This is a genomic window from Lacinutrix sp. C3R15, from assembly GCF_018860825.1.
Lineage (GTDB): Bacteria > Bacteroidota > Bacteroidia > Flavobacteriales > Flavobacteriaceae > Oceanihabitans.
This window is the reverse complement of sequence record NZ_JAHKPZ010000004.1, coordinates 173,014-403,699: the sequence shown is the minus strand read 5'-3', so window position 1 is coordinate 403,699 and position 230,686 is coordinate 173,014. Positions and strand designations below refer to the sequence as shown.

General features: G+C 31.7%; 195 protein-coding genes and 1 tRNA gene (2 of these 196 running past the window's edge). 107 read left to right on the top strand and 89 right to left on the bottom strand.

All coding sequences use genetic code 11. The features are described from left to right. Both KO494_RS01770 and KO494_RS01765 read right to left on the bottom strand, forming a co-directional pair. Nucleotides 1-275: the 5' portion of a hypothetical protein gene (locus tag KO494_RS01770; protein WP_215965865.1), read on the bottom strand. It extends 136 nt beyond the left edge of the window; 275 of the gene's 411 nt are visible here — the first part of the coding sequence; the start codon lies at nt 273-275; its stop codon lies off the left edge, out of view. An 8-nt stretch (nt 276-283) separates the two neighbouring features. Beyond that, nucleotides 284-1,300, bottom strand: a complete 1,017-nt coding sequence (locus KO494_RS01765) for an LD-carboxypeptidase (protein WP_215965864.1) — start codon at nt 1,298-1,300, stop codon at nt 284-286. A gap of 150 nt (nt 1,301-1,450) precedes the next feature. Here KO494_RS01765 and metG point away from each other — a divergent pair, with 150 nt between their 5' ends. From metG to KO494_RS01740, 5 genes are all read left to right on the top strand, one after another. Further along, entirely contained in the window at nt 1,451-3,517 is a 2,067-nt protein-coding gene (gene metG, locus KO494_RS01760; protein ID WP_215965863.1) for a methionine--tRNA ligase, read from the top strand. A 1-nt stretch (nt 3,518) separates the two neighbouring features. Then, nucleotides 3,519-3,983, top strand: a complete 465-nt coding sequence (locus KO494_RS01755) for a hypothetical protein (protein ID WP_215965862.1) — start codon at nt 3,519-3,521, stop codon at nt 3,981-3,983. Nucleotides 3,984-4,016: 33 nt separating this feature from the next. After that, nucleotides 4,017-4,802, top strand: coding sequence for a copper resistance protein NlpE N-terminal domain-containing protein (locus KO494_RS01750; protein WP_215965861.1), 786 nt, complete (start codon nt 4,017-4,019; stop codon nt 4,800-4,802). Nucleotides 4,803-4,883: 81 nt separating this feature from the next. Then, nucleotides 4,884-7,001, top strand: coding sequence for a Tex family protein (locus tag KO494_RS01745; protein ID WP_215965860.1), 2,118 nt, complete (start codon nt 4,884-4,886; stop codon nt 6,999-7,001). 248 nt (nt 7,002-7,249) lie between these two features. Then, nucleotides 7,250-7,726 (top strand): hypothetical protein, encoded by a 477-nt coding sequence (locus KO494_RS01740; protein WP_215965859.1) that lies wholly within the window; start codon nt 7,250-7,252, stop codon nt 7,724-7,726. A gap of 92 nt (nt 7,727-7,818) precedes the next feature. On the opposite strand, the gene KO494_RS01735 is transcribed toward KO494_RS01740, so the two are convergent. After that, complete coding sequence (locus KO494_RS01735; protein ID WP_215965858.1) at nt 7,819-8,487, bottom strand: TIGR02594 family protein; 669 nt, start codon at nt 8,485-8,487, stop codon at nt 7,819-7,821. Between the two features lie 389 nt (nt 8,488-8,876). Here KO494_RS01735 and KO494_RS01730 point away from each other — a divergent pair, with 389 nt between their 5' ends. The 17 genes from KO494_RS01730 (at nt 8,877) to KO494_RS01650 (ending at nt 32,979) form a co-directional block, all read left to right on the top strand. Further along, entirely contained in the window at nt 8,877-11,204 is a 2,328-nt protein-coding gene (locus KO494_RS01730) for a chondroitinase-B domain-containing protein (RefSeq protein WP_215965857.1), read from the top strand. 36 nt (nt 11,205-11,240) lie between these two features. After that, complete coding sequence (locus KO494_RS01725) at nt 11,241-12,293, top strand: polysaccharide lyase family 7 protein (RefSeq protein ID WP_215965856.1); 1,053 nt, start codon at nt 11,241-11,243, stop codon at nt 12,291-12,293. Between the two features lie 11 nt (nt 12,294-12,304). Beyond that, the gene (gene gndA, locus KO494_RS01720; protein WP_252730219.1) at nt 12,305-14,188 is read left to right on the top strand and encodes an NADP-dependent phosphogluconate dehydrogenase; all 1,884 of its coding nucleotides are present in this window, start codon (nt 12,305-12,307) and stop codon (nt 14,186-14,188) included. 35 nt (nt 14,189-14,223) lie between these two features. Continuing rightward, nucleotides 14,224-15,498: an Nramp family divalent metal transporter gene (locus KO494_RS01715; protein WP_215965855.1), complete on the top strand. Its 1,275-nt coding sequence runs from the start codon at nt 14,224-14,226 to the stop codon at nt 15,496-15,498. A 116-nt stretch (nt 15,499-15,614) separates the two neighbouring features. Continuing rightward, nucleotides 15,615-17,957, top strand: a complete 2,343-nt coding sequence (locus KO494_RS01710; protein ID WP_215965854.1) for a polysaccharide lyase 6 family protein — start codon at nt 15,615-15,617, stop codon at nt 17,955-17,957. 6 nt (nt 17,958-17,963) lie between these two features. After that, entirely contained in the window at nt 17,964-20,252 is a 2,289-nt protein-coding gene (locus tag KO494_RS01705; RefSeq protein WP_215965853.1) for an alginate lyase family protein, read from the top strand. A gap of 18 nt (nt 20,253-20,270) precedes the next feature. Further along, on the top strand, nt 20,271-20,645 hold the full coding sequence (locus tag KO494_RS01700) for a cupin domain-containing protein (protein WP_215965852.1): 375 nt from the start codon (nt 20,271-20,273) through the stop codon (nt 20,643-20,645). Between the two features lie 454 nt (nt 20,646-21,099). Further along, nucleotides 21,100-24,297 carry a TonB-dependent receptor gene (locus KO494_RS01695; RefSeq protein WP_215965851.1) on the top strand — a complete coding sequence of 1,066 codons (3,198 nt, stop codon included), beginning with the start codon at nt 21,100-21,102 and terminating at the stop codon, nt 24,295-24,297. An 11-nt stretch (nt 24,298-24,308) separates the two neighbouring features. Continuing rightward, the gene (locus tag KO494_RS01690) at nt 24,309-25,649 is read left to right on the top strand and encodes a RagB/SusD family nutrient uptake outer membrane protein (RefSeq protein WP_215965850.1); all 1,341 of its coding nucleotides are present in this window, start codon (nt 24,309-24,311) and stop codon (nt 25,647-25,649) included. 482 nt (nt 25,650-26,131) lie between these two features. After that, a complete protein-coding gene (locus KO494_RS01685) occupies nt 26,132-26,869 on the top strand; it encodes a FadR/GntR family transcriptional regulator (RefSeq protein WP_215965849.1) in 738 nt (245 codons plus the stop codon). Continuing rightward, entirely contained in the window at nt 26,859-28,160 is a 1,302-nt protein-coding gene (locus tag KO494_RS01680; protein WP_215965848.1) for an MFS transporter, read from the top strand. Before KO494_RS01685 ends, KO494_RS01680 begins: the two co-directional genes overlap by 11 nt. Nucleotides 28,161-28,184: 24 nt before the next feature. Next, nucleotides 28,185-28,949: an SDR family NAD(P)-dependent oxidoreductase gene (locus KO494_RS01675; protein WP_215965847.1), complete on the top strand. Its 765-nt coding sequence runs from the start codon at nt 28,185-28,187 to the stop codon at nt 28,947-28,949. A gap of 33 nt (nt 28,950-28,982) precedes the next feature. Beyond that, nucleotides 28,983-29,738, top strand: a complete 756-nt coding sequence (locus tag KO494_RS01670; RefSeq protein ID WP_215965846.1) for an SDR family NAD(P)-dependent oxidoreductase — start codon at nt 28,983-28,985, stop codon at nt 29,736-29,738. Nucleotides 29,739-29,877: 139 nt separating this feature from the next. Next, on the top strand, nt 29,878-30,900 hold the full coding sequence (locus KO494_RS01665) for a sugar kinase (protein ID WP_215965845.1): 1,023 nt from the start codon (nt 29,878-29,880) through the stop codon (nt 30,898-30,900). 10 nt (nt 30,901-30,910) lie between these two features. Next, entirely contained in the window at nt 30,911-31,585 is a 675-nt protein-coding gene (locus KO494_RS01660; RefSeq protein WP_215965844.1) for a bifunctional 4-hydroxy-2-oxoglutarate aldolase/2-dehydro-3-deoxy-phosphogluconate aldolase, read from the top strand. After that, the gene (locus tag KO494_RS01655; RefSeq protein ID WP_215965843.1) at nt 31,585-32,112 is read left to right on the top strand and encodes a LacI family DNA-binding transcriptional regulator; all 528 of its coding nucleotides are present in this window, start codon (nt 31,585-31,587) and stop codon (nt 32,110-32,112) included. Before KO494_RS01660 ends, KO494_RS01655 begins: the two co-directional genes overlap by 1 nt. Before the next feature lie 18 nt (nt 32,113-32,130). After that, nucleotides 32,131-32,979, top strand: a complete 849-nt coding sequence (locus KO494_RS01650; protein ID WP_215965842.1) for a DMT family transporter — start codon at nt 32,131-32,133, stop codon at nt 32,977-32,979. Nucleotides 32,980-33,043: 64 nt separating this feature from the next. Here the strand turns inward: KO494_RS01650 and KO494_RS01645 are convergent, their stop codons facing one another. After that, a complete protein-coding gene (locus tag KO494_RS01645) occupies nt 33,044-33,376 on the bottom strand; it encodes a single-stranded DNA-binding protein (protein ID WP_215965841.1) in 333 nt (110 codons plus the stop codon). Between the two features lie 168 nt (nt 33,377-33,544). Between KO494_RS01645 and KO494_RS01640 the strand changes: the two genes are divergently transcribed. From KO494_RS01640 to KO494_RS01630, 3 genes are read left to right on the top strand one after another with little or no spacing between them, the layout of a single operon-like run. After that, nucleotides 33,545-34,045 carry a DUF6265 family protein gene (locus tag KO494_RS01640; RefSeq protein ID WP_215965840.1) on the top strand — a complete coding sequence of 167 codons (501 nt, stop codon included), beginning with the start codon at nt 33,545-33,547 and terminating at the stop codon, nt 34,043-34,045. Beyond that, a complete protein-coding gene (locus tag KO494_RS01635; protein ID WP_215965839.1) occupies nt 34,046-34,597 on the top strand; it encodes a GNAT family N-acetyltransferase in 552 nt (183 codons plus the stop codon). Then, nucleotides 34,578-34,928 carry a hypothetical protein gene (locus KO494_RS01630; protein WP_215965838.1) on the top strand — a complete coding sequence of 117 codons (351 nt, stop codon included), beginning with the start codon at nt 34,578-34,580 and terminating at the stop codon, nt 34,926-34,928. Before KO494_RS01635 ends, KO494_RS01630 begins: the two co-directional genes overlap by 20 nt. Nucleotides 34,929-34,932: 4 nt before the next feature. On the opposite strand, the gene KO494_RS01625 is transcribed toward KO494_RS01630, so the two are convergent. Then, nucleotides 34,933-35,397 (bottom strand): CBS domain-containing protein, encoded by a 465-nt coding sequence (locus tag KO494_RS01625; protein WP_215965837.1) that lies wholly within the window; start codon nt 35,395-35,397, stop codon nt 34,933-34,935. Between the two features lie 113 nt (nt 35,398-35,510). Between KO494_RS01625 and KO494_RS01620 the strand changes: the two genes are divergently transcribed. Then, a complete protein-coding gene (locus KO494_RS01620) occupies nt 35,511-37,811 on the top strand; it encodes a M28 family peptidase (RefSeq protein WP_215965836.1) in 2,301 nt (766 codons plus the stop codon). A gap of 104 nt (nt 37,812-37,915) precedes the next feature. Here the strand turns inward: KO494_RS01620 and KO494_RS01615 are convergent, their stop codons facing one another. The 3 genes from KO494_RS01615 to KO494_RS01605 form a co-directional block, all read right to left on the bottom strand. Then, a complete protein-coding gene (locus KO494_RS01615) occupies nt 37,916-40,006 on the bottom strand; it encodes a M13 family metallopeptidase (RefSeq protein ID WP_215965835.1) in 2,091 nt (696 codons plus the stop codon). Between the two features lie 109 nt (nt 40,007-40,115). Next, nucleotides 40,116-40,646: a nuclear transport factor 2 family protein gene (locus tag KO494_RS01610; RefSeq protein WP_215965834.1), complete on the bottom strand. Its 531-nt coding sequence runs from the start codon at nt 40,644-40,646 to the stop codon at nt 40,116-40,118. 1 nt (nt 40,647) lies between these two features. Further along, on the bottom strand, nt 40,648-41,157 hold the full coding sequence (locus KO494_RS01605) for a hypothetical protein (RefSeq protein ID WP_215965833.1): 510 nt from the start codon (nt 41,155-41,157) through the stop codon (nt 40,648-40,650). 143 nt (nt 41,158-41,300) lie between these two features. Between KO494_RS01605 and KO494_RS01600 the strand changes: the two genes are divergently transcribed. Together KO494_RS01600 and KO494_RS01595 are read left to right on the top strand one after the other, a co-directional pair. Next, a complete protein-coding gene (locus tag KO494_RS01600; protein WP_215965832.1) occupies nt 41,301-42,245 on the top strand; it encodes an NAD-dependent epimerase/dehydratase family protein in 945 nt (314 codons plus the stop codon). Between the two features lie 120 nt (nt 42,246-42,365). Beyond that, entirely contained in the window at nt 42,366-44,063 is a 1,698-nt protein-coding gene (locus KO494_RS01595) for a hypothetical protein (RefSeq protein ID WP_215965831.1), read from the top strand. A gap of 36 nt (nt 44,064-44,099) precedes the next feature. Here KO494_RS01595 and KO494_RS01590 read toward each other — a convergent pair whose 3' ends face one another. Next, on the bottom strand, nt 44,100-45,356 hold the full coding sequence (locus KO494_RS01590; protein ID WP_215965830.1) for an NAD(P)/FAD-dependent oxidoreductase: 1,257 nt from the start codon (nt 45,354-45,356) through the stop codon (nt 44,100-44,102). A 111-nt stretch (nt 45,357-45,467) separates the two neighbouring features. Here KO494_RS01590 and hutH point away from each other — a divergent pair, with 111 nt between their 5' ends. From hutH to KO494_RS01420, 34 genes are all read left to right on the top strand, one after another. Next, nucleotides 45,468-46,997 (top strand): histidine ammonia-lyase, encoded by a 1,530-nt coding sequence (gene hutH, locus KO494_RS01585; protein ID WP_215965829.1) that lies wholly within the window; start codon nt 45,468-45,470, stop codon nt 46,995-46,997. Nucleotides 46,998-47,099: 102 nt separating this feature from the next. Next, entirely contained in the window at nt 47,100-48,227 is a 1,128-nt protein-coding gene (locus KO494_RS01580; protein ID WP_215965828.1) for a WG repeat-containing protein, read from the top strand. A gap of 68 nt (nt 48,228-48,295) precedes the next feature. Beyond that, nucleotides 48,296-49,027, top strand: coding sequence for a 3-oxoacyl-ACP reductase FabG (gene fabG, locus KO494_RS01575; protein WP_215965827.1), 732 nt, complete (start codon nt 48,296-48,298; stop codon nt 49,025-49,027). Nucleotides 49,028-49,044: 17 nt separating this feature from the next. After that, the gene (locus tag KO494_RS01570) at nt 49,045-50,262 is read left to right on the top strand and encodes a beta-ketoacyl synthase (protein ID WP_215965826.1); all 1,218 of its coding nucleotides are present in this window, start codon (nt 49,045-49,047) and stop codon (nt 50,260-50,262) included. 6 nt (nt 50,263-50,268) lie between these two features. Beyond that, nucleotides 50,269-50,511: a phosphopantetheine-binding protein gene (locus tag KO494_RS01565; protein WP_215965825.1), complete on the top strand. Its 243-nt coding sequence runs from the start codon at nt 50,269-50,271 to the stop codon at nt 50,509-50,511. A gap of 21 nt (nt 50,512-50,532) precedes the next feature. Then, nucleotides 50,533-51,423: a lipid A biosynthesis acyltransferase gene (locus tag KO494_RS01560; protein WP_215965824.1), complete on the top strand. Its 891-nt coding sequence runs from the start codon at nt 50,533-50,535 to the stop codon at nt 51,421-51,423. 111 nt (nt 51,424-51,534) lie between these two features. Continuing rightward, the gene (locus tag KO494_RS01555; RefSeq protein ID WP_215965823.1) at nt 51,535-52,458 is read left to right on the top strand and encodes a dialkylrecorsinol condensing enzyme DarA; all 924 of its coding nucleotides are present in this window, start codon (nt 51,535-51,537) and stop codon (nt 52,456-52,458) included. Nucleotides 52,459-52,467: 9 nt separating this feature from the next. Continuing rightward, on the top strand, nt 52,468-53,601 hold the full coding sequence (locus KO494_RS01550; RefSeq protein ID WP_215965822.1) for a beta-ketoacyl-ACP synthase III: 1,134 nt from the start codon (nt 52,468-52,470) through the stop codon (nt 53,599-53,601). Further along, nucleotides 53,602-54,024 (top strand): hypothetical protein, encoded by a 423-nt coding sequence (locus KO494_RS01545; protein ID WP_215965821.1) that lies wholly within the window; start codon nt 53,602-53,604, stop codon nt 54,022-54,024. Further along, nucleotides 54,024-54,488 (top strand): ABC transporter permease, encoded by a 465-nt coding sequence (locus KO494_RS01540; protein ID WP_215965820.1) that lies wholly within the window; start codon nt 54,024-54,026, stop codon nt 54,486-54,488. The genes KO494_RS01545 and KO494_RS01540 overlap by 1 nt, the downstream gene beginning before the upstream one ends. 5 nt (nt 54,489-54,493) lie before the next feature. Continuing rightward, nucleotides 54,494-54,901 (top strand): hypothetical protein, encoded by a 408-nt coding sequence (locus KO494_RS01535; protein WP_215965819.1) that lies wholly within the window; start codon nt 54,494-54,496, stop codon nt 54,899-54,901. After that, nucleotides 54,891-55,886, top strand: coding sequence for a BtrH N-terminal domain-containing protein (locus tag KO494_RS01530; protein WP_215965818.1), 996 nt, complete (start codon nt 54,891-54,893; stop codon nt 55,884-55,886). Before KO494_RS01535 ends, KO494_RS01530 begins: the two co-directional genes overlap by 11 nt. 1 nt (nt 55,887) lies before the next feature. Then, nucleotides 55,888-56,631 carry an ABC transporter ATP-binding protein gene (locus KO494_RS01525; protein WP_215965817.1) on the top strand — a complete coding sequence of 248 codons (744 nt, stop codon included), beginning with the start codon at nt 55,888-55,890 and terminating at the stop codon, nt 56,629-56,631. After that, nucleotides 56,624-57,889, top strand: coding sequence for an ABC transporter permease (locus tag KO494_RS01520; protein WP_215965816.1), 1,266 nt, complete (start codon nt 56,624-56,626; stop codon nt 57,887-57,889). The genes KO494_RS01525 and KO494_RS01520 overlap by 8 nt, the downstream gene beginning before the upstream one ends. Then, nucleotides 57,867-58,319 (top strand): acyl-CoA thioesterase, encoded by a 453-nt coding sequence (locus KO494_RS01515; protein WP_215965815.1) that lies wholly within the window; start codon nt 57,867-57,869, stop codon nt 58,317-58,319. Before KO494_RS01520 ends, KO494_RS01515 begins: the two co-directional genes overlap by 23 nt. Next, nucleotides 58,312-59,457 (top strand): beta-ketoacyl synthase, encoded by a 1,146-nt coding sequence (locus KO494_RS01510; RefSeq protein WP_215965814.1) that lies wholly within the window; start codon nt 58,312-58,314, stop codon nt 59,455-59,457. The genes KO494_RS01515 and KO494_RS01510 overlap by 8 nt, the downstream gene beginning before the upstream one ends. Before the next feature lie 4 nt (nt 59,458-59,461). Then, the gene (locus tag KO494_RS01505; RefSeq protein WP_215965813.1) at nt 59,462-60,523 is read left to right on the top strand and encodes a methyltransferase; all 1,062 of its coding nucleotides are present in this window, start codon (nt 59,462-59,464) and stop codon (nt 60,521-60,523) included. A gap of 3 nt (nt 60,524-60,526) precedes the next feature. Then, on the top strand, nt 60,527-61,147 hold the full coding sequence (locus KO494_RS01500; protein ID WP_215965812.1) for a 3-oxoacyl-ACP synthase: 621 nt from the start codon (nt 60,527-60,529) through the stop codon (nt 61,145-61,147). Between the two features lies 1 nt (nt 61,148). Beyond that, a complete protein-coding gene (locus tag KO494_RS01495; protein ID WP_215965811.1) occupies nt 61,149-61,406 on the top strand; it encodes a phosphopantetheine-binding protein in 258 nt (85 codons plus the stop codon). 136 nt (nt 61,407-61,542) lie between these two features. Then, nucleotides 61,543-62,745 carry a beta-ketoacyl-[acyl-carrier-protein] synthase family protein gene (locus KO494_RS01490; protein WP_215965810.1) on the top strand — a complete coding sequence of 401 codons (1,203 nt, stop codon included), beginning with the start codon at nt 61,543-61,545 and terminating at the stop codon, nt 62,743-62,745. A gap of 2 nt (nt 62,746-62,747) precedes the next feature. Then, entirely contained in the window at nt 62,748-63,809 is a 1,062-nt protein-coding gene (locus KO494_RS01485) for a beta-ketoacyl synthase N-terminal-like domain-containing protein (protein ID WP_215965809.1), read from the top strand. Continuing rightward, nucleotides 63,803-64,579, top strand: a complete 777-nt coding sequence (locus KO494_RS01480; RefSeq protein WP_215965808.1) for a polysaccharide deacetylase family protein — start codon at nt 63,803-63,805, stop codon at nt 64,577-64,579. The genes KO494_RS01485 and KO494_RS01480 overlap by 7 nt, the downstream gene beginning before the upstream one ends. A gap of 52 nt (nt 64,580-64,631) precedes the next feature. Further along, on the top strand, nt 64,632-65,189 hold the full coding sequence (locus KO494_RS01475) for an outer membrane lipoprotein carrier protein LolA (RefSeq protein WP_252730216.1): 558 nt from the start codon (nt 64,632-64,634) through the stop codon (nt 65,187-65,189). Next, nucleotides 65,170-65,772, top strand: coding sequence for a hypothetical protein (locus KO494_RS01470; RefSeq protein ID WP_215965806.1), 603 nt, complete (start codon nt 65,170-65,172; stop codon nt 65,770-65,772). The genes KO494_RS01475 and KO494_RS01470 overlap by 20 nt, the downstream gene beginning before the upstream one ends. Before the next feature lie 4 nt (nt 65,773-65,776). Further along, nucleotides 65,777-66,367, top strand: coding sequence for an outer membrane beta-barrel protein (locus tag KO494_RS01465; protein WP_215965805.1), 591 nt, complete (start codon nt 65,777-65,779; stop codon nt 66,365-66,367). A gap of 3 nt (nt 66,368-66,370) precedes the next feature. Further along, nucleotides 66,371-66,970, top strand: coding sequence for an outer membrane beta-barrel protein (locus KO494_RS01460; RefSeq protein WP_215965804.1), 600 nt, complete (start codon nt 66,371-66,373; stop codon nt 66,968-66,970). Between the two features lie 3 nt (nt 66,971-66,973). Then, on the top strand, nt 66,974-67,339 hold the full coding sequence (locus KO494_RS01455) for a 3-hydroxyacyl-ACP dehydratase (protein WP_215965803.1): 366 nt from the start codon (nt 66,974-66,976) through the stop codon (nt 67,337-67,339). A 7-nt stretch (nt 67,340-67,346) separates the two neighbouring features. Further along, a complete protein-coding gene (locus KO494_RS01450; protein ID WP_215965802.1) occupies nt 67,347-67,844 on the top strand; it encodes a hypothetical protein in 498 nt (165 codons plus the stop codon). Between the two features lie 19 nt (nt 67,845-67,863). After that, complete coding sequence (locus KO494_RS01445; protein ID WP_215965801.1) at nt 67,864-69,060, top strand: DUF2062 domain-containing protein; 1,197 nt, start codon at nt 67,864-67,866, stop codon at nt 69,058-69,060. Beyond that, on the top strand, nt 69,053-72,730 hold the full coding sequence (locus KO494_RS01440; protein ID WP_215965800.1) for a 1-acyl-sn-glycerol-3-phosphate acyltransferase: 3,678 nt from the start codon (nt 69,053-69,055) through the stop codon (nt 72,728-72,730). The genes KO494_RS01445 and KO494_RS01440 overlap by 8 nt, the downstream gene beginning before the upstream one ends. A gap of 4 nt (nt 72,731-72,734) precedes the next feature. Beyond that, nucleotides 72,735-74,276, top strand: a complete 1,542-nt coding sequence (locus KO494_RS01435) for an NAD(P)/FAD-dependent oxidoreductase (RefSeq protein ID WP_215965799.1) — start codon at nt 72,735-72,737, stop codon at nt 74,274-74,276. 10 nt (nt 74,277-74,286) lie between these two features. Beyond that, the gene (locus KO494_RS01430) at nt 74,287-75,162 is read left to right on the top strand and encodes a cupin-like domain-containing protein (RefSeq protein WP_215965798.1); all 876 of its coding nucleotides are present in this window, start codon (nt 74,287-74,289) and stop codon (nt 75,160-75,162) included. After that, nucleotides 75,163-76,842 (top strand): C45 family peptidase, encoded by a 1,680-nt coding sequence (locus KO494_RS01425; RefSeq protein ID WP_215965797.1) that lies wholly within the window; start codon nt 75,163-75,165, stop codon nt 76,840-76,842. Further along, nucleotides 76,839-78,125 carry a phenylacetate--CoA ligase family protein gene (locus KO494_RS01420; protein WP_215965796.1) on the top strand — a complete coding sequence of 429 codons (1,287 nt, stop codon included), beginning with the start codon at nt 76,839-76,841 and terminating at the stop codon, nt 78,123-78,125. The genes KO494_RS01425 and KO494_RS01420 overlap by 4 nt, the downstream gene beginning before the upstream one ends. Before the next feature lie 7 nt (nt 78,126-78,132). Here the strand turns inward: KO494_RS01420 and KO494_RS01415 are convergent, their stop codons facing one another. From KO494_RS01415 to KO494_RS01405, 3 genes are read right to left on the bottom strand one after another with little or no spacing between them, the layout of a single operon-like run. Next, nucleotides 78,133-79,134: a type I phosphomannose isomerase catalytic subunit gene (locus KO494_RS01415; protein ID WP_215965795.1), complete on the bottom strand. Its 1,002-nt coding sequence runs from the start codon at nt 79,132-79,134 to the stop codon at nt 78,133-78,135. A gap of 11 nt (nt 79,135-79,145) precedes the next feature. Continuing rightward, nucleotides 79,146-79,631, bottom strand: a complete 486-nt coding sequence (locus KO494_RS01410; RefSeq protein WP_215965794.1) for a glycosyltransferase — start codon at nt 79,629-79,631, stop codon at nt 79,146-79,148. A 28-nt stretch (nt 79,632-79,659) separates the two neighbouring features. Then, nucleotides 79,660-80,844, bottom strand: coding sequence for a response regulator (locus KO494_RS01405; protein WP_215965793.1), 1,185 nt, complete (start codon nt 80,842-80,844; stop codon nt 79,660-79,662). A gap of 180 nt (nt 80,845-81,024) precedes the next feature. Between KO494_RS01405 and KO494_RS01400 the strand changes: the two genes are divergently transcribed. From KO494_RS01400 to KO494_RS01390, 3 genes are read left to right on the top strand one after another with little or no spacing between them, the layout of a single operon-like run. Next, on the top strand, nt 81,025-84,114 hold the full coding sequence (locus KO494_RS01400) for a hypothetical protein (protein WP_215965792.1): 3,090 nt from the start codon (nt 81,025-81,027) through the stop codon (nt 84,112-84,114). Next, nucleotides 84,114-85,331: a hypothetical protein gene (locus KO494_RS01395; protein ID WP_215965791.1), complete on the top strand. Its 1,218-nt coding sequence runs from the start codon at nt 84,114-84,116 to the stop codon at nt 85,329-85,331. Before KO494_RS01400 ends, KO494_RS01395 begins: the two co-directional genes overlap by 1 nt. Continuing rightward, nucleotides 85,325-86,839 (top strand): glycoside hydrolase family 2 TIM barrel-domain containing protein, encoded by a 1,515-nt coding sequence (locus tag KO494_RS01390; RefSeq protein WP_215965790.1) that lies wholly within the window; start codon nt 85,325-85,327, stop codon nt 86,837-86,839. The genes KO494_RS01395 and KO494_RS01390 overlap by 7 nt, the downstream gene beginning before the upstream one ends. 102 nt (nt 86,840-86,941) lie before the next feature. Here KO494_RS01390 and KO494_RS01385 read toward each other — a convergent pair whose 3' ends face one another. The 3 genes from KO494_RS01385 to KO494_RS01375 all read right to left on the bottom strand — a co-directional run bounded on the left by KO494_RS01385 (nt 86,942) and on the right by KO494_RS01375 (nt 90,623). Beyond that, entirely contained in the window at nt 86,942-88,162 is a 1,221-nt protein-coding gene (locus tag KO494_RS01385; protein WP_215965789.1) for a glycosyltransferase, read from the bottom strand. Nucleotides 88,163-89,071: 909 nt separating this feature from the next. Beyond that, complete coding sequence (locus KO494_RS01380) at nt 89,072-90,316, bottom strand: oligosaccharide flippase family protein (protein WP_215965788.1); 1,245 nt, start codon at nt 90,314-90,316, stop codon at nt 89,072-89,074. Nucleotides 90,317-90,344: 28 nt separating this feature from the next. Then, nucleotides 90,345-90,623 carry an STAS domain-containing protein gene (locus tag KO494_RS01375; RefSeq protein ID WP_215965787.1) on the bottom strand — a complete coding sequence of 93 codons (279 nt, stop codon included), beginning with the start codon at nt 90,621-90,623 and terminating at the stop codon, nt 90,345-90,347. 152 nt (nt 90,624-90,775) lie between these two features. On the opposite strand from KO494_RS01375, the gene KO494_RS01370 reads away from it, so the two are divergent. Then, nucleotides 90,776-92,836, top strand: a complete 2,061-nt coding sequence (locus tag KO494_RS01370) for a tetratricopeptide repeat protein (protein WP_215965786.1) — start codon at nt 90,776-90,778, stop codon at nt 92,834-92,836. 80 nt (nt 92,837-92,916) lie between these two features. Here KO494_RS01370 and KO494_RS01365 read toward each other — a convergent pair whose 3' ends face one another. From KO494_RS01365 to KO494_RS01285, 17 genes are all read right to left on the bottom strand, one after another. Continuing rightward, nucleotides 92,917-93,708: a thioredoxin family protein gene (locus tag KO494_RS01365; protein ID WP_252730214.1), complete on the bottom strand. Its 792-nt coding sequence runs from the start codon at nt 93,706-93,708 to the stop codon at nt 92,917-92,919. 6 nt (nt 93,709-93,714) lie between these two features. Continuing rightward, nucleotides 93,715-94,278: a TlpA disulfide reductase family protein gene (locus tag KO494_RS15940; RefSeq protein ID WP_252730213.1), complete on the bottom strand. Its 564-nt coding sequence runs from the start codon at nt 94,276-94,278 to the stop codon at nt 93,715-93,717. A gap of 288 nt (nt 94,279-94,566) precedes the next feature. Next, nucleotides 94,567-97,173 carry a T9SS type A sorting domain-containing protein gene (locus tag KO494_RS01355; RefSeq protein WP_215965785.1) on the bottom strand — a complete coding sequence of 869 codons (2,607 nt, stop codon included), beginning with the start codon at nt 97,171-97,173 and terminating at the stop codon, nt 94,567-94,569. A 121-nt stretch (nt 97,174-97,294) separates the two neighbouring features. After that, a complete protein-coding gene (locus KO494_RS01350; RefSeq protein WP_215965784.1) occupies nt 97,295-97,789 on the bottom strand; it encodes a CAP domain-containing protein in 495 nt (164 codons plus the stop codon). 315 nt (nt 97,790-98,104) lie between these two features. Then, entirely contained in the window at nt 98,105-98,818 is a 714-nt protein-coding gene (locus tag KO494_RS01345) for a LytTR family DNA-binding domain-containing protein (protein WP_215965783.1), read from the bottom strand. Between the two features lie 9 nt (nt 98,819-98,827). Then, a complete protein-coding gene (locus KO494_RS01340) occupies nt 98,828-99,145 on the bottom strand; it encodes an Hpt domain-containing protein (protein WP_215965782.1) in 318 nt (105 codons plus the stop codon). Beyond that, nucleotides 99,132-100,196 (bottom strand): ATP-binding protein, encoded by a 1,065-nt coding sequence (locus KO494_RS01335; protein ID WP_215965781.1) that lies wholly within the window; start codon nt 100,194-100,196, stop codon nt 99,132-99,134. The genes KO494_RS01340 and KO494_RS01335 overlap by 14 nt, the downstream gene beginning before the upstream one ends. Further along, entirely contained in the window at nt 100,196-101,329 is a 1,134-nt protein-coding gene (locus KO494_RS01330; protein ID WP_215965780.1) for an FIST signal transduction protein, read from the bottom strand. Before KO494_RS01330 ends, KO494_RS01335 begins: the two co-directional genes overlap by 1 nt. A gap of 2 nt (nt 101,330-101,331) precedes the next feature. Then, nucleotides 101,332-103,293, bottom strand: coding sequence for a PAS domain S-box protein (locus tag KO494_RS01325; RefSeq protein ID WP_215965779.1), 1,962 nt, complete (start codon nt 103,291-103,293; stop codon nt 101,332-101,334). Next, a complete protein-coding gene (locus tag KO494_RS01320) occupies nt 103,293-103,832 on the bottom strand; it encodes a heme NO-binding domain-containing protein (protein ID WP_215965778.1) in 540 nt (179 codons plus the stop codon). The genes KO494_RS01325 and KO494_RS01320 overlap by 1 nt, the downstream gene beginning before the upstream one ends. Before the next feature lie 4 nt (nt 103,833-103,836). Then, nucleotides 103,837-104,250 carry a response regulator gene (locus KO494_RS01315; protein WP_215965777.1) on the bottom strand — a complete coding sequence of 138 codons (414 nt, stop codon included), beginning with the start codon at nt 104,248-104,250 and terminating at the stop codon, nt 103,837-103,839. A gap of 137 nt (nt 104,251-104,387) precedes the next feature. Next, the gene (locus KO494_RS01310) at nt 104,388-104,723 is read right to left on the bottom strand and encodes a hypothetical protein (RefSeq protein ID WP_215965776.1); all 336 of its coding nucleotides are present in this window, start codon (nt 104,721-104,723) and stop codon (nt 104,388-104,390) included. A gap of 426 nt (nt 104,724-105,149) precedes the next feature. Beyond that, on the bottom strand, nt 105,150-108,818 hold the full coding sequence (locus tag KO494_RS01305; RefSeq protein WP_215965775.1) for a GEVED domain-containing protein: 3,669 nt from the start codon (nt 108,816-108,818) through the stop codon (nt 105,150-105,152). A 447-nt stretch (nt 108,819-109,265) separates the two neighbouring features. Next, nucleotides 109,266-110,489, bottom strand: coding sequence for a response regulator transcription factor (locus KO494_RS16075; RefSeq protein WP_303426768.1), 1,224 nt, complete (start codon nt 110,487-110,489; stop codon nt 109,266-109,268). 227 nt (nt 110,490-110,716) lie between these two features. Beyond that, nucleotides 110,717-110,790: transfer RNA gene (locus KO494_RS01295), tRNA-Asn, on the bottom strand. A gap of 85 nt (nt 110,791-110,875) precedes the next feature. After that, on the bottom strand, nt 110,876-112,216 hold the full coding sequence (rseP, locus tag KO494_RS01290) for an RIP metalloprotease RseP (protein ID WP_215965774.1): 1,341 nt from the start codon (nt 112,214-112,216) through the stop codon (nt 110,876-110,878). 72 nt (nt 112,217-112,288) lie between these two features. Next, nucleotides 112,289-114,208 carry a M1 family aminopeptidase gene (locus KO494_RS01285; protein ID WP_252730212.1) on the bottom strand — a complete coding sequence of 640 codons (1,920 nt, stop codon included), beginning with the start codon at nt 114,206-114,208 and terminating at the stop codon, nt 112,289-112,291. 132 nt (nt 114,209-114,340) lie between these two features. Between KO494_RS01285 and KO494_RS01280 the strand changes: the two genes are divergently transcribed. From KO494_RS01280 to KO494_RS01265, 4 genes are all read left to right on the top strand, one after another. Beyond that, on the top strand, nt 114,341-115,012 hold the full coding sequence (locus KO494_RS01280; protein WP_215965772.1) for an SCO family protein: 672 nt from the start codon (nt 114,341-114,343) through the stop codon (nt 115,010-115,012). A gap of 73 nt (nt 115,013-115,085) precedes the next feature. Next, entirely contained in the window at nt 115,086-115,322 is a 237-nt protein-coding gene (locus KO494_RS01275) for a FeoA family protein (RefSeq protein ID WP_215965771.1), read from the top strand. Then, entirely contained in the window at nt 115,315-117,414 is a 2,100-nt protein-coding gene (gene feoB / locus KO494_RS01270; protein ID WP_215965770.1) for a ferrous iron transport protein B, read from the top strand. The genes KO494_RS01275 and feoB overlap by 8 nt, the downstream gene beginning before the upstream one ends. A gap of 41 nt (nt 117,415-117,455) precedes the next feature. Next, on the top strand, nt 117,456-117,587 hold the full coding sequence (locus KO494_RS01265) for a FeoB-associated Cys-rich membrane protein (protein WP_215965769.1): 132 nt from the start codon (nt 117,456-117,458) through the stop codon (nt 117,585-117,587). 46 nt (nt 117,588-117,633) lie between these two features. On the opposite strand, the gene KO494_RS01260 is transcribed toward KO494_RS01265, so the two are convergent. Continuing rightward, nucleotides 117,634-118,290, bottom strand: a complete 657-nt coding sequence (locus tag KO494_RS01260) for a metal-dependent transcriptional regulator (RefSeq protein WP_215965768.1) — start codon at nt 118,288-118,290, stop codon at nt 117,634-117,636. A gap of 99 nt (nt 118,291-118,389) precedes the next feature. Between KO494_RS01260 and KO494_RS01255 the strand changes: the two genes are divergently transcribed. The 6 genes from KO494_RS01255 to KO494_RS01230 all read left to right on the top strand — a co-directional run bounded on the left by KO494_RS01255 (nt 118,390) and on the right by KO494_RS01230 (nt 125,603). Further along, nucleotides 118,390-120,645, top strand: a complete 2,256-nt coding sequence (locus KO494_RS01255; RefSeq protein WP_215965767.1) for a TonB-dependent receptor — start codon at nt 118,390-118,392, stop codon at nt 120,643-120,645. 40 nt (nt 120,646-120,685) lie between these two features. Then, nucleotides 120,686-121,597, top strand: coding sequence for a metal ABC transporter solute-binding protein, Zn/Mn family (locus tag KO494_RS01250; RefSeq protein ID WP_215965766.1), 912 nt, complete (start codon nt 120,686-120,688; stop codon nt 121,595-121,597). Nucleotides 121,598-121,862: 265 nt separating this feature from the next. Then, nucleotides 121,863-122,636, top strand: coding sequence for a metal ABC transporter ATP-binding protein (locus KO494_RS01245; RefSeq protein WP_215965765.1), 774 nt, complete (start codon nt 121,863-121,865; stop codon nt 122,634-122,636). A gap of 426 nt (nt 122,637-123,062) precedes the next feature. Next, on the top strand, nt 123,063-124,190 hold the full coding sequence (locus tag KO494_RS01240; RefSeq protein WP_215965764.1) for a metal ABC transporter permease: 1,128 nt from the start codon (nt 123,063-123,065) through the stop codon (nt 124,188-124,190). Continuing rightward, nucleotides 124,183-125,343, top strand: a complete 1,161-nt coding sequence (locus tag KO494_RS01235; protein WP_215965763.1) for a metal ABC transporter permease — start codon at nt 124,183-124,185, stop codon at nt 125,341-125,343. The genes KO494_RS01240 and KO494_RS01235 overlap by 8 nt, the downstream gene beginning before the upstream one ends. A 113-nt stretch (nt 125,344-125,456) precedes the next feature. Continuing rightward, nucleotides 125,457-125,603 carry a hypothetical protein gene (locus tag KO494_RS01230; protein ID WP_215965762.1) on the top strand — a complete coding sequence of 49 codons (147 nt, stop codon included), beginning with the start codon at nt 125,457-125,459 and terminating at the stop codon, nt 125,601-125,603. Here KO494_RS01230 and KO494_RS01225 read toward each other — a convergent pair. Continuing rightward, entirely contained in the window at nt 125,600-126,382 is a 783-nt protein-coding gene (locus tag KO494_RS01225) for a DnaJ domain-containing protein (RefSeq protein WP_215965761.1), read from the bottom strand. The genes KO494_RS01230 and KO494_RS01225 overlap by 4 nt on opposite strands. 345 nt (nt 126,383-126,727) lie before the next feature. On the opposite strand from KO494_RS01225, the gene KO494_RS01220 reads away from it, so the two are divergent. The 4 genes from KO494_RS01220 to KO494_RS01205 all read left to right on the top strand — a co-directional run bounded on the left by KO494_RS01220 (nt 126,728) and on the right by KO494_RS01205 (nt 129,632). Next, the gene (locus KO494_RS01220) at nt 126,728-127,138 is read left to right on the top strand and encodes a BrxA/BrxB family bacilliredoxin (protein ID WP_215965760.1); all 411 of its coding nucleotides are present in this window, start codon (nt 126,728-126,730) and stop codon (nt 127,136-127,138) included. A 102-nt stretch (nt 127,139-127,240) separates the two neighbouring features. Continuing rightward, nucleotides 127,241-127,978, top strand: coding sequence for a 1-acyl-sn-glycerol-3-phosphate acyltransferase (locus KO494_RS01215; protein ID WP_215965759.1), 738 nt, complete (start codon nt 127,241-127,243; stop codon nt 127,976-127,978). Between the two features lie 4 nt (nt 127,979-127,982). Then, the gene (locus tag KO494_RS01210; protein ID WP_215965758.1) at nt 127,983-128,969 is read left to right on the top strand and encodes an acyl-ACP desaturase; all 987 of its coding nucleotides are present in this window, start codon (nt 127,983-127,985) and stop codon (nt 128,967-128,969) included. 6 nt (nt 128,970-128,975) lie between these two features. Then, nucleotides 128,976-129,632, top strand: a complete 657-nt coding sequence (locus KO494_RS01205; protein ID WP_215965757.1) for an HD domain-containing protein — start codon at nt 128,976-128,978, stop codon at nt 129,630-129,632. A 68-nt stretch (nt 129,633-129,700) separates the two neighbouring features. Here the strand turns inward: KO494_RS01205 and KO494_RS01200 are convergent, their stop codons facing one another. Further along, the gene (locus KO494_RS01200) at nt 129,701-130,573 is read right to left on the bottom strand and encodes an AraC family transcriptional regulator (RefSeq protein WP_215965980.1); all 873 of its coding nucleotides are present in this window, start codon (nt 130,571-130,573) and stop codon (nt 129,701-129,703) included. A gap of 210 nt (nt 130,574-130,783) precedes the next feature. On the opposite strand from KO494_RS01200, the gene KO494_RS01195 reads away from it, so the two are divergent. Continuing rightward, a complete protein-coding gene (locus tag KO494_RS01195; protein WP_215965756.1) occupies nt 130,784-131,380 on the top strand; it encodes a hypothetical protein in 597 nt (198 codons plus the stop codon). Nucleotides 131,381-131,473: 93 nt separating this feature from the next. Here the strand turns inward: KO494_RS01195 and KO494_RS01190 are convergent, their stop codons facing one another. The 6 genes from KO494_RS01190 to KO494_RS01165 form a co-directional block, all read right to left on the bottom strand. Continuing rightward, nucleotides 131,474-132,256 (bottom strand): enoyl-CoA hydratase/isomerase family protein, encoded by a 783-nt coding sequence (locus tag KO494_RS01190; protein WP_215965755.1) that lies wholly within the window; start codon nt 132,254-132,256, stop codon nt 131,474-131,476. Between the two features lie 21 nt (nt 132,257-132,277). Beyond that, nucleotides 132,278-133,729, bottom strand: coding sequence for an ATP-binding protein (locus KO494_RS01185; RefSeq protein WP_215965754.1), 1,452 nt, complete (start codon nt 133,727-133,729; stop codon nt 132,278-132,280). 138 nt (nt 133,730-133,867) lie between these two features. After that, entirely contained in the window at nt 133,868-134,416 is a 549-nt protein-coding gene (locus KO494_RS01180) for a CopD family protein (protein ID WP_215965753.1), read from the bottom strand. A 12-nt stretch (nt 134,417-134,428) separates the two neighbouring features. Continuing rightward, nucleotides 134,429-135,781 (bottom strand): MATE family efflux transporter, encoded by a 1,353-nt coding sequence (locus KO494_RS01175; protein WP_215965752.1) that lies wholly within the window; start codon nt 135,779-135,781, stop codon nt 134,429-134,431. Nucleotides 135,782-135,783: 2 nt separating this feature from the next. Further along, nucleotides 135,784-136,815 carry a ferrochelatase gene (hemH, locus tag KO494_RS01170; protein WP_215965751.1) on the bottom strand — a complete coding sequence of 344 codons (1,032 nt, stop codon included), beginning with the start codon at nt 136,813-136,815 and terminating at the stop codon, nt 135,784-135,786. A gap of 33 nt (nt 136,816-136,848) precedes the next feature. After that, nucleotides 136,849-137,745, bottom strand: a complete 897-nt coding sequence (locus KO494_RS01165; RefSeq protein ID WP_215965750.1) for a helix-turn-helix transcriptional regulator — start codon at nt 137,743-137,745, stop codon at nt 136,849-136,851. 193 nt (nt 137,746-137,938) lie between these two features. On the opposite strand from KO494_RS01165, the gene hemA reads away from it, so the two are divergent. From hemA to hemB, 8 genes are all read left to right on the top strand, one after another. After that, the gene (gene hemA, locus KO494_RS01160; protein ID WP_215965749.1) at nt 137,939-139,201 is read left to right on the top strand and encodes a glutamyl-tRNA reductase; all 1,263 of its coding nucleotides are present in this window, start codon (nt 137,939-137,941) and stop codon (nt 139,199-139,201) included. Beyond that, nucleotides 139,194-140,777, top strand: a complete 1,584-nt coding sequence (hemC, locus tag KO494_RS01155) for a hydroxymethylbilane synthase (protein WP_215965748.1) — start codon at nt 139,194-139,196, stop codon at nt 140,775-140,777. Before hemA ends, hemC begins: the two co-directional genes overlap by 8 nt. 91 nt (nt 140,778-140,868) lie before the next feature. Further along, complete coding sequence (hemE, locus tag KO494_RS01150; protein WP_215965747.1) at nt 140,869-141,900, top strand: uroporphyrinogen decarboxylase; 1,032 nt, start codon at nt 140,869-140,871, stop codon at nt 141,898-141,900. Nucleotides 141,901-142,138: 238 nt separating this feature from the next. After that, complete coding sequence (locus tag KO494_RS01145) at nt 142,139-142,897, top strand: EI24 domain-containing protein (RefSeq protein ID WP_215965746.1); 759 nt, start codon at nt 142,139-142,141, stop codon at nt 142,895-142,897. Beyond that, a complete protein-coding gene (locus tag KO494_RS01140) occupies nt 142,897-143,436 on the top strand; it encodes a GNAT family N-acetyltransferase (RefSeq protein WP_215965745.1) in 540 nt (179 codons plus the stop codon). The genes KO494_RS01145 and KO494_RS01140 overlap by 1 nt, the downstream gene beginning before the upstream one ends. Further along, complete coding sequence (hemF, locus tag KO494_RS01135) at nt 143,426-144,328, top strand: oxygen-dependent coproporphyrinogen oxidase (protein ID WP_215965744.1); 903 nt, start codon at nt 143,426-143,428, stop codon at nt 144,326-144,328. The genes KO494_RS01140 and hemF overlap by 11 nt, the downstream gene beginning before the upstream one ends. Nucleotide 144,329: 1 nt before the next feature. Continuing rightward, on the top strand, nt 144,330-144,719 hold the full coding sequence (locus KO494_RS01130) for a YchJ family protein (RefSeq protein WP_215965743.1): 390 nt from the start codon (nt 144,330-144,332) through the stop codon (nt 144,717-144,719). Between the two features lie 6 nt (nt 144,720-144,725). Next, entirely contained in the window at nt 144,726-145,715 is a 990-nt protein-coding gene (gene hemB / locus KO494_RS01125) for a porphobilinogen synthase (protein WP_215965742.1), read from the top strand. A 65-nt stretch (nt 145,716-145,780) separates the two neighbouring features. On the opposite strand, the gene KO494_RS01120 is transcribed toward hemB, so the two are convergent. From KO494_RS01120 to KO494_RS01090, 7 genes are all read right to left on the bottom strand, one after another. After that, on the bottom strand, nt 145,781-149,650 hold the full coding sequence (locus KO494_RS01120) for a T9SS type B sorting domain-containing protein (RefSeq protein ID WP_252730210.1): 3,870 nt from the start codon (nt 149,648-149,650) through the stop codon (nt 145,781-145,783). A gap of 80 nt (nt 149,651-149,730) precedes the next feature. Further along, entirely contained in the window at nt 149,731-151,614 is a 1,884-nt protein-coding gene (locus KO494_RS01115) for an OmpA family protein (protein ID WP_215965740.1), read from the bottom strand. A gap of 18 nt (nt 151,615-151,632) precedes the next feature. Then, nucleotides 151,633-152,568: a type IX secretion system membrane protein PorP/SprF gene (locus KO494_RS01110; RefSeq protein WP_215965739.1), complete on the bottom strand. Its 936-nt coding sequence runs from the start codon at nt 152,566-152,568 to the stop codon at nt 151,633-151,635. A 22-nt stretch (nt 152,569-152,590) separates the two neighbouring features. Continuing rightward, a complete protein-coding gene (locus KO494_RS01105; RefSeq protein ID WP_215965738.1) occupies nt 152,591-160,660 on the bottom strand; it encodes a choice-of-anchor J domain-containing protein in 8,070 nt (2,689 codons plus the stop codon). Between the two features lie 151 nt (nt 160,661-160,811). Continuing rightward, complete coding sequence (locus KO494_RS01100) at nt 160,812-161,969, bottom strand: lipopolysaccharide assembly protein LapB (RefSeq protein WP_215965737.1); 1,158 nt, start codon at nt 161,967-161,969, stop codon at nt 160,812-160,814. Then, the gene (locus KO494_RS01095) at nt 161,966-163,561 is read right to left on the bottom strand and encodes an AraC family transcriptional regulator (RefSeq protein WP_215965736.1); all 1,596 of its coding nucleotides are present in this window, start codon (nt 163,559-163,561) and stop codon (nt 161,966-161,968) included. Before KO494_RS01095 ends, KO494_RS01100 begins: the two co-directional genes overlap by 4 nt. A gap of 342 nt (nt 163,562-163,903) precedes the next feature. Further along, nucleotides 163,904-166,975, bottom strand: coding sequence for a T9SS type A sorting domain-containing protein (locus KO494_RS01090; protein ID WP_215965735.1), 3,072 nt, complete (start codon nt 166,973-166,975; stop codon nt 163,904-163,906). Nucleotides 166,976-167,371: 396 nt separating this feature from the next. On the opposite strand from KO494_RS01090, the gene KO494_RS01085 reads away from it, so the two are divergent. From KO494_RS01085 to KO494_RS01070, 4 genes are all read left to right on the top strand, one after another. Further along, nucleotides 167,372-168,457, top strand: coding sequence for a CNNM domain-containing protein (locus tag KO494_RS01085; protein WP_215965734.1), 1,086 nt, complete (start codon nt 167,372-167,374; stop codon nt 168,455-168,457). Then, nucleotides 168,457-168,930, top strand: a complete 474-nt coding sequence (locus KO494_RS01080) for a methylated-DNA--[protein]-cysteine S-methyltransferase (RefSeq protein ID WP_215965733.1) — start codon at nt 168,457-168,459, stop codon at nt 168,928-168,930. Before KO494_RS01085 ends, KO494_RS01080 begins: the two co-directional genes overlap by 1 nt. A gap of 179 nt (nt 168,931-169,109) precedes the next feature. Further along, entirely contained in the window at nt 169,110-170,261 is a 1,152-nt protein-coding gene (locus KO494_RS01075; RefSeq protein WP_215965732.1) for a serine hydrolase, read from the top strand. Nucleotides 170,262-170,308: 47 nt separating this feature from the next. Then, the gene (locus KO494_RS01070) at nt 170,309-171,022 is read left to right on the top strand and encodes a 3'-5' exonuclease (protein WP_215965731.1); all 714 of its coding nucleotides are present in this window, start codon (nt 170,309-170,311) and stop codon (nt 171,020-171,022) included. A gap of 200 nt (nt 171,023-171,222) precedes the next feature. Here KO494_RS01070 and KO494_RS15930 read toward each other — a convergent pair whose 3' ends face one another. Beyond that, nucleotides 171,223-174,105: an immunoglobulin-like domain-containing protein gene (locus tag KO494_RS15930; protein WP_252730209.1), complete on the bottom strand. Its 2,883-nt coding sequence runs from the start codon at nt 174,103-174,105 to the stop codon at nt 171,223-171,225. Nucleotides 174,106-174,281: 176 nt separating this feature from the next. Here KO494_RS15930 and KO494_RS01060 point away from each other — a divergent pair, with 176 nt between their 5' ends. Continuing rightward, complete coding sequence (locus KO494_RS01060; protein WP_215965730.1) at nt 174,282-175,973, top strand: ABC transporter ATP-binding protein; 1,692 nt, start codon at nt 174,282-174,284, stop codon at nt 175,971-175,973. 503 nt (nt 175,974-176,476) lie between these two features. Here the strand turns inward: KO494_RS01060 and KO494_RS01055 are convergent. From KO494_RS01055 to KO494_RS01015, 9 genes are all read right to left on the bottom strand, one after another. Continuing rightward, nucleotides 176,477-177,130 (bottom strand): CoA transferase subunit B, encoded by a 654-nt coding sequence (locus tag KO494_RS01055; RefSeq protein WP_215965729.1) that lies wholly within the window; start codon nt 177,128-177,130, stop codon nt 176,477-176,479. Between the two features lie 4 nt (nt 177,131-177,134). Continuing rightward, complete coding sequence (locus KO494_RS01050; RefSeq protein ID WP_215965728.1) at nt 177,135-177,836, bottom strand: CoA transferase subunit A; 702 nt, start codon at nt 177,834-177,836, stop codon at nt 177,135-177,137. Nucleotides 177,837-178,082: 246 nt separating this feature from the next. Continuing rightward, complete coding sequence (locus KO494_RS01045) at nt 178,083-180,449, bottom strand: penicillin-binding protein 1A (protein ID WP_215965727.1); 2,367 nt, start codon at nt 180,447-180,449, stop codon at nt 178,083-178,085. Nucleotides 180,450-180,524: 75 nt separating this feature from the next. Next, nucleotides 180,525-181,016, bottom strand: coding sequence for a gliding motility lipoprotein GldH (locus tag KO494_RS01040; RefSeq protein ID WP_215965726.1), 492 nt, complete (start codon nt 181,014-181,016; stop codon nt 180,525-180,527). Continuing rightward, nucleotides 181,006-182,271 (bottom strand): regulatory iron-sulfur-containing complex subunit RicT, encoded by a 1,266-nt coding sequence (locus KO494_RS01035; protein WP_215965725.1) that lies wholly within the window; start codon nt 182,269-182,271, stop codon nt 181,006-181,008. Before KO494_RS01035 ends, KO494_RS01040 begins: the two co-directional genes overlap by 11 nt. A 140-nt stretch (nt 182,272-182,411) precedes the next feature. Next, on the bottom strand, nt 182,412-183,317 hold the full coding sequence (locus KO494_RS01030) for a radical SAM protein (protein ID WP_252730208.1): 906 nt from the start codon (nt 183,315-183,317) through the stop codon (nt 182,412-182,414). Between the two features lie 99 nt (nt 183,318-183,416). Beyond that, nucleotides 183,417-183,647 carry a ferredoxin gene (locus KO494_RS01025; RefSeq protein WP_215965723.1) on the bottom strand — a complete coding sequence of 77 codons (231 nt, stop codon included), beginning with the start codon at nt 183,645-183,647 and terminating at the stop codon, nt 183,417-183,419. Next, complete coding sequence (locus KO494_RS01020; protein ID WP_215965722.1) at nt 183,647-184,891, bottom strand: peptidase U32 family protein; 1,245 nt, start codon at nt 184,889-184,891, stop codon at nt 183,647-183,649. Before KO494_RS01020 ends, KO494_RS01025 begins: the two co-directional genes overlap by 1 nt. Nucleotides 184,892-184,907: 16 nt before the next feature. Beyond that, nucleotides 184,908-185,981 (bottom strand): rhodanese-related sulfurtransferase, encoded by a 1,074-nt coding sequence (locus KO494_RS01015; protein WP_215965721.1) that lies wholly within the window; start codon nt 185,979-185,981, stop codon nt 184,908-184,910. Between the two features lie 677 nt (nt 185,982-186,658). Here KO494_RS01015 and recA point away from each other — a divergent pair. From recA to KO494_RS00995, 4 genes are all read left to right on the top strand, one after another. Further along, entirely contained in the window at nt 186,659-187,666 is a 1,008-nt protein-coding gene (gene recA, locus KO494_RS01010) for a recombinase RecA (RefSeq protein WP_215965720.1), read from the top strand. A gap of 118 nt (nt 187,667-187,784) precedes the next feature. After that, a complete protein-coding gene (locus KO494_RS01005; RefSeq protein WP_215965719.1) occupies nt 187,785-188,195 on the top strand; it encodes a hypothetical protein in 411 nt (136 codons plus the stop codon). Between the two features lie 27 nt (nt 188,196-188,222). Beyond that, nucleotides 188,223-188,765 carry an RNA polymerase sigma factor gene (locus KO494_RS01000; protein WP_215965718.1) on the top strand — a complete coding sequence of 181 codons (543 nt, stop codon included), beginning with the start codon at nt 188,223-188,225 and terminating at the stop codon, nt 188,763-188,765. After that, nucleotides 188,765-190,447, top strand: coding sequence for a hypothetical protein (locus KO494_RS00995; RefSeq protein ID WP_215965717.1), 1,683 nt, complete (start codon nt 188,765-188,767; stop codon nt 190,445-190,447). Before KO494_RS01000 ends, KO494_RS00995 begins: the two co-directional genes overlap by 1 nt. Before the next feature lie 84 nt (nt 190,448-190,531). On the opposite strand, the gene KO494_RS00990 is transcribed toward KO494_RS00995, so the two are convergent. Next, nucleotides 190,532-191,398, bottom strand: a complete 867-nt coding sequence (locus tag KO494_RS00990; RefSeq protein WP_215965716.1) for a TlpA disulfide reductase family protein — start codon at nt 191,396-191,398, stop codon at nt 190,532-190,534. A 612-nt stretch (nt 191,399-192,010) separates the two neighbouring features. Then, nucleotides 192,011-192,748, bottom strand: coding sequence for a 1-acyl-sn-glycerol-3-phosphate acyltransferase (locus KO494_RS00985; RefSeq protein WP_215965978.1), 738 nt, complete (start codon nt 192,746-192,748; stop codon nt 192,011-192,013). 180 nt (nt 192,749-192,928) lie between these two features. Between KO494_RS00985 and trpS the strand changes: the two genes are divergently transcribed. Further along, a complete protein-coding gene (trpS, locus tag KO494_RS00980) occupies nt 192,929-193,897 on the top strand; it encodes a tryptophan--tRNA ligase (RefSeq protein WP_215965715.1) in 969 nt (322 codons plus the stop codon). 93 nt (nt 193,898-193,990) lie between these two features. Here trpS and dprA read toward each other — a convergent pair whose 3' ends face one another. Next, nucleotides 193,991-195,094, bottom strand: a complete 1,104-nt coding sequence (dprA, locus tag KO494_RS00975) for a DNA-processing protein DprA (protein WP_215965714.1) — start codon at nt 195,092-195,094, stop codon at nt 193,991-193,993. A gap of 103 nt (nt 195,095-195,197) precedes the next feature. Between dprA and KO494_RS00970 the strand changes: the two genes are divergently transcribed. Both KO494_RS00970 and KO494_RS00965 read left to right on the top strand, forming a co-directional pair. Further along, on the top strand, nt 195,198-196,142 hold the full coding sequence (locus tag KO494_RS00970; RefSeq protein ID WP_215965713.1) for an SPOR domain-containing protein: 945 nt from the start codon (nt 195,198-195,200) through the stop codon (nt 196,140-196,142). A gap of 267 nt (nt 196,143-196,409) precedes the next feature. Continuing rightward, the gene (locus KO494_RS00965; RefSeq protein ID WP_215965712.1) at nt 196,410-196,919 is read left to right on the top strand and encodes an acyl-CoA thioesterase; all 510 of its coding nucleotides are present in this window, start codon (nt 196,410-196,412) and stop codon (nt 196,917-196,919) included. An 89-nt stretch (nt 196,920-197,008) separates the two neighbouring features. On the opposite strand, the gene KO494_RS00960 is transcribed toward KO494_RS00965, so the two are convergent. From KO494_RS00960 to KO494_RS00870, 19 genes are all read right to left on the bottom strand, one after another. After that, entirely contained in the window at nt 197,009-198,241 is a 1,233-nt protein-coding gene (locus tag KO494_RS00960) for a murein hydrolase activator EnvC (RefSeq protein WP_215965711.1), read from the bottom strand. Further along, the gene (locus tag KO494_RS00955) at nt 198,241-199,011 is read right to left on the bottom strand and encodes a DUF4292 domain-containing protein (protein WP_215965710.1); all 771 of its coding nucleotides are present in this window, start codon (nt 199,009-199,011) and stop codon (nt 198,241-198,243) included. Before KO494_RS00955 ends, KO494_RS00960 begins: the two co-directional genes overlap by 1 nt. Further along, on the bottom strand, nt 199,012-200,373 hold the full coding sequence (locus KO494_RS00950; protein WP_215965709.1) for a lipopolysaccharide assembly protein LapB: 1,362 nt from the start codon (nt 200,371-200,373) through the stop codon (nt 199,012-199,014). Between the two features lie 113 nt (nt 200,374-200,486). Further along, nucleotides 200,487-201,506: a sugar phosphate nucleotidyltransferase gene (locus tag KO494_RS00945; RefSeq protein WP_215965708.1), complete on the bottom strand. Its 1,020-nt coding sequence runs from the start codon at nt 201,504-201,506 to the stop codon at nt 200,487-200,489. 127 nt (nt 201,507-201,633) lie between these two features. Continuing rightward, nucleotides 201,634-202,068, bottom strand: coding sequence for a dUTP diphosphatase (dut, locus tag KO494_RS00940; protein WP_215965707.1), 435 nt, complete (start codon nt 202,066-202,068; stop codon nt 201,634-201,636). Nucleotides 202,069-202,117: 49 nt separating this feature from the next. Beyond that, entirely contained in the window at nt 202,118-203,578 is a 1,461-nt protein-coding gene (locus KO494_RS00935; protein ID WP_215965706.1) for an oligosaccharide flippase family protein, read from the bottom strand. A gap of 65 nt (nt 203,579-203,643) precedes the next feature. Next, nucleotides 203,644-204,180, bottom strand: coding sequence for a hypothetical protein (locus KO494_RS00930; RefSeq protein WP_215965705.1), 537 nt, complete (start codon nt 204,178-204,180; stop codon nt 203,644-203,646). 118 nt (nt 204,181-204,298) lie between these two features. Next, entirely contained in the window at nt 204,299-205,159 is an 861-nt protein-coding gene (gene atpG / locus KO494_RS00925; RefSeq protein ID WP_215965704.1) for an ATP synthase F1 subunit gamma, read from the bottom strand. 100 nt (nt 205,160-205,259) lie between these two features. Next, on the bottom strand, nt 205,260-206,840 hold the full coding sequence (atpA, locus tag KO494_RS00920) for a F0F1 ATP synthase subunit alpha (protein WP_215965703.1): 1,581 nt from the start codon (nt 206,838-206,840) through the stop codon (nt 205,260-205,262). 41 nt (nt 206,841-206,881) lie between these two features. Further along, a complete protein-coding gene (gene atpH / locus KO494_RS00915; protein WP_215965702.1) occupies nt 206,882-207,418 on the bottom strand; it encodes an ATP synthase F1 subunit delta in 537 nt (178 codons plus the stop codon). Nucleotides 207,419-207,427: 9 nt separating this feature from the next. Next, entirely contained in the window at nt 207,428-207,928 is a 501-nt protein-coding gene (locus KO494_RS00910; protein WP_215965701.1) for a F0F1 ATP synthase subunit B, read from the bottom strand. A 90-nt stretch (nt 207,929-208,018) separates the two neighbouring features. After that, entirely contained in the window at nt 208,019-208,207 is a 189-nt protein-coding gene (gene atpE, locus KO494_RS00905) for an ATP synthase F0 subunit C (RefSeq protein WP_090837241.1), read from the bottom strand. Between the two features lie 40 nt (nt 208,208-208,247). Further along, complete coding sequence (atpB, locus tag KO494_RS00900) at nt 208,248-209,360, bottom strand: F0F1 ATP synthase subunit A (protein WP_215965700.1); 1,113 nt, start codon at nt 209,358-209,360, stop codon at nt 208,248-208,250. A 136-nt stretch (nt 209,361-209,496) separates the two neighbouring features. After that, complete coding sequence (locus tag KO494_RS00895; RefSeq protein ID WP_215965699.1) at nt 209,497-209,868, bottom strand: DUF6168 family protein; 372 nt, start codon at nt 209,866-209,868, stop codon at nt 209,497-209,499. Nucleotides 209,869-209,874: 6 nt separating this feature from the next. Beyond that, nucleotides 209,875-210,117: an AtpZ/AtpI family protein gene (locus KO494_RS00890; protein ID WP_215965698.1), complete on the bottom strand. Its 243-nt coding sequence runs from the start codon at nt 210,115-210,117 to the stop codon at nt 209,875-209,877. Beyond that, a complete protein-coding gene (locus tag KO494_RS00885) occupies nt 210,083-210,493 on the bottom strand; it encodes a polymer-forming cytoskeletal protein (protein ID WP_215965697.1) in 411 nt (136 codons plus the stop codon). Before KO494_RS00885 ends, KO494_RS00890 begins: the two co-directional genes overlap by 35 nt. A 13-nt stretch (nt 210,494-210,506) precedes the next feature. Then, nucleotides 210,507-213,080 carry a tetratricopeptide repeat protein gene (locus KO494_RS00880; RefSeq protein WP_215965696.1) on the bottom strand — a complete coding sequence of 858 codons (2,574 nt, stop codon included), beginning with the start codon at nt 213,078-213,080 and terminating at the stop codon, nt 210,507-210,509. A gap of 273 nt (nt 213,081-213,353) precedes the next feature. After that, entirely contained in the window at nt 213,354-214,061 is a 708-nt protein-coding gene (locus KO494_RS00875) for an ABC transporter ATP-binding protein (RefSeq protein WP_215965695.1), read from the bottom strand. An 11-nt stretch (nt 214,062-214,072) separates the two neighbouring features. Then, entirely contained in the window at nt 214,073-215,590 is a 1,518-nt protein-coding gene (locus tag KO494_RS00870) for a DUF5687 family protein (RefSeq protein ID WP_252730207.1), read from the bottom strand. A gap of 60 nt (nt 215,591-215,650) precedes the next feature. Here KO494_RS00870 and KO494_RS00865 point away from each other — a divergent pair, with 60 nt between their 5' ends. Continuing rightward, nucleotides 215,651-216,703: a ferredoxin--NADP reductase gene (locus KO494_RS00865; protein WP_215965694.1), complete on the top strand. Its 1,053-nt coding sequence runs from the start codon at nt 215,651-215,653 to the stop codon at nt 216,701-216,703. 255 nt (nt 216,704-216,958) lie between these two features. Here KO494_RS00865 and KO494_RS00860 read toward each other — a convergent pair whose 3' ends face one another. Both KO494_RS00860 and KO494_RS00855 read right to left on the bottom strand, forming a co-directional pair. Continuing rightward, the gene (locus KO494_RS00860) at nt 216,959-217,972 is read right to left on the bottom strand and encodes a glycosyltransferase family 9 protein (protein WP_252730206.1); all 1,014 of its coding nucleotides are present in this window, start codon (nt 217,970-217,972) and stop codon (nt 216,959-216,961) included. 85 nt (nt 217,973-218,057) lie between these two features. Next, nucleotides 218,058-218,666 (bottom strand): DUF4254 domain-containing protein, encoded by a 609-nt coding sequence (locus KO494_RS00855; protein ID WP_215965693.1) that lies wholly within the window; start codon nt 218,664-218,666, stop codon nt 218,058-218,060. A 206-nt stretch (nt 218,667-218,872) separates the two neighbouring features. Here KO494_RS00855 and upp point away from each other — a divergent pair, with 206 nt between their 5' ends. Next, complete coding sequence (upp, locus tag KO494_RS00850) at nt 218,873-219,532, top strand: uracil phosphoribosyltransferase (RefSeq protein ID WP_215965692.1); 660 nt, start codon at nt 218,873-218,875, stop codon at nt 219,530-219,532. Here the strand turns inward: upp and KO494_RS00845 are convergent. Next, on the bottom strand, nt 219,503-220,444 hold the full coding sequence (locus tag KO494_RS00845; protein ID WP_215965691.1) for a DUF6427 family protein: 942 nt from the start codon (nt 220,442-220,444) through the stop codon (nt 219,503-219,505). The genes upp and KO494_RS00845 overlap by 30 nt on opposite strands. A gap of 47 nt (nt 220,445-220,491) precedes the next feature. Between KO494_RS00845 and KO494_RS00840 the strand changes: the two genes are divergently transcribed. Further along, nucleotides 220,492-220,719 (top strand): uracil phosphoribosyltransferase, encoded by a 228-nt coding sequence (locus tag KO494_RS00840; protein WP_215965690.1) that lies wholly within the window; start codon nt 220,492-220,494, stop codon nt 220,717-220,719. A gap of 3 nt (nt 220,720-220,722) precedes the next feature. On the opposite strand, the gene purD is transcribed toward KO494_RS00840, so the two are convergent. Further along, nucleotides 220,723-221,994 carry a phosphoribosylamine--glycine ligase gene (purD, locus tag KO494_RS00835; RefSeq protein WP_215965689.1) on the bottom strand — a complete coding sequence of 424 codons (1,272 nt, stop codon included), beginning with the start codon at nt 221,992-221,994 and terminating at the stop codon, nt 220,723-220,725. Nucleotides 221,995-222,078: 84 nt separating this feature from the next. Here purD and KO494_RS00830 point away from each other — a divergent pair, with 84 nt between their 5' ends. From KO494_RS00830 to KO494_RS00820, 3 genes are read left to right on the top strand one after another with little or no spacing between them, the layout of a single operon-like run. Next, nucleotides 222,079-223,389 (top strand): phenylacetate--CoA ligase family protein, encoded by a 1,311-nt coding sequence (locus KO494_RS00830; protein ID WP_215965688.1) that lies wholly within the window; start codon nt 222,079-222,081, stop codon nt 223,387-223,389. Nucleotide 223,390: 1 nt separating this feature from the next. Continuing rightward, nucleotides 223,391-224,485 (top strand): non-hydrolyzing UDP-N-acetylglucosamine 2-epimerase, encoded by a 1,095-nt coding sequence (gene wecB, locus KO494_RS00825; RefSeq protein WP_215965687.1) that lies wholly within the window; start codon nt 223,391-223,393, stop codon nt 224,483-224,485. Then, nucleotides 224,486-225,652: a glycosyltransferase family 4 protein gene (locus tag KO494_RS00820; RefSeq protein WP_215965686.1), complete on the top strand. Its 1,167-nt coding sequence runs from the start codon at nt 224,486-224,488 to the stop codon at nt 225,650-225,652. It abuts the gene before it with no gap. Here KO494_RS00820 and KO494_RS00815 read toward each other — a convergent pair. From KO494_RS00815 to KO494_RS00795, 5 genes are all read right to left on the bottom strand, one after another. Further along, nucleotides 225,649-227,007, bottom strand: a complete 1,359-nt coding sequence (locus tag KO494_RS00815; RefSeq protein ID WP_215965685.1) for an exopolysaccharide biosynthesis polyprenyl glycosylphosphotransferase — start codon at nt 227,005-227,007, stop codon at nt 225,649-225,651. The two genes, KO494_RS00820 and KO494_RS00815, sit on opposite strands and share 4 nt — an antisense overlap. Nucleotide 227,008: 1 nt before the next feature. Continuing rightward, nucleotides 227,009-227,995: a UDP-glucuronic acid decarboxylase family protein gene (locus KO494_RS00810; RefSeq protein ID WP_215965684.1), complete on the bottom strand. Its 987-nt coding sequence runs from the start codon at nt 227,993-227,995 to the stop codon at nt 227,009-227,011. Nucleotides 227,996-228,008: 13 nt separating this feature from the next. After that, nucleotides 228,009-229,406 carry a UDP-glucose 6-dehydrogenase gene (locus KO494_RS00805; protein ID WP_215965683.1) on the bottom strand — a complete coding sequence of 466 codons (1,398 nt, stop codon included), beginning with the start codon at nt 229,404-229,406 and terminating at the stop codon, nt 228,009-228,011. A gap of 151 nt (nt 229,407-229,557) precedes the next feature. Beyond that, a complete protein-coding gene (locus KO494_RS00800; protein ID WP_215965682.1) occupies nt 229,558-230,658 on the bottom strand; it encodes a DUF1972 domain-containing protein in 1,101 nt (366 codons plus the stop codon). Next, nucleotides 230,633-230,686: the 3' end of a hypothetical protein gene (locus tag KO494_RS00795; RefSeq protein WP_215965681.1), read on the bottom strand. It continues 1,227 nt past the right edge of the window; 54 of the gene's 1,281 nt are visible here — the last part of the coding sequence; its start codon lies off the right edge, out of view; the stop codon is at nt 230,633-230,635. The genes KO494_RS00800 and KO494_RS00795 overlap by 26 nt, the downstream gene beginning before the upstream one ends.

The following is a 230,686-nucleotide window of genomic DNA, read 5'->3' as shown; positions in this document are numbered from 1 at the left end:
TTCTCAAATGATTTAAGCCAACCTTCTAAATATTCTAAACCTTTGTAAGTTAAATGACTTGCATTATTCCCAATATAACCTTTATTTACAGATAAGTATCTTACATTTTGATTATATATATGATCATTAAAATCATTACCATAAAGTTCTTTAATAGATTTTTTTAAACCATAGATCTGTTTCATAGCTTCCCCTTGACTTTCAATGTATAATTTAAACAAAACTATATGTCTTATAAGCTCATTAGATTCAAGAATTTTTAATGCTTCATTCATAAATATTTCTAGTTTTCAAAAACAATAGTACTCGCCTCTTTACCAACTGTAATTGTTGCATTTCTACCAAGAATTAAAGCACGATTATCTTCTTCATGTCCTGCAGGCATATTAAATACAATCGGAAAATCATATTCTGCCAATGCATCTAAAATAAGTTGTTCTACAGAAGTTCCCCAAAGCGTGGTATTTTTTCGCAGTTTACTCATGTCACCAACTATAACACCTTTGCAGTTTTCAAAATAACCAGCACGTTTTAAACTTTGTAGCATTCTATCAATATGGTATTTGTACTCTCCTATTTCTTCAATAAACAAAATTTTTCCAGAAGTATCCATACTAGTATCAGATCCTAACATGGTATGTAAAATGGTTAAATTACCTCCAACCACAGGAGCGGTTACTTTTCCTGTTCGGTTATAAGCAGATCCTTTTAAGGTATACGCTATTGGCTTACCAAAAAGCGCATCTTTAAAACTTGCTATACTTTCTTTTATTTCACTTACATCTTTAGGTAAACTTACACACATAATAGCATGTAAAGATTCCACCCCTTGATTATGTACTTGATTATGCAATGCCGTAATATCACTATAACCAATAATCCATTTTGGGTTTTGTTTAAATTTGGTATAATCTAATTTATCTAAAATCCTAACGGTTCCGTAACCTCCTCTTGCACTCCAAATAGCACGAATTGTAGGATCGTCTAATGCTTTCTGAAAATCTTCACATCGTTCTGCATCTGTTCCTGCAAAATGGTTGTCTTTACTAAAAACATGTTCTCCTACTACCACTTTTAAATTCCAACTTTTAAGTAGGTTTATAGCTTGTTCTACTTCAGAATTTCTGTTTTTTAATATTCCCGAAGGAGCAACTATAGCCACAGTATCTCCTGCTTTTAAATAATCTGGTTGTATCAAAGTAATTGTTTTTTTTAAGCTATAATTTTGTGCGGAAAGACTTAGGTTTCCGAAGAAAAAAAACACACAAATTATATGTAATAAGATTCCTTTTTTAGTCATAATGTAAATGTACATTTTTTTTCTAAATCGCTCTTAAAATGTGTACTTTTGTAGCTTCAAATTTAATTGGCATCCATTTGTCTCCTCGAGCGCAGTCGAGAGGTTTTAAAGTAGGTCTCGACTGCGCTCGACCTGACAGAAATTATAAAAATGAGTACACCTAAAAGATATACTATTACTGCAGCTTTACCTTACACCAACGGTCCAATTCATATTGGTCACTTAGCAGGTGTTTATGTGCCAGCAGATATTTATGCACGTTTTATGCGTTTAACAGGAAACGACGTTGCTTTTATTTGTGGTAGCGATGAACATGGAGTTCCTATTACTATTAAAGCAAAAAAAGAAGGCGTTACACCACAAGACATTGTAGATAAATATCATGCAATTATTAAACAATCTTTTGAAGAATTCGGAATTACTTTTGATAACTATTCCCGTACTTCTGCTAAAATTCACCACGATACTGCTTCAGAGTTTTTTACAACACTTTACAATAAAAACGAATTTGTAGAAGAAGTTACAGAACAACTATATGACGAAGAAGCAAACCAGTTTTTAGCAGATAGATTTGTTATTGGTACTTGCCCAAAATGTGGCAATGAAGAAAGTTATGGAGACCAATGTGAAAACTGTGGTACTAGCCATAATGCTACAGATTTAATTAACCCTAAATCTGCAATTACAGGAAACACGCCAACCTTAAAACAAACCAAACACTGGTTTTTACCATTAAATAAACACGAAGAGTTTTTAAGAGAATGGATTTTAAAAGGCCACAAAAAAGACTGGAAACCTAATGTGTACGGACAAGTAAAATCATGGATTGATGATGGTTTACGTCCGCGTGCTGTAACCAGAGATTTAGATTGGGGAATCCCTGTACCTCTTGAAGGCGCAGAAGGAAAAGTTTTATATGTTTGGTTTGATGCACCAATAGGTTACATCTCTTCTACCAAAGAATGGGCAGCACGCGAAGGAAAAAATTGGGAACCGTATTGGAAAGACAAAGACACCAAACTAGTACATTTTATTGGTAAAGACAATATTGTATTTCACTGTATTATTTTTCCAGCCATGTTACAAGCAGAAGGCTCTTATATTTTACCAGATAACGTACCTGCCAATGAGTTTTTAAATCTAGAAGGTAAAAAACTTTCTACTTCTAAAAACTGGGCCGTTTGGTTACCAGAATACCTAGAAGATTTTCCTGGCCAACAAGATGTACTGCGTTATGCACTAACAGCAAACGCTCCAGAAACCAAGGATAATGATTTTACTTGGAAAGATTTTCAAGCAAGAAACAACAATGAACTAGTTGCCATTTTTGGAAACTTTATCAATCGTGTGGTTGTTTTAACCAATAAATATTACAACGGAATTGTTCCAACTCCAAGTGATTTCACAGAGGTTGACGAAGAAACTTTAGCAGCAATAAAAGCATATCCAAACGTAATTTCTAGCTCTATTGAAAGATATCGTTTTAGAGAGGCTGGACAAGAATTAATGAATCTTGCACGTTTAGGAAACAAGTATTTAGCAGACGAAGAGCCTTGGAAAGTTATTAAACAAGACGAAGCACGTACCAAAACCATCATGTATGTAGCATTGCAAATTGCTTCGGCTTTAGCAACATTAAGCGAACCGTTTTTACCGTTTACTTCTACCAAACTAAAATCAATTCTTAATATTGCATCTAACGAAACCAAAACCACTTGGCATGAAGTTACCACCAAAGAGGTACTACTTCCTGCTGGACACCAAATAGGAAAAGCAGAATTACTTTTCTCTAAAATTGAAGATGCAACCATTCAAAAACAATTAGATAAATTAGAAGCTAGTAAAAAAGCAAACGAAATAGCTAATGCAGTTGTAGAGCCTCAAAAAGAAACCATAGCTTTTGAAGATTTTACCAAACTAGATATTCGTGTTGGTACCATTCTTGAAGCTGAAAAAATGCCAAAAGCCAAAAAGCTTTTAGTACTTAAAGTAGACACAGGAATAGATGTAAGAACCATTGTTTCTGGTATTGCAGAAAGTTTTACAGCAGAAGAAGTTGTAGGTAAAAAAGTAACCGTTTTAGTTAACCTTGCTCCTAGAGCATTACGTGGTGTAGAAAGTGAAGGTATGATTTTAATGACAGAAACTCCAGAAGGTAAATTGGTTTTTGTAAATCCTGATGACAAAGCTGTTAACAATGGTTTACCAATAAGCTAAGATGAAAAAAATAGCAACGCTACTTATTATATTGCTAGTTGTATCTTGTAAAACTGTAAAAACTAAAAGTGCACCAACCTTTAATTTATCTGATGACTGGTTACTTACAAAAGTTTCTTTTATTGAGCCAGACAGCTATGACAAGATTATACTGTTTAATGATGCAACAAACCAATGTTTTAAAGATAGTCGCTGGCATTTTAACCCTACAAGTAAAGATGGTACGTATGCTATAAACGATCTTTATTGCACCTATGGTAAACGCAACCTTTCTTTTAGGTTTTTAAAAACCGAAGAAAAAACAGGCTATGCTCACATTGTTTTAAACACAAAAAATAAAAAAGGACTTAGCAATAATTACAGAATAAAAATAACAGAGCTTACAAATACATCTATGCAATGGCACTATGTGGTTTATGTAAAAAACAAAAGATATACCATTAACATGCAATTTGAAAAAGCTTAAAAAAAAATAACACGTAATACAAACGCATTTAAAATGAAATTAAAAAGCATTAAATTAATAGCAGTACTACTAATTTTAGTTACTAGTTGCAACTCTAACAAAAAGGAAAACACCAACACTAGTACAGATAATAAAACAGTAACAGATGTGCATAATAGTGAAATAACATTAGATTGGCCAGGTACTTATACAGGAACAATCCCTTGTGCAGATTGCGAAGGAATACAAAAAACCATTACCATTAATAAAAACAAAACGTTTACTGCTACAGAAAACTATTTAGGAAAAGAAGATGCAGAATTTACTAGTAAAGGTATTTTTAAATGGTCTGAAGACGGACGAACAATAGTGCTATCTGATGCTAATAGAACCTCCTTTTTTGTAGGCGAAAATATTCTAACACAATTAGACAAATCAGGTAATAAAATCACAGGAAAAACGGCTAAATTGTATATCTTAAAAAAACAAAATACTACTATAGTAACCACACCATTTACAAAAACCAAATGGAAACTTGTTGAACTTCTTGGAAAAAAAGTGGAAAACCCAAATGCATATATCGCTTTTTCTGAAGAAGAAAATATGGTTTACGGAAACGGTACCTGTAACAGTTTTAACGGAAGATATGAAACACTAAATGGTTATAAAATTAACATGTCTAACATAACTGGAACTTTAAAAGCTTGTACAGATATGAGTACAGAAAAGACTTTTTTTAGTATTCTTGAAACAGTAGACAACTACACTATTAAAGGAGATAAAATGACACTTAACAGAGCAAAAATGGCTCCTTTAGCTCTTTTTGAAGCTGTTAAATAAACACATCCCTGTTTTACAACAAACCTTGTAGTCTAGTACTGCAAGGTTTTTTTATTACTTTTCTAGCATTAAAACTGTATTATGATTTCTTTTATACGCACTAAAACCCAACTACCAGAATCTTCAATAAAAAACACCATTGCGCTTTTAAATGAAGACTGTACCATACCTTTTATTTCACGTTACAGAAAAGAACGAACCGGAAATCTAGACGAAGTACAAATAGGAGATATTGTAAAATACAAAGAAGCGTTTGAAGCTTTAGAAAAACGAAAATCGGCCATTTTAAAAGCATTAGAAGAACAAAATGTTTTAACTGCAGAACTACAATCTAAAATAGAAAAGGCGCAAAACGTTACTACACTAGAAGATCTTTACTTACCCTTTAAAAAGAAACGAAAAACGAAAGCAGAAACTGCTAGAAAAAACGGATTAGAACCTTTGGCTAAAATTATTATGAGCCAAAATGCTTCCAATATAGAATCTATAGCTTTTAAATATGTAAAAGGAGAAATCACATCTATTGAGGATGCCTTAGAAGGTGCTAGACATATTATTGCAGAGTGGATTAACGAGCGTACAGACATTAGAAACAATCTAAGAAGCCAGCTAGAGCGTTACGCAATGATTTCCACGAAAGTGATAAAAACAAAAAAAGAAGAAGAAAAAGCACAAAAATTTAGAGACTACTTTGATTGGGAAGAATCTTTAAGTAGAATACCATCACACAGATTACTTGCTATTTTAAGAGCCGAAACAGAAGGTTTTATTCGTGTAAAAATTGACATTGATAAAGAACGTGCTTTACAAAAAATAGAGAGCAGAATTATAAAATCTAATAACACTTGTGCAGAACAAATAGAACTAGCAATAGCAGATGCATACAAACGCTTGCTTTTACCTTCTTTATCTAATGAGGCCTTACAACATGCAAAAGACAAAGCAGATGAAGCCGCAATACAAGTATTTGCAAAAAATTTAAAACAACTTTTATTAGGCTCACCAATAGGTCAAAAACGTGTTCTTGCCATAGATCCAGGGTTTAGAACCGGTTGCAAAGTAGTCTGTTTAGATGCACAAGGACAATTAAAATATAACGAAACTATTTATCCGCATCCTCCTAAAAACGATAGTATTGGAGCCATGAAAAAGATTAGTTCTTTAGCAGATGCTTATAAAATTGAAGCTATTGCTATTGGTAACGGAACCGCTTCAAGAGAAACCGAAGCCTTAATTAGAAAAATACATTTTAAAAATGCTATTCAGGTATTTGTAGTTAGTGAGGCTGGTGCAAGCATCTATTCGGCTTCTAAAATTGCTCGTGAAGAATTTCCAGATTATGATGTTACAGTAAGAGGCTCTGTTTCTATTGGTAGACGTTTACAAGACCCTTTAGCAGAGCTGGTAAAAATTGATGCAAAATCTATTGGTGTTGGGCAATACCAACATGATGTAGACCAAACCAAACTTCAAAAACAATTAGACATTGTTGTTGAAAATTGTGTAAACGCAGTGGGTGTAAATATTAATACTGCTAGTAAAAGCCTACTAAGTTATGTTTCTGGTATTGGACCAAAATTAGCAGAAAATATTTTTATTTATAGAAATGAAAATGGCGCTTTTTCTTCTAGAAATGAAATAAAAAAAGTACCAAGATTAGGTAATAAAGCGTTTGAACAAGGAGCTGCTTTTTTAAGAATTAAAGATGCTAAAAACCCTTTAGACAATTCTGCTGTACACCCTGAAAGCTATAAAATTGTGCAAAAAATGGCCAAAGACTTAAATACATCTGTAGAAGATTTAATAGGAAATACAGACCTACTTAAGCAAGTAAATTTAAAAAATTACAGTTCTGCAACTATAGGTTTATTTACACTTGAAGATATAATTAAGGAGCTTGAAAAACCAGGATTAGACATTAGAGAAGAAGCCAAGGTTTTTACTTTTAATCAAAATATTAAAACAATTAATGATTTAAAAGAAGGCCAATTACTACCAGGAATTGTAAATAACATTACCAATTTTGGCTGTTTTGTAGATGTTGGTATTAAAGAAAGTGGTTTAATTCATGTTTCTAATCTTTCCGACTCTTTTGTAAAAGACGTAAATGATCATGTGCATTTACACCAACAAATTATTGTTAAAGTTATTGAGGTTGATGTGCTTAGAAAACGAATTCAATTAAAACTACACCAATAATTTTTAAAACTAAAAAAAACATGTTTTTTTTAGCAAAAATTACCGTTAATGCGTTATATTCGCACTTTGTCGATTAAATATCTGTCAAAAAACACAGTTTTCCCTAACAATAGCATTTAAATGTTTAACAAAAAACACTTTTTCTTAAACATTTAACAAAGCATTTTTTAAACTACTGAATCACTAGAAAAAAGGGGTCTGGTTTTCAATAATTTAAATTTTGTTATGCTAGCAATATGAATAGCAAAATGATTAAAAAATTAGTCTTCATTCCCTTATCGTGCCTTCTATTACTTGCATTAAAACCATCTAATGATGCTTCTTCAGAAAGAATTCTTAAAGATTACTGGTTACTTGATAAAGTGTCTTATATGGAACCCGATTTTTATGACAGAATAACACTTTTTAATGATGTAACTAACCTTTGTTTTGAACAAAGTCTTTGGAGGTTTAGTGAGTTAAACAATACAGGAACTTATTCTATAAATGATCTTTATTGCGCATACGGAAAAAGAAAGATATCTTTTGATATTGCTAAATCTGCTAACAAAAAAGAGCAGTATGACGTTGTATTAAAAACAAAAAAAGACAATGGTGAAACAGAAAGCTTTAAAATTAAAATAACAAAACTTTCTAAAAACACCATGCAATGGAACCATACTACTTGGGTAGATAACGAACCTCATACACTTAAAATGAGTTTTGTTAAAAAGCAAGCGTTATAGTTTTAACTAACGCTTCTGTAAAAGATTCCATTTAAGTTCTTCATTTCTAGAATAGACAAAAGAACACTTTTGCCCAACAAGAGTTTTATATGTTAGGTATTCAAAATATGGTATAAAGTTTCTCTAGATTCACTACCATAAATACCATCTATAGTTATTGCATTTTCCTCTTGAAACTTTAAAAGGGCAGCCTCTGTTTTTGGCCCAAACACACCATCTGCACTACCTGTTAAGTAGTTTAGCTTAATAAGTATCTTTTGTAAAAGTTTTACTTTATCACTACTGTCTCCTTTTCTTAAATACCCTGTTGGTATTTCTAAATCTTCTTTTAAATTATCTGTTAAACTTCTAAACTCAATAATTCTGTCTAAAGGAAAAGTTTGAATATTCACTTGGTTATCTTGATTTCCGCCAAGACAATAAATAGACTTTCCACTTTTTGTGTAACCCAGAAAAAAACCAACATGACCAAAAGGACCATTAATATCAGTTCGCCAAAAAACTACAACATCTCCAGGCTGTGGCCAAACGGTTTTCTTGCCAACTTGTAACCAACTCCTGGCCATTGCATTATGAGACATTTCTAAATTTGCCTGTAAAGCAACCCAATTTGCAAAAATACTACACCAAGCTACCTCATCATTACCAAAATCTAAACCTGTCATTTCCTGGTATTCTAAAATACGCTCATTGTGTGCAGAACCACTAATTTCTTTTTGGCCTAATTCGCCAAAAGCAATTTTTAAAGTATCACCTAACATATATATATAATTTAAACGTTTATTAAGCTGCTATTAAAAACTTAGGGAAAGAAATTTCTTTAATAAATTTAACAAAAAAAGGCGTTACAAACTGCTTAATTTTAAATTTTATTAATAATTATTTGCGAATTAAATAAATATCTCTATTTTTGGTAAACCAATCTGGTTAACCAATTTATTGTTCTATTCTATTTTTACGAAGACGCACCTTCTTTAAGTAAATAGTATTGTATAAATAAAAAAACAATATAACACGCTCAAACACTAGTGTTTTACTTATTTAAAAAAGTGAAATTTAAGCGTTAGAAAATAAATATTAAAACTTAAAAAGGTCTTTAAAAAACAAAAGCCCTTTTTTCTTTTTAAAACAACAACCTAATTCATTAGTTATGAAAAAAACAGTTTGTATTCTATTTTTATCCATACTACTTATAGCTTGTAAAGAAGAAACAAAAAACAGCTTTATTAAAGTAACTAATATAGAAGAATTAAATTCTGCAATTAATCAAGCCAAACCAGGAGACCATATTGTTTTAGCAAACGGTATTTATAAAGATGTTGAAATTAATTTTAGAGGAAAAGGCACCAAAGAAAAGCCAATTACTTTACAAGCAGAAACTCCTGGTAAAGTAACCATTGAAGGAAAATCTTATTTAAAATTTGGTGGTGAATATCTAATAGCGGAAGGATTACATTTTAAAAACGGTTTCTCACCTTCAAATGCAGTAGTAGATTTTAAAATAAGCAACAAAGATACATTGGATGAAATTGCATACAATTGCAAACTTACCAATTCTGTTATTGAAGATTTTAACAAACCCAAACGCGATAACAGCGATTTATGGGTACAGTTTTGGGGAAGAAACAACGAACTAAGCAACTGCTACATTGCCGGAAAAACAAATAGAGGTCCTACTGTAAGAGTAAGTATTGAAGGTATAGAAAGCATTAATAATTACCATCAAATTATCAATAACCATTTTGGGCCACGACCTGTAAAAGGAGGACCAAGCGGAGAAACCATTCAACTAGGTAATAGTTTCACCTCTATGTCACCAAGTCACACCTTGGTTGCTAATAACTTGTTTGAAGAGTGTAATGGTGAAGTAGAAGTAATTTCTAGTAAAACTAATTTTAATGAATTTAGAAATAATGTTTTTTACAAAAGTGAAGGTTCTTTAGTAACACGTCATGGTAACTATAGCATTATTGACGGTAACTATTTTATTGGAGATGGCATCAATAAAAACATTGGCGGCATTAGAATTATAAACACAGGACATTGGGTTACCAATAACTATTTCTTCAACTTAGTTGGCACAAGCTTTAGAAGCCCTTTAGCAGTAATGAATGGTATACCTAAATCACCTTTAAACCGTTACAACCAAGTAACAGATGTGGTAATAGCTTACAACACGTATGTAAACTGTAGTTCACCTTGGCAATTTGGTGTAGGTACAAATATTGCACAAGCAGACGTTTTACCAAAATCTGAAATACGCTCTGCAAGAGCTATTAGAACAACCCTTGCTAATAATGTTATTTATAATAAAAAAGGATTAGAAAATATTGTAGTAGAAAATGATAAAGCAGATGGTGTTACTTTTAAAAGTAATATTATAGACAATCAAGGGGTTACTTTCAAAGATTTTAATGGTGGTATTACTGCTTCGTCTTTAGAGTTAAAAAAAGTATCCGATAATATTTTTATTCCAACAGGAATGCCTTCAGAAATAAAAGCGTATAACGGATTTGATTTTAACACGATCACAAAAGATTTATTTGGTAACTCAAGAAAAAACAGTAACAGTATAGGAGCGGTTGTAAATACAGAAGTTACTAACCCGAATATTTTAGACAAATCAAAATATGGTACTTCCTGGTATTCTAACGTAGTAGAAGCTAAAACCCCAACAACACATATTGTAACTAAAGCCGAAGATTTACAAACTAAAATAGATCAAGTTAGCAATGGCGATATTATTACTGTAGCAAAAGGTATGTATACAATAAACAAATCTTTAGTTATCCATAAAACCATAACTATTCAGTCTAAAGAAAATGAAAAAGCGCAACTCGTTTTTTCTGGTAAGGCAAACACCCCTTTATTTTCACTACAGTCTAAAGGAAAGCTAAGTATTAACAACATAATATTAAAAGGAAATTCTTCTAATTATGCCTTTGCCAGCTTAAAAGAAAACATGGCAAATCATTTTGGGTTAAACGTTTCAAATACAGAAATCAGCGATTTTAATTATGTATTAAAAGTGTATAAAGAATCCTTTGCAGAACGTATCACTTTTGATAACACCTCTATTTCTAACTGTGAAAATGGTATCGAATTATCTGAAGAAACAAATGACAAAGGGGATTACAATACAGAATATTTAACCATTAAAAACTGTAATTTTAATAACGTAAAACAAAACGTTGTTGATTATTATAGAGGTGGTTATGACGAGTCTACCATTGGCGGAAACCTATTAATAACCAACAGCACTTTTACCAATTGTGGTGTAAACGAAAAAAACAAAAGACTGCTAAACCACAACGGAATTGTTAATGTAGATATTAACAACAATACATTTAAAGACAATAAGGTACAATTTGTTTCTATTCTTTGGGGAGCAAAAAACAATGTAGAATCTAACAACAGAATAACTAATTCTGGACAAATAAAAACCGAAGAAAACTTAGTGATGAAGTTAATGTACTAACATAAACTTTTCCTAAACAAAACATAAACGCTTACCATGAAAAAAATACTATTTACAATCTTTACCTTTTTACTAATCGTTGCGTGTAAAAACGATACAAAAACAAATACAGAGGCTTCAGTAAAAAATGAAACCGCAAAGAAAGACAAGTATCCAAGTGATGTAATTCCGTTTATGGAGCAGTGGAAAATTCTTTTAGGAGACGGAACTTATCAAGATTCATTAGTCAATTATGCTAAAGATGATTTCTTTTATGTAGCACATGAAAATGATACAGACTGGGTAGTGTACAAAACACCAAATTCAGGAATCACATCGCGTACTTCTAATAATACCAGAACAGAATTAGGTCAAAAAAAACATTGGATTCCAGAAGTTGGTGGTAAATTAACAGGTACATTAAAGGTACAACATGTTTCAACCTCTGGTGATGCTAGAGTGGCAGCTTCGTATTCTGTAGTAGTTGGTCAAATTCATAGTGATGAAGGTCACGAAAACGAACCTATAAAAATCTTCTACAAAAAATTTCCTGGACACACCAAAGGGTCTGTATTCTGGAATTATGAAATAAATACAGATGGTGAAGACAATTCTACACGTTGGGATTATTCAACTGCAGTTTGGGGAAATGACATGTCTGTTATTGGTACCGCTCCTAACACATACCCAGAAGAACCAAAAGATGGTATAGCTTTAGGCGAAGAGTTTAGTTATGAAATAAACGTATACAAAGGCATCATGTATCTTACCTTTACAAGTGAAGGACATGAAACGGTAAAATTCACCAAGAACTTGTTACAATCAGACTTTGCTTCTAAAAAAGATATACCTGAGCAAATCTGGAAACTATATGCAACCATTGGTCGTGATGGTGTTGAACGTGATAGCGCTTATGCTGGTGAAATTAACTACTTTAAACAAGGTGCTTACAATCAAACTAATGGTAAAAACCCAGAAGAAAACATAGTATGGCACACAGGTTCTGAAACTTATAATGGAGATATTGCAAAACAATATGCAAACGGTTGTTATGCCGAAGTTTGGTTTAAAGAAGCAACTGTAGGAGAAGGAACAGCACCTAACCAATAAAATAAAACACATTGAAAAAAGTAATATTTGTAATGGGAGTTTCTGGTTGTGGAAAAAGTACCATCGGAAATTTATTATCTAAAGAATTAGACATTCCTTTTTTTGATGGAGACGATTTTCATCCAGAAAGTAACATTACTAAAATGTCTAACGGAAAAGCCTTAAATGATGATGACAGACAAGGTTGGCTAGAAACGTTAAACCATTTAGCTAAAAAACAGTTGACTAAAAACAGCTGTGTTATTGTATGCTCTGCATTAAAGCAAAAATATCGCGACATTTTAAGTCAGGATATTCACAAGCAAACAAAATGGATATATTTATCAGGCACTTTTGAGCAAATTTACGAAAGAATGAATAGTCGATCAGACCATTTTATGCCTTCCAAATTACTAAAATCACAATTCGACACTTTAGAAGAACCTAAAGATGCCATGCAAATAGATATTAGTTTATCACCAAAAAATATTATAAAAACTATAAAAAACGAATTAATGAATACCTCAGAATTTGGATTATTTGGTTTAGGAGTTATGGGAAAAAGCCTATGTAGAAATTTAGCTAACAACGGTTTTAAAATTTCTATGTTTAACAGACATGTAGATGGTGTTGAAGAAAATATTGCTAAAAATTTTAAAGCACAACATTCAGAGCTATCCCAAGCAGAAGCTTTTGATGACATTGCAGGTTTTGTAAATTCTTTACAACAACCAAGACGCATCATGCTAATGGTGAATGCAGGAAAAACAATAGATTATGTGATAGAAGATTTACTTCCGCATTTATCTGAAAACGATATTATAATTGATGGAGGAAACTCTAACTACAAAAAAACCAAAGAGCGTTTTGATTATTTAAAAACTAAAGGCATTCATTTTATAGGAACCGGAGTTTCTGGTGGTGAAGAAGGCGCTTTAAAGGGACCATCTATAATGCCAAGTGGAGATAAAGACGCTTATAGCAAAGTAGCTCCCTTTTTAGAAACTATTGCTGCTAAAGACAAAAACGGTTTACCTTGTTGTACATATGTTGGTCCTGAAGGCAGTGGCCAATTTATAAAAATGGTTCACAATGGCGTAGAATATGTTGAAATGCAATTACTAGCTGAGGTTGCAACAATCTTAAAAGCTTTAGGGCAAAACCCTAACGAAATCGCTAACACTTTAGATTCCTGGAAAGACAATGCTAGCAGTTATTTATTAGAAATTACAACTGCTATTTTTAAAAAGAAAGAAGGTGACGATTGGTTAGTAAATAAAATACTAGACAAAGCAGGTAATAAAGGAACTGGTAACTGGACAACCATTGCATCTGCAGAACTTGGTGTACCAAATACATTAATTGCCTCTGCCCTATTTTCACGCTACATCTCTTTTTATAAAGAGGAACGAATACAATTAAACGAGAGTTTCAAAAAAGAAAACACTTCTCAGTTAAACATAACTACTAATGAGGTTTTAGAAGCTTATCAATTTGCAAGAATCATAAATCATTACCAAGGTTTTAAGTTAATAGCAGAAGCTTCCAATAAATTTGAATGGAATTTAAACCTAAGCGAAATTGCCAGAATATGGACTAACGGTTGCATTATTAGATCAACCTTAATGGAAGAATTAGTAAACATCTTTAAAGACACAACCAATATTTTAACCAACACGCAATTAATAGCGATTGTAAACCAATACAAACCTGCTGCAAAAAAAGTAGTCTCACAATGTATACTTAATGATATTACAAGTCCTGCTTTAGCAGAAGCTATTCAGTTTTTTAACGGTATAACAACAGCATACGCTTCAGCTAATATTATTCAAGCACAGCGTGATTATTTTGGAGCACACACCTACCAAAGGCTTGACGATACCTCAGGAAAAAGCTATCATACCAACTGGAATTAAAAAAGAACCCAATAATCAACAAATAAACTCATATTATGGATGCCACAACACCAAATAAATCATTTCTAAAAAAAATAATAGCTATAATATTAGGGTTTGGACCTGGTATTTTTGCTATTGGTTACACTATTGGTACAGGTAGTGTAACATCAATGATTGTTGCAGGAAGCAAATTTAATATGCAATTATTATGGGTACTTTTAATAAGCTGTCTGTTCTCTGGAGTTTTAATGTTTGCTTATGGAAATTACGCTTTAATAACAGGAGAAACGGCTCTTTACGGATTTAAAAAACATTTTAAATTCGGAAAAATATTAGCTATAGCAATCATTATAGGTATTACTTTTGGGCAATGGAATTCTTTAATGGGTATTTTAGGGATTTCATCTAATATTATTTTTGAAATATTAGCCATCAATTTTAAAGGATTAATCGCTTATAAATATGAAGTTGTTTTAATTACTGCCATTATTATTATAGTTACTTTTTACCTGTTAATGCTCGTTGGTAAGTATACTTTTTTCGAAAAAATACTAGTCATATTTGTAACTTTAATGGGTTTATCCTTTATACTATCTTTATGTTTTGTACAACCACTTTCTATAGATGTGGTTAAAGGATTAATACCAACAATACCAGATGTTCCTGGTGGTAAAATGTTGGTGGCTGCTTTTGTTGGTACTACTATGGCATCTGCTACATTTTTATCTAGACCTCTTTTTGTAAAAGGAAAAGGATGGACTATTAAAAATTTAGATCAACAGAAAAAAGACTCTATTACAGCTGCAATTTTAATATTTATTATTAGTGGTGTAATTATGGCTGTAGCTGCTGGCGCTTTATACTACCAAGGCAAAGAGGTTTCGCAAGTATTAGATATGGCTAACACATTAGAGCCTGTTGCAGGTAAATGGGCTGTTTCTATATTCTTTTTTGGTGCTTTAAGCGCTGGGCTTTCTTCTATTTTTCCTTGCTTGTTAATAGCTCCTTTATTAATAGCAGATTACCAATCTGGTGAATTAGATACCAGCTCAAAACAGTTTAGAATTATTACTGCTGTTGCTTGCTTAGTCGCTTTAATTGGTCCTGCTTTTGGTGCAAACCCAATAGAAATTCAAATTCTATCACAAGTATTCAATGTATTTGTTTTACCAATTGTTATTCTAGGTATTATACTAATAGTGAATAACAAAAAAATAATGCAAGGATACAAAACAAGTATTTTTGTTAATGTTGGCCTTTTCGCTTCACTCCTTTTTGCCTGTATTATATCGTACAATGGAATATTAGCACTAACAGAATATTTTTAAAACAATACAAGTGATTATCAAAATAGCATAGGTTTGAGTTAAATCTCTATAGATTATTTTGCATAGCTTTAAAATTCATGTATATTGGTAAACCAATTTGGTAAACCAATTTATTCATGAAAAATAAACTACAGTTCTCTTGTGTTTCAGTCTTAATTTTACTCTTAACATTATCTTGTAAAGACAAAAACACCAACACTTTACTAGTTAAAAACACCACAGAATTTAATAAGGCTGTAAAAAACGCCAATCCTGGTGACGTTATTACCATGGCTAATGGTATATGGAAAGATGCAGAACTTGTTTTTGAAGGAAACGGTACAGTAGATAAGCCAATTACACTTACTGTTCAAGAAAAAGGAAAGGTAACTTTAGAAGGTGCATCTAATTTACAACTTGCTGGCGAACACTTAATAGTTGAAGGGCTTGTGTTTAAAAACGGTTATACACCAACAAATGCAGTTATTTCTTTCCGAAAAAACAAAAAAGAAATTGCAAATAACACAAGACTAACAGAATGTGTTATTGATAATTACAACAACCCAGAACGTCACGTTCAAGATTATTGGATTACTATTTACGGTAAAAATAACCGAATAGACCACAACCACATAGTAGGTAAAAAAAACTTAGGAGTAACTATGATTGTTGGTTTAGACACCAAAGCAAGTGTTGCTAACAACCACCAAATCGATCATAATTATTTTGGACCCCGTCCTACCTTTGGAAACAATGGAGGAGAAACGTTAAGAATAGGTACTAGTCATCATGCATTAGAAAACTCAAACACTTTAGTAGCGTCTAATTATTTTGATAGAACCAATGGTGAGCATGAAATTATTTCTAACAAATCTTGCCAAAACACCTTTAAATACAACACCTTTTTTGAGTGTACAGGAACACTAACCATGCGTCACGGAAACGAAACATTAGTTGATGGTAACGTATTTATAGGAAACAACAAACCAAGCACAGGAGGTGTTCGTATAATTAATGAAAAACAAACCGTTATCAATAACTACCATATTGGCTTAACAGGATATCGTTTTAGAGGTGCATTTGTAATGATGAATGGTGTACCAAACTCACCACCAAACAGATATGTTCCTGTAATAGATTCTAAATTAAACAACAATACATTTGTAAATTGTGAGCATATTCAACTATGCGCAGGAAGCGATGCCGAAAGAAGCCAAGCTCCTAGTACTTCAGAAATTTCAGAAAACATTTTTTACAATGAAAACCCTAAAGACATATTTACAATATATGATGACATTAGTGGTATTACGTTTAAAGATAATATTCTAGGGCAAAACAACACCACAAGTATTAAAGAAGGTTTTGAAAACGCAGACATTACACTAGTAAAAAATAAACAAGGTTTTTTAATACCTACTTCAGATAAAATAAAAAACAAGATTACTATTAGTCCTAAAATAGCAACTAAAGAAAATACAGGAACAACTTGGTACTCTAAAGAAGATAAAATGGTTGCTTTAAATTCTGGAAAAACAATAACTGTAAAACCAGGAATTAATACTTTATATGAAGCTACTAAAAATTCAAATCCAGGAGATATTTTAGTACTAACTTCTGGCGAAACCTACCTATTAACTAAAGCGGCAAAAATAGCGCATCCTTTAACCATAAAAGCTTCTAAAAAAGAAAAACCAATTATTTTGTTTGAACGTATGATGGCTTTAGAAATTCAAAACGGAGGAAGCTTATCTCTTGATAATATAAAATTTGATGGAGCAAGTGCTCCTGATTATGCAGGAAATGCAGTGATTAGCACTAGTAAAAAATCAATGATAGAAAACTACAAACTATTTATAGATCATTGTGAGTTTACAGACTTTGTAGTAAATCACTCGTTCGATGTACTTAGAGTTTCTAAAGGTACCTTTGCAGATACCATAAGTATTCAAAATTCTAAATTCAAAAATATTACTGGTCATATTGCAGCCTTAGACAAAGAAACCGATGATATTGGCGCATACAACGTAGAGTATTTTATTATGAAAAACAATACGGTTACAGACGTACAAGGTGCAGCATTACGTTTATATAGAGGAGGAAAAGACGAAAGCACCTTTGGTCCGTTTTTAGAAATAGACCACAACGTATTTAACAATGTAGGTTTTGGCAAAAAGAACAAATACCAAGCTGCAATGTCATTATATGGCGTGCAGGTTAATGATATTCAAAACAACAACTTCAATAACACAAATGGCTTAAAAATGCATTTAGTAGTTGGTGAGCCAATTGTAAATGTAGTTAATAACAACTATTACAAATCAGGAAAAATAGAAGTTACTGGAGATGAAAAATACAATATTGAAAACCTTTTTAATATAGAACCTACTTTTAAAGAAGGTTCTTTTGAATTAACCAACGATTCTGCATTAAAAGAAAAAGGAACAGACAAAAAAGAAATAGGAATTGTTACTCAAAACTAACTAGCTATGAAACTAATAAATAACAATATATTAAAATTAGCTATAGTAGCAATTGTACTTACCATTGTATCTTGCAAAAAAGAAAACAATCCTGTGGCTACCACTAACACTAATACAACAGGAAGTCATCCTAATTTAGTCTTAACGCAAAAAAGTGTTGCAGAAATAAAATCGCAGTTAGGAAACATTCCCGTTTTTGATGCAACTCTAGCAGCTACACAAAAAGAAGTAGACCTTGCCATTAAAGCAGGTATAGATGTGCCAATACCTAAAGATATGGCTGGTGGTTACACGCACTCACAACATACCGCTAACTATAAAAACATGCAAAAAGCAGGTGTATTATTTCAACTTTTAGGAGATGAAAAATACGCAATTTATGTAAGAGACATGCTGTTAGAATATGCTAAAATGTACCCTACTTTAGGTCGTCATCCGCAAGAACGCTCTTACGCTAGAGGTAAATTTTTCTGGCAATGTCTTAACGACTCTAATTGGTTAACCTACACAAGTCAGGCGTATGATTGTATTTACAATTGGCTACCAAAAGAACAAAGTGACTATTTAAATAAAAATTTATTTAAACCATATGCAGATTTCTTATCTATAGAAACACCTAAATATTTCAACCGTATTCATAACCATAGTACTTGGGGAAATGTTTCTGTTGGTATGATTGGTTTAGTTATGGAGGATGAAGAATTAGTAAACCGTGCATTATACGGACTTAAAAATGTAGATATAGATACAGACGCTTTAGATAACGATGGTGGTTATATTTATGATAAAGATGGTAAAGCTGGATTTTTAGCAAATTTAGATAGTCCTTTTTCTCCTGACGGTTTTTATACCGAAGGACCATATTACCAACGTTACGCCATGTATCCATTTATGATTTTTGCTGAAGCTCTGCAAAACAAAAAACCAGAATTAAAGATTTTTGAGTATAAAGATGCGGTACTTTTAAAAGCTGTAGATGCGCTTTTAAATTTAACAGATGCAGATGGTGAATTCTTTCCTTTAAATGATGGGCAAAAAGGAATGTCTTACTTCACTGCCTCATTAGTATCTGTTGTAGACATTGCATATTACTATGGAGACAAAAAATCAGAATTACTATCTGTGGCAAAAGCACAAAACCAAGTACAACTAGACGCTTCAGGGCTTGAAGTTGCTATTGGTTTACGCGACAAAAAGGAAAAACCATTCTTAAAAAAATCTATGGAACTTTCTGATGGAGCTAAGGGAGATGAAGGAGCCGTTGGTATTTTAAGGTATAACAATGATGCTAACACTACGGCCTTAGTAATGAAATATACAGGACAAGGTTTAAGTCATGGTCATTATGATAAATTGTCATTTTCACTATATGAAAACGGCGAAGAAGTGCTACAAGATTACGGTCTATCAAGATTTGTAAATGTCGAGCAAAAAAATGGAGGTGGTTATTTAAAAGAAAACAAAACGTTTGCAAAACAAACCATTGCACACAATACCATAACACAAAATGAAACCTCTCATTTTAATAATGATTTTGAAATAGGAAGTAACAATCATTCTGAAAAATATCTATTTGATGCTTCAAACCCCGAAGTGCAAATCATGAGTGCAAAAGAAACAAATGCATATCCTGGCACTAATTTTCATAGAACCATGCTTCTAGTTAAAGATGCAGCACATGACAAACCTTTTGTAATTGACATTTTTAAAGTAACTGCAGAAAAGGCAAACCAATACGATTTACCATATTATTATTTTGGTCAAATAATAGCAACAAGCTTTAAAACAGAAGCCACTAAAAGCCTAACACCTTTAGGTACAAAAAACGGATATCAGCACTTATGGAAAGAAACCGAAAGTAAAGCAAAAGCAGATAATATTCAATTTACCTGGTTAAACAACAGAAAATTTTACAGTCTTACAAGTGCAACTTCTAATGAGGATGCTATTATTTTAGCAAGAATTGGAGCCAACGACCCAGAATTTAACCTAAGAAGAGATCCTTCAATAATACTAAGAAAGAAAAATACAAAAGCAACGGTGTTTGCTTCTATTATAGAACCTCATGGTAATTACAATCCAATATCCGAAAAAGCAAACAACGCATACAGCTCTTTTAAATCTATAAAAGTCTTAATAGACAACGTAAAATATACAGCCTTAGAATTACAATTAAAATCTGGTGTTTCTAAAGTATTTATATTAGCAAACAATAACGCATCAAAAGAAGCAAAACATACATTAAAAATTAACGATAAGAATTATGAGTGGTCAGGTTCTTATTATTTCAAATAAATAAAAACGATTAAAATTATGAAAAGATTTAGCGAAAAGTACATTGTTACAAAAGACATGGAATGGGAAGAACTTGGCGGTGGAGTATCTAGAAAGTTCTTAGGTTATGATAACCAAATCATGATGGTAAGAGTAAAATTTAACAAAGGAGCATTAGGTGCGCCACACCAACATTTTCATACACAAGCCACTTATTGTGTTTCTGGTAAATTTGAATTTGAAATTGATGGAGAAAAACATATTGTAGAAGCAGGAGACGGTGTATATATTGAGCCTAACCTACTACATAGTGCAGTTTGTCTAGAAGAAGGAGAACTAATTGATACATTTAGTCCTGTAAGAGAAGACTTTTTAAGTGGTGATGGTGTATCTTATTTTGGAGATAAAGAATAAACAAAATACGTACTAAGTAATACCAAAACAAAAACAACTTAAATGTTTTTAACCAGTAGCTCTATAGCATACCTCCCGTATGAAATAGAGCTACTTCTATTTAAGAAAGTACACAAATAGCTTTCTTTAGTCTAATACATGGTATAAAATCGTAATTAATAGTGCTTTTTTTTACCAATTAGAGAAATTAACATATATAATTTTACGAAAACGTTGTATTTAACAAAATTTTATATATATTTGGTAAACCAATCTGGTTAACCAATTATTTTTATAATTATAACCAATAAAAAAAAGGATAGGTAAACACTATCCTTTTTTTGGAAAAATACTTCTTCGACGGGAAGTAATCATGTAATTAAACATAATATTACAAAAGTATAAAAGATATTGATACTTGGCTAATGTTTATGTTTTTAGTAAAACAAATTAATTAACTAAACAAAAAACAATTATGAATTTAAAATCTAAATTGGCATTATTTGCAGTTCTCTTTCTGTGCTTTTCTGCCTTTGCCCAAGACAAATTAATAATTAAAGGGCTAGTAGTAGACGCTAATGACAACATGCCGTTGCCAAGTGTTAACGTAATTATTGTTGGTACTAGTACAGGTACAAGTACAGATTTTGATGGTAACTATCAAATAGAAGTAAACAAAGGAGATGTTATTCAATTTTCTTATATAGGTTACCTTGCGCAAACAGTGGTTATTGACAACCAGAGTACAATTGATATATCATTAGCAGAAGATGCTAATAACCTAGATGAGGTTGTTGTTGTTGGTTATGGTACTCGTAAAAAATCACACCTTACAGGATCTGTATCTAGTGTTGGTGGTGAAGACGTTGCTGCAGTACAAGCAACACGTGTAGACGAAGCTTTAGCAGGTAAATTACCTGGTGTATTAATTCAAAATCAAGATGGTTCTCCTGGTGCAGCTCCAAAAATTCAAATTAGAGCAGCTTCTTCCATATCTGGTGAGTCTAGTCCATTAATTGTTGTGGATGGATTTCCTATTTCTGGAGGTTTAGAAACGGTTAACCCAAATGATATTGAAAGTTTAGAAATTTTAAAAGATGCTGCTTCTGCAGCTATTTATGGTTCTAGAGGTGCTAATGGTGTTATTTTAGTTACTACTAAAAAAGGGAAAACGGGTAAAGCTAGATTTAGCTACAATACCTACACTAGCTTTTCTAGTAAATATCGTAAAAACATTATAAAAAATGCTTCTGAATTTGCTTCTGAAGCAAGATCTGAAATTGCTGCAGGTAACTGGCAAGGTACAGTAGACAATGTGGATCCAGATTTTTTAGAGTATAGATTAAGTGCTTATGAAAACTCTCCTGGTGCTATTAGCCCAGAAGAATGGTTATTTCGTAACGGAAACACTACAAGTCATGACTTTAGTATGAGCGGAGGAACTGACGATGTTAATTACTTTGCTTCTATTGGTTATCAAAACTCTAAAGGTGTTATCATTACAGAAGGTTTTGAAAGATTAAACGCTCGTTTAAATGTTGATGCTAAACTAGGAGAAAAGTTCAAAACAGGAATAAGTTTTAACGGTTTTACATCTGACAGAGATATTTTAGGACATGATATGCGAGATCTTTTAAGAGCATATCCAATTAGCCCTATTTACCATACTGCAGAATCTATTGCTTTTGTACAACAATTAGATGCACAAGCACAATCTTTAGGATTAGACCCTTTTGATAATGGTTATAGAGGTTCAGGTTATGAAGCAAGTAGCATTTATGATTTAGAACCAGGTATGGCAGCACAAGACTGGCATTATGGTAGAAGTAATAATGGTATTGGAGGATCTGGTGATGCTGGTCCTGCAGCTAAACTTGACAATACAGACCGTTGGGAAAAAACCTATTTTGGTAATGTAAGTTCTTATTTACAATATGAAATTTTAGACGGTTTAAATGTAAAAACTGTTTTAGGTGGAGATCTTAAAGACACACGTTTTTACGAGCATAGATTAATAGGTTTTGATTCTAGAGCAAGAACTTCACAAACCTATATGGATCAAACAGATTTAAAAGTATCTTCTGTATTAAGTGAAACTACTTTAAATTTTGCAAAAGAAATTGGTAAGCACGATATATCTGCAGTTGCAGGTATGGAATTTCAAAACACCAAGTTAGTAGGTGTTGCTTTAGATGGTGTAAATGTACCAGATGAGCCTATACTTAATTACGGTTTATTTGATCCTGCTGACATTACTGTTACAGAAAGAGATGAAACTAGAGTAAGACAGAGTGTTTTTGGTAGAGTTAACTACGCATATGACGACCGTTTTTTAGTATCTGTATCTGTAAGAAGAGATGGTGATTCTCGTTTTGGTGCAAATAAAAAATATGCAACTTTCCCAGCATTTTCTTTAGGATGGAATGTGAATAACGAATCTTTCCTTGAAGATAGCGATATACTTAGCAAATTAAAATTAAGATTTAGCTACGGTTCATTAGGTACTGCTTCTTTTTTAGATTCATATGATGCTTTAAGTCTTTTAGAGCCTCAAGCAACTTACTATGGTACTGGATACTTAATTCCTGAAAACATAGCAAATCCAGACTTAACATGGCAAACAAACACAGAAACTAACTATGGTATAGATTTCGGTGTATTAAATAACAGATTTACCTTAGGTGTAGATTACTACACTTCTGATATTGAAGATATCTTAATTAACCAAAGTGTATCTGAAGTATTAGGTACGCCATCTATAGTTTTAAACTCTGGAGATGTAAGAAGTTCTGGTTGGGAATTTGAATTAAACGCAAGAGTTCTGAATACTGATAATTTCTCTTGGAGTTTTGGAGCTAACTTATCTACAGTAAATACAGAAATTACAGACTTAGGTGGTTTAAGTGAATTACCACAAGCAATCTACGGAACAAGTGGTAGAGGACCAGTATTTAGAAATTATGTTGGTGGTGGTATTGGTGAAATGTGGGGATTAGAAACTACTGGTGAAGTAGAAATGGAATATCTAGCAGACGCTTCACAATATGTTAACAACCAATCTGGAGCAAGTTATGTTGTAGATCAACAATCTCCTGGTGAAGAAGGATACGGTGTAATTGATAATACAAGAACCGTTGAAGATGGTGGAGATTTAGTGAAAATAGGACAAAACACACCAGATTTTTATTGGGGAATGTCGCATAACTTTAGCTATAAATCTTTAGATATGTCTTTACAATTTCAAGGATCTCATGGTGCAGAAGTTTATAATATAGACCCGCTTTACTATGGTTCGCAATGGGGAGGAAGATTAACTAGTAGTTTTGATACAGATGACGATGGTATTGCTGACCATAATGGACAACATTATACAGATAACAGAAATCAAACAGACGCAATGATACAAGACGCTTCTTTTATCGCTTTAAAAAACATAACTATTGGTTATACTCTTAATGAGGATTTAATTAATAAAGTAGGATTAAGTTCTGTTAGAGCATATGTTGCTGCAACTAACCTATTATACGTATGGGCAGATGACTATACTTCATACAACCCTGAAGGTGTAACCACATCTGGTAGTGATTATTTAGGACCTACAACGTATGGATCTCAATTTGGTGTAAGCCCTGTTGTTAGAAGTTTTACTTTAGGTTTAAATATTAATTTTTAAAAAAAAACAAAATGAAAAAAATATATATAATATTGGGGTCGTTGTTTTTCATGACTGCATGTTCTACAGATTTAGACCAATCTCCATCAAATATTGCAAACTCTGATTCTTTAACAGATTTTGAAGGTGTATTAAATGCAGCATATTATTATCAACTTGGTACAGTTACTCCAATGGCTGTAATGGGTGAATTTAGATCAGACAATGCTGTAATGGACGAATCTCCATTTACTGAGTTTGATGAATATGACAACGGACTAACCGCCATGGAAGATCAATTTTTCGGACCATTCTACACCGCTTTATACAAGTCTATATTAAGTACAAATAACGTAATTGAAAATTCTACAGATGAAACTCATATAGCAGAAGCAAAATTTTTAAGAGCTTTATCTTATTATAAATTAGTACAAGTTTTTGGTGATGTTACTGTTAACTTATCTGCAACACCTGACCTAAATGATACATCTATTTTAGTAAGACAACCAGCTGCAGATGTTTATAACAATGTAATCATTCCAGATTTAAATGATGCTATGGATGTTTTAGAAACATCTATTACAGACGGAAGAGCTTCTTACTATGCAGCGCAAGCTTTATTAGGTAAAGCATACGCAGCAATGGGTAATTATGCAAGTGCAGAACCACATTTAGCTGCTGTTGTAAACGGAGCTTCGGCCGCTGGAATTAGTTTAAAAACCAATTTTGATGAAATTTTTGGAGCTGCTAATGAGGTAGAAAATTCTGAAATAATATTTTCAACGCAAATAGTAAGCTCTATAGTAGATGAGTACTCTCCTGCTTCCGATTTTTGGAACTGGTTTGTTGGTGATGATCCAAAAGCAGATTATCCTGTAGATCCAGATTTAGTTGCTGCTTTTGATGCTAGTGATGCTTCTGGTGGAGGTACAGATTTAAGAAGAGCGGTAACACTTAGTGATGATGGCTTAACTTGTATTAAATTTCCAAAAGATGGTGGTCAAGGTGCTGAGCACGATTGGATAGAAATAAGATTAGCAGATATAATTCTGTTATATGCAGAAACATTAAATGAAAATAATGCTCCTGCAAGTACAGTATTACCTTTATTAGATGATATAAGAATAAGAGCAGGACTAGATATTTTAGATCCTACAACCATTAACACTAAACCTTTAGTAAAACAAGCTATTCTTGACGAAAGAAGATTAGAACTTGCTTTTGAAGGACACAGATGGTTTGATTTAGTAAGAACAGGAACTGTAGATGCAGAAATGGAAGAAACAATCAATCCTAATTACCACTTATTCCCTGTTCCAGTTTCAGAGATACTTGCTACAGATGGAGTAATTACTCAAAATACAGGGTATTAACATTTAATCTTTTCTTTCTTTGAGAGTTGTTGAGTTTGTACTACTACTCTTAAAGAAAGAAATTAAATAGATTACAACAACAACTCTATTCTTCTTAAACGTAGAATTAAAAATGAAGTAAAGCATAGAGTTGTAACTAAAGTGTTTAATATTTTAAACATTCCCTAAGATAAAATACTAGATATTAATACTTAGGATATAGATAAAGGTTTTAACAATAAATAAAGTGACTATAATTTGTGAACATAAAAACAAAGAATCATTACACTGTTTTTTTAAACAGGTTATAAAAGCACTTTTATAAAAATTAGATATTATAATTTAGAAGTTATATATAAAAATATTTTGATTAGTCTTTTTGTGAATTAGTTAAGCTTAAGGTCCTTAACAGACCTTAAAGTTTAGCTTTTTACTAACATGATAAGTCATAAAGATTTTAGTATTTTTATCCTATAAACCTAATTGCAATCAAACATTAATTCATGAAATTAAATATACATACAAAACCTGAAAATTTTAATATCCAAAAACATATAATCGCTAGTATTAAAGATCTTATAAATCTAAAAAACCTAGAACCTGGAGATAAATTACCAGCAGAAAGGGTTTTGTCTGAAAAATTTGAAGTATCTAGAAGTAATGTTAGAGAAGCCATTCAAAAATTAGAACTATATGGCTTATTAAAATCTATTCCACAAAGCGGAACTTTTGTAGCAAATATAGGAGTTATTGCTATGAATGGAATGATTGATGATATTTTAGGATTAGAAGACCCTAACTTTAAATCTCTAGTAGAAACTAGAATTTTATTAGAATTAAAAACCGTTAGACTAGCTGCTATTCGAAGAACAGAAGAAGATTTAAACAAAATGAAAGAAACTTTAGATGCGTACAGCAAAAAAGTTTTAAATAAAGAAGATGCTGTTCAAGAAGATTTATTATTTCATTTAGCAATAGCTAAAGCTAGTGGTAATAGCACACTAAATACCTTTATGTTAATTATTACTCCAGAAATTATAACCAATTTTAAGAAATATCATTTCTGTGATACCTATGAAGGAAAACAAACAATACAAGAACACTTAGATATTTACAATGCTATTAAAGATCAAAATCCGCAATTAGCAAAACAAAAAATGAAAGAGCACTTTAGCGAGTTATACCAATATTGCTATAATGTAAAAACTAACAAAACACTAAACGTAACAGATGAAAATTAAAGGATTAAGATGGTGGGTTATAGGCTTAATTGCCTTAGCCACAGTAATCAATTATATTGATAGACAAGCGCTACCTGTTTTGTGGCCAGATATTGCAGAAGATTTATATCCAGACAAAACACCTGACGAAAGAAAAGGTATTTATGCAATTATCTCTACTATATTTATATTTTCTTATGCCTTTGGTCAAGCCATATTTGGTAAAATTTTCGATAAACTAGGTACAAGAATTGGCTTTACTTTATCCATAGGTTTTTGGTCTATTGCTACTGCATTACACGCATTTGCAAAAGGAGTTGTTAGTTTAAGTATATTCCGTGCACTTCTAGGAGTTTCAGAAGCCGGGAACTGGCCAGGAGCTGCCAAAGGAAACGCAGAATGGTTTCCTACTAAAGAAAGAGCTTTTGCTCAAGGTTTATTTAACTCTGGTGCTGCTATTGGTGGAATTATAGCTTTTCCAACCATAGGATTATTATCTGTTTATTTCAACTGGCAATGGATTTTTATACTAGTAGGTATAACCGGTTTATTATGGCTTATTCCATGGTGGATTATTGTAAAAAGACCACCTAACAAACACCCTTGGATAACAGAAGAAGAACGTACATACATTTTAACAGGACAACAAAATCAAGATAAGGATGGTGATGGCGAATTTGATGAAGGGTACAACCCTGATACTAAAAAAATGCTTTCACATAAAGAAAGCTGGGGAGTTATAATAGCATCTGCTGCTCTTGACCCTATTTGGTGGTTATTTGTATTCTGGATTCCTATTTACTTAAACGAAGTATACGGAATGGATGTGAAATCCATTGGTTTTTATGCTTGGGTTCCTTATGTTGGTGCAATGTTAGGAGCATGGTTTGGAGGGCTTTTAGCTCAAAACCGCATAAAAGCTGGTTGGTCTGTAAATAAAACACGTAAGTTTATAATTACACTTGGTTGTTTTATTATGTTACCAACTTTACTAGCAATGGCTAATCCTGGAGGACCTGTAACCGCTGTATTATTAATGGCAGTTATTTTATTTGGTTTTCAAACAGCTATAGGAAATGTACAAACATTACCTAGTGATTTATTTGGAGGAAAAACAGTAGGAACACTTTCTGGTTTTGCTGGTATGGCTGCTAAATTAGGTGCATTTGGATTGACAGCTTTGGTTCCAATACTTACATCTGGTGGTAATTATACACCAGCTTTTATAATTGGTGCTGCATTAGCAATAATTACAATGGCAAGTGTATGGTTTTTATGCCCAAAAATTGAACCCTTAAATAGTAAAAATTAATATAAAAAATAAAACATTTTTAAAATGAGCAAGAACAAAGGAAAAGTAGCAATAGTAACAGGCGCAACAGGTGGAATTGGTTTTTCAGTTGCTAAAAGATTAGGTCAAGACGGTTATACTGTAGTATTAAATGGTATTGATGACGAAACTGGTGCTAAAAGATTAGAAGAACTTAAAGCTGAAGGAATTGATGCAGAATATTATGGTTTTGACGTTACAAACGAAGAAGCTGTAACTTCTAACATCACTAAAATTGGTGAAAAATATGGTAGAATTGATGTACTTGTAAACAATGCAGGTGGTTTAGGTGGAAGATCTAGATTTGAAGAAATGACTACAGACTTTTACAGATCTGTAATGGCTTTAAACTTAGATTCTGTATTCTTTGCCTCTAGAGCAGCAATACCATTTCTTAAAAAAGGAGAACACCCTTCAATAATTAACTATACTTCTAATGCAGGATGGACTGCTGGAGGACCAGGAGCTGGAATCTACGGAACTTCTAAAGCTGGTGTACACGCTATAACAAGAGCATTAGCAAAAGATTTAGCAGAATACGGCATTAGAGCAAATGCAGTATCTCCAGGTACAATTGACACTCCTTTTCACGCACAAATTAAAGCAACAAAACCAGAAGTTTTTGCTTCATGGGCAAACAATATTATGCTAGGTAGATTAGGGCAACCAGAAGATGTTGCTGGTGTTGTTTCTTTCTTAGCAAGTAAAGATGCTTCTTTTATTACAGCTGAAACTATTCAAATTGGTGGTGGTCAAGCTTTAGGAATTTAATCCTATAATTTTAGAAAAATAAGAACAAGAAAAATGAGTAAATTTAAAGGAAAAGTAGCAGTAGTAACTGGTGGCTCTAGAGACATTGGTAGAGCAATATCTATCAAACTAGCTAAAGAAGGTGCTAAAGTAGTTGTAAATTACAATAGCTCTGAAGCTGGTGCTAATGAAACTGTTGATGAAATTAAAGCCTTTGGAGGAGAAGCTATTGCTATTAAAGCAGATGTTTCTAAACTAACAGATATTAAAAACTTAAAAGACAAAGCAGTTGAAGCTTTTGGAAATAAAGTAGATATCTTAGTGAATAATGCTGGTGGACTTTTTGCAAGAAAAACGTTGCAAGAACTTGATGAAGATTTTTACAACCTGGTAATGGATGTAAACTTCAAGTCTACCGTTTTTATCACACAGGCTTTTGAAACATTAATGACAGAAGGAGCTTCTATTATAAACATTTCATCTCAAGCATCAAGAGATGGTGGTGGTGGTGGTTCTTCATTATATGCATCCTCAAAAGGAGCTGTAACTACTTTTACCAGAGCAATGGCAAAAGAGCTAGGCCCTAAAGGTATTCGAGTTAACGCCCTTTGCCCTGGTTTAATAGCAACAAAATTTCATGATGATTTTACTAATGATGAAATTAGAGTTAAAGTTGCAGGAGCTACACCTTTAAGAAGAGAAGGTAAAGCATCAGAAATTGCCGATTTAGTAGCGTATTTAGCTTCTGATGAAGCATCATTTATAACTGGTGTAAACTATGATATTAATGGAGGTTTAGCGTTTAGCTAAATTTGCATTATTAAATTTAATAAGCCAAGTGGTTTTATTTTAAACACACTATCTATAATTTATATAGAAAAAAGAGTTCCTTAAAAATAAAACTATTTGGCTTTTAATAAAAACAAACAATAGTAATTAAAATCAAGAAATGAGTAAAATTGTCACATTTGGTGAAATTATGTTAAGACTCTCTACAGAGCGTCATTTAAGGTTTTCACAAGCTAAAAAATTTGCTGCCTCTTATGGTGGTGGAGAATTTAACGTAGCAGTATCCCTAGCAAATTATGGTCTTCCTGTAGAATTTATTACCAGATTACCAGAAAATGAAATAGGTGCTTGTGCACTTAAAGAGATGCGCAAATTTAACGTAGAGAATAAAAACATAATTTATGGAGGTGATAGACTTGGTATTTATTACTTAGAAACTGGAGCAGGTACTCGTGGTAGTAATGTAGTATATGATAGAGCCAACAGTTCTATGGCAACTATTACTAAGGGAAGTATTGACTGGGAAACAATATTAAAAGATGCCACTTGGTTTCATTGGAGTGGTATTACTCCTGCAATTTCGCAATCTGCTGCAGATGAATGCTTAGAAGCAATAAAAGTAGCACATAAATTAGGTGTTACTATTTCTTCAGATTTAAATTACAGATCTAAACTATGGCAATATGGTAAAGAACCACAAGAAATTATGCCAGAACTTTTAAAATATAGTAATATTATTTTAGGAGATATCGATACCGCTTTATTTATGTTAGGTAAAGATAAAGTAAATCCTAATTATCAAAACGAAACAACATTACCTGTATTATACGACCAGATTTTTAAATCTTGTCCTAATTTACAAACTGCTGCTACTACACTTAGGTATTCGGTTAGTGCATCGCACCAACGTATTGGTGGTATTTTATATGATGGTAAAACCATTTACAACGCAGATGTTAAAGAAGTAACTCCTGTTGTTGATAGAGTTGGTAGTGGTGATGCTTTTATGGGTGGTTTAATTTACGGTTTAGTAAATGATGCTAACAACAAACAAAGAGCTTTAAATATTGCAGTGGCTGCTTGCTGCTTAAAACACACCATTTCTGGTGATTATAATTTAATTTCGCTTGCTGAAATTGAAAAATTATTAAGCGGTGATAATTCAGGAAAAGTTTCAAGATAAAAAAAATAAAATGGCTAAATATTCAAGAATAGAAGTTGCAACAGTAATGAAAGAAACAGGCTTAGTGCCTTTGTTTTACAACGATGATATAGAAGTAAGTAAAAAAGTAATTAAAGCTTGTTATGATGGTGGTGCAAGACTATTAGAGTTTACCAGTAGAGGCGATTTTGCATTTGAAGTATTTGCAGCATTAAATAAATATGTGTTAGCAGAATTACCTGGAATGATAATGGGAGTTGGCTCTATTACAGATGCAGCTGCTGCTTCATTGTATATGCAATTAGGTGCAAACTTTATTGTAACTCCTGTTTTAAGAGAAGATATTGCAATAGTTTGCAACAGAAGAAAAGTTTTATGGTCTCCTGGTTGTGCAACACTTACAGAAATAGCAAAAGCAGAAGAATTAGGCTGTGAAATAGTAAAATTATTTCCTGGTAACGCTTACAACCCAAGCTATGTTAAAGCTATTAAGGGTCCTTGTCAATGGACAAGCATTATGCCAACTGGTGGTGTAGCTCCTACACAAGAAAGCTTAGCTTCTTGGTTTAACGCTGGCGTTACTTGTGTTGGTATAGGTTCTAAACTTATTGCTAAAGACGCTGCTGGTAATTATGACCTTGATAAAATAAAAACACTTACAAAAACATCTATTGAAATTATACAAAAGCTAAAAAATAACAGCTAATGTTTCAACCTACGATAACACTTAAATGTATCTCTGATATTTCTGGTTTTTCTGTTTCTACAGTTTCAAAAGCATTAAATAATAAAAGTGACATTAGTTCTAAAACAAGAGAAATAATTAAAACTATTGCTCAAAAACACAACTATGTTCCTAATTATACCGCTTTATCTTTAAGAAAACAAAGAACAAAAACACTAGCTATAATTGTACCAGAAATAGCAGATGCTTATTATGGGTGTATCGTTTCAGAAATTCAAAAATTTTCTTTCAAAAACGGTTATAGACTTCTTGTATTTCAAAGCTTTTCTTCAAAATTAGAAGAAGAACTTTGCTTGAAAAATATTAATGATGGTAGTGTAGATGCTGCTATCATCATTTCTACTAACAAAAAAGACAACTCCTCTACTTACTTTAATAATCAATTACCTATAGATTATATTGAAATTTGTAATCTAAAAACTAGAAAAGAACTTAAAGAAGAAGTAATTTTGAGCTTTAAAAAATCTTTACATCGCTTAATTAGTTAGCATAAATAAATATACTAGATGCATAAAAAAGCCGTAGTTTATATGTCACTTAGTGCTTTAGCCTTTGCACTTTTAAATGTATTTGTAAAAAAATTGGGCGACTTTAACGTATATCAAATCGTTTTTTTTAGATCTATTGGTACTTTATTTTTTACCATTCCTTTATTAATAAAAAATAAAATCTCCTTTTTAGGAAACAAAAGGTTTTTACTTATTGCTCGAGGCTTGGTTGGTTTTACAGGTATGACATTATTTTTTATGGCCATAAAACACCTTTCTATGGGTTCGGCTGTTTCTATTAGATATATCTCGCCTATTTTTGCTGCTGTTTTTGCACTGCTTTTACTAAAAGAAAAAATAAAACCTTTACAATGGTTATGTTTTGCTATAGCTTTTTTAGGTGTGGTGCTTTTAAAAGGATTTGATAATAATATTAATAACATAGGGTTACTATTTGCAGTTGTTTCGGCGATATTTACAGGTTTAGTACCTATAATAATTAGAAAAATTGGCTCTAGTGACCACCCAATTGTTATTGTTAATTATTTCATGTTTATTTCGGCAATTATTGGTGGTGTTCTTTGTATTTCTAACTGGACTACACCAAAAGGAATAGAATGGTTACTACTATTAAGTTTGGGTGTTTATGGTTACTTTGGCCAACTATACATGACCAAGGCATTACAGACTACAGAAATTAATCAAGTTGCTCCTTTAAAATATATAGAAGTAATTTTTACCATTATAATTGGTGCTATTTGGTTTCAAGAAACCTATAACCTACTTAGTTTATTTGCTATACTTTTAATTGTTTCAGGCTTGATTTTAAATGTTATAATAAAGCAATCTAGAAAATTAGGCAAATAAAAAAAGAAAGAACTCACCTGGTAAGTCCTTTCTTTTAATCTGCTAGTAATACCTATAGTAAAAACTATTTTCCTAGCATTAATAATTCATTACAAACTACTTCTGTAGTATAACGTTTCATGCCTTCTTTATCTTCCCAACTTCTGGTGGTAAGCTTCCCCTCTATTGCAATTTCTTTTCCTTTGGTAACATACTTTTCTACAATTTCAGCTGTTTTTCCCCAAGCAACAATATTGTGCCATTGGGTATCTGTAATTTTTTCGCCTTTCGTATTTTTATAACTTTCATTTGTTGCTATAGAAAATTTGGCAAGCATTTTACCAGACTCTAAATTAATGATTTCCGGATCGTTTCCTAAGTTTCCAATTAACTGTACTTTGTTTCTTAACGTATTCATAAGATAAGGTTTTTATTATATTGAATTTCATTCGTTCCATTCAACACTGCAAAGATGTAACAACACACAAATAATATTCGGTTGTTACACATTTAAAATCGTTTGTAAATGTTTGTAGTCGTTTGTAAACGGAAAAAATTCACTATATTACCCTGTAAATCAACACCTATGAAACACACAACTACTCTTTTTGTAATTCTATTTTCTATTGCAATACATTCTTTAGCACAAGAAAATACTTTAAAATTTACGGAAGGAACAAAATCTCCTAGCGCTACTTTACAAGATGTTTCTTGGATTTCTGGTTCCTGGAAAGGGGAAGCTTTTGGAGGTATTACTGAAGAAATTTGGAGTCCACCTCTTGGAGACTCTATGATGTTTGCTTATAAACTTGTTGCAGATAATAAAGTGGTTTTTTATGAACTTGGTGGTATTAGACAAATAGACGACACCTTAATATTTCAACTAAAACATTTTGGAAACGATTTTAAAGGTTGGGAAGAAAAAGACGAAACCATAGACGCTAAACTAGTTAAAATAGAAAAAAATCGTGTCTATTTTGATCAGTTTACTTTTGAAAAAATAAACGAAAATGAAATTAACATATATGTTATTGTTGAAGATAATGGTAAATCTGAAGAAATAAAATTCAATTATAAAAGAGAATAAATGAAATTTCATATAGAAACAGAAAGACTACTTTTAAGAGAACTTAGATTAACAGACCTTGAAGGAATGTTTGCTTTAGATTCGGATCCAGAAGTACATAAATATTTAGGTAATAAACCCGTAAAAACAATAGATGAATCTAGAAAAATACTTGAAAGTGTATTAACGCAATACAAAGAAAGAGGCATTGGTAGATTTGCTGTAATAGAAAAAAGCACAGGAGATTTTGTTGGCTGGTCTGGTTTACGTTTAAACACAGAATACAATATGAATGGTTATACCAAATATTATGATGTTGGCTACCGATTAATAAAAAGTTTTTGGGGAAAAGGCTATGCAACAGAATCTGGAAAAGCATCGGTAGATTATGCTTTTAATGTTTTAAAACTTCCTGAAATTTATGCTACCACAGAAATTGAAAATGAAGCTTCTCACAACGCTCTACTAAAACTAGGATTACATTATGTAGAAGATTTCTATTTTGAACAAGAACAAATGAACTTACGTTGGTATACACTAAAAAAAGAAGATTATGCAAAAAAAATGTCCTGAATGTGGTGCTAAAATTGTTGGAAGAATAGATAAAAAATTCTGTAGTGATGCTTGCAGAAATGCCTACAATAATCACGTAAATAAAGACAGTAAAAATTTAATACGCAATACCAATAATAGGTTACGTAAAAATTATAGAATTTTAGAAGCCCTTAATCCAGATAAAAAAACAAAAACGTCAAGAGCTAAACTTATTGAAAAAGGTTTTGATTTTAATTACTTTACAAGCATATATACCACAAAAGCAGGAACGGTTTATTATTTTGTGTATGATCAAGGCTATTTACCTCTTGAAGGAGATTATTATGCCTTGGTGAAACGGGAAAGTTAATTTGCTACTTCCAGTTATGCCCTTTTAATTGCAATGCCGCTTTTAAAATATCTTTCTGGCTAATTTGTCCAACCAATTTACCGTTTTCTAATATTGGAAAACGTCTTCTTTTTGAATCTAAAAACTTATTGGCTGCATCAAATAAATCCATGTTTCCGTCAATAGTTTCAACATCTTTAATCATGCGTTTTTCAACATTATCTTTTGCCATTGGCATATTATAATATCTACTTTCGCTAATTTGCTTTAAACAATCTCCTTCACTTATTATTCCTACTAACTCGTTATTTTCATTTACAACTGGACCTCCAGAAATTTTATTTGTAATTAGTGTTTCTATTACTTCTTCTACAGATTGATCAGGCCTAAAGGTTATTAAGCTTCTAGACATATAATCACTTACTTTTAATGGCTTTTGGTCTACAACATTCTGCTGTTTCCTAGCTCCTTGAAAACTTTTTATTCCCATGATATTAGTGTTTTGATTAACTTAAATATACTGATTATAAACGATTTATCCTAAAAAGAAAAATACAAGTTATTATTCCTTATTTTTATAGCTTAATTAGCTACCTTATAAATATGTTTAAAAGAAGTATTGCCATCCTTATTATATGTTTTGCTGTGTATTGGAGTTTTGATGCATTACTACCAAGTAAAATTTCAACTATAGATGCACCTGAAACATCTTTTTCTTCGCAAAGAGCATTAATTCAGTTAAAAGAAATAGCTGAAAAACCACATTTTCTTGGTAATCAAGCACACCAACAGGTTAGAGAATATATTGTTCAAGAATTAGAAAAACTAGGGCTAGAAACCCAAATACAAGTAGATTATTCTTTAAGTAAATGGGGAAACTTATCAAAACCTAAAAATATAATAGCAAGAATAAAAGGAAATGATACCAGTAAAGCTTTACTCCTGCTTTCACATTATGATAGCAATCCGCATTCTTCGTTTGGTGCTAGTGATGCTGGTTCTGGTGTAGTTACTATTTTAGAAGGTATTCGTGCTTTTTTAGCAGAAAATAAAACACCAAAAAACGATATAATTATCTTAATTTCTGATGGTGAAGAATTAGGATTAAATGGTGCAGATATTTTTGTAAATAAGCATCCTTGGGCAAAAGAAGTTGGTCTGGTTTTAAATTTTGAAGCTCGTGGCTCTGGTGGACCTAGCTATATGTTAATTGAAACCAATCAAGGTAATGCTAACCTAATGAAAGAGTTTGTAAAAGCAAACCCGGAGTTTCCTGTAGCAAATTCTTTAGCATACAGTATTTACAAAATGCTACCAAATGATACCGATTTAACACGTTTTAGAACAGATAAAGATATTGATGGATTTAATTTTGCTTTTATAGATGATCATTTTGATTACCATACTGCTTTAGACACCTATGCTCGTTTAGATAGAAACACTCTAGAGCATCAAGGTTCTTACATCATGCCATTACTACATCATTTTAGTAATGCAAACCTTAACAATATTAAAAGTACCGAAGATTATATTTACTTTACTGTTCCTGCATTTAAAACCATTATTTATCCTTTTACCTGGATTTGGCCAATGCTTATCTTGGCTATACTTAGTTTTATAGGCTTACTTATATATGGTTTTAAAAAGAAATCTTTAAACGCAACTGCAACCCTAAAAGGCTTTATTCCGTTTTTTACAAGTCTTGTTGTTAGCGCATTGTTTACCTATTTTGCTTGGCAAGGCATAAAACTTCTGTATCCGCAGTACCAAGAAATGCTTCATGGTTTTACTTATAATGGTCATGCATATATAGCTGCTTTTACCTGTTTGGCATTAGCCATTTGTTTTTATAGTTACCATATATTTAATAATGACGAAAAACCAGTAAATTTATTAATTGCTCCTTTGTTTTTCTGGTTGCTTATTTGTGTTTTAGTAGCCTTAGAACTACAAGGAGCTAGCTTTTTTATTATTCCTGTTTACTTTGGTTTAATCAGTTTATTTTTAATGATTAGACAACAAAAACCTAGTGTAATTCTTTTAGCGCTTTTAGGTATTCCGTTGGTATTTATTTTAGCACCTTTGGTTAAAATGTTTCCTGTTGGTCTAGGCTTAAAAATTGTATTTGTTTCTGCAATCTTTGTAGTTTTAATTTTTGGTTTGTTAATTAGTGTTTTTGGTTTTTTAAAACACAAAAAACGATGGGCTTATTGCTTTGTGTTTCTTGGAACTATATTTCTTATAAAAGCACATTTTAATTCTAAATTTACTGCAGAAACACCAAAACCAAACAGTCTTTTATATGTTCTAGATGCTAATGAAAACACAGCTGTTTGGGCAACTTATGATGATGTATTAGATGCTTGGACAGAAAGTTTTTTAACAGATAATCCAGACCAAGCAACAGAACTTTCTAAAAACACCATTGCTAGTAAGTATAAATCGAGTTTTACTTTTACCAAAAAAGCAGCAGTAAAAGATATAGCTAAACCTAAAATAGAAATTACACACGATACCATAATTGGAAACCAAAGACAGCTTGCAATTTGTGTGACTTCTTTACGTAATGCTGTACGTTATGAAGTGTTTTCAGATAGTACAACTGTTTTTAATTCTTTTGTAATAAATGGTATATCTGCTATACCTGAAGAAGCTTCAGAAACTGTTTTTAAGGAAAGACTTAATAACAGATTGTTTAGTTATTACGTTTCAGACAAAGAGCCTTTAGATATGATTTTTACCATTCCAGCAAAACAAAAAACCCAACTACAAATCTATGAAGCCACTTATGATTTGTTAAACAACAAAGCCTTAAACATACCACAACGCGAAGCAAGCATGATGCCTAAACCCTTTGTGTTAAATGATGCTATTGTTACCAAAAACACCATTATTATAGAATAAAAAAAGGCAACGCTTGACGTTGCCTTTTTTTATTTTAACTAGTGTAAAAAATCTAGTTATAATAGATACTAAGATTTTTTACATAGATTTTATAAAATTAAATCTTACCAGATTCTTACTCTTTCTTCTGGAGCTATGTACATTTTATCTCCTTCTTTAATATCAAATGCCTCATAAAAAGCATCTACATTTAATAAGGGTTGTACTGCTCTATTCATTCCTGGAGAATGCGGATCTGTTTTAATTTTAGTACGTAATGCATCATCACGCATTTTAGTTCTCCAAACTGTTGCCCAAGACATAAAGAAACGTTGTTCTGCTGTGTAGCCATCAATAGGAGCTGGCTTGTTGCCTTCAAAACTCATTTGTAAAGCATCATAAGCTGCAAGTACACCTCCTAAATCTCCAATGTTTTCTCCTAAGGTAAAAGCACCATTAATATTGGTTTCTGGCAACACTTCAATAGCACTATATTGGTCTGCTAATGCTTTTCCTAAACCTTCAAACTGCTCTAAATCTTCATCTGTCCACCAGTTATTTAGGTTTCCATCTTTATCATATCTAGAACCAGAATCATCAAAACTATGTGAAATTTCATGACCTATTACAGCACCAATACCTCCATAATTTACAGCATCATCTGCTGTAAAATTGTAAAAAGGTGGTTGTAAAATAGCTGCTGGAAAAACAATTTCGTTATATGCAGGATTAAAATATGCATTTACTACTTGTGGTGCCATATACCACTCACTCTTATCTACAGGTTTTCCTAATTTATCTAAATCCTTATTAAAATTCCAAGCACGAGCATTTAACGCATTTTGTAGATAGGTACCTCCATTTTCAACACTATTAATTTCTAGTGCAGAATAGTCTTTCCACTTATCTGGATATGCAATTTTTACTTTAGTAGCTTTTAGTTTTTCAATTGCTTTTTGTTTTGTTTCAGGGCTCATCCATTCCAGCTTATTGATTCTGTTTTCAAAAGCTAAAATGACATTTTTAATCATTTTTTCTGCTTTTACTTTGGCTTCTGGCGGAAATTTTTTGTCTACATAAAGTTTTCCTAAAGCTTCACCAATAGTTCTGTTTAAAGAACCTAAAGCTCTTTCGCCTCTAGCTCTTTGTGCTTTAGAACCGTTAAGTTCTTTTCCGTAAAACTCCCAATTAGCAGTTTCTATATCTGTAGATAAAAATCCTGCTGCACCATTAAAAGCATCCCATTTTAAATAAGATTTCCAATCGCTAACATTATCTTCTTCCAATACTTCTTGTAATCTGTTAAAGTAACCTAAGTCACCAATAATTACAGTATCTAATTCTTTTACACCAATTCCAGATAAAAAGTTTTTCCAGTTTACTGCAGGAACCATTTTTTGTACATCTGCAATAGAACGAGGGTTGTAACGCTTACGTGCATCACGACGATCTACTTTATCCATTTTAGCTTCTTCTAATTTAGTTTCAAAGGCTAAAATTTGCTCTGCTTGTGCTTTTGCTTCTGCTTCGGTGTCACCTAAAAACTGAAACATTCTTGTAATATGTGCTACATATTTTTGTCTCTTTTCTTTAGAATCTGCATCGTCTTTTATATAATAATCTCTATCTGGTAATCCTGTGCTACCTCCTCCTAAATAAGCAACATTTCTATTACTATCTTTAGGGTCACTACCAACACCAAAACCATATAAACCACCTCCTCCTTGAGGTTCCATTTCTATCATAAAAGCCTGTAAGTCTTCTATATTTTTAATCGCTTCAATTTTTTCTAAAATGGGTTGCACAGGAGCAATTCCTGCTTTATTTCTACTAACAGTATCCATTATAGTTTGGTAGTAAAAAACTGCTTTTTCCTGGTCTGACCCTGGAAGTACTTGAATATTATCAAGGTCTTTATTATCTGACATTGCAGATTTTAATATAGCTAAAGCATCTGCATCTGTGTTTTTGCGTAGTTCTTGAAAACTTCCCCAAGTTGATTGGTCGTCTGGTATTTCATTATTTTCAAGCCATTTTCCGTTAACATGTTTGAAAAAATCTTCGCTTGCAGGAACACTATTATCTATATAATCTAGATTAATCCCTGGAGTAGATTCTACCACTGCAATTTCTTTTTTAGCTTCTTCTTTACAAGAAACTAAACCTATTAAAGCAACTGCACTAAGTAGTGATAGTTTTTTAAAGTTGGTATTCATATTAATTTTAATTGAGTTTAATTTGTTTACAATTTACCATTTAATAGGCTGTTAGCTACTAATTTTGTTACATCTTAACAAAAGATTAATAAAAGCATTAAAGCTAAAACTACTGTGTGTTTTTAATCCTTAAGGATTTAATGTACAGGCTATCAGAAGTGTTTTTTAATGCAACTACCTCTTTTACATTTTCATTAGGTATTGCAATAGATAAAACATAATGGGCAACTTTCCAGGTATTATCTTCTAATTTCATAACACCAGAACCTCTACAAATTTTCATTTGTGTATCTAACAACTCATCAAACCAGGCAATTTTTTTATCTTGAGACACATATACATTTCTTTCTATTGCACTAAAACTCCAAGCCTTACCTTTTTCAAAATAAGGTTTAGAAAATGTTTTAAAAGCTTCATTTTGCCAATTTTCGGTTGCGTCAGTACCAATAAAAACGCCATCTTTTGTCATTAGGTTAAAATAAGCATCATAATTAGCTTCTGCAGCAGCTTGATGCCAAGCATCTAAATGCGTATGGATTTCTTTTTTAATAGCTGATGTAGATGCTACTTGTAGTACTACTTCTTTTGTTTTACAAGATGTAATTAATAGTAATAATGCAAATAGGTATAAAGATTTCATACTAATATGGTTTTTGTATGTTTTGCCATTCCTTTTCAAACTTTTTATTTATTTGAAGATTAAGGTTAGAAAACGCTTCTAAAAAATCTTTTAATACTAAAAGCACTTCTTTTTTATCCGGATTTGTTAAATTAATAACTCCTTCAAGTTTTAGCATCTTGGTTTCTAATGCCAATAATCGAGCACGTATTAAAGGGGTGTTTATTTCTTCTGGCATGCTTTCTTTTAAATCTTTAAGAAAAGCAATTAACACTTCGCTATTATCTTTAAAAAAAGAAAAATCTGCTTGATTGACACTCAACACAACACCTCTTAATTCATCATATTTTAACCAAAACTCTTCAGAATTTACTGTTCTAGGATCTAGTAGAAATTGTGTGTATTTAAGATTAGCCACATCTTTTTTAGTTATTTGCAACGTAGTTGCTTCTGCTTCTACCACTTGTGTAGTTGTTTCTTTTTTACAAGAAATTACACAAAATATTAAAGTAATGTATAGTAATGCTTTCATTTATAATTAACTATTATAGCTACAAATATATTGTATTCTTAGCTTTTATTATTAAATACTTTAGTTTGAAATATTTTTAGCTAAATTTTAGATTATCTTCTTTAAAAACTTGCTACTTTTGAACATCCTTAACAGATAGATTAATGACTTCAAAAATTTTAATTATTGGTGCTTGCGGACAAATTGGTTCTGAGCTCACCTATAAACTTAGAGATATTTACGGTGTTGAAAATGTTATTGCTAGTGATATAAACACTAGGAAATTAGAACTAGTTAACGCTGGACCTTTTGTAATTCTAGATGCTAAAAATTTTAATGCTATTAAAGATTGTTGCATTAATCATAATGTAAAAACGGTTTACCTCATGGCTGCTTTACTTAGTGCTACAGGTGAAAAATACCCAATGGAAGCATGGGATTTAAACATGAATTCACTATTTCATGTATTAAACTTAGCAAAAGCAAAACAAATAGATCACGTTTTTTGGCCTTCAAGTATTGCTGTTTTTGGATCTACAACTCCAAAAGAAAACACAGAGCAATACACTATCATGGAGCCTTCAACCGTTTACGGAATAACTAAACAAGTGGGAGAACGTTGGTGTGAATATTACCACAAAAAATATGGTGTAGATGTAAGAAGTATACGTTATCCTGGTATTATTAGCTGGAAAACTTTGCCTGGTGGTGGTACCACAGATTATGCTGTTGAAATTTATCATGAAGCGCTTAAAAACAAAGCATACGAATGTTTTTTAAGTGAAGAAACAGAATTACCAATGATGTATATGGATGATGCTATAAAAGCAACTGTAGACATTATGCAAGCAGATGCAGAATCTGTTAAAATTAGATCGGCATACAATCTAGCGGCTATTAGTTTTACACCAAAAGAAATTGCTGCGTCTATACAAAAACACATTCCGGATTTTAAAATCACCTATAAACCAGATTTTAGACAAGACATTGCAGACTCTTGGCCTAAAAGTATTGACGATTCTTGTGCTAGACAAGATTGGAAATGGAAACCTAATTTTTCATTACAAGACATTACTAAAGAAATGCTTTTGCAGTTAGGTAAAAAATAACACCCCTTTTATTTTACAATTTCTAGGCTAATACCAAGATAAAGCATTTATTATTAACCTATTCTTTTTAGGTAGTATTATATTTAGCTATGTTTGTAGGTATTAATCTATAAATATAAAATGAAAAAAATCTACCTTCTATTATGTATTTGCTTTTTTGCGTATACAACTAAAGCTCAAAATGAAATATCTCCAGACTACAATTTTAATGTAAGTGAACCTTATCAGGTTTATGATGCGGCTAAAAAATATTATTTTAGTAAAAACAGTGAAATTCTAGCTGTAAAGCCTTGGAAAAAATACCTCGTTATTCAAAAATTTGGAGTAGATGGTCTAGATCTTCTTTCTGAAAAAAAATACGAAGACTTACCAGACAACTATGTGGTTGAAGGTATGATAGAGTTACAAGACAAATACTATTTCTTTTACTCTTCTTGGTCTGGTAAAAAAACAAAACAAGAACGTTTATACTACAGAGAAATAGATTTTAATACCGGAGAATTTATTGGAGAAAGCATTAAACTAATTAATGTTTCTGGTAAACTAGCAGGATCGCCAATGGCAACTTACACCTCTGGAGGAGGTTTTACTGTTGGTGGATTTGGAATGAGTTTTGGTGGCTTTGGTGTAGTAGATAAGTTTGACTTTTTAACCTCTAAAGATGAATCTAAACTATTAGTGCAATATAGAAAGAAACCAGAAGTAAAAAGAGATACAAAAAGCTACGATATTATTGGTGTAAATGTTTTTGATGTCTCTTTAAACGCACTTTGGTCTAAAGACTATAAAATGCCTTATACCGAAAGAAGGATGGATTTACTTGACTTTGCTGTAGATGCTAATGGTCATGGTTATATTTTAACCAAAGTTTTTCATGATGACAGTAATAAAGATAAGAAAAAAAGAAAAGACAAAGATGCAAACTACCACATGGAACTATTTAGACTACTAGATGGTTCTGAAGGAATTGAAAAAAGCAAAATTGTTTTAAACGACAAGTTTATTAATGGTATTTCTTTATTTGAATCTCCAGATGGAGATATGATTTGTGCAGGTTTCTATACCAATGGTTTAAATAATAATTTAGGAAACTCTGATGGTATTTTTACTTTTAAAATTACTAAAGAAGGAAAACTCGTTGAAAAAACAGCACACGAAATTCCTGTAGAAGTTTTAAATCAATATGTTAGTAAAAGAACACAAAAAAAGAATGCTAAAAAAGATAAAGACGATAAAGCAGAATTTGCTAATTTACGATTACGTGATTTAGTAATAAACACTGATGGTAGTTTAATTTTAATTGGTGAGCAAACCTATGTTGTTGCACATTATAGAAATAATGGCCAAGTATATTATACGTTTCACAACAACGATATGTTATTAACTAAAGTAGATGCTTCTGGTAATTTAGCTTGGATGAAAAAACTACCAAAAAGACAATCTGGAGCACCAAAAATGGGGCAAGTATATGACACTAGTAAAACCTATCAAGGTGGTATGTCATACTCTTATTTTTACACCAACGGAAACCACTATATGGTGTATTTAGACAACGTAAAAAACATAGATTTAAAATTAGATGAAGTACCTGCAAAACATAGTGATGGCCATGGTGGTTACCTAACCGCTTACAAAATTAATGATGCTACAGGTACTGTTACTAAAGATAATATTTTAGACACAAGAAATGTAACAGATAAATTAGAAGTCTATCAATTTAGCAACAATAGAGTGGTTAAAACAGCAGAAAACCAATTTGTAATTGAGTTTTACAAAAAGAAAAAAGAAGACGTTTTAATTAAAGTAGAAATAAAATAATCTCTCCTATTATCTCAAAAAAGCAAAAAGCGAACCTTATAAGTTCGCTTTTTCTTTTTCTTGTACTTCCATATTTATTAAATACGCTAGATTTTTTACTAACCTATCATGTTTTTTAACAAAAGGATTGGTGTCATCCCAAACATAACCAGCTAAAACGGCACAAATTTGCTTTTTAATATCTGGATTTTCTGGCCTATGAAAAAACAACGTTTGTAAATTCCCTGTATACCATTCTTTCACATAAGTTGCAAAAACATTTACACCTTTCATAATATAACCTGTATACTCTGTTTCCCAATCTACAGATTCTCCATCTAACTCTTTATCGATTAGTTTTGCTGCTTTTAAAGCAGATTCTGTTGCAAAAGTTACTCCTGAAGAAAACACAGGATCTAAAAACTCAGCACTATTGCCTGTTAAAGCATAACCTTTTCCATAAAGTTGTGTTACCGATTTTGCGTAATTCTTTATACAAATAGGTTCAAATTTAAAATCTAAACCTTCAAAACGATCACGATAATAACTAGACGTTTTAAGCAACTGTTGCATTTTTTCTGTAGTATCTCCTTTAAAAGAATCTAAATATTCGGTTTTACTCACAAAACCTATACTAGTATCACCATTAGAAAAAGGAATTACCCAAAACCAAGTATCTTTATCTAAAACGTCAAAAGTAATAAGCGTACCTTCTTCGCCTTCTGGTCTTTTTAAATCTTTTACATGTGTAAAAATAGAAGAATGTTCTGGTATAGCAGAGGGTTTATCTAAGCCAAGCATTCTTGGTAAAACGCGACCATAACCACTAGAATCAATAATGTGTTTTGCGTGCACTGTATACACCTCACCATTTTCATCTTTTATACTTGTTTGCGAAACGCCATCAGCATCAAAAACAACAGCTACCACTTCATTATTAAAAGCGATATCTACTCCTCTATTAATTAATTCTTTTGCTAGAATAGTATCAAAATCTGCACGTGTTACTTGCCATGTCCAGTCCCAACCTTCGGTATGTTTTTTGCTAAAATCAAAATTACAAACAACATCACCTCTTAAAAAACGAGCACCATGTTTTTTTTCAAATCCAAAGTCATTTAATACATCAAGTAAACCAACTTCTTCAAAATGATCCATACATCTTGGCAGCAAACTTTCTCCTATTACAAACCTAGGAAATATGCTTTTTTCAACCACTTTAATCTGTTTTCCTTGGTTATGTAAGTAAGAAGCAGCAACACAACCCGAAGGTCCTGCTCCTATAATTAAAACATCAACATGTATTTCATTCATAATCATTATAGTATTTTACCTTAATTATATTAAATTAGCGCTCACCAAAATAACAACTCTATCTTTAGTTGTTAAATTTATTAATAAAATTACATAGAATAAAATATATAGATGCTAACATTTAACGGAAAACTTGGATTAGAAGATTTTTACAAAATTATTATAGAAAACAGTAACATTAAAGTAGATGAGTCCGTTTTTGAAACCGTAGAAAAAAGTTTTAACTTTTTAAAAGAATTTTCAGAAAACAAAGTAATTTATGGTGTAAACACTGGTTTTGGACCAATGGCACAATACAAAATTAAAGATTCTGAACGTATTCAGCTACAATATAATTTAATTCGTAGTCACGCATCTGGTACAGGAAACCCTATTGCTCCAAAATACGTAAAAGCTGCAATGGTAGCTAGATTAAACACACTTTCATTAGGTAACTCTGGTGTACATAAATCTGTAATTGAGTTAATGTCTGAGCTTATAAACAGAGATATAACGCCATTAATATATGAACATGGTGGTGTTGGTGCAAGTGGAGATTTAGTACAACTTGCCCATTTAGCATTGGTTTTAATTGGTGAAGGAGAAGTGTTTTACAAAGGAAAAAGAGTAGCTACAGCAACTGTTTTTGAAAAAGAAAATCTTAAACCTATTTCGGTAGAACTTCGTGAAGGCTTAGCATTAATGAATGGTACTTCTGTAATGACAGGAATTGGTATTGTAAATACCATGTACACAAGACGATTATTAAACTGGATGATCTCTTGCTCTGCGGCAATTAATGAAATTGTAGAAGCATATGATGATCATTTATCTGAAGAATTAAACAACTCTAAAAAACACAAAGGACAACAAGATATTGCTAAAAGTATGCGAGAGCATTTAACAGATAGTAAACTTACCAGAAAAAGAGAACACCATTTATACGAAGCAAACAATGATGATGTTTCCGTTTTTCAAGACAAAGTTCAAGAATACTATTCTTTACGTTGTGTACCACAAATATTAGGACCTGTTTTAGATACCTTAAGTAGTATTGAAAACATATTGATAGACGAGGTAAATTCTGCTAATGACAACCCTATTGTAAATGTAGAAAAGAAACACGTGTATCATGGAGGGAATTTTCATGGAGATTATGTGTCTCTAGAAATGGATAAGCTTAAAATAGTAGTTACTAAAATGAGCATGCTTGCAGAAAGACAACTAAACTATTTACTAAACCCAAGCTTAAATAATATACTTCCAGCATTTGTAAACCTTGGCCAATTAGGCTTAAACTTTGGTATGCAAGGTGTACAATTTACTGCAACATCAACAACTGCAGAAAACCAAACCTTATCTAACCCAATGTATGTGCACTCTATACCTAACAATAATGACAACCAAGATATTGTAAGCATGGGTACCAACGCTGCTTTAATTACTAAAAAAGTAATTGAAAATGCATTTGAGGTATTAGCTATAGAACTTATTACTGTAGTACAAGCTATTGAATGCTTAAAAGTACAAGACAAAGTCTCTTCAAAAACTAAAAAATTGTATGATGAGATAAGAAAAATAGTTCCTATCTTTACAGAAGACGTTACTATGTATCCTTATGTTAACCTTGTTAAAGACTATATCATTAACAATAAAGCATAAAATTAATTTCTAATTACAATAGTATTTTAAGCATATATTTCCTTAACCAAGAAATGTACACATAATATATATAAGTAGCTTTTAACAAAAAAATTAAATCACATGAAAACAAAATCGCTATTAATCGTATTATTATTTTTAACTGCATTAACCTATGCACAAGAATTAGCTCTTGCAAATCAAGACGGTAAATTTGGCTATATCACCAAAACTGGAGAGTGGCAAATTCAACCAAAATTTAAAGTCGCTAAAAACTTTTCTGAAGATCTGGCAGAAGCTATGAACGACAAAAAAAAATGGGGCTTTATTAACCGACAAGGAGAATGGGTTATTCCTCCTAGTTTTGACAAAACCAAAGCCTTTAACTCAGGTATCGCTATTGTTTTAAGTAAAAAAGAATGGTTTTACATAAATACCAAAGGAGAAAAAGTATTAACAGATGTTACTACAGATAAAATTTATGATTTTGAAGAAGGCCTTGCACAAATAAGACATGGAGATAACATAGGTTTTATTAATACTTCAGGATCCGTTGTTATTGAACCAAAATTCAATAAAGCTTTTGATTTTGTTAATGGATACTCAAAGGTAAGAGAAGGTGAAAAATGGGGTTTAATAGACAAAACAGGAAATTATTTTGTAGAAACAAAATATGATGGTATTAGCAACGCTTACAATGGTAACGTTGTTGCAACTCTTGGGGAAAGTCACGGACTTATTATAAATGGGGAATTTAAAAAAGTAGATGGCACTCAAAAAATTTGGGATTTCTCTGTTAATGAAGATATTACCTACGCTAAGAAAAACGACAAAATTGGCTTTATCAATAAAAATGGCGAATGGATTATAGAACCAAAATTTGACAAAGTTAGAGCTTTTGTAAATGGCCTTGCTCCAGTTGCTATTGATAAACAATGGGGATATGTAGATACCACAGGAAAAATGGTTATAGATTTTCAATATAGAGATGCAGAAATATTTAGTGAAGATGGTTTAGCTCCTATTAAAATAGATAAACTTTGGGGCTTCATTAATACCTCCGGCGAGCAAGTAATAGAAGACAAATACAATATTACTGCTGGTGGTTTTTCCATTTTTACAAAAAACAATCAAAAAGGTTTTATTGACGGACTTGCCAGAGTAAAAAAAGAAAAAGTTTGGGGCTATATAAATACTAAAGGAGAAGCTTTAAAAAACACTTGGTATAAACAATTAGAACTTTTTAACTAACAGACAAAAAAATTAAAACTACTACGTTTCCCAATCAGAGTAGACTTAACATCTAATAAAAACAACACATGAAATGTGCCTTAATAACTGGTGGTTCTAGAGGAATTGGTAAAGCCATTTGCTCTCAACTAGCAAAAGATACAGACTATCACATATTAATTAATTACAACAGTAATGAAGCTGCAGCAAAAGAAACTTTAAAAGCAGTAGAAGCCGCTGGTAACACTGGAGAAATATTAGGCTTCAATGTAACAGATGCAGAACAAGTAAAAACAAAACTAGATGCCTGGCAAGAAGCAAATCCAGATGCTTTAATAGAAGTAATAGTTAATAATGCTGGTATTACTAAAGACGGATTATTCATGTGGATGCCACAAGAAGATTGGCAAAACGTAATTAACACCTCGTTAAACGGTTTCTTTAATGTTACCAATTATGGTATTCAAAAAATGCTACGCAACCGTTATGGTCGTATTGTAAACATAGCTTCTGTTTCTGGTGTAAAAGGTACTCCTGGACAAACCAATTATTCTGCAGCCAAAGGTGCAATAATAGCAGCAACTAAAGCCTTATCACAAGAAGTTGCTAAACGAAACATTACTGTAAACGCTGTAGCTCCTGGTTTTATTAAATCAGACATGACTGCAGATTTAAACGAAAAAGAATTAAAAAAATTAATACCAGCAAATCGTTTTGGCGAAGCACAAGAGGTTGCAGATTTAGTTTCTTTTTTAGTTTCAAAAAAGTCTTCTTATATTACTGGTGAAGTAGTAAATATTAATGGAGGTATTTACTCTTAATAAACATTGTAATCCCTATGAAGCGAGTAGTTATAACAGGAATGGGAATTTATTCTTGTATCGGAAAAAATCTGGAAGAAGTAAAAGATTCATTATACAATGGTAAATCTGGTATTGTTTATGACCAAGACAGAAAAGACTTTGGTTATCGGTCTCCTTTAACAGGAATGGTAGAAAAACCAAATCTTAAAAAACAGCTTTCAAGAAGAGAACGTATTAGCTTAGGAGACGAAGGTGCTTATGCATATGTAGCAACTATTGAAGCTTTAGAAAACGCAAAAATAGATCGGGATTTTTTAGAAAATAACGAAGTAGGAATTCTTTATGGTAATGACAGTACTGCAAAAGCTATTGTAGATTCTGTAGACAAAATTAGAGACAAAAAAGACACAACACTAGTTGGTTCTGGCGCTATTTTTCAAGCCATGAACTCTACAGTAACCATGAATCTTTCTACACTTTTTAAACTTACAGGTGTAAACTTTACTATAAGCGCAGCATGCGCAAGTGGTTCTCACGCCATTGGTATGGCATACCAACTTATAAAAAGTGGTCTACAAGACTGTATTATATGTGGTGGTGCGCAAGAAATAAACAAATATGCCATGGGAAGTTTTGATGGGCTTGGTGTTTTTGCCATGAACCTAGAACACCCAGAAAAAGCATCTAGACCTTTTGACAAAAACAGAGACGGACTGGTACCTAGCGGTGGCGCAGCAACCTTAGTGGTTGAAAGTTACGAATCTGCTATAAAACGCGGCGCACCAATTTTAGCAGAAATTATTGGCTATGGCTTTTCTTCTAATGGCGAACATATTTCTACACCAAACGTAGATGGTCCTTCAAGAGCAATGGCTAAAGCAATAGTTCAAGCAGATTTAAAACCTCAAGATATAGAATATGTTAATGCACATGCAACTTCTACTCCTGTTGGTGATGCCAATGAAGCAAAAGCAATTGCACAAGTTTTTGGCGAAAATGGCCCTTATGTAAGCTCTACAAAATCTATGACAGGACATGAATGCTGGATGGCTGGAGCAAGTGAGGTTATATACTCTATGCTCATGATGCAAAACAATTTTATTGCACCAAACATTAATTTAGAAGAACCAGATGAAGATGCTAAAAAATTAAATCTAGTAAGTAAAACGCTAGATAAAAAATTTGATGTATTTTTGTCGAATTCATTTGGGTTTGGTGGAACAAATTCAGCATTAATAATAAAAAAATTATAATACAAAATGACTAAAGAGGTTATTATTGAAAAGATAAACGACTTTCTAATAGATGAGTTTGAAGTTGAAGCAGATGACATAGCTCCTGAAGCCAATTTAAAAGACACTCTAGAATTAGATAGTTTAGACTTTGTTGACCTTGTAGTTGCGGTAGAGTCTAACTTTAGCGTAAAATTAGTGGGAGAAGATTTTGTAAATGTAGAATCTCTTCAAGATTTCTATAACCTAATTGAAAACAAATTAGGATAAACAACTTTACTTTAATTACTTATGACTGCTGAATGGCAAGGAAAGTCCAGAGGAACCGTTTTTGGTTACAAAATTTTTGTGTTTTGTATGAAAAATTTCGGAATAAGCTCTGCATACTTTATCCTGTATTTTGTAGCTTTTTACTTTTGCTTTTTTGCTTCAGATAGCACAAAGGCTAGTTATTATTATTTTCATAAAAGACGTAAAAACTCCAAACTAAAAAGCTTCTTAAATGTATACAAAAGCTATTATGTCTTTGGCCAAACCATTATTGACAAAGTAGCTATTTCTTCAGGATTAAGAGATAAATTTACCTATCATTTTGATGGTGTTGAACTTATCAACCAAGCTTTAAAAGAAAAAAAAGGAGGAATTTTAATAAGTGCACACGTTGGTAATTTTGAAATTGCAGAACACTTTTTTGGAGAGTTACAAGAAAACGCCTCTATTAGTATTCTAACTACAGATGCAGAGCATTCTAATATCAAAGCATACCTGGAAAGCGTAACAGAAAAACCTAAAGTAAAACTTATTTTAATTCAAGAAGATTTAGGTCATATTTTTGAAATTAATGCAGCGCTTGCTAGAAATGAACTGGTGGTAATTACAGGAGATAGATACATACAAGGCTCTAAATACTTAACACAAGACCTACTAGACCAAATAGCAAAATTTCCTGCAGGACCATTCCTGTTAGCATCACGTTTAAAAGTTCCTGTACTTTTTGTGTATGTTATGAAAGAAACCAACAAACACTATCATCTTTTTACCAGAAAAGCAGAAGCAAAACACAGAGATGCCCAAGCACTTTTAAAAGAATATACAGAAAGTGTTTCTTGGATGTTAAACAAATACCCACTACAATGGTTTAACTATTTTGATTTTTGGGAAACTTTAGACAAAAAAAAATAAGATTACTCATATTTTTTTATACTTTTCGTAAAAGTTAATAAATTCTATTATTTACCAAGAGTGATTCTTCAATATGTAGACTTTTATTCCGAAATTACAAAAAAAAATCTTTTGAAAAACGTTTTAGTCATACACTATTCTCAATCTGGACAACTAACAGAAATTGTAAACAATATTGTTTCTCCTTTAGCTAATGATAGTACACAAATTGATTATCATGAGATTAAAATGGAAACCCCTTTTCCTTTTCCTTGGAATGAAAAAGCCTTTTATGGTGTTTTTCCTGATACATTTCAGCAAATACCAAAAAAAGTAAAACCTGTTGCGCAAGAAATTCTTAATAAAAAATACGACCTTATTATTTTAGGGTATCAAATTTGGTTTTTAACACCTTCATTACCAACCACCTCTTTTTTAAACACTGCAGACGCCAAAAAACTACTAAAAAACACACCTGTAGTTACGGTTATTGGTTGCAGAAACATGTGGATTATGGCACAAGAAAAAATGAAGAAAAAACTAATAGAATTACAAGCCAATTTAGTTGGTAATATTGCTTTAGTAGATAGACATATCAACCATATAAGCGTAATTACTATTGAAAAATGGATGATGTCTGGAAAAAAGGAAAGCTACCTTGGCGTTTTTCCAAAACCAGGAGTTTCACAAAAAGATATTGATGAAGCCGATAAATTTGGTTTCGTTATAGCAAAATATTTAAAAGAAAATAATTTCAACAAATTACAAGATACACTATTACAAAAGGGAGCTATAAAAATTAAACCTTTTTTAGTAAAAACAGACAAAAGAGCAAATGTCCTATTTTCTAAATGGGCTAACTTAATTCAATCTAAAAACAGTAAAAACAGTAAAAACAGCACTTTTTGGGTTAAATTGTTTAGTTATTACTTATTATTTGCTATTTGGATTCTTGCACCAATTGTTTTTATCTTATTTTTGTTGACTTATGTGTTTTCAATACATAAAATAAAGAAAGACAGATTATACTATTCTTCTGTAAAATATATAGAGTAAGTCATAAACATGAAAGACGTTTACATAAATAAAGTTTCAAAATTTCTACCAAATCGACCTGTTTCTAATGATGAAATGGAAAATAAATTAGGTACTATTAACGGTAAAACTTCTAAAGGAAGGCGTATTGTTTTAAGAAACAACCAAATAAAAACCAGATATTATGCTATTGATGATAATGGTAATATTACACACAACAACGCACAACTAACAAAAGAAGCAGTATTAGCTTTATGTGACAAAGAGTTTAAGGCAGAAGACATAGAACTACTATCTTGTGGTACTTCTAGTCCTGATCAAATTTTACCATCACACGCAGCTATGGTTCATGGGTTTTTAAAAAACGGAAACCTAGAAATTAACTCGCCTTCTGGCGCTTGTGTTTCTGGTATGAATGCTCTTAAATACGGCTACATGTCTGTAAAATCTGGCGAAACTACAAATGCAGTATGCACAGGATCTGAACGCACTTCTTCCTGGATGATGTCTGATACGTTTGAAGAAGAAGTAAAACATTTACAAACCCTAGAAGACAACCCAATATTAGCCTTTAATAAAGACTTTTTACGTTGGATGCTCTCTGATGGTGCAGGAGCTGTTTTACTAGAAAGCGAGCCAAAAGGAGAACAACCATTAAAAATGGAATGGATGGAAGGCTACTCTTACGCACATGAAGTAGAAGCTTGTATGTATGCTGGAGGAGATAAATTAGAAGACGGATTTTTAAAACCTTGGAGTGAATACCCTTCAGACCAATGGAGTAAAAAATCCTTGTTTGCTATGAAGCAAGACGTAAAACTTCTTAGTGAAAACATATTGGTAAAAGGAGTAGATAGCTTAAAAAAAGCTATTGAAAAACACAACATTAAACCAGAAGATATAGATTATTATTTACCTCACGTTTCTTCGTATTATTTTAAAGATACTTTATACAAAGAAATGGAAGCACAAGGTGTAAAAATACCTTGGGAAAACTGGTTTATGAACCTAAGTAAAGTTGGTAATGTTGGTGCTGGTTCTATCTACATTATGTTAGAAGAATTAGTACATTCTGGAAAACTAAAAAAAGGAGATAAAATACTTTTATCTGTACCAGAAAGCGCTCGTTTTGCCTACGCTTACGCACTATTAACTGTTTGCTAAATGAGTTTACCAATAACAGATATAACCCATTTAATTCCGCAAAAAAAACCATTTGTAATGGTTGATACCTTGCTAGATTTTTCTGCAGATAAAATTGTATCTAGTTTTACAATTTTAGACACCAATATTTTTGTGCAAGACAATTATTTTTTAGAATCTGGTATTATTGAAAACCTAGCGCAAACCGTTGCTTTACATACAGGTTATGATTTCTTTTTAAAAGGAGAAAAAGCACCAACAGGTTATATTGGTTCTATTAAAAAAGTAGAAGTACACCAATTACCTAAGCAAAACGAAACCATTACCACCCAAGCAACTATACTTCATGAATTTATGGGAATAACCATGGTAGCAGTTAAAGCCTTTAACCAAAACAATGAAGAAATAGCCTCTGCAGAAATGAAAACCGTTATTGCTACGTAATGAATAAATTTACATCACTAGATATCACCAAATTTTTACCACATCGTGCGCCATTTTTAATGGTAGACCAGGTACTATCTATTGATGATGAACATGTAAAAACTTCCTTTAAAATAAAAGAAGATTGTATTTTTATAGATGAAAACAAGCAGTTTAATGAAGTAGGTTTAATTGAAAATGCAGCACAAACCTGTTCGTCTATTGTTGGTAAAAGTTACTTTGAAGAAGATGATCTTGAAGGGGAAGGCACAAAATTAATTGGTTTTATTTCTGCAATTAAAAAAGTAACAATTCATGCCTCTCCTAAAATTGGAGAAACCATAATATCTGAAGCAAATTTAAAATCTAGATTTGATGCAGATAATTATAGCATTTGTACTTTAATCTGTACCATTTCAACTTCAAACAAAGAATTATTATCTTGTGAAATGAATTTGTTTATTCAAGAAATACCTAAAGATTAAAGGTTATGAAAAAAAGCGAAGTACCTCAAGATAAAAGTAATTTAGAATCAGCAAACTTTAGAGAGTTGTGTTATGCTGTAGACGAAAATGGAGAATATACAACAGCACATACCACAGGTTGGGACCCAAAAACTATTGCTTTAGACAATGCAATTGACGAAATAAACCAACGTGTGGAAGAAGCAAAAAACAGAGTACTCAGCAACCAAACCAGCCCAATAGAATATTATATGGAACTCCATAAAATGGATCTTCAAATTTTAGCTAGTTATGTAGGCCTATGGCAATGGCGCGTAAAACGTCATTTTAAACCTAAAGTATTCCAAAAATTATCACACAAAACCCTTCAAAAATATGCAGATATTTTTGACATTACCATAGAGCAACTTAAAAATATTGAACATGCAAATTAACTTTACACACCATCAATCTGCGCATTGCGAAAATGGTGTGGTTTCTAACTTAATGAAACATCATGGCTTTAACGTTAGTGAACCTATGGTATTTGGTATTGGCTCAGGCTTGCTGTTTTGTTATATTCCTTTTTTAAAGGTTAATCATGCTCCTGCTATTACTTACAGAGCAATGCCTGGTTTTATTTTTAAACGTTTTGCTAAACGCGTAGGTATAAAAATAGAACGCGAAAAATTTAAAGACCCTAAAAAAGCAAAAGCTGTTTTAGATAACAATTTAAACAACAATAATCCTGTTGGCTTACAAGTTGGTGTTTATAATTTAACCTATTTTCCTGATGAGTATCGCTTTCACTTTAATGCGCATAACTTAGTGGTTTATGGTAAAGAAGACAACACCTATTTAATTAGTGACCCGGTTATGGAAACTGTAACAACCTTAACAGACAAAGAGCTTGAAAAAGTAAGATTTGCTAAAGGTGCTTTACCTCCAAAAGGGCATATTTATTACCCAACAAATTTTCCTAAAGAACTTAATTTAGAAAAGGCAATATTAAAAGGAATTAAACATACCTGCAGAGATATGCTAGCACCAATGCCTGTTCTTGGTGTAAAAGGAATTCGTTTTACAGCAAAACAAATTAGAAAATGGCCTAAAAAATTAGGAACCAAAAAAGCAAACCATTTTTTAGGGCAAATAGTACGAATGCAAGAAGAAATAGGAACTGGTGGTGGTGGTTTTCGTTATATTTTTGCTGCTTTCTTACAAGAGTCTAGCAAAATTTTAAACAACCCTAAACTTGCCGATCTCTCTAAAGAAATGACACTAATTGGTGATTTATGGCGTGATTTTGCTGTAGACGCTTCACGTATTTATAAAAACAGAGGAGCAAAAGCAGATGGATATAATGAAGTAGCATCACAATTAGAGGCTCTTGCAGATAAAGAAGAAGTATTTTTTAAAGCTTTAAAAAAAGCTATTTAATATGATTAAAATTGAACAGATTTCTAAAAAATATAAAACTGCCGAAAATTTTTCGGTAGTGGACTTTAATTTGTTCATTGAAGAAAAAGAAATTTTCGGACTTCTTGGTCCTAATGGAGCAGGAAAAACCACATTAATTTCTATACTTTGTTCCCTTATAAAACCCACATCTGGTTCTTTTACTATTAACGGTTTAACTTATCAAGCCAATAAAAACCAACTAAAACAACTTATTGGTATTGTACCACAAGAGTATGCGCTATATCCTACGCTTACTGCCTTTGAAAATTTAAAATACTTTGGAAGCATGTATGGCTTACATGGTAAAAAATTAAAAAATAAAATTAACGAGTATTTACAAATATTAGGGTTATCGCAATTTACCAATAAAAAAATTGAAACTTTTTCTGGTGGTATGAAACGCCGAATAAACCTTATTGCTAGTATTTTACACGAGCCAAAAGTATTGTTTTTAGATGAGCCAACTGTGGGTGTAGATGTACAATCTAAAAATGTCATTATAGAGTTTCTTCAAGATTTAAATAAAAAAGGAACTACTATTATTTATACTTCACATCACTTAAATGAAGCAGAAGCTTTTTGTACCAAAGTTGCCATTATAGATCATGGTAAACTAATAACCAAAGGAAAACCAGCAGATTTAATTAACATGCAAGAAGGAGCACATAATCTAGAAGATGTGTTTATTAGTTTAACAGGAAAAGCTTTAAGAGATCATGCGTAAACTTTGGGCTTCAGCATATAAAGAGTATTTGCTTCTAATTAAAGATTTTGGAGGTCTCGTGGTATTATTTATTATGCCATTGGTACTAATTATTACCATAACTATTATTCAAGATAGTACGTTTAAAACCATTAGCGATACTAAAATACCTGTTTTAATAGTAGATAACGACAAAGGTACTGTTGCACAAACCATACAAGATGGATTAGCAAACTCAAATACGTTTGAAGTAATTGTAAAAAAAACAGAGTCTGAAGCTAAAGACTTAGTTTTTTCAGGCAAAAACCAACTTGCTATTATAATTCCAGAACACCTTTCTTCCGATTTAGAGAAAAAAGTAAACCAAAATGTAGAAGGTATTATTTCTAAATTTGGTTTAGGTGAAGAAAGTGAAACAGAAACAATTCCTATTGCTAAAAAAGAAGTAAAACTCTATTTTGATCCAGCAACACAGCTAACTTTTAAGTCTTCGGTTAAAAACGGAATAGATAAAATGATTTCAAAAATTGAAACACAATCTATCTATAAAGCGTTTCAAGAACAAATAACAGATGATCCTACAGAAACTATTTTTGAAACCGAAAATTTTATCACTTTCAAAGAAATTCTTCCTATAAAAAACAACGAAGAAGTTTTACCAAACTCTGTACAACATAATGTTCCTGCGTGGACTTTATTTGCTATTTTCTTTATCATAGTGCCTTTATCTATTAATATCGTTAAAGAAAAAAGCCAAGGTACTTTTGTGCGTTTACGCACCAACCCTGTTTCTTACGCTACCGTTTTAGGAGGAAAAACACTAGTATATCTTTGTGTTTGCATTATTCAATTTATATTAATGCTAGCAATTGGCGTATATCTTTTTCCTGCAATGGGTCTACCTACTCTAGATGTTTCTGGACGATTACCACTTCTTTTTATAGTTGCTTTATTTTCTGGATTGGCAGCAATTGGTTTAGGGTTATTACTTGGTACCATTGCAAAAACACAAGAACAATCTGCTCCCTTTGGTGCTACCTTTGTTGTTATTTTAGCTGCACTTGGAGGTGTTTGGGTTCCTGTTTTTATTATGCCTAAGTTTATGCAAACTTTATCTAATATTTCTCCAATGAATTGGGGTTTAAATGCATTTTACGATGTATTTTTACGAAACTCAGGCCTTTTAAAAATTTTACCTGAAATTGGTTTACTATTTTTATTTTTTATAGTGACCACATTAATTGCTATTGTTTATAATGAAAAGAAAAATGCAGTCTAAAACAAAACTCGTAGAACATACTAGCCAAGTGCGTGTGCGCTTTGTAGAAACAGATCCGCTTGGTATTGTTTGGCATGGAAATTATATTCAATATTTTGAAGATGGTCGTGAATCTTTTGGCAGAAAACATGGTATTTCATACCTAGACCAAAAAGAACATGGTTTTGCAACACCAATTGTAAAATCTAGTACAGACCATAAACTCCCTTTACGTTATGGAGACATTGCTACTATTAAAACCATTTATGTAGACAGTCCTGCAGCTAAAATGATGTTTCGTTATGAAATTTACAACCAAAACAATCAGTTAGTATGCACAGGAACAACCGTTCAGGTATTTGTAGATAAAATTGGTGAAGGAGATTTATCATTAACTATTCCAGATTTCTTTATGGAATGGAAAAAAAATGTAGGCTTAATCAATGAGTAAAGTTTACGTTTCACATAACAATATTATTTCTTCATTAGGTTTTTCTAGCGATGCTGTTGTTTCAAAGATTAGCAAAGAAACTTCTGGTTTACAGCGCATAGACAACAAATCAATATTACCAGAACCTTTTTATACTTCATTAATTAATACAGAAATATTACAAGAAAACTTTAATAAATTACATCCTAAAGCAGAATATACACGTTTAGAGCAAATGATGATTACTTCTTTAAGTAAGGTTATTGATGCATCTAACATTAAATTAAATGATCGTGTAGGTTTAATCCTCTCAACTACCAAAGGTAACGTAGATGCATTAGATACTAACAATCCTTTTTCAAAAGACAGAGCCTATTTAAGTGAACTTGGTAATCAAGTTAAAAATTTCTTTGGTTTTAAAAACAAAGCTATTGTAGTTTCTAACGCTTGTGTTTCTGGAATTTTAGCAGTTGCTATAGCAAAAAGATACATACAACAAGATGTTTACGACCATGTGTTTATAACTAGTGGAGATGTAATTACAGAGTTTATTTTATCTGGATTTAATTCTTTTCAGGCTTTAAGCAGTGCACCTTGTAAACCTTATGATGCAGATAGAACAGGAATAAATATAGGAGAAGTTGCTGCTAGTGTTTTAGTTACAAATAACAGCACAGATTTAGCTAAAGAAGCCGTTACTGTTTTAGGCGAAGGCTCTTGTAATGATGCCAACCATATTTCTGGTCCATCAAGAACAGGAGAAGGTTTATACAGAAGTATGCAATCTGCGTTTAAACAAGCTAATATTACAGCAGAAGATGTAGATTTTATTTCTGCACATGGTACAGCAACCATGTATAATGATGAAATGGAAGCCATTGCTTTTAACAGAATGCAATTAAGTAACGTGCCATTAAATAGTTTAAAAGGATATTTTGGTCATAGTTTAGGTGCTTCTGGCTTAGTAGAAACCATTGTTGGTATGCATGCATTAAAAAATAACACCTTATACAAATCACTAGGTTTTGAAACTTTAGGAGTTACAAAACCATTAAATATAATTACCAAAACAACAGAAAAAAATATAACTAGATTTTTAAAAACAGCATCGGGATTTGGAGGCTGTAATACAGCAATCTTATTTCAAAAAACTAATTAAAAATATGTCAAATTCATCTATAAAAGCTATAGACGCAATTCAGGAAGCACAAAAAATCGCCTTTGCTCCTTTTGTTTTTCAAGCAACAGTATCTTTAAGAAAACTTGGTGTTTTCGATCTGATTTTTGAAAAAAGAAAAAAAGGAGGAATCACTGTTCAAGGTATTGCAGAAGCGTTAAAACTTAGCGAATATGGAATTGGTGTATTATTAGAAATAGCAGAAAGTTCTGATATAGTTTCTAAAAACGAAACAGCACATTATGAACTAACAACCATTGGGTACTTTTTAGCCTATAATGAAACAGTTAACGTAAATATTAACTTTACAAATGAAGTATGCTATAAAGGCTTATATCATTTAGATGAAGCTATAAAAACAGGAGAACCAAAAGGTTTAAAAGAATTAGGAAACTGGAATACGGTTTATGAAGGTTTATCACAACTTACCCCTTTACAACAACAATCTTGGTTTGAATTTGATCATCATTATTCAGATGACATTTTTGCTGAAGCATTAGAAATTTTATTTAAAAAAGATCGAAAAAAAATATTCGATATTGGTGCAAACACAGGAAAATTTACCGTAAAATGTTGTGCTTATAATAACGAGGTTAGTATTACCATGATTGATCTTCCTGGGCAATTAAACAAAGCAAAAGCTAATGTTGCTAAAGCAGGTTTTCAAGATAGAGTAAAAGGTCATGAAGTTGATTGGCTTTCAGACAACCCAACAATACCAAGTGATGCAGAAACCATTTGGATGAGTCAATTTTTAGATTGTTTCTCTAAAGAAGAAATTTTAAAAGTGCTTAAAACCTGTGTAAATTCTATGAATGAAAACTCAGAACTCATCATCATAGAAACCTTTACAGACAGACAAAAATTTGATAACGCGAAATTTATTTTAGAAGCCACATCGTTATACTTTACTGTTATTGCTAACGGAAACTCTAAAATGTATAAAGCAACAGAATTTAAAGACATTGCAAAAGAGGCTGGATTACAACTTAATGAAGATGTAGAAATTGGCGAATACCATACAATGTTTACTTTTAGCAAAGCATAATACATGAATACAAATTACCACATAAAATCTTTTTGCAGTATAAAGAACAATCAAGTATCTTTAAACGGCTCTGTGGTATATAAAGATGAAGAAAATTCGTTTAGCCAATTTATAAAAGCAGCTTATAAGCAACAAAACAGTAAATATCCTAAGTTTTTTAAAATGGATAATTTAAGTAAACTTGCTTTTTTGGCTGCAGATATTTTATTAAAAAACGAAAACCTTTCTAAAGAAAAAGAAAACAATATAGCTATTGTATTCTCTAACAAATCCTCTAGTTTAGATACAGACCGAAAACACCAAGAATCCATTCAAAATAAAGAAAGTTATTTTCCTAGTCCTGCCGTTTTTGTATACACATTACCAAATATTTGTATTGGTGAGATAAGTATAAAATATAAACTGTATTCTGAAAATAGTTTTTTTATCTTTGACTCGTTTAACGCAACGCATTTGTTAACATATACAAATAGTTTATTATCAAGCAACAAAGCTAATCAAGTACTTTGCGGCTGGGTAGAATTTGATGACGAAAATAATTACCAAGCATTTTTATATTTAGTGTCTACAAAAGGCACAACCAAACATAACAAACAAGACATAATAAAATTATATAACACATAGTATGGACGCATTAAAACAAGAATTAAAAGAAAATATAATTGAGCAATTAAATTTAGAAGACATGACCACAGAAGACATCGCTAATGATGATATGCTTTTTGGTGATGGTTTAGGTTTAGACTCTATTGATGCTTTAGAATTAATTGTAATGTTAGATAAAAGTTATGGTATTAAATTAACAGACCCAAAAGAAGGACGTTCTATTTTTGAGTCTATTAATACTATGGCTGCATACATTACAGAACACAGATCTAAATAACACATTCCTGTCTTTACAGGAATCTCTAACTTAAAGCGCGTCATTACAACAAGAGTATTGTATTAAATAGTATTCTTGTATGTGTGACCAAAAAGTAAAACTATTAAAAAAATTTCTGCCTTTGCAGAAAGTTACTATGAGTAAAGGAGTTGCTATAACAGGAATGGGTATTATATCTGCCATTGGAAACAATGTTGCAGAAAACTACCAGTCGCTTATACAAGGTAAAAAAGGAATCTCACGCGTTTCTAAAATAAAAACCAATCATGTAAATGACATTATGGTTGGTGAGATTGATTTTACTAATGAGCACCTAGAGCAACAACTAGGCTTAGCATCTGATAACAATTACTCCAGAACCGCTCTACTTGGTGCTATTGCTGCTAAAGAAGCAATGAACACATCAGGAATTACAGATATTAACGCATACAAAACAGGGTTAATCTCAGCAACTAGTGTTGGTGGTATGGACATGACAGAGCGTTATTACTATGACTATTTAGAAAACCCCTCAGTACAAAAATATATTGAAGGACATCATGCTGGTGATGCAACTCAAAAAATTGCAGAACAATTAGGAATAGAAAAATCTTTAGTTACTACAATTAGTACTGCTTGTTCGTCTGCAGCTAACGCAATTATGCTTGGTGCACGATTAATAAAATCGGGACAATTAGATCGTGTTGTTGTTGGTGGTGCAGATTGCTTATCTAAATTCACCATCAATGGCTTTAAAACCTTGATGATTTTATCAGACACCTATAACACACCTTTTGATGAAAACCGAAAAGGCTTAAACCTTGGTGAAGCTGCTGCTTATTTAGTTTTAGAATCAGACAAAGTTGTACAAGCTGAAAATAAAAAAGTACTTGCTTATGTAAAAGGTTATGGTAATGCTAATGACGCTTACCACCAAACAGCATCTTCAGAAAATGGCGATGGAGCAACACTTGCCATGCAAAAAGCATTAAACGTTGCTGCCTATAAACCAGAAGCTATAGATTATATAAATGCACACGGAACTGCAACGGGAAATAATGATTTATCAGAAGGAAGAGCCATTATAAGAATATTTGGTGAAACCGTTCCAGATTTTAGCTCTACCAAAGCATACACAGGACACACTCTTGCTGCTGCTGGTGCTATTGAAGCAGTATATTCGGTTTTAGCTTTGCAAAATAATGTGATTTATCCTAATCTGAATTTTAAAACTCAGATGAAGGAATTTAGCATTACTCCGCAATTACAACTCAAAGAAAAACCACTACAAAACATTATGTCTAATTCCTTTGGTTTTGGAGGAAACTGCTCCACTGTAATATTTTCAAAAGAGCAATAACCATGAAAAAAGTATATATAAACAGTATCGCTTCTATTTCTGCTCAAAAAACATTTGACAATACTTCCTTTTTAAAGGAAATTGAAGATTTTGAAGCCAATGTTATAAACGTTATTAATCCTAATTACAAAGATTATATTCCTCCAGCTGCTGCAAGACGTATGGCTAAAGGTATAAAAATGGGTGTTGTTGCTTCAAAAATGGCTATAAAAGAAGCTGGCTTAGAGACTATAGATGCTATTATTACAGGAACAGGAATGGGTTGCGTACGCGATTCAGAAAAATTTGTTAGTGCTATTATAGATAATGATGAGCAGTACCTTACTCCTACTTCTTTTATTCAATCTACACACAATACAGTTGGTGGTCAAATTGCTTTAGAATTACAATGTAAAGGCTATAATTTTACTTATGTACATGCTAGTAATTCTTTTGAATCTGCTTTGTTAGATGCCAAATTACAATTAGCATTAAATGAAGAAAAAAACATACTTATTGGTGGTGTAGATGAGTTAGGAGACCATACTACAGCAATACATAAAATTATAAATCATATTAAAACAGAACCTGTAAAAGTTACGCAGGTTTTACAGGCTAATACAAAAGGTGCTGTATTTGGTGAAGGTGCTAATTTTTTTGTGCTATCTAATGAAAAGAAAAACACTTCTTACGCAGAAGTTGTTGCTTTAAAAACATACAATTCTCTACCAGAAAAAGACGTTTTACAAGAAGCTGTTCACTTTTTAAAAGAAAATAACCTTAGTACTAATGACGTTGACCTTTTAGTACTTGGTAATAATGGTGATGTAGATTTTGACACCTTTTACCATACGCTCTCTAAAGGCTTTCAAGACACACAAATAGCCTATTACAAACATGTAAGTGGCGAGTTTAACACAGCCTCCTCTTTTGGATTTTGGTTAGCTTCAAAGATTTTAAAAACACAAACCATTCCTGAGGTTGTAAAAGGCAACAACAAAACAACAACTTCTATAAAAACCATCTTGTTATACAACCAGTATCGTGGAGAAAACCATAGTTTCACTTTACTTAAACAATGCTAAATTTTAAAACGGTAAATATAATTTCAACCTTTATTTTTATTGGGTTGCTTGTTACTTACGGCTTATTTAGTTTTTCGGTTTGGTTTATTATTTTATTTTTATTTGCCTGGTTACTAATTACTATTGCTGGGTCTTCTTTTATTGGCTGGAACTATCATTTAAAGGCGCTAAACGCTAACCACAAAACCACAAAAAACCAAATAGCCATTACTTTTGATGATGGTCCTAATCCTGAATTTACACCAAAAGTATTATCCCTTCTTAAAAGTTATAATGCAAAAGCTACTTTTTTCTGTATTGGTAAACATATAGAAATGTATCCTGATCTTTTTAAAAGTATTGTAGCACAAGGGCATACTATTGGCAATCACACCTATTCACACAGTAATAATTTTGGCTTTTTTTCAACTGAAAAAATAATAGAAGAATTACAACACACCAACAATATTATTAAACAACAAATTGGTGTAAATGTACAACTGTACAGACCTGCATTTGGTGTTACAAACCCAAGAATAAAACGCGCAATAAAAACCCTAAAATTACAAGCTATTGGTTGGAGTAAGCGTTCACTTGACACTACCGATTTAAATGAAAAAACCATTTTAAAAAGAGCAACACAAAACCTTAAAAAAGGAGATGTTATTCTATTACACGATACAAGCGACAAATCTATTGCTGTTTTGGAACAGTTATTGTTATTTTTACAACAACAAAAATTAGAATCTGTAACCATAGATTCTTTATTTAATATTAAAGCATATGCATAGGCTAGTATATATATTATTTTTTATTGTTTTTGCTACACAAGCACAAACTAAAATGAACAACACAGAGGCAACTGCTTTAAAAACTAAAGTAAAAGCATTGGCAAACACCACGCAAACTATTTCTAGTGATTTTGTACAATACAAGCATTTAGATTTTTTAGATAATGACATTAAAACCTCAGGAAAATTAGCATTTAAAAGTCCAGACATTGTAAAATGGGAATATATAGCGCCTTTTAAATATTCTATTTTGTTTAAAGACGAAACCCTTTTTATTAATGATGAAGGAAACAAAAGTAACGTAGATATTGGCAGTAATAAAATGTTTAAAAAATTGAACAAACTTATTATTAGCAGTGTTAAGGGAGATATGTTTGATACTACAGAGTTTGCAATTGAGTATTTTAAAAAAGACAACAATAGCTTGGTTTATTTTAGTCCTAAAAACGAAAAATTCTCTAAATACATTCAAACCTTTCATATTACATTTAATGAAAAAGGAGATGTAATAGAAATTAAAATGATAGAGCCTTCACAAGATTACACCAAAATTATATTCACCAATAAAAAGCTAAACACAACATTAGATAATGCGATATTTACTCATTAGTGTATGCTTTTTTTGTTTTGGCTGTGCATCTTTTTCTAAAAAAAACAACTTCAATCCTGCTGCAATAACTGGAAATATTAACAATCCTTATTTTGCTAACCCTAAACAAGACTATATTTACAAGGCAAATATAGAAGTGTATGACAATACATTTGGCGGCATTTTTATTGTAAAAAAAACAGACAAACACCAACACAGAATTGTGTTTACCACAGAAATGGGAAACAAACTCTTTGATTTTTCATTTAACAAAGACCTTTTTAAGGTTAATTATATTCTTGATGATCTAGATAAAAAAATACTCATTAATATTTTAAAGAAAGATTTTAAAGTCTTGATATCAGAAAATTTAAAAACAGAAGAAACCTATTCTTTAAATACTACAACCATAAAAAAAACAACTCTGGATAACAAAACCTATTACTATTTTGAAACACCAGAATTAAGCAAAGTTATTAGAGCAAATTATAAAAAAGAAAAGGTCCGGTTTCTATTTACCAAAATAAATGATACTATTGCACAAGAAATAGAGATTACACACACTAATATTAAATTAAAAATCAAATTAAAATCAATAAATTAACCGAATGAATAAAATTATTTTAGCTCTAGCATTACTAGTTACAAGTACAACAGTTTTTTCGCAAGTAACTTTTAAACCAGGTGTGAGAGCTGGATTAAACATTGCCTCTATTTCAAACACAGATGAAAATGGAAGAATAGGAATTTCTGCTGGTATTTTTGGCGAATTAAAACTAGGAGAACTATATGCTTTGCAACCAGAAATAATTTATAACCAACAAGGAACAGAAAATGTTGAACTAGATTACCTTTCTATTAGAGTAACAAGTAAATTTTACTTTTTAAAAGACAATTTTCCAGTTTACGCACTTGTTTCGCCTGGTTTCGATATTGAGTTAGGAGGAAATGTAGAGACATACAGTAACGCTACAGGAGCTGGAGTAAATCTAGAATCTGATATTAGTTTTGCTGGTGGTTTTGGTTACGACTTTCCTTTTGGATTGGGAGTAGAAGCTAGATTTAAAAAAGGAATTGTTGGCTTAGGAGACAATTTCCCTAGATACAATCAATATGGCAACTCTTATGCTACACAATCTGGTATTTCTAATACTGTAATACAAATTGCTGCTATATACAAATTCGATTTTAGTAGATAATTCATGAAAAACTACTGTTTTTTATTTATTTTATTTTTCGTCTTTAATATTGCTTTTTCTCAAGAAACTAAAGATTTAGAAAACGAAAAATTACCTGTATTTTTAGGTTTTAGAACAGGAGCAAATGCTTCAAATCTTTCATACAGTGATTTAGATTATAGAATTGGTGGTTATTTTGGAGTTTTTCTTAATTTTAAAACTTCTCATTTATATAGATTGCAATTAGAAATTGGATATTCTAGCCAAGGTGGCACATCTACTGCAAAAAACACAAATGGTTTACAAGTAGATTACTTTACTATTTCGGCTGTAAATAAATTTTATTTAAAAAATTCTGGATTTCATTTCTTAGTATATCCTAGTATAGAACTAGATGTAGATGGATCTACTTTTGGAGACGACAAAAAAAACGGAGTTACAGATATAGATATTGCTTTAGGAGCTGGTTTTGGATATGCTTTTAACAACAATCTAATTATTGAAACAAGATTTAAACATGGCCTTTTAGATACAGATATTCAACTATTTAATAACAACGATACCGATATGTACAACATCGTATTTCAATTAGGTGTATCTTACAAATTCAAAATTAAAGATTAAACAATGCAATTAAAAGACTTTTACAAGGTAAATAATATAGCTACAGCCGAGAATGTAACAACAGCTAACATTACAATTAATAAAGATCACGATATCTTTAAAGGACATTTTCCAAATAATCCTGTAACTCCAGGAGTTTGCATGATGCAAATTATTAAAGAGTTAACAGAAGGTGTTGTTGGTAAAAAATTAATGATGCAATCTTCCAGCAACATTAAATTCATGGCTATTATCAATCCTGAAAAAACACCAGATTTAGTGCTAACTCTTGATATTAGTGAAACCGAAAATGGATATAAAGTAAAAAATAGCACCTCGTTTAATGAAACTGTGGCACTAAAATTGACTAGTAATTTTATAGAAAAATAAATTACCAATGAAATCTTTACTTGTTCTTATTGCTGGCTTTGTATTAACTTTTCAATCTTTAGATTTAAATACTATAAGAAATGCTTATAAAGCTGCTGCACAAGACAAAACAAAAACCGAAGCCTTTTACAATTCTTTAGAAAAAGTTACCAAAAACAGCAAAGTAGAATTGGTAGCTTACAAAGGAGCTGCAATAGCATTACTTGCTAAACAAGCAATAACCCTAAAAGAAAAAAAAGAAGGATTTATACAAGGTGTAACTTTAGTAGAATACGCTATTACAAAAGCACCTAATAATATAGAAGTTCGTTTTATACGTTTAGGCATTCAAGAAAACACACCAAAAATTTTAAAATACAAAGGCAACATAGAAGAAGACAAACTATTTATCTTAAAACAATATAAAAACATTAGCTCTTCACGTTTAAAAAAACACATCAAAGACTATATTTTACAGTCTAAAGCCTTTACAGATGAAGAAAAAACCTTAATTTTAGACTCATAAAAAGTAAACACTTTATTAAGTGACTAACGAGCTATTAGTTAATAAAATAAACAGTCTGAAAATCTGTGTGTTAATTCCAACATACAACAACGAGCGTACTTTAAAACGTGTGATCGATGGTGTGTTACAGTACACTAAAAACATCATTATTATTAATGATGGCTCTACAGATAGTACTTCTAAAATTTTAAAAAACTACACAGAGGTAGAACATATTTTAGTTTCTAAAAACCAAGGTAAAGGAAATGCTTTACGTCAAGGTTTTAAAAAAGCAAGTGCTTTAAACTATGCATATGCCATAACTATTGATTCTGACGGACAACATTTTCCGGAAGACATTTCTGTATTTGTAGAAGCTTTAGAGCAATCTAAAAACAAAAAACTCTTACTTATTGGAGCACGAAATATGGAACAAGAAGGAGTTCCTGGAAAAAGTAGTTTTGGAAATAAGTTTTCTAACTTTTGGTTTTGGTTTGAAACAGGAATTAAACTTACAGACACGCAATCTGGTTTTCGCTTATACCCTTTACAAGCTTTAAATAAATTAAAGTTTTACACCAAGAAATTTGAATTTGAAATTGAAGTAATCGTTAAAGCTGCCTGGAATGATGTAGCAGTAAAAAATGTACCTATTCAAGTATTGTATGATGAAACCGAACGTGTTTCACACTTTAGGCCATTTAAAGACTTTACTAGAATTAGTATTTTAAATACCTGCTTGGTTTTAATATTAATCTTCTACATTAAACCTCGAGATTTATTTAGAAAATTAAAAAAAAAAGGAATTAAACGATTCTTTATAGAAGATTTTTTAGGCCATCAAGACGCACCAACTAAAAAAGCATTATCTGTTGCACTTGGCGTATTTATTGGCTTATCTCCACTATGGGGATTTCATACACTAATTGTAATTTCACTAGCCATACTATTTAACTTAAATAAGGCTATTGCTTTTGGTTTTTCAAACGTAAGCTTACCGCCTTTTATTCCTTTTATTTTGTATGCAAGCTCGCTAATTGGGCAAACTATTTTAGGCGTAGATTATAACTATACTTTAGAAATGTTTAAAAATGGTTTTGAAATTACAGATCACTTAAAAACATACGTAATTGGTAGTTTTACACTTGCTACAATTGCTGCAGCTATTCTAGGCATAGCTAGTTTTATAATATTTAGTGTTTTCACTAAAAAAAACATAACGCTACAAAATGGATAAGCTATTTTATAACATATACCTGCGTATTGCTGCTCAAAAATTATGGAGCATAGGTATTTTGTTTGCAGGTATTATTGGGTTATTTTTTCTGGCGTCTAATGTAGAATTTGAAGAAGATATTACAAAGCTAATTCCGCAAAGCGAAAAATCTTCCGAAGCACAAAAAGTACTTAAACAAGTTAATTTTGCCGATAAAATTATTGTAAACATTCAACGTAAAGAAAACGGAAACATTGAGGATTTAACGCAGTATGCTACGCAATTTATAGATAGTATTTCTTCTTCTTCAAAAGCATTTATTAAAGATATTCAAGGGCAAGTTGCAGATGAAGACGTCATGAACACCTTAAACTTTGTTTACAACAACTTACCTTTATTTTTAGACCAAAACGACTACAAAACCATTCAGCAAAAACTGCACAAAGACAGTATTGAAAACCAAACAAAAGCCAATTATAAAACCTTAATTTCTCCTTCTGGTTTTATTGCTAAAGAAACCATTTTAAAAGACCCTTTAGGCTTGTCTTTTATTGCCTTAAAAAAACTGCAGGAACTAAGTTTTGGTGATGACTTTACCTTGCACAACGGATTTATAGTTAGTAAAGACAAAAACAATGTACTGCTTTTTATAACACCAACTTTTGCCTCTAGTGAAACAGCAGAAAACGCAAGCTTTGCAGACAACTTATACGCATTACAAGCAAAGCTTAACGCAACATTTAATGGTAAAGTAGTAGCAGATTATTTTGGAGGCGCACTTATTGCTGTAGCAAATGCTAAACAAATAAAAAGAGACATCCAGCTTACTGTTGGCATAGCTGTAACGGTTTTATTGTTAATTCTAATTTTGTTTTATAAAAAACTTAGTGTTCCTATTATACTATTTACTCCTACGGTTTTAGGAGCGCTTTTGGCTGTAAGTTTACTATACCTTATTCGTGGCAAAATATCTGCAATTTCTTTAGGTATTGGTTCTGTACTTTTAGGCGTAACGCTAGATTATGCCCTGCATATATTAACACATATACGTAGTAACAACAACATAAAACAATTATACACAGAAATTACAAAACCTATATTAATGAGTAGTTTAACTACTGCTCTAGCCTTTTTATGTTTGCTTTTTATAGAGTCGCAGGCATTACAAGATTTAGGTATTTTTGCTGCTATTAGCGTTTTAGGCGCTTCGGTTTTTGCGCTACTTTTTATACCGCAAGTGTATAATACAAAAGTAGAAAATGCTACCAAAAAAAACATCATAGATCGTGTTGCAGCCTATCCTTTACATAAAAACAAATGGAGTTTAATTGTTTTAGTTATTTTATTAAGCATTAGTGCTTTTACCTATAACAAAGTCACTTTTAATAACGATTTAGCCAAACTAAATTTTGAGCCTAAAGCCTTAGTAGATGCACAACAAAGACTAGATGCTCTTACCAATATATCTTCAAAATCTGTGTATTTAGCAACCTACGGAAACACAGAAAATGAAGCCTTACAGGCAAACGATGCTATTTACCCAATGCTGAAAAAACTTCAGAAAGACGACAAAATTATTCAATTTAGTTCTATTGGTTCTTTAATTCAATCTGAAGAAATGCAACTTCAAAAAATTAATAACTGGAAACTTTTTTGGTCTCCTGAAAACATACAAAACACTACTCAAAATTTAATAGAAAGCGGAAACACTTTAGGTTTTAAACCTTCTACTTTTAAAAACTTTTACGCACTTTTAAAAACAAATTTTAACCCTTTAACGGTTGCAGATTTTAAAGCGTTAAAAACCATTTCATCAGACGATTATATTACTACTAAAGACCGTTTTTCTACAGTAACTACCTTAGTTAAAGTACAAGAAGAAAACACACAAAATTTAATAGATACCTTTAAAAACCAGGAAAAAACGGTTGTTGTAGATAGAAAACACATGAACGAAACCTTTTTAGGAAACCTGAAAAACGATTTTAATCGCTTGGTTTTATATTCTTCTATTGTGGTTTTACTACTATTATTCTTGTTTTACAAAAGTACTTCTTTAACCTTAGTTACTGCAATACCAATTGCGCTTACGTGGTTGCTTACTATTGGTACTATGGGACTTTTTAGTATCGAGTTTAACATATTTAATATCATTATTTCAACCTTTATTTTTGGTTTAGGTATAGACTATTGCATTTTTATTACCAACGGTTTATTGCATGAATATAAAACAGGAGAAGAAGCCTTACCAACACATAAAACTTCTATTATACTTTCGGTAATTACCACCATTCTAGGAGTTGGTGTTTTAATTTTTGCTAAACACCCTGCATTGCATTCTATTTCCTTGGTATCTATCATTGGTATATTATCTGCTTTATTTATTTCATTTAGCATACAGCCTTTACTTTTTAGGTTATTTATAGGGAGCAAAACCAAAAGACCAATAAGCTTGCGTTTGTTTTTACATTCGGTACTATCTTTTGGTTATTATGGTCTTGGCGGATTTTTATTATCTTTAATTAGTGTGGTTTTAATTCCCATTATTCCTATTTCTAAAAAATTAAAGATGTCACGCTTTCACAAAGTACTATCTACTTTTATGAAATCGGTTTTATACACCAATCCGTTTGTTAAAAAAAGCATTATAAACGCTAGCCAAGAAGACTTTAAAAAACAAGCGGTAATCATATCTAATCACACTTCTTTTCTAGACATTTTGGCCATTGGTATGTTACACCCAAAAATTATTTTCTTAGTGAATGATTGGGTATACAACTCCCCTGTTTTTGGTAAAGCAGTAAAACTTGCAGGCTTTTATCCTGTTTCAAATGGTATAGATAACGGGTTGTCACATTTACAAACCAAAGTAGACCAAGGTTATTCTTTAATGGCTTTTCCTGAAGGAACGCGTTCTAACACCAACAAAATAAAACGCTTTCATAAAGGTGCTTTTTACTTAGCAGAACAGTTTAACTTAGATATTATTCCTGTGCTTATTCATGGTAATTCTGAAGTGTTACCTAAAGGAAGTTTTATTATAAAAAACGGAAGCATTACCCTAAAAGTTTTAGACAGAATTACAACCAAAAATACCAATTTTGGTACTAACTCTAGAGAAAGAACTAAAGCAATTAGTACACATTTTAAAAACGAATTTAATAAGCTTCGCGATGAAATAGAAGACGAAACCTACTTTCATAGAATGGTACTTGAAGACTATAGATATAAAGGAGATGCGCTTTACAAAAAAGTAAAAGCAGATGTAAAAACCAACGCCAAAACCTATAAAACAATTTTAGATTTTGTTGACGAAAAAGCTAGTATTGTTCACCTTTCTAAAGATTCTGGACAACTTGATTTTTTATTGGCTTTAGATAGACCTGACCGAAAATTATACACGTATATTGCAGATAAAGAAGAAAGCATTATTGTTACAAACAGCTACATTGTAAATACACATTATAAAATATTTGTATCTAATACTGTGGACAAAACACTAGAAAACAAAGCCAATGTTGCCATTATTAGTTTAGAAAATTTATCAGAAAAGCAAATAAAAAACATAGCAAACACTGCAAATCTTTTTATATTATTAAAAGATTCCCGAAATTTATATACAGATATTTTAAAATCTATAGGTTTTAAAGTAGCAATAGAAAACAAAACACTTATTATCTTAAAAAAATAAAATATTGAAGTACAAAGAACATTATGATGTTGTAATTGTAGGAAGTGGTCTTGCTGGCTTGGTTTCTGCAATCATTCTTGCTAAAGAAGGAAAGAGTGTTTGTGTATTAGAAAAAAACAACCAATATGGCGGAAACCTGCAAACCTTTGTACGTAACAAAACCATATTTGATACAGGCGTACATTACATTGGCGGTTTAAGTAAAGGGCAAAACCTACACCAATACTTTAAATATATTGGTATTTTAGATGGTATACAGCTTCATAAAATGGATGAAGATGGTTTTGATATCATCTCTTTTGATGATGACCCAAAAGAATATAAACACGCCCAAGGTTATGATAATTTTATAAAAAACCTTTTAGTAGATTTTCCTGAGGAAGAAGAAGGAATTAGATTGTATTGTGAGAAGATGAAAGCTACTTGCAAAAAATTTCCGTTATACTCCCTAGAAAAAGGAAAACCATATTATGATGATGCTGAAATTTTTCAACTACCAGCAAAAGAGTATATCAATTCCTTTACAAAAAACAAAAAGCTTCAAGCGGTGTTTGCTGGTTCCAATTATTTATATGCTGGTAACCAAAACAAAACCCCTTTTTACGTTCATGCCTTATCTACCAACTCTTATATAGAAAGTTCCTATCGCTGTGTTAATGGAGGAAGCCAGATTACTAAAGTGCTTTTAAAACGTTTAAAAGAAGAAGGTGGTGAAATGTATAAACACCACGAAGTAAATAAATTTGTTTCTAAAGATGGTAAAGTCACTTCGGTTACCACAACCAAAGGTGTAGAAATTAAAGGCGATTTATTTATTTCTAATATAGAGCCGAAGCTTACTATAAAAATGGTAGGCGAAGACAAGTTTAGAAAATCATACACCAACAGAATTGAAAAAATTGAAAGCACCATTGCTGCTTTCTCCTTGTACATTGTTTTAAAACCAAATTCTTTTAAATACCAAAACAAAAACTTTTACCATTTTAAAGACGCTAGTAAGGTTTGGGACTCACATAATTACACGCAAGAAAGTTGGCCAGAAGGCTATATGATGTCTATGGGAATTAAGAAAAATGCTAACGAGTTTGGAGATAGTATTGCCGTAATGACCTATATGAATTATGACGAAGTAAAACCTTGGGAAGACACCTACAATACCGTTGCTCATAAAAACGAAAGAGGGCAAACCTATGAGCAATTTAAAAAAGAAAAAGCAGAAACTCTCATTGATGAGATAGAAAAGAAATTCCCAAACATTAGAGACTGTATAGAAACGTATTATACCTCAACACCATTATCTTACAGAGATTATATTGGTAGTAATCGTGGTTCTATGTATGCGTATGCAAAAGATGTAAACAAACCTTTACACTCGCATGTTTCTCCTAAAACAAAAATAAAAAACCTGTTTTTTACAGGTCAAAGTCTTAATATGCATGGTATTTTAGGAGTAACAATAAGTGCTATTATTACTTGCTCAGAAATTCTGGATAAAGACTATTTACTAGACAAGATTTTAAACGCTAACAAACACGAGGTACAGTAAAAATAAACCTATGGCACCATTTAAACTACAACCTATTGATCGTGTAAAAAACATTACTAAAGCTAATTTTGTAAAAAATTATTACAAACCACAACGTCCTGTACTTATAGAAAATCTTACTCAGGACTGGAACGCTTACCATACATGGAATCTAGATTATATACAATCGCTTGCAGGAGATCAAGTGGTGCCTCTATATAATAACGAAGCTACCAAAGGCAAACAAAAATCTGCAGAACCAGCTACAGAAATGAAGCTCTATGATTATATTGAAATACTAAAAACAAAACCAACAGATTTACGTATTTTCTTTTATGATGTCATGAAAAAAATGCCTGTTCTAGCTAAAGATTTTAAATATCCAGATATGGGTTTAAAATTTTTTCAACGCTTACCTGTTTTATTTTTTGGTAGTAAAGGTTCACAAGTATTAACACATTATGATATGGATTTGGCAGACTTGGTTCATTTTCATTTTCATGGTACCAAACGTGTTACTTTGTTTTCGCCTGAACAAACTAAATTTCTATACAAAATACCTTACGCTGTACATAATCTAGAAGAAATTGATATGGCAAATCCAGACTTTAATAAATATCCTGGTTTACAACACGTAGAAGCCATACAAGTAGAAATGAAACATGGAGATGCCTTATACATGCCAAGTGGTTATTGGCATTTTGTAGAATATTTAGATGCTGGTTTTTCTATGTCTTTGAGAGCATTTACAAAAAAACCAAAAACAGCATTAAACATGTTATACAATGTGTTTTTTATGCGTCATTTTGAAAACATAATGCGAAAATGGAAAGGACAAAAATGGATAGATTACAAAAACAATAAAGCCATAGAAAAAGTAAATAAAACACTAGAAAACTTAAAATAAATGAAATTTAAAACCTTTTCACTACTTTTTTATTTTAAACTTTCTTGTGTACTACTAATAGTAACTTCTTGTGGTATATCAAAGTCCATTCATGACATACCAGATGTTAGTGGTTATGATGCTAGTATTTCTAAAAAAATAACAATTAACGATTCTACTTTTACTTCTGGAAACAACAGTTTTACAAAAAACAAATACGGTTCTTATGAGCTTTTTGTAACAGGAAATGCTTATCAAATTGGATTAAATACAGGCTTACTAACACAAGATTTATTTAAAGAACAAGAACATGCATTTTTAAGCAAAGTAGATGAGCTGGTTCCTTCAAAATTTAAACAATACTTACTCCGTAAAATTTTAGCTTTTTATAATCGTAAAATGTATTTACACATTCCAGAAGCATACAAAGCTGAAATTTACGGACTATCTAAATACGCATCTAATGCGTACAATCATATTGCAAAAGAATACCTGAGAGTTATGTACCTACATGGTGCGCATGATATTGGTCACGCCATGCAGGATTTAATGCTAGTAGGCTGTTCTTCTTTTGCTGCTTGGGGAAATAAAACCGAAGATGGACAATTACTTATTGGTAGAAATCTAGACTTTTATGCTGGTAATGATTTTGCCAAAAATAAAATCGTAGCTTTTGTAAATCCTACCCAAGGTTATAAATTCATGTCTGTAACCTGGCCCGGAATGATTGGTGTGGTTTCAGGTATGAATGAACACGGACTTACAGTTACCATAAATGCTGGAAAATCTAAAATACCTTGGATTGCAAAAACACCCATTTCTATTCTAAATCGTGAAATTTTACAACATGCTAGCACTATTGATGAAGCTATTGCCATTGCTAAAAAACGTGAAGTTTTTGTTTCGGAGTCTATTTTTGTAGGTAGTGCAAAAGATAAAAAAGCCGTTACCATTGAAGTTTCGCCTAAGAATTTTGGTGTTTATGAAGTAGAAAACACCAACCAACTTATATGCACTAATCATTTTCAAAGTGACGCTTACGCGGAAGACAAAAACAACTTAAAAGCAATAGCTGAAAGCCATTCTGCATATCGTTATGAGCGCATGGAAGAGCTTTTGTCTGAAACCAAAAAACTAAGCCCACAAGACGCTGTAAATATTTTAAGAAACAAAGAAGGCTTACATAATAAAGCCATTGGTTATGGTAATGAAAAAGCCTTAAACCAACTTTTAGCACATCATGGTATTGTTTTTAAACCCGAAGAACGCCAGGTTTGGGTTTCTTCTAATCCGTATCAATTAGGTGCATTTGTAGCTTATGATTTAGATGAAGTTTTTACTGATACTGCTGCTTCACATTTGCAGCTTTCTATACCAGAATTAACCATTGAAGCAGATCCTTTTCAGTTTACCCAAGCCTATAAAAATTACGAAACATATCGTGTTTCTAGTAAAGCATTACAACATGCTATTAGTAACGATGCACATATTCCTTCAGAAAAAATTCAAGAAACCATACAATTAAATCCTAATTACTGGGAAGTATACTATCTTGTTGGAAAATACTATTACAATAAAGGTTTTTATACAGCAGCTTTACGCGCTTTTGAAACAGCAAAAACCAAAGAGGTTACAACAGTTCCAGATCAAGAGGAATTAGAAAACTATATTAAAAAAATTAAAAGGAAATTAGATTTATGATTCCTAAAATAGAACAAGCATCAACGCAAGAAATAAAAGCTTTTCAAGAAGAAAAGTTAGCTGAATTACTAGCGTATTTAAATAAAAATTCTACATATTACAAACGCATTTTTGCCAAAAACAACATTGCTATTGATAGTATTAAATCTATTGAAGATTTATCTAAAATACCAGTTACAACCAAAGACCAATTACAACAAAATAATGATGATTTTTTGTGTGTACCAAAAAGTAAAATTATAGATTACGTAACTACTTCTGGTACTCTAGGAGATCCTGTAACCTTTGCTTTAACAGATAATGACTTAGAGCGTTTAGCCTATAACGAAGCCATTTCTTTTGCGTGTGCTGGAGTTGGCCAAGATGATATTGTGCAGCTTATGACTACTATTGATAGACGTTTTATGGCAGGAATTGCTTACTTTCTTGGTGTACGTAAACTTGGTGCAGGAATTATTAGAGTTGGTGCTGGAATACCAGAATTACAATGGGATTCTATTTTAAAATTTAAACCAACCTACCTTATTGCAGTTCCTTCATTTTTATTAAAACTTATAGAATATGCAGAACAACAAGGTATTGATGTCAATGCGTCTGGAGTTAAAGGAGCAATCTGTATTGGCGAGCCCTTACGCGATCAGGATTTTAGTTTAAATACCTTATCGCAAAAAATAACAGCAAAGTGGAATATTGAATTGTATTCTACCTATGCTTCTACCGAAATGAATACTGCTTTTACCGAATGTGAGCACCAACAAGGAGGACACCATCATCCCGAACTTATTATTGTTGAAATTTTAGACGATAAAGATAAAGTAGTTGCTGCTGGTGAAGTTGGCGAATTAACCATTACTACTTTAGGAATTGAAGGTATGCCACTACTTCGTTTTAAAACCGGAGACATGGTAAAAGCTAATGAAGAAGCTTGTGCTTGTGGCAGAAACACCATGCGTTTAGGACCTGTTGTTGGTAGAAAAAAACAAATGATAAAATATAAAGGAACCACTTTGTATCCGCCAGCAATGGATAATATTTTAAACGATTTTAATGCAGTAGAAAGTTATATTATCGAGATTTCTCATAATGATATTGGTACCGACGAAATTTTAATAAAAATTGCAGCAACAAATCCTTCCGAAAAATTATTACAAAGTATTAAAGATCACTTTAGAGCCAAACTTCGTGTTGCGCCAAAAATTGCCTTTCATGATAAAAAGGAAATATTAAAACTACAATTTCCTGCAATGAGTAGAAAGCCTATTTTGGTGATTGATAAGCGATGATATTATATTAAGACGCTTGTTGCATGTTTTGCACCAATCCTTTATCTACATAAACCTCTAATAATTTTGCATTAGTAGCGCTAAATGCAACCTCTTTTGTATTGGCAGGAATTAAAATAGTTTCACCCATTTTTATGGTTTCGGTATGTAAACCAGCAGCTATAGTTGCTTCACCTTCTACACACATAAAAATGACAAAAGAATCTAAGCTACTGTAATCCTTTAGTTGGTGATTGGTTACATCTAAAATGTTGGTTGTAAAATATTCACAACTTACTAAACTAGCACTTGCATTTGGTTGTAAATTATATGCTGCTTTTCCGTTTGAGTCAAACTGTTTGGTTGCTTGTTCTGCTAATTGGGTGTGTAATTCTCTTTTTTGTCCAGAATCATCCGTTCTATCCCAATCGTAAACACGATAAGTAATATCGCTTGTTTGTTGTATTTCTGCAGCTAATACACCTGCACCAATAGCATGAATTTTTCCTGCAGGAATAAAAAAACTATCTCCTTTTTTTACTTGCTCTCTATTAAAAACAGCATCTACATTATTTGCATTTATATGGTTTAAAACCTCTGGATTTGTAGTTTTATCCTTTAAGCCTAAAACAATATCTGCTTTTTCATCGCTATCCATAATATACCACATTTCTGTTTTACCAAAACTATTATGGTGCTTTTTTGCCATGGTATTATCTGGATGCACCTGTACAGACAAATCTGTTTTTGCATCTAAAAATTTAATTAATAACGGAAAATTATAGCCAAAATTTGCAAAGTTCTCTGTTCCTAAAAGCGCTGCTTCATGATTTTCAATTAACGTTTTTAAATTTTCTCCTTTATAAACACCATTACCTACTTCTGAAATGTTTCCGTTTACATCAGAAATCTCCCAACTTTCACCTACATTATCTTTGTTTGTATCTTTTCCTAAAAGGTTTCCTAGTTTGTTTCCTCCCCAGATTTTTTCTTTTAATATTGGATTGAATTTTATTGGATATACTTTCATAATTGTTGTTTTTATAGGTTTGTTTGGTATTGAAGATTAATAAAATGATTATTAACTTTTAATTGCTTTAAATAATCTGTTACAGAAAATAAACGCTGTTTTAAAGTTTGCTTCTTTTTTAAAGCGTAATAATTATAGTTTAAAATGAGCTCTTGGTTTTTAGATATTACTTGTAGCAAACCATTTAAACCATGGTGCTTTATGTTTAACATATTTATGGATACATACCCTAAATGTTTTAGATTAAATGCATTATACATATATCTGGCTCCTGCTTTTACTGCTGCATTATCTGATGTAAATTTTCTAACATTAACTACAGACACATTACTACAAGACGCTTTTACTGTTTTTAATAATTGATACGTATCATCTTTACTATCGTTATTTACTAAGCATAATTCTAGATTTGCAGTTTGCTTGATTTGATCTATAAAAAAAGAAGTATCTATTTCTTTTTCGTTATTATGGAAGATGATAATAATACCTAATTTCATAAATTTGGTAGTTCTAATTTTTAGTTAATTAAACAGTATGTAACGTTGTTGTAGCTACAGGTTTTACTATTTGCTTTTTAGCTCTATACACCCAAGCAATCTGCGCTAATTGTCCTACAATTTTTACAGAATCTTTCATAGATAGTTTAGAACCATCTGCATGGACCCATCTTTTTAATGGTTGCTCACAAAGCATTGCTTTTGCTTCATTTAATCCAAAATGAATACGCATTCTTTTAAAGATCTCTACATCAAAAATCCATTGGGTTACAAATTTTTTACCAAATGCAATGTCAATTACATCTTTATGAAAGATTTTAGCACCACATTGCGTGTCTTTAAAATCCATTTTTAAAATCTTTCTAATTATAAAATTGATAGTTAAACTAATTATTTTTCTTGCAGATTCTTTAGTAATATTTGCTCCCATTCTTGAGATTCTTGAACCACTAACAATTTTAAATTCTGAAGTTTCAATAGTTTTTACTAAATCGTCAAAATCTGCTAAGTCTGTAGATAAATCTGCATCAAGAAAACCTATATAATCTAAATCTTCTTTTTTAGCCATGTGTAACATTCCTAAACGTACAGCTTCTGCTTTTCCTCCGTTTTTTTCACAGTCATAAACAGTTATAAAGTCTTCTCTTCCCTTTTGTAGTTCTTTTAAAACGTGTAAGGTTTTATCTTTACTCCCATCATTTACAAAACATAAATGGTAACCAGAATTTTTATCGATATAAGAAATAAACTCTTCACTTAATAAACGTTCTTCTTCATTATAACAAGGGATAACAACACCAACACAACGCTCTTGTATCATTACATTACTTTTAGCGACTTTGTGTTGCATTACTGGAGCACCAATTAATCGTTTTACACGTGCACTAATTTCATTTAAGCTTAATGGCTTTTTCATGTAATCGTTAATACCTAATTCAAAACCTTCAGTAATTGTTTCGTCTTTAGTATCTCCAGATAAAACCATGATTGGTGTTTGAGAATTTTTAGTAAGTCTTATATATTTTACAACTTCTAATCCAGAAACTCCTGGCATATTAATATCTACTATTACTAAATCTGGACTAAAAGAGTCATATAATTCTAATCCTTTAGCTGCATCTGTTTCTATTTGCACTTCATAACCTAATTCGGCTAATCTTTTTTGTAAAGGCAGTAATACTAATTGTTGATCATCTATTGCTAAAACTTTCATAATAAGTGTATTTATGTGTTGTTGATGGTACAAATGTACAAGAGAAGACAACCCTAAATTTGTTATTTAGTTTAACCTATAGCTAAGTGTCGACGAATGGTAGATTGCTATAGATAATTAAAAATGGAAGCACTATTATATTTATTTATCTTTACCATATTATTGTAGCTTAGGCTTTAAATGAAGGAAACCTCAAATAAATACTTAATCACTGCCATTCTTTTAGGATTGGCTTTTCATGGTAGTTCTATATTTTTTACTTTAGAAACTACTTATGATGCCTTAATACATCTGTTTTTTGCAGATCATTATGCTAATAGTTGGTTTGAACCATGGAACTATGAGTGGTATACTGGTTTTACGGTTCAAAGTTATCCTCCTTTAGTGCATCAATCTATAGCGCTACTCTCTATGATTGGCGGTTTAAAGTTTGGCATGTTTAGCGTTGCTTTAATTGCTATAGTTTTATTTGTTACAGGAGCCTATCGTTTTTCTTTATTAATAACAGGTAACAAAACTGTAGCCGGTTATGCTTGTGTACTAGCGGTGTTTTCTTCTTCGTTTATAGAAACACTTCATATTTTTGGACAATTACCAAGTATTGTTGGTGTTTCGGTATTAATGCATGCCTTACCAGAGATTTACCTGTGGCTAAAAACAGGTAAAAAATGGTACTTAGCCACATCGCTATCTTTAATAGCTGTTACTGTTACTTCTCATCATGTGACACCCATTTTTGGAATGGTATTTTTTATTTTTCCTTTAATAGGAATGGTCATTATGGATGTTTCTCGAGAGCAAGTAAACACGATGAAAGAAGTAACTTTCAAAATATTTTTGAATACTTTTTTCAAACTTTTTAAGCGTATTTTAAGCTTTGGAATGTTATCCTTAGTCCTCATTGTAGGTTGTATTTTTCCGTATTGGTTAAACTCAAAAGCTAACCCAATTACACAGGTTCCTATTCCACATGGCTCACGTGATAACTTTCTAGAAATCACCTCCTCTGGTTTAGTTTTCTTTTTAATTCCATGGGGAATTTTATTAGTACTATTACCTTATATATTTTACAGGTATTACAGCAAAAGGTATTTGTTTTTTGGTTTATCTGTAACCATTTGTACCATTTTAGGAACAGGAGGAACCACGCCAATACCTTTAAAAATGTTAGGCGAAACTGCATTTAATATTTTAACCTTAGATAGATTTACCCTTTGGGCTTCCATCTTATCTATACCACTAATGGGCGAGTTTGCCTATCGTTTTACAGAAGGCGATTTAAAAGCGCGCATTCAATCTAAATTTGGCGCTGTTTATCACAGAATTATTGGTGGCATATTAGCAGGACTAATGGTATTTATGGTAGTTTTTACCATGAGTCTTAACTACTTTAGACCCTCGCAACCACAGAAAATAAAAATGTTACCTATTGTGAATTTCTTAAATCAAGATGATCATGATAAATGGCGCTTTTTAACCTTAGGTTTTGGAGACCAAATGGCTTGGTTAAGTGCACAAACCAACGCCATGACAGTAGATGGTAACTACCACTCTGCAAGAAGACTACCAGAGTTAACCACTCGACCTATTGAGCGTTTAGAAAACTCTAAGTTTAAAGGAGTTGCTGGTATAGGATCTTTACAGCAATTTTTAACCACACCAGAAAAATACAATCTAAAATATATATTTTCTAACGATAAGTTTTACGATCCTATCCTCTACTTTTGTGGATGGCAACGCTTACGTCAATTAGAAAACGGTATTATGGTTTGGGAACGTTTAAACATTCCTCCTGTATCTTCTATTTTACCAAAAGAAGATGTTGCTAAATGGCTAAAAATACATTGGGGAATTATGCCTTTTTTAACCGTGTTAATCGCATTTATTTTAAACATACAAATGCTTTGGGTAAACATGTTAAAAACACGTATAAAATCTACACCTGATTTTTTAAAGTTTCCAACTAAGTATCATAAATTTAACAGAAACGTACTGCGCATTACACATATCTGGTCTCTATTTTTAGCTATAGTTGTGTGTTATGGTATTTATTTATTTTACCTAAAAAACGATTCGCAACGCAGCCCTGAAAACGCCATTATTGCTTATTATGACGCTTTAGATTTTAAAGAATTTGAAAAAGCACATAGCTTAATCGACCCCGAAAACCAGCTACCTATTGCACAATACATGTTAGAAATTTCTGTAACCGATGGTTTACTAAGCAGCTATGCCAAAATGGATGCTATTGCAACAGAAATTACAACACATAACGATAGTACAGTCTCTGCAAAGGTGACAACACAATGGATTACACCTTTAGAGAAAATTGAAAAAATAGATTATAAATCCTTATCCAAAAGAAAAGGAAAATGGTATTTACAACCAGATGATTTAAATAACGATTTACCACCAGACCAACTATACGCTAACAATGCAACAAAATACTTTAATCAAGGTAGACGACGCATTACAACAGAACAAACCCATCATGAAGACATTTTAAAACAACCTGTCTTAGAAGTTATTTCGGCTAAATTGGTGCAATATGATGGTAGTTATGCCATAATTGGTGAAGTACAAAATATAGATAATGTACCTGCAGATGTTATTTTAAAAGGAACCTTATACAACGATGACAATAAAGAACTCGCTACTTACAATGCTAAATATCATGTAAAGCATAAATTAATGCCTAAAGAGTCCACTAGTTTCCGTATTAATTTTGAAGGCATTGCTTGGTCTAGAACCCAAGATTCTATTCCAGATACGTTTAATCCAGATGAATTTACTCCTGTTGCCTTTGAAGAGCAACCTACCAAATTCAACTTGCAAGTAGCAGGAAATGTTTCAGGGTCAGATTTATACAAAAATGTAGTATTAAGCGCTATTGATATTAAAGAAGAAACGATAAACGGAAACTTATTTAATAGTGGGATCCAGGAAATTACCATACCTCAACTATTAATTACCTATTACGATACTAATAAAAACATGGTTTGGGTAGATCATTTATTTGTAAAAGAAGGCGTGCGACAACAACGCAAACAAGATTTTGAATATAGAATATTAAAAAATGGACAAGTAAAAATCATTAACACCAATATGGATAACATTTTTGTAAATGGCTTACCAAACGATGCTATTGCTGGAAAAATAGTGCCAAACAGAATAGAAAACCATAGCGATGCGCAATTACAAAAAATAGATCATCCCGATTTTAGTTATATTAAAATAGAAATTAACACATATATAGGAAGTCCAAATTAATGCAAGGTATACGCACATTCATATTTCTTTTAGGTTTAATTTTATTATCCTCTTTTGCTGTTGCGCAACAAAACGAAACAAGGCCTCCTAGCATCTTATTAACTACACAAACAGATTATGAAGTTGGAAATGCTGTTGTTTTAGAATTTACGGCTTCCGAAGGCGAAAAACCACTACTCTATTGCTCGAATAGTTATGGTTCAACTTTGGTTGAAGCATTATTAAAAAACAATGTAATTCAATATAAAATACCAGAAAACATCACTAAAAAAACTGGAGTTGTTCTTTGGAAATTATTACAAGAAAAAGAATCTGTTTCAGGGCAATTTAACCTTAATCCAAAAGCAGAAGTAGCCACCATAGAAACCTATATTGGTCCGCCAAGTATTGAAGCTGGAGAAACAGATTACACCATGTTGGTTGTTATTCCTACCGATTCTCTAGACAACCCTGTACCAACAAACACCAAGGTAAATGCAAAGTTTCAGTTTTTAGCTTCCGAAGAAAAAGAAGCCATTTTTACCAAAAATTTAATAGCTTATAAAAATATATATTCCAAAAGAAAAAGTGGACGAATGTTAGTTTCATCGGAAAGTTTAGGAGTCAATTCAAAAGAATTCACTATTCAGGTATGGGCTGCAATTCCTACAGATTTTAAAATTTCAGCAAAGCGACCACATAATTACGCCGACGGAAATCAGGTTACAACTTTTGCAACTTCTGTAATTAAAGACAAGCAAGATAACGTGGTTAGCGATGGTACATTTGTTACTTTTTTTATAACCACTGAAAACGGAAATATTTTAAAAACGACAGGAACTACTATCAAAGGAATAGCAACTTCTAAAATGATTCATCCCGATTTTAAAGATACCTGGAACATAAAAGCTTATATAGATGGTATGGCAGAAAGCGATACTATTACACTAAATTACCAAAGTGTTATTGATGATTTTGATATTGCCTTTACCAACAAAAATCGTAAAATTTTAGTTGGCCCTTTGCAAAGTTTTATGAAGCAAATGATTCCCGATGGTTTGCAGGTAAAACTATTAATTTACAAAAATAACACGCTTGTAGATACCATTACAAAAACATCTTTTAATGGCTATGTTACCTTCAATTTAAAGCCTGCAGTGTACCAAAACGGAAATTATAATTTCCGTGTAGAAACTGCTGGAATAGCCAAAACATTTAATAACAAAAAACTATGGTAGGTCTTAATAAAAAAATACTACGTACCATTTTAATAAGCTCATATATTATGATTGTAGCCTTGATTATTTCTGGTATTAGCGCGCTTTTTAGCTACCTAAATACTGGAGCAGATAGAAGTACCATGCTACATACAGAAATACAAAAAATAGAACAATATGCTCCAAAATTAATCTGGGAACCTTTAAACAATGAAGGTAGGCCAATGGATAACGAAAACCTTAATGCCTTACAGAATGATTATTTAGATGCTTGGTATGTAAAACAAGTGGCTTACAAAACAAACAAAACTGCTGGTATAAAAGATTATTACACAGATAGTGCCAGAGAAAATTTATATGCTTTTATTGCATTAAATAAAGCCGAAAACACAACCATTGAAGCTACAACACTAAACCACAACCCTACTTTAGAGTTTTTTAGTGAAGATGGACAACTTGCTGTTGTTACAGATAAAGATGTTGTAGAGTATAAGCGTATTTTTAAAGCAGAAAAACTAGTATTAGAAACTACAGAAACATCTACCTACAAAATGGTGTTTTTGTTAGAAGATGGTTTTTGGCGCATAAGACATTTGGTAAAAGAAAGTAGTAAGCCTTTTAAACCAAAAACAACAAAAATAGAAACCGATAGTTTAATTATTAAAGGGATAAATTATTATCCGAAAGCTACACCATGGAATATGTTTGGAGACGCTTTTGCGAAAGACATTATTGCTAACGACTTTAAAATTATTAAAGATGCTGGGTTAAATTCGGTAAGAATTTTTGTGCAATATGATGACTTTGGCAAAGCAGCTGTAAACCCTAAAAAGCTAGACAAACTAAAACAAACTTTAGATGCTGCGGAAGAACAAAACCTAAAAGTGGTTTTAACGTTATTTGATTTTTATGGCGATTATTCGGTGATGAATTGGACCTTAAACCAACGTCACGCAGAAACCATAGTATCTACTTTTAAAGACCATAACGCTATTATTGCTTGGGATATTAAAAACGAACCAAACCTTGATTTTGATTCTAGAGGAAAAGAAAATGTAATTGCTTGGTTAGACAATATGATTGATTTAGTAAAATCTGTAGATACTGTACACCCTGTCACTATTGGTTGGTCTAACACCCAAAGTGCAGCAATTTTAAAAGATAAAGTAGATATGGTATCGTTTCATTATTATGAGGCCTTAGAACATTTAGATGCTGCTATAAAAACCATGAAAACCCAAATACCCGACAAACCTTTAGTGCTTCAGGAATTTGGAATATCTTCTTATGGTGGGTTCTGGAAACCGTTTGGTTCATCTGAAGAAGACCAGGCTAATTACCACAAAAAAATCCAAGAAATAATTGCTGCTAATAAATTGCAATTTATGTCTTGGACTTTATATGATTTTGTTGATGTACCAAAAGCCGTTGTAGGTAGTAGGCCTTGGCGTAGAAACACCCAAAAACATTTTGGGTTTATTGACAAAAACGGAACAAAAAAAGCTTCGTTTAAATATATTAGTAACTAACAATTATGCCATTAAGAACAAAGCGAAGAATCTTTTAAATTAACCGACTTAATTTAAAAGATTCTTCTGTTTTTCTTTTTTCAAAATAGCTATCGTTTCATTCTATGCATTTGTAGGTTTTAATGCATTTTTACTTTGAGGTATTTTTTTATTTATAATTCTATCAAAATTAGATAAGTACATATCTGCAATTTTTTCCATTGGGTATGCTGTTGCCGCTTGGTAATTTGCTTTTCCTAAAGCTATTCTGTGTGCTTCGTTGGTTACAATTGCTTCCATTGCGATTGCTAAACTAGCAACAGATGTTGGTTCAAAAAATTCTCCTTTATATCCTTCGTCTTTTACTAATAAAGCAAGATCTCCTAAATCTGGCATCACTACTGCTTTACCATAACTTCCTGCTTGGTGTAAAACTCCTGAACTTCCTGTTGTTGCTGTATATGGAAATACAACTACTGCACTTTCTTTAAATAAGGTTGGTACTTCATGTTCTTCTACATAACCTGTAAAACGTACTTGTGGCACATGCTTATAATCTTCTTGCACTTTTGCCAAGTAACCTGGCACATTTGGGTTGTCTGTTCCTGCAATTACAACTTCAAGATCTAATCCTGTAGACGCTCTTACTTTCTCAACAGCTTCAATCATACCTTCTACTTTTTTGTAGGTACCAAATTTACCAAAAGTCATTACTTGTAAAGGTCCTTGAGGTAAACTGTATTCTGGTTTTTCTTGAGAAATTTCGAAAGTTCCGTGAGGTATTAAAGTAACATTTTTAGCATTATATTTTTTCTCTAAAATGTCAACATATTTTTGCATGGTTACAGCAACAGTATCGGCTTGTAAAATTAACTTAGTTAAGCTTGTACCAATAAAACCATATAATTTTTGCATGATTTTATTACTTGTAAATCCTGCAGATCCTAAATCTACTTCTTCTAAAATATTATGTAATAATACAATGTTTGGAATATTTTTCAACTTGCAAACTAATGGTAACATTAAACCTAAGGCTGCTGCAACTTTTTTGTCTCCAAACTTCATAAATTGCAAGTTAAATAAAACTGCATCTGGTTGTATATTATTAATGGCTTTAGTAACGTTTATAATGTTTGTGTAGCTATTAAATTCCCAACATTCTTTTACGGTAACCTTGCAACCATCTTCTGTAAAAGCAATGTCTTTTGCTCCTTCGGTTTTATCTGTTAATAAAACAATTTCAGTAACATTTTCTTTTTGTCTAAAGTGCTTTACTAAATGATAAGCGTACTCATTTAATGTTACTTTACTTGGTGGATATGCTGTTACAATTGCTAGTTTCATTGTTGTATATTTTTAATATTGTTTCTTAATTACACTACAAATTTGCGTTTTATAACTAACTAAATCATACAACTTTAGACAGATTACATATTACTGTAGACGAATGGTAAGAAGGTGTCGTTTTACCTTTTATATTATTTCATTCCTAAGAAAGCACGACTGAAGAATCTCTTTTTTATAGTAAATTTTAACAATTAGATTCTTCGCTGCGCTCTGAATGACATGGTAACTCTGAATGACATAGCAACTCGAAAAGCACAACTAAATACAACTAAAAACCACGCTGTCATTCAGAAGGAGGAACGACTGAAGAATCTCCTTTTTTATATTATCATTTATTAATTAGATTCTTCGCTGTGCTCTGAATGACATGGTAACTCTGAATAACGTAGCAACTCGCAAAGCACAACTAAATACAACTAAAAACCACGCTGTCATTCAGAAGGAGGTACGACTGAAGAATCTCCTTTTTTATATTATCATTTATTAATTAGATTCTTCGCTGCGCTCTGAATGACATGGTAGCGCTGAATGTCATAGCAACTCGAAAAGCACAACTAAATACAACTAAAAACCACGCTGTCATTCAGAAGGCGGTACGACTGAAGAATCTCCTTTTTTAATATTTTCATTTATTAATTAGATTCTTCGCTGTGCTCTGAATGACATGGTAACTCTGAATAACGTAGCAACTCGCAAAGCACAACTAAATACAACTAAAAACCACGCTGTCATTCAGAAGGAGGTACGACTGAAGAATCTCTTTTTTTATATTATCATTTATTAATTAGATTCTTCGCTGCGCTCTGAATGACATGGTAGCGCTGAATACTATAAACAGAAAAAGCTGTAGTAAAAACCACAGCTTCTTCATTTATATAGACTAATAATATAAAATCTTAGGTGTTTTTATTTCTTACGTTTGGTATTAAAAACAAAGAAGAATATTTGTACAACAAGTAATAAAACCATTGCTATAATTTGCATGTGCACGACTTGCTCTAAACTATGATGAAAAAAGATAACTAATCCCATTTGAAGCATTCCGAAGACTCCAGAAATTACTACAGGAACAAATTGATCTAACGATAGGTAGTAGTATGCAAAGATGTTAGATATGGCAAATAAACCTGTTGCTAAGGCATACTTCCATAATAATGGAGCCATAGCTAAATAGCTATCTCCAAATAATAGGGTAATTGCAGTTTCTGGAAACAAAGCACAACCTATAATGATAGCAGTTGCTATTGCTGCAATGTAACCAACATATTTAAATAAAATTGGCGCTGTTTCTTTTCCTTCTTTTTTAAGCTGAACTACTGTAGGTAATAACAACATAACAAACATCCAGGCTACAAAGTATACAATACGACCTATTAAGGCTAAGGAAGCATATAATCCCGCTTCATAAGCATCAAAGTAATGTTTTACTAATAAGATGTCACTATTGTTAATTATAATTTGTGTAAACTCATAAAACGCTGTAATTATAAAAAAGCTTCTTACTTGTTTAGATTGGCTTGCTTCCATAGCAATAGACTTTTTAATGCTTACATTTTTAAATTCAAATGGCATTAATCCAAACCCGAAAGAAATTAAAATTCCTATAGCAATCACAATAGAAGATTGTATATTAAATAAAAAGATTAAAGCTAATGTTATAACTAATCTGCTTAACATTTCGGCTTGATAAGTAATTGATAGGTAATTGAATTCCTTTTTTCCTTGAAACACACCTCGGTTTACACTCATTAAAAAGTACAAAGGCACTCCTATACCAAAAATGGTAAACATACTTGAAGTTGAAGTATTAAAAAGGTTTTGTAATTGGTTTGCAAAAACCACTATTAATGCTCCTAATCCTAAGCCAACAATCGTTGCATTTTTATAAATTTTAGAGATGAAATTTTTAAAGGTATCGTTTTCAAAAACCACAGAAAATTTTGCGGTTACTAATTGAAAGGTCATGGCTACAAAAGATAGCACTAACAAAAAGGTAATTAACACTGCTGCATCTGCAAATTGTGCTGGACCTAATACACGACCCAAAATAAGATTGTACAAGTAGTTTCCTCCATTTACCGCTAATACGCTTAACATAAATATTTGTTCTGGAGTTATTTTTTTCGATTTTAATATAGATAAAGCTTGCATCTTATTCTGTGTTTTATATTAGTAAAAATTAGGCTACGTTTAGACACTTAAAATCTTCGTAAATATCTTTACAACCATAACCAACTACAAAAAATATATTGTTGTTATGTATGGCATTTCTGTACATTTCTTTTAATACACGCATTCCAGACACATCAATTTCTGTAACCTTATCAATATTTAAAGTAAAATTCTTACTCGTATTTAAAACAAGACTAAAGTAATTTTTAAAACTATTTAATGTACTTGCGTTTAATGCGCCTTCTAATGTTATTATATTCTCTTTTTGTGTAATTGTAAGTGCCATAATTATTATTTTTATATTGTTTAGGTCTTATTGCTGATGCAAAGATGCGTTGAAAACCCTTGAAAGTCTTTTAAATTTCGACGACTGGACAATTGCTGTAGATGAATGAATGCAAAGGAATGCCTAACTTGCAAATGATTTAAAACAAGAACATGAAACTTAAATTTTTATTCCTACTTACCTTAATATTAACAGCATCTTTTAGCTTTGCGCAAGACATGCAACAAGGCTTTACCTATTTAGAAACGGGTAAGTACGCTAAAGCGGAAACATTTTTCTTAAATATATTAAAAGAATATCCTGATAATAAAACAGCAAGACTATGTTATGGTCGTGCCATTGGGTTAAACGGAAAACCAAAAGAAGCAAACACACTTTTTACAAATCTATTAGCCGATTATCCTACAGATTTTGAGGTAAAACTTAATTATGGAGAATCGTTATTATGGAATAGTAATTTTACCAAAGCCAAAACCTATTTTAAAGGTTTAATAGAAGAAGATCCAAAAAGCTTTCCTGCATTGTTAAGTTATGCCAATACACTTTCTAACCTAAAAGAATATGAAAAAGCTCTAACATATGTAGATAAAGCACTAGAAGTATTACCAGGAAACCCAAATGCATTAACCTCTAAAAAGTACATATATTTAGGGTATGCATACCAAAAACAACAATCGCAAAAATACGATGAAGCCGAGTTATTACTAAAAGAAAACCTAAAGTTATTCAATAACGACAAAGACACTTTATTAAATTTAGCCAACCTTTATCTTATTGCTAATCGATTAGACGATGCCAAAGCCACGTATCATTTATTAGCAGAAAACCCAGAAAACAAAATCTCAGCATTAAATGGTTTGGCTTTAGTTTCCCATTTAAACGGAAAGGAAAAAGATGCCTTACAATTAAGTACACAAGCTTTTGAGAGTATAAACAAAACTACAACAGCAACACTTACGCAACAAACCACAGAACGTTATGCTCAAGCCTTAATTTGGAACAAAAAATACAAATCTGCAGAAACGCTTATTTCTAATTTAATAGCAACCAAACCCAACGAAAATTGGGTTTTAGCATTACGTGCAACACTTAACATTTACAAAAGTGACTTTAAAAAAAGTGTAAAAGATTATGACCAGATTTTGGTTAACGACAGCACTTCTTTTGATGGAAACTTAGGAAATGCAAATGCTTTAAAAGCATTAGGAAAATATGAAGATGCATATACTTCTGCAGAAAACACCTTGAAGTTTTACAAAAACCAAAAAGATGCAACAAACTTTATAAAAAACCTCAACACCACCTTTACTCCCTTTTATGAAGGAAAAGCTTCCTACTCTTTTGATAATGGAGATAACGAAGCTTTTGCATTTAATAATACTTTAGAATTTCCTTTTTCCACAAAATTTAAAATCTTAGGAAGTTATAATTACAGAAGCACAAACAATCCTGTAACAAATAACGAAGCAACTTCAAACGACTTTAGTTTAGGTATTTCCTATCAATTATTCCCAAACACAACTTTTAAAGGAACAGCAGGTTTAACTTCGGCAAAAGCAACTACCAATGACTACACCCAATTTTTAACAGATATTTCTATAAACATAAAACCGTTTAAACTACAAGATTTAACCGTTGGTTATAAACGTGAATTACAAAGTTTTAATGCCGAATTATTAGACAGAGAAATTGTACAAAACAACTATTATGCAAACTACAGTTTAAATACAAATTTTAACTTGGGTTGGTTTACACAGTATTTTTATACCAGCCAGAGTGATGATAATGCCAGAAACTTATTATTTACTTCTTTATATTATAACATTTTACCAAAACCATCCTTAAAGGCAGGAATAAACTACCAATACATAACCTTTAAAAACCAAGTACCAACAATCTATTTTTCGCCAGAAAAATTTAATGCGGCTGAAGTATTTGCTAATATTATTAAAGACGAAAACACAGCAAAACCTAAAGAATGGTTTTATGAGCTAACAGCTGCAACTGGTTTACAATATATTGATAATGATAGCAGCCAAAGTACCTATCGCTTTCAAGGAAAATTAGGTTATAAGTTTTCTACTCGTTGTATGGCAAATATATTTGCTACACGAAGTAATATTGCATCTGCAACTGCAGCAGGATTCACCTATAATGAGATAGGTATTCGTTTTAAATGGTTGTTGTTTGAGAAGCCAATTTTTAGAGAGTAAAACCTTTGTATTTACAATTGGTTACAAAAAAAAACACAAGCATAATGCTTGTGTTTTTTTTTGTGAATTTTAGATTTTAATTAACCTCTACTAGGTTTTACAGGACATCCTATTGCTTTTGTTAAAGTAATACTTGGCGTTTTACCTGCTTGTAAAGCCTTAATTGCATCTTCTACATACTTCACTTTTACATCTTCAGGAGATTTAGAATTATCATCTATTGCTCCAATATATTGTACTTTACGATCTTGGTCTAATAAAAACACGTGAGGCGTTCTAACTGCTCCATATTGTGGATATATTTTTTGTCCTTCATCTACAAGATACGGAAACGGAAATCCTTTTTCTTTTGCTCTTGCTTGCATTGCAGCATAGCCTTCTTTTTCATTTTCTGGACTGTTTGGGTTAATTGCAATTACAGAATAACCTTGAGGTGCATAGGTATTATGCAATGCAATTAAACGGTCTTCATATAATTTGGCAAAAGGACATTCGTTACATGTAAACGTTACAATATAACCTTTAGCATTTTCAATACTTGCTAAAGAAACCATAGAACCATCTACATTTTTAAGACTAAAATCGGTAGCAACTTCTCCAATTTTATAACCCCCTATTTCTTCTAAAGTTTTTGTTTGCTCTGGACTTCCTCCTCTAGGTGGACCTTTTCTGTCTCCTCCAGGAGGAGGCCCTTTATGATCTCCATCATGTGGATGTCCTTTTCCATCTTCTGGATGTTCACCATCTGGACCATGTTGGTGGCGTTTTTGCTCTTTAACAGTTTCTTTTTTATCACTAGCTTTATCTTTACAAGAAACTAGTACAATTGCAGATAGCGCAACCATAGTAAGTATTACAGATATTCTCTTCATTTTTAATTAATTATTTAAGGTGTTATTTATTTCGGTTTCTAAATCTTCTAAACTCGCAAAAGATCGTTCAAAAAAAGCACGTTTTTTATTATTAAATATAATAGTAAATGGTATTGCTCCAGACCAATTAGCATCAATTTTATTTATCCATGTATTTGCATCAGGATCGTCTAAAATTACCACTTTATTGCTTATGTTTTTTTCTTTTAAAAAAGGCTTTAGTTTGGTATCTATGTCTTTAGGAAAATCCATACTAACCAACAGTACCTCTACCTCTGGATTTTTATTTGCATATTCTTGAATATAAGGAAGCTCTTTTACGCAAGGCGCACACCACATAGCCCAAAAGTTAACAATATAAGTTTTGTTACTTTCTGTATACAATAAAGGTTCTAATTGGTCAAAATTATAAACAGGAATACTTTGGTTACTAGAAGTATTGGCAGAAATTGTTTTATTTGGTGTAGCTATTTCTTTTTTACTCTTGTTACAACTTATAGAAATACAGAATACAAACAGCAGCAAAAAAAACGGTTTTGCATTGTTTTTTAAAACTTTAGGTATTATCAAAATCTTATTTTTATTTTATTAGACTTTAAGCATTGTAAAAGGTTTAATTTATATGCAATAATTTCTGTTAGGAATAGTCTGTTTTTAAAGTACCAACAATTTATTAAACGTAGTTTCTCTACATTCATGCTTCCTATTTAACATACCAATGCATCCTTTTAAATAAAAAGGAAACTTAAAAACAAAAAAAGCAAGACCCCTCGTGTTCTTGCCTTTTATAGAAACCAACTTATAAGCTATTATTCGTTTTTAGTTTCTACGCTATTAATCAGAATTAAATAATTAGGGTTATTTTACTAGTAATTTTAAAGGGTTATAATTAGTTTGTGTACTTGTTAATTTACAGATGTATAGACCAGAACTAAGGTTCTGTCTTTGTATTTCTATTTGGTTTTTACCTGCTTGTGCATTTACGGTTTTAGCAAATACTATTTTTCCTAATTGATTATAAATAACTAGTTGTACCGCTTCGTTTTGATTTGTTGTAAAGTGAATGTTAGAAGCATTTACCATTGGGTTTGGATATGCTTTTAAAGCGTTTGCGCTAATCACTGTTTCAAAATTGGTTACAGATAAAGTATTTCCTGTAGAGAAACGTACGTTTTGCAAATGCATCTCTTTTGTTGTTCTTGAACCATCTTCACTTACCATTGTAAAGACTATGGTAACAATATCATTTAATTGTAAGTCTTGGTTTAAAGAAGAAGTAAATGCAGAAAAAGGAATTGCAAAATCTTGAAATTGATCTGTTAAAGCAATAGTTGTTTTATATTGCTCATCCCAATTGGTGATGCTTTGTTTTACAAAAGCTATTTCTAAGTTTCCAGTACCTTTTGCTTTTAGTTTAAAACTATCATAATCTGTTAGATCTACTGCTTTAAAACGTGGTGTTAATGCTCTATAAGCTGCAAAATAAGTACTTGTTGTTGCATGTAATTCTAGGTTTCTTTCTACCGGAAAATCTTCAGTATTAAAAGTATCCGTATTAGCTGAAATAGTGTAGTTATTTACTACTGTATCTGGTTGCGAATCATCTATTCCCCAAGGACCATCAGACATAAACAAATCGTCTGGAGTGTTTACACCATCTCCAATTCTAAATCCTATATCAAACAGGTTTCCTGTAGGTACTTGTATATCTGTAATGTAATTTTGGTTTAAGTTAAGGCTAGACGATGTATAATTAAACGCGCTAGTTTCTGTTACTCTGTAACCAGAATCTAAGGTTACATTTTGCGTTGCATTGGTATTTATTATTTGAAGATCTAGAGCGCCATTGTTATATTGTCCTTTTCTAACAAAAACTGTTGGAGGTGTAGATAACTGGTAATCTGAAATTGGTTTTACAGCTGCCAACAGGTTTAAAACTTCTTGTGACAGGCTATATAAATCATCTATAGAATTGGACCATATTTGAAAGTTATAGAAGGTTACATTTTCTTCGTACGCATCTAAATTCCAATGCGATTCTACCTCAAAATTAGCATCGTTGTTTTTTATTTTAGCAGATAAACTCAATACGTATTCAAAAGAACCATCTGCATTTTTTATAATAGATTTAATAAATGCTTGTTCATTAAGATCTACGGTAGACACCGAAATTAATTCTGCTCCTAACAACCTATCGCAGATATATTTAGTGTGTTCATATACGCCATTTTCAGTTTTTAAAGCTAAAACCGAAGCTATAGAGGCATCATTTTGCATATAATCTACAGCGTACACTTCTGTTGCATTGGTAATTTGTAATAAATCTGTTGGTGTAGATTCTACGGCATAATCTTCATTAATAGTTGTTAATGGCACAAAATCTTGCAGCTGAAAACTACCATCTGTTCTGCTAGTATAATTTACATTATTTGCAGTAACACGCTTTGCCGACATTTGGTCAAACGCATAACTTTTTTTAGCACGATTAAAGTTACGTTTGCTAATTGCTTCAGATAATCTTCCGTTACTTTCTAAGCCACCATCGTTAGCTGTTGTTGGAGGCGCAATCACTTCGCAGCTACCAAAACCAGAACAAGAAGGGTCTTCGCAATCTATTAAACCATCGCCATCATCATCAATACCGTTATCGCAAATTTCTTGAGCTACAGGAGCTGTTGGGCAACGTGCACCATCGTTACTAGAACTTGAAGGGCCAAATGCAAATAAGTTAGAGTCCATAGTAGATGTCGTGTTTAAATCTTGAACACTTTGTATTACATAAATAGTTCCTGTTTCATTAGCAGAAATATAAAAACGACCATCTGCATCAAAATAAACAGCTCCATACGTATAGCCTAATCCAGATAAAATTGGTACTTCACCTAAAGCCTGTACCACACTTGTTGTTGGGTCTATTCGATATAAAATATTTGAAGATTTTTCTACTGCATATATATTACCATCTACTGCATTAAATGCCCAATCGTGAATGCTAATATTTTGTGATAAATTTTCTGTAGATAGGTATTGTGTATAGGTTGCTGAATCAGGATTTAAATCCACTTTAAAATAGCTTGTTCCTCCAGCTTTCATATAATAAATACCCTCTGGGCTAATATCTCCAACATATTTATTTCCTGTAGTTAGTTCTGGTATGGTAAAAGAAGTTGTTTGAAAATCTTTACCAATTCTAATAATTGTTTTAGAAGGTGTACTTACATATCCCCAAATAAAACCATCTGCAGGATTGTAAGCTGTTGCATTAATATTTCCATCTGTAATATCTGTTGCAGCTAGGTAAGCGTTTCCAGACGCCAAATCGATTGCGTATACATCATTACGTTGAAATAAGTATGCACTAAAATCGCAATTAAAAGGTGTGTTTTGTGCATGTAATGTAACACTTAATAGCAATAATGCAATTGCTAGTATTTGATTATTTAAGGTGTGTACTTTTGTTTTCATGGTTGTATATTTCTTATTTACAAGACAAATTTACTTTACAAATTAGCCTTAAAATGTGTTTTTCGTTTAGTGCAATTTTAGTGTAGACGAATGGTAATTATGTGTAGATAAACTATTTTAATTATAGTTTTATAAAAATATTAGTAACATAATCTTTACCTGCTTCATCTTTTTTAGAAGAAATACCAAAATCTGTAAACGTTGTGTTTTCTATTGTTTCTCTATGACCTTCACTTTGCAACCAAGCATTAACTAAAGATGCTGCAGAAGAATAACCATAGCCAACATTTTCTGACACCTTTATTGCATGAACTGCTTCTTGTAAGTTTTGAGAACGTAAACTAAAGTTATCATGACTCAATTCGCCCTGATCAACCATATATTGGTTATGCGTAATTGCTTCAAACGAAGCATGGTCTATTATATTTAAAGCATTAATACCTATTGAAATTCTGTGTGCATTTATTAACTCTGCAATTTCATAATCTAGAATGGTGTATTCTACTTGTATGGTTTCTGCACTAAAGGCTTTTTCGGTATTACTTGTTTCTTCTACAGAACAAGATGTTAAAAAAGCACTTAATAAAAAGACTGCTACTATGACTATTTTTTTCATCGTGATTAGGTTTATTTGATGACAAAACTAGACGGAAAGACTATTATTTTTTATGTTTTTCGATTAGTGCATTTCTAAGTATAGACAAACAGTAAACCACTGAAGACAAACACAATAAACACTGTGTTACTTTTATAAAATTTTATGCATAAAAAAAGACAGAAAATTAGTTTTCTGTCTTTTTTTTATAGAAATCAATATACCCTTAAACTGATTACTATGTAAAGGTAATAGGAATACTATTAATTGTTATTTTAAATAGAGTTTGAAAATGTTTTAAGACAAACGACTTAAAAAACCGATGTAATACTAGATTTACAATAAATTTAGTCTTTTCATTAATTCTGGTCTATTAGATCTGCTAACAGGAATAACATCTTTTTTAATTAAAACACTGTTATCTTCAATATCAATAATTTTCATGACATTAATAATATATGACCTGTGTACTTTTAAGAACAAACTATCAGGAAGTTTTTCTTCAATTTTTTTTAAAGTAGAATGTACTGTATAGTTTTTATCTTCGGTTTTAACCTGAATATAATCTCCTTTAGCTTCTACTAAATAAATACTTGGTATATCAATTTTAATTAAGCGTCTATCAATATTTACATATAAATCATTACCAGAAGTAGCTGCTACCTTTTCTATTTTTGAATTAGTTGCAACTGGTTTGTTCTGTTTTGCTTCGGCTTTAGCTATAGCTTTATTAAAACGTTCTTGGGTTATTGGCTTTACCAAATAATCTACTATACAATCATACTCAAAAGCTTGAATTGCAAAATTAGGATCTGAGGTAGTAAGAATTATTTTTGGAGGAGTTTTTAGGGTTTCAATAAAATCGAAACCTGTAAAATCTGGCATATGTATATCTAAGAAAATTAAATCTACTTCGTTTTGATTTAAGTATTTTATGGCTTGCATTGCATTAGGAAACTCTTCTAAAACAGTAAGACTTGGCACATTAGAACACAATTGCGAAATAATCATTCTTGCTGTAGCTTCGTCGTCAATAACAATACAATTCATAAGGTAAATTTAAAGTTCTTCTAGGTATGTTGTTATGCTATTTAAAATAGCTTCAAATGCTTCTTTCTGGTTTGTAGAACCTTCAAGTAAATTATTTTCATAAGCTACGGCAACGTCATACCCTTTTTCAAGGCCTAAAATACTAATTTTATGTTTAAGTTTATGTACATTATCTGCTGCTAACTTATAATTTTTAGCATTATAGTTATTTAAATACACTTGTTTCTCTTCTGGAAACTCTTTTTTAATAACGTTTATTAATTTTTGTTTAAAAGCTTCATCGCCTCCAGACAAGCTGTTAATGTAAGATTGATTAGGCTGTTCCATTGGGTGATTTTTTTAAGGTGAAATAAAAAGTGGTTCCTATATTAACTTGAGATTCTAGCCATATTTTGCCACCATATAATTCGACAATTTTTTTTACAATAGACAAACCAATACCTGAAGAATCTGGATTGTTTTCTAATTTTTCAAAGGTTTTAAAAATTTTATCAAAATAAGCCTCTTCAATACCTTTACCATTATCTTTTATATAAAATTGCCAGTATGTATCTAGGTTTTTTACACCAATTTCAATAGTTCCTTTTGCTTTATCATTATACTTTACAGCATTGCCAATTAGGTTTTGAAACAGTTGTTGTAACCTGTATTTATCTCCTTTAATTATTGGTAAATTGGTTTTTGTAATATGAATATGTTTAGGAATATGAAGCGTTTTTATTAAGTTATCTATTAGATTGTTTACGTCTACATCATAAATTGCTACTTCATTTTTACCAATGGTTGAATACTCTAAAATACCACTAATTAAGGTATCCATTTTTTCTACATTGTCTCTAATAAGGTTTAACGTTTTTATACCATTAGCATCAAAAATATCGTTATAATCTTGTGCCAACCAAGCCGTTAAGGTATCAATACTACGCAATGGTGATTTTAAATCATGAGACACCATGTGTGCATAGTCACTAAGTTCCTGATTTTGGTGTGCTAATTCATTTAAAAGCGCTTGTTTTTGCTTGTTCATTTCAATGATCTCTTTGGTTTGATTATCTATAAAATCTACCAAATTAGAACCTGTTAGCTCAACATTTCCTGGTTTATGGTCTTCTTCTAGGTTATAATATTTTAGGGTATTAATAACACTTTTTAACTTCTCTATTACTTTTTTTTGTTCTTCTGCTTCGTTTTGTAATTTTCTATTAGCAGCATATAACTCATCAGAACTAATAGACATAGCTCTTTGAATCATGCTAGATTGTTCGTCAAAATTATTGTAAGAAAGATTCACCGCATTAATAAATGCAGCTATTTCGGCATTATTTTTTAAATCTTCGCTTAAATATTTACGAATCTGTCTTTTTAGTAATGAATTCATTATTCGCTAATTAGCGTTACAGTCATGGTTTGGTTGTGTAATTGACAAGCCATTTCGTTATTAAAAGGCGCAATTTCGCCATAAGAATAAAAACCACTAATAACGGCGTCTTTACCTATAACCTCAATAACCTCTTCAATTTCTTCTTCTACACGTTGATCTAGCACTAATTTTCTACCAATACAACTTACTAATATTGCTAATTCTGGTTTATTATTTCTGTACTCTAATGCTTGCTTAGCGGCACGTTCTGATGCGTTTGCAATATGATCTACATTGGTCATCATGAGCTGTACTTTAGAGTTTTCTTTAATATCTCCTGCTAGAATTACAGCATTTTCATCTTCATTTATATTTAAAATAGACCTTACAATAGATTGTTTTTGGTCTGTAGACTTCACATTTAAAGGATATAATAAAGCTGCTCCTGGTAAATCTTTAGCTTTATCACCTAAATAGGTTTTGTATAAATCAAGAGCTGGTTTGCCATCTAACTCAAACAAGGTATTTCCTTTAGATTTTGTTACTGTACGCTCTGGTCCAAAAGGTGTCCAACCACCATGAATAGAAAAAGAAATTTCTAGTGTGTCTCCATAAAAGCCAATAGCCACTAATTCTCCTTCTTTTGGGTTTTCATTGTAGGCTGCTAGTGTTTTTTCAAAACGAGCATCATCACCACATAAACCTCCTGTTATTATTAAATTATCTGCTGGAGCAGCACTCATACCTTTGGTAAGTTGGCTACCATTAATAAAACTACCTTCAGAAACTACAAATACATATTTTAAACCTTCTGGAGGTAATTGTTTAATAAGATCATTTCCTGTTTTATAGCTATCTAAATCTGCGTTTAAAACATTACTTGTTTTAATTACAAACTTACTTTTTTCAAACTCGATAGCTGTTATAGTAATGCTATCTTGATTTACTGTATTCGATGAAATTTCTGCACATGAGGATGCAAAAACAATATGTCCATCTGGAAATAATTGCTTAATATCTTTATAAACATCTTTGGCTTCTAACATATATCTGTTACCAAAAACCAAGACTAAAGGTTCTTTTAACTCTTGTTTTTTAATAACATATTCCCAATCTTTATTTTTATGTTTTACTAATTGTACAGTTTTCATGGTTATTTTTTTAATGTAAAATAAAAAGTGGTTCCTATGTTTGGTTTGCTATCTAACCAAATTTCTCCTTCGTGTAAATTGACAATTTTTTTAACAATAGATAAACCAATTCCTGAGGAATCTTTACTTTTCTTTAAAGAGTGGAATATCTTAAATATTTTATCGTGGTATTTTTTTTCTATACCAATACCATTGTCTTGGATTGAAAATTTGTAGTGACTTTTTAAATCTTCAACATCTATTATAATACTACCTTGTTCTTTATCTATAAATTTAACGGCATTACTAATTAAATTTTGAAATAGCTGTTGCAGTTTGGTTCTATCTCCATTTATATTTGGTAATGCATGTAAACTTTTAATTTGTATATGCTCAGGAATATATAAAATAGACACTAATTCATTTACTAAGCTATTTAAATCTACTTCTGTTTTTAAAGAGGTCTCTGCACCTACACTTGAGTAATTTAAAACATCTGTAATAAGTTGTTCCATTTTCTCTAATGTGGTTTCAATTAGCCCTATATTTTGTATACTTACATCATCTAGCTTGCCTTGATTGTCTTCTTTTAACCAACTTACTAATGCGTGTATACTTCGCAATGGAGATTTTAAATCATGTGATACAATATGCGCATACTCTTGTAACTCGTCGTTACTTTTTTCAAGCTTGCTTAGTAGTTTTTCTTTTTGAAGTTCAAGGTTTTTAAAGTCGGTAATATCTAAAGTAACACCAATAGATCCTGTTTGTACTCCTTCTATATTAATATTAGGAGCAGCACTTACCAACCAATATTTTTCTTCTCCGTTTTTGTTTTTTATTTGAATTTCGTAAGAGTTAGCCTCTCCTTTATTACGCTTGATATTTTCATCTTTTATTATTTCTGAGCTTTTTTTATCAATAGGAAAAACCTCTTTTGACAATTTACCAGAAAGTTCTTGCATGCTATAGCCTGACATTTCAGAAAAACTTTGATTTACCATTAAAATTTTTCCTTTTGTATCTACTTCAATTAAGCCTAAATGCATGTTGGCAATAATATTGTAATACTTTTGTTTTTGAACTTCAAGGCTTTTTCTATAGGTTCTGTTTAAGGTTACATCTTTAAATGTCCATAAGTAGCCTTTGTTTGAACCACCTATTATTATTGGAATGTAGTTTCGCTCAAGTATTTTACCATCTACCATTTCTAAATCATCACCAATAACTACTTTTTTAGCTGCATCAATAGCACGTATTCTTTGCAGAAAGGATTCTGGGTTTTTAAAGAGCACTTTATTTTTTTCGGAAGCTGCTTTGCAATCCATTCCTATTAAATCTGATGGTTTTGCTTCTATATTAAAAAGCTCACAAAATTTATTATTTGTAAGTACAATGTTTCGGTTTTCGTCTTCTAACACTATACCACTATCTAGATTTACAATTAGTGATGCTAATCTGTTTTCTGATGCAATTAATTTTTCTTCAGATTCTTTTTGGTCTGTTATATCTCTAACAATACCTTGTGCAGCAACTGGATTTTTATCTTTATCAAAAATCACACTTGCATTTATGTGTACCCATTTAACCTCTTTAGATTTGGTGTATACTCTAGCTTCGTAATTTTTAAAATAGCCTTTAGTTTGTAGCTGTGTAAAAGAAGCTATAGCGTATGGATAATCTTCTTTATAAATAAGTTTTACAACGTTTACCTTTTCTCTGCTAATGTCGTAACCAAATAATTTAGTTGCTGCTTCATTAAATTTTATAAAATTACCTTGTAAATCCATAACAACATATGCATCTACAATGTTTTCAAATACACCTTGTAATTGTGAAGATTTCTCGTCTAGTAATTGTTCTAGTCGTTGTGATGTAAAGTAAAGTTCTCTTGATTTTTCTTCTAGAATACTTTCGGCTGCTTTTCTTGCTGCTTTTTCTCTTTTTAAAGCACGTTGTAATATTTGTACTTGCTCTTGACTCATTAATTTTTATGAATAATAAATCTAACTTCCGTTCCGTCTTCTTTAATTTTTTCTAAATCTATTTTTGCTGTTGTGTTAAAGTGCTCGAAGGTTTTATTCATTAAACCCAAACCAAAATGATGCATTGCACGACTGGATTTGTATATCATTACTAGTGAGTTTTCTGTTTTATCAGTAACCTCAAAAGTTGGCAATTCTGCATCTGGATAAATTTTACGTACCTCTACGTGAATATGATTTTCTATAGATGAAATCATTTCTATTGGGTCTTTATAAGTTGCTAAAAGCCCTGGATAACTTTTTTCAATAACACTAAAAAAATGTTCGGCATATACCAACAGTAAATTATCTATTGATATACCTGTGTTTTCGCTTAAATGCCCTAATAATTGTAACATTTCGGAAAAACTATACGTTCCAACTGCAGTGTAAATACCTTCAGATTCTAATGTAGAACTAGAGATAATATTATCTACCATTTCTAATCCAAATTTATCTTCTACTAATTCTAAAAATTCGGTAAAAACTATTCCTTTCATTGCTTTAAACTACAATTAATTCGTTAATACTCCAATATGACAATAATTTCTCAATTTTACTAACATATTCTTCATATTTTAAAGGTTTTAAAACATATCCAGCAACTCCTATTTTATAGCATTCTAATAAATCTTTTTGATTGTTAGAAGTAGTTAAAATAATTGTAGGTATATATTTTAAAACATCGTCTTTTTTCAAAATACTTAAAAATTCAATGCCATTAATTTTAGGCATATTTAAATCTAGTAAAATAATATCTGGTAAATTATCTTTTTGTTCTAATAATTGTAGCGCATCTTCACCATTATTGGCTTCAATTATGGTGTGGTCTAATTTTAATGTGGAAATTGTTCTATTCAATTTCATTATTTCTATCATGTCATCTTCAATAAGAAGAATTTTTAGTTTCTTAGTCATATAGAGGGTATATTATGAATCTGAATAAAATTAGTTGAATTCAGTAATTTAAAAATTTTAATTCGTTTATAATAATCTAAGTGTAGACGAATGACGCTTAAGTGTAGACGAATGGTTTTACAAATCTGTAAATATTTTTATTTTTTATGATCTTTAGATTCTAAATTAATAAGAAGATTCTTTTGAGAATGCTGCTTTTGTTGTTTTAAATCTGTTAAAAACTCCATCGGCAAATTATCTAATTGCTTGTCTTTTAAATTCATTTCTAAATGATTAATAAACTCTAAGTTTTTAATGCTTTTATCTACTACATCTATTTTAACAACTTGCAAATTACTAGCTTCACTATTGTTTTCTAATACCAGTATTTTATCGTCATTTTTACTAACGGATTGTATTGTTTTATTTCTTTTAAAGACACATTTACTTATTTTTTTTAAAAAGCGTCCTGAGGGTAGTTTTTTGTATAACATAACACTTGTTTGGATTAACAAGGGTAAAATTAAATGAAGATTAAGGTGCATTATAAAACTTTCTACAAAACCGCTTGTTTAAGTAGATGAATGTTAAATAAGTGTAGATGAATGGTTTTTTAAAATACTAACAATCAAACAAATACAGAAAATAAAAACCATAAAACAATTTAATGTATAGCATTTCATTTTATTCCATAAAAAAAGCCACTATTTCTAGTGGCTTATTATAACTTGCTCCTCCTCTTAGGCTCGAACTAAGAAAAAGATATGCTGTAATTTAAACCTAATCCATTTTAAAAAGAAAATAGATGCCTGAATTTTAAAATTAGAATAATTTAAATATAATAAGAGGGATTTACTTAAAAACCCCTCTTATCTCTTAAACCCCCCTTCAATAATTAACTAAAAAATAAAAACTAATTTTTAACGTTTTACAACTCTAAAAACACGACTCATTCCTTTTAAAGATATGGTAACCAAATAAACTCCATCATTTAAATTCTGATCTAGCTTCACTTGTATCTTATCATTATAAACATCATGCTGAACATTATAAATTTCTCTACCAAGTATATCATTTACTTTAACAGAAACCGTTGTTTCTTTTATACTTGAAGCATTAATGTAAAATGTATTAGTACTTATCGGATTAGGATATAATTGTACATTAGATAATAAACTACTATCAGCTATTGATAATGGATAAGAAACATTAATGGTATAATCTTCTATTTGACCATAGCTATAAGTACCGCAAGAATCTGTAGGTGATGTATTAAAATTTTTAATAACACGCATACGTGTATTTCCTTCTAATGCAGTACTTGGCACAGCTATATTAGACGTAGCTTGTTGCCCATCTGTTCCGTCGGAATTAAGTATAGCCCCTATTTCATACATTTCTTCTGTTTGAAATTCGAAATCTTGGTTCCAATCTATCCATACTGTAAAATAGTTTGTAAAATTACCATCTGTATATCCTTCTGCCGAGAAACCATAAGTAGCGCCTGTTTCTACTTGCCCTACTATAGCAGAGAAATCTTCATATTCTGATGCTCCAACTGCTGTAGAAGCATTATCTATTCCTGCAAATAAAACTCTAGTTATAGACTCTACCGTATATATAGTGGAATCGCAATAATCTGTATCCATATCTACTCCTGTAGTAAAGTTTATTTTACTAGACGTTGTAGATACTGTATCACAATAAGAAATTACTTCTACCTCATAAGTTGTTTCTGGAGACAGATTCGTTAAATTTACAGCAGTAGTACTTGCTGCAACAGTACCTGTTATAAAAGGAGTTGTAGCACCTTGTTCATAAACATTTACCTGATATCCCTCACTTGCATTAGCTGAAGCTGTCCAATAGAGCACAGCACTATTGTGTGTAACAGTGGTAATGGTTACTCCTGTTACAGCATCACAACTAGATGTGGTAAATGTATTTACATCAGAAATAATATTAGTATCACTATCACATTCTGAAATAACATAAACATCATAAGTTGTACCTAAACTAAGGCCACTTAAAACAGAACTAAGATTACTGGAATCTACATTATATATAAACACAGGTGTATCAACACCTTGACTAGCTCCTGTTTCATACACTTCCACTACATATCCTTCAGCAGGTGCCGTTGTAACGGTCCAATTAACAGTAGCTGTAGTATGACTTACGTCCTGAATAACAATATTCTCTGGTAAGGAATCTTCACAACTAGGAGCACCTTGAACTTGAAGATTAATGGTATATTCTTCAACTTCTCCAATAGAATAATCCTCACAAGGTTGGGGTATAGAAGATCCATTTCTCATTGAAACACGCATAGAAGTAGTTGTTGAAATTACATCTTCTGGAACAGTAAAAGTCCCAGCTGCCGGAACGTTTGAACCCATATTGGTTGCAAAAACCCTTTCCTCTGAATCATAAACCCCATCAGCATTATAATCTATCCATACTCCATAAGAAGTATTGTAATTATTATCTGCAGTAACCGTAATGAAAATACTATAGGTATCACCAGCAACTAGATTTGTACTTATATCTGTAAAGTCGGTATAAGCACTATATGATGAACTATTATCTATAGTATTTAAACCAACTCGGCTTATATAATAATAGTCTCTTGGTTGCGATACTTCAGAATAACAATAAAATCCTCCAGTCATGAAATCTATGGTTGTTAAGAATATAGATGGATCACCACCTACACAATTACTACTTACACTAACTTCATACTCGGTATATTGCTTAAGCCCGGAAAGATCATATGTATTTGTTGGAATATCATATATAGTTGTCCATGTGGTAGATCCTACTTCACGGTATCTTAAATTATATAAAGAATCAGGAATTTCTTCCCACGAAAAGGAAACTGTATTTATTCCTATATCTGTAGTAACTAAATCTGCAGGAGGTGTACAAGATGGTATTGGCTCCCAATATAAATCATCTATAAAGTAATTTTCATTATCATGCATACTCTTTATAGCTAATTTAGCATTACTAGGAATCGTTTCAGGAATCAATACAATATATTCTGAATCTATATCCCAGCTGTCATTAGTTATGTTTAGGCTTTCTATTATTGTAAAATCTCCCCAATCTCTTTCATTAGTAACATATCCAACATAAAGGAGACCGTCTGCATTACTTACTTTTGCCTTAAAACGTAACCAATGCGTTCCAGCATTTACATTACTAAACGAAGGTAAAACACCTATAATACCGAAGTTAGAACTAGGTGTATGCAACTGAAGACTTTGCGTTCCTGATGCTGAAGAATTATCCCTTATACCATAACTACAATCGTCTGTAAACCCATATAAATCTAGTCTTACCCAACAATCTGGCATTTCACTAATAGAATAAGAAATATCATAAGCATCGAAATTTTCATATAAATAATCTATGTAAGTACAATCGGTAGTAAACCCAATACGTTCAGACCACACACCAACGTCTCCACCTCCACAATCGGCCTGAATATAAAAATCATAATATGTTTGCTCCATTAATCCCGTAATGGTATAAGATGTAGTTGTAGATGTACCTCTACCAACCTCATTGGCATCACCAGGAGCATAACCATTTGGTCCCCAAGAAATATTCCAAGCTGTCTCTACATCACCTGCTGTCCATGAAACCTGCGCTGTTGTATCTGCTACGTCATAGTTATTTGCTACCAAATCTGTAGGAGCTACACATCGTGTATTAAAACTAAAAGGTCCAGCCCAATCACTAACATAACTAGCCCCACAATCTGTTTGAATATAATACTCATAAGCTGTTGTATCGGTTAATCCTGTAATTTGATAATCTGTAGTAATACTTACATCTGAACCAATCTCATTAGCGCCTCCAGGGGTAAACCCAGGGGATCCCCATGAAATATTCCAGGACGTTCCAAAACTGTCTGATTCCCAAGAAATATCAGCAGTAGTATCTGCTCGATTAACTGTGGTTACATTTGTAACTGAACTACAGGTTACACCTCCAAAATCTATAGTAATATTAGGTCGTCTATTATCCACGGTTCCAGTACCTGTTGGAGCTCCAAAATCCTGTGACCATCTTGCGTGAGAATTTGTTTTCAAAGTATACGAAATACCACTACCAATTGCATACTTAGTAAGACCATAAGGATTTGTTGACATATCGCCATAATTTGCTTCCACCATTACCTCTAAATTATTACCAGAATACGAAAAAGGAGTTGTTAAGACAAAGTAATTCCACCCTGTAATTGGATTTACTATTTCATCATAAACAACAGTAGCACCAGCTATTTTAGATGCCCAAGTTACCCCTGTTTGTAACTCATCTGATGTCTCTCTCAAATATATTTTAATAGGTCTAGCAGCTCTTTCTCCATAACTTGCATTCCAGGCTATTCTATAAATAGTACCAGTTGTACCAATTTCTGAAGAAGTATATATAGTACTTGATCTTTCATATAAATATGAAGTTCCTAATGGATAACTTTTAATACTTGTACCATACCCAATTTCGACTTCTTGTGCCATACCATGCCAGGACATAGCGAGCATTAATACTATTAGTAGGTTTAGTAAATTTTTTTTCATTACTTTCTTCGATTTGATTAATAATTATTTTGGTTTATAATAGTCATGTTTATTTCACTAAAAATTTGTTGCATGCCACAGAAATAATATCTGCTAGTTATTTATATACATATTTTACGTTTGCACTGCTAAAAACAGGAACATGAATTGCTTTTAGTTTGAATAGCTCAAATGTCTAGGAAATAAATAAAATAAGTAAAATCTTACAGGGTAGGTTTGGTGTAGTTTTTATAACTACCCACAGGGTAGTACATATTAAAACACTCATTAATAGCGATATACATAAAAACTGAAATGTGTCTATTTTTAGTTTTTAGCTATACTGTTATAGCTTATAAATAGAACATTAAGGATGTGCACTACTAAATTTCTTTTATTAAAAGTTATTATAAAAAAAAACCGCTAAAAGCGGTTTCTTAATTATTATTTAAATGAACTCAAAACAAACTAAAGTTTATAGTTTTGCCTAAGCATAATTCTATTGGGTACACCTAAAATTTCATAAATAGCTTTTAAATGATATTTAACAGTATTTTCAGAAATAAAAAGCTCGTTTCCTATTTCTTTATTTGTTTTCCCTTGTTTAACCAACTTAACAACCTCTAGTTGTCTTTCTGTAAGATTCTCTATTTCTATAATACCCTTATTATTGTTAGTGTCTATTTCTTTTGAAAGTCTCTCAACTTCTAAACGGATATATTTATTTTCGTTAGATATTAACTTATTTTTTTGTTTATAAACACCTAGTAAAACTAATAGCGTAATAACTAAAACAGTTATTATTACAGATATAATGGACCAATAATAAATGCGATTATTTTCAGCTTTTAAAGCTAGCTCTTCTCTTTCTTTTTTAATTTTATTTCTTAAAGACACTAGTTTATCGTTACTATTTGCGGCATCATATTCTTTGCGTTTAATATTAACGAGTTCCTCCATTTTTAAAGCATTTTCATAATCCCCTTTCTTTTTATAATGCTTAGTTAAACTTTCATGCATTATTAAATCATAAAGAGGTACTTCATATTTTTTAGCATAATAAAGTCCTTTTTCAAAAGCTTGAATAACTTTTATAGAGTCACCTACCAACGAATGCATTGCTAAAGTTGCGCGATAAACGCTAGGCAAATGTTTGGGGTTCACTTGTTCTAAAATTGATGCTGCAATATTATAATTTTCTTCAGCTTTCTTGTAGTCTTCATCCCAAACAGCTACAGCTGCTAGAATAGAATGATAATGAGCAAGTGTTTCTCTGGATAAATAACTAACTTTATCTGAATTAAACTTATCAAGAATTAACGTAACGTTTTCAAAATCTTTAATTTCAAAATAGAAAAACATACGCTCGGCCAAAATTTTAGCTTCTAACTCATTTTTATGAGTCGATTTTAAGGCTTCTTGTTCTGCAAGCTTAAGCATATGAACAGTCATAACATGATTATATACCCTTTTAAACGTATAGGACATTTGAATGTACGCATGAGCCCTATCAAACGAATCTGAGCTAGGGTCATCTATGATTTTATCTAATTTCAGAAAAGAAACTTCGTATTTTTGTTGATCATTCAGTTTAGAGATTTCATTTTCTAAAGCAATTGGATCTATATTTTTTGCAATGATTAGACATGGAAATATGCAAAAAAGTATGTATAAATAGATTTTAAAGTTCACTAATTTGGGGTTTTAGAACTACGAAAATATAAAATATTATAGTATTAGCTAGTTCATTTTTAACTTCATATAAATTATTTATAGTTCTATTAAAAAAGAAGCTTCTCTTGCTCTTTAAAAAAATCCGTTTTAACTATTAACTTAATTAGTTACTGCATCATTTGTTTAAGTTTCGTAAAAATTAAGCATAAAAAAAGCCACTATTTCTAGTGGCTTATTCTAACTTGCTCCTCCTCTTAGGCTCGAACTAAGGACCCTCTGATTAACAGTCAGATGCTCTAACCAACTGAGCTAAGGAGGAGTGTTATTCGCTTTTGCGAGTGCAAATATATATTATATTTTAAATTCTACAAACATATTTTAAAAAAAAATAAAAAAAATTTAAATTAATTTAACCAATCTTGTATTGCTTTGAAAGCGTCATTACCGTTCGCAAATAAAACCAAACCTATAAGCAAAACAAAACCAACTAATTGCGCGTATTCCATAAACTTATCTCCTGGTTTTCTTCCAGAAATCATTTCATATAATAAAAACATTACATGACCTCCATCTAAAGCAGGAATTGGTAACAAATTTAAAACTCCTAACATTATAGACAGGAATGCTGTTAAGTACCAAAAGGCTTGCCAGTTCCATTGTGAAGGAAACATTTGACCTATAGCAGCAAAGCCTCCAATTTGTGAAGCCCCTTTTTTAGTAAAGATATATTGAAACTGTGCTAAGTAATCTTTAATTTCCCAATAGCCTTTACTAATACCTCCAGAAATACTTTCTCCAAAAGTATAAGTTCTATCGTTGTATTTTATAAAATCAGGATCTGTTCTACTATAAACAATACCTATCATTTTATCTTCGGTAGGTGTTATTACAAGTTCTTTTTCTTGATTATCACGTGCTACTTGTAAAACAACATCTTTATTGTTGCTGTTTTTTAATTCGTAAGTAAAATCAGATAGGTAGTTAATTGGTTTTCCGTTAATAGCTAAAATTTTATCACTAGCTAACAGTCCAGCTTTAGCAGCTGGTAATCCTGCTTGCACAGAATCTAATTGAAAAGGAGAACGTGGCTCTAAACCAGGATAATCTCCTGCTGCAAAAAGTTGTTTTCCTATATCTTCTGGAATAGCAATATTTTCTGCTACCCCGTTTTCATGTTCTACTTTAATGTTTTCAACATTTCTAAACATAAGGTATTTACCAACATCTTCGGTTAGGTTTTCTATTGGTTCACCATCTATTGATATAATTTTATCTCCTTGTTGAAAGCCGTAATTTTCTAATGTTTTACTTACAGCATAACCATATTTTACGCTGTCTTTGGTAAGGTATTTTCCTCCCCAAACAAAAAGCATGACAGCAAAAAGAAAAAATGCTAATACAAAATTCATAAAAACACCACCTAGCATAATTATTAAACGTTGCCAAGTTGGTTTAGAACGAAACTCCCAAGGCTGTGGCGGTTTCGCCATTTGTTCTTTATCCATACTCTCATCTATCATTCCTGCTATTTTTACATAACCTCCAAGTGGCAACCAACCAATACCATAAACGGTTTCGCCAATTTTTTTCTTGAATAATGAAAATTTAACATCAAAGAATAAGTAGAATTTTTCCACTTTGGTTTTAAATAGTTTTGCAGGAATGAAGTGTCCTAATTCATGCAAAACAACTAGTATAGAAAGGCTCAAAAATAACTGAGCGGCTTTAATTATAAATACAGTCATGTATTGGGTTTTGTTTATAACGTGCAAAAGTACGCTTTTATACTAACTAAAAAAAGTGCAAAGAGGTATTGCTTACTCCTTTAACAGCCTTTTATGAAAATCTCCTTGATTTGTAGAAAACTTTACAAAATGCACTCCTGAAGCTAAGCTTTCTGTACGTATACTTTCTTGAAAATTAGTTTCTAACACTAATTTACCTAATACATCAAATATTTGAATGCTATCTACTACTAATGCATCTGGTTTTGTTATATATATTAGGCTAGATGTAGGGTTAGGATACATAATTAAGCTTTGCTCTGTTTGAAAGGAATTAGTACTTAATGTAATAGTATTATTTTTAGAAATTAAATCTACTTCTGGGTCAAATATTATTTCACTTACGTCAAAATTTACTGTTTCTACAAAGGTTTCATTAGAAAAAGTGTTATTTAAAACAACATCTAAAGTTTCGTTATTTGTACCAACAATTCGCAACGGAATTGGCGCTTCAAAATAATCTACAGAAGCATCACTTTGTGTTTGAATTACTTGAAATTGAAGTTGATTGGTATTTACCCAATTAGCATTTATGGTATAACTTGGATAGCCTTCATTATAAATCCAATCGTTAAAAAACTCGGTTAAATCCGCTCCGCTAGCTGCTTCCATTTTAGCTTGATAATCTGGTGTTTTAGCATAATTAAACGCTAAATCTGTATCACTTAAATAATCTTGCATACCTTGATAAAAAGGAACGTCACCCACTTTTTTTCTAAGCATGTGCAACACCATAGAGCCTTTATTATAGCTGAGTCTGCTACTAAAAATTCTACTAACACTTGTAGTATCTGCATCTGATAAATATACCGCTCCATCTGTTTGTGATGTGATAGAGTTTACTTTAGCTTGTTTCCAGCTTGTAAAATCTTCGTTACCATCAAAATCTTCAATGACCAATCCAGATAAATAAGTTGCAAAACCTTCGTTTAACCAAATATCTTTCCAACTACCACAAGTAATTTTATCACCAAACCATTGATGTGCTAATTCATGAGCTATTAATTCTCTTCCAAAGCTTCCCATAAAGGAAACAGTAGTATGCTCCATACCTCCTCCCCAACCAAATTGAGCATGACCATATTTTTCTGATGCATAAGGATACTCTTCAAATTTAGTAGAAAATAATTCCATAATATCTACTGTAATGGCAGTACTTTCCTGAACATAATCATAATTTTCTGGGTATACGTAATTTACAATTTCAAAAGAATTACCGTTATTAGGAACCGTATGTGAATACACTTCATAATTAGTTACTGCAATAGCTACTAAATAAGCAGGAATAGGAAATTCGTGCTTATAATATGTAGTTTTAGTCGATCCGTTTATGATTTGGCTCTGCTCTACACCATTACTAACAGCAATATATTCTTCGTTATCTGTATTAAATTGTGGTGTTGTAATATATACATCGATACTTTCTATTTTATCATTTAAATCTTGTTTGCAAGGCCACCAACCTTTTGCTCCATAAGGTTCAGAAAGTGTCCATATTATAGGGTCTCCATTATGTGTAGTTTGAGCAAAAGAGCCAAAACCAGAACTTATTGGGTTTCCAGAATAGGTAATTTCTACAATTCCTGTTTCACCAATATTTAAAGTTCCTTGTAAAGTAATTACTAATTCATCATCTGAATTTTGAGTAAATGACAAAGAGTTTCCGTTTTGTAAAACTTGTGAAACAGTCATATTATCTGCCAGATCAAAAGTCACCTCTGTCATGGCTTCTTTGGCAATAAAATGAGTAGTTACTACTCCAGAAATACTTGCTACACTTGGGTCTACCGTAAATTCTAATTTGTGATATGTAACATCATAATTTCCGGTATTTATATTTACTCTATGGTTGTAAATTCTATTTGAAGCAGCTTTAGCTTCTGCTTCAACAATAGCATTAAAATCGGTTTCCTCTATTTGTGAAAAAGAGAAGGACACAGATAATAACGCCATGAACAAAAAATAATATTTCATTGGGATAACATTTTAAGGATGAAAGTTACAATATTTTGTTGAAATTTATGTAACCTCAGTTACTAGTAGAGCTTGAAATAAATTGTAATTTTGCATAATAAATTTCATTTTATGCTTTCATTTTTTAAAGACTACAAATATTTTGCTATAGTTTTAGGCATCTTATCTGTTATTATACTTTCTATTTTCTATAATATTTTAAAGGTAGAAAAAGTACTTCCTATTTACCAGCCTGCTTCGGTAAATGCAGAACTAGTAGACAGCACCATACAGTACAAAAAAAAATACCATAAAATTGCCAATTTCAGCCTTACTAATCAAAACGGTAAAACCATAACCCAAGAAGATTATAAAGATAAAATTTATGTGGCAGATTTCTTCTTTACAACCTGCCAAACTATTTGTCCTTTAATGACAGATAACATGGTTATTATACAAAAAGCAATACTTCACGATGATGACGTGATGCTACTTTCACATTCTGTTACTCCTGAAATAGATAGTGTAGCACAATTAAAAAAATATGCTATAAAAAAAGGAGTTAATGATGCCAAATGGAATTTAGTAACAGGAGATAAAAAACAAATTTACACCCTTGCCAGAAAAAGCTACCTAGCAGTTAAAGATGATGGAGATGGAGGCCCTTTTGATATGGTGCATACAGAAAACTTTATGCTTATAGACAAAAAACAACAAATTAGAGGCTTTTATGATGGCACAAAGCTAGAAGATATAAACCTTTTATTAGAAGATATTAAAACACTAAAAAAAGAATATAAATAGTTTATTAGGTTACAATTTTTTTAGCAAGAACTTTTATATTACTTTTGCTTCTTTAAAATCAATCTAAATAAGCTTGCAGATAACTATAGCAGATCTTAAACGTGGAGAACAAGGCATCATTATTGATGTTTCGTCAGCGCACATACCATTAAAACTTCTAGAAATGGGCTGTCTTCCTGGTAACACCGTAAAACTTTTACAGGTTGCTCCTTTTCAAGACCCTATGTATCTTAACATTAATGGCACACATTTAGCGATTAGAAAAGAAACTGCAAGTTATATAATCATAGAAAAAACAATCCATGAGTAAACAAATAAATGTTGCGCTTATTGGAAATCCGAATACAGGAAAAACTTCTGTATTTAACGCACTTACTGGCTTACACCAAAAAGTTGGTAACTACCCTGGAATTACTGTTGAAAAAAAAGAAGGTATCTGTAAATTACCTCGTGGTGTAAAAGCCCACATTATAGATTTACCAGGAACCTATAGTTTAAACGCTTCTTCACTAGATGAAAATGTGGTTATAGAACTGCTTTTAAATAAAACAGACAAAGACTATCCAGATGTTGCAATAGTAGTAAGCGATGTAGAAAACTTAAAAAGAAACTTACTGCTTTTTACACAAATTAAAGATTTAGAAATCCCTTGTATTCTTGTAATTAACATGGCAGACAGAATGATTTACAAAGGTATTTCATTAGACATAGATTATTTAGAAAAGCATCTAGAAACCAAAATTGCATTAATAAGTACACGTAAAAAAGAAGGTATTGACACCTTAAAACAACTTATAGCTAATTATAAAGAGCTACCTATTACACCTTGTTTAAATGCCTCTGAAATTGATAAAGAGTATTTCGACAGGTTACGTCAAGCTTTTCCTAATCAGCTTTTATACAAACTGTGGCTAGTAATTACACAAGATGTAAATTTTGGTAAAACAAGCAGACAAGAAGTTGAAGCTATAGCTAGTTTTAAAACAAAATCTAAAGGTGACCTTAAAAGGCTTCAGCAAAAAGAAACCATAAAACGCTACCAATTTATTAATAATGTTCTTAAAAAAGGACAAACTATAGATGTTTCTCAAGCTAAAGGCTTACGCGCTAAAATTGATAAAATACTAACGCATAAAGTTTGGGGTTATGTCATTTTTGCATTCATTTTACTTACTATATTTCAAGCAATTTACGATTGGTCAAGTATACCAATGGACTTTATTGACTCTGCTTTTGCATCTTTAAGTGAGTGGACAAAAAACACATTACCTCAAGGTGCTTTTACTAATTTAATTGCCGAAGGTATAATTCCTGGACTTGGCGGAATTGTTATTTTTATACCACAAATTGCATTTTTATTTCTATTTATATCCATTCTTGAAGAAAGTGGTTATATGAGTCGTGTGGTATTTTTAATGGATAGAATTATGCGTCGCTTTGGTTTAAGCGGAAAAAGCGTGGTACCTCTTATTTCTGGTACTGCTTGCGCTATTCCTGCTATTATGGCAACCAGAAATATTGAAAGCTGGAAAGAACGACTAATCACTATTTTAGTAACTCCTTTTACCACCTGTTCTGCTAGGCTTCCTGTATATTTAATTATTATTGCGCTGGTAATTCCTGAAGGCAGATTCTTTGGCTTAAGCTACCAAGCATTAACTCTAATGCTTTTATATTTAATAGGATTTGGAGCAGCTATTATTTCTGCATACATATTAAATAAAATACTAAAAATTAAAAACAAAAGCTTTTTTGTAGTAGAAATGCCTAACTACAAAATACCACTTATTAAAAACGTTACCTTAACCGTTTTAGAAAAAACAAAATCTTTTGTATTTGGCGCAGGTAAAATAATTTTAGCCATCTCTATTGTTCTTTGGTTTTTAGCATCTTACGGACCTGGAGAAAATTTTAACAATGCCGAAGAAATTGTAAAAACAGAGTATGCTTCGCAAAATTTATCTGAAAATGAATTAAACCAAAAAATAGCTTCACATAAGCTAGAACATTCTTTTATTGGTATTACTGGTAGAGCTATTGAACCTGCTATAAGACCTTTAGGTTACGATTGGAAAATTGGTATTGCCATTGTTAGTTCTTTTGCGGCTCGTGAAGTATTTGTAGGTACACTAGCAACTATTTATAGTGTAGGTAGTGACGAAGAAGAAACCATAAAAAATAGAATGGCTGGTGAGGTAAACCCTATTCTTGGCGGACCATTATTTAATCTAGCTTCTGGTATTTCATTACTGCTTTTTTATGCCTTTGCTATGCAATGCATGAGTACTTTAGCTATTGTTCAAAAAGAAACCAATTCCTGGAAATGGCCAACCTTACAATTAATAATCATGACAGCTATTGCATACATAGCAGCATTAATTGCTTATCAGTTTTTAAAATAGTTTTTTTGTAAATTTTTAGAGCAAATTACGACCAAATAAACATGAACACAATCATTCAAAACATACTTGCTTTTTCTGCAGTTTTACTAGCAGTAGGATTTCTTGTTAGAAAATATTTCTACAAAAAGAAAACTAAAAAAGCATGCGGAACAGATGATTGTGGCTGTCATTAAAACCACTTTAAAAAAAATTTTAGTTTAATATTCTAGTTTTACAAAATTAAACCTTCTTTAAATACAGGTTTTTAGCCACATTTTGCGAAACTACTATTTCTGTATTTTCTAGTGCCAACTTTATAGAATTATCATAAGGCTCCTTATGTTTTATAGTAATTATAGTACCAAGACCTATTTTATTACCATCTAAGTATTTTAAAAAATTAGAAGAAGTATCATCTACACCCACACATTTATATGTATCACCTACTTCGGCCTTTGCTAAAACAATTTTTTCTACATGCTTAAATTTTCCTTCTTTATTTGGTATTGGGTCTCCATGCGGATCATAGGTAGGAAATTCTAAAAAAGCATCCAATTCATTAATAAGTTTTTCAGATTTTATATGCTCTAAGTGCTCTGCAACTTCATGAACCTCATCCCAAGAAAAATTTAGTTTTTCAACTAAAAACACTTCCCATAAACGATGTTTTCTAATAATATTAATCGCTACATACCTGCCTTCTTCGGTTAAAGTTACGCCTTGGTATTTTTTGTAATTGGCGTATTTCTTTTCAGACAACTTTTTAACCATATCTGTAACAGAAGATGCCTTTGTTTGCATAACCGAAGCTATAGCATTTGTATTTACAGATTTTTCACCATTGCTGCCAAGATGATAAATAGCCTTAATATAATTTTCTTCTGTTAATGTTATCATAGTAATATTATCTGTTACAAATATAGAAAAGATATATTTCTTAAAATATTTTTAGACTAATCTAAACTTTATTTTATATTTGCTTAAAAATAAATAAAGATGAAACTAATAAATTTTTTAATTGTAACATTTTACTGCGCTACTATAGCAGCACAAACCACTTATAAGGTAGAAGGGAAAGTTTTATCTAACGGAAAACCCCTTCCATTTGCAAACATTTATATTGAAAATACCGAAAAAGGAAGCACAACCAATGAAAATGGTTTTTTTGTAATTGAAAATGTAAACGCTGGAAATTACGCTGTAACAGCTTCATTTACTGGATACAAAACACAAAAGAAAACCATTCGTATTTCAAACAAAAACGTATTTATAACCTTCCATTTAAATGAAAATGAAGATTTAGAAGAAGTAATTGTTACAGGAACTCTCAAAGCAGTAACAAGATTAGAAAGCCCTGTTCCTGTAGAAGTGTACTCACCAACTTTTTTAAAGAAAAACCCAACACCTAATATTTTTGAAGCACTACAAAATGTAAATGGTGTTAGACCGCAATTAAACTGTAATGTTTGTAATACTGGTGATATTCATATTAATGGTTTAGAAGGTCCTTATACTCTGGTTTTAATTGATGGTATGCCAATTGTTAGTGGTTTATCTACAGTGTATGGTTTATCTGGAATACCAAATTCTTTAATAGAGCAAATAGAAGTGGTAAAAGGCCCAGCATCTTCACTATATGGAAGCGAAGCAGTAGGTGGTTTAATTAATGTAATCACTAAATTACCAGAAAATGCACCAAGGTTTTTTGCAGACAGCTTTGTTACAGGTTGGGGAGAAGTAAATATAGATGCAGGTTTTAAGGCTAATGTAGGAGAAAAAGCAACTGTTTTATTTGGTGCTAATTATTTTAAATATGATAATATTATAGATAATAATCATGATAATTTTACCGATTTAACACTACAAGATAGAATTTCAATTTTTCAAAAATGGGATTTTAAAAGAGCAAATAATAAAAAACTATCCCTTGCAGGTCGTTATTTTTATGAAGATCGTTGGGGAGGAGAATTACAGTGGACCAAAGCAGATAGAGGTGGCAACGAAGTTTATGGGGAAAGCATATACACCTCTCGATTTGAGATACTAGGAAACTATGAACTCCCTATCAAAGAAAAAGTAAACCTTCAATTTTCGTATTCTGATCATGACCAAAATTCGGTGTATGGTGATACGCCATATTTAGCACAGCAACGTATTGCTTTTGGGCAGTTTATTTGGGACAAAAAAATAAACAAACATGACTTATTGCTCGGCACTGCCATACGTTATAATTATTATAACGACAACACTACAGCAACACCAAATGCAGACAAAGTAACTATTCCTTCTTTATTTATTCAGGATGAAATTGGCTTTAGCAAAAAACAAAGCCTGTTATTAGGAATGCGTTATGATTATGATAAAAGGCATGGTAGTATTTATACACCAAGAATTGCTTACAAATACAAACCAACAGACACAGATATTATTCGTGTAAATGCCGGCACTGGTTTTAGAGTTGTAAATTTATTTACCGAAGAACATGCAGCACTTACAGGAGCTAGAGATGTTATTATTGAAGAAGAACTAAAACCTGAAGAATCTTATAATGTTACACTTAATTATTTGAAAAAATTATACCTAAAAAACGGCATGTATTTTACTTTAGATACTTCTGCTTGGTACACGTATTTTACAAATGCTATTATTCCAGATTATGACACCAATCCAAATCAGATTATTTATGATAATCTAGATGGTCATTCTACATCAAAAGGGCTTAGTTTTAATATAGATGCTGTTTTAAAAAACGGAATCAAAGCTTCTATTGGCGCTACCTATCAAGAAGTATCACAAACCGAAAATGGAGAGCGAACAGAACAAATACTCACAGAAAAATATTCTGGCGTATGGTCTTTAAGCTACAAAAACTACCCAACAAACCTTACTGTAGATTATACCGGAAACATTTATGGTCCAATGCGACTACCACTACTAGGAGATTTAGACCCAAGACAAGAATATTCGCCAACATGGAGCATTCAAAACATACAAATAACACATGATGGTTTACAGAATTTAGAAATTTATGGAGGCGTAAAAAACCTATTAAACTGGACACCTAACAAAGGAAATCCTTTTATAATAGCAAGAGCAGACGATCCTTTTGATGAGAACGTACAGTTTGATACTAATGGTGCTGTTATTGCAACCGCAGACAATCCGTATGCGCTAACCTTTGACCCTTCATATGTTTATGGCCCAAATCAAGGTATTCGTTTGTTTTTTGGTTTAAGATATACACTAAATTAATCATTCATTTTTAGTACCTTCGTAATAAATATTTAGATAGATGAAAAAAATAATTTTTCTATTAGTAATCACCACAACGTTAATTGCTTGTAAAAACGACACTAAAGAAAACGGAAAACTCAACATAGTAACGACCACAACCATGATAACAGATCTGGTTAAAAATATTGGTGGAGAACATGTAAACACACAAGGTTTAATGGGTTCTGGTGTAGATCCTCACTTATACAAAGCAAGCGAAGGCGATGTTACCAAACTAGTTAATGCAGATATTATTTTTTATAATGGTTTACATTTAGAAGGAAAACTTGTAGAGGTTTTTGAAAAAATGGGAAGCAAAACCAAAACACCTATCGCTTTAGCAGAAGTTATTGATAAAAGCACTTTAATTGGTTCTGATTATTTTGCATCTAATTATGATCCTCATGTTTGGTTTAATATTGAATACTTTAAACAATTCGCTAAAAAAGTAACTCAAGTGCTCTCGGAAAAAGATCCTGAAAACGCTTTAAACTACAAAGAAAACCAAAAGCAATATTTAGCAAAATTAACTTTTCTAGAAACTAAGATTAAGGCAACAATTGAAACGCTTCCAAAAGAAAAAAGAATTCTAGTAACAGCACATGATGCCTTTAATTATTTCGGAAAAAACTACGACTTTGAGGTTGTTGGTTTACAAGGATTATCTACTGCAACAGAAGCTGGTGTGCAAGATGTTCAAAAATTAGCTACTTTTATAATAAATAAAAAAGTGAAAGCTATTTTTGTAGAAAGCTCTGTACCTAAACGTACTATTGAAGCGCTACAAGCAGCTGTAAACTCTAAAAATCATGAAGTTGTTATTGGCGGAACCCTGTATTCGGATGCCTTAGGAAATGATAGCACTGTAGAAGGAACATATATTGGTATGTTTGAATATAATGTAAATACTATTGTAAATGCCTTAAAGTAAGTAGGCAGTATTGAGTAGCAGTTTGCAGTGCGTACTCGGTTGAAAACAAATTATAATACTTAAAACAAAAATATAAATGGAACTTGAAATTCTGACACAGTCGGAAAACATCAAAATTCAGAAATAATGAGCGAAAGAACAAAGATGCGAAGCAAAGCTTCAAGCACGAAGTTTGTATAGTGAATGTTGCTTTAGCAATTTCCTAATTTTGATCGTGATCTTTTGGTTTGTTTTGCATCAAGGCAAAATGAACAGAAATAAAATTATGAAAGAACAATCACAAAATAAAAAGACTCCTAACTATTCAGGAGTATTAGCAGTAAAAGTTGACGATTTAACCGTTGCATACAACTACAAACCTGTACTTTGGGATATTGATTTAGAAATTCCAGAAGGTGTTCTTATGGCTATTGTTGGCCCAAATGGCGCTGGAAAATCTACGCTTATAAAATCTATTTTAGGCATCTTAAAACCCATTGCTGGAAGCGTTAGTATTTATGGTAAACCATATAACAAACAACGCAAATTAGTGGCCTACGTGCCACAAAAAGGAAGTGTAGATTGGGACTTCCCAACTACAGCCTTAGACGTTGTTATGATGGGAACCTACGGAAGTTTGGGTTGGATTAAAAGACCTAAACAAAAAGAAAAAAAAGCAGCTTTAGAAGCTTTAGAAAAAGTTGGAATGCTAGCCTTTAAAAGCAGGCAAATTAGTCAGCTTTCTGGAGGGCAACAACAACGAATATTTTTAGCGAGAGCTTTAGTACAAAACGCATCTATTTATTTTATGGATGAACCTTTTCAAGGAGTAGATGCCACCACAGAAATTGCTATTATTAATATTTTAAAAGAATTACGAAAAGCTGGTAAAACAGTTATTGTAGTACATCACGATTTACAAACCGTTCCAGAGTATTTTGATTGGGTTACTTTTTTAAATGTAAAGAAAATAGCAACAGGTCCTGTTAAAGATATTTTTAATGATGATAATTTAACAAAAACCTACGGCATTAACTATAAAGTAAGTATACAAGAGTAGAAAAAAAGTAGGCAGTGTTCCGTTTTCAGTGCTTACTCGACTAAATAAAATCATGTCACTTCGAGTAATTCCGAAGAAAAAATCCTTCCCTTAAAAAAATGGGAAAGTTATTTGATTTAAATAATGAAAGTCAAAATTGAAATTAAACTTGAAATTCCGACAAAGTCGGAAAACATCAAAATTCAGAAATATTGAGCGAAGAGATGAAGATGCGAAGCGCAGCTTCAAGCACGAAATCTCGAAAACGAAAAATGCTTTAGCAGTTTCCTAATTTTGATTGTGATTTTTTGGTTCGTTTTGTATCAAGACAAAATGAATAGAAACAAAACAAAAAACCAACAGATTGCCACGACTTCAAAAAGTCTCGCAATAACAATAAAAAAACTGATTGCGTAGCAGGAAGAGATTCCTGCCTTCGCAGAAATTATGGACATAACAGAATATTTTAAATTAGTATTTAGTGACTACACACTAAGAACCATCACACTTGGAACTGCAATTTTAGGAGCTGTTACAGGCATGCTTGGTAGTTTTGCTGTACTAAGAAAACAAAGTCTTCTTGGTGATGCCATTTCGCATGCTGCTTTACCAGGAATTGCAATCGCCTTTTTAATCACTGGTGCAAAAGACACAAATACGTTATTAATTGGTGCTTTGGTTAGTGGTCTTATTGGCACCTTCTGGATTCGAGGAATAATCACAAAAACACATTTAAAAAGTGATACTGCTTTGGGTTTAATTTTATCACTCTTTTTTGGTTTTGGTATGTTACTACTTACCTTTATTCAAAAACAACCAAACGCTAACCAAGCAGGTTTAGATAAATATTTATTTGGCCAAGCAGCAACACTTGTAGAAAGTGATGTTTGGTTAATGGCTATTGTTACAGGAGTTTGCCTATTAGTACTCTTACTATTTTGGAAAGAATTTAAAATTCTGTTGTTTGATGCAGATTACACCAAAACCTTAGGATTTAACACCAAATTTATAGATGTTTTAATTACTAGTTTTATTGTTTTAGCAATTGTATTAGGCTTGCAAACCGTTGGTGTTGTTTTAATGAGTGCTATGCTACTTGCTCCTGCTGCTGCTGCAAGACAATGGACCAATAGCCTTAGTACAATGGTTTTTCTTGCTGCTGTTTTTGGTGCATTTTCTGGTGTCTTCGGAACTGCAATTAGCGCCAGCCAAAACAATCTTTCTACAGGACCAGTAATTGTATTAGTTGCTGCTGTTTTTGTAGTATTTTCTTTTATCTTTTCACCAAGTAGAGGATTGCTTTTTAAACAAATTAGATTTATAAAAAACAGACGTGATTTAGAGCTTCATAAAACCTTATCTTTTATGTATCATATTGCAGAAACACATGAAAACACCTCGCATCCTCATGCTATTAAATTACTAAACAACTTTCAAGGTTTTACTAAAAAAACCCTTCAAAAGTTAGTAGAAAAAAATTACGCAACCATAGATGGTTCTAAATGGAGCTTAACCGATTTAGGTTTTAAAACAGCCAAAAACCTATATAACAAACAAGAAACAAAAAATGAATAGTGCGCAAATAGAAATACAACTTATTGCTAGCCTGGTTGCTATTGCATGTGCTATTCCTGGTACATTTTTAGTACTGCGTAAAATGGCAATGATTAGTGATGCTATTAGTCATTCTATTTTACCAGGAATTGTGGTTGGTTTTTTTATTACACAAGACCTCAACTCTCCATTACTTATTTTACTAGCAGCATTTACAGGAATTATTACCGTAGTTTTGGTAGAGTATATACAAAAAACAGGGTTAGTAAAAGAAGACACAGCCATTGGTTTAGTTTTTCCTGCACTGTTTAGTATTGGCGTTATATTAATTGCAAAAAATGCCAATGATGTACATTTAGATGTAGATGCCGTTTTACTTGGCGAACTAGCCTTTGCTCCTTTTGATAGATTATTTATTGAAGGAACAGATGTTGGACCAAAATCGCTTTGGATTATTGGAAGCATTCTATTAATTACAATTACCTTATTACTTGCTTTTTTTAAAGAGTTAAAACTAAGCACTTTTGACAAAGGCTTGGCGGCTTCTTTGGGTTTTTCTCCAGTAATTATTCATTATGGCTTAATGTCTGTAGCATCTGTAACAACGGTTGGTGCTTTTGATGCTGTTGGCGCTATTTTAGTGGTTGCCTTAATGATTGCTCCTGCTGCTACTGCATATTTACTGACAACAGACTTAAAGAAAATGCTAAGTCTTGCTATTGGTTTTGGTGTGTTAAGTGCTATTTCAGGATATTGGTTTGCACACTGGCTAGATGCATCTATTGCTGGATCTATAACCACTATGTTAGGTTTTATCTTTCTAATAGTCTTTTTATTTGCTCCTAGCAAAGGAATTATTGCTGTTATGTATAGAGAAAAACAACAACGTACCGAAGTATCTTTACTTACTTTTTTATTGCATTTAAAAAACCATACCGAAGAACGGGAACGCCATGTTAACCACTTACAAGAACATATTAACTGGCAAAAAGTGAGAGCTAAAACGGTTTTAGATTTGGCACAAAAAAACAACATGATTACCATGAACAAAAACATTGTTTCTTTAACCAATAAAGGAGACACCTTTACCTCTAAAGCTATTGATTATATTATTACCAATGAAGATGCACAAATAGAAGACATGAAAGAGGACTTCTTTTTGTTTAGAGGTTAAAACTAATGCCATTTAAAAAGAAGCGAAAATCTATGTAATGAAAATTAAAAAACCAGCTATATACTGAAAGTTTCTATATTTAATTACGACTTTTACACCTCTAAATAATAATCATGAAAATATTAGAATACCTAACAGGAAAAGAAGGAATACTAATTCTTGGACTAGTTGTTACTGTAGTCTATTTTGTTAGAAAATGGAAAGAAAAACGCTATTTTAAGAGTGTTGAAAAAAGAGTAAACAGCAAAAAGAAGCATTAAAAACCTCTTTCTTTTTGCAACTGCTCATACGCTTTTTGCACTTGTTTAAATTTCTCTTCTGCTCCTTTTTTGTGTTCTTCACCAAGATGCTCTACTTTATCTGGATGGTATTTTTTAGCCATTTTTCTATAGGCTTTTTTAATTTCATCTACAGTTGCAGATTTAGTAATTTCTAAAATTTTATAAGCATTATCACTACTATTATAAAACATCGCTTTAATACTACTATAATCTCTAGCGTTTATACCTAAATAACCAGCAATGATATAAATTTGGCTTTCTTCATCTTCTGTCACCATTCCGTCAGCTTTGGCAATTCCAAAAAGAAAATGCATCAATTGCAAACGCGATGCATGATCCATCATTTGTTGTATTTGATGGCATACTTGACGTAGTGGTATGGTTTGCTTATTAATGTTTTTAAAAAGCTTAAATGCTTTATTAGCTCTATCTTTACCATACATGCTCACAAATTGATTGCGCACAAAATCTAATTCTCTTTGGTCTTGTACACCATCTGCTTTTATTACCACAGAGGCAAGTACTAGTAAACTTACTTCAAAATCTCCAGAAGTGGTTTGCGCTCTACGTTGTTGCTGGCTTCTGTAGCTTCTACCACTTTGTGGTTCTCTTCTTCTGCTACCTTGATCAATAGTAAAGCCTCCTTTTCCAGAAGACAAGGTATCTACAAAACTACCAAGTGCTAATCCTACAATGGCACCAATTGGCCCTCCAAAAGACCATCCTAAAGATGCTCCTATCCATTTTCCAAAACTCATTTTTATTTTTTTTAAGGTTCAAATATACTATTTGTTGGTTACAATGTATATGGTTTTGTTACAATCTAAAATGCGTTAAGGATAGAACGGCATGTTTAAGCTCTTTTTGTTTTTTCTACAAAAAAGCGAGTAGTGATAGCCTGACCTTATGACACCATAAGTGTTGTAAGGTAACGCCATAATAAAACGACAACTAGATGAATAAGATTCTGTTTTACAAGATAATTAATTGGATTATTTCATTTTTATGCGTCATTGTGTCTTTAAAAACAGCTATCTCATTTAATTGCATGGTTTTTGATTATCTTTGCAAGAAATAGATTTATAAATATAAAATTACAAAATATGTATCCAGCAGAATTAGTAAAACCAATGCGTGAAGACTTAACTAACGTAGGTTTTGAAGAATTACATACAGTTGCAGATGTGGATGCTGCTATAGCAAAAGAAGGAACAACTTTAGTGGTTGTAAATTCGGTTTGTGGTTGTGCAGCAGCTAATGCAAGACCAGGAGCTAGAATGAGTTTACAAAATGCAAAAAAACCAGACCACATAACTACGGTTTTTGCTGGTGTAGACAAAGAAGCAGTAGATAAAGCGCGTGAATATATGATTCCTTTTCCTCCTAGCTCACCATGTATGGCTTTATTTAAAAACGGTGAATTAGTGCATATGCTAGAACGTCACCATATTGAAGGTAGACCAGCAGAAATGATTGCTGAAAACCTTATGGACGCTTATAACGAACATTGTTAGAACGTTTTAACTTCTATATGTTAAAATAGACAAACTATTAGTATTAAACCACGTTTTATAGACGTGGTTTTTTTATTTTTGAAGGATATTTATTATATTATAATGAGAAAACTATTAGCATATCCTTTAACCTGTATTTATTATCTTTTTTTTGGGATGTCTTTATTAATATTTCATCCTATACAATGGTTTTGCTTTAATGTTTTAGGCTATCAAGCTCATAAAAAGAGTGTAGATGCTTTACAGTTTTGTTTAATGCGATGTATTAACCTTTTGGGCTCCAGACATTCCTTTTACAACGCTTATAATATAGACACTTCACAGCCTGTAATAATAGTTTCTAACCACCAAAGTATGGCAGATATACCACCTTTAATGTGGTATTTTAGAAAACACCATGTTAAATTTGTAAGTAAAAAAGAATTAGGAAAAGGTATACCTAGTGTGTCTTACAACTTACGCCATGGAGGTTCTGTTTTAATAGACAGAAAAAATGCACGACAATCTATTGTTGCTATACGCAAATTTGCAGATTATATAAAATCTACAAATCGTGCAGCAGTAATTTTTCCGGAAGGTACTAGAAGTCGTGATGGCAAACCTAAACCTTTTCGAACTAAAGGGTTAGAAACACTTATAAAATATATACCTAATGCTGTAATTATACCTGTAACTATTAATAATTCTTGGAAAAACCTTTGCTATGGTAAATTTCCATTAGGCATAGGAAATCACTTAACTTTTACAGCACACAAACCGGTTAAACTTGGTGATTTTGAAAGCAAAGAATTATTAATAAAACATATTGAATCAACAATTATAAATAGTATTAAAATATAAAATTATGTCGATAAAAAATGTAAGATTAGAAGTAATGTCGTTTTTAGAAAAAGACATAGATGCCTTAATTCAAAAATATTTAATTCCTGTAGACACCATTTGGCAACCAACAGATTTTTTACCAAATAGTGAAGGAGATCAATTTTTTGAAGAAGTAAAAGAAATTAGAGAACTTGCAAAAGAGTTACCTTATGATTTTTGGGTAGTTTTAGTAGGTGACATGATAACCGAAGAAGCACTACCAACCTATGAGTCTTGGTTAATGGACGTAGAAGGTGTAGACCAAGTAGGAAGAAACGGATGGTCTAAATGGGTTAGCCATTGGACTGCAGAAGAAAACAGACATGGCGATGTGCTTAACAAATACCTTTACCTTTCTGGACGTGTAAACATGAAGGAAATTGAAAAAACCACACAGCACCTTATTGCAGATGGTTTTGACATTGGTACAGGAAGAGATCCATATAAAAACTTTTTATATACAAGTTTTCAAGAATTAGCTACTTATATTTCACACAATAGAGTTGCTAAAATTGCCAAACAAAAAGGCAACAAACAACTCTCTAAAATGTGTAAAATTATTTCTGGAGACGAAATGAGACACCACCACGCCTACTGCGAGTTTGTAGAGCGTATTTTTGCCGTAGACCCAAGCGAAATGATGCTTGCATTTCAATACATGATGAAACAAAAAATCACCATGCCTGCACATTTTTTAAGAGAGTCTGGAAATAAAATAAGTACTGCTTTTGAAGAATTTTCTAACACAGCACAACGTATTGGTGTGTATACAGCTACAGATTATGTAGATATATTAGAGAAACTTATTAAACGCTGGGAAATAGATAAGGTTACCAACCTTACAGATGAAGCCGAAAAAGCTAGAGACTACCTTATGAAACTTCCTTCTAGAATGATTCGTATTGCAGAACGCATGAAAATATCTGACAATTCTTTTGAATTTAAATGGGTAGAACCTGCAAAACTATAAAAAGCAATGCATAACAACCAGATTATTGAAACGACTAAAACTTTTGTAAAAGACAAACTTAAAAATGCAGAAGGTGGTCACGATTGGTTTCATATAGAGCGTGTATACAAAAACACCCTACTTATTGCCAAAAGTGAAGATGTAGATTTACTAGTAGTTTCTTTAGCTGCTCTGTTACACGATATTGCAGACAGCAAATTTTATGATGGTGATGACACGGTTGGACCTCGAGTAGCTCGAGAATTTTTAACTGAGCAACAAGTAAACACCACAACAATAGACCATGTGGTAAAAATTATAGCAAATATGTCTTTTAACAAATCGTTAGAAGACATTGCTCTTTTTACCTCTAAAGAGTTAAAAGTAGTACAAGATGCAGATAGATTAGATGCTATTGGTGCTATTGGTATTGCACGTTGTTTTAATTATGGTGGTTTTAAAAACAGAGCACTTTACCATCCTGAAATTAAACCCAACTTAAAAATGAGTGCAGCAGCTTATAAAAAATCAAATGCCCCTACCATTAATCATTTTTACGAAAAACTATTATTACTAAAAGATAAAATGCATACCAAAACAGGAAAGCGTATTGCACAAGAAAGACACCACTATATGGAAGGCTTTTTAGAGCAATTTTATGCAGAATGGAATGGAGAAAAATAAACTATACTTTTTTTAAGCAGTTCTTGAACGGTAACGCTATACGTTTATCTATTTTATTGAAATGCGTTTTATTGAATGATTAGTCGCATTTCATTTCTATATTTTGATGCACTTTTACCAATTACCTCATTAAATACCTTATTAAAGTGTGAAAAATTATTAAAACCACACTCAAAACAAATATCGGTTATACTACTTTGACTTTCTGTTAATAACTTAGTTGCATAAAACACTCTACACTCATTTACAAACTGTGTAAATGTTTTTCCGGTTACTTTTTTAAAATACCTACAAAAAGCAGGAACTGTTAAATTTACATGTGCAGCAATTTCATCTAAAGTTATATGTTCTTGATAGTTTTTATTAACGTATTTAAAAATTTTATCTATTTTACTACTGTCTTGTGGTTGGGTTTCAAACATATAACCATTTTCATTTAACAGCACATAATCGGTACTTAGGGCCAGTAATTCTAAAATCTCTAAAAGCTTTGTAACGCGTTTTATACCTTCATATTTTGGCAATTTTTCAATTTTAGGACCAACCACGTCTTTTATTTCGCGTTTAAACAAAATACCCTTTTTAGCACGCTCTATTAACTGCACAATGTTTTTCATTTCTGGCAGCTTATTAAACAAGTCTCCTAAAAACTCAGGATGAAACTGCACCATAGTTTCTTTTCCTTTAGAGGTTAAACGATCTGTAAACCCATTATGAGGTAAATTAGAACCTATTAGTATTAATTGACTATTATTAAAGTAAGAAAGATGGTTACCAATATGTCTTCTTCCTTTACCTTTATTAACATATACCAACTCTAACTCAGGGTGAAAATGCCAGAAAGCCTCACTTCTTTTACGCTTTTTAGTTTTTTGAATAGCGGTTATTGAGCTTCCAAAATCTGGTGTTATTTTTTTAAATGTTGGTTTTAATTGCAAAATATATTCTAAGTATTAAATCTTTTAGCAAAATTACAAATAATAAAAATTTTAGTATGTGTTAATTTACCACTAATATATGCTATTTTATCATATTACGTTTTCGTAACCTTTAATTAGGTTAAAATAACACATATAGTTGTAAATATAGTTGCTAAATAAACTCTTCTATCCCTATACCTTTGTCCACATAATCATTAAAACACTAAGATTATGAAAAAATTAATGAAAAACACTTTAGTAATAGTAGTACTGTTTACTGCTTTACTAGCAAACGCGAACACATCTTTAAACGATTTAAATGATGTAAGAAAGACGGTTTTAACACTAAATGATGTTAAACAAGGAGATGAGCTTTTAATTAAAAATGCCTACGGAATTATTCTTTATAAAGAAACCATTAAAAATTCTGGTAGTTACAACAAAGGTTTTGATTTAACAGAATTACCAAAAGGTGATTACTTTTTTGAATTGAATAAAGATTTTCAAATTAAAATAATTCCTTTTAATGTTTCTAACAATGTAGTTGCATTTAAAAGTGATAAAGAAACTACTATTTTTAAACCTTCAATTAGAAATAAAGAGAATAAAGTTTATATTAATAAACTATCCTTAAACTTAGAACCATTAGAAATTAATGTTTATTACGAAAATTTAGACATTAATGATTTTGAGTTAATTTACTCTGAAACTCTTGAAGGAACTAACAATATTAGTAGATTATTAAATTTAGATATTGAGAAAAAAGGAAAATACAGAATTGAAACAAAAACAGAAGGAAGAACGTTTGTTGATTATATACAGTTTTAGTTAGATTTATATAATTATTCCCTCTTAAAAAAAGCGAGCATGATGCTCGCTTTTTTAGTATAAATACATTCTTGTTTAAGATATAAACATGTACTATTTACCAGGAAAATCTGCTTTGCGTTTTTCTAAAAAGGCTGTTGTTCCTTCTTTAAAATCTGCTGTACCAAAGCACGCTCCAAATTGTTTTATTTCTTCTTTAAAACCATTTTCACCATCCTTATAATTGGCATTAATAGCTTTTATAGCTTTACCAATAGCAACGGTAGAATTACGCATTATCTTACTCGCTATTTTTTTAGCTAGAGGCAGTAATTCTTCTTGTGTAGTTACATGGTTTACTAATCCGTAATTTTTTGCTGTTTCTGCATCAATCATACCTGCAGTCATTACCATTTCCATAGCGCGTCCTTTACCTACTAATTGCGGTAAACGCTGCGTACCACCATAACCAGGTATTACACCTAATGACACTTCTGGTAATCCCATTTTAGCAGTATCACTTGCTACTCTAAAATGGCAAGCCATAGCTAACTCTAATCCTCCACCAAGTGCAAAACCATTAACAGCTGCAATAACTGGAGTTTGTAAGTTTTCAATAAAATCAAACAATAATTCTTGTCCTTTAGCTGCAAGTTTACCTCCATTTTCTACACTAAAGTTTGCAAATTCACTAATATCTGCTCCTGCAACAAAAGCTTTTTCACCACTTCCTGTTACAATAATAACCTTTGTATTTGCATCTGCATCTGCAGCCTTAAAGCCTTCGTGTAGTTCTTGAATAGTTTCTTTATTTAATGCATTTAATTTACTAGGTCTATTAATAGTAATGGTTGTTATCCCTTCTTCTGTTTTAGATAATATGTTGTTGTATGCCATTTTAGTTTGTATTAATTTAGTCTATTCTTTAGGAAAAGTAACTGTAAAAGTTGTGCCTTCACCTATTTGAGATGTAAAGGTAATACTTCCGTTATAAGTTTCCATAATATTTTTCACCATCGCAAGTCCTAATCCCATTCCGCTGGTTTTGGTGGTAAACTTTGGTTCAAATATTTTTAATTTGTTTTCTGCTTTAATTCCTACTCCATTATCAGCCACTGTAATTTTAACAGTATCTTTTTCCTCTAAAACGTTTACCGTAATTCTTGGTGTGGTGTCATTAGAAATAGACTGAATAGCATTTTTTATTAAATTAGTAACCACACGAATAAGTTGGGTTCTATCAAACTTGGCAATAATTTGTTCTTTATTAGAAGAAAACGCAATATAATCTTCATTAAAAATATCTAATGAAAGATTTACAATTTCAACTACATTCAACATTTCATTTTTCTGCGCTGGCATTTTAGCAAAGTTTGAAAACGCAGACGCAATAGAGCTCATAGTGTCTATTTGCTGAATTAATGTTTTACTATATTCATCTACTTTTTGATGTATGTTTGGGTCTGAAGGATCAAACTTACGTTGAAAACTTTGAACACTTAAACGCATTGGAGTTAACGGATTTTTAATTTCATGTGCTACCTGTTTTGCCATTTCTCGCCATGCTTGTTCACGCTCACTAGTTGCTAATTGCACAGCACTTTCTTCTAACTCATCAATCATACTATTATAAGATTTAACAAGAGCAGCTATTTCAACAGTTGCAGAATCTAATTCAATTTTTTGATTGCGTTTTTCTAGTCTGGTAGCATTTATTTTATCACTTATAGTATTAAGCGACTTAGTAATATATTTAGACAAAACATAAGCCAAAACTATTGCCATAAGCAACATAAACAAATACGCAAAAGCAATACGCTCTAAAAACTCATCTAATTCTTTAGCTAAAAAATCATCATTTTCTAGTAATGGTAGATTTAAAATAGCGATAGGTTTTGATTTTTGGTCTTTTATATAGGTAAATGACGATTGGTAGGTTTCTCCATTTACCTGACGTTTTTCTACCAACCTATGTTCTACTGTATTAGATAAAGCATTTAAAACCTCAGCATTTAAACAGGTTTGAATAGAATCTTGTGTTAATGTTGCTATAGATGATTTTAAAAGCTGACCTCCTAAATCATAAAGGTTTATTGGCAAATCATGTATGGTTGCTATTTTATAAATTTCTTCTTTAAAAATAAAAGGTAGCTTATCGGTTTTTACCTCAAATGAAGTTTCTTGAATTACAAAATTTATATGCCTTTGTATAGCAGACTCTTTACGTTCTAGTCTTTGCTCATGATAATCTTGGGTTTCTTCTTTGTATTGGTATACAGCAACTCCTGTAATAAGAATAGAAGCAACAAGCACCAGAAAAATCATGGCTATAAATATGCGAAAACGTAAGGAGAGTTTTTTTAGCTTCATAGAAATGCCTATATAAACAGGTATCTTAAATTAGTATTTGTAATTCTCTAAATATAACAATAATCACACCAAACATTAAAAGAATCTTGATGGTTCCATTTATATACAAAAGAGCCAACACATCTTCTATAACCACTTCTATGCCTCCGGATTTTTATTACGTATTTTTTTATAAAACTTAAAACCAAGCATTAAAAGTACGCCAAGAACAAAAATTCCTATAACACCAAAAATCCAATTAAAAGCGCTTTTAAGTATTACAAGAAATACTACTGCAAACAATATAAAGGTTGCGCCTTCATTCCATAAACGCATAAAATTAGAGGTCTTTTTAACCTCATCTCTTTGTAATTGCTTATAAAACTGATGGGTTTTTAAATGATATAAGATTAACAAAACTACAAAGGTTAGTTTTACATGCATCCATGGTTGTTGTAACCAAACAGGTTGTAAAATAAGCAACCAAACTGCAAAAAAAGTTGCTAAAATAGCAGAAGGCCAGGTAATAATACTCCATAAACGTTTTGCCATAAGCTTTAACTGTTTGCCTAAAATTTCTTTTTCAGGAGAAGGTTTATGAAAAGCTTCTATTTGATACACAAACAATCTAGGAATATAAAACAAACCTGCAAACCATGTAATTACAAAAATAAGATGTAATGCTTTTATGTATTGATAGTATTCCATAATGCAACTAGTTTATATTGTTTTTTTAATTAAAGTGCTTCTAATTTCTCGATTTAAAAAATACCCTGTTACCACTGTTGAAAGCACATCAGAAATAGGAAATGACATCCACACACCTAACTCGCCATAAAATTTAGGTAAAATTAAGATTAACGGAATAAAGAAAAACCCTTGCCTAGATAAAGTAAGCAATAATGCAGGAGTAGCTTTACCAATGGCTTGAAAATAAGCTGCACCAATAAGCTGTAATGCAATTATAGGTGTAGCGGCAAATACCCAACGCATATCATTTGGTGCTTGATTTAAAACAGCAATATCTGTAGTAAAAGCTTTAGTAATAGCTACAGGAAAAAGCATGAGTAAAACAAATATGATAGTTGCTAAAATAGCTGCATATTTTATGGCAATATTAATACTCTCTCGTACTCTTTCATAATTTTTAGCGCCATAATTAAAACCTGCAATAGGTAAAAATCCTTGGGTAACTCCTAATACAGGAAACAAAGCAAACATTAGCATTCTACCAACAATGGCATAGGCTGTAACAGAGGTTGCGCCTCCTAGATCAAATAAAATATTATTCATAAATAAATAGGTCACACTCACTACTGCCTGTCTTGCAAGAGTAACAAAACCCAAAGTTCCTATTTCTTTTACTATAGAAAAATCTAAGCCAAAATGAGGTATACTTATTTTTAGTTCAGAATATTTAGAAAGAAAAAACCAAAGCACAAACAAAAAAGATAAACTATAAGAAATAGTAGTTGCCCAAGCTGCTCCTGCCATTCCATAATCTAGAATATAAATAAAAATATAATCTAAAACCAGGTTTCCTACAGACGGAATCATCATGGCGTACATGGCAAATTTTGGTTTTCCTTCTGCGCGTATTACATTATTTCCAAGCATAGATAACGCCAATAAAGGAACTCCGTAAAGCACTATTTTATAATAAATTTTTGCAGGATCAAAAATAACTCCTTTACCGCCAAACAAAAAAATAATATCATCTACATAATACAAGCCAAGAGCAACAATAGAAACTGTTAATAACAAAACTAGTGTTATTTGGTTTCCAAAAGTTTTTAATGCTTTTTCGTAGTTTAATGCACCAAGTGCTCGTGAAATAATAGAAGCACCTCCTACACCAATACTCATTCCTAAGGCTGCAATAAAAAAAGAAACAGGTAATACTATATTTATAGCAGCAATAGCTTCAGCTCCAATCCAATTACCAACAAAAATAGTATCTACTAATACATTTAGAGACATTACCAATACACCAATAGATGCAGGAACAGCTTGCTTAATAAGCAATTTACTAATGGGTTTAGAACCCAAATCTTCTGAAGATACTTTAGCCATTTTTAGGCTTTCGTTTTAGATAGAGCCCAGTTATTAACCCATTTTGCAAGTAATGCAACCCATTCGTCATCATCATTTAAACAAGGAACTGTTGTAAATTCTTTTCCTCCCATTTCATGAAAAATCTCTTGTCCTTCCATGGCTATTTCCTCTAAAGTTTCTAAACAATCACTAACAAAGGCAGGTGTTATAATTGCCATACTTTTTACACCTTCTTTACCTAAACGCTCAATAGTTCTATCTGTATAGGGTTGTAACCAAGGATCAAATCCTAATCTAGATTGAAAGGATGTAGAAAAGGCTCCTTCTTTAAACTGTAACTTTTCAGCAACCAAACGCGTTACTTCTAAACATTGATGTCTGTAGCAAAACTCATGCGCTTTACTAGGTGTTGCACAACAACTTCCATCTATTTTACAATGCGATTTTGTAACATCACTTTTTCTAATATGTCTTTCTGGTACACCATGATAAGAAAACAATACATGCTCATAGTTTTTACCCTGTAAGTGTCTTGCAATACTATTAGATAAGACTTCAATATAATCTGGTTTATTATAAAACGCAGGAACAGATTCTATTTTTAAATTAGGAAAAAACTTTTGACGTAGTTTTTCTGCCTTAACAGTAATAGTTTCTGTGGTTGCCATAGCAAATTGAGGATATAACGGAAAAAGTAAAACTTCATCTACTCCCTTATCTACCAATTCTTGAAATCCTTTTTTAATGGTCATGCTTCCATAACGCATTGCCAAAGCCACTGGCATTGCTGTTTGTTTTTGCACTTTCTTTTGAAGTCTTTCTGAAAGCACTATTAGCGGAGAACCTTCTTCCCACCATATTTTTTTATAGGCTGCTGCAGATGCTTTTGGCCTGGTATTTAAAATAATACCTTTTACCAATGCTGTTCTAGCTAAAACAGGTAAATCTATGACTCTTTCATCCATTAAAAATTCACCTAAATATCTTTTAACATCTTTAGGTTCTGGACTATCTGGCGACCCTAGATTTACTAATAATATTCCTTTACTCATATGCTTATTACGTACCACAAAAGTGGAAACATTTTAATTTATAGATTGTATATATTTTTTAGGAGTGGTACCATACTTCTTTTTAAAAGCAGCAATAAAATGACTGGAGGTACTATAACCAACTTTTAGCCCTACTTCATTTACATTATGGTCTCCAGATTCTAATAACTTTCTGGCTACTTCCATTTTATAATCTAACAAAAAACTAAATACAGAATCGCCATAAATTTGCTTAAACCCTTCTTTAAGTTTCTTTAAGCTTAAACCAATTTCATCTGCTAATTCTTGCAGACTTGGTGGCTCTGCCATTCTAGATATTATAATATCTTTCGCTTTTCTTATTTTAATAACATTAGTTTCGTCTACCAAAAAAGGACATTGCTCTACATCTGCATCTTCATTTCTATTAAAATACAAGCTTAAAAGCTCATACGCCTTCCCTTTAAAATAAAGATTTTTAATAGATTGATTTAAATTATAATGTATTAATTGGTTTAAAACAATAGACATTGAAGGAGAAATTTTTCCGTCTTTATAATACTTCTTGTCTTTATTATCACTACTTAAAAATGTAATATAATCTGCTTCTTGACTAAACAAACCATGAAATTTTTTAATAGAAATTAAAACAGAAACCAACCAAGTCTTGGCTTCTACTTGTAAGTGAATTGGCAAATCACGTTGCGGATTATACAACAGTAAAGAAGTTTCATCTTGAATATTTAAAGTATAACTTCCTTTATTAAATAAAAAAGCTGCAGACCCTTTAATACAAAAATGAAACTGAATAAAACTACTATCAATTTCACGCTCTAAGGTTTCAACTAACTGGTTTTCATTTTGATAGGTTAACACAAAAAAACCATCATCAACTTGCGTTTCTGTAAAAGTACCTCTAGCGACATTTTTTAAAGTAGTAATCTCTTTCATTTTTAAAATATTATTTAGAATAGTTCTAAACAGCAACACGAAAATACGTTGTTATCCCTACAAAAGTATGACATTTTTCATATAATATTAAAAAATAACGCTAAAAAACCACAAACGACACTAAAAGTTCTTTTAGCGTTACTTTTATAGATATAAGCGCTTTACTTTTGTCTGGTAATATCCAAATCAGGTAATGGAGCAATACAATATTTCTAAAGGCAATTCATTTTACGCAATAGGTTTAAGCTATAAAAAAGCAGATGCCAAAATTCGTGGGCACTTTAGTTTAGACACCGATTCTAAAATAAACTTACTAGAACAAGCTAAGCAAGAAGGCATAGAAAGCCTTGTTGTTACTTCTACATGTAACAGAACCGAAATTTACGGTTTTGCACAACACCCTTTTCAACTTATAAAATTACTTTGTGACAATACTGTTGGCACAGTTGAAGAGTTTCAAAAAGTTGCCTTTGTTTTTAAAAACAAAGATGCTATTTCACACATGTTTAGAGTTGGCTCTGGTTTAGATAGCCAAATTTTAGGCGATTTTGAAATTATCGGACAGTTAAAACACGCAGCCTCACAATCTAAAAAAGAAGGTTTATTAAATCATTTTTTAGAACGCTTAGTTAATGCTGTAATACAAGCCAGCAAACGCATTAAAACAGAAACAGAGATCTCTACAGGAGCTACATCTGTATCTTTTGCCTCTGTACAGTATATTTTAAATGAAGTAGAAAACGTTTCTGAAAAAAATATTTTGCTTTTTGGAACAGGAAAAATAGGAAGAAACACCTGCGAAAACCTAGTAAAACACTCTCAAAACAAGCAAATAACTTTAATTAACAGAACCAAAGATAAAGCCGAAGCTATTGCTGGAAAGTTTAATCTAGTAGTTAAAGATTACAGTAACTTACAAGAAGAAATTCATACTTCAGACATATTAATTGTGGCAACAGGAGCACAAATGCCAACAGTTGACAAACACATAATTCAAAACAACAAACCGCTTTTAATTTTAGATTTATCTATACCTAAAAACGTAAATGATAACGTAGCTGAATTAGAAAATGTAACCTTAGTACATTTAGATCATTTATCTAAAATAACAGACAATACTTTAGAGAAACGCAAAGAGCACATTCCGCTTGCCGAAACAATAATTGAAGAGGTAAAAACCGAGTTTAACGCTTGGCTAGAAACCAGAAAGTTTGCACCAACAATTAAAGCGTTAAAGCATAAATTACAAGACTTTAAAAATGCCGAATTAGATACGCAACGTAAAAAAATGGCTAACTTTAATGAAGAACAAGCCGAAATTATTGGTAATAAAATTATTCAAAAAATAACAAACCATTTTGCACATCACTTAAAAGATGATGCTATCTCTACAGACGAAAGTCTAGAACTTATAAAAAAAGTGTTTCAACTAGAAACAGCGACAAAAAATGCCTAAAACAATAAGAATTGGTACTCGCGATAGCGAACTTGCCTTATACCAAGCCAACATAGTAAAAAGTCAATTAGAACATCTTGGCCATAACGTACAATTAGTTCCTGTAAAATCTACTGGAGATTTACAACTAAACAAACCATTATACGAGCTAGGAATAACTGGTATTTTTACTAAAACGTTAGACATTGCCATGTTAAATGGTGATATAGATATTGCTGTACATTCTTTAAAAGATGTACCAACCGTTTTACCTAAAGGTATTGTACAAGCAGCAGTATTAAAACGTGGTAACGTACGTGATACTTTAGTATTTAAAACTACCGAAGAATTTTTAGGCGCAAAAAATGCCGTAATTGCTACTAGTAGCTTACGCAGAAAAGCGCAATGGCTAAACCGTTACCCAACACATACTGTAGAAGATATACGTGGTAACGTAAACACGCGTTTACAAAAGCTAAAAGAAACAGAACATTTTGATGCTGCTATTTTTGCAGCAGCAGGAATTGGACGCTTAGGTTTACGTCCTGAAACTGCTTTAAATTTAGATTGGATGATTCCTGCTGCAGCACAAGGTGCTATAGTAGCTGTTGCACTAGAAGAAGACGAAGAAACAAGAGCTATTTTAACCGAAATTAACGACGAAGAAACACAAACCTGTACACAAATTGAACGTGAGTTTTTAAATCGTTTAGAAGGTGGCTGCACGGCTCCTATTGGCGCTTTATGCTATATAAAAGACGAAGAAATACATTTTGATGGCGTTTTATTAAGTCCTAACGGAAGCAAAAAAATAACCGTACAACGTAGCAAAAAATTAGGTGAACATCATGATTTAGCAGAATGGTGTGCCAATTACGTAATAGAAAAAGGTGGTAAAAGATTAATGGATGCTCTTAATGAAGTTAGCAAGCCAACAAAAGTATACTCTACAAAATCACTTACCGAAGACCAACGTTTATTAGTAAATGAAAACTTAGGTGTAGAAAGCTCAGACTTTATAAAAATAAGCACCAACAGGTTAAAACCACAATTGGTTAGAAACCCTATACAAAATGTAATAATTACCAGTAAAAATGCAGTAGAAGCATTACTTCAAAATTTTTCTGCTGTAGAATTACAATTTCAAAACATATACTGCGTAGGTCGTAGAACAAAACGTTTGGTAGAAAAACGTATTGGTAAAGTAAAACACGTAGAGCCTAACGCTAAAAAACTTGCTGACTACCTAGTAGATTATATTGAAGGTACAGAAGTTACTTATTTTTGTAGCGATTTAAGACTAGATGCTTTACCAACAATACTAACAGAAAACAATATTACTGTTCATGAGGTTGAAGCCTACCAAACAAAATATGACGCAGTAAAAATTAAAGATACTGTTGAAGCTGTTTTATTTTACAGTCCGTCTACAGTACAAAGTTTTAAACAAGAGAATACAGCAAAAGATAATATGATTGCTTTTTGCATTGGGGAAACCACTGCTCAAGAAGCAAAAAAACACTTTAAAGACATACGTATCGCCAAAGTACCAACCGTAGAAAGTGTGATACAATTGGTCAATGAGCATTATGTTTAATATACTTGTTATTCCTGCGTAGACAGGAATCTGTATTAATAAAATAAAGTTTCAATAAAAAAATTCCAGCCTTAGTAGGAATGACAAAAATATGATTAAAAACGATTTATTTTTAAGAGCATTAAAAGGAGAAACCGTAGAACGTCCACCAGTTTGGATGATGCGTCAAGCAGGACGCTATCTTCCAGAATTTATGGAGATAAAAGCAAAATACGATTTCTTTACACGTTGCCAAACACCAGAATTAGCAAGTGAAATTACAGTACAACCTATTCGTCGTTTCGGAATGGATGCAGCTATTCTGTTTTCAGACATCTTAGTCATTCCGCAAGCAATGAATATTGAGGTACAAATGAAACCTAATTTTGGTCCATATTTACCAAATCCTATTCGCTCTCAAAAAGACGTAGACAATGTTATTGTACCAGATGTAACAGAAGCTTTAGATTATGTGTACCAAGCCATAAAAGCAACCAAAGAAAAACTAAATGACGAAATTCCGTTAATTGGTTTTGCAGGTTCTCCATGGACCATACTTTGCTATTGCGTACAAGGTCAAGGCTCCAAAAACTTTGATAAAGCCAAAGAGTTTTGTTTTACAAACCCAGTTGCTGCACATGGTTTATTGCAAAAAATTACAGATACCACCATTGCTTACTTAAAACAAAAAGTAAAAGCAGGTTGTAATGCTGTTCAGGTATTCGATTCTTGGGGAGGCATGCTTTCTCCTACTGATTATCAAGAATTTTCTTGGCAATATATACAACAAATAATCGATGCTTTAAAAGAAGACGCTCCTGTAATTGCTTTTGGTAAAGGTTGCTGGTTTGCCTTAGACACTATGGCAAAATCTGGCGCTGCAGCTTTAGGTGTAGACTGGACTTGCTCTGCTAAAAACGCACGTTATTTAACTGGTGGAAACATTACGTTGCAAGGTAATTTTGATCCTACACGATTATTTTCACCTCCTGCAGAAATTAAAAAAATGGTTACCCAAATGATTAACGATTTTGGTAAAGACAAATACATTGTAAATCTTGGTCATGGTATTTTACCTAACATTCCGTTAGAAAACGCTAAGGCATTTATAGATGCGGTAAAAGAGTACAAAAGCCCTTCTTAATCTTTCCAAAAGAAAGATACTGCTTCGGCAAAAGAATTAAACATGTGAATTTGCTTTCCGTTACAACGGAATAGAGATAAAAATTTGGGCGTTACCTATTTTTTTGAAGTAACAATTTCTTATAAATTGCAACAAATAAGTATAAAAAATAGGTCGCGCTTTCACTACTCGCTCTCTGCGAGGAGCTCAAACAAATAGCTCAATCGCTAACGCAAGGCTTGGTTTTAAAACAAAGACTATGGTTAAAAACATACTAAAAGGCTTAAAAGCATACGCAAATAGTTTCGCATTAATTTCCCAATTAAAACTCTGGAAATTCTTTTTTATACCAATCATCATAAGTGTAATAACAGCTATAATTATTGGTGTTACCGCCTATGGTTTTTCTGATAATATTGGTGCGTTTATAGCAAAAATATGGTTTTGGGAATGGGGAAAAGAAACCTTCTCCACCATTTCAACAGTTATTGGCGCAATTGCAGTTTTAGCAATTGGTTTAATACTATACAAACACATTATCATGGCACTTTCTGCGCCATTTATGAGCCCTGTTTCCGAAAAAATTGAAGCACATCTCACAGGAATAGAAAGCCATTCGCACAGAGATACTTCCTTTCAAGAACAATTATGGCGCGGAATACGTATAAACATTAGAAATTTAGGAAAAGAACTTTTATTTACCATCCCTTTATTAGTACTTAAATTTATTCCCATTGTTAATATATTTTCTACCGTTTTATTATTCTTATTACAAGCTTATTATGCTGGTTTTGGTAATATGGATTATACCTTAGAACGACACTTTAAATATAGAGAAAGCATACAGTTTATTAAAAAAAACAGAGGTGTTGCCATTGGTAATGGTATTGTTTTTATACTCTTTTTATTAATTCCTGTATTAGGTGTAATTTTAGTTTTACCACTTAGTGTTACTGCAGCTTCCATAAGCACAGTAAACCTATTAAAAGAAGAATCTGTAAGCAAAAATGCAATCTAATGAAAATGCAGTTTGATGATTTTGAAATTAACCCAATCCTTAATGGAGATGCATGGAAAATCTGTGATTTTATAGTTGCAAATCAAGACCGTTTACAACGCTATTTTCCCAAAACATTAAAACAAAACCTTACACCAACTTTATCGCAATTGTTTGTCGATAAAAAAGTAAAACAGTTTGAAAATAAAGAAGAATTCCTGTTCACATTAAAACAAACCAAAACCAGAGTATTGGCAGGAATAATTTATATTAAAGAAATAGATTACAAAAAACAACAAGGGGAATTTGCCTACTGTATGGATTACAATTTTGAAGGCAAAGGCTTAACCTCAAAAGCAGTCAAGTACTTATCCATATATGCTTTTGAGACTTTAAATTTAAAAACACTTCAAATTATTGTACATAAAAACAATATTCCTAGTGTAAAAGTAGCAGAAAACAATAGTTTTAAATGGATAAAAACCTTGAAAAACGAATTTACTCCAGTAGGCGAAAACCCTTTAGATATGGAGCTATACGAATTATATAATGAAAAATAAATTCTACCAATACATACAAGATTTACAAAACAGTATTACTTCAGGATTAGAAGCAATAGATGGCAAAGCAATATTTCAAGAAGACATTTGGAAACGCCCTGAAGGTGGTGGCGGAAGAACACGTGTCATTGAAAACGGAAATGTTTTTGAAAAAGGAGGCGTTAATATTTCTGGTGTGCACGGAAAATTACCAGACTCTATGCAAAAATATTTTGGTGTAGAAGATGCCGATTTTTTTGCTTGTGGTTTAAGTTTAGTACTACACCCTAAAAACCCAATGGTACCCACAGTACATGCCAATTGGCGTTATTTTGAAATGTATGATAAAGAAGGAAATATTGTAGACCAATGGTTTGGTGGTGGTCAAGACCTTACACCTTATTATTTGTTTGATGAAGATGCCAAACACTTTCATACTACCTGTAAAACAGCTTGCGACAAACACAACCCTGAATTTTACCCAAAATACAAAGCGCGTTGCGACGAATATTTTTACAATACACACAGAAATGAAGGTCGTGGTATTGGTGGTTTATTCTTCGATTATTGCAAAGCTTCCGAAGAAATGAGCATGCAAAAATGGTACAATTTTGTTACTCAAGTTGGCGATAGTTTCTTAGAAGCTTATGTTCCTATTGTAGAAAAAAGAAAAGATTTAAAATACACCAAAGAGCAACGCGATTGGCAAGAAATACGCCGTGGTCGTTATGTAGAATTTAATTTAGTACACGATAAAGGAACTCTTTTTGGTCTAAAAACAAACGGAAGAATTGAAAGTATTTTAATGAGTCTTCCGCCACATGTACAATGGGTTTACAATCATCATCCAGAAGCAGGAAGTGAAGAAGAACGATTAATTAACGTATTACAAAATCCTAAAGACTGGGTGTAATATGAATTGTTACTGTGGAAATAATAAGAGTTACAAAACATGCTGTGAAGTCTACCATTTAAATAATGGAAAAACAAAAACAGCAGAACAATTAATGCGCTCTAGATATAGTGCTTTTGTTTTAGCAAATGGCGACTATTTAATGGCAACGCATCACGCCTCTACAAGACCCTTATCTGAAAAAAAAGAAATTGTAAAATGGGCAAAATCTGTAGAGTGGATTAAACTAGAAGTGCAAGAAACCACTAAAGGCTTAGATAATGACAAAGAAGGCACAGTTACCTTTAGCGCCTATTTTTATGAAAACGGAAAGGTAGATGTCATTCATGAAAAATCTGCTTTTATCAAACAAAACAACAAATGGTATTACTTAGGTTATGCCAAAAATTAATATATTATGTATCCTATTAAAAGAAATAGAAGATTAAGAACAAACCAAGCTATTAGAAGCTTAGTTAGAGAAACTATTATTTCACCAAACGACTTCTTAGTACCATTATTTGTAGTGGAAGGAAAAGGTGTTAAAGAAGAAATAGCTTCTATGCCAAATTACTACCGTTACAGTTTAGATTTATTACAAACCGAAGTTAAAGAACTTTGGAAACTAGGCTTAAAATCGGTATTACTTTTTGTAAAAGTTCCAGACCATTTAAAAGACAATAAAGGAACCGAAGCAATAAACCCAAACGGATTAATGCAACGTGCTATAAAAGCCGTTAAAAATGCTTGTCCGGAGATGCTGGTAATGACAGATGTAGCATTAGATCCATATTCTATTTATGGGCATGATGGTATTATTGAAAATGGAAAAGTAGTTAATGATGATAGTGTAGATGTTTTAACAGAAATGAGTGTTTCTCATATAGAAGCTGGAGCAGATTTTGTTGCACCCAGTGATATGATGGATGGTCGTATTTTATCTATACGCGAAGCTTTTGAAGACGAAGGCTATACAGATGCAGGAATTATGAGTTATTCTGCTAAATATGCCTCTGCTTTTTATGGTCCTTTTCGTGATGCTTTAGACTCTGCTCCTGTAGACTCTCAAGACATTCCTAAAGACAAAAAAACGTATCAAATGGATTATGCAAATCGTTTTGAAGCCATACGTGAAACCGAAATGGATATTGATGAAGGCGCAGATATTGTAATGGTAAAACCTGGTTTATGTTATTTAGATATTGTACGCGAAATTAAAAACGAAGTAGATGTTCCTGTTGCAGTATATCAAGTTTCTGGTGAATATGCAATGCTTAAAGCAGCTGCAGAAAAAGGATGGTTAGACCATGATGCTGTGATGCTAGAACAAATTACAGCTATTAAACGTGCTGGAGCAGACATCATTGCTAGTTATTTTGCAAAAGATGTTGTGAAGCTACTCCACTAATAATAAATTTTTTTTTCACATAAAAAACCCTGTACAGTTTTGTACAGGGTTTTTTATTTTAACCTTTATCTTTTTAAAGTAAAGTGTGATCTAAATTCTTTTATATCTCCATCTTCTTCATAGTTTAATACAAACCAGTAATCACTTGTTGGCAATGGCTCCCCTTTAAAAGTTCCATCCCAACCAGGAGAGTTTGACTGTAACTGTGTTAAAACCTTACCATATCTATCAAAAATAGTAACTTTAGTATTTGGTAAACCACTAACAGCAAAAACATTCCAAGTATCATTATACCCATCATTATTAGGGGTAAACATTTTTGGGTAATCAATTACAAGAATATCTTCAATAGTAATAAAACCACAAGATGGTGTTCCTGTCTTTCTATCATACACATAAATAGTATGCTCACCAGTACTAACATTAGTAAAAACACCTCCATTATCTAGAATAGGACCATCATCTAATTGATACCAATATTCTCCATACCCATCTACAGTTACGTTTATAGAAGGGTTAGGTGCAAAGGATTCTGATTGCGTTACACTTACTAAAACCGCTTGTCCTGATTGTATCACTTCAAAAGCTTCACTTATATCTGAAGTGCAATTAGCTGTTGGTAAAATTTCTTCTATAGAAAGCGTGTAAAGCCCAGGAGCATTCGTATTAATTGTATACGTGCTTTGGTTGGCTCCAGGAATTACAACGCCATTTAAATACCAAGTATAAGTATAATTGGTATTTTGTAAATCACTTTGTAGCGTAATTGCATTTTGAACCTCATTCGTTAGAAAATCCACACAAAGCGTATTCCCGTCTACAGAAGAAATAACAGGTATTAAAATAGGGTTTACAGTAATTGTCATGGTTTCTGTAACACTACACTGTCCAGCATCTGGCGTAAAGGTATAGGTTGTTGTGGTGGTATTATCTAATGCAGGACTCCAACTTCCTGTTACACCATTATTAGAAGTAGTTGGTAATGGCGCGAGGGATTCACCACTACAAATTTCTCCTACTTGTGTAAATACAGGAGTAACCGTTGGATTTACAGTAATTGTCATGGTTTCAGAAACCGCACATTGCCCTACATCTGGAGTAAAGGTATATGTCGTGGTGTTTGTATTATCTAAAGCAGGACTCCAACTTCCTGTAATATTATTGTTTGATGTGGTTGGTAATGCTGCTAAAGTATCACCATTACAAATTGCCGCTACCTGTGTAAAGGTTGGTGTAATATTTTGATTTACACTTATCGTCATGCTAGCAGTAGCTGCACATTGTCCAGGATCTGGCATAAATGTATACGTTGTTGTTGCTGTATTATCTAATGCAGGACTCCAAGTTCCTGTGATACCATTGTTTGACGTCGTAGGTAATGCTGCTAAGGTATCTCCTTCACATATTGCAGCTACTTGAGTAAACGTTGGTAACACACTTGGGTTTACTGTAATGGTCATGGTTTCTGTAACACCACACTGTCCTACGTCTGGTGTAAAAGTATAAGTTGTAGTGGTTGTATTATCTATAGCAGGACTCCAAGTTCCTGTAACACCATTATTTGATGTAGTTGGTAAGGCTGCTAAAGTTTCACCACTACAGATTGGTGCTACTTGAGTAAATACAGGAGTAACCGTTGGGTTTACGGTAATGGTCATAGTTTCTGAAACCGCACATTGTCCTACATCTGGAGTAAAGGTATACGTTGTTGTTGCAGTGTTGTCTATAGCAGGACTCCAAGTTCCTGTAACACCATTATTTGATGTAGTTGGTAAGACTGCTAAAGTTTCACCACTACAGATTGGTGCTACCTGAGTAAATACAGGGGTAACCGTTGGGTTTACAGTAATGGTCATACTTGTATTTGCTGCACATTGCCCTGCATCTGACGTAAACGTATACGTTGTGGTTGCTGTATTATCTAATGCAGGACTCCAAGTTCCTGTGATACCATTATTTGATGTAGTTGGTAAGGCTGTTAAGGTTTCACCACTACAGATCGGTGCTACTTGCGTAAACGTTGGTAATACACTTGGGTTTACTGTAATAGTCATGGTTTCTGTAACACCACACTGTCCTGCGTCTGGTGTAAAAGTATAAGTAGTAGTGGTTGTATTATCTATAGCTGGACTCCAAGTTCCTGTAACACCATTATTTGATGTAGTTGGTAAGGCTGTTAAGGTTTCACCACTACAGATTGGTGCTACTTGAGTAAATACAGGAGTAACCGTTGGGTTTACCGTAATGGTCATAGTTTCTGAAACCGCACATTGCCCTACATCTGGTGTAAATGTGTAGATTGTAGTTGCAGTATTATCTATAGCTGGACTCCAAGTTCCTGTAACACCATTATTTGATGTAATTGGTAAGGCTGCTAAAGTTTCACCACTACAAATGGCAGCTACTTGTGTAAATATTGGTGTAATATTAGAACTTACAGTAACAGTCATGGTTTCTGTAACCGCACATTGTCCTGCATCTGGCGTAAAGGTATACGTTGTTGTTGCTGTATTATCTATAGCAGGACTCCAAGTTCCTGTGATACCATTATTTGAAGTTGTAGGCAATGCTGCTAAGGCATCTCCACTACAAATGGCTGGTACCTGAGTAAATGTCGGAGTCAGGTTTGGGTTAACCGTAATAGTCATGGTTTCTGATGTAGCACATTGTCCTGCATCAGGAGTAAAGGTATAGGTAGTAGTGGTTGTATTATCTATAGCTGGACTCCAGGTTCCTGTTACACTATTATTAGATGTAGTTGGCAATGCTGCTAAGGCATCTCCACTACAAATGGCAGCTACTTGCGTAAATGTTGGTGTAAGATTAGGGTTTACCGTTACAGTAGTACTATCTACTAGTATTTGCGAACAAATTATAGTTCCAGACCCATCAACAACTTGGCCATTTTCTAGAGTTATGGTTGTATTAACGGTAAGTGTTTGCGTTAAAGTTGCTACTCCTGCATTATCTAAAACAATTTGTTGTGTAGTACCACTATTTATGTTGTAATTTACCACTGCATTTGGTGTTCCTGAAAAATTAAATGTCACATTTTCACCTTCACAGATATCTGTATCGGAAACAGAAACCGTAGCATCTGGTATTTCTGAAACAACTAAATTAAATTCAACCAAGCTATAACAATCTGTAACACTTGATAAAACTTTAGCATAAATTAGTTGCGGATTAGAACTGTTTACATAAATACCTGGTAAAGGACTAACACCATCTGTAGCATCAGCTAAATTTTCGTAATACTGAACGGTTTCATTTGCTAAATCATTACTAATACTACTACTTAAACCATTTAAATTGAAGATAGACACATCTGGAGTACCACTACAAGCAATAACATCATCAATAGAATTTGCTGCTGGAGGTGTAGGAAAAGCCCCTGTGCCAGCCATAGCTGTTCCTGTCCATTCTATTTCAAAACCACCATCTCCATGAGGTCTGTCAATTACTAAATAATACGTTTGCCCAGGAAGCACAGATAGCCAATACACATAACCATTTCCACTAGCTCCAGGACCAGTTTGAGTTAAAGTTGTACTACCATTTATTCCTGTGTGATTATTTGAAAGACCCGCTGCATCAGGGTTTGTTGTAGCGCAACGAATAGGGCTTCCTAAATTTGAGCATAGCCTATCTGGACCATATACCCAAAAATCATAATCGACCAAAATATCTGGATCATCAGGAATTAAATTAAAACCTAGAGTTCCTGCTTGAACGATATTCACTTCTAACCATAACGAATTATGTTCAGAACCACCACAACCAGAAACTTCTTGTGTGTTTCCAATACCACTTGCATTAGATGAAAAATTTCCATTACCACAAACAGTTATAGCATTTACACAATCATTTGGTTCCTGTGCATGAACTTGAGCAACCAAGAGAACTAAAAACCCAAAAATTAAAAACTTTTTCATTGCCATCTTTTCTTCATTATTAGCTAAAAATTAACTTGCAAAAAATTAGATAATGCTTAACTTTCACCACTAACAATCAACTATTTTTTTACTATCAAAAACTCTGAGCGTCTATTTTGAGCATCTTCTGCATCTGTACAGTTAGACTTACAATCTATTTTAGGCTCACTACTTCCTAAACCTATTGCAGATAACCTGTTTTTACTAATTCCTTTAGAAATTACATATTGCATCGTTGCTTGGGCTCTTCTTTCAGATAGCTTTAAATTATAAGAAGCGCTACCTTTGGTATCTGTATGTGAACGAACTAAGATTTCCATTTCTGGATATGCTTTCATAATAGTTACTAGTTTATCTAATTCACTAGCACCTTGATATGTTATGTTACTTTTATTAAACTCAAAGTAAATATTATTAAGCTTCACTTCTTTGTCTGTAATCATTTCCTCTATGGCATCTTTAACAATAGGTTTTAATGAAGCACTAACCTCAACTTCATCTTTATCTTCTCGATTTATAGGAATGGATAGGTTTTGGTAACCTTCTTTTTCTACATGAATAGTATAATTAGATTCACAGATTACTTGAAAGCTTGTTTTTCCTTCTTTAGTTGTTTGCGTTGCAATTATATTATTTTTAGCATCTAAAATGGAAACATTTGCTTGAGCTATAAGTTGCTTTGTTTTTGCATCTTGCACCAAAGTTATTACTTGATATTGACAGATAGGAATTGCTAAATAAATATTATCTACTCCTGATCTATTAGATGAAAAGAATCCTGATTTTTTTTCGGTATTAATACTAAAAGAAAAATCATCACTTTTAGTATTAATCCCCTTTCCCAAGTTTATAGCCTCTTCTTTTTTATTAAGATCTACTTTAAAAATATCAAATCCTCCAAACCCTTTCTTTCCTCTTGAAGAAAAATAAAGAATATTATTATCACTAATAAAAGGAAAACCTTCCTTGTCTGCTGTATTTACTAGAGGTCCTAAATTTTCTGGCGTACCAAAAACACCATTATTTATAGTTACTTTCCAAATATCTGTATTCCCTAAACCTCCAGGCATATTAGATGCAAAGTATAACGTTTTTCCATCTTTGCTTAAGCTTGGATGGCTTACAGAATAGTCTTTGCTGTTAAATGGTAAAGCTTCAATATTTTTCCATTTCCCATCTACTAAAGTTGCTTTATACAAGCCTTGTTGTGATAGTTTAATTTGTTTTTTATCTATTTTTTTATAAACACCTTCACTATGTCCATCTCTAGAAAAAATCATTGTTTTTCCGTCTTCACTTAAGGTAATTGGACCATCGTGATAAGGTGTATTTAAACTATTAACAGCTTCAGGGTCTGTAAATGTACCATCTTCATTTCTATTCGTTTTATAGATATCTAAATATGGATTATTTGTCCAATTATCTTCTTTTTTGCCATTATCTCTTGTACTAACAAAGTATAGAATATTGTCATTAGATAAAATAGCTCCAAAATCACTTTGCTCTTCATCATTAATTGTTGTGCTTTCTACATCAAAAAATTTAGATTCATCTGCAAGTTTTGGTATATAATTAGGGTTTATTAAATGCTCTTTTGCTCTTAAATCTTCTGGTAACATTTTAGAAAACACATTCATTTGTTTGTTTGCCTCTTCGTAATTTCCTTGAGATTTTAAAACTTGGGCATAACGATAATAGGTTTCTGCATCTTGTTTTTTATCTATGGCTTTTGCATACCATGTAGCGGCTTCAGAGATATTAAAAACATTATAATAGCTATCTGCTAATTGTTTGTAAACATAGCTATCTGCTTTTTTAGCTTTTACAATTTTAAGATACGCTTCAATGGCGTCTACATATTGATAAGTATTATAAAGTTCGTCTGCTTGTACTGAATATTTGTTTTGACTGTAACTTGTTGTTATAAGTAAACAGAAGCAAAAAAGACTAAGAATATTTTTCATTTTTAACTGTTTTTTTTATTAGAAAAATCTAGGTGAAATAGATACTTTTTTAGGGAAATTTAAATCGAATAACAGCATTATTTCATGTGAACCCGAAGTGACAACATCTAATTCTGAGGTGGTATAATCATAAGCGTAACCTATTCGTAATTCTGGAGTTATTGCAAAATTCACCATTGCTCCTATAGCATCTTCTAAACGATAAGTTGCACCTAGTTCTAATTTATCAAAAAATAACACATTAGCAGAAACATCTAAAGAGGTTGGTGCATCAAATGCAGATTTTAACAAGAAAGATGGTTTAAATTTAGTGTTTTCTGATAGATTAAAAACATAACCAGCAGAAAGAAAGTAATGCATAACATCTGAACCATATTGATATTCTTGGCCATTGTTTGTAACATCAAGATAGGTGTTTTTTAACATGTTTGGCACTGCTAAAGACACATAATAATGATCTGTATAGTAAAATACTCCTGCTCCTAAATTTAAATGTGTATTGTTGGTATCTTGCCCAAACGCTTCATCATTTGCATCTGGAACATAACCATTACCTACTTGGCTAAACAATCCTATTTTTTGAAAAGTTGCTCCTCCCTTTAAACCAAATGCTAATTTATGAGATTGATTTAAATTAAGGGTATATGAAAAATCTGCATATATATTATTTTCTTCAACAGGACCAATTTGATCTGAAACAACAGACAAACCTAAACCTACGTTTTTTCCAACAGGACTATGCACAGAAAAGGTTGCTGTTTTTGGAGCATCTTCTATACCAACCCATTGTGAACGATATAATAACCCTAATGCTACTCCTTCTTTAGATCCTGCATATGCTGGATTTACAACATTCATATTATACATGTACTGTGTGTACTGAGGGTCTTGTTGTGCTTTTGCACTTATAAAAACCACAAGTACAAAGACTATTGTTAAATATATTTTTTTCATTTGTATATTAAATTATTTACAATTAGTGTGCTCTATTAATGTAAACCCAACCAGTTATAGAGCTTCCATCTTCTTTTTGAATTTTATAGAAATAAGTACCATCTGGTAATTCTTTTCCTTTATTTGATTTCCCGTTCCATTGGTTAGAGTAGTTTCCGCTGAAACTGTATACTTCTTTTCCGTATCTATTAAATATGATCATATTTGTAACTCCGAAACCTGTTAAGTCAAAGCTGTCATTTTTACCATTTCCATCTGGCGAAATTCCTCTAGGTATATTTCTACAAGCAAAACGATCTGTTGTAAATGAAGCAGTTGTTTGACAGTTACCAAAACCAATATTTACTGTAAATTGAGTTGGTATTGTTAGGTTTGGGTTTTGATCTGCATATGCAGTTACATTAAATAGTTCTGAATTTTCACCAACCACATTTCCGTTGGCATCCATCCAGGTGTAGGTTACCTCATCTGGGTTATACGAACTATTAATTGGAGACACAGTTAACCAATATTCTTCGTTGTTACATGCACCATCAATAGAAGCTTCTATAGCATCTAGAATGGTAATATTAAACGTGCTTATACTTGCTTCTGTACATGTTGCTGAATCTTCTACAACTTCATAGTTAATAGTATAATTTCCTATAGCACTTGAAGAAACATTTACTTCTCCTGTTGTAGAATTAATTGTTAAGCCTGTTTCTGCACTAAAAGTTCCTCCAGTTGTAAAACCTGCTGCTAATTCAGGAAGCACATTAGTACTTGTTGCACAATACACATCATCTGAGTAAGTAAAAGAGGTAATTGGCGTTGTCTTTTCTATTATTTCTATAGTAACTGTGAAACTTACAGATGCTAAACATGCGGTTATATCGCCATCAAAAGTATATACAACATCATGCATTCCTGAGGTTGCTCCTGATAGATCTAATGCACCAGTAATAGCATCTACAGATAATGTTGTAGAGCTAAAGGTTCCTCCAAGTGCAAAATCTGTTGCTAAATTTGGTATTAGCGTAGTAGCATTTAATTCGCAAAAAGAAGTTGCTCCATAATCAAATAGTGCCACTGCAGGAATTGCTTGTGTAAAAGTTATTGTAGCTGTATAATTTCCTGAAAGTATACACATATCTGTATCGCCTGCAAAAGTATATGTTACGTTATGTGTTCCTGCAGTTGCTGAAGTAATATCAATTGCTCCAGTTGCTGAATCTACGGTTAAGGTAGCAGAACTAAAGGTACCTCCTAATACAAAGTTGTTATTTAATAATGGCATAACATTATCTGCAACTAGCTCACAAGTATCTGTATAGCTAAAGGATAATTCTGGTGTAATTATTTCTTGAATAGAAATTGCAAACGTACTTAAATTACCTTCGGTACATGTAGTAATATCTTCATCTACTTGATAGCTTACTGTATAATCTCCTACAGTACTTGTAGAAAAAGTAATTTCTCCTGTAGCAGCGTCTATTGATAAACCATCTTCTGCACTAAAGATTCCTCCTGTTGTAAAACCTGTTGCTAATTCTGGTAAAACAGCAGCATTATTTGAACAGTATGAATTTTCGGTATATGTGAAATTTGCAATTGTTGGTGTAGCTTCTGTAATTTCTATACTAAGTGTAAAATCACCATCTTCTTCACAAGCTGTTTCATTTGCTAGGTATGTGTATGTAATATCGTGATTACCTATGGTTGCAGTAGATAAATCTAACGCACCAGTGGTTTCATCTACAGTTAATGTTGTAGAACTAAAGCTTCCTCCAGTTGTAAAACCACTTACTAAGTTAGGTGTAACTATTGTATTTTCTAGTTCACAGAAAGAAGTCTCTCCATAATCAAATGTAGTTATCGCAGGAACTGCTTCAGTAAAAGTAATCGTTGCGGTATAGACACCTGCACTTATACATGTTTCTTCATTTCCATTATACGTATACACAACATCATGTATTCCTTCTGTTGCAGAAGCAACATCTATTTCTCCAGTTGTTGCATCTACTGTTAAAGTAGGTGATGTAAACAAACCTCCAGTTTCAAAATCAGTACTTAAATCTGGTGTTGGATTATCTTGAGCAACAATACAGGTTGTTTCATAGCTAAATGAGATTTCTGGAGTAATAGCATCATTTACAGTTACTATTATTTCAACACGTGGACTTTCACATCCATTTGCATCTGCATTTGCTACATAGTATGACGTATCACCAACAACAGACGTATCTGGAATTGGAGCAGTACTAGTACCTGTTCCGCCAACAGCTTGCGTATACCACACTAAAGAATAACTACCTGTTGGCATTGCTGTTAATGGTAGCGCTGTAGTGTTTAAACAATATTCTAATGGCGTTTCAATAGTTGGAACATCTGAGATACCATTATAAGTAAAAGCAATACTATTTTCACAATAACGTGTTTGCCAAGTAAATGTATAAACACCAGGTTGTAAAAACCCTGAAATATTTGTGTTATTACTATTAGCATCGTCAATTATAACATTTCCAGGATTATTAGCATCTGGAATCCAGGTTCCTGTACCATTAGCCGCTACTGAAACAATTGGGTTTGTACAATCAACTACAGCTGATGGTGTTATTATTTCATTGTTAGGAGTAAAACTAACTGCATCAATAATATTACCAATATAACTATCACCACTCGCTTTAAAAACAAATCGAGTAGTATTTTGGTTTTCAGGAACTTGATACTCTCCCGTCACAAGTGTCCAAGCCTGAGCGATAGCCGCATTTTCATTAATCATGGTGTAAGGCCCACCAGGAGGACCAGCATATACTTGCATGATATTACCTTCAGACCTTCCTAGGTGTGCATAATTAAAATCAAAGAGAGTAGTTTCAGAAGTATCAAAATCACGGTAGTATCCTTTAACCTCTGGGTCATTAGCCATGTCTGCTAGTATTTGTACACATTGACTACCATCATAAGGTTCAAAACCAGGAGCTACTAATCCTTCCCAGATAAAAATAGCTCCATCATCCCATGACGTTAAGTTTGTACGCCAACCAGGAACCACTTGTATGGTTGCAATAGAAGTTATTCCACTTACATAACCTAAAACAGAGTCTTCAAAATCTCCATTAACAGTTTCAATTAAACATGAATCTGATGGCGTTCTTAAACATACGTTAAATATTCGGGTGCTAGATTCAGCGTTTTTTAATGATAGTCTTAATTTATAATTATCACCAACTACTAATTCTGAAGAATACATAGTAACCATTACTTTATCATAGGTACACGAAATTTCCTCAAGACTACCACCATTATCTTTATAAAGTGTCATGGTAATATCTGGGTAAGGTATGTCTCCACTAGATAAATAAAATTGACCTGTGAAACCATTTATCTCAATAATATGCACTAAGGATTCTGCGGTAAAGTCAAACCAAATATCTCCAGTATTTGAACCCTCACATGTCATGCTTTCGGAAGAAACCGTTGCTCCAATAAAAGAGACATTATTTACAGAAATATCACATGAATCATCAGAATTAATTGGAAGTGGTATTGCTGTTGAAACGTCATCATTTCTAACAAAACTAAATGGTCCTGACCAATAACTTTGGTCATCTGTACCACAAATAGCTCTTACAAAGTATTCATAAGTTACTGCATTAGGGTCATTAAAATCTGAAGCTGTTGGCGTGTATGAGTTTGTTGAAACTATTGTTCCTGACTGTGGTAAAGTTCCATTTTCATAAGGTTGAACAGCTACTTCCCATTGTGTTTCAGATCCTCCTGGAGTCCATGAGAATACCGATGTTTCACTAATAGTTAAGTCTGTTGGTTGTGGACATGAAATAGCTCCACAAATTGCAGTACCTTCATATACAACTCTTCTTAATGGGATACCTGTTGGACTAGAATAAACGGTAACACCTTCGTTATTTATAATATCAAACTGGTAATCATCATATTGAGATTGCGAACTCCCTAAAGTAGCAAAGTAAACAGAGAACTCTACTCCAGAACATAAAAAGATAGGAAACTCTTCTGCTACTTCCCCATTAAAAGGTAATGATTGTGTTACTTGATTGTTTTGAGTAATTTCCAGAGATGCTGAAATATCATAACCACTTGTAAGTACAAATGTATATTGACATAGATTTTCAAAACTACAAAGAGTTAATAATTCTATAGGACCTGACCATTCACTTTCAGAACCATCACAGATTGCTCTTACATAGACATCATATTCTGATGAAGCTGTAAGCCCTGTTAGAGTAAAAGGATTTGTTGTTGCACTGTATAAATAAGCAGGATCTGTATCTCCAACTGGAGCAGGAGAACCTGTTGGTTGTACTGAAATTTCCCAAGCAGTTTCAGATCCATTGGCATCCCAAGTAACTTGCGCTTGCGTATCTGTAATGTTATTAAAGGTTATATTTGTTGGTTCTGCACATGCAGGAACATCTTCAATATTTACATTGTCTATAAAGAGACCATATCCTCTATAACCACATGTACATGGTGGAAAATACGGAACATGAAAAGCGATATTAATATCTCCGCTAATTCCTGCTGGAAAGTTTATTATTTTTTCTCTGTATTCTTCATTATTAATTACCACAGGATCAGTGTCTGAATCATATAATTGTGTTGTAAATTGATCTAATCCTGTACCATTAGTTGAAAGAAGTACATCTAAATCTTCAATATAGAGGTCAGAATTCACTCTATAATAGAATCGTAAACGCTGATTTTCTGTAATAGTAATGGTAGGAGAAATCAACCAATCATCACTGTTACCATTAGTTGTAGTTAAAATAGCTGCTGCTTCGTCACCTTCATAAGGAAATGTTGCGCTGTTAAATTCCCAAAAATAGTAATCTCCATTATTATTAACGGTTTGCCAACAGCTTTCAGAGTCAGAATCTGTATTAAAAGTTTCTACAAATGGGCTTGTAAAAGAGGTACACAATGTTCTAAAAACCATAGGTCCTACCCATTCACTATCTCCAGTTTCACAATCAGACATTACATAAAACTCATAGTTAGTATCTGAAGTTAATCCTGTTGCGTTATAATCTGTGCTAGTAACAGCAATACCTGTAGTAGTAGGAATTCCTGAGCCTTCAGGTTGCACAACTATATTCCATGCTGTTTCTTGATATCCTGGAGACCATGATAAATCTGCTGTGGTTGCGGTTGTTGTATCTACAACTAAATCTGTTGGGTTAGGACAAGAAGGAGCATCATTAACGCGAACATTATCAATACTTAATGCAGACATAGTTCCGGAGAATTCAGGAGGTACTCTAAAGGCAAAATAAACCGTTCCAGAACCTTCTACTATAATAGTTTTTTCTTCATATGCACCATTAGTAATTATTTCTAATGGAGAAATTACTGAAAAACTACCAGGACTTGTGTTTGTGGTAGACATCAAAACTTCTAGTCCAAAACGTGTAGCTGTAGCAAATAAAGAAAAATCTGCTCTTACATCAAACGTTAATGCTTTTGGAGTACCATCTAAATTAATAGCTGGAGAGATTAAGTAATCATTGTAACTACTTGCAGGAGTAAATATAGATGGTTGTATATTAGCATAGGTATCATTAATAAACCAAGTTGTACTATCATTATTAGCATCTGTTATTTCCCAACAAAACTTTTTGGTATCATAATCATCATCATTAAAACTTTCATAAAATGGTGTATCATAAGAGGTACACAGCGTTGTAAAAGGTACAGGTCCAACCCATTCACTAAAATCATCTGTATCACAAACAGCTCTTACATAATATTCATATCTATGACCTGAATCTAAACCATTTACGATATAAGGAAAATTACTAGTTGTAATTACACCAGGTGTTGTTGGCACACCAGAATCTAGGTCTTGAATAGCAACTTCCCATTCTGTCTCCTCGTCTCCAACGGTCCAGAATAACCAAGCAGAACTGTCGGTAATTTGCAAAACAAAAGGGTTTAAAGGGTCTGGACAAGAAGGTTTATCTTCAATAGTAACATCATCAATAGAAACTCTTAATGCAGTCTCTGATGCATTAGGCTCTACAATCCATGCAATATTAACTTCACCTACAATGTCTTCAGGAAGATCAACAATTATTTCTTGAAAACTGTTATTGTTTATAGTAGTAGAAGGTAAAACAACCGTTGTAAAATCATCATAACCAACTCCTGTTGTAGACAATTTTACGGTATATGTAGAAGCTCCTTGAGTAGCTCTATGTTTGTAGCGAATACGCTTTGGTGTACCATCAAAATTTATACGTGGTGACGCATAAATATCATTATTTTCATTTTGCGTGTTTCCTGTTGCAAGTGTAGCATATCCACCAATAAAAGCCCAAGTGTAATTGTCATCATTAACGTTAATAGTTGTCCAACATGGTTCAGGACTGTCATTTGTTGCTGTACTAAAATCTGTAAAAAATGGTGTATCAAAAGTAGTACATTGGGTTGTAAATGTGTTTGGATTACTCCAATCACCTGGCACACCATTACATATAGATCGCGCATAAAAATCATACGTGGTTGCTGTTGTTAACCCGTTAATAGTATTTCCAAGGTTAGTATTAGTAGCTATTCCAGAACCTGTAGGTTCTCCAGAACCTGTAGGAACAACAACATACTCCCAAGAGTCTGAAAATCCTCCAATATTATCCCAAGAATAGCTAACACTGTTTTGTGTTAAATTATTATAAACAAAATCTGCTGGAGCAGCACATGTTGGTCCTGAAATTTCTAATTCAAAGCAGATTCCTGCTCCTGTTCCGTACGGAGAGGACACCACTATAACGTATGTTTCTCCAGCTTCTACAAATAAGTTATCTATTGAACCTGGTTCAAATCCATTTATTATATTTAATCCTGCAATACAATTAACTCCAACAGATGCACAACTATCATAAACAAAAAGACTACTCTGTGCATTATAACAATTATTCGTTTCGTCTCCATTATCAAATGTAGTATGTGTTATTGTTATTAACCCATCTTGCGTTGGTGTATAGGTTAAGAACACCTTATCTCCATTTAAATAGTTATAAAGACCATTACCTTGTATACAGTTTGCCCCTTCAGTAGTATATACTTCATCTGGATTTACCCAATTGGCTAAATTATCTGCTAACACATAAGGTGTTGTAGAAACATCTGGAACTACAATAGGCGCATCACAAGACAAACCATATTTTAAAGTTTCAAAGGTATAAGGTCCTGTAAAAGCACTTTGTGTATCGTTACCACAAATTGCAGACAAATAAACATCAAATTCTGTTTGATTATCTAGATTTAATAGAGAGTAACTAGTTCCTGTAACAGGAATACCACTATCTGCAGGAACACCACCTGTAGGTACTATTTGAATTTCAAAGTTAGTTGCTGTTGGGTGAGACCATGTAACAAGCGCAGAATCTACTGTAATATCTTCAATAACTACAGTATCATCTTCAACCTCAATACAACCTTCTAAAATAGAAACTTCATCAACAAACCATTCATCTCCAGTTGCATTTGCACCATCTTGAGTGTTTACTGCAACAAAGGCAATGTATACATTTAATCCTGAAGGAATAGATGTAGGTATTTCTACAATTTTTTTCTCATATTCTGTTTGTAAACCTACATTTAGAGTAGTTTCTGTATAAGACTGTAAAACAATATTAAAACCGTTAATATCTGGTTGGGCTGCAGTTGAAATACGAATTTGATATTCTGCGCCATTATCTATTTCGCTTGTTTGTTTTGTGTAAAATTGTATTTCACCATTTTCTGGCACAGCTATTTGTGGTGTTACTAAAAAATATTGGGCCATATTTTGATCACCAATATTATCTGCACTAGGGTTTATTGAAACACCTTGAGTACCACTATACCCATCTAGTGTTGTACTCCATTCAGAGGTTCCAACGCCATTACCAAAAAGCGTCCATGTACCTGGAATACCAGTATCAAAAGATTCACTTAATTGAGCAAAACCTTTTCCAGAAATTAATAAAAATAAGGCTAGCGTAAAAGCAAAAATAAAACCTCTATTTTCACTCATCTTTCTAGAAGAAAAGAAGGATTTAGTTGCTACGGTTTTTTGTAACTTGTTTCTCATGTCAAACAATTTCAGTTAGTAATTTAAACTTAAATGTATGTATATAATTACTATATATATAGTTTAAGTCTTTGGTTTTTACCGAAATTTAAAAGACAAAAAACAAAATTAATCTACTGACAGTCAGTCAACAAGCCCTGAAACAATATTTTTATGGTAAGTTTGTTAAAGATTTCGTGTTTTGTATAGTTTCTACCTGTTTTTGTAGTGTTTTGATTATTTTTTTATTTTTTCTTTCTATAAAAAAGACAATAATAATGAAGATAGAAATTACTAAAGCTAACCATTTAAATCTGTTTTTAAATTGCGATTGAACTTGGTTTATTGCTTCATTTAAATTTTTAGAACTTTCCTTAATAGAATCACTAACAGAGCTTCGCTCAGATTTTTTTATCTCTAATTGAATTTTTGAAAACAGCTCATAATATTTCTGATATTTATCTGATTCATTAAGTACTAAATAGTTTTCAAAAAGCCCTTTATAGATACCTAAATTTAAAACTAAATCTCCTACATTTTTTGACCTTTCTAAAGCCGACAGTAACAACGAAATGGCTTCTTGATTTTTGCCTTCTAAAGTATATACTTCGGCCAAACCTTTTTGCGCAAAAGAAACCAAACTACTAGCATTTTCAAGAGTAGCAAGTTCTATAGATTTATTAAAACTATTTTTGGCATTGTTATACTCTGAGAGAATGATATAACAGTTTCCTATATTGTAATGTCCAATGCTTTGGTTATGAACGCCTGAATTTAATCTTTCATATTCTTTGATACCCTTTTTAAAGTATTCTAATGCGATATCACAATTTAAATTATCCTTATATATAAACCCTTTTACCAAGTAACTATCTGCAAGTACTTTACCTATAGAATCTCTTTCAGGAAATGTTAGAGCTTGTTTTTCTATTTCCTCCATGTACTCTATAGCCTTATCAAATATCTTTAGTTGTTGATATTGAAGCCCTGTCATAAATAAAATTTTAATTTGAAGGCTTTTATTATCTATTTTACTTGAAAATTCTTTGGCTTTAATAATATGTTCTAAAGCTTTTTTATAATCCCGTTTAGAGGTATATGCAGTAGATGCCAGAATTAAAGCTCGAGTTCTAGATTCTTTTGAATAGGATGTATTTTCAAAAATAGACAGAGCAATTTCAATGGATTTGTTAGGGTTTTCATATGCAATATTAGTAGCCTCGTTAATAAGACTATCTACTTGCTTTTTTTGAAAGGTATTAGCACGAATAGAAACTGCGAATAACACACACAGATAAATAAGAAAGTGATATTTAAGTTTTATCATCATTTAGTTTCCTTATTTTTTTTTAATTCTTCTCTTTCGGTTTTTAATAAATTTATAAATGTAGCTGGAGGCATACCAATAATAGTTTTAAATATTGTAGCAAAACTACTATGTGTGCTAAAACCACTTTCTTCTGCTAAAAAGCTAATTTTATAATTCATATAATTTGAATCTGTTTTTAATTTTTCAATTATATAATTAATGCGAAGCTTGTTTATAAAGGTATTAAAATTGTCGTTATAATGCTTATTAATAATCTCTGACAAGTATTTTGTATTGGTTTCAAATTGCCCTGCCAATACAGCTAATGACATATCGTTATTTAAATATTTTTGAGATTTTTCAAAGCGTTTTAGTTTTAATAAAATATTTTTTTCTGTTTCTTCTGGTATTGCTATTTTTTTAGAGGTTTGTTTTTTTACAGGTTTAACCTTTATAAAATTATTTCTGCTTATTTCTAAATAATTAATAATTTCTCTTATACGTTTTTTTTTGTTTTCACTTTTTAACAAGATCAAAATACCAATAACAATAAAAAAGAAAACAGCTCCCAAAGCTACATATAGGTAGTTGGTATATTTTAGCTTTTCTATTCGTAATCGCTTTTCTTGTTGCCCACTTATTATATTAAAATATGTGTTTACCGATTCTTGCTCAATCTGCTCTATTTTATTATTTAAAACTAAAAACTCATCATTATACGTTTTATGTTTATTTTTTTGATTAGATGCTAAATAGTTAATGGCTAAATCTCGATTTAACTGCTCTAACAGAAACGGGTTATTTAATATTTCGGCATAGCGTAATGCAATAAAAAGTGTTTCTTCACTTTTTTGGTATTCTTTTTTTTGTAAGTAAAGATGCCCTAATTCTTTGTAAATGATAGCTTTTTCATAAAGATTATTGTTTTCTGATGAATTTAATAAATCAAGGGTTTTGTCAATATACACAAAAGCAGAATCGTATTTAGAAAGACTATTGTACGCACGCTCTTTTGTTAGAATAAAAGCTCTATTTTCAGTAGAATTATTTTTTAAAAAGTTTTTAAGTTTAGCTTCAGCTTCAGAAATAGCTGTGATTGCTTCATTAATATTAAATCTATCTAAAAGCATATTTATTTGCTCTAAATAGACATGACTTTCAAATAATGTTTTTTTAGATGTTAATTTAGTCGTTAGTGAACTAGCCTTGTTAATATACTCCTCAGATTGGCTATCTAGATATAGTTTTCTTAAAAGTACTGCCTTTATTATATTGTTTTCTATTCGTGTATGTATATCAATTTCTTCTAGTTGATTACTATCATTAAAGGCATAAATAATAGCATTATTATAATCTCCTTTTACTAAATAGCTTTTAGATAAAAGTAAATTAGCAATAACTTTTTCCTGAAGTTTTGGACTGGTATTTAAAATATGATTCGCTATTTTAATAGCTTCATCTGGATTGGAATAAATAAGTTCTTCTGATTTTAAGACAAGATCATTCTCCTGTGAATAAAAACTTATAGATAGCAAAAAGCTAACAGCGGTAATAACTAAGGTTTTATTTAACAGAAATTCTTTAAAATAATGATGTGTTTTTCTATTTATCAAAAAGCATACTGTATTATATTTTAAATACAAATATAGTTTTCGAACTCTTATTTTAAGTGCTTTTTCATGAAAACTATAAGAAATTAAATATATAAAACTTTTTTTTAAAACTGTTATTTACTTTTTTAGTAAAGATAAATTGGTTTTACATAAAGTATTAAGAACTACTTTTTTTATTCTAAAGCATAAAAAAAGCAGCCATTACAGCTGCTTTTTTCTGAAAAAAACTACTCTTTTTAGAGCATTTAAAATATATCTAGCTTATAGGCTATCTATATTTCTTTTTTAACACGAGCAAGAGAATACATCTTTTACTCGTGTTTAATCATTTAATTGTTACGTTTATTTTTTAACAATCTTAATTGTTTTTTGAGCACCATCAATAGTTACTGTAACAAAGTACACTCCATCTTTTAATTCATTCATGTTAATTGTAGATTTTATGCTGTTTGGACTAGCCGTAAGCACTTGTTGACCAACAATATTAAAAACACTCACGCTTGAAATAGTGTTCTTTGCTTCAACTGTTAATGTATTAACAACTGGATTAGGATAATACTTAAATGTTTCAAAAGTATTAGATTCTGTACTTAATGACGGGTCAGGATAAGCAAAGAACTCAAACTCTGCTGCACTTGATGCATATAAGAATACTAAATAGCTATTACCTGCTACTAGCTCTGCTGATGTAGCACCAGAGTTATAACAACTTGTAATATCTGAAACAAATCCTGCTGTTTCTATTTGAGAACAATCACCTGTATCATAAACAGTGTAATAAGCATATCCTGATACTCTTGTAAAATCAAAATAATACACTCCTGTATACTGTGGTGTAAAGTTATACCATAAAGATTCGTTAGAACTACTTGAACAACCTTCTAAAGAATAATAAGCTCCTTCAAAATTTCCAGCAATAGTATTATCACCATTAGAGTCTGAAGATTCTAATAAAGTTATCGAATCAGAACAATTACTATTTATCTGTGCATCTAATACTTCCCATACACACAAATTAAAACCTGTACCAGCGGCAGTAGTAGCAGAACGCACCATGATAGAGTAGCTTTCACCACTAGTTAAATGTAAAGTTTGGTTTGTATAATTATTACAATTAGCACTTAATTGCGTTAAAGCACCACAAGTTCCTTCATAAATGGTATAGTTTGATGTTACAGTTTCGTCTAATTTTTCATAAGAAAACTCATAATACGCAGTATTTGTTGGTGTAAATACATACCAAACATCTCTTAATGTAGTATATTCATTATTACATGAATTATCAGCAGAAACAGTTGCTCCAACAGTAGTACCTGTTATTTGATTGTTACATTGGTTATCTGTTGATGCCGATAACGCTATAGCATTAGAACACTCATCATTTGCAGGAGCAGCAGGAGCAGATTTTAAACTGATGTCAAAGTTTTGAGCATAATCTCCAGAACTCACTGAACTATTTCTAATATAGTAAGTGTTATTTACTGTTAAATCAAAGAATGTAATATAAGCACTATTGTTATTGTAACAACCAAGACTAGTAAATGCTCCACAGCTACCTTCAAGCAACTCAGTAGCTTGATTTATTCCTCCTACTCCAATAGCTTCAGTAATATTTAAATATTCTAAAATGATAGTTTCATCTGTAGCAACAAAACTAAACCATATATCATTAGTATTTGTATAAATACAGTTAACCGGGTTACTAGCAGACTCTGCAGCACCTGCATTAGTTACACTAGTAAAAATGTTGTTTGTACCATCTGTATTTACAGTTAGTTCAATATTATTAGTACAATCATCATTTACAGGTGGACAATAAAAGAAAGTAGAATCTGTATAAGAACAAGCATTATCGTTATTACTTGTCAATGTAAATTCTACAGTAGATCCGCTAGCATATGGGCCAAAGTTTGTAACACCTGCAGCATTAATATTAGAATTTGTATTACCAAAATTATCTGTTAATGTTAATGTTGTAGCATCTCCCATATACGTTACATCAACATCTACAGTAAATTCACCTGTTGCACATTCTGAAACTGGAGTTAATGTAAACTCTGGATTAATACAAGTATTTTGAGTTATTAATAAAAGATCATAACTAAAAGAAGAACTAGAACTACTCAACACTATAAAATAAGTACGCCCAGCAAGTAACACTAAGTCATCTATATTTCTAGTGGTTCCACTATAAGCACCAACATAAGCAGTACATTCTGTTGCAGTATCAATACAACCTTCTGTTACATGAATACTAGCTCCATTACCTACAATATTTGCAAGCTCTATATTAATAGAAATATCTGTAGCTGGTGTAATTTGATAAAACACATCATAACCTCCTAAATATGCTCCTGAATATCCACCACAAGGACCTTCATTAATGTTATTTTCATAGTTAGAGGTATCATCTGCTAATCCTAAATAAGGAGTTGATGGTGAAAGTCCTGTAATAACATAAGGGTTAGAACATGTTGCGCCTTCTATTGGAGCCATACGTGTTGTAAAACTTTCTTCTGTACATCCTGTTGCACTACCTATACCATTAAAAGGAACAATATTAACAAAATACTCTGTTCCATAAGCTAATCCAAGACCAGCAAATGAGTAACTAGTTGCTGTGGTAGTTGCTGCATTTAAAACATCTGTAGCTCCAGTACTTGTACCTATTGAAACAGTGTAACCTGTAGGTAATCCTGTTGCTGTATTCCATGTCATTGTATCATTTAAATCTGTAGTATCAGTACCTGCTACTGGAGATATAAGAGTAGCATCACAATTTGGTGCTGTAGTAGCAACTTGAGTTATAGAAACATTATCTAAAACAACATTTAAAGTAAAATGTCCAGGATCCATATTCGTTAAATTTGTAATAAAACGAGCTTGAAAATCATTACCAGCGGTAAGTGCTCCAAGATTAACAGCAGGTATTGAGGTACATGTTTCTGTGTCTACATAAGTCAAATCAGAACTATCTACTGTAACAGCAGAAATCCAAGTTGCACCACCATCTACAGAATACTCTAAAGTTACAGAACCCCAATTTGAAACAGGAGCATAAGCACTTATTGGAGGCCAAGGACCCGTTTTTTCAAATACATTTATTGAAAAACTTACCGTTAAGTCAGTATTGTTAGTTATACCTGGATAATTGGGAGTTGTTAAAATATTTTCTATTTCCCATGGTGTTTCACCATAGTCTGTACTAGCTGCTGTAGCAATACTCTTCCCAGTACCACCACATTGCTCATAAGGCACTACAATATATGAATCGCTACTAAAAGCATTCAAACTTGCTGTCCATCCAGTAGGAAGACCATAGTCTGGAGCGCTATCAAAGTTTTCAACAATCTCTACTTGAGAGAAAGCTGTGATGCTCAATAACATCATTAATAAAAAGGTAATGTTTTTCATTATAAATTAGGTTTAAATTAATTAATTAGGTTAGTTAACTCTAGACTAATGTATAAATAAGAATAGCGTAATAAAAGCTTATGTCTTTGGTATTTACCGAAATTTGAAAGTAAAAAAATACATGTAAATACATGCAAATCAGGAACTTAATAATATTTAAGTGTTTAAACATAAAAAAAGAAGAATTCATAACAAATCAAGTAAAATTATGTTTTTTTTACACCATTACTGTTAATTATATTTTATAAATCTTATACTTTTTATGAAAATATAATAACACATTTTAATGCTAAAAAATAATATATTCCTTGATTGAAAATTGGTAAATAACCAATTCTCTTTAAGACTATAATTATAAATAGGATTTTGTAAATTAGCCAAAAACACACACATTCTATGACTGCACTAATTCTTTGGGCAACCATCTCTATTTTCTTTTCGTTTTTATGTTCTATACTTGAAGCTGTACTTTTAAGTATTACACCTACGTTTATGAATGTTAAAAAACAAGAAGGTAAAGAATACGCAACTACCCTAGAAAGTCTAAAAAAAGATGTAGACAAACCACTAATTGCTATACTAACCTTAAATACCATTGCCCATACATTAGGTGCCATGATGGTTGGTATTCAAGCAGAAAAACTACCTTTTAAATTAGATTTTTTTGGTATTAACACCGTAGGTGTAGTATCTGCAATAATGACCTTATTAATATTAATCGCTTCAGAAATTATACCTAAAACCATTGGGGCAACCTACTGGAAAAGTTTAGCAAATTTTACAGCAAAAGCACTTACCATTTTAATCTGGCCTCTTAAATGGACAGGTATTTTATGGCTATTACAACTTACCACAAAACTTATTGGTGGTAAAGGGCATGGAAGCGTTTTAAGCAGAGAAGGATTTTTAGTCATGGCAGACATGGCACATGAAGAAGGTGTTTTTGAAGGCAATGAAAGTAAAATTATTAAAAACCTTCTAACCTTTAAACAAGTATTTGCTAAAAACGTAATGACTCCTCGTACCGTAATGAAATCTGAAAACGAAGCAACAACCGTTGAAGATTTTTTTAACAGAAACATGAATTTACGCTTTTCTAGAATTCCAGTATATGCAGACACCGAAGACAATATTAAAGGTCTTGTTTTAAAAGACGAAATTTTTAAAGAAATGGCCTTAGGCAATGGCAGCAAAAAACTGTCTGACCTTAAAAGAGACATTATCATTGTAAATCGTGATTTAGCCATACCTACTCTTTTTGAAAAACTAGTAGAAACCAGAAACCATATGGCTTTAGTTGTAGATGAATACGGAAGCGTTAGCGGTTTAGTAACCATGGAAGACGTTATAGAAACACTTCTTGGTATGGAAATTATGGATGAAAGCGACAACGTAAGCGACCTGCAACACCTTGCCAGAAAAAGCTGGGAAGCTCGCGCTAAAAAACTTGGTATCATAGAAGAAAACAACACAAAAGAATAATGAATACCTGCATCATCCAATCTCCTTTAGGTTTCACAAAAATAACAGGCGATCAAGATGGTGTTACATCTATAACTGTTTTAAATTCTGAAGAAAAACTAACAGATTGTATACCGCAAGAATTAGAAGACTGTGCTAGACAACTACAAGAATATTTTAATGGCGAAAGAAAACATTTTCATATTAAAACAAACCCTGCTGGTACAGATTTTCAAAAGCGCGTTTGGCAAGAACTACTTAACATTCCGTTTGGTAAGACTACCACATACCTAAAATTAGCTCAACAACTAGGCGACGTAAAAGCCATTAGAGCAGTAGCAAATGCAAATGGCAAAAACCCACTTTGGATTATTATTCCATGCCACAGAGTTATTGGTAGCGATGGCAGTTTAACAGGTTACGCAGGAGGCCTACACCGCAAACAATGGCTCTTAGAACACGAAAGCCCTTATACACAACAAAGTCTTTTTTAATATTTTGGCGTTACCACAAGGGTCGCGCTTTCCGTTACTAGTTTTGGCTCAAAACGCACGCTCGCCAAAAGCTAACCACTACAATCGCTAACGCACACCCAAACTAAAATAAGATTTTTCAAAAAAAAGAGTATACTTTTTAAAGATTTCCTATATTTAATACCCTAAAATAATAATAAATGAAATTAATAAAAAAGATTCTAAAAGTACTAGCTGTGCTTTTAGGTTTACTAATTGCAACCCTATACATTACAGACACAGACTACCTTATTAAAGCAGTACGTACCATTTATATGCAAGGGTATACTACAGCATTTTTAGACGACTATAAAAAGTTTGATTACCAGGTTGTAGAAAACGGAACACCACAACCATGGCCAACACACAAAAACTACAATACAGTAACAGAAACCAAAACGCTACAAAAAGCAAACAAAGATTGGGGAACCATAGCTTACGTAATCATTAAAAACGACAGCGTTTGGTTTGAAAACTATTATGATGGCTACAACAAAGACTCTAAATCTAACTCTTTTTCTATGGCAAAAAGCTATGTTTCTGGCTTAATGGGTAAAGCCATTAAAGATGGTTATATTAAAAGCTTAGACCAACCCGTTTGCGATTTCCTGCCTGCTTTTTGTGAAGGTGAAGCAGCAAAAATGACTGTAGGTGATTTAAGTAGTATGGCCTCTGGTACCAATTGGGACGAAGCCTATTACTCACCCCTATCTATAACCACAAGAGCATATTTTGATGACGACCTAGCAAAAGTAATGAACGGCTTAAAAGTAGTTACAGAACCAGGTAAAGCATTTAAATACGCAAGTGGAGACACACAAATGCTAGCCATGGTAATAGAAAAAGCTACAGGTAAAAAAATATACAATTACTTAACCGAAAGCTTCTGGAAACCGCTAGGAAGTGAAAACGAAACCCTTTGGCAGGTAGATAGCGAAGCACATGATTTAGTAAAAGCATATTGCTGCATTACCAGTAACGCAAAAGATTTTGCACGTTTTGGTAAACTATATAAAGACCATGGAAAATGGAATGGCAAACAAATTCTAGATTCTGCTTTTGTAGCAAAGTCTTTAAAACCACGTTTTCCTAACAGTCCAGAATACGGTTATGGCTGGTGGCTAAAAACACAAAATAACAAAGATTTTTTCATGATGCGAGGTCACCTTGGCCAATATGTTATTGTACAGCCTGAAGACAATGTAATTATTGTACGCTTAGGCCACCAAAAATCTCCAGATGCAGGTATTGGTGCATACACCAAAGACATCTCTTTATACATAGAAGAAGCATATAAAATGATGAATAAATAAATTATCGCTAGCCTTTATAATTAGGCTAGCTCAAAGCAATAGGAAACATGATTAGCAAACTAAACCTAGAAGACATATTATTTTTAGATATTGAAACCGTTCCAGAAACACAATATTTTTCTGATTTAGATACCACTAAACAAGAACTTTGGGAAGCTAAATCACGCTACCAAAGAAAAGATGAATTTACTGCCGAAGCATTTTATGATAGAGCAGGAATTTGGGCAGAGTTTGGTAAAATAGTATGTATTTCGGTTGGTTATTTTGCTATTCAAAATGATGTAAGAACCTTTAGAGTTACTTCCTTTTTTGGCGAAGAACCAAAAATTTTAAAAGACTTTAAAAATCTATTACTTTCACATTTTAGTCAAGCTAAGCATTTACTCTGTGCGCATAATGGTAAAGAATTTGACTTTCCATACATAGCAAGACGTATGATTATTCATAATATAGAATTACCATATAAACTTAATCTTTTTGGTAAAAAACCTTGGGAAGTACCGCACCTAGATACCTTAGAACTTTGGAAATTTGGCGACTATAAAAACTATACCTCTTTAAAACTATTAACCAATGTTTTAGGTATACCATCACCAAAAGATGATATTGATGGTAGTGAGGTTTACAAAGTGTACTACCAAGAAAATGAAATAGATAGAATTGTTACCTACTGTGAAAAAGACACCATTGCTGTAGCACAAATATTTTTAAGACTTCGTGGTGATGCACTACTGCATGATAATGAGATTATGCATGTGTAGTATTCGCGAAAAGGATTGAGGCTTTGTTGAAGCTCCTCGAAGAGAGCGACTGCCGAAAGCCTGGTTTTTACCTTTTTCTGGTAAAAATTTGCACAAAAAAAACTTTTATCTATTTGAAATATCTTCTTGTAAAAAGAAATAAAAAAATCCAGAGCTTTCACTCTGGATTTTTAATTAAATTAATTATTGGTGCTTATTCATTATTGTTTTATAAACTTTTTCACTTTTGTTTTCTCCCCAATATTCAATTGTAAAATATACATGCCTTGTTGCAGGTTAGCAACAGGAATAGTATCTGTATATCTACCTTTAAGCACGGTTTGCCCTAACAGGTTTTTAATTTCGAAACTTTGTGCTTCTAATCCTGATAGACTAATATTTAGTGTTTGTTTCACAGGGTTAGGATATAGCGTAAACTGGCTATCTGCAGTATGCACTGTAGTTGTAGTAAAATAATTAGATGTTGCATTTGTTGCTCCGCCAACACAAAATGTTGTTGCTTGAGAACTTGCAAAAGAACCTCCACTTGCTAATACTGTACCTCCATCTGTTAAAGAGTAAGAACCATTACCATAAGAACAGCAAATACCATCTCCATATGCATCATTTATTGTAAAGGTATAACATCCTGCTGGCAAGCTTATATTAACATTTAAGGTAGAACCATCTGCTTGACTAGCGTAAGTTCCTCCTGATGCTACAACACTACTTGAACCATCTGTAATTGTCCAAGAGGTTTCTTCTGGGTAATTATCAAAAGTTATAGATAAAGTAACATTAGTATCACCTCCAGAAGACCCTCCAGATGTAGATAAACTTACTGCATCAACAGCCATATCTCCTTGCCATGTGGTACCTGTAACACCATTAAAGCGTAGTTGAACCGTTGCTCCTGCGTAAGCAGATAAATCTACAGCTGCTGTTTTCCATGAGTTTCCTTGGTTTCCAGATGCACTCCAAATGCTTGCCCATGAACTTCCATCATTACTACTTACCTCTAAAGCTAAACTACCCATTGCAGAAGCGCCATACATATGGTATGCAAACTCAAATATTGCCTGACTTTCTCCACTTAAATCAAAACAAGGAGAATTTAAAATTGCTCTTTTAGCAGAATAGTTTGGCGAAGATGATTCCATAAAAACATACTGCGAACCTGCAGATGCACTAGATGGTCCTGTATTACTAGAAGGGGTAGCACCAGAACGGCTTGTCCAATCAAAATCATCTGTACTATCTTGAGACCAAGCCCCAAAACCAGATTCAAATCCTTCACTATAAGGAAAAGATGTAATTGCGCCAGAACATCCTGTTCCGCTAGGAGCTTCGCTAACAATAACAGTTCTTGAAACTTGTGTTGCAGCATTTCCTGCAGCATCACTTACATTATAATTTAAAGTATATGTTCCGGCTATATTTGTGTTTACAGAACCTGTAACACTAATGCTAGATGTTAAATTACCATCTACATTATCTGTTGCTGTAGCTCCTGCATCAGCATAGCTATCTCCTACTGTTAAATTAACTGTAGCGTCACCATTTAATGTAATTACTGGAGCAACAGTATCTGCTTGTCCTGCAACAATATTTACGGTATAATCTTCAACTTCACCATAATTAAATGTTTCGCAAGATGTTGGCACGCCATTATATTTCATAGCAACACGTATTCTGGTTTCCCCATTTGTTGCAGAAGTAGAAACGGTAAAACTTCCACTTACTGGAGTGGTTTGCGTAGCAGACTGACTCCAAACTTGTTCGCCAGAATCTGTAAAATCACCATCTTGATTATAATCTATCCAAACCGAATATCCTTCACTATAAACAGAACCTGTCCATGTTGGAGTTACTGTTATAGTAGTAGCGCTTCCTTTAGTTAAGTTAGTAGAAATACTAGTGAAATCTGAATAAAATTGAGCTCCAGATGCATTATTAATAGTTCCTAACTGCACACGACTAATATACTCATCGTTTACATTTGTACTTGCAGCATCGCAATATTGCGGTCCTGTTGCGCAAGGAGAACAAGAAGTTCCACCACAATCTACTCCTGTTTCATCTCCATTTTGTATACCATCTGTACAAGTAGGTGTTGTTCCTCCTCCACTACATTTATCAGATAAAGCTAAAGCTCGTCTTGCTCCTCCAGCTTCTAAAACGGTACGCATTCTTGTTTTTTGCCCTTGTGTAAATAAGTTCATACAGGAGTCATTGGTATAATCCATATAGTTTTGAACCATATCTGTAGAAGAACATGAAACTTGCCCAGTAGGACACCCATAATTTGAAGTTTGGTGTGTTGGCGTATCACTCACATAGTCGGTTCCACAGTTAGAGTCTCCCCAAATGTGACGTAAATTAAAATAATGTCCAATTTCATGCGTAGTAGTTCTACCTCCATCATAAGGAGAAGTTACAGCTCCTGTTCTACCAAAAGCATTATAAATCATTACTAAACCATCTGTTGCTGCATTACCACCCGGAAATTGCGCATAACCTAAAAGGTTAATGGTTTGCCCTCCAGAGGTAGTTGTCATTTTTGGTACAATCCACATATTTAAGTATTCTGAAGTATTCCAGGGATCAATTCCTCCTGAAGAAGAACTTTTGGCTTCGTCATTAGCTCCCCAATCTTCACGTGTTGTTAATTTTCTAGTAATACCTGTTGTAGCATTTCCGTTAGGGTCAACAGTAGACAAGCAGAATTCTATTTGTGTATCTGCTGCTTGAGACCAGGTATTATCTGCATCTGCATTTGTACGTCTAAAGTCTTCGTTTAAAACATCTAATTGCGATTGTATTTGCGCATCGCTTATATTTTCTGTACTATTTCTATAAAGTACATGTACCACAACAGGAATGGTAATTATATCTCCATCTATTCTACTAGAATTAGGATTATTTAAAATTTCCTGTGTTCTTGCTTGGGTGAAACTTTCAATTTCAGCCATTCTCTGCTCTAATTGTGGATCTAATTGTTTTCTATAATCTAGATTTTCCATGGCACCACATCTTTGATATTGTGCAAAAAGAGATCCAACCATAAGAAAACAAATAACTGTTAAAGTAATTTTTTTTTTCATACTAATAATTTAAGTTTTTGTTAATATTTTAATTAAAACATAATGAATGTAGTCTTTTTTTAACAAACTCATAATTTTGTGTTAATTATTCGATGAAATACGTTTTAAGTAAAATTATTCGGGTATTTTTTACGGATTTCCCGTAATTTTCAAGCCCAAAAACGCTATTTTTAGCCATGGTTAAAAACACAATACTTTCTATAAAAAACCTATGTATTTCTTTCTTTAACAAACAAAAAGAGAAAGAAATTATTCACAACATATCTTATGATTTATATGAAAATGAAATATTAGGAATTGTTGGTGAGTCTGGTTCTGGTAAATCTGTTTCCTCTTTAGCTATACTGGGTTTGTTACCAAAGAAAATATCTAAAATTACAAAGGGTACTATTCTGTTTAAAGACGAAGATTTAACCACACTAAACGCTAAAGCTTTTCAAAAAATAAGAGGAAAGAAAATTTCTATCATTTTTCAAGAACCCATGAGTTCTTTAAACCCTTCTATGACTTGCGGAAAACAAGTTTTAGAAATTGTTTTACAACACACCAACCTAACTAAAACCGAAGCAAAAGCGCAGGTAATTTCCTTGTTTGAACAAGTAAAGCTTCCAATGCCAGAAACAACCTACAATAAATATCCTCATGAAATTTCTGGAGGGCAAATGCAACGTGTTATGATTGCCATGGCAATTGCTTGTGAGCCAGAAATACTCATTGCAGATGAGCCAACAACCGCCTTAGATGTTACGGTACAAAAAGATATTATTCTACTTTTAAAAGAGTTGCAAGCAAAAACTAAAATGAGCATCCTTTTTATTACGCATGATTTATCTTTAATATCTGAAATTGCACAGCGTGTTTTAGTAATGTATCAAGGCAATATTGTAGAGCAAGGTAGTATACAGCAAATTTTTAAAAACCCAGAAAACAATTATACCAAAGCACTTATTAGCTCTAGACCTTCATTAGATGTTAGGCTAAAAACGCTACCTACTATTCAAGATTATTTAAAAGGAAGCATATCTACATCTATAATTACCAAAGAAGACCGAAAAAAAAAACAAGAATTAATTTACAGCAAACCTCCTTTATTAGAAGTTGTTAATCTTGAAAAAGAATACTTTAACACCTCTGGTTTATTTAATAAAACCGAAGGATTTAAAGCCGTAAACCATGTAAGTTTTAAATTATATGAAGGAGAAACCTTAGGATTAGTTGGTGAATCTGGTTGCGGAAAATCTACACTTGGTAAAGCCATTTTACAGTTAGATAAAGCTACTGCAGGAAGCATTATTTACAAAGGCAAAGATATTACCAAAATATCTAAGCAAGCCATGCGAACCCTTAGAAAAGATATTCAAATAATTTTTCAGGATCCTTACGCTTCTTTAAACCCAAGACTAACTGTTGGTCATGCTATTTTAGAACCCATGAAAGTGCATCAACTCTATGATTCTGATACCGAAAGAAAAGAAAAGGTTATCGAAATTTTAAATAGAGTTGGTTTAGATGCAGATAGTTATAATAGATATCCACATGCTTTTTCTGGCGGACAACGACAACGTATTGGTATTGCCAGAACCATTGCCTTACAACCAAAACTTATTATTTGTGATGAGTCTGTTTCTGCCTTAGATATTTCTGTACAAGCACAAGTATTAAACTTATTAAACGAGTTAAAACAGGACTTTAAATTTACTTATATTTTTATTTCGCACGACTTAGCAGTTGTAAAATATATGGCAGATCAATTACTAGTTATGAATGCTGGAAAAATTGAAGAATTAGAGGATGCTGATGAAATTTATAATCATCCTAAAAAAGAATATACAAAAAAGTTAATTCATGCTATACCCAAAGGGTTATAGCATGAATACCTTTTTTGTTAAATACAATAAGCTCCCTATAAATCTGAATGTGTTCTTTACCTTTTTAAAAAGTTTTAAAAAAAATAAATCGGTATTCATAATTCATAATTTTAGGTTACGTCTATGGTAGACTTGGGGTTATTATATTTGGTACATTTGGGGACTGCTAATATGGAATATATTTTTAAATAATCTGCTTAAACGCATAATAAATCGATGAAATACATTAAATTTTAACATTTAATAGCTATTTGAAGTCTATTTCCTTAATTTTTAATAGGTAAAAAAATAATCTAGAAGTGCAAACCAACTCACTATCAAAGCATTTTTAATCATATAATAGCTATTTACACCTAAAACATAGGTGCTTATGACTTAAAAAAAGCCTCTACCTATACGTACAAGAATATATACATAGGTAAAGACTTTTAAATTGCACACACTATTATTGTTTTAAATAGCGTAATGGTAGCTTGTTATTAAAAAAACTTGTTTTTTAGAGACTACAAAGTCATTTCTGGAATATCTCCCTCAACTATTAATTTACCTTCTGTGGCATTTTTAATATCTTCAACAGAAACTCCTGGAGCGCGCTCTAATAATTTAAAACCGCCTTCAGTAACCTCTAAAACAGCAAGATTAGTTACAATCTTTTTTACACAACCAACTCCTGTTAAAGGCAGGCTACATTTTTTAAGTAATTTAGATGCTCCTGCTCTATTGGTATGCATCATAGCCACAATAATATTTTCTGCACTAGCAACTAAATCCATTGCGCCTCCCATTCCTTTTACCATTTTACCCGGAATTTTCCAGTTGGCAATATCACCATTTTCAGCAACTTCCATGGCACCAAGAATGGTAAGATCTACATGTTTTCCTCTAATCATAGAGAAACTCATTGCAGAATCAAAAAAACTAGCTCCCGGAAGCGTTGTAATGGTTTGTTTTCCTGCGTTTATAATATCTGCATCTTCTTCCCCTTCAAAAGGAAATGGCCCCATTCCTAAAACGCCATTTTCACTTTGAAACTCTACTTCTATATCCTCTCTAACATAGTTTGCTACTAAAGTTGGTATACCAATACCAAGGTTTACGTAGTAACCATCTTGCACTTCTTTTGCAATTCGTTTTGCTATTCCGTTTTTATCTAACATAATTTTAACCTCTTTGTCTTACTGTACGTTGTTCTATTCTTTTTTCATATTTGGCACCTTGAAAAATGCGTTGCACAAATATTCCTGGAATATGAATTTGATTAGGATCTAAAGTCCCTACAGGAACTAGTTCTTCTACCTCAGCAACTGTAATTTTTGCTGCACCACACATATTTGGATTAAAGTTTCTAGCCGTTCCTTTAAAAATTAAGTTTCCTGCTGCATCTCCTTTCCATGCTTTTACAAAAGCAAAATCTGCTTTAAAAGCATGTTCTAACACATACATTTTACCATCAAATTCTCGGGTTTCTTTACCTTCGGCTACTTCTGTACCATAACCTGCTGGAGTATAAATTGCAGGAAAACCAGCTTGTGCTGCGCGACAACGTTCTGCTAAAGTACCTTGCGGAATAAGCTCTACATCTAACTCGCCAGAAAGCATTTGACGTTCAAATTCTGCGTTTTCACCAACATAGGAAGAAATCATTTTTTTTACTTGTTTTTTATGTAATAACAAGCCTAATCCAAAATCATCTACTCCTGCATTATTAGAAATACAGGTGAGTCCTTTTATATTCTTTTTTACTAATTCTGCTATGGAGTTTTCAGCAATACCAGAAAGTCCAAATCCGCCAAACATGAACGTCATGTTGTCTTGAACACCTTGCAATGCTTCTTGTACAGAATCTACTTTTTTATTGATCATTTTTGTAATTTTTTGGAACTGAAAAATACGAAATAAAAAAACCATTCGGAATAGAATGGCTTTGAATTTATGTGTGACTATTGATTTACTTAGTTGTTTTTTGAAAACTAAAATTTGTTTTTCTTAATTTTTAACAAACTATCCGATTTATCGATATTTAAAAACAACACCTTCCTTTTCTTAAAGGAAGGTGTTGTAACTTATAAAAATTTAGTTTTAATAAGAGATTCTTTATTTTACAGGAAATTAGAAGTCTAATTCCTCTGGAACATCTTCTTCAGGAGTCTCTGAATCTGAATTTTGACCTGGATTATATTTATCACAATCTACTTCAATAGTTAAATTTTCAGGTTTCTCAAAATCTGCCTGAGAGATATTAAGTGTTTCATCTTCATAACAGCTTTTCATATACATTCCCCAAATTGGTAATGCCATTGCTGCACCTTGACCATAGGTTATAGATGCAAAATGGGTTGCTCTATCTTCTGCTCCAACCCAAACTCCTGTTACCAGATTTGGTACCATTCCCATAAACCAACCATCACTTTGGTTTTGTGTAGTTCCTGTTTTACCAGCAATTGGATTTGTAAATTGGTATGGATACCCTGTTATAATCTCTCTATAATCTGCTCTATAAGCATCTGCTCCTTTTGTTCTTAATCTTGCTCCAGACCCAGATTGTGTTACACCTTGCATTAAGTTTACTGTTACGTAAGCCGCTTCTTCACTTAATACATCTCTGGATTCTGGTGTAAATTGATATAAAATAGTTCCGTTTTTATCTTCAATGTGTGTTACCATTACTGGTTTGGTATACACTCCTTTATTTGCAAAAGTGGCATAAGCACCTACCATTTCATACACACTTAAATCTGGAGTACCTAAGGCTATAGAAGGTACAGGTAGCACCTCTGACTCTATTCCTAATTTCTTCACCAAATCTACAACTGGTTGCGGCCCAACTTTATCCATTAAACGTGCTGTAATGGTATTTACAGAGTTTGCTAATGCATTTTTTAATGTTTTTGTGCCACCATATTTATTATCTGAATTTTTTGGTGTCCATGGTTCTGGATTTCCATATTTATTGGCTTCAATAGTGATTTGCGTATTTGGTAATTCATCACAAGGCGAAAGGTGTAATTGGTCTATTGCTGTAGCATATACAAAAGGTTTAAATGTAGAACCTACTTGACGTTTTCCTTGTTTTACGTGATCGTATTGAAAATGTTTATAATTCATACCACCAACCCAAGCTTTTACGTGTCCTGTTTGCGGATCCATGCTCATCATTCCTGGATGTAAGAAGTGTTTATAATAACGCATAGAATCCATTGGTTTCATGATGGTGTCAATTTCATGTACTTTTCCTTCTTTCCATGAAAAAATGGTCATTTTTGTTGGCACATCAAAAGAAGCAATGATTTCTTTATCTTTCTTTTTAAGATCATATTTCATATGTCTCCAACGTTCACTTTGTTTTATAGAACGTTTCATTAGAGATTCTATTTCTGCTTTATCTAAATCTAAAAATGGTGCTGTAGGGTTTCTTTTTGGCGTATTTTGGTGAAAAAATTCTGCTTGCAATCTTGGCATGTGTCTATTAACAGCATCTTCTGCATATAGTTGCATACGTGAATCTATGGTAGTGAATACTTTTAATCCGTCGCTATTGATATTGTATTTTGTACCATCTGGTTTTCTGTTATTCTTATCATTGGTCCAATCTTTCATAAAAGCACGAAGATATTCTCTAAAATAGGTTGCTGTACCTTCACGATGTGACTCTGGAGAATAACGCAAACCTAAATCTAATTTTTGCAGCGAATCTTTAACCGTTTCATTTATATAATCATACTTTTCCATTTGTGCCAAAACTACATTACGTCTATTTTTAACACCTATAGGGTTACGTTCTGGTCTTGGGTTATATAAAGATGAGTTTTTAAACATACCAACCAACATGGCAGATTCTTTTATATCTAACTCCATAGGCTCTTTACCAAAATAAATTCTGGAAGCAGAGCGTATACCATCTGCATTATTACCAAAATCATAGATATTAAAGTATTGCGCTATAATTTCTTCTTTGGTGTATTGGCGTTCTAAACGAATGGCAATAATCCATTCTTTTGCTTTTTGAAGTATTCTCTCTATGGTGTTTTTAGAACCTTCTCCATGAAACAATTGTTTTGCTAGTTGTTGCGAAATTGTACTTGCTCCTCCTCCTTTTCCGAGTTTTACAATGGCTCTTAAAGTTCCTCTTGCATCAATACCTGAGTGTTCATGAAAACGAGCATCTTCTGTAGCTATTAAAGCGTCTACCAAATGCTGTGGTAACTCATCATAACTTACAGGTGTTCTGTTATCATTAAAATAAAACTTCCCTAAGGTTTTTCCGTCTGACGAAATAATTTCTGTAGCTAAATTGGTTTTTGGGTTTTCTAAAATGGTATGATCTGGTAAATCACCAAACATAGAGGTTAACACAAACAATGAGATAAATGCTAAAACACCACCTAAAAAAAACACCCAAAATAAACGAATGTATTTTGCAAAGTCTTGTGTTTCTGCTTGTTTTTTGGGTTGCTTTTTCGCTTGTTTTTTTGCCATAATATATTTACTTCTCTTTATAGTTTTATTGCGCTTTACACATTTTTACGCGGTAAAAAACCTCTGGAAGTGACCTTATTTATTATTTATTTTTTCTACTCTAAACCCAACATCTGTGATGCCTTGCAAATTAACTATACCATTAACTTTTCCGTTTTCACGCATGGCATGTTGAATATTTACCTGGTATTCTCCTGTTTCTGAGAATATAAAATTTTCTTTATACCAAAGTTTATTTTCTTTTATACTTGAAAAACCTGTGCCTAAAAATTCACCATTAGGCTTAGCCATTTTATACTCTAAAGTATCTTTAACTGTTTTTCCGTGGGGAAAATTCATTTCTACAATTAAAAATAAATTGTTGTATTTGTATTCTTGATTGTTTCGCAAGTTTACAAACAAATTATATGCACTTGTTGTATCTGGAGCCTGTACTTTAAACTGCACTATAGCTTCTTTATTCCATGGATTAGATACACTTTCATACTGATCAAAAACACCATTAGCATCACAAGACACAAATAACGCAGAAAGAAAGAAAAGCATTAGAATAACACTATTTCGCATTGTTCTTTTTATTTTGAGGTTTTCTTCTTCGTTTATTGTTATTATTCTTGTTATTGCTGGTATTTGTTGTGGTTTTAGTTTTATTGTTTGTGTTGGTATTATTATTGTTCTTCTTGTTTCTACTTCTATTGTTTCTATTGTTTTTACGTTTTTTATTGCCTTTTGGACTATCAAAACGTGTTAAACTATCTTGACCTACAACGTTCTCAAACTCTGTTTTAGTATCTTCAACAAGCTCTAAGGCGTATTCTTCAAGACTTACAATTTTTTCTCTTTTTTTATTTATTGCTATAATTTCATTGGCTTGATCTTTAGTAATTTTATGCCAATTCATCCATTCGCCTTCATAAGCATACCAAAGGTGTCCTTTAAAAATATCTGTTTTTTGGCAAACAGCAGTTCCTTTTTGTGTGTATAGCTTAATTTCTGGTTTTGGTATTGTTTTTAAGGCATCTAAGTAGCTATCTAGCTCATAGTTTAAACAACATTTTAACTTACCACATTGTCCTGCTAGTTTTTGCGGATTTAAAGATAATTGCTGGTATCGTGCTGCAGAAGTACTTACCGATCTAAAGTCTGTTAACCAAGTAGAGCAACATAACTCACGACCACAAGACCCTATACCACCAAGTCTTGCTGCTTCTTGCCTAAAACCAACTTGTTTCATTTCAATTCTGGTTCTAAACTCTCTAGCAAAAAGCTTAATTAGTTCTCTAAAATCTACGCGTTCTTCTGCTGTGTAGTAAAAAGTGGCTTTACTTGCATCTCCTTGAAACTCGATATCAGAAATCTTCATCTGCAATTTTAAGTCTATTGCAAATTGACGTGCTTTTACCTTCATTGCTTCTTCTCTATCACGAGCTTCAGACCAAATATCAATATCTTTTTGTGATGCTTTTCTGTATAATTTTAAAACGGTTTCTGGGTTTTCTGAAACCTTTTTACGTTTCATTTGCACTCTTACAAGTTCACCTGTAAGGGTTACCATACCAATATCATGCCCTGATTGTGCTTGTGTAGCTACAATATCACCTATTGCTAATGTTAGGTTTTCTGTGTTTTTGTAGTATTCTTTTCTTCCGTTTTTAAAACGAACCTCAACCCAATCAAATGGTTTTTCGCCATTGGGTAATGACATGTTTGCTAACCAGTCAAAAACAGTTAGTTTGTTACAACTGTCTGTTCCACATGTTCCGTTATTTTTGCAGCCTTTTGGTTGGCCATCTTTTCCTGTTGAACAAGTTCCACAAGCCATAAAGTAGTATATATTGATTCTGAAAAAGCATTTTTTTTCAGAAGAAGATTAATAAAAAATAGTTTCTTTTTTAAAGATTTCCAAGTTTTACTTTGGAATGTAAAGATAATATTATTCTAAAGACTTAAAAACAAAGTTTTTTAATTAAACTCTACTTCATAGTTTAATCGGTTAGAAAGGGATTTTAAATCGGTTTCAGACTTAAAAATATTGGCAAATAATTGTTTGCTCCAACCTATTCTTTTGGAGTATTGATTGAAGGATTCATTTTTCCAATCAAAGCCATCTTTCCAGAACTTATTTGGCGAAACATAGCAAAACGTATAATCAAAAATTAAACTAGAGTTATTAATTTGTGATTTTTCAGGAATTTTATTAGATGCTAAAAGCGTAATATTATTGGCTTTACAGTTCTCTCTAATTTGTTTTATTAGTTTTGGGTAATCTGCACGAATACTTTCTAAATCAAAATCGTTGTATTCTGTATTTCCAATTTTTCGTATTGGACGTATTTGAAGTATATCGAAACTTTTTCCGCTAAAATGATTAAATAGTTCTGTTAGTTCGTAAAAATTATCTTTATTAAAAGTGTAATTAATCCTTACTTTAAAGTCGTATTTATTTTTTAGTTTTTGAAAAGCATTAAATGCGTTATGAAACTTTTCATAGCTAGATTTTTTCATAAAACCTTCATAGCTTTCTTTGGTAACACCATGTAATGAAATAGTAAACTCATTAAGTCCTGCTTTTAAAAGCGCTTCTATTTTTTCTTCATCTAGCAAATTGGCATTGGTAGTTACAGAAATATAAGGCACACCATACTGCTTGCCTAATTTTACAATTTCTGGTAAATTTTTATACAATGTTGGCTCTGTACCACAGCCTATTTGTAATTTTAAAGCACGTTTAAAAATGGTTTTAGCTACTTGCTCTAACGCTTCTGGTTTAAACTGTCCTTTTAAAGTTTTTACATAGTCTGCATCTGTAAAATAACACATTTTACAACGTAAATTACAAGCCATTACAGGGTCTAGGTTTACTGCCATATACCTTCTATTAAACTTATGCAGTAGCCAAAGTCCCAAGAATTTAATTCTGTGACTTTTAATCTTTCGGTTTAGTTGTAATAACTTGTAAATGTTCATTTAATTTAACTTTACACTTATAATATTTACTGGACAAGCTTTGGCTGCATTTTCACAATCTTCTAAAATAAGAGGATCATTAGATTTTATGGTATAAAAACCTTTTTTGTCTTTAGCGTTTAACAAAACGGTTTTACCATCTTTTTTTGACATTTGAAATTGCTCTGGTGCCATTTCAACACAGTAATTACAACCAATGCATTTATTTCGCTGTAAGGTAACAATAACCATTAAGCTTCTACTTTATTTTCAACAATTTTATACAACTTATCTGAAGGACGAATTCTAAAATCTAAGGGTATTGTTACAGAATCTCCTTTAGAACCTGTTTGTAAAGCCTGGTCATTAACCAACATTTCTTTAACCTGTAATTCTTTTGCTCCTGTAGTTGGTCCTGTAATTAAAATGGTATCTCCTAGATTAAGGTCATAGGCTTCCATTTTAAATTCACCAATTTTAGCTTTAGGATAAAAATGCATGCCTTTACCAAGATACACTTTTTTTTGAGTTGCATGAGATCCTGAGCCATTGCTCCATTCTCCTAATTTTTGGCCTAGATAATAGCCATTCCAAAAACCACGATTATAGACTTTTTCTAGTTCTTGCATCCAAGTGATTACTTTATCTTTATTGTAATTACCTTGCGCAAGACTATCTAAAGCATCACGATAGCATTTTATTACTTTTGCTACATATTCTGGCGCTCTTCCTCTTCCTTCAATTTTTAATACTTTAATTCCTGCATCTGCAATTTGATCTAAAAAATCTATAGTACATAAGTCTTTTGGAGACATGATGTATTCATTATCTAGTTCCATTTCAAATCCAGTTTCCTGATCAATAACCGTGTATTTTTTTCTACAATTTTGCTTACAAGCACCACGATTAGCGGAAGAGTTATGAGCGTGTAAACTCATGTAACATTTTCCTGAAACTGCCATACAAAGTGCACCATGACCAAATATTTCTATTTCAACAAGTTTTCCAGAAGGCCCTTTGATTTGCTCTTTTTCAATTTGTTCTGTAATTTTTTTTACCTGTCTTAAACTTAGCTCTCTACTTAAAACCATTGTGTCTGCAAACATGCTATAAAACTTAACCGTTTCAATATTTGTAATGTTTATTTGCGTAGATATATGCACTTCTAAACCGTGTTCTCTAGCTGTAGCAATTACGGCTTGATCCATAGCAATTACGGCTGTAATATTAGCTTCTTTTGCTTGTTTTACCAGTGTTTTTATTATAGATAAATCATGATCATAAACAATGGTATTTAGCGTTAAATAGGTACGTACCTTTTTTTCTGAACAACGTCTAGAAATTTCAGCTAAATCATTTAAAGTAAAATTTATGGAGGCACGCGCTCTCATATTTAGTTGTTCTACACCAAAATAAACAGAATCTGCACCATTATCTAAAGCCGCCTGAAGGGATTCAAAATTTCCTGCAGGTGCCATTAATTCAATTTTCTGCATAATAAAACTTATTTAACTAAGATTCAGGCGTATTAAAATTCTCGAAAATGTTTCTTAAATCTTTTTTGTAAGGCAAGTGGTCTGCGCGTCCTTTTTTAAAGATATCGTTACTATTTGCTTGTCCTTTACGCAATGCTTTTTGCTCTTCAAAAGGCAATGCGTGAATTTCTTGACAGGTTGTAGAACAGCAGTTGTTCATTTCTTCTTTACAAGCATCACATTGTATAAATAAAAGGTGACAAGCATCATTGGCACAATTGGTATGTACATCAAACGGTTCGCCACATTGGTGACATTGTGCTATTACGTCTTCGCTAATTTTTTCTGCTCTACGCTCATCAAAAACAAAGTTTTTACCAATGAATTTATTTTCTAATCCTTGCGCATTAATTTGACGTGTATATTCAATAATTCCGCCTTCTAATTGGTAAACATTTTTAAAGCCTTTGTGTTTGTAGTATGCACTTGCTTTTTCACAACGTATTCCTCCTGTACAGTACATTAAGAGGTTTTTTTCTTCTTTATATGCTTTTAAATCTTCTTCAATAATATCTAAAGACTCTCTAAAGGTATCTACATCAGGAGTTACAGCGCCATCAAAATGACCAATTTCACTTTCATAATGATTACGCATATCAACACAAACCGTGTTTGGGTTAACTAGCATTTCATTAAATTCTTTAGCAGAAAGATGTACTCCTTTATTTCTTACATCAAAAGTGTCATCATTTAAACCATCTGCAACAATCTTGTTTCTAACTTTTACTTTGAGTTTTAAAAAAGACATATTATCTTGCTCTATAGCAATATTTAGTCTTATTCCGTTTAAAAAATCAATGGTATCTAAATGAGCTTTAAAGGCTTCAAATTGATCTGCTGGCAGAGAAAGTTGACCGTTAATACCTTCTGTAGCTACGTAGATTCTTCCTAAAACATCTAATGCGTTCCAGGTTAAAAATAAGTGGTCTCTAAATTCTTGAGGATTTTCAATTTTAGCGTACTGATAAAAAGAAAGTGTTAATCGGTCTTTTCCTGCTTCTTCGATTAACGCAGCTCTTTCTTTTGCGCTTAAGGTGTTGTACAGTTGCATGCTATACTAATTTTAAGGTTAAAGAATAATTTCGTGCAAAGGTAGTGTTTTAAAAAGACTTGACAAGATTTACGTGCTTTGATGCAGTATACTGCTTATGTATTAACACAAAAAAAAGCACTTTAGGAAACCTAAAGTGCTTTTCATAGACTAACTCGTTATTACTATTTTAATTATTTAAAATTTTAAAATATGTAACGAGTTAACCTCCATCGGCTTTACAGTTACTATTTACAAATATAGTAACTGAAACGCCTAGTACATGAATACTTTTTTTAAAAAACTTCATAGTTTGATGCTTTAAAAGATGAAACTATATATACCTAATAAAAACCAAAACAGCAGATGTAAATTGCTTCTATTTTCTTTATATTCCAACATAAAACAAAATATACTTGCGTACAATTTCTATTTCACTAAAAGAAAATATAAATACCATTTACTTTCTATTATTTTAAAATTTATTTGGCACTATTAATTAAAAAGCGAGGTTATTTTTTCTTTTTCGTAGCATAAAATTTTCCCACTTTATTTAGTAGATGCAGAAAGATTAAAAAGGTTGCGTCAAGAAGGAAAATATTATTTTACTAATTTAAAATGAAATGTACTAATGTATTGTAATATGATAAAAGAAGTAGTATTTTAGCATCTCTTACACGAATAAATAATATACATAGATGAGCAACGAAAAAGAAGCAAAATTAAAAGCATTGAAACTAACTTTAGACAAGTTAGATAAGGCCTACGGAAAAGGAACAGTAATGAAAATGAGCGACAAGGCTATAGTAGATGTAGAAGCTATATCTTCTGGTTCTTTAGGTTTAGATATTGCTTTAGGCGTTGGTGGTTACCCAAGAGGTCGTGTTATTGAAATATATGGACCTGAGTCTTCTGGTAAAACCACATTAACTTTACATGCTATTGCAGAAGCACAAAAATCTGGAGGTATTGCAGCATTTATTGATGCAGAGCATGCCTTTGATAGATTTTATGCAGAAAAACTAGGTGTAGATATAGACAACTTAATAATCTCTCAACCAGATAATGGTGAGCAAGCACTAGAAATTGCAGATAACTTAATACGTTCTGGTGCAATTGATATTGTTGTAGTAGATTCTGTTGCTGCATTAACACCAAAAAGTGAAATTGAAGGTGAAATGGGAGACTCTAAAATGGGTTTACATGCACGATTAATGTCACAAGCTTTAAGAAAACTAACAGCTTCTATTAGCAAAACGAACTGTACTGTTATTTTTATTAACCAGTTACGTGAAAAAATTGGTGTTATGTTTGGTAACCCAGAAACAACAACTGGTGGTAATGCGTTAAAATTTTACGCTTCTGTTAGATTAGATATTAGAAGATCTACTCAAATAAAAAGTACAGATGGCGATGTACAAGGTAACAAAACCAGAGTAAAAGTCGTTAAAAATAAAGTTGCTCCTCCTTTTAGACTTGCAGAATTTGATATTATGTATGGTGAAGGAATTTCTAAAGTTGGAGAAATTTTAGATATAGCTGTAGAATTTGAAATTGTAAAGAAAAGCGGTTCATGGTTTAGTTATGGAGACACCAAACTAGGTCAAGGTAGAGATGCTGTAAAAGCTTTAATAAAAGACAATCCAGAATTGATGGAAGAATTAGAAGTAAAAATTAAAGAAGCCATTAAAGAAAATAAAGAATAACCTTTAATTGAATTCCTAAAAAAAATCCCGATATATTCGGGATTTTTTATTTTTATACGCAACCTTTTCTAGTTTTCTGCATCTAGTAATTAAAACAAGTCTTTTTAGTATACTTAAAATGAAAAAAATAGTAGCTTTCTTATTATTCGTTTCCTTATTGTTTTCCTGTAGCGTAAGTGATGATACGCCACGCTCTCACTTTGAATTTTTACCTATTGAAAGTGTTAATATGCCTGATACTTTTACAAGATATCAAACACACACCATTGATTTATTTTATAACTTACCTTCCACTTGTCATGTTTTAAATGATATCTATTATGCTATAAATGAAAATGAAAGAACTGTAGCAATAGTAAGTGAAGTATATACAACAAGTGACGATTGCCAGGAAATAAGTACAGAAGCCGAAACATCTTTTGGTTTTACACCTACAGAATCTGGTGTTTATGTTTTTAAATTTTGGCAAGGCGAAGATGAATTAGGTGAAGACCAATACCATGTTGTTGAAATAGAAGTTGTAGAATAAATTTAAGTTTAACTAATACATGAACATGTGAGTTTAAACCAACTCATTCAAAATTGTAAAAAGAATGATGCTAAAGCACAAAGGGAACTATACCAACTATTTTCAGGTAAACTATTTTCTCTTTGCTTAAAGTATTCACGAAATTACGCAGAAGCGGAAGATAATCTGCAAGATGCTTTTGTGACTATTTTTAACAAAATATCACAGTTCAATAATAAAGGTTCTTTTGAAGGTTGGTTAAAACGAATCACGATAAACACTGCTTTACAATGCTACCGAAACAAAGGGGTTTTTGAAATTGTAAACGAAGAAAAAATTGAAGACGTAACACTAGAAATTGAAGATGATGAGCTAAGCATAGAGTACTTACTTAAAATAATTCAAGAACTACCAGATAGATACCGATTAGTATTTAACCTTTATGCTTTAGATGGCTATTCACACAAACAAATAGCTTCTATGTTAACCATAACCACAGGAACCTCTAAATCTAACCTAGCACGAGCAAGACAGATTTTAAAAGATAAAATAGAAACCTATAGAGCGAGCTTAAACGCGAAGACATTATAATGAGTGACAAAAAACATATAGATAGAATTTTTCAAGAAAAACTTAAAGATTTAGAGGAAACTCCTAATGCTAAAGTTTGGAAAAACATTCAGAGTAAAATAGAACAACCAGAAGAAGACACTAAAAAAGCGTTTCCAATATGGCTACGTGTTTTAAGTATTGCAGCAGTTTTATTGCTTTTACTAACCATTGGTAACCTATACAATACCAACAAAAACAATACAAAAACGAATACCACTGTTGTAGATACAGAAAATACCGTAAATACTTCAGAAATAGAAACCAATACAATTAACCAAAACGCTTCAAATACAAAAATAAAAGACAGTAAAATTGTAGAAGAAAGTAATAACACAACTAATGATGCAGAGTTTTTAAACAAAAAAACAAACGCTTCAGAAGAAAAGAAAACCTATACCAATACAAGTATTGCAAACACCACTACTACCAAGCCTACATCTACAAAAAAACAATTGAACAATGCTAATGCTAATACTGTAGTAAACAATAAAACATACACTAGCACATCAAAGAACAAGAATACCAATAAAGAAGTGGTAAAAAGCACACAACAACCAGCAGTTGGTATAAATAACACAGATACAAACAGAGTTGCAGCTCATACTACGCAAGAACAAAACCAAGAAGAAAAAACTCAAAATAACACTGCTCTTTCTACTACAGTTTCTTTAGAACAAACAGGAAACACCAACGCTAATGCTGTAGCACAAAACAATTCATCAAATAACACCAACAACAAAACAACAGTAACAGAACTAGATAAAAACAAGGCTACATCTGCATTAAAAAACAGTGCAACAAATGCTATTACAGCAACCACTACAGAAAAAGAAAACACTGCTACAGATGCAACTCTTGCTGAAGAAGTAAAAAAAGAAGAAGTATCTATAGAAGAAGCCATAGCTAATGCAGAAGAGCTAGACAATGAGGAAGAGGAGACAAAAAATTTAAAAAAATGGGAAATGTATGCTAATATTGCTCCTGTTTACTACAATACGCTTGGCAAAGGATCGCATATGGATGAACAGTTTGTAAACAATACAAAAACTGGTGAAATAAACACTAGCTATGGTGTAAATGTAAGTTACGCTTTTAACGAAAAATTAAAACTTAGAACAGGTTTTAACTCTTTAAATTTAAGCTATGATACCGATGATGTAATTATTTATCAAAACGTATCTAGTAACTCTTCAAACAATGCACCTTTAAAAAACATTACTTTTAATAGCGAACAACCTATTTCGGCAATTTCTGCAACCAATCTTACTGTACAAGAAGCGCTTGGTATTTTACCTGATGAAAATGCTGCAATAAGCCAGCGTTTAGGTTATTATGAAGTACCTATGGAACTAGAATATACAATATCTACTAAAAGGTTTGGCGTAAATGTAATTGCAGGATTAAGTACTTTCTTTTTAAATCACAATAAAATATTCTCAGAATTTGAAGGAAGAAAAACAGAAATAGGAAAAGCCAATAACGTAAACAACTTTAGTTTTAGCGGAAACCTAGGCTTTGGTTTTGATTATAAATTTTCTGACAAAATAATATTTAATGCACAACCTACATTTAAGTACCAAATGAATGCGTTTGAAAACACTTCAGGTGATTTTAGACCTTACATAATAGGGCTTTACACAGGTTTGAGCTACAAGTTTTAGTTGGTTTTTGCTTTTTTTATACGAAGTATTTAAAAAGCAATAAAACAAAAAGCTGCTCTGTGCCAAGAGCGGCTTTTTATTTAACTAAAGTTCTTTTATATCTTTTTCAATAGCATTAGAAAAAGAGGAATATTCTTTAATAATCACTCCATTTTTATCCACAAGAAAATAAGTAGGGAAACTATTTATTTTATACTGATCTAATAATTTGTTGTTGCCTTTTAAGTTTAAAATTTTGATGTTTTTATCTAAAAGTAATTGTTTAATTCTTTTAAAACTTTGTGAAGAAATTCCAACAACATTAACTTTATCCTTATATCTATTTTGAAACGTTTTTAGTTTTGGTAATGCTTCTATACATGGTGAGCACCAAAACTCCCAAAAACTAATTAAAGCAGGGAATTGGTCTGAAACAACAACTGGCTTGTCATGCCACAATTCTAGAAGATTTTCTGTTGCAAATTCTGCTCCTACAAAAGAGATTTTAACAGGTTTCTCCGTTTTTTCTAATTCTAAATATTGAAGGTTGTTTTTGTAATTAGCAATCGAATTCTTAACCTGACCATTAACCAAGATACTATCTAATTGAAAAATTCGAGAAGTACGTTCTCCTAATTTTTCAGACGTTCTTGTTATGGTAGTTGGTAAAAAAGTAGATTTATTTATAGTAATAGACTTTTTTATACTTTTTTCATTGTAAATGGTATCGTCTTCAAAAGTATAATCTAGTAGGTAGTTATTTTTGGTTTTAGTTAAATGTACTGTTTTATAAATACTATCCAATCCAAAAAATATATCTGTTACTAATTGACCTCCAGGTGAACCAAAAGTTGAAGCATAAAACGCCTTATTTACAGTATAGCTATGGTCTTTGTTTGTTATAATAAAATCGCTGTAACTGTCATGTAAATGACTAATATTATAACTATTTGCTTTTGCATAGAAAGACATGCCCTAAAGTGTATCTGTTTTCCTTTTTTCTATTAACACTTTACCTGTTTTATTCAAAATAAAGTCGTGAGAAAAGGTGTCTATTTTTCTAACTTTGTATTCAACCTAATCTAAAGCATTGACTTTTTCATTAAAAGTAGCAATAACATCTTCAGGTGTAGTGTTGTTTTGACAGTTAAACAATAAGAATGGTAAAATACAAACGATATTTTTCATATTAAGGATTAATAAAATGTAGTAATAAAATAGTTAGTTTAATTATTCACATATACACAACCACCCTTCTGCTGGCACACAATTATGTTCCTGACACTTATAATCTCTTTTATAATACATTTTATTTATTCCGAATAGTGTCCAAAATTTTTCAGCATCCTCTTTACAAAACACCTGCTCAATGATATCATATTTTACTGATGTTATAAGTACATTCTTATTGTATTCTAAATTATTATTAAATTCTTTTAAAGTAGATTTACTTAATTTACTAACAACTGAATTTCTGTCTTTTGCATAATGTTCAAAATCTGAGAGTGTAAATATTTTTACTCTATAAATTTCAATCGTAAAGTATTGTTTTAACTAGAAAGTACAGAAAAACCGTAATTTAATTTATTTTTCAAACTCTAAAAGCTGCTTTAAAATTACAGCTCTTGCTTTACTATTAAGTGCTTTGGTATTATTAGATTTTAATCCTACTGTTGGTATAAATCGATGCATTTTAACGCGCATTCTACCAGGACTGCCACTAAAAAAGGTGTATGAAAAACGTTTTTTATTATCTGCAAAAGTTAAAGGTACAATGGGTATTTGGTGGTTTATGGCTAACCTAAAAGCACCATCTTTAAATTCGGTTAAAAGCACATCTTCATCAGGAACCAAACCTTCTGGAAAAATACAAATACTTAAGCCTTGGTTTAAACGTCTTTGTGCTCGTTTAAAAACTCCTTTTCTGCTACGTTCACTACTTCTATCTACCAAAATACAAGTACGTTTGTAAAAGAAACCAAATAGCGGAATTTTAGCCAATTCTGCCTTACCTACAAATACAAAAGGATTTTTTACAGTAACCAACATAAGCATAATATCTGCCATAGAGGTATGGTTAGCAATAAACATGTAACTTTTGTTTTTATCTGTAATTTCTTCGCGTTCTATTTTGGTTTTAAAACCCATTCCTATTAAAATAAACTTAGACCAAATACGCGCTAGTTTAAAAAAATAAGGATACCAAGATTCTTTAAGTATAGATATTATAAGCAACGGAAACATGACAAGTATTGGCAATGCAACCAGTATATAAAACCAGATACGATAGAAAATCCAGAAAATGTATTTAAAAATTTTCATAAGCTCCAAAACTACTAAAATTATTGAACTCATCTTTATAAAAAAATTATCTTTGCTTTATCAAAAAAAAATAAGTTTAATTTAAAGAGGTTTCTATCTATAGAATTAAAGATGAAATCTCAAAGCACAATATAATTTTGTGTTTTTAAAAAAGAGATACCTGCTTCTGCAGGTAATATTATGGCAAGAATTTTAACAGGAGTACAAAGTACAGGAACACCACATTTAGGAAACATTTTAGGTGCAATAATGCCAGCTATTAAAATGGCAGAAGACGCTAAAAACGAATCGTTTTTATTTATTGCAAACTTGCACACTTTAACGCAAATTAAAGATGCTGCAGTTTTAAGAGAAAACACCTACTCTGTTGCTGCTACTTGGCTTGCTTTTGGATTAGATATTGAAAAAACAGTGTTTTACAGACAAAGTGATATACCACAAGTAACCGAATTATCTTGGTACTTATCTTGCTTTTTTCCGTTTCAACGCCTAACCTTAGCACATGGTTTTAAAGACAAAGCAGATCGTTTAGACGATGTAAATGCTGGTTTATTTACCTATCCAATGCTTATGGCTGCTGATATTTTAGCCTATGATGCCAATATCATCCCTGTTGGAAAAGACCAACTACAACACATAGAAATGACTCGTGATGTAGCATCTCGTTTTCACGCTAAAATGGGAGAAACTTTTGTACTACCAGAAGGAAAAATACAAGAAAACATCATGCTTGTTCCTGGAACAGATGGTGAAAAAATGAGCAAAAGTAGAAACAACTTTATTAATTTGTTTTTAAACGATAAAAAACTACGTAAACAAATTATGGGTATTGAAACAGATAGTACTGCTTTAGAAGATCCTAAAGACTGGAAAACCTGTAACTGCTTTGCATTATATGCGCTTTTAGCGTCTGAAGAAGAAATAGAAACCATGAAAGCCAATTATGAAAATGGTGGTTTTGGTTATGGTCATGCAAAACAAGCCTTATTTGAGCTGATTATTGAAAAATTTGCACACCAAAGAGAACGTTATAATTACTATATGAATAACACAGATGAATTAGACAAAATACTTGCTGTTGGTGCAGAAAAAGCAGCTAAAGTTGCTAATGCAGTTTTAGCTAGAGTAAGAGAAAAGGTTGGGTATTAATACTTTTCTTGTAAAAAAAGTCTTTATACATTTAAAAGCAATTAGGGCTATCTAGTAGATCTAATTGCTTTTTTACTTTACCTTAGATAGCTATTAAATCACTTCAAACAATTTTCCAGGAAGCGGTCTTACCACACCTTTTAATTCCATGTTTAAAAGGATACTAGCAACTTTAAAGGTTGGTAAATTACATTGTAAAGCAATCACGTCTAATTGTTCTTTTTCTGTTTTTTTTAGGTAGTTGTAAATCACTTTTTCTTGATCGTCAAGCTCTACAAACAATTGTTTTTGCACAGTAGGTTTTTTACTGTCTTCTAATTCCCAATTTAAAATATAAGGCACATCTAAAGGCGTAGATAACATATGTGCTTTTTGGTGTTTTATTAAATTATTACAACCAACACTTTGGCTATCTGTAATTCTACCAGGAACTGCAAAAACATCTCTATTATAAGAGTTTGCAATATCTGCAGTTACCAGACTTCCTCCTTTTTCTGCAGATTCTATTACTATGGTAGCTTGGCTAATTCCAGCAATGATTCTATTTCGTTTTAAAAAATTGTTTCTATCAAAAGCATCACTACTCCAAAAATCGGTAAAAAAACCTCCGTTTTTTTCTACATCTGCAACATACTTTTTATGTGCTTTTGGATAAATCTGGTTTAAACCATGCGCCAAACAACCTATGGTTTGCAAATTGTGTTTTATAGCAGCTTTTTGTGCTGTAATATCTGTACCATAAGCAAAACCAGAAACAATAACAGGGTTAAAAACGGCTAGTTGTTCTATTAGTTTCTCACAAAAAGCAATACCATTGGTAGTTACTTTTCTTGCGCCTACAATACTAATAACGCGTTGTTGTTTTAAATTAATATTTCCTGCTTGAAACAGTACAATAGGACTATCTATACAATGTTTTAACTTTTCAGGATACGTGGCATCTGTAAAATAATGACAAACAATTTTCTCGTCTTTAATAAATTGCAACTCTTTTTCTGCTGCTTTTATATGTGTACCTGCAAACAAATCACTAATAACAATACTTCCTATACCATCAATTTTTAATAAATTTTGCTTCTTTTCTTTAAACACAGCTTCTGCAGAGCCACAATGTGCAATAAGCTTTTTGGCAGTGATATCACCTATTTTGGCAACATGTTGCAGAGCTAATATATAAAGCAAATTATTTTCTACCATCTATTGTTTTGATTTTCAACTTACAATTTAATTAATTTTTGGGCTGTTAATAAATAGTTACACGGAATTTTTATAGAAAGCGAAAAAAAATTAACTTTGTTTTATGCGATTAGAAATATACATAAGCGATTTACTTTATAGATATGACTGTGTTACTGTTCCAGGATTTGGTTCGTTTTTAACACAACGTGTTTCAGCTAAGCTACACGAATCTACCAATGCCTTTTACCCTCCAAAAAAAGTATTGTCTTTTAATGAGCAAATACAAAAAAACGATGGTTTATTAGCGCATTATATTGCAGATGTAGAAAAGATACCTTTTGAGGTTGCTGTTAAAAAGATAGAAAAAAGAGTAAAATCTTTAAAATCTTATTTAACAGAAGGAGAAACACTTACTTTTGATAATATTGGTGACTTATCATTTAATAGCGAAGGTAAAATGTTGTTTGAACCTTCTTACCATTTAAATTATTTAACAGATGCTTTTGGTTTAAACCAATTGGTTTCTCCTGTAATTAAAAGAGAGGTTTACAAAGAAGAAGTAGAAGCTATAGAAAAAGTAATTCCTATTGCTGTAACTACTGAAAAACGCAAAGCAAGACCTTATTTAAAATATGCTGCTATTGCTTTATTAGCCTTAACTGTAGGTGGTTTAGTTTCTTCTAATTACTACGTAAATAAAATTAAAACACATAACCAATTAGCACAAGAAGAAGCAAACACGCAATTAGAAAGTAAAATTCAAGAAGCTACTTTTATTATAGACAATCCGCTTCCTGCTGTTACACTTAATGTTACTGTAAATAAGCAAATTGGAAAATACCATATTATTGCTGGTGCTTTTAGAGAAGAAGCAAATAGCGATAAAACCGTACAACAATTAAAAAGCCAAGGTTATAATGCCAGAAAAATTGGCGTTAATAAATATGGTTTACACCAAGTGGTTTACTCTAGTCATTCTGATAGATTAGAAGCCTTACAAACATTACGTGATATTAAAAACACACACAACAGAGACGCTTGGTTATTAGTTAAAGAAATGAACTAATTTACTATTACAAAAAATCTTTTTATATAATAACTTCCCTTTAATAAAGGGAAGTTTTTTTTATTCCTTTTTTTTTAGAACTAAGACTACAATCACCTTAAATACAACATATTACAAATGGGTTTCAACCTTATTTTTTAGCCTTTTAAAATTAAAAAAAATTTTTAGCAAAAGAATATAAAAGCGTTAATCTTAATATAAACTTGTATTCTTTACTAGTAAAAACTAAATTCATCATACCTTTGCAACTTATTTAAAAAAAAAATAATGTCTTTAAAAACTCCAGAACAATCTAAAACCACGTTAACCGATTTGGTTTTACCTAGTGAAACCAATCCTTTAAATAATTTATTTGGTGGAGAATTACTTGCCAGAATGGATCGTGCTGCAAGTATAGCTGCAAGAAGACACTCTAGACGTATTGTAGTTACAGCATCTGTAAATCATGTTGCATTTAATCGTGCAGTACCTGTTGGTAGTGTAGTTACTGTTGAAGCTAAGGTTTCTCGTGCTTTTAAAAGCTCTATGGAGATTTATTTAGATGTTTGGATAGAAGACAGAGAGTCTGGTGATAAAACCAAAGCTAATGAAGCTATTTATACCTTTGTTGCGGTAGATGAAACAGGAAGACCTGTTAAAGTAGATGATATTCACCCAGAAACCGATTTAGAAAAAGAACGCTTTAATGGTGCTTTAAGACGTAAACAATTAAGTTTAGTACTTGCTGGAAAAATGAAACCTCACGATGCTACAGAATTAAAAGCATTATTTATATAATTTATATTGATATATCATTTCTAGGTTAGCCTAGAAATCGATACACTACAGCACAAAAGCTTAATGAAATTCCTGCCTTTGCAGGAATTTTACATTTTGTAAATCCATGAAGCTGGATTTTCTGTTTTAGAATTATTAAATACACTAAAACTTAAGGTGGTTTGCCCATTTGACGGATTGGTAAAAACTTCGCCAATTTCTTGTTTTGTAGTTACCTTATCTCCTTTTTTAACGTATATTTTTCCTAAATTAGAATATGCTGTAAAGTAATTACCATGTCTTATTAAAACCGAAGGGTTTCCGTTTTTAGATGCAATAATTCTATACACTTCACCATTAAAAACGGCTCTAACTTTTGCATTACTTTCGGTTTCAATTCTAACTCCGTTACTTTGTATCATAATGGTTTTTACAATTGGACTAGGTTGTCTTCCATAACGTAATTTTACAACCCCTTTTTCTACAGGCCAAGGTAATTTACCTTTACTAGATATAAAGCTATTTGCTAAAACCTTATCTTCTGGTGTCATTGCATAAGCAGTAGACTTTGTTGTTGAGGTTTTACCTGCTTTGGTATTTGAGCTTGCAATAGCTTCTTTAATAATACGTTCTATTTCTTTATCAATACGGTTAGCTTCTGCTTGACGGCTTTTAATTTGAGCAGCATATTTAGTAACATCTTTATTAATAGCAGCCATTAACGTTTCATGCTGTTTTAGCTCTTTTACCAGCTCTGTTTGTGCAACTTTATTTTCATTAATAAGTTTTTGCTTGTCTTCTTTTTGTTTTAACAAAGCCTTATTAATTACTTGTAACTCTGCTGTTTTTGTTTTTATAGCTTCTCCTTGTTGCTTTTGGTATTCTGCATATTGATTAATGTATTTTACACGCTTATATGCTTGTTGAAAATTGGTAGATGATAATAAAAACATAACACGACTTTGCTCACTTTTACTCTTATATGAGGTAACAATCATTTTTGCATAATTGTCTTTAAGCGTAGCAAGTTCTTCTCTTAGTTCAGAAATATTATTTTGGTTATCGTTAATTTCTCTAGTAAGTAAATTTGCTTGTTGGTTAGTAACTTTAATTAAATTTCTACGTACACTAACCTTATAATTTAAATCTTCAATTAAGGTTAATTGTGATTTTTGTTGTGACTTATTTTTAGTTAATAAGCTGTTTATTTGTTGAATTTCTTGACGTAATTCTTGTCTTCTGTCTTCTAATTCTTGTTGTTTTTTACTTTGTGCAAACGAAAGTGAAGTGCATAAAAAGAATGCAATAAGAAAAACGGTTGTATATATTGGTTTATTTTGCATTACTTAAGTACAATTTCTTTGTATCCTGATGGTATATTAAACGGAAATTTTAATTTTTCATTTAATGTTATCGATTTAAATTCTATCTGCAGTCTTGTTTCATCAACACCTTCAATAGCATTAATTTGTATGTGTTGCGGAAACATTTGTTTATTAACTTCTTGATAACTTGTATAGTCTATTTGAAGCATTCGTTTTTTTGTTGCTTGTGCTAATTGTTGTGAGTTTATTTTAAAATGTGAAGCATCTAATATATAAAATAACTCGAATGCATCTAATTGTTTTTTAGGCATTAAAACATACTGGTTTTCTTGTGTAGACACGTCAAACTCATTCGCTTTTAAAGCATATAAAGCTTCTCCTAAAAGAAGGTTTTGTACTTTATTAAAATCTAGATCTGTTCCTAATAAATCACTTAAATATGTATAATTTCCATCAAAATATGTATTGTCTAATTTATTATAAAAACTTACGCGTTCTGGTGTAATTAGCACTTTTACAAATCCTAATTTACTCATCCAAATAGCTTTATCTTTTTCCATTCTAAAACTTACTGTTGTACTTTTAGAACTTGTACCTTCTGTATAATCTATTTTTACCCTAGCTGCAAGAGTTTTAAAACTAGGTGTTTGTTTTGCATTTGCTTTTATTAGCTGTTTTGCAGATAGGTTTAAATTACTATTTCCTGTAGTTACTGTTTTGGCAGACTTACAACCCATTACTAAGAAAACAAAAAAGGAAAGTGTATATATGAGGCGTTTTGTTTGCATCTAATTTGTAGATTCTAATTGTTTTGCTTTATCACTAAACGATTTTGCTTTTACTGTATTGTTTAATTGTATATAAGAAATACTTATTTGCTTGTAAAAATCGCCTTCCATTTTTTTATCATCTATAATATAATCTAATCCTGTTTCTAAAATTCGAATTGCTTTTTCTGGTTGGTGTAACTTATTTTGTGCTACACCATGTACTAAATAAAAAATGGGTTGCGATGGGTATTTATCTAAGGCATCTTCACTCATTTCTACAGCTTTTGTATAATTTTCTACATCAATATATAACAACAATACATTACGTAGTACGCCATAGTTTTCTGGTTCTTTTTCTAGTGCTTTTTCATAATAGGCCAGTGCTTTATCTTTTTCTCCTTTTGTTAAAAAATACTGTGCTACTTCAATATTAGATTTTCCTTTTTCGTCGTCTGCTATTCTTGAAGTAATTGCAACCAATTGGCTTTCATACTCTGGATTTTGACCAACAAATTTTACAAAATCTGCCAACACCATCATTTTTGCTTCTGGTTTAATTTGACTAGAATTTAGCACAATCTCCATGGAAGCTACTGCTTTTTCAGCTTCATTATCATCTAAATAAAACTTATATAATGCTAAGTGAACCATTTGCGAATTAGGATGACTTTGTAATAGCTTTTTGGCTGTTTCAAAGGCTTTTTCTTTTTCGTTATTTTCACTATATCTAAAAATTAGAGAAAGGTAATTTATTTCTAGCTCTGGATTTTCTTCTACGCGCTCTTCAAGATTTTCTATTTGCTCTTTTTTATTTCCTGTAGCATTATAAATCATATTTCTTACACGATCTCGTGTTTCTGAAACACCTAATTCTGCATCCATTTCATCTAAAACCTCAAGAGCATCATCATACTTTTTGGTTTTTACATACAGTGTTGCTAAATCTTCTTTATAATCTGGGTGGTATTTTACAAGTTGTTTTACCGTTTTAATTGCTTTTTCAAGATTGTTTTGTTTTGCATACACATCATATAGCTCATCTAAATACCATTCATTATCAGGTTGTTTTTTTATGGCTTGTTGTAATGCATCTTCTGCTGCACCAAAGTTTTTAAGTTTGTTGTAATTTTTTCCTAATTCAAAAAACAAAGCAGCATCAGAATCGTCTATATTTTCGCATTTTAATAACGCTTCAATAGCACGATCATAGTTTTCTATTCCTTTTTGTTTTAAGGCTTCAAAAAAGAGTTCCTGGTATGCATCTTCATTATCTCCTAAATCATCATCTGGTTTTTTATTAAAATCAACTTGCGCATAGTTTACCTGCGGAAAGAGAAGTATTCCGAAGATAAGTAGTATTATGTATCGTTGTTTTTTCATCTTTATCGTTCTTGAAAAAGGGAATCTTAAACTTATTTTTTAGTAGGAATCAATAGTTGTTCCAAACTGGGTTTAGATGCCTTTATAAAATTTCTGCTTTCGCAGAAACTTGGTTATTCTAAAACAGAATAATCACCAATACTAATTTTAGTAAATTCGCCATTATACTTTACGTGATTACCAATCATTGCCTGGTCTAAATTAGCATTTTTTATGGTGGTATTGTTTTGTATTAAGCTATTTTTAACGCTTGCGTTTTCTATTATACAATGATTACCAACAGATACATTTGGCCCAATAGTAGCATTGGTAAGTGTTACATTTTCGCCAATATAACAAGGCTCTATAATTGTAGCGTTTTCTAAAGTTACAGATTCTGCTATTAATTGTTCTTGATTATCTGCTTTTAAAAACCCTAACATTTTAGTGTTGGTATCTATAGTAACGGCTTTATTACCACAATCCATCCACTCATCTACAGTTCCTGTTTTAAAGATTTTACCTGCTGCCATCATACGCAAAATACCATCATTAATTTGGTATTCTCCTCCATTCATTATGTTTTCATCTAACACCTCTTGCAGTTTTTCTTTTAAAACAGCAACGTCTTTAAAGTAATAAATACCTATTACTGCCTGATTACTTACAAAGGTTTTTGGTTTTTCAACCAGTTCTGTAATATGGTTTTCTGCATTTAAATTTACCACACCATATGCTTCTGGATTGTCTACTTTTTTAGTCCAAATTACAGCATCTGCTTCTGGATCTAAATTAAAATCTGCACGAATTAATGTATCTGCATAAGCAATTACTGCAGGACCAGAAAGTGAAGGTTCTGCACACATAATGGCATGACCTGTTCCTAATGGTTTATCTTGTCTGTAAATAGATGCTTTTGCACCAAGGCTTTTAGCTAATTCATTTAAGCTAGCAACCACATCGTCACCAAACCAAGCAGGATCACCAAGAACAAATGCTATTTCTTCTATAGGTTGCTTTAAAACTTTGGCAATATCTTTTACCAATCTGTGTACAATTGGTTGTCCTGCAACAGGAATTAATGGTTTTGGTACTGTTAAACTATGTGGACGTAAACGAGAACCTCGTCCTGCCATTGGTACTATTATTTTCATCGAAAATTGTATTTTTTGTTTCTACGAAAGTGGAAATCTATTCCATTATTATTTTAATTAGGTCTCGACTTTTTTAGACCTTATATTTCTTTTAAGTTATCTGGTTTTAAAAACCTTGCTGTATTGCTTAAGAAACACCTGTGCTACCAAAACCACCTTCTCCTCTATCGGTTTGTGAAAGTGTTTCTACTGCTACCCATTCTGCTCTTTCATGTTTTGCAATTACTAATTGTGCAACACGTTCGCCATTATTAATAGTAAAATCTTCATTTGAAAGGTTTACCAGAATAACACCAATTTCTCCTCTATAATCTGCATCTACCGTTCCAGGAGCATTTAATACTGTAATTCCTTTTTTTGCAGCTAGACCACTTCTTGGTCGTACTTGTGCTTCAAAACCTATTGGTAATTCTATAAATAAGCCTGTTTTAACTATCGTTCTTTCTAAAGGCTTAAGTAGTATTGATTCTGTAATATTTGCTCTTAAATCCATTCCTGCAGAGGCTATGGTTTCATAGTGAGGTAATGCGTGGCTGGATTTGTTTATTATTTTTATATTCATGCTTACTTTCCGCGAAAGCGGTATCATTCGGTTTTTCTATATGGAAAACCTATTTATTAATAAATATTCGTTTTAATTCTTTTTTCTCTAGTTGAAAAACTAAAGTTAAAAATACAATTATTGCACCAATTCCTATAACATAATTTTCTCTAAATTGATAGAAATACAACATAGATAATAATGTTGAAAGCCCGAAATAAAGTAGTATCTTTTTTAAATTATAAGGAATAGGGTAATATTTTTTTCCGAAATAAAAAGACAAGATCATCATAACTGCATAGGCTGAAAATGTAGCAATAGCAGCCCCTTTAAAACCAATGATAGGTATTAATATATAATTTAAAACCAAGGTAATTATTGCTCCTACTATTGAAATATAAGCCCCAAATTTTGTTCTATCTGTAATTTTATACCAAACAGAAAGGTTGTGGTATATGCCTAAACAAAAGTTAGCCAGCAGAATAAAAGGAACAATCCACATAGCTTCATAATAAGCTTCGCTTCTAATAATAAAAGGTTTTAAAACATCTGCAAACACAACAACGGTTAATAGTATTACAGCACCAAAAGCCACAAAATATTCCAGAATTTTAGCATAATTTTTTTGAGGGTTTTCACTTTTTGAATGACTAAAAAAATAGGGCTCTATACCTAAGCGAAAAGCGGTAGCAAATAAAGTCATGAATAATGCCAGCTTATAACATGCCGAGTACATACCAACTTGCTCATCTGCAATAGTAGCTGGTAACAGTTTTTCTAGTAAAATACGATCAAAAGTTTCGTTTACCGAATAGGCAATACCTGCAATAAGTACCGGAAAAGCATACTGCATCATTTTTTTCCATAAAACAGCATCAAACTTAAATTTTAATTTATAATAAAAAGGAAGTAGTAACAACAGTGTTATAGCACTAGCAATTAGGTTTGATATAAAAATATAACTTATTTCAAAATCTTGTTTGTAAATACTATTTAATAAAGAATAATCTTCTGCTAGGTCTTTTAAAAAAAGGAGTAAAAACACATTTAAGCCTAAGTTAATAGCAACATTTAATATTTTTAAAATAGCATAACGCATGGGTTTTGCTGTTGCACGTAACCAGGCAAATGGTACAATAACAAGAGCATCTAAGAGTAAAATAACAAAGACTAAGTTAAGATAGGTAACCTCTATATTAATTAGCGCAGAGATTTGTGTTCTACATAAAAAAGCGATACCTAATAAGCTAAAGGAGCTAATTATTAAGGATAATGCAGAAGTGCTTGTAACGGTTTTTTGGTTTTCTTCTTTATTAAAAAACCTAAAAAAAGCGGTTTCCATTCCGTAGGCCAAAACCACATTAAAAAGCACAAAATAAGCAAAGATAAAAGAAACACGACCATACTCTGCAGTAGATAACACCTTTGGATCTGTATAAAGTGGCACCAAAATAAAACTCATCATTCTAGGTAGCACAGTGGCTAAACCATAAATAAAAGTTTGTTTAAAAAGGGATTTTAATGCGCTCAAGAAGCTTATTTTTTTATTCTGCTAAATATACATGATTAAAAAACGTTTTACAATCCTAAATAGTATTAGTGTTTTGGTGGAGCACTAGGATATTGGTCTCTAGGTTTTTCAGCAAGGTTTTCTATTTTAAAATATTTGGTAACAGCATCTTCTATATAGCTAATAACGCATTCATTATCTTTTAATTGAAAAGGGAATGCTGCATTATTAGGTAATTGATTACCATATTCTGCATTTTTTTCATTGCTCAAAATAATAACTTCCTTTTGATTTGCTTTGGTATTAAAATTTGCAACATAACCTGTTTTAACGGGTTCTAAAGCAGATTGCATACCTCTAAAATACACAGAATCAAAAACCACATTGTTTGGGTTACTAGTAACTACAATTTGCAAATGTATACCAGAACCACCTCCTTTAACACCTGCAACCCAATATTTGTAAAAGCTTTGATCTAAGGTAAAAGAGGTGTTTTCTTGAAAATCTTGCATAGCTAGTTTATTATCTTGAATCTTGGTGTCTTTTATGCTAGAACAGTTTAAAAAACTTGCCATAAAAAAAAGCGTTAAAAGAGATACAATAGCTGTTTTAATAAAGCTCATGACGATATATTTAGTTATTTTAAAGATAGTAAATCAAAAAGTATTCCATAAAAAAACCTCACAAAATGTGAGGTTTTATATATTATTAGTAACTATAAAGAGTATTCAGTAAAAAACACTAGTTATTTAAAGCTTCTGCACCACCAACAATCTCAAGGATTTCGTTAGTAATTGCAGCTTGACGTGCTTTGTTGTACGTTAACTTAAGTTGATCTCTTAGCTCTGTAGCATTATCGGTAGCTTTATGCATTGCTGTCATACGTGCTCCATGCTCTGATGCAAAAGAATCTCTAATACCTTTATATAATTGCGTTTTTAAAGACTTAGGAATTAATTGTTCTACAATTTCTAATTTTGAAGGTTCAAAAATATAATCTGCATTATTAACTGCTTCGCCTGAAACAGGAACAATTGGTAAAAACTGTTCTGTCATTACAATTTGAGTTGCTGCGTTTTTAAACTTGTTATAAACAATTTCAATTTTATCATACTCACCAGCAACAAAAGTATCCATTAGCATTTCTGCAATTTCGGATACATTATCAAAGGTTAAATCGTCAAAAATGTTACTCTTATTATCTATTACAATTCCTTTTTTAGAAAACGCATCGTTTGCTTTTTTTCCTATTGCTAAAACAGATACTTTTTTACCTGCATGTACATTAGAAATTAAGTTTTGTGTTTGCTTAATAATATTAGAATTAAAAGCACCACACAATCCTCTATTAGAGGTGATAGACACGATTAATACATTATTAACTTCACGTTCTTCAGCAAATTTACTTCCAGAATCTGCATCAAGAGTTGCACTTAAACTTTGTAAAAGTTCTGTCAACTTATCTGCATAAGGACGCATTGCTGTAATAGCATCTTGAGCTTTCTTTAATTTTGCGGCAGATACCATTTTCATGGCACTGGTAATCTGCATCGTTGAAGATACTGAAGATATTCTGTTACGTATTTCTTTTAGGTTAGCCATTCTTTATTTTTATAAAGACTCTTCGACAAGCTCAGAGTGACATTAGGTTTAAAATTTAAATTTAGAGTAGCACACAAGTTACTACTCTAAATTTATAGTATTATGCTCTATATTTAGCAGATAATTCTTTACAAACAGTTATTAAAGTGTCTGTAACCTCATCTGTTAATTTTCCTGCTTTTAAAGTATCTAAAACACCTCTGTGTTTTGCGTTTAAGAATTCTAAGAAATCTCTTTCAAATTCTTTTATTTTATCAACAGGAACATCTTTTAATAAGTTTTTAGATCCAGCATAGATAATTGCTACTTGATCTTCTACAGTAAACGGATCGTTTTGACCTTGCTTTAAAATCTCTACGTTACGTTTTCCTTTTTCAATTACATTTAAAGTAACAGCATCTAAATCTGAACCAAATTTAGCGAAAGCTTCTAACTCACGATATTGTGCTTGATCTAATTTTAAAGTACCAGATACTTTTTTCATAGATTTAATTTGTGCGTTACCACCAACACGAGATACAGAAATACCTACGTTAATTGCAGGACGTACACCAGAGTTAAATAAATCTCCATCTAAGAAAATTTGACCATCTGTAATAGAAATTACGTTTGTTGGAATATATGCTGATACATCTCCTGCTTGCGTTTCAATAATTGGTAATGCTGTTAAAGACCCACCACCTTTTACTATTGGTTTTAATGACTCTGGTAAGTCATTCATTTCTTTAGCAATTGCATCATTATTAATCACTTTTGCAGAACGCTCTAATAAACGAGAGTGTAAATAGAATACATCTCCAGGATACGCCTCACGTCCTGGTGGACGACGTAATAATAAAGATACCTCACGGTAAGCAACGGCTTGTTTTGATAAATCATCAAAAACAATTAAAGCTGGTCTACCAGTATCTCTAAAATACTCACCAATAGAAGCTCCTGTAAAAGGTGCATACACTTGCATTGCAGCAGGATCTGATGCATTTGCAGCTACTATTGTTGTGTATGCTAAAGCTCCTTTTTCTTCAAGAGTTTTAGCAATAAGCGCTACTGTTGAGGCTTTTTGCCCAACAGCAACATATATACAATATACAGGCTCACCTGCATCGTAAAATTCTTTTTGATTTAAGATAGCATCAATACAAACAGCAGTTTTACCTGTTTGTCTGTCACCAATTACTAACTCACGTTGTCCTCTACCTACAGGAATCATAGCATCAATTGCTTTAATACCTGTTTGTAATGGTTCTGTTACTGGTTCTCTAAAGATAACACCAGGAGCTTTACGCTCTAAAGGCATTTCATATGTATCACCAGTTATTGGTCCTTTACCATCAATTGGGTTACCTAATGTATCTACAACACGACCTACAATACCTTCTCCTACTTTAATAGAAGCGATACGATTAGTACGTTTTACTGTAGAACCTTCTCTAACTCCTACTGAAGTTCCTAAAAGTACAATACCTACATTATCTTCTTCAAGGTTAAGTACGATACCTTCTAATCCGCCTTCGAATTCTACTAACTCACCATATTGTGCGTTAGATAATCCGTAAGCACGTACAATACCATCACCTACTGTTAATACTGTTCCAACTTCGTCTAATGAAGCGCTTGCTTCAAAACCTGAAAGTTGTTGTTTTAAGATTGCTGATACTTCAGCTGGTTTTACTTCTGCCATCTTTATTAAATTTAGACCCTATGACTAGCTTAGGGCAAGTCTTAGTTTATTGTAAATTCTCTTTTTAACTTGCTTAATTGATTAGCAATACTAGCATTATACTGTGTATCACCAACTCTTAAAATGAAACCACCTAAAATGCTTTCATCTACTATATTTTTTATTGCTGCTTCTTTACCTGTAAGTTCTTTAACTTTTGCTAAAACTTTAGTTTCTAAAGCTTCTGTTAACGGAACTGCTGTTGTAACTGTAGCAATTTGACTACCTTTTTGTTGCTCATATAAAGTAATAAACTTTACAGCTACTTCTGGTAATAAATCTGTACGTTTATTAGTTATTAAAGTATCTATAAGGTTAACCGTTGCAGGGTTAATACCTTTAAAAATCTCTAATAACGCAGATTTTTTAATGCTTGAACTAATTACAGGACTGTAAAGCATATCTTTTAAATCTTTACTTTGCGCTACTGTATTATTAATTAGCTCCATGTCATTGTTTACAACTTCTGTTGTATTATTATCTGTAGCTAAGCTTAAAACTGCTTTTGCGTAACGTATTGCTGCTCTTTCTCCTGCCATGATTTAAACTTAGTTTAATTTAGCATCATTTAACATAGACTCAACTAATTCTAATTGTTTGTCTTTGTTTGATAATTCTTGACGCACTACTTTTTCTGCAATATCTAAAGATAATCCTGCTACGTGACCTTTTAATTCTGCCATAGCTGATTTCTTTTCGCTTTCAATAGCTGCTTGAGCTTGAGCAATCATAGTGTTTGCTTGCGCTTGCGCTTCTGTTTTAGCGTCTTCAATCATTTTATTTTTTAACTCTCTTGCTTCTTTAAGCATAGACTCACGCTCTGCACGTGCTTCTTTTAATAAGTTTGCATTATCTGCTTGCAGATTTTGCATTTCTAATTTAGCGTTTTCTGCTGAATCTAATGCATTTTGAATTCCGTCTTCACGAGATTGTAAAGCGTCTAGAATAGGTTTCCATGCAAATTTTCTCATTAATAATATTAAAATTATTAAGATAACGGCTTGCATAACGAATAAGCCTACTGAAAAGTCGTTTAATAAAGTTTCCATACTATATAGATTACTTAAAAGTGTTTTGTTTAATTTAAAACAGTTTCTGCAACCAACCGTTGCAGAAAACTGTTTCTTTTTGTTTTAGGATTATGCTCCTAAGATTAACGCACCGAATGCTAAACCTTCTAATAAGGCTCCGATGATGATCATTGCAGTTTGAATTTTTCCAGCTGCTTCAGGTTGACGAGCAATACCTTCCATTGCTTTTCCTCCAATTTGACCTAATCCGATTCCTCCTCCGATTACGATTAATCCTGCTCCAATTAAATTGTACATACTAATTTGGTTTTATAAATATTAATTAAACAAATTCTTATTAATGATGGTCATGTTCTTCAACAGCCATTCCTATAAATAACGATGATAACATCGTGAAAATAAATGCTTGTAAAAAGGCTACTAAAATTTCAATAACCGAAATAAATAATGCTAACACTAATGACATTCCTGTTGATCCTACAACACCAAATGATTCTTTCATTGTAATCATTAATGCAATTAAGCTCATTACCACAAAGTGACCTGCTGTCATGTTTGCAAATAAACGCACTAATAAAGAGAAAGGTTTGATTAAAACAAAACCGATTAGCTCTATCACTGCTAATATTGGACGTAAAACTACTGGTACTCCTGGCATCCATAAGGTGTGTTTCCAGAAATCTTTACTTCCACTAAATAAATATATTACTGCAGTAAAAATAGCTAAACAAGCTGTTACTGCTATTTGTCCTGTAACGTTAAACCCTATTGGTGTTAACCCTAATAAATTCAATATCCAGATAAAGAAAAATACAGTTAACAAAAAGCCCATAAACTTACGGTACTTTTTCTCACCAATATTTGGCTTTGCAATATCATCTCTTACATAGATTACTAAAGGCTCTAAAATTCTACCAATACCTTTTGGTACAGAGTGTCCTTTTTTATAACCTCTTGCTAATGCACTAAAACCTAATAACATTAAAAGACCTGCTAGCAACATTCCAAATACAGATTTTGTAATAGAAAAATCTAATACTTTGTGTGCATTTTCTGGGTGGTGGTGCTCATCAAAAGCAACTGTTGTTGCTCCTGCATCTAGCTCGTATATTTTACTGTGCAGTTTTACTAAACGCGTATCTCCTTTTTCTACAATTACGCTTCCACTATCATCGTGATGAAAAGCTGAAGACATAAACGTTTTTAAACCATTACTAGTCCAAACAATTACTGGTAATGGGAAACTAATATGAGTTCCAGACTCATTATGCGTAAACAAATGGAAGTCATGAGAATCTTTTAAGTGATGCGCGATATACTCTTTAATTTCTTGAGCAGTATTCACCGGATTTCCTGGTTCTTGTTTATCACTATTTCCATAAGAGGAAACTGAAAATAAAGTGAGAACTAATATCGCTATAAAATTGATAGATTTTTTTGACACCATCATGCTTTTTGTAACTAAATGAATTTATGCTTTGTAAATTTTGTGCAAATGTAAGTAATAATTTAAAAAAATAAAGGCTTTTTTGAGTTTGATTTTTTTTGAGTTGATTTTTAAACAAAAAAAAGTGAAAAACAGCTGATTATTGGTTATTTAAAAGCCTTGAAACACTAATAGCTTCTATAATTAAAAATAGAAATAGCGGAACAACTAAACCAACTCTTTCTATTTGTGTTAAATCATCTTTAGCAAAAACACTTGATTGAAAAATTAAAACAAATATTCCTATTTTAATAAATATTAAAGTTAAATACGCGTAACCTGCTTGATTTGGTAATTTATCAGAGATTATTTCTATACTAACATATATAATAATAGCTGCTATTAAGTGAAAGGTATATACCTTAAGCAAAGAAAATGACAACACAGCATCTATTAAATAGTTATGAAGGTTGTAGGCTATTAAAAATAAACCAAAAAATATACTGGTTACAACTAAAATACGCTTACTCATTACTTATTATTTTTTGGAAGAATTGTTATTGGTGATTTTTAGCACTTGTTTTATCACAGCATACATAGCTATAAATACAGAAAGTAATGTTATAATTTTATAATACAACTGGTTGGTGTTATTACATTTAACATCTACCCACTCTCCAAGCTTACTTCCTAAATATATAGTAAGTCCCATTTGAATAGCAATAGATGAAAACCGAATAAAAGGATTAAGCTGTTTTTTCTGATTTTTGTTGTTTGCCATGATTTAAATCTTTCACTGCACCTTTCATTACGCACGTTACATTAAATGTTGCTCCTGGTTCTACTTCTAGTTTACCTAAAACAACTTCACCTTCAATATGCGCAGAAGATTTTAAGGTTAGTGTACCTGACAAATTTAAGTTTCCCGAAAATTTACCTTGAAAATACGCGTCTGATGCGCTTAGTTTTCCTTGTATAACTCCAGACTTACCTACTACTACTTTTCCTGGAGTTTGTATGTTTCCGTCTACTGTTCCGTCTATTCTTAAATCCCCTTCACTTAATAAGTCGCCAATAATTTTGGTTCCTTTTGCTATAATGTTTTGGCTTGAAGAATTTTCGTAATTATTTTTATCTTTTTTTTTGTCTGAAAACATAACCTTGGTTTTATTATTGGTACTCTTTAATATAGTCTTCTACATTTTTATGTATTTGAACGATTTGATAGTTTTGGGACGAAATAGCAATAGATGGTTTGGTTATTTTATATCTATCTTCATCTCTTAATATAAAAGCAAATCCTTTTGCTCCATCTATACTTTTTAAACCGTGAACTACTACAAATATGGTTTCAGGATCATATACATCTACAGATGTACTTAAATCATAATGCGAAATATTAGAGTTCACTTCGTTTAAAGTTTTTACAAAGCTTGTTATTTCTTCTGTATCTGTAGCATTAAATTTATATAAAACCTTATAGTTTCCTTTTAAGGTATCTGAAACAAATACTTTTTTAGATAATTTTGGCAATGCAGTACTTACTAGGTTTTGTGCCTGTTTACCTTCTGGTGTATTTGCATAGTTTAGTGCTACAAAATTAATTGCTTTACTATAGGCCTCATAACCATATAACCGTCCTGTAGTAGTAGCCTTAAGAAGTTCGAACTTTGAAACAATATCTTCTGCTTCAAAAGCAGTAATATAGGTATCTATATTAGAAAGCACTTTGGCATATTCTTGATTTGTAAATTGATTGTAAAGGTTTTTATAAATTGTTTCTGGACTATTTTTATCTTCGAGATTTGCAGCTTCGGGATTGTTTAAAATGGTTGCGTATCTAGAATCTGGATAAGTAGTTATGATATCTTCTTTTATGAAGTTTGCTTCTGTTTCCTCTCCTAATAACTGATATATTTTATACAAGTTATATTTTGATGGAAGTATTAAGTTTTCTTCAGGGTTATTATCTAGTAATTGTGTAAAGTTAGTAATAGCTAAAGAGTATTCTTTAAATTTCTCTTTATAAATTAAACCCAACTGGTAATAGGCAAAGTTTCGTTCTTTAGCAATACTGTCTACTACTTTTTCTTCTGAAGGGATTTGAGCTATATAAAAATGAGGGTCATACAATTCTTCATTAGATGCATTAGTTATTGCTGTATTTGTTTCTGTAGTACTTATTGCAGATTTAATACTATTAGACCATCTCCAATCGTCTTGTAATTTACGATTTCCCCAATTTTTAGTAAATTCTGATTTACCATAAGCTACTGTTGTTGTATTATAAAAGTAAAAAGAAGATCCTTGTCCAGACATTGGTCCTCCTGAAGATCCTTTTACTCCAATTAATCCTGAAGTACTATTACCAAAATTATTATTTACAGATACAAGTTCTTTGTTTTTTTCTGCTGCTTCTAGTCTTTCTTGTTCTTTTTCTGCAGCTATTTTAAGTTTTTCAATATATTCCTCAAAATAGGCAATCTTAGCTTCTTTTGGTAAAGCTACTAGTTGTAATATGCTATCGTTGTTTTTTGCAATATCTTCATAGTAAATAACATCTTCTAAGTTGTCTCTTTTACGCTTAATAACTCGATATGGCTTACTGTTTTGTACCATATTTGTCATGGTACTATCATAATAATCTCCTGCATCTTTATATTCTGCTACATCAAATTTCATGTCACCAATAATTTCATAATTTTTGGCTTTTAAAACTTTGTCATTAGAATCTGTACGCAGCGATTTGTTATAATACACAAGCGCCAGGGAATCTGAATTATTTTTTACATGATACTCGGCTATTTGGTGATAAATTTTATCTAAATAAGGTCTGTTTTCGCGATTTTCTTCTAAATCGGTTAACAGTTCAAAAAATTCAAGTTTGTTGCCTTGGTTATAATCAAAGTTTTTAGCTTTTTCAATATGTGCACTAATAAGATACATTCTTGGCGTACTACGGTTAAGATCTATCACTCTATCAAAAGCAATATTAGCACTGTCTTTATCTCCTAAAGCATTGTATAACTGCCCTTGAATAAAACGATACCTTCCGCGTTCATCATTACTTTTTGTTGCTTTAGCAGCAATCCCTATTTGTGTGATAGCGCTATCTAAAGATTTTGTATTTATATATGCTTGTGCAAGTATAGAGGTTGCATCTGCTAAATCTTGTCCGCTTAATTCTTCTTGTTCTAAAAGGCGTTTTAAATTTTTAATAGCAAGCTCGTCATTTTCTAAACGTATATTTGTTTTTTCTCTCCAAACCTTAGCTTGGTTTATATTGTTACTTGCAGGATATTTATATAAAATATAATTAAAAGATTCTAAAGCAGGTACAAAACGCTGGTCAAAATAACGCGCTTTTCCTAAAAGTAAATATGCTTCGTCTATTTGGTAATTATATTCTTTACCCTGAATATTCATACCGTGTTTTTGAATGGCTTTTACTGCTTTTTCTTCGGCTCTACTAAAGCTTTGGTTTTTGTTTTGTCCAGGCAGTGTAACCTCTTCAAAAACCTGCATACGCTCAATAGGAAGAATTTCCCAATAATTATCGGTATAGTTTTGTATAAGGTTTTCTCTACCTTCTTCTAATGCATTATAACCATTAAAAAGTACGTTGTCTCTTGCAGCTAAAGCATGGTAGTTTCTGCTAATAAAAGTGTTCTTTTTTCTAGAACAGCTAGTTATTAAAGTAACTAAAACTAAAAGGGTTAATATTATTTTGTAAGATGTTTTCATTTTAATAAAAATTTTCATTTTTGCGAATAACTAAATAAAAATTTTCTGCAAAAATCAACTGCTTCACATTCGTACAAAAAATAGAATTATTTTGTCTAGTAGTAAAAATATTAAATTTATTTATGCTCATTATAAAAGCGGTGTATTTAACTCAAATAAATAACTGTAAACTCAGGCAAATATTATAAATACTATCACTTACTTGCAATAAATGCTACATAAGTAGGTAAAAATACGCATCTTTTTTTATTTAGCTATAAAAACTAGTTGTTTTTAGATTTTTTGTGTTCCTGCAAAATGATTTTCAAGTTCTTTTAAAGTGGCTTGACTTGTAACAATATCTTTAACAATTTCTCCTTTTTCTAATACAACAATACGCTCACAAACATCTGTAACATGCATTAAATCATGACTAGAAATAAGCACTGTTACCCCTTGCTCTTTTGCTAGGTCTTTTACTATTTGTTTTAGTTTTATTTGTGTAGTTGGATCTAGATTAGCAAAAGGCTCATCTAAAATAATTACTTCAGGATTACCAATAAGAGCAGCAACAATTCCTGCTTTTTTTTGATTTCCTTTACTTAAATCTCTTAAATACTTTTTCTGACCAAGAATTTCGCCGTGAAAAAAATCTTCAAATGTAGCTACTAATGCATCTACATCTGCTTTATTTTGCCCTCTAAGTTCACCAACAAAATAAAAGTATTCTTCTGCAGTGAGGTAACCAATTAAAAAACTTTCGTCTATAAAAGAAGAAGTAAATGGTTTCCAGTCTTCACTAAGGTTTACTTGAATATCATTGTTTTTAATACATCCTGTAGTTGGTTGTATTAAATCTAATAATAAACTAAAATACGTGGTTTTTCCTGCACCATTATTACCAACCAAACCAAAACTCTGCCCTTTAGGAATCTCTAAATGCGCTATGTTTAAAACCGGATTAGTATTATATTTTTTGGAAAGATTTGTAGTCGTTATCATCTTGTTATTTTTTAATTATCTTGATCAAAAGCAGCAATCATTTTATGTTTTGAAGCCAGGTATTTTTTGGTAATAAATTGCATTATTTTTTGGTGTAAAATAATTCCTGTTACACCTAAAAGCGTTAATACTAGAATACCAATTTCAAAGCTAAAAGCAAAATTAAAAACAGCAAAAATACCTATTGGTAAAAGCAATAAAGGCAAACCAATAAGCCATTGCACAGCTCCAGTACCTTGAAAATTAAAGGCTGCTCTTTGATTTAAATCAATTTTTTTACGGTTAAAAGAACCTCCTAGTAAAATAACATATGTATTTACACCTATGTTATATACTGCTGCAGCAAAATGGGCTAGTAGTATTTTCCAACCAAAGTACACATAAGGTATACTTAGTACAAACAATAAAATAACACTTAAAGTCATTAATGTGTATTTAGATTTTAAGTATTGTTGGTACTTAATATTTTGACTCATTAGCATTTTGTAATACCCACTATCCCAAGCCGGAATGAATTGCCCAAAGTTGATAAGAAAAATACCTGTAACAAATATGCCTACAAAAGCAAACAAAAATTCTTTGTCTTGGTATATAGGATTAGGATAAAAGAACAAACCATACAAAAGACCAAAAGCCAACATCCAAACTGCAGATTTTGGTCTTTTATTACGCCAGAGTAATTTTAAATCTAGTTGCATAAAAGGTGCTATATCACCAAATTTTTTAGTCCATTCAAGATTTGAAGCTTGTACTTCTTGCGTTTTTGTTTGTAAAGAACTGTCTAAAAACAATTTATTACGAAGTATTGTAAAGTTATACCAATACAAACCAATTAATATAAAAAAGAGCACCACTAACAACAACGGATTAGCAGCAACAGACTGAATACCAGAAGACAGTAGATCTGCAATATTTATTAATTCAAAATGGTTTAATGTATAAAGAGAACCTGCAAAAAGAATAACAGGTAAAAAAGACAACTCTGTTTTGGCTGCAAGGCTTTCAATAATAAAATTTAAATAATTATTAATAAGCGTAATTAGCAGCATGGTAAACATCCAAACCACAATGGTAGAAACAGAATAACCGTTAAAGATAAGGGTTAAGCCAAAAGGTACAATAGCAAATAAAGGCAAGAAATTAAAAAAGGACAATGCCGATTTATTCAATACAAAATTCACTATTTTTTTACGTTTTATAGGCAGCACAAGTAATGGTTTTACACTCATTACAGGTAATTTCTGAAAGAAAAACCGAAGCACTAAATCTCCTAAAATCCAGAAGAAAATAAAACCATTAAAAAGAATAAAAGGGTCACTTTCTGGAGATATTTTTTTTAGCAATGGATACATGGCAACACCCATAATTAAAAACATGCCAATAAAATATAATGCAAAAAAGATCATTACTATTTTTAGCGCTACACTTTTACCAAAGCTTGCAGACCTAGTAAATTGTTTCCACTCTAAATCTAAAAAACGTTGTATCATTATGGTTGGTTTTAAATCATTAGTAATATTAAAGCTCATTTTGTTACAAACAAAATGAAATTACTGTTTTAGTTTCTTATTTTTACAAAAAATAAAAATATGTCACAATTTCATACATTAACCATTAAAGATATACAAAGAGAAACAGAAAAGGCTGTAACTATTTCTTTTAATGTTCCTGACAATTTAAAAGAAGCTTTTACTTTTAAAGCAGGACAATATATAACTATAAAAACCCTTATTAATGGTAACGAGGTAAGACGCGATTACTCCTTATGCGCTTCACCAAAAAGCGGTGAATTAAAAGTTGCTGTAAAAGAAGTTGAAGGAGGTACTTTTTCTGCTTATGCAAACAATAACTTACAAATTGGTGACACTTTAGAAGTAGCTTCGCCAAAAGGTAGATTTGTATTTACACCTAACGACTCTATAACAAAAAACATAGCAGCATTTGCTGCAGGAAGCGGTATTACTCCTATTTTAAGCATTATAAAATGTGCTTTAGAAGAAGAAATACACAGTAAGGTAATTCTTGTTTACGGAAACAAAACGAACAAAGAAACCATGTTTTTAAAAGAGTTGTTAGATTTACAACATGCGTATAAAGATAGATTTTCTATACAGTTTTTATTTAGTCAACAAGATGAAGACGATGCTATTTTTGGAAGAATAGAAAAAAGCACTGTAAATTATGTGATGAAAAATAAGCATAAAAACATAGATGTAGATGCTTTTTATCTTTGCGGACCAGAAGCAATGATTTATACTGTTAAAGATGTTTTAACAGAACACGAAATACCTAAAGAACGTATTCACTTTGAACTTTTTAAAGCTGCAAAAACAGCTCCTGTAAATGAAGAAGTTGCTAGCGGAAATACAGAAATTACCATAACTGTAGATGATGAAACAGCAACATTTACTATGTCTCAAAAACAATCTATTCTAGAGGCTGCTTTAGATGAAGATTTAGATGCTCCTTATTCTTGTCAAGGAGGAATTTGTAGCAGCTGCATCGCTAGAGTTACAGAAGGAAAAGCAACAATGAGACAAAATAACATTTTAACAGAAAGCGAATTGGCTGAAGGTTTAATTTTAACTTGTCAAGCGCACCCAACAACACCTAAAATTACTGTTGATTATGATGATGTATAAAGAATAAAAAACACGCTAAATTAGCATTAATCTTCTTTTTATCGATGATACATGTTGTTTCAACCTAACAAACACACACTTTAACGATTATATAGTTTTTAACTTGAGGTTTGCTTCTTTTAATAAATAAAGCAAATATATTCGTTTAAGTTTTAAACAAAAATAATAATAGTTAGGGATTATTTATTTTATGGTATGTTTAAAATGAGCCCTACTCTTTGGAGTAGGGTTTTTTGTTTTATACCTATTACTATTTTAAATTATAGTATTTATTGTATCTATAACTTTTTGAGGAGAAATACTTTTTGAAGCTTCTTCATATGCTTTCGGAAAAGTATTTCCGTAGATAGAAGTAGGTATTAAAGGAAATTGTTTTTTATCTGCTAATAGCGCATAATTTTCAGGTTGATTAAACGGATAAAAACCTGCAAAAGGATGCGTTACACCCCAAATTGTAACTACTTTTTTACCAAGCATAGCTGCAATATGGGCGTTTCCAGAATCCATAGACAACATAACATCTAAATTTGAAATTACGTCTAGCTCTTCGTTTAAAGACAACTGTCCTGCTAAATTAATTACATGCGTATTTACCACTAAACTTTTTAGTGCTTCTTTATCTGCTTTTCCTCCAAACAAAAAAACCGTATGTGTTTTAGATAATGCTGCAATAACTACTTGCATAGCATCAAGAGGATACATTTTACTTTTGTACGTAGCAAAAGGCGCAACACCAATCCATTTTCTATTTTTTTCACCAGTTTTAGCAAGTATGCTTGCGCTTAGTTTAACGCGTTTAGCAAACGTTGGATTACTTAAATCTATAGGATAACCTAGTTTTTTAAAAACGGTAGCATAACGCTCATGTGTTGTTTTTAATTGTTTAAAATTTTTTCCTGAAACTAGTGCTTTTTTCTCTGCTCTACCTTTGTTAATTGAAATAAATTTTATGCCAAATAAAAAGACTTTTAAAATTTTAGTACGTAATACATTGTGCAAATCTGCAACAGCATCAATTTGTAATTTTTTTAATTCTTTTGAAAGTTTAAAAAGCCCAAAAACACCCTTATGTTTATTTTTTAAATCTATTGAAAAAACAGAGACATTCTTTATCTCTCTAAAGAAAGGAGCAAAAAAATCTCTTGTTAAAAACGTAATTTTAACATCTGGATATTGCTGTGTAAATGCTTTTAAAACAGGAACAGTCATAGCAACATCTCCCATTGCAGAAAGCCTAATTACTAGTATATGTTTAGGTTGTTTAGCCATATGCTTTTTGTCTTTTTTATTTAAAAAATTAAAAACCACCTTTGTTTAAAAAAGAAAGGTGGTTTTTAGAAATAAAAATTACAATTTATTTTTGTGAACGCAAAACAGGGTTTAGTTCATCATCATTATACATTTTCATTTGTTTATACACTTTCATGTATTTGTCACCATTAGCAATATCATTAAGTAATGTATCTATTGCTGTAGATAAATCTACACGTTGTTCTAATAAAACGTCTAGTTTCTTTTGGCAAGCTGCTTTGTGTGCATCTGTAGCATCTGTACGTGTTGCCTCTTCCTGCATGTGGTATACTTTTAAAGCTAAAATAGATAGTCTGTCTATTCCCCAAGCTGGACTTTCTGTGTTAATGGTTGCATTTTCTTTTACAGTAACCTCTTTATATTTTTCTAAAAAATAACTATCAATATACTCTACCATATCTGTTCTGTCTTGGTTAGAAGCATCAATTTGACGTTTTAATTTTAAAGCTGCAACTGGATCTATTTGCGGATCTCTAATAATATCTTCATAATGCCATTGTACAGTATCTATCCAACATTTTCTGTATAGCAAATGCTCTAATAAATTAGTGTCTTTATCATACACATTAGTAAATGACTGGTCTACTGTATTTAAAATGTGGTATTTATTTATTACGTCTTGAAATATTTTATTCGCTTTTTCTGAAAACATATTTTAATTTATTTGACTGCAAATATACATTAATGAAACCAAAAAGCCACTTAAAGCTATACCCTAAAAAACAACTGGTAGCAATCTAGTTTTACTTTATCCCTATTAAACGTAATGAGATACATTTTAATTTTATTTTAAACTAAAATAAAAAAAGAGAGTAAAACACAAGTAAGTAGTATGTATTTTATTGTTATTTTTATGCCATGAAAATATTTAATCTAGCCAAAGAAAACTCTATTTTAAACACTTTTATTTCTGAAATAAGAGATGAAAAAATTCAAAAAGACAGCATGCGTTTTAGACGAAACATAGAGCGTATAGGTGAAATTTTGGGTTACGAAATGAGTAAATCCCTACAATACAACGCCACAAATGTTACAACTCCTTTAGGAAACTGTAGCATGAATTTATTAAACAATGATATTGTTTTGTGTTCTATATTACGAGCTGGAGTACCCTTACATAACGGTTTATTAAATTATTTTGACAATGCCGAAAATGCTTTTATATCTGCATACAGACATCATAAAGAAGATCCAGATAGTTTTGAAATTATTGTAGAATATTTAGCTTGTCCTAGTTTAGAAAACAAGACTCTTATTCTTGCAGACCCTATGCTAGCAACAGGACAATCTATGCTTGCTACTTATGAAGCTTTAAAACCTTTTGGAAAACCAAAAAACGTACATTTAGTTAGTGTTATTGGTGCTCAAGAAGGTGTAGATTTTATTAATAAAAAATTTAGTGAAGACACTAGTTTATGGATTGCTACTATTGATCCAGAATTAAGTAACAAAGGATATATAGTTCCTGGTTTGGGTGATGCTGGAGACTTAGCTTTTGGCAAAAAATTGCAACACTAAAAGTATCATTGGTGTAACTAATAATATACCAAAAAACACTTCTTTAAACCACTTATCTTTAATCGTTTCTATATAATTAGTTATTATTATTGTTAAAGGTGCAAACAAGAATAAAATTTCACGTCCGTTTTTATTTGGTGCAATAACAAATAATATAAAAGCAAGTATTAACATGGTTAAAATTGTTTTATAGGCTGGCCTTATGGTTCTTATTTTTGTTCTGAAATTTTTTAGATAATAAAAAACAGACCAAAAGCCAAAAGAAAATAGTAAGGTTAAAGCTACTAAAAAAGGTAAGCTATTGTACTTTACAAAACTAAAACTTGTTTGATAATTACTATTAAAAAAACCTAAATACGAGTTATTTACTACAATAGATGTACTTATACATAATATAAAAACAGTTACAACTCCTACTATTGGAATAAGCCAATGCTTTATATCATTACTAGAGTGAAATAATAAAACTAAAGGAATTAACACCAGAAATAAGATAGCCCAAAAATAAAACAACGAAGCAATAGTAATACACAGCGCAGCATCAAACAGTTTACTTTTGGTGTTTTTTTTAGTTCGTAAACTTATTAAACGTCTTAAAGCAAATAGAATAAAAAAATTAGCCCAAATAACCTTAGCACTTATTAATGCGTCTGGTATGAGGAGTAAAAACAAACTAAATAGTATAATTTCTAGATTACTCTTTTGTGTTAAATCGTTTTTTGTGCTTATAAAACTTAACAGTAAAACAGATAAATAAGCTACCGTAAAAGTGATGGTTTGTTTTAAAATAAACAAACTAGATACTGGTTGTTGTACGTGCTTAAATTTAACGATTAAAAACGCTAAAACAGCAAGTACAAAAACGATTAAAAAATTTATTGGTTTAGATTTACTAAAAATACTTGTAATCATTAACTCTTTTTGTATTTTTGTATTGTAAATATACTATTATTACTATTATGAAAGATTTCTTTTACGCAATACAAGACCTATTTGTAAACGTTTTATTTGCACCATTAGATGCAATTAAAAACTTAGAACTTGAAAACTGGTTTGCAGCAAATACTATTTCTTGGATTTTTATTCTTATTGGATTTGTAGCTATGGTATACTGGATGCTTCAATTAAGAATATTTGATCAAAACAAAGAAGAAGATAAAAGCGTTTCTGCACATTCTTATTTATAAGAACTACAGATCAAAACCAATATCTTTACGATAATTCATCTTATCAAAATATAGTTTATCTATACTTTGGTAAGATTTTTTTATTGCCTCTTGGTACGTATCACCATAGCTTGTTACTGCCATAACACGACCTCCTGAAGTTACAATTTTATCGCCATCTAGCTTTGCTCCTGCATGAAAAGCTATAGAGTCTGTAATGTCATGAACTCCTGTTATTTCTTTTCCTTTTTCATATGCTTCAGGGTAACCACCAGAAACTAACATAACTGTTGTTGCTGCACGTTCATCTATTTCAATTTCTATAGCATCTAAGGTTTGATTTGCAATGGCTTGAAATATTTCAACCAAATCATTTTTAAGTCTTGGTAAAACAACTTCTGTTTCAGGATCTCCCATTCTTACATTATACTCTATAACTTTTGGGTCATCACCAACTTTTATTAAACCAATAAACACAAAACCTTTATATGGTAAATTATCTTTTTGTAAACCAGAAATAGTAGGTTTTACAATACGCTCTTCAATTTTACTTAAAAACGCATCAGTAGCAAAAGGTACTGGAGATACTGCTCCCATTCCTCCTGTATTTAACCCTGTATCACCTTCGCCAATACGTTTATAGTCTTTTGCTGTAGGTAATATTTTGTAGTTTTTACCATCTGTTAACACAAAACAACTTAATTCTATTCCGTCTAAAAACTCTTCAATTACCACTTTAGTACTTGCTGCACCAAATTTGGCATCTACAAGCATGCTTTTAAGTTCTGCTTTAGCTTCATCTAGGTCATTTAAAATTAAAACGCCTTTTCCTGCTGCTAATCCGTCTGCTTTTAAAACATAAGGTGCCTTTAAGGTTTCTAAAAAAGCATAACCAGCTTCTACACTAGTTGCATCAAAACTTTGGTAAGCTGCAGTTGGTATATTATGTCTGTATAAAAACTCTTTAGCAAACTCTTTACTTCCTTCTAATTCTGCGGCTGCTTTTTCAGGACCAATAACAGCGACGTGTTTTAGTGCTTCGTCTTGTAAAAAGAAATCATGAACACCTTGTACTAAAGGATCTTCTGGACCAACAACTACCATATCAATTGCTTTTTCTAAAACTAAGGTTTTAATAGATTGAAAGTCTGTTACACCAATATCTACATTAGTAGCAAGTGCTGCTGTACCTGAGTTTCCAGGAGCAACAAAAAGGTTTTTACATAAAGGGCTTTGTGATATTTTCCAAGCAAAAGTATGTTCTCTTCCGCCAGAACCAAGAATTAAAATAGTCATGTTGTAATTTGTTTGCCCAAAAATAAAACTAATGCGCCGAATACACGAATATTTTTTATTTACTTTACAAAAATATCTTTTTGTTTGAATTTATTTAATCTTTCATTATTACTAAACGGCTTTCCTATAAAGAAAGCAAAAAGCACTTTGAAGATGATTCATGGTAAAAATGAAGCCGATTTTGCCGCGTATATACTTCAGAAAAAAAAAGATATTTTTAATTACCATATTCAAAACAACACCTTCTATCATAATATTGCAAAAAATGCTAGTGTTACAGACTGGAAAAACATTCCTGTTATGACAAAAAGTAATTTGCAACAACCTTTAAACAAGAGACTTTCTAAAGGTTTCAACACCAAAAATGTTTATATAAATAAAACTTCGGGCTCTTCTGGAGATCCTTTTGTTTTTGCAAAAGACAAATTTTGCCATGCCTTAACCTGGTCTGTAATACAAAATAGGTTTGGCTGGTTTGGTTTAGATTTTAACAGCTCTAAACAAGCGCGATTTTATGGTATTCCGTTAGATACAAAAGGATATTATAAAGAACGTTTTAAAGACGCATTAAGTAATCGTCATCGATTTTCGGTTTTTGATTTAAGTGATGCTGCTTTTAAAAAATGCTTAAAGAAATTTAAAAACACCCATTTTGATTATATAAATGGCTATACAAGTGCCATTGTACAATTTGCTAAGTATCTTGAGAGAGAAAACATTATTTTAAAGCAGGTTTGCCCTACATTAAAAGCCTGTGTGGTTACTTCTGAAATGCTTTTTGAAGACGATAAAAAACTACTGGAAAAACAATTTGAGCTCCCTGTAGTTAACGAATATGGAGCATCTGAATTAGATTTAATTGCTTTTCAAAACCCTGAAGATCTTTGGCAAGTAAATAGTGAAACGCTTTTTGTTGAAATTCTTGACAAACAAGACAATATTTTACCAAAAGGGGAAGAAGGAAGAATTGTTATTACCTCGCTTTACAATAAAGCTCATCCTTTTATTCGTTATGACATTGGCGATATTGGTATATTATCTAAAAAAAGCACATTACAAAAGCCTATTCTTGAAAAATTAATAGGAAGAACCAATGATATTGCTATTTTACCTAGCGGAAAAAAAGCAGCCGGATTAACGTTTTACTACATTACCAAAAGTATTATTGAAGATCAAGGAAATGTAAAAGAGTTTATAATAGAACAACATACAACAGAAACTTTTAAAGTTATTTATACAAGCGCTGAAGTTATTACAGAAGAAAAAATAAAGCACATTAAAATACAAATGGAAAACTACCTAGAAAAAGGGTTAACCATTATATTTGAAAGACAAGATAAAATAGAACGATCTAAAAGTGGTAAATTAAAACAGTTTAGATCCTTACTCAATTAATATGAACATAACAATTATTGCAGGAGCACGACCAAATTTTATGAAAATAGCTCCTATTATAGAGGCTATTCAAGAAAAAAAAGCACAAGGTTTTAATATAAATTACAGACTGGTTCATACAGGACAACACTATGATAAAAACTTAAGCGATACTTTTTTTAAAGAACTAAACATACCTTTTCCAGATATTAATTTAGAAGTAAAAAGTGGTACACAAGCAGAACAAACGGCTGCTATTATGATTGGTTTTGAAAAAGAATTACAACAAAACCCTTGTAATCTGGTAATGGTTGTTGGTGACGTAACCTCAACCATGGCTTGTACTGTTGTTGCAAAAAAAGCAGGAATAGACGTTGCACATGTTGAGGCAGGAATACGCTCTGGTGATATGAATATGCCAGAAGAAATTAACAGAATTGTAACCGATAGTTTAACCGATTATTTTTTTACCACTTCTAGTTACGCAAACAAAAACTTAGCAAACCTTGGTGTTGCAAAAAGTAAAATTTTCTTTGTTGGAAATGTAATGATTGATACCTTACTAAAACATTTACCAAGACTTAAAAAACCTCAAATCTGGGAAGATTTAAAGCTAGAAGAAAAAAAATATATGGTCATGACTTTACATAGACCTAGTAATGTTGACGAAGAAAACCAACTAAAAAATTTAATACAACAAATTGTAACACTTGGTAAAGATTACCCAATAATATTTCCTGTACACCCAAGAACCAAAAAGCTTTTAGAAGGTTTAGATTTAAATTATAACAATCTGCATTATGTAGAACCTTTAGGTTATTTACATTTTAATTATTTGGTGAAAAATGCTTTTGCAATGCTTACCGATTCTGGAGGAATTACCGAAGAAACCACAGTAATGAATGTACCTTGTATTACGCTTAGAGACTCTACAGAAAGACCTGAAACCTGTGAAATAGGAACCAATGTTTTAGTTGGAAATGATTCTGAAAAAATTGAAGCAACCTTTAAAGAATTGCTTTCTGGAAAATGGAAACAAGGTCAAATACCAGAACTTTGGGATGGTCATGCTGCAAAACGAATTACAGATTGTTTGGTTGAAATATATTCTCTGTAAATGAAAGATATACTTATAATTACCAGTTATTTTCCTCCAGAAATTGGAGCTGCTTCCAATAGAATTTATCATCTTGCCGAAGCTTTACAAGAACGAAACTTTAATGTACAAGTATTAACACCTTTACCTAATTATCCTACTGGTAAAATATTTGATGCCTATCAAAAAAAATTTAAACATACTAGTGTTGAAAAAGGTATAACTATTAATAGATTATGGATTTACGCAACCGTTTCTAAAAACAAGTTTTTACGTTTAATTGCCATGCTATCTTACAGCTTTAGTTTGGTTTGTTTTTTTACTTTTAATAAAATACCAAAAACAGTAATTGTGCAATCACCTCCATTATTGGTTGCTTTTACCGCTATGTTTTTTTTACGATCTAAAAAAAGAAAACTCATTTTAAATGTTAGTGATTTATGGCCTATTGCAGGATTAGAACTTGGTGCATTTAAAAAGAATTTTAGTTATAAAATGCTAGAAAACATTGAGCGTTTTAATTACAAAAAAGCAGATTTAATTTTAGGCCAAAGCAAAGAAATATTAACACATGTAACGTCTTTGTTTCCTAAAAAAGAAACCCTTTTGTATAGAAATTATCCAGAATTTGATGCGCCAGAAATAATAGCTAGAAATACATCGGATAAAAAAATAAAATTGGTTTATGCGGGACTTTTAGGAATTGCACAAGGCATTTACAAGCTATGTACCGAATTAGATTTTAATAACCATGTAGAACTTCATATTTATGGTTCTGGTGCAGAACAGAAGCTTATTGAAGCCTTTATAGAGAAACACCCAGAGCTTCCTATTTATTTTTATGGAAGAGTTACAAGAGAAGAACTACACAAAGTACTTTTACAATATGACATTGCTATCATCCCTTTATTAAATAGAATCTATGGCTCTGTACCTTCCAAAATATTTGAATACGCAAAATTAGGGTTGCCTATTCTATATTTTGGTGGTGGAGAAGGTGAAGATGTAATAAACAACAATAAACTAGGTTGGATTGCTACTGCTGGAGACTATAAAGATTTAAATAGTGTAATTGGTTCTATTCAACTTTCTGAAATCACCTTAGCTTCTAAACAAAAAATAAAAGAAACAGCAGCAACTACTTTTAATTTAAAAGCACAACTTAAAACGCTATCAAACATGCTTTAATAGGCTTTATCTTCGCCATTAACAACATTCATAAAGGTTTGAGTCACTATTTTAATATCTAATAGTAAAGACCAGTTTTCAATGTAAAAAATATCGAATTTTACACGATTAATAATGTCTTTATCTGTTTCAATTTCTCCTCTAAAACCACTTACTTGCGCTAAGCCTGTTATTCCAGGTTTAACAAAGTGTCTTACCATAAACTTATCTACTCGTTTTGCATACATATTGGTATGACTTACCATATGTGGTCTAGGTCCTACTACAGACATATCACCAAACAAAACATTAAAGAATTGCGGTAACTCATCTATACTTGTTTTACGTATAAACTTACCTATTCTTGTTACACGTTGATCACCTCTTGTTGCCTGATTAAAATTAGCATTTTTATTTGGAGTCATGGATCTAAACTTATAGCAATCAAATTCTTTATAATTAAAACCGTTTCTAGACTGTTTAAAGAATATTGGACCTCTAGATTCTATTACAATAAGAATGGCTATAATTGGAGTTAACCAAGAAAGTAGTAAGATAATTACAGCAGATGAGAATACAATATCAAACATTCTCTTAATAAATTGATTAACAGAATCTTCTAAGGGTATATTACGAAAAGAAAGTATTGGTGTATAGTTATAGTATTCGTATTTTAATTTTTTTGAATATATATCTTTATTGTCTGGTAAAAACTTTAATATTTTAAGGTTATTATCTGCAAAATCAATAACTTTTCTTAATTGGCTATTAGAAAGTTGTGATAAAGAGCAGTAAATTTCATCTACATTTTCTTCAAGCAAAAACTTAAAACAATCTTGTAACCCTTCTTCTGTACGGTTTTTAAAATTAAAGGTTTTGGTATGTAAGTAGCCATATTCTGGTTTATCATTAAAAAACTTTTCTAAGGCATGTGTTTGTTTGTTTTTACCTAAAATAGCAGTAACCCTAAAATTACCACCAAAAGACGCTCTATACCTTTGTAATAAATAATACAAAGTGAATTTAAATACGGTTACTAGAACAAATACACTACCTATATATTTAAAAATAGTTTTTGGTAATATGTCTAAATCATAATAAAACCCTGAAAAAGCAAACACAACTAATGTAAAAAGCGCCATTTGCCTAAAAATAAGTGTCATGATAACAACTTCTCTAGTATACCTAAAAACAGCATAAAATTTAGATAGTGTAGAGATTATTATCCAGGATAAAGAAATTATACCAACAAAAGAAATAGGTTCAACACTTTTAAAAAAATAAAGTAATGCTAAACTATTAATAATAATTAAATCAATTAAATATGATATAGGCCTTAAATAGACGGAATATCTCCCTTGGTTAAATGTGTTCAATTTATTTTTTTATATGTTTAGAAAAATCTTTATGCTCACTTTTATACAAGTCTTCATCTGACAAAGACTTGAAGTAATTAAAAGTTTTAAGCATACCTTCTTCGCGTTCAACTTTAGGCTCCCAACCTAGCAACTTTTTTGCTAATGTTATATCTGGTTGTCTCTGTAACGGATCATCTACAGGTAATTCTTTATAAATTACTTTTTGATTGGTATTTGTAAGTTTAATTATCTCTTCTGCAAAATCACCTATAGTAATTTCGTTTGGATTTCCAATATTTACAGGGTTTGCATAATCACTAAACATTAATTTAAAAATACCATCTACCTGATCATCTACATAGCAAAAGGATCTGGTTTGTTTACCATCACCAAATACCGTTAAATCTTCTCCTCGAAGCGCTTGTCCCATAAATGCAGGAATAACTCTACCATCATTTAATCGCATTCTTGGACCATAGGTATTAAATATACGCACAATACGAGTTTCTAGACCATGAAACCTATGGTATGCCATGGTTATAGATTCTTGAAAACGTTTTGCTTCATCATACACACCTCTAGGTCCTATGGTATTTACATTACCATAATAATCTTCGGTTTGCGGATGCACTAGTGGGTCTCCATAAACTTCGGATGTAGATGCTATTAATAGCCTTGCATTTTTAGCCTTGGCCAATCCTAACAAGTTATGCGTACCTAAAGAACCTACTTTTAAGGTTTGTATTGGTATTTTTAAATAGTCTATAGGGCTTGCTGGCGAGGCAAAATGCAAAATATAATGTAAGTCTCCTTCAATTTTAATAAACTCGGTTACATCGTGTTCTATAAACTGAAAATTTGGGTTATTAGCGAGATGACTAATATTTTTTTTGTCGCCAGTAATAAAGTTATCCATACCTATAACATAAAAACCTTCATGAATAAATTTATCGCATAAATGTGACCCTAAAAATCCTGCTGCTCCTGTTATAAGTACTTTTTTCATTATTTAATATTCTTTATTGACCAGTTCCTATTTTATAATAAACAAAACCGATGTTTTCTAAAACTTCTTTATCTAAAATGCCTCTTCCATCAAAAACAAAAGCTGGTTTTTGCATATTATTAAAAATTTGCTTCCAATCATAGGTTTTAAATTCATCCCATTCTGTTAAAACTGCAATAGCATGTGCGTTTTCACAGGTTTTGTAAGGGTTGTTTTCAACTTTTAAAAGGCTTCTATTTTCTTCGTTTGATCTTGTATTTAAATATTCTAAATCGGCATAAATACGTTCTTCAACCACTTTAGGATCAAAAACAGTTATTTGGGCTTGCTCATTTAGTAAATTATCAGCAACTTTAATAGCTGCCGACTCTCTAGTGTCATTAGTATCTTTTTTAAATGCCCATCCTAAAAACGCAATTTTTTTACCAGATACAGTATTGTAGAGTGTACTTACAATATTGTCTGAAAAACGTTGTTTTTGGTGTTCATTCATTAGTATTACTTGCTCCCAGTAATCTGCCACTTCGTTTAAGCCATAGCTTTTAGCAATATAAACAAGGTTTAAAATATCTTTTTGAAAACAAGAACCTCCAAACCCAACAGATGATTTTAAGAATTTAGCTCCAATTCTGCTATCCATACCAATAGCTTTAGAAACTTCATTTACGTCTGCTCCTGTTTTTTCACAGATTTCAGACATGGCATTGATAGAGGAAACACGTTGTGCTAAAAAGGCATTTGCTGTAAGTTTAGATAACTCTGAAGACCACACATTAGTTCTTAAAATTCTTTCTTGAGGTACCCAGTGGGCATATACATCTGCAAGGGCTTCAATTGCTTTTAAACCTTCAGGACTTGTATCACCACCAATAAGCACTCTATCTGGACTTAAAAGATCTTCTACAGCTGTACCTTCTGCTAAAAATTCTGGATTGGATAAAATTTGAAAAGCAACATCATTACCTGTATTGTCTAAAATATCTTTTATTGCAGAAGCTGTACGCACAGGAAGTGTAGATTTTTCAACAATAATCTTATCTTGTTTAGCAACTCTTGCAATTTGGCGAGCGCATAACTCGATATATTTTAAATCTGCAGCCATACCTTTACCTTTTCCATAAGTTTTGGTTGGTGTATTTACAGAAATAAATATCATTTCAGCCTCGTCAATAGCTTTATCTACTTCGGTTGAAAAGAATAAGTTTCTTCCTCTTGCTTCTTTAACAATAGCATCTAAACCTGGTTCAAAAACAGGAAGGTTATCTAAATTTTTGTCATTCCATGCTGCTATTCTAGCTTCGTTAATATCTACAACAGTTACGTTGATGTTAGGGCATTGCTTTGCAATTACAGCCATAGTTGGGCCTCCAACATATCCAGCTCCAATACAACAGATGTTTTTTATTTTCATTTATACTTCTTTTATTATTATTATAAAAATAATACTATTTAAAATTATAGCTATTGCGTTATTAAACATTAATTGTTTCAAAATAAAGAAATTATTATGTTATTCAACAATAAACTTTTATTATTTATTAGTGAAAGTATTATCCTTTTTTTTATTTGTTTTCTTTTAATGCTTTTAACAATAGTTTTAAATATTCATTATTAATTTTATTCCAATTAAAGGTATCTTCTATTTTTTTAAAATTGTTAATGATTTTATCTTGATAATCTTTTTTATTTATTGTGTTGATAAATTTAGCGACTTCTTCTTTATTTGAAAAATAGAAAGCATCATCATTTAAAATTGCTTTATTAAAGACATTATCATTAGCAATGATTAATGTGGTTGATGCCATGGCTTCTAATAAAGAAGGATTTGTTCCTCCAACAGAATGTCCATGAAAATATAAATTAGAAAAATGTCTAAGGTTATTTAAATGTTCTAAATTGTAAACCCCTCCAATAAAGCGTATGTTTTTATGGTCTATATATTTTTTCTTTAAGTATTCACCAAATTCATTTGCATCATGTTTACCTATTACTAAAAACGTATCCTTATTATCAGCAAGGCTCGCACCATCTAAAATAGCTTCTAGATTGTTTTCTGGTTCAAACCTAGCAATTAACATGTTGTATTGATAGGGGGTTACGTTGTAGGTTTCTAAAACAGTACTATCTTCATTTGTAAAGTTATCAGCTCCATAAGCAATGTAAGTTGAATCTTTATTATAGGTGTTTTTAATATATTCTTGTATTCCTATAGAATCTGAAATTAAATAATCACTGCTTTTAATGGCAAGTTTTTCAGCATATTTAAGAAAGGCTTGTACAGGTTTAGAATATTTACTTCTTTTCCATTCTAAACCATCCATATTGGTGATTATAATTGGTTTTTTAGGTAAAAATCTATGCCAAACGGAATTACTTGTGTAACCGAGTTGCAGTATAATATCAAAATCTTTTTTTCTTGCATCTCTTATACAGTTTAAATCATATAAAAACTGCCCTGCAGTACCTATTACATTTTCAGGATCTTGACAATGAATAATTTTCACTCCTTTAAACGTACTTTCTTGATAAGGGTGTGTATGTGAGTTATACACATATACGTCGTGCTTATTATCAGCTAAAAATACCGAAAAGAATTCTGCAAATTGCTCAAAGCCTCCGTGATGATTTGGAACCCCTCTAGTTCCTATTATTGCTATCTTCAAAATTTAAATAGTTTTGTAAAAAAAGTGT

Coding starts and splice junctions, on each gene's coding strand:
- KO494_RS01765 (WP_215965864.1), bottom strand. CDS start 1,300: ATGACTAAAAAAGGAATCTTATTACATATAATTTGTGTGTTTTTTTTC.
- metG (WP_215965863.1), top strand. CDS start 1,451: ATGAGTACACCTAAAAGATATACTATTACTGCAGCTTTACCTTACACC.
- KO494_RS01755 (WP_215965862.1), top strand. CDS start 3,519: ATGAAAAAAATAGCAACGCTACTTATTATATTGCTAGTTGTATCTTGT.
- KO494_RS01750 (WP_215965861.1), top strand. CDS start 4,017: ATGAAATTAAAAAGCATTAAATTAATAGCAGTACTACTAATTTTAGTT.
- KO494_RS01745 (WP_215965860.1), top strand. CDS start 4,884: ATGATTTCTTTTATACGCACTAAAACCCAACTACCAGAATCTTCAATA.
- KO494_RS01740 (WP_215965859.1), top strand. CDS start 7,250: ATGATTAAAAAATTAGTCTTCATTCCCTTATCGTGCCTTCTATTACTT.
- KO494_RS01735 (WP_215965858.1), bottom strand. CDS start 8,487: ATGTTAGGTGATACTTTAAAAATTGCTTTTGGCGAATTAGGCCAAAAA.
- KO494_RS01730 (WP_215965857.1), top strand. CDS start 8,877: ATGAAAAAAACAGTTTGTATTCTATTTTTATCCATACTACTTATAGCT.
- KO494_RS01725 (WP_215965856.1), top strand. CDS start 11,241: ATGAAAAAAATACTATTTACAATCTTTACCTTTTTACTAATCGTTGCG.
- KO494_RS01715 (WP_215965855.1), top strand. CDS start 14,224: ATGGATGCCACAACACCAAATAAATCATTTCTAAAAAAAATAATAGCT.
- KO494_RS01710 (WP_215965854.1), top strand. CDS start 15,615: ATGAAAAATAAACTACAGTTCTCTTGTGTTTCAGTCTTAATTTTACTC.
- KO494_RS01705 (WP_215965853.1), top strand. CDS start 17,964: ATGAAACTAATAAATAACAATATATTAAAATTAGCTATAGTAGCAATT.
- KO494_RS01700 (WP_215965852.1), top strand. CDS start 20,271: ATGAAAAGATTTAGCGAAAAGTACATTGTTACAAAAGACATGGAATGG.
- KO494_RS01695 (WP_215965851.1), top strand. CDS start 21,100: ATGAATTTAAAATCTAAATTGGCATTATTTGCAGTTCTCTTTCTGTGC.
- KO494_RS01690 (WP_215965850.1), top strand. CDS start 24,309: ATGAAAAAAATATATATAATATTGGGGTCGTTGTTTTTCATGACTGCA.
- KO494_RS01685 (WP_215965849.1), top strand. CDS start 26,132: ATGAAATTAAATATACATACAAAACCTGAAAATTTTAATATCCAAAAA.
- KO494_RS01680 (WP_215965848.1), top strand. CDS start 26,859: ATGAAAATTAAAGGATTAAGATGGTGGGTTATAGGCTTAATTGCCTTA.
- KO494_RS01675 (WP_215965847.1), top strand. CDS start 28,185: ATGAGCAAGAACAAAGGAAAAGTAGCAATAGTAACAGGCGCAACAGGT.
- KO494_RS01670 (WP_215965846.1), top strand. CDS start 28,983: ATGAGTAAATTTAAAGGAAAAGTAGCAGTAGTAACTGGTGGCTCTAGA.
- KO494_RS01665 (WP_215965845.1), top strand. CDS start 29,878: ATGAGTAAAATTGTCACATTTGGTGAAATTATGTTAAGACTCTCTACA.
- KO494_RS01660 (WP_215965844.1), top strand. CDS start 30,911: ATGGCTAAATATTCAAGAATAGAAGTTGCAACAGTAATGAAAGAAACA.
- KO494_RS01655 (WP_215965843.1), top strand. CDS start 31,585: ATGTTTCAACCTACGATAACACTTAAATGTATCTCTGATATTTCTGGT.
- KO494_RS01650 (WP_215965842.1), top strand. CDS start 32,131: ATGCATAAAAAAGCCGTAGTTTATATGTCACTTAGTGCTTTAGCCTTT.
- KO494_RS01645 (WP_215965841.1), bottom strand. CDS start 33,376: ATGAATACGTTAAGAAACAAAGTACAGTTAATTGGAAACTTAGGAAAC.
- KO494_RS01640 (WP_215965840.1), top strand. CDS start 33,545: ATGAAACACACAACTACTCTTTTTGTAATTCTATTTTCTATTGCAATA.
- KO494_RS01635 (WP_215965839.1), top strand. CDS start 34,046: ATGAAATTTCATATAGAAACAGAAAGACTACTTTTAAGAGAACTTAGA.
- KO494_RS01630 (WP_215965838.1), top strand. CDS start 34,578: ATGCAAAAAAAATGTCCTGAATGTGGTGCTAAAATTGTTGGAAGAATA.
- KO494_RS01625 (WP_215965837.1), bottom strand. CDS start 35,397: ATGGGAATAAAAAGTTTTCAAGGAGCTAGGAAACAGCAGAATGTTGTA.
- KO494_RS01620 (WP_215965836.1), top strand. CDS start 35,511: ATGTTTAAAAGAAGTATTGCCATCCTTATTATATGTTTTGCTGTGTAT.
- KO494_RS01615 (WP_215965835.1), bottom strand. CDS start 40,006: ATGAATACCAACTTTAAAAAACTATCACTACTTAGTGCAGTTGCTTTA.
- KO494_RS01610 (WP_215965834.1), bottom strand. CDS start 40,646: ATGAAATCTTTATACCTATTTGCATTATTACTATTAATTACATCTTGT.
- KO494_RS01605 (WP_215965833.1), bottom strand. CDS start 41,157: ATGAAAGCATTACTATACATTACTTTAATATTTTGTGTAATTTCTTGT.
- KO494_RS01600 (WP_215965832.1), top strand. CDS start 41,301: ATGACTTCAAAAATTTTAATTATTGGTGCTTGCGGACAAATTGGTTCT.
- KO494_RS01595 (WP_215965831.1), top strand. CDS start 42,366: ATGAAAAAAATCTACCTTCTATTATGTATTTGCTTTTTTGCGTATACA.
- KO494_RS01590 (WP_215965830.1), bottom strand. CDS start 45,356: ATGAATGAAATACATGTTGATGTTTTAATTATAGGAGCAGGACCTTCG.
- hutH (WP_215965829.1), top strand. CDS start 45,468: ATGCTAACATTTAACGGAAAACTTGGATTAGAAGATTTTTACAAAATT.
- KO494_RS01580 (WP_215965828.1), top strand. CDS start 47,100: ATGAAAACAAAATCGCTATTAATCGTATTATTATTTTTAACTGCATTA.
- fabG (WP_215965827.1), top strand. CDS start 48,296: ATGAAATGTGCCTTAATAACTGGTGGTTCTAGAGGAATTGGTAAAGCC.
- KO494_RS01570 (WP_215965826.1), top strand. CDS start 49,045: ATGAAGCGAGTAGTTATAACAGGAATGGGAATTTATTCTTGTATCGGA.
- KO494_RS01565 (WP_215965825.1), top strand. CDS start 50,269: ATGACTAAAGAGGTTATTATTGAAAAGATAAACGACTTTCTAATAGAT.
- KO494_RS01560 (WP_215965824.1), top strand. CDS start 50,533: ATGACTGCTGAATGGCAAGGAAAGTCCAGAGGAACCGTTTTTGGTTAC.
- KO494_RS01550 (WP_215965822.1), top strand. CDS start 52,468: ATGAAAGACGTTTACATAAATAAAGTTTCAAAATTTCTACCAAATCGA.
- KO494_RS01545 (WP_215965821.1), top strand. CDS start 53,602: ATGAGTTTACCAATAACAGATATAACCCATTTAATTCCGCAAAAAAAA.
- KO494_RS01540 (WP_215965820.1), top strand. CDS start 54,024: ATGAATAAATTTACATCACTAGATATCACCAAATTTTTACCACATCGT.
- KO494_RS01535 (WP_215965819.1), top strand. CDS start 54,494: ATGAAAAAAAGCGAAGTACCTCAAGATAAAAGTAATTTAGAATCAGCA.
- KO494_RS01530 (WP_215965818.1), top strand. CDS start 54,891: ATGCAAATTAACTTTACACACCATCAATCTGCGCATTGCGAAAATGGT.
- KO494_RS01525 (WP_215965817.1), top strand. CDS start 55,888: ATGATTAAAATTGAACAGATTTCTAAAAAATATAAAACTGCCGAAAAT.
- KO494_RS01520 (WP_215965816.1), top strand. CDS start 56,624: ATGCGTAAACTTTGGGCTTCAGCATATAAAGAGTATTTGCTTCTAATT.
- KO494_RS01515 (WP_215965815.1), top strand. CDS start 57,867: ATGAAAAGAAAAATGCAGTCTAAAACAAAACTCGTAGAACATACTAGC.
- KO494_RS01510 (WP_215965814.1), top strand. CDS start 58,312: ATGAGTAAAGTTTACGTTTCACATAACAATATTATTTCTTCATTAGGT.
- KO494_RS01505 (WP_215965813.1), top strand. CDS start 59,462: ATGTCAAATTCATCTATAAAAGCTATAGACGCAATTCAGGAAGCACAA.
- KO494_RS01500 (WP_215965812.1), top strand. CDS start 60,527: ATGAATACAAATTACCACATAAAATCTTTTTGCAGTATAAAGAACAAT.
- KO494_RS01495 (WP_215965811.1), top strand. CDS start 61,149: ATGGACGCATTAAAACAAGAATTAAAAGAAAATATAATTGAGCAATTA.
- KO494_RS01490 (WP_215965810.1), top strand. CDS start 61,543: ATGAGTAAAGGAGTTGCTATAACAGGAATGGGTATTATATCTGCCATT.
- KO494_RS01485 (WP_215965809.1), top strand. CDS start 62,748: ATGAAAAAAGTATATATAAACAGTATCGCTTCTATTTCTGCTCAAAAA.
- KO494_RS01480 (WP_215965808.1), top strand. CDS start 63,803: ATGCTAAATTTTAAAACGGTAAATATAATTTCAACCTTTATTTTTATT.
- KO494_RS01475 (WP_252730216.1), top strand. CDS start 64,632: ATGAACAACACAGAGGCAACTGCTTTAAAAACTAAAGTAAAAGCATTG.
- KO494_RS01470 (WP_215965806.1), top strand. CDS start 65,170: ATGCGATATTTACTCATTAGTGTATGCTTTTTTTGTTTTGGCTGTGCA.
- KO494_RS01465 (WP_215965805.1), top strand. CDS start 65,777: ATGAATAAAATTATTTTAGCTCTAGCATTACTAGTTACAAGTACAACA.
- KO494_RS01460 (WP_215965804.1), top strand. CDS start 66,371: ATGAAAAACTACTGTTTTTTATTTATTTTATTTTTCGTCTTTAATATT.
- KO494_RS01455 (WP_215965803.1), top strand. CDS start 66,974: ATGCAATTAAAAGACTTTTACAAGGTAAATAATATAGCTACAGCCGAG.
- KO494_RS01450 (WP_215965802.1), top strand. CDS start 67,347: ATGAAATCTTTACTTGTTCTTATTGCTGGCTTTGTATTAACTTTTCAA.
- KO494_RS01440 (WP_215965800.1), top strand. CDS start 69,053: ATGGATAAGCTATTTTATAACATATACCTGCGTATTGCTGCTCAAAAA.
- KO494_RS01430 (WP_215965798.1), top strand. CDS start 74,287: ATGGCACCATTTAAACTACAACCTATTGATCGTGTAAAAAACATTACT.
- KO494_RS01425 (WP_215965797.1), top strand. CDS start 75,163: ATGAAATTTAAAACCTTTTCACTACTTTTTTATTTTAAACTTTCTTGT.
- KO494_RS01420 (WP_215965796.1), top strand. CDS start 76,839: ATGATTCCTAAAATAGAACAAGCATCAACGCAAGAAATAAAAGCTTTT.
- KO494_RS01415 (WP_215965795.1), bottom strand. CDS start 79,134: ATGAAAGTATATCCAATAAAATTCAATCCAATATTAAAAGAAAAAATC.
- KO494_RS01410 (WP_215965794.1), bottom strand. CDS start 79,631: ATGAAATTAGGTATTATTATCATCTTCCATAATAACGAAAAAGAAATA.
- KO494_RS01405 (WP_215965793.1), bottom strand. CDS start 80,844: ATGAAAGTTTTAGCAATAGATGATCAACAATTAGTATTACTGCCTTTA.
- KO494_RS01400 (WP_215965792.1), top strand. CDS start 81,025: ATGAAGGAAACCTCAAATAAATACTTAATCACTGCCATTCTTTTAGGA.
- KO494_RS01395 (WP_215965791.1), top strand. CDS start 84,114: ATGCAAGGTATACGCACATTCATATTTCTTTTAGGTTTAATTTTATTA.
- KO494_RS01390 (WP_215965790.1), top strand. CDS start 85,325: ATGGTAGGTCTTAATAAAAAAATACTACGTACCATTTTAATAAGCTCA.
- KO494_RS01385 (WP_215965789.1), bottom strand. CDS start 88,162: ATGAAACTAGCAATTGTAACAGCATATCCACCAAGTAAAGTAACATTA.
- KO494_RS01380 (WP_215965788.1), bottom strand. CDS start 90,316: ATGCAAGCTTTATCTATATTAAAATCGAAAAAAATAACTCCAGAACAA.
- KO494_RS01375 (WP_215965787.1), bottom strand. CDS start 90,623: ATGGCACTTACAATTACACAAAAAGAGAATATAATAACATTAGAAGGC.
- KO494_RS01370 (WP_215965786.1), top strand. CDS start 90,776: ATGAAACTTAAATTTTTATTCCTACTTACCTTAATATTAACAGCATCT.
- KO494_RS01365 (WP_252730214.1), bottom strand. CDS start 93,708: ATGAAGAGAATATCTGTAATACTTACTATGGTTGCGCTATCTGCAATT.
- KO494_RS01355 (WP_215965785.1), bottom strand. CDS start 97,173: ATGAAAACAAAAGTACACACCTTAAATAATCAAATACTAGCAATTGCA.
- KO494_RS01350 (WP_215965784.1), bottom strand. CDS start 97,789: ATGAAAAAAATAGTCATAGTAGCAGTCTTTTTATTAAGTGCTTTTTTA.
- KO494_RS01345 (WP_215965783.1), bottom strand. CDS start 98,818: ATGAATTGTATTGTTATTGACGACGAAGCTACAGCAAGAATGATTATT.
- KO494_RS01340 (WP_215965782.1), bottom strand. CDS start 99,145: ATGGAACAGCCTAATCAATCTTACATTAACAGCTTGTCTGGAGGCGAT.
- KO494_RS01335 (WP_215965781.1), bottom strand. CDS start 100,196: ATGAATTCATTACTAAAAAGACAGATTCGTAAATATTTAAGCGAAGAT.
- KO494_RS01330 (WP_215965780.1), bottom strand. CDS start 101,329: ATGAAAACTGTACAATTAGTAAAACATAAAAATAAAGATTGGGAATAT.
- KO494_RS01325 (WP_215965779.1), bottom strand. CDS start 103,293: ATGAGTCAAGAGCAAGTACAAATATTACAACGTGCTTTAAAAAGAGAA.
- KO494_RS01320 (WP_215965778.1), bottom strand. CDS start 103,832: ATGAAAGGAATAGTTTTTACCGAATTTTTAGAATTAGTAGAAGATAAA.
- KO494_RS01315 (WP_215965777.1), bottom strand. CDS start 104,250: ATGACTAAGAAACTAAAAATTCTTCTTATTGAAGATGACATGATAGAA.
- KO494_RS01310 (WP_215965776.1), bottom strand. CDS start 104,723: ATGTTATACAAAAAACTACCCTCAGGACGCTTTTTAAAAAAAATAAGT.
- KO494_RS01305 (WP_215965775.1), bottom strand. CDS start 108,818: ATGAAAAAAAATTTACTAAACCTACTAATAGTATTAATGCTCGCTATG.
- rseP (WP_215965774.1), bottom strand. CDS start 112,216: ATGACTGTATTTATAATTAAAGCCGCTCAGTTATTTTTGAGCCTTTCT.
- KO494_RS01285 (WP_252730212.1), bottom strand. CDS start 114,208: ATGGCGTTATTATCTGTGTCCTTCTCTTTTTCACAAATAGAGGAAACC.
- KO494_RS01280 (WP_215965772.1), top strand. CDS start 114,341: ATGCTTTCATTTTTTAAAGACTACAAATATTTTGCTATAGTTTTAGGC.
- feoB (WP_215965770.1), top strand. CDS start 115,315: ATGAGTAAACAAATAAATGTTGCGCTTATTGGAAATCCGAATACAGGA.
- KO494_RS01265 (WP_215965769.1), top strand. CDS start 117,456: ATGAACACAATCATTCAAAACATACTTGCTTTTTCTGCAGTTTTACTA.
- KO494_RS01260 (WP_215965768.1), bottom strand. CDS start 118,290: ATGATAACATTAACAGAAGAAAATTATATTAAGGCTATTTATCATCTT.
- KO494_RS01255 (WP_215965767.1), top strand. CDS start 118,390: ATGAAACTAATAAATTTTTTAATTGTAACATTTTACTGCGCTACTATA.
- KO494_RS01250 (WP_215965766.1), top strand. CDS start 120,686: ATGAAAAAAATAATTTTTCTATTAGTAATCACCACAACGTTAATTGCT.
- KO494_RS01245 (WP_215965765.1), top strand. CDS start 121,863: ATGAAAGAACAATCACAAAATAAAAAGACTCCTAACTATTCAGGAGTA.
- KO494_RS01240 (WP_215965764.1), top strand. CDS start 123,063: ATGGACATAACAGAATATTTTAAATTAGTATTTAGTGACTACACACTA.
- KO494_RS01235 (WP_215965763.1), top strand. CDS start 124,183: ATGAATAGTGCGCAAATAGAAATACAACTTATTGCTAGCCTGGTTGCT.
- KO494_RS01230 (WP_215965762.1), top strand. CDS start 125,457: ATGAAAATATTAGAATACCTAACAGGAAAAGAAGGAATACTAATTCTT.
- KO494_RS01225 (WP_215965761.1), bottom strand. CDS start 126,382: ATGAGTTTTGGAAAATGGATAGGAGCATCTTTAGGATGGTCTTTTGGA.
- KO494_RS01220 (WP_215965760.1), top strand. CDS start 126,728: ATGTATCCAGCAGAATTAGTAAAACCAATGCGTGAAGACTTAACTAAC.
- KO494_RS01215 (WP_215965759.1), top strand. CDS start 127,241: ATGAGAAAACTATTAGCATATCCTTTAACCTGTATTTATTATCTTTTT.
- KO494_RS01210 (WP_215965758.1), top strand. CDS start 127,983: ATGTCGATAAAAAATGTAAGATTAGAAGTAATGTCGTTTTTAGAAAAA.
- KO494_RS01205 (WP_215965757.1), top strand. CDS start 128,976: ATGCATAACAACCAGATTATTGAAACGACTAAAACTTTTGTAAAAGAC.
- KO494_RS01195 (WP_215965756.1), top strand. CDS start 130,784: ATGAAAAAATTAATGAAAAACACTTTAGTAATAGTAGTACTGTTTACT.
- KO494_RS01190 (WP_215965755.1), bottom strand. CDS start 132,256: ATGGCATACAACAACATATTATCTAAAACAGAAGAAGGGATAACAACC.
- KO494_RS01185 (WP_215965754.1), bottom strand. CDS start 133,729: ATGAAGCTAAAAAAACTCTCCTTACGTTTTCGCATATTTATAGCCATG.
- KO494_RS01180 (WP_215965753.1), bottom strand. CDS start 134,416: ATGGAATACTATCAATACATAAAAGCATTACATCTTATTTTTGTAATT.
- KO494_RS01175 (WP_215965752.1), bottom strand. CDS start 135,781: ATGGCTAAAGTATCTTCAGAAGATTTGGGTTCTAAACCCATTAGTAAA.
- hemH (WP_215965751.1), bottom strand. CDS start 136,815: ATGAGTAAAGGAATATTATTAGTAAATCTAGGGTCGCCAGATAGTCCA.
- KO494_RS01165 (WP_215965750.1), bottom strand. CDS start 137,745: ATGAAAGAGATTACTACTTTAAAAAATGTCGCTAGAGGTACTTTTACA.
- hemA (WP_215965749.1), top strand. CDS start 137,939: ATGGAGCAATACAATATTTCTAAAGGCAATTCATTTTACGCAATAGGT.
- hemC (WP_215965748.1), top strand. CDS start 139,194: ATGCCTAAAACAATAAGAATTGGTACTCGCGATAGCGAACTTGCCTTA.
- hemE (WP_215965747.1), top strand. CDS start 140,869: ATGATTAAAAACGATTTATTTTTAAGAGCATTAAAAGGAGAAACCGTA.
- KO494_RS01145 (WP_215965746.1), top strand. CDS start 142,139: ATGGTTAAAAACATACTAAAAGGCTTAAAAGCATACGCAAATAGTTTC.
- KO494_RS01140 (WP_215965745.1), top strand. CDS start 142,897: ATGAAAATGCAGTTTGATGATTTTGAAATTAACCCAATCCTTAATGGA.
- hemF (WP_215965744.1), top strand. CDS start 143,426: ATGAAAAATAAATTCTACCAATACATACAAGATTTACAAAACAGTATT.
- KO494_RS01130 (WP_215965743.1), top strand. CDS start 144,330: ATGAATTGTTACTGTGGAAATAATAAGAGTTACAAAACATGCTGTGAA.
- hemB (WP_215965742.1), top strand. CDS start 144,726: ATGTATCCTATTAAAAGAAATAGAAGATTAAGAACAAACCAAGCTATT.
- KO494_RS01120 (WP_252730210.1), bottom strand. CDS start 149,650: ATGAAAAAGTTTTTAATTTTTGGGTTTTTAGTTCTCTTGGTTGCTCAA.
- KO494_RS01115 (WP_215965740.1), bottom strand. CDS start 151,614: ATGAAAAATATTCTTAGTCTTTTTTGCTTCTGTTTACTTATAACAACA.
- KO494_RS01110 (WP_215965739.1), bottom strand. CDS start 152,568: ATGAAAAAAATATATTTAACAATAGTCTTTGTACTTGTGGTTTTTATA.
- KO494_RS01105 (WP_215965738.1), bottom strand. CDS start 160,660: ATGAGAAACAAGTTACAAAAAACCGTAGCAACTAAATCCTTCTTTTCT.
- KO494_RS01100 (WP_215965737.1), bottom strand. CDS start 161,969: ATGATGATAAAACTTAAATATCACTTTCTTATTTATCTGTGTGTGTTA.
- KO494_RS01090 (WP_215965735.1), bottom strand. CDS start 166,975: ATGAAAAACATTACCTTTTTATTAATGATGTTATTGAGCATCACAGCT.
- KO494_RS01085 (WP_215965734.1), top strand. CDS start 167,372: ATGACTGCACTAATTCTTTGGGCAACCATCTCTATTTTCTTTTCGTTT.
- KO494_RS01080 (WP_215965733.1), top strand. CDS start 168,457: ATGAATACCTGCATCATCCAATCTCCTTTAGGTTTCACAAAAATAACA.
- KO494_RS01075 (WP_215965732.1), top strand. CDS start 169,110: ATGAAATTAATAAAAAAGATTCTAAAAGTACTAGCTGTGCTTTTAGGT.
- KO494_RS01070 (WP_215965731.1), top strand. CDS start 170,309: ATGATTAGCAAACTAAACCTAGAAGACATATTATTTTTAGATATTGAA.
- KO494_RS15930 (WP_252730209.1), bottom strand. CDS start 174,105: ATGAAAAAAAAAATTACTTTAACAGTTATTTGTTTTCTTATGGTTGGA.
- KO494_RS01060 (WP_215965730.1), top strand. CDS start 174,282: ATGGTTAAAAACACAATACTTTCTATAAAAAACCTATGTATTTCTTTC.
- KO494_RS01055 (WP_215965729.1), bottom strand. CDS start 177,130: ATGTTAGATAAAAACGGAATAGCAAAACGAATTGCAAAAGAAGTGCAA.
- KO494_RS01050 (WP_215965728.1), bottom strand. CDS start 177,836: ATGATCAATAAAAAAGTAGATTCTGTACAAGAAGCATTGCAAGGTGTT.
- KO494_RS01045 (WP_215965727.1), bottom strand. CDS start 180,449: ATGGCAAAAAAACAAGCGAAAAAGCAACCCAAAAAACAAGCAGAAACA.
- KO494_RS01040 (WP_215965726.1), bottom strand. CDS start 181,016: ATGCGAAATAGTGTTATTCTAATGCTTTTCTTTCTTTCTGCGTTATTT.
- KO494_RS01035 (WP_215965725.1), bottom strand. CDS start 182,271: ATGGCTTGTGGAACTTGTTCAACAGGAAAAGATGGCCAACCAAAAGGC.
- KO494_RS01030 (WP_252730208.1), bottom strand. CDS start 183,317: ATGGCAGTAAACCTAGACCCTGTAATGGCTTGTAATTTACGTTGTAAA.
- KO494_RS01025 (WP_215965723.1), bottom strand. CDS start 183,647: ATGGTTATTGTTACCTTACAGCGAAATAAATGCATTGGTTGTAATTAC.
- KO494_RS01020 (WP_215965722.1), bottom strand. CDS start 184,891: ATGCAGAAAATTGAATTAATGGCACCTGCAGGAAATTTTGAATCCCTT.
- KO494_RS01015 (WP_215965721.1), bottom strand. CDS start 185,981: ATGCAACTGTACAACACCTTAAGCGCAAAAGAAAGAGCTGCGTTAATC.
- recA (WP_215965720.1), top strand. CDS start 186,659: ATGAGCAACGAAAAAGAAGCAAAATTAAAAGCATTGAAACTAACTTTA.
- KO494_RS01005 (WP_215965719.1), top strand. CDS start 187,785: ATGAAAAAAATAGTAGCTTTCTTATTATTCGTTTCCTTATTGTTTTCC.
- KO494_RS00995 (WP_215965717.1), top strand. CDS start 188,765: ATGAGTGACAAAAAACATATAGATAGAATTTTTCAAGAAAAACTTAAA.
- KO494_RS00990 (WP_215965716.1), bottom strand. CDS start 191,398: ATGTCTTTCTATGCAAAAGCAAATAGTTATAATATTAGTCATTTACAT.
- KO494_RS00985 (WP_215965978.1), bottom strand. CDS start 192,748: ATGAAAATTTTTAAATACATTTTCTGGATTTTCTATCGTATCTGGTTT.
- trpS (WP_215965715.1), top strand. CDS start 192,929: ATGGCAAGAATTTTAACAGGAGTACAAAGTACAGGAACACCACATTTA.
- dprA (WP_215965714.1), bottom strand. CDS start 195,094: ATGGTAGAAAATAATTTGCTTTATATATTAGCTCTGCAACATGTTGCC.
- KO494_RS00970 (WP_215965713.1), top strand. CDS start 195,198: ATGCGATTAGAAATATACATAAGCGATTTACTTTATAGATATGACTGT.
- KO494_RS00965 (WP_215965712.1), top strand. CDS start 196,410: ATGTCTTTAAAAACTCCAGAACAATCTAAAACCACGTTAACCGATTTG.
- KO494_RS00960 (WP_215965711.1), bottom strand. CDS start 198,241: ATGCAAAATAAACCAATATATACAACCGTTTTTCTTATTGCATTCTTT.
- KO494_RS00955 (WP_215965710.1), bottom strand. CDS start 199,011: ATGCAAACAAAACGCCTCATATATACACTTTCCTTTTTTGTTTTCTTA.
- KO494_RS00950 (WP_215965709.1), bottom strand. CDS start 200,373: ATGAAAAAACAACGATACATAATACTACTTATCTTCGGAATACTTCTC.
- KO494_RS00945 (WP_215965708.1), bottom strand. CDS start 201,506: ATGAAAATAATAGTACCAATGGCAGGACGAGGTTCTCGTTTACGTCCA.
- dut (WP_215965707.1), bottom strand. CDS start 202,068: ATGAATATAAAAATAATAAACAAATCCAGCCACGCATTACCTCACTAT.
- KO494_RS00930 (WP_215965705.1), bottom strand. CDS start 204,180: ATGAGCTTTATTAAAACAGCTATTGTATCTCTTTTAACGCTTTTTTTT.
- atpG (WP_215965704.1), bottom strand. CDS start 205,159: ATGGCTAACCTAAAAGAAATACGTAACAGAATATCTTCAGTATCTTCA.
- atpA (WP_215965703.1), bottom strand. CDS start 206,840: ATGGCAGAAGTAAAACCAGCTGAAGTATCAGCAATCTTAAAACAACAA.
- atpH (WP_215965702.1), bottom strand. CDS start 207,418: ATGGCAGGAGAAAGAGCAGCAATACGTTACGCAAAAGCAGTTTTAAGC.
- KO494_RS00910 (WP_215965701.1), bottom strand. CDS start 207,928: ATGGAAACTTTATTAAACGACTTTTCAGTAGGCTTATTCGTTATGCAA.
- atpE (WP_090837241.1), bottom strand. CDS start 208,207: ATGTACAATTTAATTGGAGCAGGATTAATCGTAATCGGAGGAGGAATC.
- atpB (WP_215965700.1), bottom strand. CDS start 209,360: ATGATGGTGTCAAAAAAATCTATCAATTTTATAGCGATATTAGTTCTC.
- KO494_RS00895 (WP_215965699.1), bottom strand. CDS start 209,868: ATGAGTAAGCGTATTTTAGTTGTAACCAGTATATTTTTTGGTTTATTT.
- KO494_RS00890 (WP_215965698.1), bottom strand. CDS start 210,117: ATGGCAAACAACAAAAATCAGAAAAAACAGCTTAATCCTTTTATTCGG.
- KO494_RS00885 (WP_215965697.1), bottom strand. CDS start 210,493: ATGTTTTCAGACAAAAAAAAAGATAAAAATAATTACGAAAATTCTTCA.
- KO494_RS00880 (WP_215965696.1), bottom strand. CDS start 213,080: ATGAAAACATCTTACAAAATAATATTAACCCTTTTAGTTTTAGTTACT.
- KO494_RS00875 (WP_215965695.1), bottom strand. CDS start 214,061: ATGATAACGACTACAAATCTTTCCAAAAAATATAATACTAATCCGGTT.
- KO494_RS00870 (WP_252730207.1), bottom strand. CDS start 215,590: ATGAGCTTTAATATTACTAATGATTTAAAACCAACCATAATGATACAA.
- KO494_RS00865 (WP_215965694.1), top strand. CDS start 215,651: ATGTCACAATTTCATACATTAACCATTAAAGATATACAAAGAGAAACA.
- KO494_RS00860 (WP_252730206.1), bottom strand. CDS start 217,972: ATGGCTAAACAACCTAAACATATACTAGTAATTAGGCTTTCTGCAATG.
- KO494_RS00855 (WP_215965693.1), bottom strand. CDS start 218,666: ATGTTTTCAGAAAAAGCGAATAAAATATTTCAAGACGTAATAAATAAA.
- upp (WP_215965692.1), top strand. CDS start 218,873: ATGAAAATATTTAATCTAGCCAAAGAAAACTCTATTTTAAACACTTTT.
- KO494_RS00845 (WP_215965691.1), bottom strand. CDS start 220,444: ATGATTACAAGTATTTTTAGTAAATCTAAACCAATAAATTTTTTAATC.
- KO494_RS00840 (WP_215965690.1), top strand. CDS start 220,492: ATGAAAGATTTCTTTTACGCAATACAAGACCTATTTGTAAACGTTTTA.
- purD (WP_215965689.1), bottom strand. CDS start 221,994: ATGACTATTTTAATTCTTGGTTCTGGCGGAAGAGAACATACTTTTGCT.
- wecB (WP_215965687.1), top strand. CDS start 223,391: ATGAACATAACAATTATTGCAGGAGCACGACCAAATTTTATGAAAATA.
- KO494_RS00820 (WP_215965686.1), top strand. CDS start 224,486: ATGAAAGATATACTTATAATTACCAGTTATTTTCCTCCAGAAATTGGA.
- KO494_RS00810 (WP_215965684.1), bottom strand. CDS start 227,995: ATGAAAAAAGTACTTATAACAGGAGCAGCAGGATTTTTAGGGTCACAT.
- KO494_RS00805 (WP_215965683.1), bottom strand. CDS start 229,406: ATGAAAATAAAAAACATCTGTTGTATTGGAGCTGGATATGTTGGAGGC.